The following is a 168,621-nucleotide window of genomic DNA, read 5'->3' as shown; positions in this document are numbered from 1 at the left end:
TAGGGGATTCGAACCCCTGTTACCGCCGTGAAAGGGCGGTGTCCTAGGCCTCTAGACGAAGGGGACCCCGGACTTAAGTGTTTAGACTCGCTTAAAAGAGTTTGGCATCCCCTAGGGGATTCGAACCCCTGTTACCGCCGTGAAAGGGCGGTGTCCTAGGCCTCTAGACGAAGGGGACCCCGGACTTAAGTGTTTAGACTCGCTTAAAAGAGCGTGGCATCCCCTAGGGGATTCGAACCCCTGTTACCGCCGTGAAAGGGCGGTGTCCTAGGCCTCTAGACGAAGGGGACCCCGGACTTAAGTGTTTAGACTCGCTTAAAAGAGTTTGGCATCCCCTAGGGGATTCGAACCACTGTTACCGCCGACTCTCTACCCAGAGAAAGTTGGCGGTGTCCTAGGCCTCTAGACGAAGGTGACCCTGGACAAGAGAAGGTGGTGGAGCTACGCGGGATCGAACCGCGGACCTCTTGCATGCCATGCAAGCGCTCTCCCAGCTGAGCTATAACCCCGTACTTCTCTTACTGCATTTGAGTGTGCTGCCAGCGTTGCTGACACCGTGTCTCGACTGCGTGGCGCATTCTATGCAGCACACCAAAATGTGTCAACGCCTTTTTTAGGAATTTATCCTATCTGCTACAAAATCAACCGCTTTGGAGATTCTTTGCTCAGAACGGGCTCTGCCAATGAGTTCAAGGGTAATATCAAGGCCTGGTGACTGCCCTGCCCCGGTCACGGCAACACGCAGTGGCATGCCAACCTTGCCCATACCAATCTCAAGTTCAGTGGCGGTATCTTCGATAGCCTGATGGATAGCTTCACGGGTCCACTCGGTCAGAGCGGCCAGTTTCTGCTGCACCAGCTTCAGCGGCTCCAGCGCGACACCGCGCAGATGCTTTTTGGCCTGCTCGGCATCAAACTCTTCAAAGTCTTCATAGAAATAGCGGCTGGATGCGGCCAGCTCTTTAAGGGTCTTGGCGCGCTCAGACAGTGCAGTCACTACCTCGGCAAGCTTAGGACCATTGCTGGTATCTATCCCCTGATCTTTCATGTGCCACTCCAGGTGCTTGGCCACATATTCAGGATCGAGTGACTTAATATAGTGCTGGTTCAGCCACAGCAGCTTATCGCTGTTAAAGGCAGAAGCGGCTTTATTGATGTCGTGCACATTGAAAAACTCAACCATCTCTTCACGGGTGAAGATCTCCTGATCGCCATGGGACCAACCCAGACGCACCAGATAGTTAAGCAGCGCTTCCGGCAGATAGCCGTCATCACGGTACTGCATCACGCTCACGGCGCCATGGCGCTTGGACAGCTTGGCACCATCATCACCCAAAATCATCGACACGTGGCCGTATTCAGGGATAGGCGCACCAAGGGCCTTAAGAATATTAATCTGGCGCGGCGTGTTGTTGATATGGTCTTCACCACGGATAACGTGGGTGATGCCCATATCCCAATCGTCCACCACCACACAGAAGTTATAGGTCGGGCTGCCGTCGGTACGGCGAATGATGAGGTCGTCCAGCTCTTCGTTGGAAATTTCGATGCGGCCACGTACCTGGTCGTCAAACACCACGCTGCCGCCCTGTGGGTTTAGGAAGCGCACCACGTGTGGCACGTCATCGGCGCGGGGCGCTGCGCCGCGGCAGCAACCATCGTACTTCTGACGTTCGCCTTTGGCGGCCTGCTCTTCACGCACGGCTTCCAGACGTTCTTTGGAGCAGTAACACTTGTAGGCAGTGCCGGCTTTAAGCATCTGGTCGATGATTTCGTTATAACGGTCAAAACGCTTGGTCTGATAGTACGGACCTTCATCCCAGTTCAGATCCAGCCACGCCATACCTTCCATAATCGCATCCACCGCTTCCTGGGTTGAGCGCTCCAGGTCGGTATCTTCGATGCGCAGCACAAACTCACCCTTGTTGGCACGGGCGTGAAGCCAGGAATACAGCGCAGTGCGGGCACCGCCCACGTGCAGAAAACCGGTAGGGCTTGGGGCAAAACGGGTTTTAACAGTCATATCGGACACTAACCTATCAAACGTAACGGCCGGACTCGGCCTAATGGGTCGAAAATTTTATCATTCTACCAGCCTCTTGTCCGGATAGAAAACCACAGCGCCCGACAAAGCGACATTTGCCGGAGGTACGCTCTCAAGCCAGCGCGTTATTTCTCTGCTACTCCTTTAGAGAAGGTCGTACTTTTAGCCTATGCTGAGTAAACCCGGGTACGCTTTTATTTGGCAAATGGGGTACTCGCAAACCGGGTACATTTTGCGCCCCACAGCCCAACAAAGGATAGGTCCATGGCCAACGTCAGCCAGTCAGCCTCACTGGACAGCATTGCCGCTTACCTTAAGCGATTGCACGGATGCGATCAGGAGACAGCCCTGCGTGAGGCACGGGAAATACTGCATAACCTGATGGCCATGCGCCAGAAAGGCTTTATCAACGGTTGGTATTTTGATGAGCGTGGCCACCTCGAGTTACTGCCAAGCGATGCCGTGCTTAAACACCTGAACCCGCCAAAGTAAAGGGTAAATCACAAGGAGCCGCGACATAACAATCAGCAGATGCCCAATAGCAGTTACCGAGCATAAGCCGCGACGAAGCCCCTACGCCCCGCATTTAAAAGTGTATGTCCTCCAAGGAATGCGATTGGGAAATGGGTGGATTTCCACCCATCACACCTCCGTCCCTAGGCGGCATTCCACCCAAAAAGTCCACAGCAGTCACTGCCACATTGCAACAACTCCACAAACAAACACATTATTAACAAACACTTAAACATGTTGCTCTCGTGTTGGCCTGTTACTTGCCTTTAACAAACACACCTCTGGGGGCACCCGTCGTTCAATGTGAGCCCTAAGGAGAAGGACTACAACAGCAATAATTTAAGGAACTAACCCGATGAAACAGCAACAAACCTCACCCCTGCAACGTTTCTTAAGCAAGCCACGTCTCTTCAGCAAACCAAAGCTGGGCTTAGTAGCTGCCCTGCTCGGCTTCAGCCTGACAGCCTGGGCCGAGCCGGTGGAAATCAAATTCTCCCACGTCGTGGCCGAAAACACCCCCAAGGGGCAAATGGCACTGAAATTCAAAGAGCTGGTTGAAACCCGCCTGCCCGGCGAGTACAAGGTCAGTGTGTTCCCCAACTCACAACTCTTTGGCGACAACAACGAGCTGGCGGCATTGCTGCTCAATGACGTGCAGTTGGTCGCGCCGTCGCTGTCGAAGTTTGAGCGTTACACCAAAAAACTGCAGATCTTTGATTTACCGTTCCTGTTCGATGACATGGCCGCTGTGGATGCCTTCCAGCAAAGTGAAGCGGGTCAGTCCCTGCTCAACTCAATGAACCGCAAAGGGATTGTCGGCCTTGGCTACCTGCACAACGGCATGAAGCAGTTTTCTGCCAACAAGGCGCTGTCGCTGCCGGCCGATGCCAAGGGGCAGAAATTCCGCATCATGCCGTCTGACGTGATTGCCGCCCAGTTTGATGCCGTGGGCGCCGTGCCGGTGAAAAAGCCCTTCTCCGAGGTTTTTACCCTGCTGCAAACCCGCGCCATTGATGGACAGGAAAACACCTGGTCCAACACCTATTCCAAGAAGTTTTACGAAGTGCAGTCCCATATCACCGAGAGTAATCACGGCGTGCTGGATTACATGCTCGTTACCTCAGAAACCTTCTGGAAGAGCCTGCCAAAAGACAAGCGTGACATCATCAAGGCCGCCCTCGACGAAGCTGTGGTGTATGGCAACAAGCTGTCGCTGGAAAAGGACATTGAAGATCGCCAGCTCATCCTCGACAGCAAGCGCGTCACTCTGGTGAGCCTGACACCCGAGCAGCGTCAGGCCTGGGTCGACGCCATGCGCCCTGTCTGGTCACAGTTTGAAGAGAAAATCGGCAAAGACTTGATTGATGCCGCCCTCAGCGCCAATAAGCGCTGAACCTTAGGGGCTTCGGCCCCACCCGCCTTTTAACCAGGGACGATGATTGACCATGGATGGTACAAAATCCCGGGGAGAGCCTAAGTGATATCTCGAATTTTTGCCTATGTCGAAGAAGGTGTGCTGAACCTGCTTATCACCTTGATGACTTTGCTGGTATTTGCCGAAGTGGTGGCGCGCTTCTTTTTCAATACCGGCTTTTTATGGATCCAGGAGCTGACCCTGACCCTGTGCGGTTGGTTTGTCCTGTTTGGCATGTCTTACGGCATCAAGGTCGGTGCCCATATCGGCGTCGATGCCTTCGTGAAAAAGCTGCCGCCTGGCCCAAGGCGCCTCTGCGCCATCGCGGCTGTGCTGATTTGTCTTGTGTACTGCGGCCTTTTCATCAAAGGCAGCTGGGATTATTTGTCGCAAATGTATCAGATTGGCGTTGGCATGGAGGATATCGACGTGCCGGCACTGCTGATGAAAACCATGAGCGACGAGTTTGCCTGGGATGTGCTGCGAATTGACCCAGAAGATCCGGCCGTGCCGCTGTGGCTCAGCCAAAGCATTCTGCTGCTTGGGTTTTCTATGCTCACATGGCGCTTTATTGAATTGTCTATTGCAATCGTGCGCGGCACCTCGGTGGGTTTCAGTTTCCATGATGAAGCCAAAGAGAGCATGCAGCTTGCCGATGGCGCCGATATCACGAGCCATAGCGCAGACGATTTGCCGAAAGAGAAAAGCGACAATGACGGAGCCAGGTCATGACCATAGCCACCCTGTTTTTAACCCTGCTGGTGTGCATGCTGCTTGGCATGCCGATTGCCATCGCGCTGGGCTTTTCCAGCATGTTAACCATCTTATTGTTTTCCAACGATTCGCTGGCCTCGGTGGCACTTAAGCTCTATGAAGCAACCTCGGAGCACTATACCCTGCTCGCGATCCCGTTCTTTATCCTGTCGTCGGCGTTTTTGTCTACCGGCGGCGTGGCCAGGCGCATCATCGACTTTGCCATGGACAGCGTGGGCCATATCAAAGGCGGTCTCGCCATGGCCTCTGTGATGGCCTGTATGCTGTTTGCGGCGGTATCCGGCTCATCGCCCGCCACAGTAGCCGCCATCGGCTCTATTGTGATTGTCGGCATGGTTCGCGCCGGCTACCCGCAAAAGTTTGCAGCCGGGGTTATCACCACCTCGGGCACCCTGGGCATTCTTATTCCGCCCTCCATTGTGATGCTGGTGTATGCCGCTGCCACCGAGGTGTCGGCCGCCCGCATGTTTATGGCGGGGCTAATTCCAGGGCTCCTGATGGGCTGTTTGCTGATGCTTGCCATCTACATAGTCGCCAGATTCAAGAACCTGCCTTCCCGCCCCTTCCCCGGCATTCAGGCGCTGACAATCTCAAGTGCCAAGGCGCTTGGCGGCCTTGCGCTGATTTTTATCGTACTTGGCTCGATTTATGGCGGCGTGGCGAGTCCCACCGAGGCGGCGGCCGTAGCATGTGTGTATGCTTACCTTGTTGCCGTGTTTGGCTATCGTGATATTGGGCCACTTAAAAACGTGCCCTGGCGTAAAGACGGTGAAGCCATTGCCGCCGCCATTGGCCGCAACCTCTGGCATGTGCTGCTTGGGCTTTTGAAAACCCCTGCCGACAAAGAAGTACGTCAGGTGGTGCGCGACGGCGCCAAGGTCAGCATTATGCTGCTGTTTATCATCGCCAACGCCATGTTGTTTGCCCACGTGCTGACCACAGAGCGCATTCCCCACATCATCGCCGAAACCATTGTTGGCTGGGGCCTGCCGCCATGGGGATTCCTGATCATAGTCAACCTGCTGCTGTTGGCTGCGGGCAACTTTATGGAGCCATCGGCGATATTGCTCATCATGGCGCCGATTTTGTTCCCGATTGCGGTACAGCTGGGTATCGACCCTATCCATCTTGGCATCATCATGGTGGTGAACATGGAAATCGGCATGCTTACGCCGCCGGTGGGGCTTAACCTGTTTGTGACCGCCGGCATTACCGGACGCAGCATAGGTTGGGTTATCCATGCCTGTCTGCCGTGGCTGGTGTTGATGCTGGGCTTTTTGGTGCTTATTACCTATGTGCCGCAAATCAGCCTGTTTCTGCCTGAGTATCTGGACAGCCTTAAGGGCTTTTAAACGCCCGGGTCCTGGCTTCGCTTAACAACAAAAAGGCGCAGTGACTTGATTGCTGCGCCTTTTTAAGCGAGCCTAAGCCATAGAATTACTGTGGCTTTTTCTGTTGAGAATCAAGCAAGATGGCCCTATCTGCATACAACCTTCGCCGGCTTCGCTATACCCTGCTTGCCCTTATCGGCCTGATTGGGGTGCTGTACCTTACCTGGGTGTGGCAGCTTTACAGCGGCATGCGCGAGCTTGGCGACGGCTCTAAAAAGCAGCTGTCGGAGCTGGTACACCTGCTTGACTCAGTGCTGTCCCGTTTTGAAACCATTCCCCATGTGTTGTCGACCAACCCGGTGCTGGCCGAGGCACTGTTGAATCAACAGGATAAAGAGCGTATTACGGCGCTTAATCTGTATCTGGAAGAAATCCGCCATGTTACCGAAGCATCCGACATCTACCTTATCGATGCCCTCGGCATTGCGGTGGCAGCAAGCAACTGGCAGGAAGACTACTCCTTTATTGGCCAGGATTACTCCTTCAGGCCCTATTTCACCGACGCCATTGCCGGCCGTCAGGGCAACTATTATGCCGTTGGCACCGCCTCTGACAGGCGCGGCTATTACTTTTCGTTTCCAGTGCTGCATCGGGGCAGCGTGCTTGGCGCCATCGTAGTCAAACTGGATGTGGCCGATTTGGAAGAGCAGGCCGCCGGGGTTGCCAAGGCCGGCGGCTATGACTTTATCATCACCGACCCCGACGATATCGTCTTTGCCAGCAACCGCGACGACTGGCGCCTGAACTCACTGACGCAAATCACCAACAACAAACGCAATGCCCTGAATGCAACCAAGCGTTACGCCAAGCGGGCCGTTAAGGAGCTTGCGCTGCAGCCAGCCTATCAGGGGGCAACTGCCACGCCCGGACGCTATCGCATCGGTCAGGGCAGCGCCGCGCAGGATTTTCTTGAAACCGCCGAAGACATGGTCAAGGCCGGCTGGCGGGTGCATGTGCTCACGCCGCTTGCGCCGCTTTATGACGCGCTGCGTCAGGCGCTGCTTCTTGCCGCCACCTGCTACGGTTTGCTGCTGCTGTTTACCCTGCTGCAGCGGGAGCGGCGCTTAAGCCTTGAGCGGATGCAGGCATCGCGTGACGAGCTTGAACTCAGGGTCAGGGAGCGCACCGCAGCGCTTGAGGCCGCCAACACTGAACTGAAAGACACCCAGGATGAACTCATTCAGGCAGCCAAACTGACGGTGGTCGGCACCCTGTCAGCAAGCATCAATCATGAGCTTAATCAGCCACTTGCAGCCATAAGAAGCTACACGCAGAACACCCAGACCCTGCTTGAGCGCGATATGACCGACCGCGCCAGAGCCAACCTTGGCATTATCCTCGAGCTCACCGACCGCCTTGCCGACATAGTGGCCCAATTTAAAAGCTTTACCCGCAAATCCCATGGCAAAGACAGCGCCGTTGACCTGAGTGAGTGCCTGACCCAGGCGCTGACCATAGTTCAGCCCGAGCTTGATAAGCAGCGGGTGAGCCTTAAGGTGGCGCAGCATGGCCATCTGCCAAGCCTCTGGTGCGACGGGACCCGATTACAGCAGGTGCTGGTCAACCTTATCAGCAACGCCGTCAACGCCATGAGCCAGAGCAAAGGAAAGCAGCTTAACATCAGCCTGATAGACGGCGATCCGCTGATTATCCGCATTCAGGATTCAGGTCCCGGGGTGCGTGAGAGCCTGATGGAAAAAATATTCGAGCCCTACTACACCACCAGCGAGCGTCAGGGGCTGGGATTGGGGCTGTCGATTTCACGCAAAATAGTCGAGTCGATGCAGGGGCAAATCCGCCTTGCCAATGCCGCTGAGGGCGGCGCAATATTCGATATCTGCCTGCCGCGGCCATCCAATGACAAGGGACAATATGAGTCTTGATAATCTTCATCATGTTCAGGTGCTTATCGTCGATGACGAGCCGCATATCGGCACAGTGCTTGCGCAGCTGTTTGAGCTTGAAGGCATTCAGGCCAAGGCAACCAACGACCCGACAGCGGCGGCTGCGGCCATTCACGCCGACTGGCCGGGCGTGGTGATAAGCGATGTCAACATGCCGGGGCTCGATGGCATTTCGCTGCTCGGCAGTTGTCAGGCCAAAGATCCGAGTCTGCCGGTTATTCTGCTCACCGGTTTTGGCGATATCGCCATGGCGGTCAGCGCCCTTAAGCAAGGCGCCTATGATTTTCTGGAAAAACCCTTCAATAACGAGCATATGCTCGATGTGGTGCGCCGCGCGCTCGATAAACGGGCGCTGACACTGGAAAACCGCCGCCTGAAAAAGGCGCTCGAATCCCACGCCATCGCCGGACCACGCATTCTCGGGAACAGCCCGGGCATAGTGCGACTGCGCGCGCTTATCGACATGGTGGTGACCACCCCGGCCGACGTGCTGATTGAAGGCGAAACCGGCACCGGCAAAGAGCTGGTTGCCCGCTGTCTGCACGACCACAGCCCGCGCCACAAGGCAAACTTTGTCGCCATCAACTGCGGTGCCATTCCCGAAAACCTTATTGAAAGCGAGCTTTTTGGCGCCGAAGCCGGTGCCTTTACCGGCATCGATAAAGTGCGGGTCGGCAAGTTTGAATTTGCCAACGGCGGTACCCTGTTTCTGGATGAGATTGAGTCCACGCCACTGTCGCTTCAGGTCAAATTATTGCGGGTTTTGGAAGACCGTAAAGTCGAGCGCCTTGGCTCCAACAAAGCGATACCGCTCGATATCAGGGTGGTCGCGGCGACCAAGGTCGATTTGGCAAGCCTTTGTGATACCGGCGAATTTCGCCGCGATCTACTCTATCGGCTCAATCTGGTGACTATCCCTATTCCGCCATTGAAGGAGCGACGGGAAGACATTCCGCTGCTGTTTCTGCATTTTGCCCGCATTGCCTCGGCGCGCTATCACAGGGAGCTGATTTACCCAAGCGCCGACCACCTTGGCCGCATGGCAACCCACGACTGGCCCGGCAACGTGCGCGAGCTGCGTAATCTCGCCGAGCGCTACGTACTGCTTGGGGCCGAGTCGGCCTTTGCCGCGAGCATGGGCGGCAGCGCCGCGCTGCATTCAGGCATGTCACTCATGCAGCGGGTGGAATTTTTTGAGCGGGTGCTGATTGAAGATGCACTGGCGCACAATCGCGGCTCAATCAAGTTGACCATGGAGCAGCTCGATCTGCCGCGAAAAACCCTTTACGACAAGATGCGCAAGTACGAGCTTGACCGTAAGCACTACCTCAATGACGGCGCCGACGACTGACGCAGGTTATTTGTGCGTAGAATACCAGTTGCTGCGCTAGCAGGCCTTACAGCCAGGCTCAGCAAGCGGCAGCACAGCACCAGACGGCTCATCCTGCGCCGTGATTTCCGGCTTTGGTGCGCTGTCAGCGGCTAACCGCCGGCCAAGGCGGTACATAACCAAGGCGGCCACGCCAAGCAGCAGCAACGAGCCCGCCACCACCCCGCCCCAGCCGCCCTGCTGCCAGAACGGCATTAAAAAGGGGCCGCCCAGCGCCGCGCCAAGGTAGTAACAGCACAGATACAGCGCCGATGCCTTGGCCCTGTGCCCAGTGGCCTTAAGCGCAACCTGGCTGTTGCAGCAGGCATGGATAAGGAAAAAACCACAGGCGGTCATCAAAAAGCCGCCGATAATCGCTGGCGCCGTGTCAATCAGGGTGAGCAGCGAGCCTGCCACCATCAAAAGCAGCGACGCACAAAAAAGCCCCATTACCCCAAGCCTTGCCACCACCGCAGCCGAGCGATACGCGCTCAGGGTACCGCTCAGATAACAAAGGAATATCAACGTCACCTCAAAGCGACTCCACTCAAACGGCGTCTTGAGTAAATGCAGCTGAATAAAACTGAACTGGTTAACCATCACCATAAAGGCAAGGCCGCCAAGGAGATACAAAAGCCGTAATTCGGCGCGGCCAAGGTGCAGGGCAAAGCCGCGCCAGGGTTTTGTTTCACGAACCCGGTGACGGCCGCTGTCAGCGGCAGGTCGCAGCAACAGATGGCACACAGCGACCGCCAGCAGAGTCAACAGCGACAGTGCCAGCACCGAGCCTTGCCAGTCCAGGTGCTGCGCCATCGCACCACCAAGGAGCCTGCCCACTATGCCGCCAAAACTGTTGGCGGCAATGTAAAAGGCCGCCGCCTTGATAAGCGCGGCCAGTGGCAAGCGCTCACGCAAAAACGCCATGGCAATGGCAGGCACGGCCGCAAGCAATACACCCTGAATGAGCCTGAGCCCCAAAAAGCCGTGCCAGCTCTCAATAAGCAGCATCAGCGGATTGGAAAGCGCAAGCAGCCACAGCGCCAGCATCATAGGCCGGAACCTGCCGATGGCATCGGACGCCAGAGCAAAACCAAGCAGCGAAAACGCCAGCGAAAAACTGGTCACCGACAGCACCAGCGAACTCTCGCCGCCGCCAAGCATAAATCGCTCACTCAGCATCGGCAGCATGCCCTGCATCAGGTACAGATTGATGTACACCACGATAGAGGCCAATGACAGACCATAAATCAGCCGCTTGGCTTCCACCCTTGAAATTCTGCCGTTCACCTGAAATCTCCACCACCCGGAACCTGCGCTTGAAACAGGCTAACGCAGAGCGCTAACATACAGATAATAGATATTTCATATCGAATTGATTGGTTATTGTTATGTTTTAGCAGGTGACATTATGGACATCAAACAACTCAGTCACTTAGTGGCTATCGGTGAAAGCAGCAGCTTTACCCGCGCCGCCAAACGGCTCAACATGGCGCAGCCGGCGCTGAGCCAAAGCATCAAAAAGCTGGAGCAGTCCCTCGGCGTGGTGCTGATAAACCGCAGTCAGGGCATGAACGACAAGGGAATAAGCTTTACCGCCGAAGGCGAGGCGCTGCTCGGGCACGCGCGGCTCATTCTCAATCAGTTAAACCAGGCACGGGCACAAATTCGCGCCATGGCCAACCTCAGTGAAGGCGAAGTGCGCATCGCCGTGCCGGGCATGCTGGGCTCGTTTTACCTGCCCTCACGGCTGATGGCATTTCGTCACCGTAACCCCGGACTCAAGCTCAGTCTCTTTGAAGGCGGCACCCGGGATGCCCTGCGGATGCTGGAGCGCGAAGAGGTGGATATCGCCATCATTACCGCCCGGGATTTAACCGACGAGTTTGACTCCTGCCTGCTGCTGACCGAAGAAATGGTGGTCGCCATGGGGCCGGAGCATCCCCTTTGCAGCGAAAGCGCGGTAACGCTTGAGGATTTTCTTGCCTATGAACTGGTAATGTTCAAACCCGGCTATTTTCACCGCGAATGGTTGTTATCTCAGGCGCGCGAGCGGGACATCAGCCCCAATATCGCCTTTGAAACCAACCTGATAAACCTGATTAAGCAGCTGGTGTCCCAGGGATTTGCCATCACCAGTGTGCTCGACATGGTGATTTCGGCGCAGGATCGAATCGAGAAACGGCCGTTTGAGCCGAGGGTGTTTCTGGACCTGCACATTGCCTGGAAGAAAAAGCGCCCGGTGGGCAAGGCCGACCGCGCCTTTGTGGAGTTTTTGCTGGAGCACAGATAGCGGATAGCGGTGCACTCTCCCCAAAAAATAAGCCCGGCAAGTGCCGGGCTTATGCTTCAAGCTAGAGACAATATCACTTCAGTTTACGACGCAGGAACGCCAGAGGGGCCAGTACCAGCGCCAGCCAGCCCAGTGAGCCGCCGTCTGGTCTGTTGTTTGGCGTGACCGACACAGACACCAGGGTCGAGTCGCTGTTACCCTGAGTGTCGGTGACTTTCAGGTTAAACGACAGGGTCTCAGGCGAGCCATCTGTGTAAGGCGTGATAAAGGTCAGCGCCGGTGCATCTTTTTGCACTTTGACTGTTTTACCGCCAAGCTGGGTCCACTCGTAGGTCAGCGCATCGCCGTTGGCATCGCTGGACACGCTGCCATCAAGTTTAATCCGCATCCCTTCAAGGAAGGCCTCAGGGGCATTGACCTTGGCAACCGGCTTCACTTCACGCACATCAAAGCTGTAGCTGTCGCTGATAACCTTGGCGGTGGCATTATCCACCTTGTTGGTCAGCACCAGCGCCTTGTCGCTGCCAGATTTGCGCGGGATAAGGTCGAAGCTCACGTCTTTCGCCGCTTCGCCTGACGCCAGATCCAGTTTCCACTGAATGCTGCTGCCGGTTTGCACGCCGCCATGGCTAATGTTGGCGACTTCCTGCCCTACCGGCACCTCGGCGCTCAGCACATAGCTGCGGGTTTCCTGGGTACGGTTGGCAGCAATGGTGTTGACCACTGTGATGGCCTTACCGGGCTCCACTTCACCGCTCAGGCGAGTTTGCGCCGGTGGGGTAACGTCGTCCGCCACGCGGGTAAACACCACAGGCAGGTTAACCGGCGCGACTTTGCTGTCTGAGGTTTCAAGGCGAACAACCGCCAGACCATCGTCACCGGCAAGGGCATTCACATCCCACGCGAGGTTCAGATCAAAGCCCTGATTGTCACCGGCGAGTTTCACTTCAAAATTGTCGCTGGCGGTATTATCAAGGATGAGTGACTTAAGGCCGAACACGTCGGCGACGCCGTCACCTGAGGCGGCATAGTTTTGCACCACCACAAAGTAATCGCCGGCAGCGGGGTTACTCAGGAGTACCGATTCTTTTGAGCCGTCACGGGCAGACTGCGCCACGACTTTGCCTCCGGAAATCACGTACATGTCGAGATCCGGTGACGTGGTGTATGCAATGGAGGCCGTGAAATACAGCGAGCCTTCAGGCACGGCAAACTTATACACCGCCACTTCATCGAGGTTATCGAATGGCTTGTCGGTGGTGCTGTCCTGACCGACTTTGTCTTCCTGGGTTTGAGACAAAGCAATGCCTGCTGAGCTCACCTTGATATCCGGCAGGTCGAGGGCCTTAAGGTCTTTAATGTTCATCTCGTCGGCGCTGCGGGATGCGTTCACTGTGATGGTCGCAGGCAAGTTGCGCTTGGCCGCCTTGACCACCACCGGCATTGCGGCGAGCGGGAATGCATCTGAGCTCAGTTTGAGATTGGCAAAGCCCCAATCCTCACCGAGTTTGGACACATCGGCAGTGACAGTGATGAGCTGGCTTTCGCCTTTTTTGAGATTGAAACTCGCTGGCTCAACCTTGTAGCTCACCTCGCCTTTCACCGACTCAACCGCCGCGCTCCAGCTGCCATCGGCCGTGGCCGTGACTTTACGGGTCCAGCTGCAGCTATTAACGCACTTGCTGTCCTGCATGGACGGCAGGTTGAGCTTACGCGGGTCGCCGCCGATATCCGGGTTGGCAATTTCGTAATTGAGGGCATTTTCATCCATCACCAGACCGGTCTTGGCGGCGAGGTCAACGCGAATACGGCCTGCGCCCACATCAAATGGATCAGCAGTGGTTTTGCCATCGGCCTTTTTCATCGCCTCAGCGCCGGTTGCGGTCAGCATCAAGGCCGAGCGGATATTGTCCGGGGTCCAGTCTTTATGCAGTGACTTCAGCAGCGCACCGGCACCGGCCACATGGGGACTTGCCATCGAGGTGCCGCTCATCAGGGTAAAGTCGGCGGGATCTGTGCCGGTTTTATCATGGCCATACTGCTCATCGGCATAGGCGGCGTAGATATCGGAGCCGGGCGCAGCCACATAAGGCACCATCACATCGATTGAGCTATTGGGGCCAAGCAGAGATGACGCCGCCAGAATGTCGGCAGGTTTCTTTTTCAGCGCCAGCGCCGGGTCGATGGTGATTTCAAGGCCGGGGTTCGCTTCGAGCAATTTCACAATCGCCAGGCCATCTTCGTTACCAATGCCGATGGCAGGCACAGTGGCGTTATCAAGCCCTGACATACCAAAACGGGCATTGCCATTGCCGTCACTGTTAAACACCACCACGGCCTTGGCGCCGGCGGCGACCGCATTGGTCACCTTGACAGAGAAGGCGCAGCTGCCGCGCTTGATAAGGGCAACCTTGTCTTTAAATGCATCGGCCGCAAACGCGTTACAACCGAGGAAATTAGTGCTGTCCACCGAGCCTGCGAAAACCAACTGGCCGCTGACGGCGCTGGTCAGAGCAGGGCCTGACGGGGTGAAGTCAAACTTCTTGTCGCCGAGGGTTAATTGCTGGGCAATATCACGGTCGTGGGTGGAGTTGGCCACCGAGGTGTACCAGGGTGAATGTTTGGGCGTGGTGTATGGCACCTGCGCTATATTGGTGCGGGTGTTACCGGCAGCTGCCGCCACAAAAATACCGGCGTTGCGGGCTGCAAGGAAACCAAGCTCCACCGCACTGCGCCACGGATGACCGCCGCCGCTGATGGAATAGTTAAGCACATCAACGCCGTTTTTGAGCGCATCATCGAGAGCCTTCAGGGTTGCCGATGATGGGCAGCCGCTGTAGGTGTCGCCGCTGTTGCCCGGGCGACAAATCTGGAATGCCACCACGTTGGCGTGGGGCGCCACACCGGACATCTGCTCGAACTTAAGCCCGGTATCGATACCGTCGCCAACGAGTTTGCCCTGCTCGCCCTGAACAAAGGGAACGTTTTTCAGAATGTTACCCGCAGCGGTGCCGGCAACGTGTGAGCCGTGGCCGCCGTAATCCTCACCGTTTTTCGCAGGTGGCGTGGCGCCAAACACGGCGGCATCGTCATAAATGCTGGTGATTTCGGGGTAGCTGTGCACGCCAATCAGTTTGTCGTTACACATGCTGGCAAATTCGGTCTTACAGTCACCGGAATATACGCCCTGCCCCCAGGGGTTGGTGTGGTCATAACCGTCACCGCCAATGTCAGCAAAGGAGGGATGATCTGAGTTGATACCCGAGTCGATAATACCGACAATGACGCCCTCACCCATGGCCTTCACGCCAGTTGCGCTGCCATCCCAAATGGCGGGTGAACCGATAAGCGCTTGGCTCGCATCGGTTTCCAGCGTTTCAAGACGCTCACGTTCAACAAAAGCCACTTCCGGCAAGGTTGACAGTTTTTGCGCCTGCGCCTGGGTCATCCGCAGCGCCACACCGTTAAAGGCGTACTGGAATGAGGTAACAAACTCAAGCTCGCCGCCGGCGGATGCGCGGGCACGGTTCATAAAGCTGTCTTGTTTGGTCTTCAGATAGCTGGCGTAGGCGCGCACTTCCGGTTTGCGCACATTCAGTTTGCCGCTATTGTCAGTATTTTGAGCCCGGGCGCGCTGCGGGGCGGTGGCTTTATATCCGGTAACCTCGCCATCGTAATTGGCGACCGCTTTATCGACCAGGCGCACGATATAAGTATGGACTTCATCGCCAAGTTCAGGCTCGGCAATAAACTTTACCTGAGAATTGGACAGCTCATTTTGTCGCCCCTGATAATTCTCAAGACCCTGTGATAAGGATATGTCAGCGGCTCCGGCGGCTGAAACGCCGGAAAACAGTGCCATCGAAATGGCGAGCGCGATTTTAGTTTTCAATGTCAATTCCTTGCTGTTAATTGCATGCCAAGCTGGCGAAATCCCCTGAATGTTTACCGTATGAAAAACCATAAGATAAACAGAGCGATAAACAGAATATTGTTTTGATTGATTTGAATTTGCTCGGGGGAGTGAGATGTATCACAGCAGGTTACAATTGAAAACCACCCGTTAAACCGCATGAATATTGAATTAACTTAAATCACGATTAAAAAACAAATATTACCGTCACCCATTCGTTATTCTGATTAACTTAATCTCCCTAAGTGACTTATTTAGAATAACAAACGAATTGATGTGGATGCGCTGAATCACCCTGTTATGGCATGGTGTTTCGAATAACTTTTTTACAAATTCTGAAATTAATTTTGAACTGTCGCACCTGAACACAAACAAAATTAACGTAAAATAAACTTTTTGATTTCATAACAGAAACAATCAGTGTTTCACTTTTCAAATGACCTGGCCATTTTTGTTATGGCGGCAAGCGAAACACCATGCTGATTACGTCCGGCACAAAGCGTTTGATGAGCGCGGCTTCGGGGGTCGCCCACCAACACCCTGACAGTGGCGTACCCAAGCGCAGTGGCCGCCGCCTCGTAAGCGACAAACTCCCAATGGGCAAGATTGGTGTTATCGCAAATCACCAGCGGCTCACCTCTTCCCAGCGCCTCAATAAAAGCGGCGAGATTGAGTTGATGATTCATTGCAAGCTTATTGCCATCAAAGCGATATTCACCCTGATGAAGAAAGAAATTATCGGTCGAAAAAATGCCTGCTCGTCGAAGGCGCGTGCCGCCATCAGCGGGAAGCGCCTCACAAAGGGCATTCACCCAATGGGATTTGCCACTGCCGGGTAAGCCTCGCAGAATAACGGCAAGCCGCGCCTTGGGATGGTATTGCGCGGCGAGTGTTTGCAGGCACAGTGCAAGCTTCTGCTCCAATCTGCGGTCCTCCCGTTAAGGTATTTAGGTATTTAGGTTTTTAGGTATTGAGGTGATAAGAAACCTATGCCGCCTGTCAGCTCAGCGCATCGGCAAGACTGCAAAGGCTCTTGCCCGACAGCAGGGTCTCAACCAGCCTTGGCACCAAAGCGCCGGCCGCGCCGGTAAGGTGCCACTGAAACTGGCTGTGGCGGTCGGCTGGCAGCAAATTGATTTCAACGGTTTGCGCGCCATGGTGATTGGCAATATCGACAAATCCTGCGGCGGGGTAAACCGTGCCCGAGGTGCCGATGGCGATAAATAAATCACAGCGCTCCAGCGAATCATGGATACGATCCATCCCAAAGGGCATTTCACCAAACCAGACGATGTGGGGCCGAAGCCGCTGGGGCGGAATACAGCAGGTGCAGAGGTTATCCGGGCCAAAGGGTTCACGCAGTAAAAAGGTCTGGCGGGAGCGGGGGCAGCGCCCCTTAACCAGCTCGCCATGCATGTGGATAAGCTTGCGACTGCCGCCGCGCTCGTGCAGATCGTCCACATTTTGGGTGATCAGCATAAATTCGCCATCAAACTCGGCTTCAAGCCGCGCCAGCGCCACATGGGCGGCATTGGCGGCGACCTCATCGGATTTGAGCTGCTCCCAGCGCTGATTATAAAAACGCTCAACCAACAAGGGATCGCGCTGATAGCCTTCAGGGGTGGCCACATCTTCGATGTGATGCTCTTCCCAAAGTCCGTGCTGATCCCTGAATGTCCGGATCCCCGATTCGGCCGAGATCCCGGCGCCGGTCAGAACAACGATATGCCGGTACATGCTGACACCTTTCCTTCTGTTTTTTTAAAGACTGCCATTACTGCAACTTTCTGGCAATTGTGCCTTGGTATAACCTCACTCAAATCAGGGCTTAATGCAGATTTAAGCGTACATTGACCGATATGCCATCAAATATGCCTGCAGCGGCGAAATTAGCGTCCCGCAAAGGTTTAAGTTTTGAATTGAGACACATATAATGACTTCCATTGTCCACAGAAGAGCCCAATGGTTCTGCAATCAAGAGATTAACCATGACAGATGGAAATCAGGCGCTGAAAAAAGCGGGTTTGAAAGTTACCCTGCCACGAGTAAAAATCCTGGAGCTGATGCAAGAACCGGATAACCAGCACATCAGTGCCGAAGATCTGTACAAAAGGCTGCTCGATCTGGGCGAAGAAATCGGTCTGGCCACCGTTTACCGCGTGCTGAACCAGTTTGATGACGCCGGTATCGTTTCCCGCCATCACTTTGAAAGCGGTAAGGCCGTGTTTGAACTGTCTACCCAGCATCACCACGACCATCTGGTGTGCTTAAGCTGTGGCAAAGTGATTGAGTTCACCGACGAAGTGATTGAGCGCCGCCAGAATGAAATCGCCATGCGCCACAACATCAAGCTGACCAACCACAGCCTGTACCTGTATGGCGTGTGCACCAACGACAAGTGCGACCACGGCGAAGAGTAATAAATTTGCCCCATAAAAAAACCAGCGCCTGACGCTGGTTTTTTTGTGTCTGTCAGCGGTGATAGTCGCCGGCACGCTCGGGCTGATACACCACTTCTTCAATCCTGACCCGGTTGCTGGTGCCACCCGGGCACGGCCAGTCGATTTCGGCGCCCTGGGCAAGACCAAGCAGCGCGCTGCCAACCGGCGCCATCACGGACACGGTATCAGCGCCGTTTGCACCGCGCGGGTACACCAGCGTCAGGCAAAACTCCTCGGCGGAGGATGATACCCGAAACCGGACTTTGGAATTCATGGTCACCACATTGTCCGGCATGTTCGCGGATGGCCTAATCTCAGCCCGCCCAAGCTCGGCTTCCAAAGCCAGTCTGGCGGGATCTTTGGCTGGAAAGTCCTCCAGCAGTCGCTCCAAGCGTTCTACGTCCACGTCGGAGATCACTATCTTGGGTTGTGTTGTCACAGGTTCCTCTACTTATATAAGTCCGGGCCACTCCCGGGCACCGACAATAACGCAGCGCCTCCCCCAAGGAGCTGCGCACCAATAGCCTGACTGCCCGCATCACAGGATGCAGGTAAGTCTCATATCAAAGCGAAATTGCCAGGCTCAGGCGAATGCAGAAACGCGTTGGCGACCGATATGATTTAGGCAGACAGTCAGGGCCAACGCGTGAGCACCACTCTAGCGCGCATGGGAGAGAAAAGCCAGAGGCTACACCAGCGAAAACAACCTAAGATTGCGTAATGTGCAGGATAAATCACGACTGTGGCTGGCAGCGATTGGAATGGATGATTAATACTAGAGCCATTTGTGGAAGATGGTAATGTCGCGCTCCATAAAGGTATCGCGGCGAAGCACCTCCATACCAATATGGCGGGCAACGCCCATGGAGCCAAGGTTGCCATCAAGGATAAGCGCTATCGTTTCATCAATCCCAAGGCGGGGTTTAAATTCATTAATCGCGGCGCGGGCCGCCTCGCTTCCGATGCCCTGCCCCCAAAACTCAGGCAAGTAGCGATAGCCCAGCTCTACCTTATCAAACTCAGGCAAATATTTAGGGCCACAGAAGCCTATCACCTTGCCACTGGCCTTGTGCTCTACCGCCCAGCGGCCAAAACCGCGGCGGCGATAGTCTTCAAAAATCACCTCATGCAGCAGCTTCTCGGCCTCTGCACGCTCAGTCATTGGCGCCATCGGAATGTAAGTCAGGACTTCAGGCACACTGTTCATCAAAAACAGCGCATCCACATCATCTTCAGTAAAGTGGCGTAAAATCAGTCGGTCTGTTGTGGTAATTATCATGGCAAACGCTCCTGCACCGGCCCCATCAAGCGTGCGGTGGTCTCAAAAAGTGGCCTCACGTTAACACAGTTAACCAGAAGATCACAGACAGGACACAAAGCAGCGATGACAGCACCACGGCGCCGGCAATCACCTCACCGTCCTGTTTAAGCTGGGTCGCAATAAGGTAGGCGTTGACCCCAAGCGGCGAAGCGCCAAGCAGCACAGTTACCGCCCGCTCAAGCTCACTGAGGCCTAGTAAGGTCCCCAGCATAAAAATAAGCAGCGGCAGAAGCAGCAGTTTAATCGCGCTTAAAAGCGCAGTAAGCCCAATGGCCCTTGATAGCCGATACTGGTTCAGATTGGCGCCAAGCACAAAGAGCGCGCAGGCGATGGCGGGTTTGGCAAGCATCTCAAGGCTGACGTTCAGCATCTCAGGCAGCTTAAGCCCCAACCCATTGCCAATCAGCCCGAGGCCAATACTTGCCACCACAGGGTTTAACAGCAGGCTTTTAACCAGAGCATCGCCCCTGCCCTGCCCGGCGAGCAAAAAGGTGAGGCCAAAGAGCACAGCGCTGTGAAACGGAATAATCAAAAATACGCTCGCCATCTGCGCCGGGCCAAAGGCAGCCACTATCACAGGTAAACCAACCAGCAAGGTATTGGAATAGCTGCCGCCCAGGGCCAGCACCGCGCAGTCGCGGTACGAACGTTTAAGGGCGTGGCGCGCAAGCACCAGGGTAGCGGCAAAGCTCAGCACGACAGGAATATAAAAGCTTGCCAGTACCGGCAGGCGGATGCTGTCTTTAAGCGGCACCTTGAGCATGGCGGAAAACAGCAGCGCGGGAATACACACATAAAAGGCAAATTTGCTGATGCCGGCAATGTGCTCACTGTTAAACCAGCCACTGCGGCTGGCGCCATAGCCAAGGGCTGCAATAAAAAGGAGCGGAAAGACGATTTCGATTACAGACATGCCACGCCTATCAATGGGTTAATACACACAGCTACACCTACAAAAAAGGCGCCCTGAGGCGCCTTTTGTTACCGGATGGGATTACCAGCCAGTCTTTTCACGCAGCGCCTTGCCAATATCGGCCAGAGAGCGAACGGTGGTTACACCGGCAGCTTCCAGAGCGCGGAACTTGTCTTCGGCAGTGCCTTTACCACCGGCGATAATCGCACCGGCGTGGCCCATGCGCTTACCGGCAGGTGCAGTTACACCGGCGATGTAAGACACAACTGGCTTGGTCACGTTAGCCTTGATGTAGGCAGCCGCTTCTTCTTCAGCAGTACCACCGATTTCACCGATCATGATGATGGCTTCAGTCTGTGGATCGTTCTGGAACATTTCCAGTACGTCGATGAAGTTGGTACCTGGGATTGGGTCACCGCCGATGCCGACGCAGGTAGACTGGCCGAAGCCTTCGTCAGTGGTCTGCTTAACAGCTTCGTAAGTCAGGGTGCCGGAACGTGAAACGATACCGACTTTACCTGGCTTGTGGATGTGACCTGGCATGATACCGATCTTGCACTGACCTGGGGTGATAACACCTGGGCAGTTAGGACCAATCATACGAACGCCGGTCTGCTCCAGCTTCACTTTCACCTGCAGCATGTCCAGAGTTGGGATACCTTCGGTGATACATACAACCAGCTGAATGCCGCCGTCGATAGCTTCGAGGATGGCATCTTTACAGAAAGGAGCTGGAACGTAGATAACAGAGGCTGTGGCGCCAGTGGCAGCAACGGCTTCTTTTACAGTGTTGAACACTGGCAGACCCAGGTGAGTGGTGCCGCCTTTACCAGGAGACACACCGCCAACCATTTGCGTACCGTAGGCAATAGCCTGTTCAGAGTGGAAAGTACCCTGACCACCGGTAAAGCCCTGGCAGATTACCTTGGTATCTTTGTTGATCAATACAGACATTACTTGCCCTCCGCGGCTTTAACTACTTGCTGAGCAGCGTCGGTCAGGCTCTTGGCGGCAATGATGTCCAGACCAGATTCAGCCAGCACTTTGGCACCCAGTTCAGCGTTGGTACCTTCCAAACGCACAACTACAGGCACCTTCACGCCTACTTCTTTAACGGCACCGATGATACCTTCGGCGATCATGTCACAACGCACGATACCACCGAAAATGTTCACCAGAACGGCTTTCACGTTGCTGTCAGACAGGATGATCTTGAACGCTTCAGATACGCGCTCTTTGGTCGCGCCGCCGCCTACGTCGAGGAAGTTGGCTGGCTGGCCGCCGTGGTGGTTAACGATGTCCATGGTACCCATAGCGAGACCGGCACCGTTCACCATACAACCTACGTTACCACCCAGAGCTACGTAGTTCAGTTCAAACTTGGCAGCGTGAGCTTCACGGGCGTCGTCCTGTGAAGGATCGTGCATTTGCTTGATTTTTGGCTGACGGAACAGCGCGTTACCGTCTACACCAATCTTACCGTCCAGGCAGTGCAGGTTACCGGCAGTGGTGATCACCAGCGGGTTGATTTCCAGCAGTGCGAAGTCGTGATCCAGGAACATCTGGGCCAGGCCCATGAAGATCTTGGTGAACTGCTTGATTTGCTCAGCGTTCAGGCCCAGGGCAAAGCCCAGGTCACGGCCCTGGAAAGGCTGAGGACCGGTGATAGGGTCGATGATGGCTTTGTGAATGAGCTCAGGAGTCTCTTCAGCCACTTTTTCGATTTCAACACCGCCTTCGGTAGAAGCCATGAACACCACACGACGGGTGGCACGGTCAACTACGGCGCCCAGGTACAGTTCTTTGGCGATATCGGTGCAGCTTTCCACCAGGATCTTGGCAACTGGCTGACCTTTTTCGTCAGTCTGGTAAGTCACCAGATTCTTGCCCAGCCATTTTTCGGCAAAGGCGCGGATCTCTTCTTTGTCACCGGTCACTTTAACGCCACCGGCCTTACCGCGGCCACCGGCGTGTACCTGACACTTAACTACCCACAGATTTCCGCCAATACGACCAGCTGCTTCTACCGCTTCTTGAGGGGTATCACAGGCGTAGCCTTCTGACACTGGTAAACCATATTCGGCAAAGAGGGCTTTTGCCTGATACTCATGCAAGTTCATGATGATCTATCCGTATACTACGTTTTAAATCCAACTGGCCCCGAGGGGCCAGTCACGAGGTTTTTAGTCCGCTGATTAGATATCCAGCAGCAGACGGGTTGGGTCTTCCAGGAATTCCTTGATGGTCACCAGGAAGCCAACAGACTCACGACCATCGATGATACGGTGGTCATAAGACAGAGCCAGGTACATCATGGGCAGGATTTCAACCTGACCATTGACTGCCATTGGGCGATCCTTGATGGCGTGCATACCAAGGATAGCGCTCTGTGGCAGGTTCAGGATTGGGGTAGACATCAGCGAGCCGAATACGCCGCCGTTGGTCACGGTGAAGTTACCACCGGTCATGTCTTCCACAGTCAGCTTGCCGTCACGGCCTTTGATGGCGAGATCGCGTACCGCTTTCTCGATATCAGCCAGGCTCATGGTGTCGGTGTCGCGCAGTACTGGGGTAACCAGACCACGTGGAGTAGACACGGCGATGCTCACGTCAAAGTAGTTGTGGTAAACGATGTCATCGCCATCGATAGCCGCGTTCACTTCAGGGAAGCGCTTCAGAGCTTCGGTTACGGCTTTCACGTAGAAAGACATAAAGCCCAGACGGATACCGTGCTTCTTCTCGAATATATCCTGATACTGCTTACGGATATCCATGATTGGCTTCATGTTGACCTCGTTGAAGGTGGTCAGCATGGCGGTAGAGTTTTTCGCTTCCAGCAGACGGCTGGCAATGGTCTTGCGCAGACGGGTCATAGGCACGCGCTTGTCTGAGCGATCGCCAGACAGGGCAACCGGCGCAGGGGCAGCGGCTTTGGCAGCAGGCGCCTTGGCAGCATTCTTAACGAACGCGTCCACGTCTTCCTTGGTGATACGACCGCCAACACCAGTGCCTTTGATTTTGCTGGCATCCAGGTTGTGCTCGGCGATAAGACGGCGCACTGATGGGCTCAGGGCATCGTTGCTCTCGTCGCTGGCAGCGGCGGCTGCAGGAGCAGCGGCCTCGGCTTCAGCCTTGGTCACTTCCTGACCGGCTACAGCACCGGCGATAAACTTGGCAATTACCTGCTCACCCAGAACGGTATCACCTTCCTGAGCCAGGAACTCGGCGATGTGGCCGTCTTCAGGGGCAACCACTTCCAGAACCACTTTATCGGTTTCAATATCAACCAGGTTCTGATCGCGGGACACCGCTTGGCCTGGCTTAACGTGCCAGGTGGCGATGGTGGCATCGGCCACAGATTCGGGCAGTACGGGTACCTTAATATCGATACTCATTGAAAGCTATCCTTTTTATAAATGTCTGTTACTTCAAGTTCAGTGCGTCAACCACCAGCGATTCCTGCTGGTGCGCGTGCAGTTCGGGATAACCACAGGCAGGCGCTGCAGCGGCTTCACGACCGGCGTAAGTCAGGCTGGCTCCCTTGGGGATAGCTGCCCAGAAATGGTGCTGGCTGCAATACCAGGCGCCCTGGTTTTGCGGCTCTTCCTGACACCATACGAAATCGGTCACGTGCTGATAGTCTGCCAGTGCCGCAGCCATTTCTTCGGCCGGGAACGGATACAGCTGCTCGACACGAATAATAGCTACATTGGTGATATTTTCCTTGCGACGGCGCTCAAGCAGCTCGAAATACACCTTACCGCTACAGAACACCACGCGATTAACCGCTTTTGGATCCAGGGTATCGATTTCACCAATCACGTTCTGGAAGGTGCCGTTGGCCAGCTCTTCCAGCGACGACACCGCCAGAGGGTGACGCAGCAGTGACTTAGGTGACATCACCACCAGAGGACGGCGCATTGGGCGCACAACCTGACGGCGCAGCATGTGGTAAACCTGAGCTGGGGTCGAAGGCACAACCACCTGCATGTTGTGGTTAGCACACAGCTGCAGGAAGCGCTCCAGACGGGCTGAAGAGTGCTCTGGGCCCTGGCCTTCGTAGCCGTGTGGCAACAGCATGGTCAGACCGCACAGACGGCCCCACTTCTGCTCGCCGGACGACAGGAACTGGTCGATAACAACCTGGGCGCAGTTGGCGAAGTCACCGAACTGGGCTTCCCAAATGGTCAGGCCGCCTGGCTCGGCAGTGGCATAACCGTATTCGAACGCCAGTACAGAGGCTTCTGACAGCACAGAGTCAGTGATGTCCACAGGACCTTGATTCTCTGCGATGTTACGCAGCGGCATGTAGGTGGTGGCATCGTTTTGGTTGTGCAGCACAGCATGACGGTGGAAGAAGGTACCACGGCCAGAATCCTGACCTGTGATGCGCACGCGCTTGTTATCTTCAAGGATAGTGGCGTAGGCCAGGGTCTCGGCAAAGCCCCAGTCAAGCAGCTTCTCGCCTTTGGCCATGGCTTCGCGGTCACCGTAAATCTTGGCAACGCGGGACTGCAGCGGGTGCGAGGCTGGCACATAGGCGAGCTTCTCGGCCAGCGCGGTAAGGCGCGGCAGACCCACAGTTGGCTCGTAAGCCACGGTCCAGTCCTGGTTCAGGTAAGGTGTCCAGTCAACGGTGTGCAGCGTCATCGGACGCCACTCTTTGACCACGCAGTCACCTTTATCCAGCGCATCACGGTAGTCGTTGATCATGCCGGTGACTTCATCGGCGCTGATGTTGCTTTCAGCGATGAGTTTATCGGCGTAAATCTTACGTGGCGTTGGATGCTTTTTGATTTTCTGGTACATCAGCGGCTGAGTGGCGCTTGGCTCGTCAGCTTCGTTGTGACCGTGACGACGGTAACACACGAGGTCAATCACCACGTCACGCTTGAAGGCGTTACGGTAATCAACGGCCAGCTGGGCCACAAAGGCAACCGCTTCCGGATCGTCCGAATTCACGTGGAAAATTGGCGCCTGCACCATCTTGGCGATGTCGGTACAGTACTCGGTAGAACGCACGTCATGGTGGGCCGAGGTGGTAAAGCCCACCTGGTTGTTCACCACGATGCGGATAGAGCCGCCAACACGGAAACCACGGGTCTGAGACATGTTGAATGTCTCTTGCACTATGCCCTGACCTGCAATGGCCGAGTCACCGTGAATAGTGATTGGCATAACAGACAGGCCATCCTGGCAACCACGGCGGTCCTGACGGGCACGCACTGAGCCCATTACCACAGGGTTAACGATTTCCAGGTGCGACGGGTTAAACGCCAGCGCCAGGTGTACGTTGCCGCCCGGGGTGGCAAAGTCAGATGAGAAACCCTGGTGGTACTTCACGTCACCTGAGCCAGAGCTGTCGGCGTGCTTACCGGCGAACTCGTCAAAGAGTTCGGCTGGACGCTTACCGAGGATGTTCACCAGCAGGTTCAGACGACCGCGGTGGGCCATACCGACCACAACTTCCTTGGTACCGGCTTCACCTGCGCGGTAAATGATTTCGCGCATCATAGGTACCAGCGCATCACCACCTTCCAATGAGAAGCGCTTGGCACCGGGGAACTTGGCACCGAGGTATTTTTCCATACCTTCGGCGGCATTCAGACCTTCAAGAATACGGGTCTTCACTGCTTTATCAAAGGCACCGCGAGCCAGGGTAGGCTCCAGACGCTGCTGGATCCAACGCTTTTCTTCGGTGTCGGTGATGTGCATATACTCGGCACCGATATTGCCGCAGTATGTTGCCTTCAGCGCCTTGACCAGCTCACCCAGCTTCAGGGTTTCGCCGCCGTAAGCGAACGAGCCTGTGTTGAACTCGCGCTGCATATCGTCGGCGTCGAGGCCGTGATAGGCAGGGTCCAGTTCAACCACTGTGTCACGCTTCCACAGCTCCAGCGGATCCAGATTCGCATTCTGGTGGCCGCGGAAACGGTAAGCGTTGATGAGCTGCAACACCTTCACTTGCTTGGCGTCGACTTCAGGATCGGTCACACGGGCAGCGCCCTTGCGACGACCATCCTGAGCCAGCGTACGGAAGTAGTCGCGGATCTTGGTATGATTGGCTTCCGGTGCATCCGAAGCGGCACCGTTAACGGGAGGGAGATTGTCAAACACCGCACGCCAGTCATCGGAAACTGATGTAGGGTCCTCTTGATAGGCTTCGTACATCTCCTCCACATAGGTCGCATTCGATCCGTACAGGTGAGATGACTCCAGCCAGGCTTTCATACTGCCTTGGTGCATTTTTTATCCTTCAAAACTTTAACACACGTGCTTAGCCAGGGTGGCATACAAGGTATGCCAAGCGCCGCCCCGAAGGTCCAATGTTACGGCTGTTCCGGTAGTTCCTTTACACACAAAAGAGCCACCATCCCCAAAGGAGACAGTGACTCTCGAAGAGCTATATCATTATTATCGTTAGCTCATTGTCTTGCATCAGACTGCCCGCTTCAGCAGCATGGACTTGATGTGTCCAATCGCCTTGGTCGGGTTCAGCCCTTTTGGACATACATCGACGCAGTTCATGATGCCGTGGCAGCGGAATACGCTGTAGGCATCATCAAGCTCAGCCAGACGTTCTTCAGTCGCGGTATCACGGCTGTCGATAAGGAAGCGATACGCGTGCAGCAGACCACTTGGGCCAACGAACTTGTCTGGGTTCCACCAGAACGAAGGACAGGCAGTTGAGCAGCAGGCGCACATGATGCACTCGTACAGACCATCGAGGTGCGCGCGCTCCTCTGGGCTCTGCAGGTGTTCACGGGCAGGCTTCTTCTCATCGTTGATGAGGTATGGCTTGATTTTTTCGTACTGCTTGTAGAACTGGCTCAGATCGACCACCAGGTCACGTACCACGGGCATGCCGGGCAGTGGGCGGATTTCAATCGTTTTGCCTTTGAAGGTAGAAACCGGTGTGATACAGGCCAGACCGTTTTTACCGTTCATGTTCATACCGTCAGAGCCACACACGCCTTCACGGCAAGAGCGGCGGAACGACAGCGTCGGATCGATTTCTTTCAGCTTCAACAGCGCATCAAGCACCATCATGTCAGAGCCATCAGGCACTTCGAAGCTGTAATCCTGCATACGTGGCTTGGTGTCTACGTCAGGATTGTAACGATAAACTGAAAACGCCAATTTCATCTTCGCAACTCCTTAGTAGGTACGCTTCTTCGGCGGGAAGGCTTCACGGGTCTTAGGCGACATGTTGACTTCACGCTTGCTCATCGCTTCAGTCAGTGGGTCAAACAGGCTGTGGCACAGCCAGTTGTCGTCATCACGCTCAGTGAAGTCTTCACGGCTGTGAGCACCACGGCTCTCAGTACGGAAGTTAGCGGCGTAAGCAGTAGCGATAGCGGTAGCCATCAGGTTGTCCAGCTCCAGACACTCGATACGCTGAGTGTTGAACTCTTTGGAGTTGTCAGACAGCTTGGCATTTTCCAGACGCTTACGGATGGCTTGCAGCTGCTCAAGGCCTTCGGCCATGGCTTCACCGGTACGGAACACGGAGAAGTTAAGCTGCATACACATTTGCAGGTCTTTACGGATTTGCGCTGGATCTTCACCGTTTTTGTTGTTTTCCCAACGGTTCAGACGGGCCAGAGACTGCTCGATGTCAGACTCGGTAGCGGCTTTCGGATCGGCAGTTTCGTCCAGGGCTTTGCCCAGGTGCTGACCAGCAGCACGGCCAAACACCACCAGGTCGAGCAGCGAGTTGCCGCCCAGACGGTTGGCACCGTGAACAGATACGCAGGCGATTTCGCCCACAGCGAACAGACCGACTACATCGGTTTCGCTGCCGTCTTCGTTCTTACGGATAACCTGACCGGAGATCTTGGTTGGCAGACCACCCATCATATAGTGACAGGTTGGGATCACAGGGATTGGGCCATCGGCCGGATCGATGTGAGCGAAGGTACGGGACAGTTCACACACGCCTGGCAAACGCGCTTCCAGGGTTTCTTTACCCAGGTGGTCAAGCTTAAGCTTGATGTGCGGACCCATTGGACCATCACAGCCACGGCCTTCACGGATTTCGGTCATCATAGAACGGGCAACCACGTCGCGGGACGCAAGGTCCTTGGCGTTTGGTGCGTAACGCTCCATGAAGCGCTCACCGTCTTTGTTGAGCAGGTATCCGCCTTCACCACGGCAACCTTCGGTTACCAGTACACCGGCACCGGCAATACCGGTTGGGTGGAACTGCCACATTTCCATGTCTTGCAGCTGCACGCCAGCACGGTAGGCCATACCCACACCGTCACCGGTGTTGATGTGTGCGTTGGTGGTAGAAGCGAAGATACGACCGGCGCCGCCAGTGGCGAGCACAGTGGCCTTGGCTTTGAAGTAAACGATTTCACCGGATTCGATATCGATGGCAGTACAGCCTACGATAGCGCCGTCAGCGTTCTTCACCAGATCCAGGGCGTACCACTCAGAGAAAACCTGAGTCTTGTTCTTCACGTTCTGCTGATACAGACAGTGCAGCAGGGCGTGGCCGGTTCGGTCGGCAGCCGCTGCGGTACGAGCAGCCTGCTCACCACCGAAGTTTTTGGACTGACCGCCGAAAGGACGCTGGTAAATCTTGCCGTCTTCGAAACGGGAGAATGGCAGACCCATATGCTCCAGCTCGATAATGGCTTCAGGACCGGTTTGGCACATGTATTCGATAGCGTCCTGGTCACCGATAAAATCGGAACCTTTAACGGTATCGTACATGTGGTATTCCCAGTTGTCTTCGTGGGCGTTGCCCAGCGCTACTGTGATACCGCCCTGGGCAGACACAGTGTGTGAACGGGTTGGGAATACTTTTGACAAGAGCGCGCAGCTCTTGCCTTCTTTGGAAATCTGCAGTGCAGCGCGCATACCGGCACCGCCGGCACCAATCACGACCGCATCAAACTCGCGAACTGGAATACTCACTTAAACACCCCACACAATCACAATGCCGGCTGCCAGATACGCAAAGGCAGTCACGACAAAAGTAAACTGTAATACGCCACGCAGCGCAGTGTTCTTGACATAGTCAGTCAACACTTGCCAGCTGCCGATCCAGGCGTGGATCAGCAACGCAATCAGCGTCAGCAGCGTAAAGACTTTCATCGGCAGGGCGCTGAACAGGCCGTGCCAGATTTCATAAGTCAGAGGAGCGCTCAGTGCAATAAAGCTCACCAAGAAGATGGTGTAGCAGGCCAGAATCACTGCACTGGCACGAAGAAGGATAAAGTCGTGGACACCGCTGCGTCCAAAACTTGCTGCATTGGTTACCATACCCAGATCCCCGCAACGATAGAGAAGGCAATTGCCAGCACAAATACAGCTTTGGCTGACGCGTTACCCGAGCCCAGTTCTTCCCAGCGACCGGTATCCATTACCAGGTGACGGATGCCGCCCAGCAGGTGATAACCCAGTGCAGTCAGGATCCCCCAAACAACAAACTTCACCAGGAAGTTGTCGAACAGGGCCTGTACGCCTTGGAAGCTCTCAGCGGATGCCAGAGAACCATGGAGCAACCAAATCAGGATACCCATGGCAAACAGCATGATCACACCGGAGACGCGATGAAGAATGGACACTTTCGCTGTAGCAGGAAAGCGGATGGTTTGCAGATCTAAATGGACAGGTCTTTGCTTTTTCACGTTCTGCTCACTCAGCTCCATTGAGCATTTTATTGTTATGCGAACCGCTTCTGGTCAAACTTTGAACCATGAGCTGGCTCATGATGCCAGTTGTCACAAAAGAAAAACGATAGTCTACAGAGGGCTGCTTCAGGCAGCGCGTTTTCATGTAAAGAAAAGGTGTCTAAAGCCTTCTGTAATCAGCCCTTTCGAGCCGCAGCAAGTATACTCGCCGCAAAAGTCAAATACAAACGTCACATTATGCATATTTAGTATTTTTGGCGATTTTGTAGAGTAAGTACTAGTCTTAACAGGGAAATTGGTCAGACCTATACCATGGTCTAAGGAATTTAAACGCTTATTTAAATTGAAATGTGATCTTGATTGCCTGTAAAGTAGTGGCCGTTTGACATGCCGCACTCACCACAAGAATGAAGTAAGGAGAACGGGGTATGGCTGATTTGAAAGCCAAATTGGAATTACCAGGGAACGACGCGATTGAACTGCCTGTAAAGCAGGGAACTGAAGGCTTTGATGTTATCGACATCAGCAAACTGGGCAGTAAAGGGTATTTCACCTTTGACCCGGGGTTTCTGGCTACAGCGTCCTGTGAATCAGCAATTACCTATATTGACGGCGACCAGGGGATTTTGCTGCACCGCGGCTACCCTATCGAACAGCTGGCGGTAGAATCCAGCTATCTTGAGCTGTGCTATGCCCTGCTCTACGGCGAATTGCCAACCAAAACTCAATTTGACGAGTTTATGAGCACAGTTAAAGCACACACCATGGTGCATGAGCAGCTGGCCTTCTTCTTCCGCGGTTTCCGCCGCGATGCTCACCCAATGGCCATGCTCTGCGGTGTAACCGGTGCTCTGTCTGCGTTCTACCAGGATTCTCTGGATGTAAACGACGCACGCCACCGTGAAATCGCCGCCTATCGTCTGGTATCCAAGATGCCGACGCTGGCAGCCATGTGCTACAAGTATTCCATCGGTCAGCCATTCGTTTACCCACGTAACGATTTGAGCTATGCCGGTAACTTCCTGTCGATGATGTTTGCCGTACCTTGCGAAGAGTACAAGGTAAACCCAATCATCGAGCGTGCTATGGACAGAATCTTCATCCTGCACGCTGACCACGAACAGAATGCCTCTACTTCTACTGTGCGTCTGGCCGGCTCCTCCGGTGCCAACCCATTCGCCTGTATCGCGGCCGGTATTGCGTCTCTGTGGGGTCCTGCCCACGGCGGTGCCAACGAAGCCTGTCTGCGTATGCTGGAAGAAATCGGTACTGTGGATCGTATTCCTGAGTTTATCGAACGCGCCAAAGACAAGAATGATTCGTTCCGTCTGATGGGCTTCGGTCACCGCGTGTACAAAAACTTTGACCCACGTGCCAAGGTAATGCGTGAAACCTGTCACGAAGTGCTGAGCGAGCTTAAGGTAAACGACCCGCTGCTGGACGTTGCCATGGAGCTTGAGCGCATTGCTCTGAACGATGAATACTTTATCTCCAAGAAGCTCTACCCGAACGTGGACTTCTACTCAGGTATCATCATGAAGGCCATCGGCATTCCAACCAGCATGTTCACCGTGATTTTTGCTCTGGCCCGCACCGTTGGCTGGATCTCTCACTGGAAAGAAATGCTGGATCAGCCAGGTCACAAGATCAGCCGTCCACGTCAGCTGTACACCGGCGAGAAAAGCCGCGATTTCGTCAGCATCGACAAGCGTTAATCGGCTAATCCCGATACCCCCTCTTAAAAAGCGCCTCCGGGCGCTTTTTTGTTGCGCCCACGGCGCAGTCAGCATCATCTTTTGTTGCAATTCCTTTCTTGAAGTTACGCTGTTAACAAGCTTTAGTATTTCTCACCACTTGGTAAACAATCTCACCACTATTTAACAGGTGCAACCGTGCCGCAAGTCCGCCAAAATTCGATTATCACAATAATAAATAAGGACTTTTCTCACTTGGCACAGTTACTGCTTTGCGACAACCAATACAGAACACTCTACAGGTAGAACCATGGAAGCCAAAAATACATTCAAACTCGCCCTGCCCCTGCTTTTCGTTGCAGTACTTACCGCCTGTGGCAAGGAAGAAGCCAAGAAAGAAGAAGAGAAATTCGCAATTCCTGTAGAAACCCAGTTTGTGGTGCAGGGCAATGTGTCCTCATTTTACTCCACCACCGCTACCCTCGAAGCGCCGGTTGAAGCCCATGTGGTCACCCGCATCGCCGGTCTGATTGAATCCATTCACGTCGAGGAAGGCGATAGGGTCAAGAAGGGGCAGCTGCTTGCGGTGATTGATGCCAAACGTCAGCAGTACGATCTCGACCGCTCTGAAGCCGAAGTGCTCATCATCGAGCAGGAGCTGCAGCGGGTGAAAAAGATGAAGAACAAGGAGTTTGTCAGCGCCGACTCGATTGCCAAACTCGAATATAACCTGCAGGCCGCTATTGCCCGTCGCGATCTGGCGCAGCTGCAGGTCAAAGAAAGCCGTATCGTGTCACCGGTCGATGGCGTGGTCGCCAATCGCAACGTCAAGGCCGGTAACATGGCCAAGGAATTTGAAGAGCTGTTTTATGTGGTCAATCAGGACGAGCTGCACGGCATAGTGCACCTGCCCGAGCAGCAGCTCGCGAGCTTACGTCTTGGCCAGCATGCCGACCTTTATGCCAGCAACGATAAAACCCGTGCCACCAGCGCCGAAGTGCTGCGCATAAGCCCGGTGGTCGATGCCAAAAGCGGCACCTTTAAAGTGACCCTCAAAGTGCCCAACCAACAGGGCAGCCTCAAGGCCGGCATGTTCACCCGGGTCGAGCTTAAATACGACACCCACGAGAACGTGATAACTGTGCCTTACAATGCGGTTATCAATCAGGACAACAAACAGACCCTGTACGTTATCAAAGAAGCTCAGGCCGAGCGCCGTGAAGTGCAGCTTGGCTACCGCGAAGGCAGCATGGTGGAAGTGGTGGCAGGCCTCAATCCCGGCGAACAGCTGGTGATCCGCGGTCAGCAAAACCTGAAAGATCAGTCCACGGTAGAAGTCATTAATCCGCTTAACGTCGCTTCAGCCAAGCAATAAGGAGCGGATCATGTCTGTTATTTCGACTTCCGTTAAACGGCCGGTCACCGTGTGGATGTTTATGCTGGCGGTGATCCTTTTTGGCATGGTGGGCTTTTCCAGGCTGGCGGTGATGCTGCTGCCGGACTTAAGCTACCCCACAGTCACCATTCGTACCCTGTATGACGGCGCAGCGCCGGTTGAGGTAGAGCAGCTTATCTCCAAGCCCATTGAAGAATCTGTCGGCGTGGTTAAAGGGCTTCGTAAAATCAGCTCAGTGTCCCGCTCCGGCATGTCCGATGTTATCCTCGAGTTCGAATGGGGCACCGACATGGACATGGCAAGCCTTGAGGTGCGTGAAAAGCTCGACATCATCACCCTGCCGCTGGACGTACAAAAGCCGCTACTGCTGCGCTTTAACCCCAATCTCGACCCCATCATGCGCGTTGCACTGTCGGTGGATAACGCCAGCGGCAACGACTTAAAGCAGCTGCGCACCTACGCCGATGAAGAACTTAAGCGCCAGCTCGAGGGCCTGCCCGGGGTTGCCGCCGTACGCCTGTCCGGCGGTCTTGTGCAGGAAGTGCAAATCCTGATTAATCAGGAGCGCCTGGCCCAGCTTGATTTGAGCGCCGAGCAAATCCGTAGCCGCATTGCCGAAGAAAACCTCAATATCTCCGCCGGTAAGGTGGTTCAGGGCGATAAAGAGTATCTGGTACGCACCCTAAACCAGTTCAACTCCCTCGAAGAGCTGGGTCAGGTCGTTGTGTACAAAAATGGCCAAAGTCTGGTGCGCCTCTTTGAAGTCGCCACCATCATCGATGGTCACAAAGAGCGCAGCGACATCACCCGCATTGGTGAGCGCGAGTCGATTGAGCTTGCCATCTATAAAGAAGGTGATGCCAACACTGTGACAGTGGCGAAAAAGCTTAAGCAGGACATTGAGCGCATCAACGGTAAAAATCCGCTGGCAAAGATGGAAATCATCTACGACCAGTCCGAGTTTATTGAAAGCGCGGTGAGTGAAGTCACCTCCTCGGCGCTGATTGGCTCTGTGCTTGCCATGCTGGTGATTTACCTCTTCCTGCGTGACATCATCCCAACGCTGATTATCTCCATCTCCATCCCGTTTTCGGTGATTGCCACCTTCAACATGATGTATTTCGCCGACATCAGCCTCAACATCATGTCCCTTGGCGGCATAGCGCTGGCGGTGGGCTTGTTGGTGGACAACGCCATTGTGGTGCTTGAGAACATCGACAGATACCGCAAACAGGGGCTTAGCCGCATGGATGCCGCCATCAAGGGCACCCAGGAAGTCAGCGGCGCGATTTTTGCCTCAACTCTCACTACCCTTGCGGTATTTGTGCCGCTGGTGTTTGTGGATGGTATTGCCGGCGCCCTCTTCTCCGATCAGGCGCTGACCGTGACCTTTGCCCTGCTGGCCTCATTACTGGTGGCGCTGACCTCCATTCCGATGCTGGCCTCCCGCGAAGGCTTTAAGGCGCTGCCTCCCCTTTTGGATAAAGCCCCCAAGGCCAAGCCCGAAGGCAAAATGGGCAAGTTCAAGCGCTATGGCGCCACTGTGTTCAGCTTCCCCTTTGTGGTAATGTTTAAGTGGCTGCCCGCCATGCTGCTGACCGCAGTGCTCAGCCTGTCCAGGCTCTTTTCCTGGCTTGCCGGGCTTATTATGCGCCCGCTGTCATCACTGTTTAATCTGGGTTACCGCGGCGTCGAAAACCTGTATTACCCGCTGCTTGGCGCTGCACTCAAGGCCCGCGCCCTGACGCTTGCCATCGCCATTGGCCTTACCGCCAGTGCCGGCTTGCTGCTGCCACGCCTCGGCATGGAGCTTATTCCTGCCATGGATCAGGGCGAGTTTTACGTTGAAGTGCTGCTGCCACCCGGCACCGAAGTGAGTGAAACCGACCGGGTGCTGCAGTATCTTGCACTGTCCATCAAAGACATGCCGGCGGTGAAACATGCCTACAGTCAGGCGGGCAGTGGCGGCCTTATGACCTCGGATGTGAGCCGCGGCGGTGAAAACTGGGGCCGCCTGCAGGTGGTGCTTGCCGACCACGGCGCCTTTGAAGAGGTCAGCGCTGTGCTGCGTGAGCAGGTCCGCCGCGTGCCGGAGCTGGAAGCCAAGGTCAAATTCCCTGAGCTCTTTTCATTCCGCACCCCGCTTGAAATTGAGCTTCGCGGCTATGAGCTTGGTCAGCTTAAACAAAGCGCCGACAGTCTGGTGAAAGCCCTCGATGAGTCCGACCGTTTCACCGACATCAACACCAGTCTGCGTGACGGCCAGCCCGAGATTGCCATCCACTTCGACACCAATCGTCTGGCGGCATTGGGGCTGGATGCGCCCACAGTGGCTAACCGCATCGCGCAGCGGATTGGCGGCACCGTGGCCAGCAAATACAGCCTGCGCGACCGTAAAATCGATATTCTGGTGCGCGCCGAAGAAGGCGAGCGAGATGAAATCAGCGATATAGCCAACCTCATCGTCAATCCCGATGCCGAAAACCAAATTCCGCTCTCGGCCGTTGCCGAAGTGAAACTGGAGCTTGGCCCCTCGGCCATCAACCGCATCAGCCAGCAGCGCGTCGCCATAGTGTCAGCCAACCTCGCCTACGGCGACCTTGCCGAAGCCGTGGCCGAAGCGCGCACTATCCTTGGCAAACAGGCGCTGCCAGCGTCAGTTCAGGCTGAGTTTGGTGGCCAGAATGAAGAGATGGAGCACTCGTTCCAGTCGCTGCAGATTGCGTTGGTGCTTGCCGTGTTCCTGGTGTATTTGGTGATGGCGAGTCAGTTCGAGTCGTTCCTGCACCCACTGCTTATCCTGTTTTCAGTGCCAATGGCGGTCAGCGGCAGCGTGTTTGGCCTGTACCTTACCGGCACCCACGTATCTGTGGTGGTGTTTATCGGCCTTATCATGCTCGCCGGTATTGTGGTGAATAACGCCATCGTGCTGATTGACCGCATTAACCAGCTGCGGGCCGAAGGCATGGATAAAATCGCGGCCATTACCGATGCAGCCAAGTCGCGGCTTCGCCCCATCATGATGACCACGCTCACCACAGTGCTTGGTCTGTTGCCCATGGCCATCGGCATTGGCGATGGCAGCGAAGTGCGCGCGCCCATGGCCATCACGGTAATTTTTGGTCTGAGCCTGTCTACAGCCCTTACTTTGCTGCTTATTCCGGTGCTGTACGCCCTGTTTGACCGCAAGGAGTTTGTCGCCAAGCCTGCGCTTGATGAGGGAGCAGCATCATGAACATGACCAAACTTGCCGTGCGCCGCCCGGTGACCACAGTGATGGCGTTTGTCGCCATCCTGCTGTTTGGCCTGGTGTCAGCAAGGCTTCTGCCGCTTGAACTTTTTCCCGGCATTGATATTCCGCAGGTTGTGGTGCAGGTGCCTTACAAGGGCTCTACCCCGGCCGAAGTGGAGCGTGACATTACCCGCGTGCTGGAAGAATCGCTTGCGACCATGAGCGGCATCGATGAGATGAGTTCAGAGTCCAGCCAGGACGGCGCCACCATCGAACTTGACATGAAATGGGGCGAGAGCGTTGCGGCCAAGGCGCTGGAAGCGCGGGAAAAAGTCGATGCGGTGCGCCATTTGCTGCCAAAAGATGTGGAGCGGGTGTTTATTCTGCAGTTTTCCACCTCGGACATGCCGATTTTTAACCTGCGGATTTCCAGTGACCGCGAGCTTTCGGGCGCCTACGATTTGCTGGAAAAACAGCTCAGGCAACCACTTGAGCGGGTTGAAGGGGTCTCCAAGGTCACCCTGTATGGCGTTGAGCAAAAGCAAATCAGCATCCGCGTCGATGCTGACCGCCTGGCGGCCTCAGGCTTATCCAGCGCTCAGCTGACCAAACGACTGCAGGCCGAAAACTTTGTCCTTTCGGGTGGATCGCTGCGCCAAAGCGGCACTGTGTACCAGTTATCCCCCAAGGGCGAGTTCCGAACCCTTGAAGATATCGAAGCCATCGTCCTTAGCCTTGGCGTTCGCCTTGGGGATATTGCCACTGTGCAATACGAGCTGCCGGAGCGCACCGAAGGCCGCCATCTGGATCAGCGCTACGCGGTCGGGCTTGATGTGTTTAAAGAGTCAGGCGCCAACCTGGTGGAAGTGTCCGACCGGGTAATGAAAGTCATTGAGGCGGTAAAATCCGATAAGCAGTTCAGCGGTATCAAGATGTTTATCATGGAAAATCAGGCCGAAGGCGTGAAGTCGTCGCTCTGGGATCTGATGATGTCCGGCATCATAGGCGCCGCGCTCTCCTTTGCGGTGCTGTACCTTTTCCTTCGCAACATGGGCATGACACTGATAGTCGTGTCGTCGGTGCCGATTTCCATCTGTATGACACTCGCCGGCATGTACCTGCTGGGTTACAGCCTCAATATCCTGTCGATGATGGGGCTGCTGCTGGCCGTCGGTATGCTGATTGACAACGCCGTGGTAGTCACCGAAAGCGTGCTGCAGGAAAAGCAAAAGGAAGCCCACGAAAGCAAAGAGACCGCGGTGCTTGCCGGTGTCGATAAAGTGGCGCTGGCGGTGCTTGCCGGTACGCTCACCACAGCCATAGTGTTTTTCCCGAACATCTTTGGCGCCAAGGTGCAGCTGACCATCTTCCTTGAGCACGTGGCGATTGCGATTTGTATCTCGCTGGGCGCCTCGCTTCTGGTTGCCAAAACCCTCATTCCGCTGATGCTGACCCGTATTCATATTCACCATGAAGACAAGGTGGAAAAATCCAGGCTGCAGGACTTTTACGAGCGCTCCCTTGGCTGGGTATTGCACCATCCCAAAATCAGTACCGGGATTGCGATACTGATGCTCGCCTCCACCGCCCTGCCGCTGAGTATGGTTAAAGAAGATCAGGAAGATGGCGCCAGCAAGCAGCGACTCTTTATCAATTATCAGATTGAAGGACGCCATGCCCTTGGGGTGACCGAGGCCGTCGTCGCCGAAATGGAGGCTTATCTCTACGCCCACAAAGACGAGTTTTATATCGACTCTGTCTACAGCTACTACAACCCTGAGCGGGCAAGCTCCACAGTGCTGTTCAAAAAAGACGTGGAATTTGACCTCGATGCACTGAAAAAGACCATACGTGAAGGCTTCCCCAAGTTTTCCATCGCCAAGCCGCAACTGGGCTGGGGGGATGAACGTCAGGGCGTGCGGGTCACACTGACCGGCAGCTCCACTGCTGAGCTTATCCACATCAGTGAATCAGTGATCCCGCTGCTGTCGTCCATCGAGGGGCTGGAAGATGTCAATTCCGAGCTCAATGGCGCCCAGCAAGAAGTGTTGGTGCGGGTTGACCGCGATATGGCGGCAAGGCTTAACACCCAGGCCGGTGAAGTTGCCCGCGCGATTGCCACGGCGCTGCGCGGACAGATGCTCCGAAGCTTTCGTCACGATCCCAGCGGCGAAATCCGCATTGAGCTTGGGTACGACAAGTCATGGCAACAGTCACTTGAGCAGCTTAAGCAACTGCCGGTGATGCGCGTCGATGACAGAGTCTTCAGCCTCTCAAGTCTCGCCGATATCGAAATTGTGCCGCGCTTTGACACCATCAAGCACTATAACCGCAAAACCGCGCTGTCTATCGGTACCAATATCGAAGGCATCACCACCGAAGAGGCGCAGGAAAAAATCACCCAGGCGATGAACAGCGTTAACTTCCCGCCCGGCTATGGTTATTCGCTGCGCGGCGGTTTTGAACGTCAGGATGAAGATCAGAAAATCATGGTCGTTAACATGCTGCTGGCGGTGGCGATGATTTATATCGTCATGGCGGCGCTGTTTGAGTCGCTGCTGCTGCCCTCAGCCATCATCACCTCTATCCTGTTTTCCATCACAGGGGTGTTCTGGGCACTGTGGATTACCGGCACGCCAAACGGGGTGATGGCCATGATTGGCATCCTGATTTTGATGGGGATTGTGGTGAATAACGGCATAGTGCTGGTTGACCAAATCAACCAGATGACACCGGAATTGGATGCTCTGTCCGCCACCATTCACTCAGTCTGTATTACGCGCCTTCGCCCCGTGCTGATGACAGTGGGCACCACAGTGCTGGGTTTGGTGCCGCTTGCCATGGGCGACACCCAAATCGGTGGCGGCGGACCGCCCTACTACCCGATGGCCATTGCCATCATAGGCGGGCTCAGTTTCTCCACCGTGACCAGTTTGTATCTGGTGCCGCTTTGCTATCAGGCGTTCTATCGGCTGCGCCACCGCTCAGCCCAGGGGCTGTGGATGGCCGACAAGCGTGCCAATCGCCTGCTGCCCTGGCTTGCCAACAAATAGCCAGCTGGCAAACAGGCGGCTTGCATGGGCAATGCCCTGAAACAGCAAAGGTCGTTAATGGCAAACCTAGCTGTTTGATAACCGACCAAGCTGTTTGATAACCGACAAAAAGACCGCCGCCGGCGGTCTTTTTTATTGCCGCGCTGAGTCAATTCGATTTATGTTAACCGAACGTTAACTCTTTATCCGAACGACAAGCGCCCAGACCGCGTTATCCTAAACCCAGACCTGCCACTCAGGCGCTGAATCAGCCATGCCAATCAGAACAATCAAAACCGAGGACTGCCCGATGAAAGCAAAACATGCCACGCTCCTTTTGAGCCTCTTGCTGTCACTGCCGCTAACCGCCGAGGAAGACAGGTTTGCCAAGGTTGAAATAACCCCAACCCAACTTGCGCCAAGCGTATGGCTGCTCGAAGGTGCCGGCGGCAACATAGGTGTCAGCAGTGGCGATGACGGTATTCTCATTATCGATGACCAGTTTGCGCCGCTGGCCGATAAAATTGCCGCCGCTCTCAAGGCTACGCCCGGCGCGCAAAAATCCGCCATGCCACGCTTTATCATCAACACCCACTACCATGGCGATCACACCGGCGGCAACGACCATTTTGGTAAACACGGCACCATACTTGCCCACGATAATGTATTAAAGCGGCTCGCCACCGATGGCAAAACGCCCGAGGGCGCGCTGCCGGTTGTCACCTTTGATGCCGGGATAAACATCCGCTTTAACGGCGAGACCCTTAAAGTCATGCACCTTGGCCCAGGTCACACCGACGGCGACAGTCTGGTTATTTTCGAGCGCTCCGGCGTGGTGCACATGGGGGATTTGTTTTTTAAAGACCGCTTTCCCTACATAGATCTCGATGGCGGCGGCTCTGTCATCGGCTACCGTGACAATGTCGAGCGCGCACTTTCCCTTATCAGTTACGATGACAAGGTCATCCCCGGCCACGGCAGCCTCGCAAACCGCGCCGATTTACTGAAATTCAAACAGATGCTCGATGACAGCATCACTTGGGCAAAAGCGGCGATTGCCAGCGGCAAAAGCCTCGAGCAGATGCAGGCCGAAGGTCTTGGTGAAAAATACCAAAGCTGGAGCTGGAATTTCATCGATGAGAAAAAATGGATAGCCATACTGCACCGCGATCTGAGTGCTAAGAGCTAATCAAGCAGTTAGGCGCTGTCAGCATTAAAAGATTCGCGCCACGGAGGATAAAGCATGACCAGCAGACAAGGCGGCTGCCACTGCGGCCGTATCCGTTACCGGATTGAGGGCGAGCCCTTTGATGCCGACTATTGCCATTGCCTGGATTGCCAGAAAACCACCGGCGCGCCGGTTGCTGCCTGGATGGATTTTAACGCCGCTCAGGTGCACTGGCTTGGGGAAATGCCGGCCGAATACGCCTCGTCGGCCAGCATTCGCCGCGGCTTTTGCTCAAACTGCGGCTGCAGCATAAGTTACCGCAGCACGGCGTATCCGGACTTTCTGACATTAAGCATCTGCACTCTGGACGAGCCCAGCAAAAGCGACGGCGACAATGGCAATGAGATAGCGCCGAAATACCATATTCACACCGCATCCCGCCGGCCCTGGCTGGAAATTGCCGATGAGCTTCCCCGCTATGCCGCGGCGAGAAATCCTGCATCAAAAAGCTAACCGCAGGCGTGGTTTGCAATGGATGCAAACCACATTGCGGGAGGCGCCAAACGCTAACTCGTTAAACGCTAACTCGTTAAACACTGGCTCACTGAGGCATTTTCTCAGTCAGCGAAGCTTTATCAGGATTTGGACAAACCGGCGGTGAGGTTAAAGCGCATCGCTTCTTCAAAGCTCCAGTTGACCGGAATAAGATCTTCACGACGCACCAGGGTAGTGACACCGGCCATTTGATATGAAAGCTGAAACAGCACGGGCACCCAGTCTCCTTCGCCAAGGGCATCGGCGAGCGGCGCAGGCGCCTTGTCGGTCATAATAAAGCCCACCACAAAGCCGCCGTTGGCCTGTTTGACCAGCACCACCTGTTGATCCTTGGGCTTACCGTCGCGGTTCATCAAAGAAGCGATATCGCGAATACTGCCATAAACGGATTTGAACAGCGGAAAGCGCATCAGCGCGCGCTCGATTTTGCCCCACAGCCACAAGATTGGACTGACCGAGAACAACAGCCCCGCCGCAAATACCAGCGCAATCACCAGCAAAAAGCCTTCACCGACAAAAAGCCGTGGCTGACCTATGAGTTCAAGCAGCAGCACCCCCAGCTCATCAAGCGACACAAACAGCGACCAGAACAGCCACAGGCTAAGAGCCATTGGCAGCACATTCATCAGGCCTCGGGTCAGGGTGGTCTTCATGCAATCCTCAATATTGATGCCGCGCGGGCGGGTAAAAAGTCGCACTATAGTAGCACAGCCGTTGGCGTGAATGCGCAGCGCTTATCGACACGGCTGTTAGCGATAAACTGGCCAACACCAATAAAAAAGCCGGTCGGGGCGAACCCGGCCGGCTTTTGGTAAATCGCTCACCTCAGCGGTGGATGTCCTTTTCCATGTCCTCATAGGAGGTATGGCGCACATCTTTACCCTTCACGTAGTAAATGATGTACTCACAAATGTTTTTGCAGCGATCCCCTACCCGCTCCACGGCGCGGGCGGCCCAGAGCACATCGAGCACGCCGGGGATAGAGCGCGGGTCTTCCATCATGTACGTCATCAGCTGGCGGATAATGCCTTCATATTCTTTATCGAGACGCGCATCTTCGCGGTGCAGTTCAAGGGCCGATTCCACATCCATCCGCGCCAGCGCATCCAGAGTCGAGTGCAGCATACGCGTGGCATGGCGGCCCATGGACTCGATGCTCACCAGCAGTGGCTGCTGGTTATTGTTGCGCTTCTCAAGGGCGGCCTTGGCGATACGTACGCAGGCGTCACCGATGCGCTCAAGGTCGGCAATGGTCTTGGAGATAGCAATAATCAGGCGCAGGTCGCTCGCCGCCGGTTGACGCTTGGCGATAATGCGGGTGCACTCTTCATCAATAGCCACTTCCATGCCGTTAACCTTGTGGTCGCCGTCTATCACCCGTTTGGCAAGTTCGGCATCCAGTGCGCCGAGGGCATCCAGTGCCTGCTCCAGCTGACGCTCCACCAGGCCACCCATGGCCAAAACGCGGTTACGGATATCCTCAAGCTCGGCATTGAACTGGCCGGAAATGTGTCGGTTGGTACTCAGTTTATCCATGAGAATTCAAAAGCCTCTTGCTGTTAGCCGTAACGACCAGTGATGTAGTCTTCGGTCTTGCGCTGGGTTGGGGTGGTGAAAATGGTGTTGGTGTCGGCGTATTCCACCAGCTCGCCCATGTACATAAAAGCGGTCTGATCCGATACCCGCGCGGCCTGCTGCATGTTGTGGGTCACAATCACCACAGTGTACTTGGTCTTAAGCTCGGTGATGAGCTCCTCGATGGTCAGGGTCGAGATAGGGTCAAGCGCCGAGGTCGGTTCATCGAGCAGCAGCACTTCAGGCTCGATGGCAATCGCGCGGGCAATCACCAGACGCTGCTGCTGACCACCGGACAGACCAAAGGCGTTGTCGTGCAGCCGGTCTTTTACCTCATCCCAAATGGCAGCGCCGCGAAGCGAGCGCTCGCAGGCTTCGTCCAGCTCGCGGCGGTTGTTAAGGCCCTGCAGACGCAGGCCATACACCACGTTTTCGTAAATGGATTTGGGGAACGGATTGGGGCGCTGGAACACCATGCCGACATTACGGCGAAGCGCCGCCACGTCCACGGCCTTGTCGTAGATATTCTGGCCGTGCAGGCGGATTTCGCCGCTGATCTTGCAGTTATCCACCAGGTCGTTCATGCGGTTGATGCAGCGCAGCAGGGTCGATTTACCGCAGCCGCTGGGGCCGATAAACGCAGTGACGCGCTTTTTCGGGATTTTCATCGACACATTGAACAGCGCCTGCTTATTGCCGTAGTGCAAATTCAGGTTGTGGATCTCCAGAGCCGTTTCCGACGCAGGCAAATTTTCCAGATCCAGGGCTTCGGTTTTCATTACTGAACTGTCTATCGAAATCATCTTCTGTACCAATTTTCAGGATTATCGCCGGATTATCAATGCTCAAGGGAGCGATATTTTTCACGCAGGTGGTTACGTACACTGATGGCGGTCAGGTTAAGCGCCACAATCACAGACACCAGCAGGAAGGACGTGGCGTACACCAGAGGCCGCGCCGCTTCCACGTTGGGGCTCTGGAAGCCCACATCGTAAATATGAAAACCCAGGTGCATGAACTTACGGTCCAGGTGCACAAAGGGAAAGTTCATATCGACCGGCAGGGTCGGGGCAAGCTTCACCACCCCCACCAGCATCAGTGGCGCCACTTCGCCGGCGGCGCGGGCCACGGCCAAAATCAGACCTGTCATAATCGCAGGGCTCGCCATAGGAATAACAATCCGCCACAGGGTTTCGGCCTTGGTGGCACCAAGGGCCAGACTGCCCTGACGCACGGCGCTTGGAATACGCGAAAGCCCCTCTTCGGTAGAAACAATCACCACCGGCAGCGTCAGGATGGCAAGGGTCAGCGCTGACCAAATCACCCCGGGTGAGCCAAAGGTTGGCGATGGCAACGCCTCGGGGTAGAACAGCTGGTCGATGGAGCCGCCAAGCATGTACACAAAAAAGCCCAGACCAAACACGCCGTAAACAATGGATGGCACACCGGCAAGGTTAATTACCGCGATGCGGATCATCTTGGTCAGCGGGCCTTTTTTGGCATATTCGTGCAGATAAATCGCCGCAATCACCCCAAATGGCGTCACGATAATGGCCATCAGCAGCACCATAAACACGGTACCGAAAATCGCCGGGAACACGCCGCCTTCGGTGTTGGCCTCGCGGGGATCGGCGCTGATAAAGTTGGCCACACCGCCAAACCAGTGGCCAATTTTGCCGATAAAATCCAGACGGTTGGCGTAGGTAACATCCAGCACACTGTCGAGCTTAAGCTGCACTTCTTCGCCGCGCATATCGCGCACTATCACGCTATCGCGGCCCGCGTCATCCCTGAGGGAAAACAGCTCTTTTTCCAGCACCAGGTAATCGGCTTGCAGTTTGGCGCGAGCAGCCTCAAATTCGTGCTTTTTGCTGTCGGTCAGCTCACCGTCAAGCTCGGCGCGGCGCTCTTTAAGACGCAGACGCTCCAGCTCGTGGTTGATGGCACCGATATCACGCTTTTGCAGCGTCGTGGCCTTGTCGCCAATGTCCACTGCGCGCTCGATGTGCTCCTCGAGGGAGTGCTGCACATCGCTAAGTTCAAGGCGCTTGCCGTTTTCAATCACAGCCACGGGGTAGCCGTAAAAGTTACCGTTTTTACTGCGCTCAATCAGGGCGATACCTTCTGGCGTGCTGCGCGACACTATGTCCGTTTCCAGCACCCAGCGAAAATCCAGCCCCACAAATTCACGGTTACCGGTTTTTACCAGATAACGGGTGACAAACTCCCCGGGCGGCTCGGCGAACTCAACGCCAGCGGTGATAAGCCGCTCGCTCGGCACCTGCTCACGGTCGTAGATTTCACCAATCAGGGTCGACTCAACGCCCTTGGCATCCCGCAGTTTCCACTCATAAATATCGGCGGGCCAAAAGAACGACAGACCACGCCAGGCAATCAGCAGCAGCAGACCAAGCACAGCTATCAGGCTTAAACTTACCGCGCCGCCGGTCATCCAAATCCAGGGGGAACCCGACTTAAACCACTTACCCATTATGCTGTCCCCAACTCAATTCCAAGCATTTCATAAGGCCAATCCCTGCTTACAGCGAGCTGTAACGCTCACGCAGACGCTGACGGACAACTTCCGCCACCGTGTTGAAAATAAAGGTGAAAATAAAGAGTACGAACGCCGCGAGGAACAGCACCCTATAGTGGCTGCTGCCGATGGCCGATTCAGGCATTTCCACCGCGATGTTCGCCGCCAGGGTTCGCATGCCTTCAAACACGCTCCATTCCATGATGGCGGTGTTGCCGGTGGCCATCAGTACAATCATGGTTTCACCCACGGCGCGGCCAAGGCCCATCATGATGGCCGAGAAGATGCCGGGGCTTGCGGTGAGAAGTACCACCCGGGTCAGGGTTTGCCACTGGGTCGCCCCCAGCGCCAGGCTGCCGTTTGACAGGTGACGCGGCACCGAGAAAATTGCGTCTTCGGCGATGGAGAAGATGGTCGGGATCACCGCAAATCCCATAGCGATGCCCACTACCAGCGCGTTACGCTGATCGAAGGTAATGCCAAGTTCATTGGTAATAAACTGACGGGTATCGCCGTGGAAAAACATCACTTCAATACTCGGGCTGATGGCGAAAGAGGCATAGCCCACCAGACACAGCACAGGCACCAGCATCAGCTCCTGATAGGTTTCCGGCAGGCGCTGTTTCCACTCAAGCGGCAACTTGCTCCAGCCATAGGCGCTTAAGAGTATTGAGGCCGGCAGCAAAATCAGCATCACCAGAATGCCGGGCAGGTGCTCTTCAATCAGCGGCGCAAGCCACAGACCCGCAAGGAAACCCAGAATAACAGTCGGCAACGCTTCCATGATTTCGATGGTGGGCTTAACCACACTGCGCACCTTGGGCGACATAAAGTAGGCGGTATAAATGGCGCCGGCAATCGACAGCGGCACCGCAAACAGCATGGCATAAAGCGCCGCCTTCATGGTGCCGAATGCCAATGGCATCAGGCTCAGTTTGGCCTCAAAGTCATCGGAGCCTGAGGTGGACTGCCACACAAACTGCGGCTCAGGGTAGCCTTCGTACCACACCTTGTGCCACAGGGCGCTCCAGCTCACTTCAGGATGATCGTTTTCCACTGCAAAGAGATGCAGCTTGTGACCGGCATCCACCACCAGCGCGTTGGAGCGTGGGCTGAAGCCCAGCGCCTGCGGCTTGGCAATATCAAATTGTTCGCTTAACAGCTCGCGCTCACTGGTGGTGTACAACAGTGTCAGGCGGCCATCGTCGGTGACGGTGGCAAAGCTTTTACGATAAAACTCAGTGCCTATGGCCTCGATGTGGCCAAGGCCTTTGAAATCACGGATTTCACGGTACAGGCGGCCCTTGTCGCCATTGACCTGAAAATACTGCACCACATCGCCGTTATCGTAGGACAGCAGCAAAGAGCTTGCTCCCGCCAGCAGTGAAAAGTCGTTAAGCTGACGCTTGGCGCGGCCAGCGTCAATCACCTGCAGCAAAGATGGCTCTTCGGCGTTACGGATGTTGTAGACAAAAATCTTGTTGCCCGAGCGCAGCATCAACTGGCGCTGATCCGGGGTCATGAGTTGCTCTTGTACATTCGACGGCGCATCCGGCAACAGGGCGCCGCTGCGGCTCCACTCAATTTCTTCGGTGAGCAGGTTTTCAACGCCTTCAAGTTTCGTCAGCTGCCATTTACCGTCAGCACCTTTGAATGCCACCGACAGCTCATTGTTGCTGCGGCCAAAGGTAAAGGCATTGATGGGCTCGCCGGACTCATTCACCAGCAAGCGGCTGTCGCCGTTAAGATTGCGCACTTTTGGGGTGATGGTGCGCACGTTGCCGGGATAGGTTACGCCAAACTCGACCCGGTAAAGCTCAAGCTCACCGTTTGAAAGGCCGAGGGCATAGGTTTGCTCATGGGGCACAGAGGCCGAGGCGCTCACCACGGTAACGCCTGCGGGAAGCGCTGGCACAAACTCATCGGCAAGCTCGCCGTTTGGGCGGAAAAACTGCACCTTGCCGTCGCTGCCGACCCGGAACATCAGCTCATTCTGCTCGTCACTGCCAACCATCAGCGCAGGCGCGCTTGCTGCATCATAGGCAACCGCCGCACGCTCAGACACAGAGGCGCCGTCAAAAATGGGCTTCACCACATACAGCAGATAGAAAAAAATCAACAGCAGCGCCACGAATACCATGATGCCGCCCACAGTCACGCCGACAGCGGTCGCCTTGTCCTTGAAAGAGCGTCGACCTGAGCCTTTACCGGCCAGAATGCTGGCGGCCGAATCAGGCGTAGTGACCTGAGTATCCATTCAAAACCTCTGATTGATTTGCTTGTACGCATTTCACTGGGCATCCCCCGGTGGCTGTGCTAACAATTAACTGTTTAACAAGTAACCTGCCTTGCAAACAAGCGGTTTAGCCCTCAGCCAAGGGATAACCCAAATTGGGATGGCGCCATTATATGACGCCAATATGACATTTGTGTTACGCAAGGACGCAAATAGAGACAAAGATAGTCAAGGTCATTTCGCTTTAAACACAAGGAGTAAGCGCGCGATGCTGAGATACCTCATCACCCTGCAGGCCCCGGACAGAACGGGATTGGTGGAACAAATTGCCCATGCGGTGAGTCGCCACGGTGGCAACTGGCTGGATTCAGAGCTGCGCCATATCGACGGCATCTTTGCCGCCATCCTGGTGCTTGAGATCCCAAGCACCAACTGGGACGACCTGCTCGACAACCTTGAATGCATCGACGGCCTTACCCTCACCCACGCCAGCACCCAGGCGGCCAAGGCGCCAAGCTTCAAGCGCAGCTACAGCCTGGTGGCCTACGACAGACCGGGTCTCGTCCTTGATATTTCAAATAAAATCAATGCGCTTGGCATCAATATCGAACATTTCTCCAGCCAGCTTGAAAGCGCAAGCCACACAGGGGTGCCGCTGTTTCGGGCCAACTTTGTGCTTGGGCTTGAGGAGCTTGGCAAAATCACGTTGCTGACCGAGTCACTTTATCTTATCGGCGATGATGTGCAGCTGGATCAGATTGCCGATCCGGCTTAAGCGCTGAACTGCTGCCCAGGCCGCTGCCCTGAACCGATGCCCCAGGCCGCCGCCCTGCGCCAGAAATAACGGGTACAAAAAAGCCTGAATAGCATCAGGCTTTTTGCTTTTTCACCCTTTTTAAGCCGGTGTTTTCAGACTGCTCACATGAAAAGCCTCAGGCAGGCTTTTGATGGCGGGATTTTACCAGATACCGCAGCGGCACCTGGCTTATCAGCATACCAAGCAGCATCAGGCCGCAGCCAAACAGCGCCCGCGAGCCAAGGCTCTCATCCAGAAACATCACCCCGCCAATGGCGGCAAACACAGTCTCGAGGCTTAAGATAATCGCCGCATGGGCGGGATGGGCATGCTTTTGCGCCAGCACCTGCAGGGTGTAAGCAACCCCAACTGAAATCAATCCGGCGTAAGCAAGCGCGCCCCAGGCCGCTTTTACGCCTTCGAGGGTGGTGGTTTCAAGCCCGAGCGACACCACAAAGCTTGCCAGCGCGCACACCAGAAACTGGCCGCAGGCGAGCACCACAGGGGCAATACGGGTGGCGTAATGGTCGACCGCAAGAATATGCATCGCCCAAAAAAGCGCCCCGGCAAGCTGCAGCGCATCACCAAAAGAAATGCTGAAATCATCGCCCACGCTTAAAAAATACAGGCCCACCACGGCAACGGCGCAGCCAAGCCAGGTATTGGCGCCTGTGCTGTGTTTCAGCACCAGCCCCAGCACCGGCACCAGCACGATATAAAGCCCGGTGATAAATCCCGCGTTGGCAGCTGTGGTGTGCAACAGCCCCACCTGCTGAAAGGATGCCGCGATAAACAAAATCCCACCGCAGCCGAGTGAGCCCACCAGCGCACGGCGCCAGAAGCCAGTATCGCCCATGCCTTTTATCCGGCCACGGACACGTAAAAACCAAATCAGCGGCAGCAGACTGAGCGCGCCAATCACAAAACGCAATCCATTGAATGCAAAAGGCTCGAGGTAATCCATCCCCAATCGCTGCGCCACAAAGCCAAAGCCCCAAATGGCCGCCGCCAACAATAACATCAGATTGGCCAATTCATCCCCCACGACACCAAATCTACCCACCCATAGCAAATCCACGGGTAATCAACGCCTAACCAGAATATATGGCTGGCAACAGGGGCGTTATTCTGCCCCCTGGCCCGCCGTTTTACAACGCCGACAAGGGATTTTCAAAACACCTTGTGCAAAATAAAAAACGGCGCCCTTTTCGGTAACCAAGACCGGGGCGCCCGACAGCATAAGCACATAAAAAGCCCCTCGTCCCTGAGGGTTTGCAACAAACCTCTTTCAGACGGCGGCAAAAAAGCCGCCAAAACCTTTCGTTATTTCAATCTTTTACTTACTGGCCAGCAAAGACGGCAAAGCCGCCTGCTCGCCGGGGGCCCACAGCCAGGCCGCGCCGCGCACGCCGGAAGAAGCGCCGTGACGGTTTTTCACCACCTCAGTGGCGCACTCACCGCCGAGCACATATTTGGGTAGCAGCGCAGGCAGGTATTCGTAGATTTCATCGATATTGGACACCCCGCCGCCGAGCACTATCACATCCGGGTCAAGCAGGTTAATCACATGGGCGAGCGAGCGCGCCAGGCGGTCGATAAAGCGGCCAAAGGCAGCTTCTGCCAGCGGGTCGCCCTGTGCCATCAGCGCCACAATCTCAATGCCACTAGCAGCCTCGCCGCCGTGGGCGCGAAAATCCCGCACAAAGCCGGTGCCGGAGACAAAGGTCTCGATGCAATCAGCGTTACCACAAAAGCAGCGGGTCGAATTGAATTCGTCCGCTGTCATCCACGGCAGCGGGTTATGGCCCCACTCGCCGCCAATACCGTTGCCGCCGCCGTGAACCTTGTGATTGATGGCGATGCCCGCGCCGCAGCCGGTACCGAGGATGGCGCCAAACACCAGCCTTTTGCCCGCGCCGCCGCCATCGACCGACTCGGATACCGCAAAGCAGTTGGCGTCGTTGGCAATGCGGACCTCACGCCCGAGCATGGCACCCAAATCCTTGTCCATCGGCTGGCCGTTAAGCCACACCGCGTTGGAGTTTTTCACCCTGCCGGTGAGCGCCGATACCACCCCGGGAATACCTATACCAATGCTGGACACCCGGCCGGTGTGTGCTTCTGATTCCTTCACCAGCGAGGCCACCGCTTCCAGGGTAGCGCGGTAATCTTTAGGCGTAGGCACCCGCTTTCGAAATACCTCTTCGCCTTGTTCATTCAAGGTCACCAACTCAATCTTGGTGCCGCCCAAATCAATTCCGGAGCGATACATGCCGCCCTCCCCGCCAACGCATTGAGCCACCTCAGCGCTGCGTTTCATATTGCTGGTTGCTGTCATTGCTTATTCACCCTCGGCAGCTCACATTCACGATTTTGCGCCTTATCAGCGCCGGACGCGTCGTCTGCAATGGCAGCTTCAAGGCTGATGTTGGCCAGCATCAAACTGCCGCCTTTGGTCAGCGACAAGGTCATGGGGCTGAAGGTGCGGGCAAGCTCATCGGCGCTGACACCAAAACAGGACAGCGGCACTTCAATACGCTGCCAGGCTCCATCGGTTTTGACCTTACCCGACAATTCAACCGCCTGACGACAGCCGCCTTCACACAGCATCGACAGCTGCAGTTGGCCAGGCAAAGCGGTTACGGCCACATCAAACGCCAGCACCGAGGTGTCCGGCGCAAAGCGGCGCAGATCGGCACTGAAATCATCACGGAAACTCAGTATGCCCGCCGCGGCAAAGTCAAAGCGGCGCGCATCTTCCTGCACTGTGCGGTTAACGCTTCGCACCGCAAATGCGCCTTGCTGCCACACGCCGGGGCCGACCCGATTAAGCGCCCTGTCGTCGCCCACCGCCAGATGCCAGGGCGCCTTGATGGCCTTATCAAAAATCGCAAGCTTGCTGTCAGCCTGGCTGCTGCCATTGTCCTCACCGAGGGGGGCAAGCGCGGCATTGCTCTTGTAATCAAAGCCTTGCCAGACATCAAACAAAGGCGATGGCCCCTTATCGGCACCTGAGTGAAAGCCATCGGCCGCAGGGGTTGCCGGCCATGGGAACGGCAAACGGCCCTTGAAGTCGGCGCGTGCCAGCCCCTTATTGTCAGCAATCAGCACGTCGGCGACCCCTGCGCCTTCGGTGCCGGGCAGCCAGGCGGCCACAAAGGCATCGGATGCATTGATTTCAGGATTCATCCATAACGGTCTGCCGGAAAGCGCCACAGACACCAGCGGCAAGCCTTTGTCTTTAATTGACTTAAGCATGGCGAGCGAGCGCTTGTCGCCGCGCTGATATTCAAGATCATCCAAATCACCGTTACCCTCGGCGTAGGGCTGCTCGCCATACACAGCAATCACCACATCCGGGTTAAAGCCCACAGGGATACTGCCATCGGAGCTTAACAGCGCATCACCGCCGGCCTGATTCATTGCCGCCTTGATGCCGGCAAAAATACTGGTGGCACCGGGGAAGTCGGCATTGGTCACTTCGGTGCCCTGCCAGGTCATGCTCCAGCCGCCGGACTGCATCGGAATGCTGTCAGCGCCCTCGCCCACCACCAACACCTTGGTGTTGCCGGCAATCGGCAGCACAGGCTGGGTGTTACCCCTGGCGGCCTGGTTTTTAAGGAGTACCAGCGACTCGGCCACCGCCTGACGGGCAATGGCCCGATGCTCGGGATGACCAATCCACTCTGCATTACCCGCATAAGGGTTAGCCGAGGGCGGTTTGTTATCAAAAAGCCCGGCGCGCAGTTTTACCCTGAGAATACGCTTTACCGCATCATCGAGGCGCGAAGCAGGCAAAACGCCGCTTTTCACATCGTCAATGGTGTTGCTATAGAGCGCTTTCCAGCTGTCACCGGGCGCCATCAGAATATCGACCCCGGCATTGACCGCCTCGGGACAGCGCTCGTAGCTGCAGCCCGGCACAAAGCCATGACCGAGCCAGTCGCCGACCACCACGCCATCAAACCCCATCCGGCCCTTAAGCACCTCAGTCAGCAGATACTTGCTGCCGTGAAGCTTCTCACCATTCCAGCTGTTAAAGGACGCCATCACGGTTTGTACCCCGTGACCGAGCGCGCCCACATAGCCCTGACCGTGGCGGGCAATCAGGGTGGCTTCATCGACCCGGGTATCACCCCTGTCATCACCATCCACAGTGCCACCATCGCCGATAAAGTGCTTCGCGGTGGCTATGGTATGGTCGTTGCCAAGCCAGTTCGCCCCTTCGCCCTGCATGCCATCGATAAAGGCTTCGGCATAACGTTCAATCAGCTTGGGGTCGCGGGCATAGCCTTCGTAGCTGCGGCCCCAGCGCAGGTTATCCACCAGCGCCACGGTCGGTGCAAACACCCAATCTATGCCGGTTGCGCGTACTTCTTTGGCGGTGGCCGCGGCTATGGCTTTAATGAGTTCAGGGCTGTGGGTCGCCCCAAGTCCAATGTTGTGCGGAAACAAAGTCGCCCCAAACACGTTGCCATGACCATGAACTGCGTCTGTGCCCCACATGGGCGCAATGGCGATGCCATCGACACTGGTGTCCATGGCGGCCTGATACATCTTATCGGCAAGCGCTACCCAATCGGCGGCGCTGGCTTTGCCGTTATTACCCGGGAAGGAGCCGCCGCCATTGAGATAGGAGCCAAAGCCGTAACGGCGCATGTCTTCCACTGTAAAATCGCGGATTTCGGGCTGGATAATTTGCGCCACTTTTTGCTCGAGCGTCATGGCAGATATGATTGACGCGACCCGGGACTCAATCTCGGCCTGTTGCGATGTCTTGTGGGGCAGCTGATAAACATTCGCAGGCCAGCGGGACGCATCGCGCTCCGGCGTGCCGGCATCGGCAGCGTAAGCCCCGCCAGCCAAGATAAGACCCAGTGCCAGTGTGCTTTTTACGGCAAGCGTGCTTTTGGAAAATCGCAACATCATTTCATTTTCTCCACGACCGCCGAGCCCTTCAGGCCATAAAAAAGGATATAGGCATAGCAAAGCACCGGCAGCACAAAGGAAATCGTCAATCCCGCCGCATCGGCAACCACACCCTGCAGCAGCGGCACTATGGCGCCGCCAACAATCGCGAGGCACAAAATACCGCTGCCCTGTGCAGTAGCAGGCCCTAAGTTTTTCAGCGCCAGACTGAAAATGGTCGGGAACATAATGGAGTTAAACAGCCCCACCGCCAGAATCGCCCACATCGCCACTGCGCCTTCGCTCATCATGGCGACTACCACCAGCAGCGATGCCATCAGCGCGTTAAAGCCAAGCACCTTGCCGGCCGGTACTTTTTGCATCACGGCCGCGCCGATAAAACGACCTACCATGGCGCCGCCCCAATAAAAGGCGATGTAATGGGCGGCGTCGGCTTCTTCGAGCCCCGCCACATGGGCCTGACCTAAAAAGTTCACCAAAAAGCTGCCGATGGCCACTTCGCCGCCAACGTAGACAAAAATGCCGATGGCGCCAAGCACCAGGTGTCGGTGACTGAGGGCGCTTTTGCCTTCAATTACTGCTGCGTCGTCCTGCTGCTCATGTTCGTTGACGTGCGGAAGCTTTATCAGCGAAAACACCACCGCGAGCACAATCAACATGCCGCAAAGGAGCAGATACGGCAGTTTCACCGCCTCGGCTTCGGCTTCTGCCGAGGCGCCCACCGCCACCGACAAAATCAGCAGCGCCCCAAAGGATGGCGCGAGTGTGGTACCAAGGGAGTTAAAGGCCTGGGTCAGGGTCAAGCGGCTTGAGGCGGTTTCTACCGGCCCAAGGGCTGTTACGTAGGGATTGGCCGCCACCTGCAGCACTGTAATGCCACTTGCCAGAACAAACAGCGCGCCAAGAAAGAGACCGTAAGTCGCATAAGCCGCCGCCGGGTAAAACAGCGCGCAGCCAAGGGCGGCGGTCAAAAGTCCCACCACTATGCCCTTTTGATAGCCCAAGCGTTTCACCAGCACGCCCGCCGGCACCGACACCAGAAAGTAAGCGCCGAAAAAGCAAAACTGAATCAGCATCGCCTGGGCGTAACTTAAACTGAATACCGCTTTTAAATGCGGAATAAGAATGTCGTTGAGGCAAGTGATAAAGCCCCACATAAAAAACAGGGTGGTGAGGGCGCTGAGTGCGAAACTAAAGTTGCCATCGCCGGCGGCGCTGGTCTTGTGGGTATCGGCAATGGGTACAGTTGCCATGAGTTCTCCCCTTCTTATTTTGGTGTTGCAGCTATCCGGATAGCCGTTGGGCCACTCTGAGGATTGACCTTTAACGGTTCTGCCACTAGATTAATGTAAGCGCTTTCATTTTTAACACTGCAGTAACCCTTGTCAACTTGTTTTACCCATTTCACCCGCCGAGACGCGAGGTGAAATGGCGCCGGGCAATCGACAGGGACAGGCACTGTGCACGTTCAGGAACGGGAACACATAACGATGACAACAATCTCGCCTTTCACCCTGCCGGGTGATTCCGCCATGATGCAACCAGACTTTCTTTTTGGCGTTGCCACCGCCTCATTTCAGATTGAGGGCGATGGCGCAAATCGTCAGCGCTGCATCTGGGATACCTTTTGCAACACCCCCGGCAAAATTGCCGATGGCTCAGACGGCGAGATAGCCTGCGATCATGTCAATCGCTGGCAAGAGGATGTGGAACTGATTGCGTCCCTCGGCGTGGATGCCTACAGGCTGTCGATAAGTTGGGGCCGGGTGCTGTTTGCCGATGGCAGCATCAATCAGGCCGGAATGGACTTCTACCTTAACCTGCTCGATGCGCTTAACAGCTTAAAAATCAAAGTGTTCGTCACCCTTTATCACTGGGACTTGCCGCAGCATCTTGAAGACAAAGGCGGCTGGTTAAACCGTGACACAGCCTATGCCTTTGCCGACTACGCCCGCATTGTGGCAAGGGCGCTTGGCGACCGCGTCTTTGCCTACTCGACCCTCAACGAGCCATTTTGCAGTGCCTTTTTGGGTTATGAAGCCGGCATTCACGCGCCCGGACTCAAAAGCCGGGCAAAAGGCCGCGCCGCTGCCCACCATCTGCTGCTTGGCCATGCGCTGGCCATGGCCGAAATCCGCCGCGAGGCCCCCGGAGCCCAAGCCGGCATAGTGCTTAATTTCAGCCCAAGTTACGCCTTTAGCGCCAATGAAGAGGATGTGAATGCCGCGCGCCTTGCCCACGAATACCACAACACCTGGTATCTGATGCCGCTGATGCAGGGCCGCTACCCAGACATTATCAATCAGCTTGGCATTGAAGAGCGCCCGCCCATTGAGCCCGGCGACATGGCGCTTATCCAAACGCCCATCGATTATCTGGGCATCAACTACTATACCCGTAACGTGTACCGCGCCGGTGGCGAGCTGGGTTTTGAAGAGGTGCGCCTTGGCAATGTGCCGCGCACGGCCATGGACTGGGAAATTTGCCCCGGCGCCTTTACCGAGCTGCTGCAAAGCCTTGCCGCAGAATTTGATTTGCCGCCGATTTACATCACCGAAAACGGCGCCGCTGAAGACGATATGCCGATAAATGGTGCGGTGCACGACCCGATGCGACTGGATTATCTGCAGTCTCATCTGCTGGCGGTGCACCGGGCAATCGAGGCCGGAGTCGAGGTAAAAGGCTATTTTGCCTGGAGCCTGATGGATAACTTCGAGTGGGCCGAAGGCTATCGCAAACGCTTCGGTCTGGTGTATGTCGACTATCAAAGCCAGCAGCGAATGCTTAAATCCAGCGCCAAAGCCTATCAGGGATTGCTTGCCAAGCGCCGTGAGGCCAACCAACAATAATAATAACGGAGGTCGCCATGTTGAGCGTCAGAGAAAAAATTGCTTATGGGCTGGGGGATACCGCCAGCAACATCGTTTTTCAAACCGTCATGTTGTTTCTGACGTTCTTCTACACCGATATTTTCGGCATATCGGCGGCCTATGTCGGCACCATGTTTTTGGCGGTGCGGATTATGGATGCCGTGACCGACCCTTTGATGGGCTATCTTGCCGACCGCACCCGCAGCCGCTTTGGACGCTATCGGCCCTACCTGTTGTGGTTCGCCTTTCCCTTTGCCGCCATCAGCGTGCTGGCCTTTACCACACCGGATCTCAGTGAAAGCGGCAAAGAGTGGTACGCCTTTGCCACCTACGCCCTGCTGATGCTGGCCTACACCGCCATCAACATTCCCTACTGCGCCCTTGGGGCGGCATTGACCACCAATCCCGCCGAGCGGGTATCGGTGCAGTCATACCGCTTCGTGTTCGCCATGCTAGGCGGCGTGATGGTGAGCGCCCTTACCTTGCCCTTGGTGGATTTTTTCGGCCAGGGCGATAAAGCCAAGGGCTATCAGCTGACCATACTCGCTATGAGCCTCGTCGGCGCCGTGATGTTTTTACTCTGCTTTGCCGGCACCAAGGAGCGGGATTTCAGCACAGATGACAGCAGCGGCAACCTTAAGGCCGCCACCAGAGCGCTGTGGGCCAACGATCAGTGGCGGGTACTGTCGGCGGCTGCGGTGTTTTTGCTGACCGGGCTTGTACTTAAATCCACCCTCGCCATTTATTACGTCAAATACTTTCTTGGCCGGGAAGACATGATCAGTGTCTTTGTCACCAGCGGCGTGGTGGGCAATATCTTTGGGGTCGCGCTGGCCAAAAAGCTTGCCGACAAAATGTGCAAGGTCAAAGCCTATATCCGGCTGCAGCTGATCGCCGCCGCCCTGTGTATGGCGGCCTGGTTTATACCGGCAGAGCAATACAGCCTTGCGCTGGTGTTTTACATCGCCTGGAACTTTACCATTAACATGGGCACGCCGCTGCTGTGGGCAAAAATGGCCGATACCGTGGACTATGGCCAGTTTAAAACCGGCATCCGCACCACGGGGCTGGTGTATTCCTCGGTGATTTTCTTTATCAAGCTTGGACTTGCCATCGGCGGCGCGCTGGCAGGCTGGCTGCTTGCGGCCTACGGTTATCGCCCCGACACAGCACAATCTGAGCAAACCTTAAGCGGAATTTTGCTGTGCTTCACCCTTTACCCCGCGCTCGCATCAATCGCGGTTGCCTTTGTGATGCGACACTATACACTGGACAGTCAACGGGTTGCCGAGATCAGCATGTCTTTGCAACACAAGCATTCAGGCACATAGATGTAGTACAAGGAACGCCCGCGTTATGGCCACAATCTACGATGTTTCCTTCCTGGCAGGGGTGTCGCTTGCGACCGTCTCCCGGGTCGTCAACAACACAGGTAAAGTCAGTGACAAGACCCGTCAAAAGGTTCACGACGCCATGGCCAAACTGGATTATCGCCCCAACACCATCGCCCAGTCGCTGGCGTCAAACCGCTCCAACAGCGTCGGGGTGCTGGTGTCACAGCTCGATGGTCCCTTCTACGGCCCCATGATGCGGGAAATTGAATCGGCGCTGCGCGCGGCAAATAAGCACGTGATCATTGCCGCCGGCCACAGCGATGCCGCCCAGGAAAAAGATGCGGTGGAGTTTTTGCTGTCGCGGGGCTGTGATGCGCTGATTGTGGATGCCGAAATCCTCTCCAATGAGTATCTGCAAACCCTGTGCGCCGGCAAGACGCCGGTGGTGCTGATTAACCGCCATGTGGATGGCATTGAGGACCGCTGCGTGCACCTCAATAACCTTGAAGGCGGCCTGCTTGCCACAGGTCATGTGCTTGAGCACGGCCATAAGCGCATTGCCTACATTTCGGGGCCGCTGTTTAAGCTCGACGCCAGAGAGCGTCTCGAAGGCCACAAGCAGGCACTGAAAGCCCACGGCATTGCCTTTGACGAGCAGCTGTTTTTTGAAGGCGACTTTCGCGAAGAAGGCGGTTATGAGGGCATGGCGGCGCTGCTTGAGCGGGGAATTGGCTTCAGCGCCGTGGTGTGCGCCAACGATCAGATGGCCTCGGGCGCCATCGCCCTGTGCCTTGAGAAAGGATTGCAGGTACCAAAGGATATCTCCTTTGTCGGCTTTGATAATATCCCCTTCCCGCGCTACATATCGCCCAAGCTGACCACAGTGTGCAACCCCATCCAGGACATGGGCCGCATGGCCGCCAATTGGGTGCTGCGCCATGTTTACGATGACAGCAGCATCGACTTTTGCCACCGCTTTGAGCCACAACTGGTGGTGAGGGAATCGGTGCTGCAGCACCGAAGCAGTACTGAAGCAGTACTGTCGGTAACGGCTGCCGTAACATCGACCAGTAACAAGATGTAACAGCTAATTAAATCCAAGCGGGCTTAAGCCCGCTTTTTCATGTTTATCAGCCTGTTAACACGCTACCCCAACCCAAAAACATAACAATCTACAAACATTTATTCAGCCAGTGGTTGACATCAAAATCGCTGCGCCCTACTTTATGTAAGCGCTTACATTTGTGATTAAGCTGTCGGATGAACAGTCACAGGTGGGCCTTACAACAATAACGACCCGGGCATTTGTGCCTGCAAGGGTCCGAGGGAGAGGAATCTGATGCGACCATTACAATTCAAAAAATCCACGCTTGCCTCCAGCGTGTCATTGGTGCTTGGCCTGATATCGGCGCTGCCGGTGCTAGCCGAGGATGCGGTGAAAGAAGGCGATATTGAAGTTATTCAGGTCACAGGCGTGCGTGGCTCACAGGCCAAAGCCATGGAGCTTAAGCGCCAGTCAGCCGGGGTGGTGGATGCCATTTCCGCTGAAGACATAGGTAAGTTCCCCGACACTAACCTCGCCGAATCTCTGCAGCGCATTTCCGGTGTGTCGATTGACCGAGTAAACGGCGAAGGCAGCAAGGTCACAGTGCGCGGCTTTGGCCCGGACTTTAACCTGGTACTTTTGAACAACCGCACCATGCCAACCGCGCAGGTTGCCGGTGAGTCCACCCGCTCGTTTGAGTTTGGCAATCTGGCCTCCGATGCCATCAGCGGCGTTGAGATTTACAAAACCGGTAAGGCCGATGTGAGCTCAGGCGGCATTGGCTCGACCATCAATATCCGCACTGCCCGCCCCTTTGATACCCGTGATTTGGTCGCCACCGTCGGCGTAAAAGGCCATCACGACACCGGCGTGGAAGATGGCAGCTCCATCACCCCCGAAATCTCCGGTATTTTCAGCAACACCTTTATGGATGACCGCTTTGGTCTGGGCCTGTCAGCCTCGTATCAGGAGCGCGACAGCAACATCAAAAACGCCAATATCTCAGGCTGGCGCCAGAACATTCAGGGCGAGCTGAACCCCAACGCCGTAGTCGTTAACGACAACAAAAACCCCTATGGCAACACCTTCTATGCCCGCAACATGGGTTTCGCCAGCCAGGACACCGAGCGTGAGCGCACCAACGCCCAGGCGGTATTCCAGTTTGCCCCATCCGATGCGGTGGAAATGACTCTGGATTACACCTACTCTAAGCTGTCTGATGTCTCCAACACCGACACCTGGGGCCTGTGGTTCTCGGGTCCGGGCAACGCCACCTATGCCCATATCAATGAAAACGGCACCTTCGATTATGTGACCGAAGTGGGCGGCGACTACTCAGGCACCATGCACCAGAATGCCGCCGACAACATCAACAAGTCACTGGGCTTCAACATCGAGTGGCAAGCCACCGACAACCTGATGCTGAGCTTCGATGCCCACGACTCCAACGCCACAGCTGAAGGCGCCCTTGGCAACAGTGCCGACAACGTGTTTTTTATCCTTGGCGCGCTTAACGTCAAGGACAAAACCTACGATGCCACCGGCACCGAAATCCCGTTGCTGGGCGCCAATTACGCGACCCTCAACCCCAACGGCGAGCCGCACCTGCTGCCTGAGCACTATGCGTCTCTGTTTGCCGGGGTACGTGCCGGTCGCAACGAAACCGACGTCAACCAGTACCAGTTCAATGGTAAGTGGGTAAACGAGAAGAGCGACGCGCTCTCCTCCATCGACTTTGGTCTGGCTTTCACCTCGATGGAAACCCATGCTCAGGGCTCCTACACCGGCCCCATCAGCGCCGGCTGGTATGGCAACATGGGCCTGTGGAAGGATGATGTGAGCTACGTGGGTCTGGGCTCCGACTTCCTGTCTGACTTCAGTGGTGGCGGCAGCGACATGCTGATCCCCTACTACTACACCTACAACCAGCAGGCCGCCATGGATAAAGCCCAGGCGCTGTATGATGTCCAGTACGTAGCCGCCCCATGGCAGGACGATCACCTGATAGGCGAAGACACCACCGCCGCCTATATTCAGGCTAATATCGACAGCGATTTCAACGGCATGCCGCTTAATATCGTTGCAGGTATTCGCTACGAGCAAACCGATGTGAGCGCAAGCTCCATGCAAAAGGATGCCGAGCAACTGGTGTGGCTTAACCCCACCGAGTGGCAGACCGTGTTTGCCGATGAGTTTTCGTTCAGTAACGCGAGCCACGATTACAAAGAGTTTCTGCCAAACCTCGATATCAATCTGGAATTCGTTGATAACCTGATTGGCCGCTTCAGTTACAGCCGCACCATTACCCGCCCGACCTTGGGTTCAATGCGTGCCACCACGGCGCTGACGCCCATTCCGAAAGTGGGTTCACGCACAGGCTTTGCCGGCAACCCCGCGCTCAAACCTTTCAGCTCAGACAACATCGATTTGTCGCTTGAGTACTACTACGACGATGCCAGCTACGTCTCTGTGGGTTACTTCAACAAGGAAGTGCAAAACTTCCTGATGAACACCATAGAAACCGTTAAGTACGACAACCTGCGCGACCCATACGTAGGCGCAGCCGCCGAGCAGGCCCGCGCCGAGCTGATTGCCAACAACCAGACTCCGAGCGACGAAGCCGTGTTCCAGTGGCTGATTGACAATGGTTATGGCAACAGCGAAGGCCGCGTGCCACAGGCGGGCACAGATCCGGTGGCCGACTGGAACATCAGCAAGCCAAACAACGTTGAAGACTTAAGCATCAATGGCCTTGAACTGGCGTGGCAACACTGGTTCTGGGACACAGGCTTTGGCTTTGCCGCCAACTACACCCTGGTGGATGGCGACACCGAGTACGACGTAGCTCGGGTGGATGAGCAGTTTGCCCTGCCTGGCATGTCCGACACCGCCAACTTCTCGGTGTTTTATGAGAAAGATGCGCTGCAGGCCCGTCTGGCTTACAACTGGCGCGACACCTTCCTCTCTGGCATGGGTCAGGCCGAGGCCGGTGGCCCTGCGCCTCAGTTCACTGAAGCCTACGGCCAGCTGGACATGAGCGTAAGCTATCAGCTGACCGACAACCTGACGCTGTTTGCCGAAGGCATCAACATTCTGGAGCAGGAAAAGCGTGTCTATGGCCGTTACGAAGAGCAGATGCTGCTGGCACAGCAAAATGCCGCCCGCTACGCCATCGGCGCCCGTTACAGCTTCTGATAGCTATTGAAAAAAGCAGCTGAATTAGTTCAGCTGACAACCATAACACTCTGTGGGAAAGCCCGTGGCCGACTGCCTGACTGTCGGCCCGCCGGGTGAGGTCTTTGCCGCGGCAGCCGCCGCGGCCTTTTTTTATCTGCCACCTGAAAAGCCACTATCAAGCTCCAGGCCACTGCATTCTCCCCTGCCCGCTTTTTAGTGCGCAATTTTTTCTATCCTGTCCTGAGCTGGTACACTTGGCAAAAATCCAAGGCTTCAGCACACCGCCATGAAGCCCACTCAGTGAGACCGTCATGCAAGGAACACTCAAAAAAATGCGCACTGCGCTCGATGAGCAAGGCTGCGCCAGCTACAGCCTGCGGGTCGGTGAAGGCGACATCGCCCTCAACCCGCTTATCGGCAAGCCGCTGAAACTCATTTATTCGGGCAACATTTACTGCTGCAACTGCGGTAAAAAAACCAAGAAGAGCTATTCCGAAGGCCACTGCTTTGTGTGCATGCAAAAGCTCGCCAGCTGCGACATGTGCATCTTAAAGCCGGAAACCTGCCATTATGATGCGGGCACCTGCCGCGAGCCTGAATGGGCCCAGAGCCACTGTTTTGTGCCGCATTTTGTGTATCTGTCCAACACCTCGGGGCTCAAGGTCGGCATTACCCGCCACAGCCAAATTCCGACCCGCTGGATAGATCAGGGCGCCACCCAGGGCCTGCCAATCCTGAAAGTCGCCTCCCGTAAAATCTCCGGTTTGATTGAAGTGGAAATCGCCAAACTGGTGGCCGACAAGACCCACTGGCAGGCCATGCTCAAGGGCGACAATGCGCCGATGGCGCTGGAAGAGGAAGCCGCGCGGCTTATTGAGGCGGTGATGCCGGTTATCGGCAAGCTTAAGGCCGAATTTGGCGAGGATGCGGTGCAGGTTCTCTCAAGCAGCACCCAGCCTATCGCGTTTCCGGTGAGTGAATATCCCCTTAAGGTCAAATCCTTTAACCTCGACAAGGAGCCGCTGATCGATGCCGTGCTGCTTGGCATCAAGGGCCAGTACCTGATTTTTGATACCGGGGTAATCAATATCCGCAAATACACGGGTTATGAAGTCAGTGTTGAATGTTGAATGCTGAATGCTGAATGCTGAATGCTGAGGCTTGAATGCTCAGGTTAAACAGCCTAAAGCGCGTGACGCTGGAAGCATAAAAAAACGCCGGGTAAATCCCGGCGTTTTTATTTTCAGACCATTGCTGATTAGAAGCGCACCCTAGCGCCGAGCGCGTAACGGGTGCCGTACTGGCGGGCAAACAGGAACTGCTCCTCAAAGCGGCCGTAGCCCTGCTCGGTTTCGTTATTCAGGTTTATCCCCTCAAAGAACACCGTCAGGTAGTCGGTCACATCGTAGTTGATGCTGGCATCAAGCTGACCAAAGGCCTTGGCATACTGGGGCGGCGCATCGGACGAGCCCTGAGACTGCCCCACACCAATCAGATAGCTGTCACGCCAGGCGTAGGTGAATTTAACCGACAGGCCGTCTTTTTCGTAGAAGGCCTGGAAGTTGGCCGAATCCCCCAAGCCTTCCAGCGGTTGCTGCTGCGCCAGGCTGTATGGGTCAAACTCCACATCGCCCTCGACAAAGGTGCCGTTAACGCCAAAACCAAAGCCACTTTCGCCGAACACGTGCTGCAGCGCCACTTCAATGCCCTGCACCGACTTGCTGTCGCTGTTGATGGGGCTGGTGACATCCCAGACAATCAGCGGATCGCTGTCGAGCGGCGCTATCTGACCATCGGCATTGCCATGGCCGTTGGCCAGCATCTGGGCGAAAATGGTGTTTTCACTCACCGGCGTGCCGGCGGCCTCCAGCTGACTGATGGCCTCAAGGTAGCGCGGGCTGTTGTACACATCGTGCAGGCCGTCGATGGTGACTTCGGCGGTTGAGCGCGACACAAAGTTGTCCACGTCTTTATGGAACAGACCAATGGCGGCGTAACTGGCGTCACTGTAGTAATACTCAAGCGACACATCGAGGTTCAGTGACTCGAGCGGCAACAGCCCGGGGTTACCCAAACCGCCGCGACGGGCACCGATTTTCGGGCTGCCGCTTAAGCTTCGACCGGCCACCATATCGCCAAGCAGCGGCCTTGCAATGGTTTTACCGGCAGAGAAGCGCATCACCACATCGTCTATCGGCTCGGCGCTGATATCCAGCATCGGCAGCCACACATCGTAGTCGCCGCCCTGGGTGAAGTAGTTATCATCTCCGCCCGGGGCATACTGCATGATCCACTCGGTGGGGCTTGCCCACACCACCTGACTTTCGACCCGCTGTTTTACGGTACTGGACACATCGGTTTGCTCGTATCTGAGGCCCAGATTGACGTTGACCGGCACATCGGCAATCTCAAAACCCCACTGACTGGTAAGATAGAGCGCAAGTGTCTTTTCTTCTACCAGGCTTGAGCTATCGATACCATCAAAGTAAGGGTCGATGGAGTAGTAGTTGTCGCCGGCAATATCCTCGGTGATAAAGGCGAGCTGGCGCGCCACCGCCTCATCGAAGTTAAAGCTGTAATAGTAATCCGGCATCAGGCCGCTGCCGCCGCCCGCGAGCGCATCGAGCAGCGCGGTGGCATCTTCACGGACAAACATCGCATCCGGGAAAATAGCGCTGTAGGACGGGTTAAACCCTGGGCCGCCACGCAGGCCGCTCCAGGCGGTGGTGCCGGACATGCTTTGCTTGGTGTAAGACGCACCAAAGTCGATTTTGGTCAGCGACTCCATCAACTCAGGGTACCAGTTGGTGTTGAATTGCAGCTGCTCTATGTCGCTCTTGCCCGGGGAGTGAATAAACTGGCTGAAGTTGGAGTCTATATCGCCTGCGTCCAGCACATGGGTGCCGTTGTTCCAGTTAATCAGGAAGTGTGGCACCTCGCCGCTGCGATAGTCATACACCTTGGAAATCAGCTTGTCCGAGCCCAGAATAACCTGCCCGGAGCTGCCAAGGCCTTTATCCGCGCCATTGTCGATTTCGTTGGATGAATCGTGATAATCGAGGGTAAAGCGCCAGGCATCGTTCGGACTCCAGTCAAGATTAAGCCCCAAAGATTCGGCATTCACTTCGGTGGTACTGCGATTGGCGGTAAACGAGCCATCGCCGCCGCGGATGTCGGAGTAAAGCGCGGTGCCATTGGCGTCCAGCTCATAGCCAATCACGCTCGCGCCGTCGGTGGAGGAGTTCCAAATCCCCCAGCCAAAGCCGTTGCTGGCGGTCAGCGCCCTTGTTGCCACATAGTCTGCGGTCAGCACCAGGCTGTCGATGGGGCTGTACTGCAATGTGAGCATGCCGTTGGTGCGCTCGCGCTCCACATCATTGATGCTGAAGTTCATGTCGCGGGGGAAGAAAAACGGCGCCACCGGATTGCCGTTGGCATCGCGGAAATTGGCAACCGGCTTGCCGTCGCTGCCCACTTCACGGCCATCTATGCCTTTATCCGCGGCAAGTGCGGGCAGGCGATTATTATCGACCTGCGCTATCCAGCCCTGACTGTTGGCGGTTTGCTGACGAAAATCCCGCTCCTGATGGGACACCGATGCCATAAAGCCGATGCGGTCATCCATAAAGGTGTTGCTGTAAATGCCGGCAAGCTCAGGCGTGATGTCATCACCAAGTTCATTGGACTCGTCGTACATGCCCTTGCCGGAAAAACTGAACGACTGGCCCGGATTATCCAGCGGCTTGTGGGTGATGATATTGACCGTGGCACCCAGACCACCTGTGGGCGTATCGGCGCGGGCGGTTTTCACCACTTCCAGGGTTTTAACCCCCTCAGATGACAGGTTTTCCAGATTGTAGGAGCGGGTATAACCCGTGCCCGGCATCTGGCGGCCATTGAGGGTGATAAGGTTGTACTCGGGGCCAAAACCCCGCACCGTGATTTGACTGCCCTCGCCGTTAGCGCGGCTTACGGTCACGCCGGTGATCCGCTGCAGCGATTCGGCAAGGTTGGTGTCGGGAAACTTACCAAGCTCCTCGGATGAAATCGCATCCACCACGCCGTTGGCGCCGCGCTTGAGATCCATCGAGCGGTACAAACTGCCGCGAATACCTCGAATTTCAATGACTTCAATTACCGGCTCGTCTGCGGCCACCTCGGCAGCCACATCGGCTGCTTCTTGGGACTTGGCTGGCGCATCGGCGGGCTCTGCGGCCATGGCAAAGGGCATCAGCCCTACGCCCAGGATGGCGGTCAAGGCCGCCGACAGCCGGTTACGCTTGAATACCTGTTGTGACATAGTTGCCTCTCAATTCTTTTTTATGCCCGGCGCCAGGCGGCGCCGGGTCTCAATTTCATCGTCCTGACTGTTCCGAAGGCTCGCGCCAGGACTTATGCAACGACTTATGTAATGACTTATGCAAAGGCTCGTGCAAAGGCTCATGCAAAAACTCGTGCCTAAGGGTTACCAATCAGCGCGTTATCGAGACGAAATACGGCGCCATCACCGGTTCCCCACGCAGGGAACACCATCACCACGTCGATGGCGCTGGCATCAAGCCCCATATCGGTCAGGGTCTTGAGTGGAAACGTGTAGGTTTGCCATGCGCCCACCACGGGCGCCGCGCCTTCGAGGCTGTCGGTGAGATTAAGCTCAACCGCGGTGGCGGCATCGCCGGACTCAATTTTGAACTTCCACACCGAGCTTGGGTCACTCGGCGCCGACACCAGCTTCATCTCAAAGCGCACCACGCCGGAATCGACTGCGGCTGACGCATCGTGATACACCCCGTCATCGGCAAAGAAGCCCACCACAGTCGGCTGGGCGCCAATCACGTACTGGGCCACCGCGCCGTGCGCTGCATCGTCCGCTTCCACACTCGGGGTTGACCCAGCGCAGCAATCCCACAGTGACCAGGCGTCGGCCACCGCATCGGCAAACAGACCAAAGGCAGAAGGTGCGCCGCTACCTGGCTGATAGATCTTCACGTTATCAACACGATAAACAGCACCCTCGCCCTGCCCCCAGGCCGGGAACATCATCAGCACATCGATGGCGCTCAAATCCAGCCCGCCGTCGGCGAGATCTTTTAAGCGGAAGGTAAAGGTTTGCCAATCGGCGCTGGGCGCGCTGCCTTCAACACTCGCCGTCAATGGCAGCTCCACCGCAGTGGCCGCGTTGTCAGATTCCACCTTGAACAGCCAGGGCGCATTGGCGACGCCGGGCGCATTCACCACTTTAAGGTCGAACTGGATAACGCCATTTTCATAAAGGCTTGAGGCATCAAACGGATTTCCACCGCCGCCCAGGGCGGTGCGATTGATGTAGCCCATCACGGTTGGGCTGGCGCCTATGCTGAATTCAGACACAATGCCGTGCACCGCATCATCGGAAACCACTGCAGGCGTTGAGCCGCCGCAGCAATCCCACATTGGCCAGTCCGGGTTTTCGTTGTCGGTGAATATGGTCAGTGACGGCAGGCTCGCGTTGGGGCGGGCAATCTTCACTTCATCAAGCAGATACTCAGCGCCGCTGCCAGTGCCCCAGGCTGGGAACACCATCACCACATCGATTGCTGATAAATCAAGGCCTTTGGCAGCAAGCTCTGACAGCGGAAAGCTGAAGGTTTGCCATGAGCCCACCGCTGGCGCTGCGCCTTCACTGCTGGCAGTGAGCGGCAGCTCAACGGCGGTGGCGCCTTCGCTGCTTTCCACCTTCATCATCCAGGTAGAACCGGGGTTAGCAGGTGCACTGACGACCTTCATGGCGAAGCTCAGCACTCCCGTCGACTCAATTGGCGATGCATCAAATGGGCTTGGGGTGCCGGCCGGATCGGTAATAAAGGCATCGCGGGAGATAAAGCCGTTCACTGTGGGGCTGTCGCCCACCACAAAGCGGTAGACCTGGCCCTTGTCGGCATCATCAACCAGCGAAGGGGTTGAACCGCCGCAGCAGTCCCACGCCGGCCAACTTGGATTGACGCTGCTGTCAAAAATCACCAAATCCTTTGGCAGACCATCGGATGGTGGCACTGGAGCGGGCGCCTTACCTTCGATTAAGCCATCGCCAAGCTTGTCGTAGCCCGGACGTACGGTTTCGCAGCCTTTGCCAGTATCGGGATTGGCCTGACACTGATACACCCTCACATAATCCACCTGATAGCGGTTATTGGCGTGAAAGGCGCTGTCATCAATGCCGGTTTGATTGACCGAGGTAGGCCAGCTGCCCCCCACGGCAAAGTTAAGCAGCAGGTGGAATTTTTCATCAAAGGGCTGGTTGCCCCAGGCAAGCTGCAGCTTACCGGTGGACTGATCGTAATACTCGGTAAACCAGCCCTTGTGCGCGAGGCCAACCGGCTCACCTTTGGCGTTGTATCTAAGCTCGGAGCGGCGCTGGGTCGCAAACAGGTATCCGTCCACATACCAGCGGATTTCGCCTTCCTGCCACTCGATGGCATAGGTATGAAAATCGTCTGCGGGATTAGCACCGTTTGGCAGCAGATAGGATTGGCCGGAATATTCGTTTTTGGGCCACTCGCGGCCATAGTGCAGGGTGCCATGCACTGTGGCTTCGCTCTTGCCTTCGGCATCTTTAACCTTGAGGTTTACCGACTCAACAATGTCGATTTCGCCGCTGCGTGGCCAAATGCCATACACATTATCGGTGGGCAGCATCCAGAATGCCGCCCAGCTGCCCTGCCCAGATGGCAGTTTGGCGCGCATTTCAATCCGGCCATAGCTGAAATCCGCCTTGCCCTTGGTGGAAAGGCGCGCCGAGGTATAAGGTTTTTCGGCGCCTTCGGCAGCCTTGAGTGCCACGATGTTGAGCATACCGTCGGCGACGAAGGAATTTTCGGGCGCGTCGGTGTAGCACTGTGACTCCTGATTGCCACCGCCGCTGCAGTTTACCTCATGGGTCCACTTGGCAGCATCAATGGAGGAGCCATCAAACTCGTCACTCCACACCAGGTTCCAACCGGTGACCGGCGCTGACAAATCCACCGAGCCGATATCGGTGTTGGTATTGGTATCGCCGCCGCAGCCCTGCAAGGAGGCGAACAGCAGTCCAAGCGAGACGTACTTGGTCGTTCCAGAAGTTATTTTCATTTTTGGAGCCCAACCCACTGTGTTTTAAGAAAAAGAATAGCAACCCAGCGCTGACTCATTGGACTCGGTACTGCAACGCCAACATGTAAGCGCTTACATTTGTATAAACTAAGTAAAGAAGTTGTAAAGATCAACCTGATTTTTATCTTTCTTATCGAAGCAGGGATGAAGCGGTGAAGCGTCGGCTGTGAGATAAACCCTGTTCAACCGGAAACCACCTCAACCTTCAAAGGTCTCGGGCGGAGCCAAAAAGTAGGCATAATCCAGTTAACCAAACGGCCGGGAAAACCCGTAAAAGCCAGCAACGCTGGCAGCGGCATAGCCATATTGCGGCGTAAAAAAGCCCCCGTCAGATGGCGGGAGCTTTTTATGCAGTAAGAAGGTAAAAGGCTAAGTTTTACTCCGACTTATCCTTGTCGTCGTTCTTGCCCATAATGTCCACGTGCGCCTTTTTGGACATACCCAGCAGCGCCATTTCCTGACTGCCCACTGAGTCGTACTTAAGCTCAATCTTCTTCAGGGTGCTGTCACCTTTTGGCACGCCAATCACCCGGCTCGACAGGCCCTTGGTCAGCACGCCGAGATTATCAATCACCTTCACCGAGCCATCGCTCATGTGCAGTGTAATTTTGTGCATTTTCACCGAACCCTGAGTACAGACCAGCTTGATATGGGTGACATTTTTCTCACCTAACTGCGGGGTGACTTCATCGGTCTCGGACTTGTAGTCCACCACTTTGTCGGCAATTTTAAACCAATCGGCGGCCATGGCAGGCAGAGCGCCCAGGCCCAAAGACAGGCTCAACGCCGCGGCAAATAAAGAAGATGATTTAATTTTCAATGACATGATTCCTCCTGAATGCGGGTATATCCCTTTGGATTGTCCGTGTTGTAGCCAGCTTGCAGGCCGTTGCCGCCCCGGGTTGCTGCGCCTTCAATTCACAGATAGTCCGAGAGTAATACCCCAGCGCCGGGATTACCAGCGGTCAAAGGTCGTTTTTCGCACTGCCTCACATTTGCGCCAAGGCATTGGCCGGCAACAGAGTTTTACTGGTTGTGTAAATAATCTGGTGTTGTTGATGATAGTAATTATCATTCAGCAGCAAATAATTCCCTACACACTGCCAAGGCAGTTATCAAACCTATCTGGAATGCCATCATGAAGTTATCCCCCCTCGCTGTTGCACTGACCAGCCTTGCCGCGCCAGTGGCTTTTGCCAATGAATCCACACCAGTTGCCCCCGTCAACGTCGGGATAGAACGTCTCATTATCAGTGGCAGCCGCATTCCCGAGCAGTTGGATGAAGTGCCTTCTTCTGTCACCCTGATTGACAGCGACACCTTGCTTAAAGACATGACAGTGAGCGCTGAGCTGCAAAACCTGCTCGCGTTTCGTGTGCCCGGCATGTCGCCTTCAACCGGCACCTCAAGCAATGCAGGCCAAACCCTGCGCGGCCGCAAAGCGTTGGTGCTGATAGACGGCGTGCCCCAGTCCACCCCGCTGCGTAATGGCTCACTTGATATCCGAACTCTTGATATCAACGCCATAGAGCGGGTCGAAGTCATCAAGGGCGCCACCTCGGTTTACGGCAACGGCGCCGCTGGTGGCATTATCAACTACATCACCAAAAAGCCCTCCGCCGATGGCAAAATGCACGGCTTGCTAGGCGTATCGAGCCGCTTCAGCGCCGTCAAGTTTGAAGACAGTGCCGGCGGGCGCCTTGAGGCCGCACTCGATGGCAATATCAATGACTTTGGCTATGTCATCAGCGCCAGCCGCGATGAATACGGCCTGCAGCGGGATGCCGAAGGCGATGTTCCCGGCGCCATTTATGGTCTGTCTGAAACCACCTCCGACAACCTGTTCAGCAAATTTCGCTATGATTTCGATGACGAGCAATCGCTGCAGCTGACCTACAACTACTTTGCCGCCGCTCAGGACACAGATCTGGTGGATGTCACCGGCAGCGTTAACAGCGGCACCAAAACCTACGCCATTCGCCGCCCGGCAGGGTCAAGCGCCAAAGGCGAGCCTCAGGGACCGGACGGCAACCAGAACCTGGTGCTCAAATACGAGCATCTGGCGCTGTTTGAGCATACCGCCTTAAGCCTCGATGCTTATAGTCAGACCATAGATAACGTGTTTTTCTACAGTCAGGATCTGTCAAACCCCAGCGAAGGCTTTGATGGCGGCCAATCGATAATTCTGTCCAAGAAACAAGGTGCACGGGCCAATTTCAGCAGCGGATTTGAACTGGGCAGCACGGCGCTAGACCTAATTTATGGCGTTGATTACCTTGAAGATGTATCCAGCCAGCCGCTGGTCGATGGCCGGGTATGGGTCCCCGAAATGGACATGCAGAACCTCGCCTTTTATCTGCAAACCAAATGGGTCATAGCTGATGACTGGGTACTCAAGGGCGGCGTGCGCCGCGATGATATGTCGGTCGCGGTCGATGACTATCAAACCCTGAAACTCTGTAACAGCGCCAAAATCTGCTCCAACCCGCTGCAGGTTAAGGGCGGCACCATGGAGTTTGATGCCACCACCTATAACCTTGGCCTGCGTTACAACGGCATCGAGGGTTTCAGTCCGTTTATCAGTTTTTCACAGGGATCGGATGTATCGGATCTCGGTCTGCTGCTTCGAAGCGCCACGGTGAACGACATCACCAAAATCCAGACCCAGGCATCACTGATTGACAACTACGAAGCGGGCTTCTCCGGTGATTGGCAAGCGCTGCATTACGCGGCCGCCATTTACCTGAGCCAATCAGAGCTTGGCACCCGCACTGTGCTCAATCCGGCCACCGGCATTTACGAGCCAGTCCGGGCGCCTCAGGAAATTCGCGGTTATGAGCTTGAGCTTGCCTACCGCGCCGACGACGCGCTGCTTGTTGGCGGCAATTACAGCTATGTCGAAGGCAAAGACACCGATAAGGATATTTACCTTGATGGACAAGCCATTACCCCGCCCAAGCTCACCCTGTTTATGGACTGGGACCCAAGCGAAGCCTTAAGCCTGAGCCTGAACTGGCTTTATGTGGGCGACCGCGAGCGCTTCGCGCCGGTAAACGGCAAATACAGCGGCAGCCAGGGGCCGGTATCCAGCTATGATGTGCTCAATCTGGCCGCAAGCTACAAACTATCAGACTGGCAGTTCAGTCTCGGGGTCGAAAACCTGCTCAACGAAGATTATTACAGTGCCCGCTCACAGGCCTTTACCTTTGCCGGTTACAACACCAAAGGGCTTGGCACCACAGTTAATCTCGGCGTGAAATGGAGTTTCTAAGCCTTTAAGTCTCTGCCCAACATGAAAAAGCAGCCCAATGGCTGCTTTTTTACTATGCAGGCGAGCTTGGCGGGGTCTGCTCTTCATCCGCTGCCAGCGCCTTTTCATAGCCCCGCGGTGGTGGCGTCCAGCCGCTCAGGCTGCGGCTGTGACCGGCCATTCTATCTTTGCCCATATCATCTTTAAGCGCCGCTTCAAGCTTCATAAAGAGCTCAAGGTAGCGCTTGCGCCGGTCGGAATTATCCCGCACCTCACGCCAGGCCTGATACAGCTCATCGGCATGTGCCTTTTCACGCTCCAACATGGCGGTTTTTCGCTGCTCGGCGGCAAAGGGATGCATACCAAGCCGAGTAAGGGCCTCGCCGCCCAGAGTCAGTGCCGAGTGAAAAGACTCACTCACCACCCAATCGGCGCCGGCGTCGGTGAGCGCATAGGTATGGCCTCTGTCAAATGCCCGCGCCAGAATCGCCACCTGCGGATAATGTTGCCGCACATGGCGCACCAGCGCGGTGGCGCCGTCGACATCGTCGATGGCAACCACCAGCATCTTGGCCGAGGCGATGCCGGCGGTGTGTAACAGCTCCGGGTTAGTCACATCGCCAAAAAAGCTTTTCATTTCAATTTCGCGAAGCCGCTCAACCTGGGCATATTCCCGGTCGAGTACCACGGTCTGCACCCCGTTGGCTCTGAGGAGCCGATTGACTATCTGCCCAAAGCGGCCGATACCGGCGATGATCACCGGCCCCTGCTCGTCTATGGTGTCAGTCTCGCGGGCATTGGCGCTGCGGGTCACCCTTGGCAAAATCACCCGCTCAAACAGGATAAAAAGCCCGGGGGTTAAAAACATGCTGATGGCAACCACCATGGAGAGCAGCGCGCCAAGCTCACTGCCAAGCACGCCCTGCTGCTGACTGTAGCCAAGGAGCACAAAGCCAAATTCCCCCGCCTGCGCCAGCGACAGCGCAAACAGCCATTTATCCGAGCCGGACAGATGAAACAGCCGTGCCAAAAGCAACAGCACCAGCGCCTTTATCAGCATCACCCCAAGGGCAAGCCCAAGCACCAGCGCAAACTGTGACAGCAGCATGGCAAAGTCGATGCCTGCTCCCACTGTGATAAAAAAGAGCCCAAGCAAAAGGCCCTTGAAGGGCTCGATAGTAGATTCAAGCTCATGGCGAAACTCGCTGCTGGCAAGCACCACACCGGCCAAAAAGGTGCCGAGCGCCGGTGATAGCCCAACGAGGCTCATCAGCGCCGCAATGCCAATCACCAGCATCAAGGCCGAGGCGGTAAAGACTTCCCTAAGCCCCGAGCGGGCCACATAGCCAAACAGCGGCCTTGTGAGAAACCTGCCGCCAAACACCACAGAGGCAATGGCGCCAAGCACCACCAGCGCATTGGCCCAACCGGGTAATCCTGCCACCAGCGACATCTCGTCATGGCTTGCCTCGGTTGCAGGCGCGCCCACGGCAAGCAGCGGCAAAATCGCAAGGATTGGAATAACCGCAATATCCTGAAACAGCAGCACCGAAAAGCCGCTGCGGCCACCTTCGGTTTTGGCAAGGCCCTTTTCATTGAGCGATTGCAGCACGATGGCGGTGGACGACATGGCGAGGATCATGCCAAGCGCCAGCGCTATCTGCCATGGCTGACCAAGCGCAAATGCAAGCCCCGCCACCGCCGCCGTTGTCAGCAGCACCTGCAGGCCGCCCAATCCCAACAGCCGCTGACGCATCTGCCACAGCTGCTTGGCATCAAGCTCAAGCCCGACCAGAAACAGCATCAGCACCACACCAAATTCTGCAAAATGCTGAATACTTTGGGTTTCCTGCCCGACCAGTCCCAGCAGCGGCCCGATAGCAACACCAGCCACCAAATACCCAAGCACTGAGCCAAGGCCCAGACGCTTGGCAAGGGGCACCGCCAGCACTGCGGCGAGCAGATAGACAAAGGCCTGCAAAAAAATGTCGGTCATGCCAGCCCCTCCCAATCATTCATCAGCGCCGCTTTGTCATTGAAGAGCAACTCCCAGTCATTCACCAGCGACGCCCTGTCATTCGGGAGCGAGGTGCGTGGGTTAGGCGCTGTGCCTGCCACCAGAGCATCAAGCAGCCGCTGCCAACGCTCGAGATGTGGCGCGAGGCGCCCCTCCTCTGCGGCTGAGCGGGCCCCAAAGAGCGCAAACGGCGGCAAATAGTCCATGCCCGTGAGCGCGGCGGTTTGCTCAAGTGGTGAGAGCAAGGTTCTGAGACCGAAGTGGTTGTACCCCGCAGGGCTGTAGGACGCCTCACTGCCACCGGCGCTCAAGGCACACAAAAAGGGTTTTCCGTGCAGCTTGTCGCCCTTGCTGCCGTAGGCAAAATTGTATTCAAGCACCAGATCCTGCCACTCTTTAAGCAGCGATGGTGTCGAGTACCAAAAAAGTGGAAACAGGAAAATCAGCACCTTATGGGCCAGCAGTCGCTGCTGCTCGGCCTGAATATCGATATTGAAGGTGGGATATTCGGCGTATAAATCCACGCAGGTCACCCCCGGCGTATCGCAGGCGATGCGATACATGGGCAGGCAAACTTCGGAGCCGCTTTGCCCGGGATGGGCAAACAGCAGGAGTACGGAATTGGTTGCCTGCGCTGAGTTAGCCTGGGTCATGGGCACTCCCGGGCATTGTTGCCCCTGAATTCATACCGTCAGCGGCGCAAGGGGTCCACTGACGTTTTCTTGGGTAGATTGCGGGTAGATTGCGGCTGACAGCGCCGCATTCCGGACGCTTATTTGAGCGAGTGCAGCCCTATCATATTGCCTTCGGTGTCTATCGCGAGGGTAATAAAACCGTACTGACCGATGGACATTTTGCTGCGGTGTACCACTCCGCCGGCGCCTTCAATCCGCGACTCTTCGACCGCGCAGTCGTCACAGCCAAAATAAACCAGCGTGCTGTTGCCGCCGGCCGCAAACCCAGGCATATGTACCAGCGCGCCGCTGCTGCCGTATTGACTCATCTCGGACGGGAAAAACCACATCTGAAAATTATCCTCGGCTGGCATATCAAGTTTCTCGAGGCTGACGGCAAACACCTGCTCGTAGAAACTGCGGGCGCGGGCCATGTCGTTAACGTAGATTTCAAACCAGGATACGGGATTTTTGGCCATGACTCTCTCCTTGGGGACCATTCAGGCTTGGTAGCGGCGACAATTGAAACAGTCTCCAGTTAATGGCATATCCGGCCTAAGTACAAGGGTTTGATGAAAATTCCCGCAAATACCCGGCGCCGATAGGGATTGACGCAAGCCAGCGGAGCTTGTTGCCTGCGCCTTTCACCTGAGCCACTCGCCTGAAACTGAAAGCCGAAAAACGGCCACAAAAAAGCCGGCACTGAGGCCGGCTTTGAGCTGCAAGGTGCTATTACTCTTCAACACCTTTGCTTCGCAGGAACTCTTCGTAGGTTCCTTTGAAATCCACCACGCCCTTGGCGGTGATTTCGATGATGCGGTTGGCAAGGGAGCTTACAAAGGCACGGTCGTGCGAGACGAACATCAGGGTGCCTTCGTAGTTTTCCAGCGCGTTGTTCAGCGACTCAATGGATTCCATGTCCAGGTGGTTGGTCGGCTCGTCCATCACCAGAATGTTCGGCTTTTGCAGCATCAGCTTGCCAAACAGCATGCGGCCCTGCTCACCACCTGACAGTACCTTGACCGACTTTTTGATGTCATCGGCACCAAACAGCATCCGGCCGAGCACTGAGCGTACGGCCTGATCGTCATCGCCTTCACGGCGCCACTGGCTCATCCAGTCGAACAGGTTCAAATCGTTTTCGAAATCGCTGGCATGATCCTGGGCGTAATAGCCAATGCTGGCGTTTTCAGACCATTGAATGTTACCGGCATCCTGCGGCAGTTCATGGATAAGGGTACGCACCAGGGTGGTTTTACCGGCGCCGTTCTCACCGAGGATAGCGATACGCTCGCCCACTTCGGCAATCAGGTTTACGCCCTTGAACAGCGGTTTGTCGTCGTAACCCTTGGCCAGATTCTCAACAATCAGCGCGTTACGGAACAGTTTCTTGTCCTGCTCGAAACGGATGTAAGGGTTCACGCGGCTGGAAGCCTTGACTTCGTCCAGCTTGATTTTCTCAATTTGCTTGGCGCGGGAAGTGGCCTGCTTGGCCTTGGAAGCGTTGGCAGAGAAGCGCGCCACGAAGGTTTGCAGCTCGGCAATCTGCGCCTTCTTCTTGGCGTTATCGGCCAAAAGGCGCTCGCGTGCCTGGCTTGCGGCCATCATGTATTCATCGTAGTTGCCCGGATACACGCGCAGCTCACCGTAGTCCAGATCCGCCATGTGGGTACAGACCGAGTTCAAGAAGTAACGGTCGTGGGAGATGATGATCATGGTCGAATCGCGCTGGTTCAGGGTTTCCTGCAACCAACGGATGGTGTCGATATCCAGGTTGTTTGTTGGTTCGTCAAGCAGCAGCACGTCCGGGTTGGAGAACAGCGCCTGAGCCAGCAGCACCCGCAGTTTCCAGCCGGGGGCGACCTGGCTCATGGGGCCAAAATGTTGCTCGAGCGGAATACCTACGCCCAGAAGCAGCTCACCGGCGCGGCTTTCGGCGGTGTAACCGTCCATTTCGGCAAATTCCATCTCAAGCTCGGCTACTTTGATGCCGTCATCTTCGCTCATTTCAGGCAAAGAGTAGATGCGATCGCGCTCTTGCTTTACCGCCCACAGCTCTTTGTGACCCATGATCACGGTATCAATCACGCTGAACTCTTCATAGGCGAACTGATCCTGATTCAGTTTACCCAGACGCTCGTTGGGATCGAGGTGGACGTTACCACCGGAAGGCTCCAGCTCACCGGAGAGGATCTTCATAAAGGTGGATTTACCGCAACCGTTGGCGCCGATAAGGCCGTAGCGGTTGCCGTCACCGAACTTGACGGAGATGTTTTCAAACAGTGGCTTGGCGCCGAACTGCATGGTGATATTGGCGGTAGTGATCACGGGCTGGTTTCCGTTTGTCTGTGGGCCCAAGGGCGAAAGCCCGGGCAAAAATTGCGCAGGGCAAGACTAAGCCTACCCTCTGATAAAGCGGCGTACTATAGCACCCCTGCGTGAATTATCAACCGACTTGCGGCCGCATGCCAAAAACCGCCAAAATAGCGGGGTAAAAATAACTGGGTAGAAATAAAAAACAGCTGGGTAAACATAAAAAGCGGCGCGCAAATAAGGAGAAGCAAATGATCCGACTGGAAAAGATGACTGAATCCACCCGCGCACTCGCCCAGTTACTGGAAGTTGCCCCGGAGCAATTGCGCTTTGTCGGCACCATGGATGAAATCCTCGCCATCGCCGGCGGCGCCATAGTGCCAGTGCTGGTGTGGCATCATCCGGATGTCAACCAAGACGACACAGGCAATACCGCCGCTGATGCCAGCGCCGATGCCACCACCAACTCCAGTGCCGCCGATGCCAGTGCTGAAGTGGTCGGCTTTTTTCTCCTTGATAAAGAATATGACCGCGAACACGAATTTGCGAACGCGTCCGACCTCGGTTTTCGGGCGTTTTTGATTGACGTGCGCCATCAGGGCAAGGGCTTTGGCAAGGCGGCGCTTAAGGCATTGCCAACCTTTGTTCAAACGCGCTATCCGCAGTTTCAGCGCCTGGTGCTGACGGTCAATCTTAACAATACCTTGGCGCGGGACCTTTACCTGAAGAGCAACTTTATCGACAGCAACAGCCACTATTTGGGTGGCAGCGCAGGTCCACAGCACATCTTTTATTTGCCGCTCGGTTAAATTGGCGCAGCAGATCCAAATCAGCGACAGCGCCTGAGTTTTATCCATCCAGCAGATGGCGCCGCGTTGCCTGCGCCCACCACAAGAGCGCCAGAGTGATATCCACTGCGCCGCAAAACCCCGCCCACCACCAGGGCGCGGCCGCGCTTGCCAACAATCCGTCGTAAAGCCCATGGGCTAACAGCGCCGCGGGCAAAACAGCCCGATGTCGCAGCGACTCCCATGCCAGCAGCCAAAACCCTGCCATTGCCACAAGTTCATGCAGCAGGTCTTGCTGCAAACGGGTAATCTCCGACGTTCCATGAAAGGCAAGCAGCGCAAACAACACATGGTAAAGCGGAAAGCTTGCAAGCAGCGCCGCCCGCGGTAGGGGGCTCTGAAGGCGTGGGTGGCGTGCCAGCCACACGCCGATAGCAGCGCCGCTAAGAATAACAAGGAAGTTGATAACAAGGAGGTTAATCACAGGGCTCGTCATCAAAGGCTACCCACAGATACCAACAGCGCGGCCATGCATTGCAACGCAGTTTGAGTCATCACACGCACAGTCAGTCTTCGAATTTCAGGGTTTTAAGCCGGTTGGCGTTGGTCACCACGGTCAGCGATGACGCCGCCATCGCGGCGCCGGCAAGCACGGGGCTTAGCAGCAGTCCAAACGCCGGATAAAGCACGCCCGCCGCCACCGGAATGCCGAGCACATTGTAAATAAAGGCGCCAAAGAGGTTTTGGCGGATATTGCCAAGGGTGGCGTTTGACAGTGCAAACGCATCGGCAAGGGATTCGAGTCTCGGTGACAGCAGGGTCAAAGACGCGCTCTCGATGGCGACATCTGTTCCCGTGCCCATGGCTATCCCCACATCGGCTTCGGCAAGTGCCGGAGCATCGTTAATGCCATCGCCCACCATGGCCACCACCTCGCCGGACGCTTTAAGGCGGGCAATGTGCTGATGCTTTTCATCGGGCATGACTCCGGCAATCACTTCATCGATACCCAGCGCACGGCCAACCGCCTCGGCGGTATGTTGGTTATCGCCAGAGAGCAGCACCAATCGCTTACCCTGGGCCTTAAGGCGCGTCATGGCCGCTTTGGCATCGGCCCTTAGCGGGTCACCCACACCGAGGATGGCGACAAGTGTTCTGTCTTTGGCGACCAGCACCGGCGTAAGCGCCTCGATGGCAAGGGCATCAAGCTCGGCCTCTAGCGCTTTAAGTTCTTGAGCCAAGCCAAGGCGCGCCATCAGCCTTGGGTTGCCGATATGCCACTCATGACTGCCATCCTTGCCGCTAACCCTGCCCACTAATCCTTCGCCGGGCAGATTCTGAAACTCGCTCACCGCAAGTGACGGCGCATCCGACAACGCCGCCAGCGCCGCCGACAATGGATGGCTGCTCTGGCGCTCAAGGCTCGCTGTGGCAAGCCGGGCGGCGGCTTCATCACCGTTAAGCCAGTGTGTTTTACGCACCGAGGGCTTCCCCAGCGTCAGGGTGCCGGTTTTATCGAGCACCACTGTGGTGATTTTACTCGCGCGCTCAAGCGCTTCGCCGTTTTTAACCAGGATCCCCATGGAGGCGGCGCGGCCCACCCCGACCATAATCGACATCGGCGTGGCAAGCCCAAGGGCACAGGGACAGGCAATAATCAGCACTGTGGTCAGCACCACCATGGCGTGTGCGAGCGCGGGGGCTGGCCCGGCAAAGTACCATACCAGCGCGGCAATAATGGCAATCGCCACCACCACGGGCACAAACACCGCCGAAATAGCGTCCGTTAGTCGGCCTATGGGCAGTTTTGAGCTTTGCGCCTCTTCCACCAGCGCGATGATTTTCGACAATCTGCTGTCATCGGCCACGGCGGTGACTTCGATTACCAGACTGCCATTGCCATTGACAGTACCGGCAAACACGCTCTCCCCTGTCGCCTTGGCCACCGGCAGCGGCTCGCCTGATAGCATAGACTCATCAATCAACGACTCGCCTTCAATCACCTTGCCATCAAGCGCAATTCTGTCACCCGGGCGCACGCGGATACGGTCATTGAGTTCAATCTCATCGACTTTCACCCAGCGCTCGGTGCCCTCTTCCACTCTAAGCGCCTCATCGGTTTTAAGCCCGAGCAGCTTATCGAGCGCCTCGCTGGTTTTGCCCCGCGCCCGCGCCTCGAGCGCATGCCCAAGGTTGATAAGCCCGAGGATCATCACGCCCGCCTCAAAGTACACATGGCGGCTCCCCTCAGGAAACGCCTCAGGCAGCAGCACCAGCGCCATGGAATAGAGCCAGGCCGTGCCTGTGCCAAGGGCAATCAGGGTATCCATGGTCGCGCTTCTGGCCTTGAGCGAGCGCCAGAACCCAAGGTAAAAATGGCCGCCGGTAAACAGCATCACAAGGCCTGAGAGCGCGCCAACCACAGCCCAGCCATGGCGGGTGGTGTCGTTTACCATCATCTCGCCGCCAAAAAGCCCCCACATCATCAAGGGGATCCCAAGCCCAAGCCCCACCGCCGCCTGCCACAGCCTTTTACGAAAATGCTGATGGTCATCGCCCGCAGGTTTGGACGTTGACGAGATGAGCTCGCCGGGATAACCGACACTACTCAGCGCAGCAAGTGTTGCATCGACTGACAATCCCTTTACTCTCACCTGCTTGCGGGACAAGTCCACCCGCCCTTCACCGCCAACGGCGCGAATCGCCCCTTCAATTTTGGCCACGCAGCTTGCACAGCTCATACCCGGCACACTGAATTTCAGCGCAGGCGTTGCCCGGGATTGATGTGAAGAGAGGGATAGATCTTGTGGGGCTATGTCAGTGCTGGTAGCTGTGCCTTGATGTGAAGCGGCGCTTTCATTGGTGCCATCCTGCGTGAGCGTGGCGGGATAACCGCCTGCGTCCAGTTTTGCCAGCACCTCGGCCACATCAATGGCAGTATCGGCACGGATTTCAAGCAGCTTACTTGCCGGGTCAGTGCGTATCTCCCAGCCATCGGTGGCGAGCAGTGCTGTGATTTTTCTGCCGCAGCCGCCACATGTCATACCGGGTACGCTGAATTGTACGCTGTTCATATTGGCTCCTTGGGCACGCTTGCCCCGGGTGGATATTCCTACCGAAATTCACAGATGAATTCGAATTGCCTTCAGGTTAAAGTCTCCAGTAACAGGAGAGTCAAGCGTAAAAATACGGCAGCGTTTAAATCTTCTACGTTTAAATATTCCAGAGGGACAGGCGATGAAAATTGGCGATGTGGCCCGTGTCACCGGGCTTAGCGTTAAGAGTATTCGTTATTACCACGACATTAACCTTGTCAGCGCCAAACGGGGCGAGAACGGTTATCGGGTGTATGACAAGGCTGCCCTTGAGAGCCTGCGCTTTGTACATCAATGCCGCGAGATGGGGTTTTCGATTGAAGAGTGCCGAAGCTTACTGGCGCTGCAGCAAAATCCCGGCCGCGCCGCCGGTGATGTCCGCGCGCTGGCGCAAATGCACCTTGGCACCCTTGAAGATAAAATCAGCCGCATGCAGGCGCTGCAACGGCAACTGGCGGCGCTGGTCGCTGAGTGTCAGGGCGGCGAGCAGAGTCAGTGCCCAATACTGGCGTCACTCGCTACAGACAACACAGCAGACAACACAGCAGACAATTCGTAGACCGGGCATTGCGCAGGGACAGGCATCGGGACGGACTGAGAGAAAGGCGTTAAATAAATTAACTTAACCGCCGCTTAAGGGCTTACCGGCACAGGCTCCTTTGCCTGTAAATTCAGCGCCGGAACCGGATCGGCCGGGGTAAAGCCAAACACCTGACCATAAAACCCCAGCTCGTATTCCAGCGCCTTGATAAGGTTGCCATCTTTCCAGCGGTTGTGGTTTTCATCGGCGAAGGTCAGCAGTGCCACCGGCACCTGTTTGTTTACCAGCGCCTGATAAATTGTCAGGGTTTGATTAGGGGCGACCACGGTATCTTTCATGCCCTGAAGCAGCAGCATGGGTTTATCGAGCCGCTCGAGCTTATTTATCGGCGAGCGCGCCCGATAAAGCTCCCTGTGGGTTGCTATCGGGCCTATCAGCTGATCAAGATAACTCTTTTCAAACTTGTGGGTTTCGCCCGACAGCCGCTCCAGATCGCTGATCCCCGCCCGGCTGACCCCGGCTTTGAAGGTGTTATCCTTAGCCAGCGCCGACAGCACAGTCAGACCACCGGCACTGCTGCCACTGATGGCCATTTGCCCGCCATCGACCCAGCCTTTTTCCACCAGAAACCGAGCGGCGTTGATGGCATCTTCAACATCGGACTTGCCCCAATTGCCGTAAAGTGACTGCCGATAAGCCCGGCCAAAGCCGCTGCTGCCACGAAAATTAAGATCAAGCACCGCAAAACCGCGACTGGTCCAGTATTGAATATCGCTGCGATAGGCAAGGCTTGCCTTGGCGGTGGGGCCGCCGTGCAGTTTCACCAACAGCGGCGGGCGGCTCTCGGCAAGACCGGTGAAATGGGGGTTCTTGGGCCAATAAAAATAGCCCCAGGCGCGCATATTGTCTTCGGTGCGAAAACTGATGCTCTGCGCGCGGGAGATAAACCTTGGGTCAAGATTTGGCAAGGTCGGCGCAAACACCAAGGCCACCCCGCGGCCGCTGACACGGTAAATGCCTTTCTCTGTGGTAACCTTGCGGCCAATAAAATACACCCCGTCGCGACCACGGGTGAGCTGCTTGATATCGCCAAAGTCCACCGCGATTTCTTCGGCTGCGCCGGTTTCAAGGTTAAGCCGCACCAGGCCAGCTTCGCCGTTGTCTATATAGCTTGCGATGATATGGCCATCATCTTCAAAGGCGTAACTGCGCTCACCCATACGCCAGGCTGGCGATGAAAAATCCGCCGCACGGCGGTAAAGGAGCTCGGGTTTACCGTCTGCGCCGAGGCGATAGAGATTCCACCAATCGTCATAGTCGGCAATAAAATACAGCCGCCCATCGGGGCCAAACATGGGCTCAGTAATGGAGACATTGCCTTCACTGCCCGCCACAATGCGGCTGCCATTGAGCCGCCCTTTGCGGTCAAGCTCGCCAAGCCACAGACGGGTGTTATCCCAGGGCATGGCCGGATGCTCCCAGGTTAGCCAGGCAAGCTGGGTGTTGTCGGCGTTGATGGCAGGAGAGCTGATAAAATCGTGTCCGGCGACAAAGGTGTCGCCCTCGCCGGCAAAGTTGAGGTTAATGGTCACCAGGCTTGCTTTGGACTCGGGCGCGGCGCGATGGTCTTCGCGCACACAGATGATGCGTGAACCCTTGGGGTAGGAAATACAGTCGCCATGGCGGGTGCCGTTTGGCGTCAGCGCCAGCGGCTCCTGATTGGGGGCAAAGCGGTAAAACAGCTGGTCGCTCTTGCGGGTGGCAAACAGGCTCTGACCTATGCCGAGAAAATCGCCGCCGCCATATTCGTGAATGCGGCTGCCGACATCAAAGCCCACAGGCACAACGGGGGTGATACTGCCATCGTGTTCAAGCCGCGAAATAGTAGTGTGGCCGCTCTTGCCATCAAACAGCGAGAAGTAAATGCCATCGCCAACGGCGCGTAGCTCCAACAGTTCATCTGAGCTGCTGTACACCTCGGCGGCGCTGAGCGGCGATGCCCAGCTGCCATAGCGCTTGGCCACCACGTCCTGCGGCTCGGGCTCAGGGGCAGGCGCAGGCAGCTCCGTCGCGGGCTTGCACCCCAGGAGCAGCAGCGTACCTGTCATTGACAGCAGTAGCCCAAGTGCGAGCTTCATCTGTACATCCCCCAGCGTCGCCGACAGGCGAGCGCTTCCCCAAGCGCATCCGCAGGCAAAGAGGTGCGCTGCGAATGACTATTTAAAAAATCGAAACTTATTTATAAACCAGCGACCTACATCGGCTTGCTGGCTATCGGTCAGACCAAAATACACACACACCCAGGGCGACAGCAAAAAGTACCAGGGAATGGCCCGGGTATCGGCCCCCTTAAAAAACAGGTACAAAAAGCCACCATAAATAATGGCCACCCCGAGTAATCCAACCCAGAGCAACATCTTGCGGGTATAGCGTTCAAACCGTGACATCGATAAACCTTTGCTTGGTCATAACACGGCCAAACCTGGCTTTCGTGTTGCTTTATAAAGCAATTTTCTGGCTAATTTGCGCCAGCATTGTTGAGCGCCCATCGGATGATGTCAACGCCAACACCAAAAATAAAGTATGACAAAAAATGAATACACCCGCATAAACTGCGGGTGTTCAAGGATTTAGAAGCGAAGTCCGCCGTCTATTTCGAATACCCGCCCGTTTACATAATCGTTCTCGATAATAAAACGTACGGTAGAGGCTATCTCCTCGGCCTGACCAAGGCGGCCAACCGGCACCAGCTTCTCCAGACGCTCAAGTGCCTCGGGTTTCATGCCTGCTGTCATCTCGGTGGCAATCACACCGGGCGCAACCGCAGCAGCGCGGATATTGTAGCGGGCAAGCTCTTTGGCCCAGCCCACCGCCATGGTGGCCACACCGGCCTTGGAGGCGGCATAGTTGCTTTGGCCCATGTTGCCGGAGCGCGCGAGGCTGGAGATATTGACAATCACCCCGCCCTCGCCGGATTCAATCATGGCGGCAGCAGCTTCACGGCCGCAAAGGAAAGTACCTGTGAGGTTAACGTTGATAACCGACTGGAACTGCGCAAGCGACATGCGGTCGGTGACCACACCGTCTTTGGCCTTGACCAGCAGGCCATCGCGCAGAATGCCGGCGTTGTTTACCAGCACATGGACGGCACCAAAATCTTCAAGGATATAGCGAAAACCGGCCACCACGTCTTCTTCGTCTGTGATGTCCAGCGCATAGCCCTGCACTTCGGTGGCATCGCCGATATCGGCGCAGGCACGCTCCAGTCGCTCCTGATCCACGTCAATCAGCGCAAGCTTGGCGCCGTGGGCGGCGAAGTCTTTGGCCATAGCCAGCCCCAACCCACCGGCGCCGCCGGTGATTACCACTACCTTATCCTGTAATTCCATCTTGTATCCTTAGGCTCACTCGCCTTTGGCAAAGTGTTCAAAAATGCTCGAAAAGTCGCGCTTGCCGTTGCCGGCGCGGGCGTGGGACACATACAGGCTTCGCGCCAGTGCGCCCATGGGCGTGCTCGACTGGCTGCCAAGCGCCGCTTCCTGTGACAAGCCCAAATCTTTCACCATCAGGTCGACCATAAAGCCGCCCTGGTAGCCCTTGGATGAGGGCGCGTTGTCCATCACCCCCGGGCAGGGGTTGTATTTTTCCAGCGTCCAGTTGCCACCACTCGACACCTTCATGATGTCCGACAGCACCTTGGGGTCAAGACCGTGGTCAATCCCAAGGGACAGCGCCTCGCTGGTGCCCACCATCAGTACCGACAACAGCATGTTATTGCAGATTTTGGCCACCTGGCCTGCGCCCGGGCCACCGGCGTGGAAAATATTGGCGCCCATATTGGCGAGCACCACTTTGGCCGCCTCAAACGCGCCGTCGGTGCCGCCGCAGATAAAGGTCAGGGTGCCAGCCGCAGCGCCTGCGGTGCCGCCGGAAACCGGCGCATCGATAAACTCGAGCCCCTTGGCGGCAGCCGCCTCGGCCACAACACGGGCGCTGGCGGCATCAATGGTTGAGCAGTCTATCAAGACACAGCCTGCTTTCACCACCTCAATCAATCCTTTAGCTGACTCTGTGCCCAAATAGAGACCACGCACATGCTTGCCTGCCGGCAGCATGCTCACCACAAAATCCGCGTCGGCGGCTATTTGCTGCGCCGAATCACCGCTGCCCGCGCCCTGCGCTTTGAGCGCATCAACGGCGGCGGGATTTAAATCGAATACCTTTACTTCATGTCCGGCCTTGATAAGGTTGGCCGCCATGGGGCCACCCATATTGCCAAGTCCGATAAACGCTACCTTTGCCATACACTCACTCCTTGAAATTGGGATAGTTACTGCCCGCCGGGCTTACAGATCCGCAAGCGGATGGGGCTGCCCCTGCCAGGGGGAGGTCAGCAGGCGGCGCACCACGTCATCGGGCACCGCTGCCACATCGGCAAATTGCCATTTGGGATTACGGTCTTTATCAATCAAGAGCGCCCGCACCCCTTCAACAAAGTCGCCGTGGGCGCAGCAATTCACGCTCACGCCAAGCTCCCACAAAAAGCAGCTGTCGAGGGAAAATTCATCGCCGACTATCGCCTGATGCCAAATGATATGGGCGCTCAATGGGCTGCCGGCGAGGAAGGTGTCGCGGGGGCGTTTAAACTCGGGTTTTGCCTCAACGTCGAGCGCGGCAAAGCGCGCGGCAATCTCGGTCAACTCCCCTTCACAGAGCCTGGCAATCTCGTCCTGATGGCTTGCAAGAAAGCTATCCTGTGACGGCGTCGGGCGCGTTTCCAGCAGCGCCGACAAACGGCGATGGTTGGCGGCGGCATCCTTATCCCAGCTCACCTCGGCAATCGCATCCAAAAGCGGCTCTTTATCATCGCTGCCAAGAAGATAATTGGCCGTGCCGGCAAAAAGCGCGTCGGCGCCATTCATCTGAAATGCGGTAAGCCCCAAAAAGAGGCCAATCTTTTCAGGCATATGGCCTAAAAAGTAGGTGCCGCCCACGTCGGGGTAAAGCCCGATGGTAATTTCCGGCATGGCAATGCGGGAGCGCTCGGTGGCGATGCGGTGACTGGCACCGGCCATGAGCCCAAGGCCGCCGCCCATCACTATGCCATCGCCCCACACCATAAAGGGCTTGCCGAATTCATGGATAAGATAGTCAAGGCGGTATTCTTCTTCAAAAAACACCTTGGCCAGGGTATCGATATTGCCCGGCGCATCTTTGCTCGCCTGATACAGGGCACGTACATCGCCCCCGGCGCAGAAGGCCTTCTCACCGGCGCCGTCGAGCAGCACCAGCGCAATCTCATCATCCGTCTGCCAAGCCTTAAGCTGAGCGCTGAGCGCCCGCACCATGTCCAGATCAAGCGCATTCAGCGCCGCTTCCACGTTGAGGGTCGCGACACCAATCTGCATCCCAGAGGCGGTGCCAAGGGTTTGAAATATCACTTTTTGCGTCATGCTCACTCCTTGCTTGCAGTCATGCCAAAGGCAAGGCCTCAGCGGTTTTTCCACACGGCGGCACGTTTTTCGAGGAAGGCATTAACGCCCTCGGCCTGATCTTCGGTATCAAAAAGCCCGATAAAGAGCTCGCGCTCTATGGGCAGCGCCTGGGTGCGTGGCATACTGCGACCGCTCTGAATCAGCTTTTTACATACCGCCACGGCAGAAGGGCTCTGCTTGGCAACTTTGGCCGCGAGCGCAATCGCAGCGTTGAGCGCTTCGCCTTTTTCGACCACTTCTTCAACGAGTCCAAGATTGAGCGCCTTGGTGGCATCGATACGCTCGCCGCAGAGGATCATGCGTTTCGCCCAGCCCTCGCCCACCAGCGCGGTAAGGTTTTGAGTACCACCGGCGCAGGGTAACAGGCCCACTGTTGCTTCCGGCAGTGCCATCACCGCCTGAATTTCAGCGATGCGGATATCACAGGCGAGCGCCACTTCGAGGCCACCGCCCATGGCGTAGCCGTTGATGGCAGCAATTGACACACCGCGAAACGCGCTTAAAGTTTCAAACGCCTCACCGAAGGCCTTGGCCATGGTGGCCGCGTTGCCTTTATCACCATCAGCAAAGAGTTTTAAGTCGGCGCCGGCGGAGAAAAACTTCTCCCCTTCACCGGTCAGCACCAGCGCATAAATTTCGCTGTTGTCATTGAGCTCGAGTACCTTTTCCTTTAGCTCATTGAGACTCTCGCGGGTCCAGGTGTTGGCCGGCGGGTTGCTGATGGTGAGAATGGCAGTGTTGCCTTCGATACGTTCAATCAAAAAAGCCATGGCTGTAATTCCTTATTCTGTCGACGTCTTTATTCAATCAAAGTCACAGGCCAATCAGAGAATGGCGTGGGCATTTTCGTCCAGCAGGCGACGGGAGATAATAAGACGCATGATCTCGTTGGTACCTTCCAGAATTTGATGTACCCGCACATCACGGAAATGGCGCTCCAGCGGATACTCGCGGATATAGCCATAGCCGCCATGAAGCTGCAGCGCAGCATCACATACCGCAAAGCCCACGTCGGTGGCAAAACGCTTGGCCATGGCGCAGTAAGCGGTGGCTTCAGGGTCATTATTGTCGAGTTTAAACGCAGCCAGGCGCACCATCTGACGGGCGGCGACAAGCTCAGTGGCCATGTCGGCAAGTTTGAACTGCAGCGCCTGGAACGCGGCAAGAGGTTTTCCAAACTGCTTACGCTCGTTCATATAGGCAATTGAACGCTCAAGGGCGGCCTGAGCCGTGCCCACAGAGCAGGTGGCGATATTGATACGGCCGCCATCCAGGCCCTTCATGGCGAAGGTAAAGCCCTGGCCTTCTTCACCCAGCAGGTTTTCTACCGGCACCCGCACGTTTTCAAAGGTGATAAGGCGGGTTGGCTGGGCATTCCAGCCCATCTTGTCTTCGGCCTTGCCGTAAATCACCCCGTCGGCATCTGCCGGAATAACTATCGCCGAAATGCCCTTGGGACCGGCTTCGCCGGTGCGGCACATCACCACCAAAAGCTCGGTGGCACCGGCGCCAGAGATAAACATCTTGCTGCCGTTAATCACATACTCGTTACCCTCACGCACCGCCTTGGTGGTAAGCGACGCGGCATCACTGCCGGCGCCGGGTTCGGTGAGGCAGTAAGAGGCAAGCTTGGCACCTGTGGTCAAGGCCTCGGACCACTCGGCGCGAAGTGCCTCAGTGCCCCAGGTCGTCACCATCCAGGTGGCCATATTGTGAATGGTCAGCATGGCGGTGGTGGCGGTACAGCCCTTGGACAGCTCTTCAAAAATGATGGAAGAGTCGAGCCGTGACAAACCCATGCCGCCTTCAGATTCGGGGGAATAGAGTGAGCAAAAACCGAGTTCACCGGCCTTTTGAATAACGTCTTTCGGGAAATGATGTTCTTCGTCCCATTTGGCGGCGAAGGGGGTGAGTTCATCAGCGGCGAACTGGCGGGCAAGTTCGGCAAACTGGCGTTGATCTTCGTTTAAATTAAAATCCATCTTGACTGCTCCCGTGACTCTGGGGTCACTTCATGTGATGGCCGGCGATAACGCCGGCCTGCCTGTTTTTAAGTTGCGGTCTTGTTGTCTTGTTCTCGGCTATCCGACCATCAGCGCAGGGCGATGGTCATGTTGGGGCCATGGGGGATATCGTCTTCAAACCAACGACAGGTGATGGTCTTGGTCTCGGTAAAGAAGCGGATAGCCTGCTTGCCGTAGGCGTGCTGATCGCCATAGAAGCTGCCCTTCCAGCCGGTGAAGGAGAAAAATGGCAGCGGCACAGGGATAGGCACGTTGATACCCACCTGGCCTACTTCGATTTCGTGCTGATATTTACGGGCGGCGGCGCCGCTGGCGGTAAAGATGGAAGTGCCGTTGCCGTAGGGTGACTTGTTCACCAGCTCAATGGCATCTTCCAGCTCATCCACTTCCATGCAGCACAGCACTGGGCCAAAAATTTCTTCTTTGTAGATGCTCATGTCGGTGGTGACCTTGTCGAACATGGTCGGGCCAACCCAGTTGCCGGACTCATAACCTGCAACGGTAAAATCGGAGCCATCCAGCAAACACTCGGCGCCTTCGGCCTTACCCTGGGCGATAAGTTTAAGCACCCGCGCCTTGGCAGCCGGGCTGATAAGCGGGCCGTAACCAGCTTCTTTATCGTCCCACAGACCCGGACGCACCTTGGCAAGCGCCTCTTTAAGCTCGGGGATCCACTCTTTGGCGGCGCCCACAAACACGGCGACCGAAATCGCCATACAGCGCTGACCGGCAGCGCCCACAGAAGCGCCCACGAGGTTATTGATCACCTGCTGCTTGTTGGCATCGGGCATAATCACGCAGTGGTTCTTGGCGCCGGCAAAGGCCTGCACCCGCTTGAGGTTATCGGTACCTGTCTTGTAAACATACTGACCCACGCCCACCGAGCCCACAAAGGAGATAGCCTTGATATCGGGATGGGTCAGCAAAATGTCCACGGCACTCTTGTCGCCATGCACTACCTGCAGCACGCCCTTGGGGGCACCGGCCTGTTCAAACAGCTCGGCCAGACGCTGCGGTGTCATGGGGTCCTGCTCTGATGGCTTAAGTACAAAGGTGTTACCGCAGGCGATGGCGAGCGGGAACATCCACAGCGGGATCATCGCCGGGAAGTTAAATGGGGTAATACCCGCGCACACGCCCAGCGGCTGAGTGTAGGAATAGGTATCGATTTTACGGGCGACGTTTTCAACGGTTTCGCCCATCAGCAGTGAGGCGATATTGCAGGCATGCTCGGCCACTTCAATGCCGCGCCACACATCGCCCTTGGCATCTTCGAAGGTCTTGCCGGTTTCTTTGGCAAGAATGGTGGCCAGCTCATCGTGGTGCTCTTTAAGCAGCGCCTGATAGCGCAGCATCACCCGCGCACGCTCAGACACAGGCACTTCTTTCCAGCTCTGGAACGCCGCCTTGGCACTGGCGATGGCGCCATGCACTTCGTCGTCGCTGGCGCAGCGCACCTCGGCGATCGGCAGGTTATTGGCCGGATTGGTTACCGTAATAACGCGCTCGCCCTTCCCTGTGGTGAACTCACCGTCGATGTAATGCTTAACTTGTGTGGTCATGTCGCTTCCTTTTGAGAGTCAGAGGCGGCGCAGCCTTATTGGTGTTGTGTTTGGCCGCGCCTTGAGTCGTTCCTGATGGTGTCTTGTTGCTTGTAAGGTCTTGGCAAATCAGACTTCGATGGCCATGGCAGTGGCTTCGCCGCCGCCGATACACAAAGAGGCCACGCCGCGCTTAAGACCGCGAGCCTTGAGCGCGTGAATGAGCGTCACCAGCACCCGGGCGCCGGAGCAGCCAATCGGATGACCAAGCGCGCAGGCGCCGCCATTCACGTTCACCTTGGCCGCATCAAGCTTAAGCTCGCTGATGGCGAGCATAGTCACCATGGCGAAGGCTTCGTTGATTTCAAACAAATCCACCTCGTCCTTGCTCCAGCCCACATTTGAGAGCAGCTTTTGCATCGCGCCCACGGGCGCTGTGGTAAAGAGCGCCGGCTCCTGAGCATGGGTTGCATGGCCCTTGATGGTGGCAAGCACGGTCAGACCGAGCGCCTCGGCCTCATCGCGGCTCATCAGCATCAGCGCGGCGGCGCCATCAGAGATAGAGGATGAGTTGGCGGCTGTGATGGTGCCGTCTTTGGCAAAAGCGGGTTTAAGCGCCGGAATTTTTTCGGGGCGGGCGTTGCCTGGCTGCTCGTCAACTTTGACTTCCACATCGCCTTTGCGGCTGGACACAGTTACAGGCACGATTTCGGCTTCAAAGGCGCCGGAGTTAATCGCGGCGTTGGCTTTTTCCAGTGAGCTTAAGGCAAAGGCGTCCATGGATCCGCGGGTCAGACCGTATTCATCGGCGGTTTTCTGGGCGAAGGTGCCCATGGCACCGCCGGTGTACGCATCTTCCAAACCATCGAGGAACATATGGTCCAGCACCTTGCCATGGCCCATGCGCATGCCGCCACGGGCTTTATCGAGCAGGTATGGCGCCTGACTCATGCTTTCCATACCACCGGCAATCACGACTTTGGCGCTGCCTGCCTTGATAAGGTCGTGGGCCAGCATCACGGTTTTCATGCCAGAGCCACACACCTTGTTGACCGTGGTGGCACCCACAGACAATGGCAGACCCGCGCCCAGTGCGGCCTGACGCGCTGGCGCCTGACCGAGGCCCGCGGGCAGCACGCAGCCCATCAAAAGCTCGTCAACCTTGGCGCCATCCAGGCCGGTGTCATCCAGCAACGCCTTAACGGCAGTCGCGGCCAATTTAGGGGATGGCACGTCGGCCAAACTGCCCTGAAATCCACCCATGGCGGTACGTTTGGCTGCGACAATGACGATATCCGATACGCTCATTTCTGACTCCACTTTGTTGCTGTGTCACGGCATGATGCCGTTTTCAAATGTGATAGCTGTCGCATTTGCGACCGATTGCATTGAATGTGACGTTTACGCGAACGTAAAGCAAGTGGAAATTGGTCTAAGGTGGTGCTTTTTCTTGGCGGGAGTATGTCAGTGGGGATTTACAGCAGGAAAAAACGCTTGCCACTTCTGCATAAAATTAAGGGAAAAAGAGCGGCAAAACAGACAGCAAAAAGGCCGGGTTATCCGGCCTTACAGGCTCGCTTAATGCTGCAGGTGAAGTAACTTCACAAAGGCTATCAGCAATCAGCGCCTTTTGACGCTTCCCATGGGGTGATGGCGCTCATGTCCGACAAGTCGTATGGCGTTAACTGATACACGTAATAGTTAAGCCAGTTGCTGACCAGCAAACTGCCGTGGCCGTGCCAGCGCGCCACCGGCGCCTGGGTCGGGTCGTCGTTACGGAAGTAGTTTTTCGGCACGTCAGGATTGATGCCCGCGTTCAGATCGCGGTGATATTCATCGCTCAGGGTAGATTTTTGATACTCGGGATGACCAATCACAAACAGGTTGCGATTATCGCGGCTCAGCACCAGATAGGCACCCGCCTCGTCCGATTCGGCCAGCACTTTAAGCGCAGGGTGCGCATGCAGACTGGCCACCGGAATTTCGGCGTAGCGCGAATGGGGCGCAAAAAACTCATCATCAAAACCACGCAAAAGCGGATGATGGTCGCAGGAGCGGCGATGCACAAACACGCCGGAGCGCTTGGTCTTTAACAGCTCACGCTTAAGGCCATACAGATGATACAAACCCGCATGGGCCGCCCAACACAAAAACAGCACCGACGTCACATGCTGCTGCGACCAGTCGATGATTTCGCGGATATGGTCCCAGTAAGTGACATCTTCAAAATCAAGCTGCCCCAGCGGCGCACCTGTGATGATAAGGCCGTCATAGTTTTTATGACGCACATCCTCAAAATCACGGTAAAAAGTGTTCATGTGGTCAAGGGATGTGTGGCGCGACTCTTTATCGTGAATGCGCAGCAAATCCACATCCACCTGCAACGGCGTGTTGCCAAGGAGGCGCAGCAGCTGGGTCTCGGTCTCAATCTTGTTGGGCATCAGATTGAGGATAAGCACCTTCATCGGACGTATGTCCTGATGGGCCGCCCGGGTCTCGGACATCACAAAGATATTTTCAGCCGACAGAATTTCTGCCGCTGGCAGGTTGTCGGGGATCTTAACCGGCATACATCGCCTCGTCAGTCACATAAACGCACTAAACCTAAGGCCGCGTATGCCGGTCAGGGCAATCTCAGCGGCCAACCTTCTCCAGCATCACCGACATACCGGTGGGCTGATTGAGATCCACTGTGTAGCTTTGGGTATTGATAAACAGCAGCTTATCGCCCTGGCGGATGCGCGCGCCCACCGCATAGGTGTGGCCGGGCTTGAACTGGTCGCGCTTGAACACGAAGCTGAAGTCCTTGGGCACTGACTGCACCGAGACCGTCATTTCGCCCAGCACCTCGGCGGCCACATCCATACGGGACACATCCTGCACCTGTACTGTCAGCACAGATTCAGGCGGAAGCGCCAGACGCTCGCGAAACCAGACACTACCGTTGATTTCGACGTTGTTTTCAGTCGAGGTACAGCCAACCAAACCCGCCGCACCGACCATAGCCGCCATAGGCAACGCTGCCCGCAATAACCATTTCTTCATCGTTGGATCCTCCCAGATCATACATCAAGACTTCCGGATGTCTATACATCCATTATTGAATCTTGTTCACCTGTCAGTTTAACCCTATCATGATAGCCCTGTACTTTGGCTGAATATCCTTATGACTCAAGCAACTGCGATAATTGTGGGCGCCAGCTCACAACTGGGCCGCGAACTTGTGACCCAACTCACGGCAGAAGGCACCCGCCTTGGCCTGCTGGTACCCGACCCTGCCGCCATGGCGGAGTTTATCGCCGCGCTGGATACAAGCGCACAAGAAAATATTCTACTCGGTGCCCTGCCCATCACAGAGCCGGACGCCGCAGCCCAAGCCATCGAAGCCATGTGGCAACAGCTTGGCGGCGCGCATCTGGTGCTGGTGAATACCGGCCTGAACAGCTATCACCCGGATCTGCCCTGGCAAATCGAGTCTGACATCATCAAGGTAAACGTGCAGGGCTTTGCGCTGATTTGCAATACGGCGTTCAGACTGCTTCGCGAGCAAGGCTACGGCCAGCTTGCAGCCATCAATTCGATTGCCGGCCTTCGCGGCGGTCCGGCGGTGGCTTATCACGCCTCAAAAGCCTTTGCCCAGAATTACCTCGAAGGCCTGTCGATGCACGCCCAGCGCCTGAAGCTACCCATTACCATTACCGATCTGCAGCTTGGGCTGCTAGACAAGGCCGCCATGCAGCAAAGCCAGCTGTGGCTGGCACCGCTGCACAAGGTGGCAGCGCAAATCCTGCGGGCACTCAAAAAAGGTAAACGGCGCGCCTACATTACCCGCCGCTGGGCCTTGGTGGCCTGGCTTACCCGATTGCTGCCGGAATATATCTACAATACCCGACACTGGAAGAAAAAGGGTAAGCACTAAACCTTTTTCTTTTTGAAAAACAAGCACAAAAAAGGCGCCATCGGCGCCTTTTTTATCCAAGGTTTGCAGGGAAGGGAAACCTTAGAACTTGTAACCCACGCTCACCATGTAAACCCATGGGTTGATGTCAGTGGCTACCGACTGAGCTTCACCGCCGAGGTTGAATTTCACGTCGGTGCTGATATCGGCGTACCACACAGAGGCGTTCAGCAGCCAGTTTTTGTTGAAGGTGTAGTCAAAACCGGCCTGGGCAGCCCAACCGATAGAGGTAGACAGGCTCAGATCGGTCAGCGCGCCGTTCAGGTCGTTGGTGAATTCGTTATCGAAGAAATTGGTGTAGTTCACACCCACGCCCACGTAAGGACGGAAGGCTGAGTTGGCATTGCCGAAGTAGTACTGGGCAACCAGGGTTGGTGGCAGGTGCTTGGTTTCAGCGATTTTGCCGAGCGCGCCCAGAGACACATCGTGGGTGAATGGGGTAGCAGCCAGCAGCTCAACAGCCCAGTTGTCGGTCAGCATGTAGCCAAAGTTCAGACCCAGCTGAGTGTTGTCGTTAACGCCGAACTGGGCGCCCGGAACCACGTCAGGACTGGACTCATCAGGCGCAACAACTACGGCACCGGCGCGAACGATAATGTCACCGGCCTGATGGGCCAGAGCAGAAGCAGAAACAACAGACAGCAGGGAGGCGGCAACCAGACCAGACAGATAAGACTTCTTCATCATTTACTCCATTAACCACGCAGGTTTTGTTATTTTCAGTTACATCCGTAACAATTGAGGCCTAGCCTGCCAGAGCAATGCGTTAACTTTCTTGATCCAAATCAACGCCGCCGCCTGATACCCAGTTTGAGGTACAAAGCGCGGGATCTGGCTCACACATTTGACAGGGTTTGTCGCATTACCCGGCGCCAAATCACGCTGAAACAAGCATTTACAGAACGAAACCCCATAAAATCTTATGCCGACGTCCGCTGATGGCTTTGATTGCACAGCTTGTACCCGATGGCATGGTTTGGACGGCATCTGCGGGATACCATGAACTGGATCTGTGTTTGCAGGATGCTGCAGCGGGACGGCGCAAATGAATACCGGCGCTGAAAGGGCTTAACTCAAACCTCAGCGGTTGATACGAAGTTTGGGGTAACGCGCCAGCCAATTTTTGCTGGCAACGCGGGCATGAAAGAGCCCTTGCGGCTGATTAGGTGCCGGACGCGGCGTCGGGGTGATAGTGAGCGCAAACAGGCCGTCAAGGCCCCAAGGCGCGACTATTTCCAGGTCGGCCTGCAAATCCTCTTGCAACGCGCCTCGAAAATCGCCGCAGGCGGCTGTGGGTAAATCGTTTGCCGGCGGATTATCTAAAGGCAAAAGGTTTTCACCACTCTTAGCAAACCCATCGGGGCAAAACCTCACCCCAACAGCGGTTTCCTGCTCGGGCCACACCGTCATGGCCGCGGCCAGGCTTTGGTAAGGCGCATCGCCGTGGCGAAGATGCATGCGGCGCTGATCTTTCACTTCCCAGCCCGCCGCAAAGGCTTGCTGAAGCCTTGCGGTCAGGTGCTCCTCAAAAGCTTTGGCTTCATCAGGGCTGTGGGCAGGGTTCCCGAGATAAATCACATCCACATCATCAGGCTTAGTGAGCGCGGCGCCGTGCAGCGTATCCCATACCGCGTGACGAACAAAACCGGCGGCAAGGAGATAATCGCCAATGCCTTCATCGCGCATCACCAGCGCGGCCGCATGCAGGCAGCGGCAATGCCACTCGCTGGAACGCAAAATGGCAGCAAGCCTTGCGGCTGGATTTTCACGCTCAAACCCTCGGTCAGAAAAATTCACGCCGGATGTTTCAAGCGCGCAGACATCATCACCGGAAGCGCTGTCCAAACCTGTCAGCTTATCGGCTGGCACCGCGTTAACGCTGCACCGGCTTCATAATGACTTCGGTGGTGAACTTATCGTTGTTAATCACCGGATAACGGTCATAGGTTTGAAAAATCACCTGATTATTGTGTTTTATCAGGGCAACCACACCGTAATTAACCTTTTTGTCGATGGATTCCCGCGGCAGGATAAACTTAAACGGCACCGGCGCGCTGACCACGTTAAAGGATTTTTGGGCAATCACCACGCCCGGGGTATCCAGGTCGATAACGGCTATGGTGATGGCGCTGTTTTGCGGCAAGGCCACCCGCTCAAGGTAACCGGCCGCGCCGTTAAGCACCACGGGCTCAGGCGCTTCAACCGTAACGCAGCCGCCAAGGCCAGTGAGGCCGAGCAGCAGCGCCGCTGCAGCGGCTAGTTTCACCGCCGATTTAAACACAGGTTCAAACATCATTTGTTTTCCTTTTTCATCCGCATCAGCCCTTCCTGGGTCGCCGATGCCACCAGCTCACCGCGGCGGTTAAAAAAATGTCCTTTAACAAAGCCACGGCCGCCGCTGGCGTTGGGGCTGTCGATACTGTACAGCAGCCAATCGTTCATATCCAAGGGGCGGTGGAACCACATGGCATGATCTATGGTAGCCATGCGCATACCCGGGGTTAAAAAGGACACGCCGTGGGGCTGGGCAGCGGTCACCAGAAAATTGAAATCCGACGCATAGGCCAGCAGCGCGTCATGCAGATGACTGCCGCCCTCGACCTTGCCGTTGGCACGCAGCCACACATGGCGCACCGGCTCGCGGGAGCGCGGCGCAAAGGGGCTCAGCGGGTCAACAAGCCGCATCTCAATCGGCGCGTCGGCCATGAATTTTTCCAGCATTTTCGGCGGGATTTTGTCTCTTAAGGTTACCGCCAGCTCCTGCTGGTTAAGTAGCCCCTCAGGCCCCGGCACCTCGGGCATGGCAATCTGGTGGGAAAAACCGTCTTCCTCGGCCTGAAACGAGCAGGTCATGTAAAAAATCGGCCTGCCCTTTTGCACCGCCTTCACCCGGCGGGCACTGAAAGAGCCGCCGTCACGCATAATTTCCACGTCGTACACAATCGGCAGGCGCTCATCGCCGGCAACCAGAAAGTAGCTGTGCAGCGAATGCACCTTGCGGCTGGGGTCAACGGTTTCACGGGCGGCGCTGAGCGCCTGCCCCATTACCTGACCACCAAACACATGGCCAAAGCCCAGATCCTGGCTCTGGCCGCGATAAAGACCAATCTCAAGCGGCTCGAGGGTAAGCAGCGACACTAGGTCATCCAATACCTGGCTCATGTTATCTCACTGATTTGACGAACATAGGCAAAAGAGTAACAAAAAGCCCCAACCGCTGCGAGCATCCCGCCGCAGGGGTGCATGAAAAACCGCCGTCACCGATGGAAGTGGCCGTGTGTCGCAGAAGCGCAGAGCCGCTTAGCCAAAACTGAAGTGCTTGAGTGCTTGAGTGCTTGAGTGATTAAGATAGTAAGGCGCAGCCCTGTTGTTGGTGACACGGGTTACCTTTGAATGAGCACTCAGTCGAGTTTAACCCCAAGCTCCCGCGCGGTGCGTTTGGCGAAGGCAAGAATTTGCTCCTCGCCGCTGCTGTGCGTCTGAATGGGCCAGGCCGAGGCGATTTCGCCCCAATGGGCGGCGACCGCTTCCGGGGTGCGGCAGGCGGAATCAAAATAGCGGTAGCTGTGCTCTGCCAGACAAAGCTCACTGACACTGCCGCCACCGGCCAGCAAATGGCGGCCAAAGGGCGCATTGCCGCTGAGTAAAAACAGCATCACAGCGGTAATGATTTCTTTTGAGAACAGCGGTTTGACCTGCATCGCCAGGTGTTTCTCAGTCATGGGCGTATGGGCCAGCGGGCAGAGGCTGTTTACCCGCACGTTGCGCCCGGCACCTTCGGCGGCAAGGCCATTGACCAGCCCCACCAGCGCCATTTTGGCGCAGGCAAAGGCGCTTTGATGCATATCGCCGTAAAGGGCGCTCACCCCTGTGGTCATCACCACCCGGCCATAGCCGCGCTCCATCATGCCATGCCACAGCCCATGGGTGAGCGCAAAGCTGCCGTACACATCCACCTGCAGCTGCTGCATAAAATCCGCGCTGCATAAATGCGCAAAATCGCCATGGCTATGGCGCCCGGCGTTGTTCACAAGCAGGCTTATTCCAGCGCGGGCAAGCTCAGGTAAGGCTGCGTCAATGGCAGCCGCATCGGCTAAATCCAGCTCACGGTAGCGGGCGCTGCCACCGGCGGCCTCTACCGACCGCAGCAGGCTCAACACGGCATCGCTGTGGCTGTCTGTGCAATCGAGCAGCCACAGCCTCGCGCCACGCTCGGCAAGCGCCAGAGTGTAGGCTCGGCCAAGGCCAGAGGTCGCGCCGCTTATCAGCACTGACTGGTCATCGAATCGCATCTTGCTCTCCCAACTTAAACCCATCCCTTGGTGCGCCAGGCAACCAGACTTCAAATAAAGCACAGCGTCCGGCACAAAACTTTGACTCTGATGGCAAAATTGGGCTTATCACCCTTACGCTGTGTGCGGCCTGTCCCAGTCTGTTAAATGCGTGATTTCGATTGTGCTAACTTTCGTGCCATTTCTTGGTATCCTTGGCAGGTCTTTTGTTTCAGGTAATAAAACCCCATGAATCCCTGGTTACTTGCCATCCGGCCCCGAACCTTGCCCGCGGCCATCGGCCCGCTTCTGGTGGGCAACACCCTGGCGCTGAGTCTTGACGGCTTCAGTTTCACCATCGCTATCGCGTCCATGGTATGTGCGCTGCTGCTGCAAATTGCGGTGAATCTCGCCAATGATTATTTCGATTTCAAAAGCGGTGTGGATACCGAAGAGCGCCTGGGCCCTGTGCGGGTGACCCAAAGCGGCCTTATCGCCCCGGCAAAGGTGAAAGCGGCCATGATAGCGTCGCTGCTGGCGGCGCTGGCGGTGGGCTCGGTGCTGATTTGGCAAGGCGGCTGGCCTATTGCCATCCTTGCGGCCGCATCGATTCTGGGCGCCCTGTGTTACAGCGGCGGCCCCTATCCCCTCGCCTCACATGGCCTGGGTGAAGTCGCCGCCTTTGTGTTTTTTGGCCTGGTGGCCGTGGTCGGCAGTTACTATCTTCAGGCAGGTACCACATCGGTAGACGCCTGGATTTTGGGCGCAGCCATTGGACTTTTTAACGCGGCCATTATGCTGGTCAACAACACCCGCGACATCAGCACCGACAGCAAGGCCGGCAAACGCACTCTGGCGGTGCGGATTGGCGAAGCCCAGGCACGGGTGCTGTATCAGGCGCTGGTGTATTTGCCCTTCGGCCTGATTATCGGCAGTTTTCTGATGGGCATTTTACCGGGCTGGCCTGTGCTGCTCGCCGGTTTGTCGCTGGTGATTGCACGGCGCTTATCGCGGGAATTCAGTGAAGTCAGCGGCGGCGCCTTAAATCCGCTGCTTGGCCGCACCGCGCGTTTGACGCTGGTATTCAGCGTGCTCTTTTCCTTGGGACTGCTTATTCCGACTCAGTCCTGATGCGGCAGCTGTAAATCACGCGCATTAAAAAGGCTTCCCGCGGGAAGCCTTTTTATTTTTTATCTGATACTTAGCTTAGAGCTTAATCAGATCGCGCTCGGCGCTGCTCCAGTTAAGGTGGTACTTCTCACCCTTTGGCGTGTCGATACGCTCAAAACTGTGGGCACCGAAGTAATCACGCTGGCCCTGCAGCAGGTTGGCAGGCAGGGTTTCGCGGCGATAACCATCGTAGTAGGCAAGCGCCGACGTGATACAGGGCGACGGCACACCTGCCAGCACCGCCTTGGACACCAGACGACGCCATGACTGCTGCGCCTCACCCAGCGCCTTGGCAAAACTGTCAGCCATCAGCAGGTTGGCAAGTTTTGGCTCAGCGTCATAGGCATCGGTAATGGATTGCAGGAAGGTGGCGCGGATAATACAGCCGGCACGCCAAATACGGGCGATGGCGGCAAAATCCAGCTCCCAGCCCTGCTCGGCGGCGTTCATGGCCATCAGCTGGAACCCTTGGGCGTAACAGCAGATTTTGGCGCAGTAGAGCGCCTGCTCCAGCTCATCGATAAAGCTTTTTGCATCCACGCCTTCAAGCGGCTCAGCGCCACCAAGACGACCGGCAAGCTCAATACGCAGCGCCTTTTGATTGGACAGGGCGCGGGCGTAAACCGCTTCCGCGATAGTTGGCGCAGGGGTGCCGATTTGCAGGCTGCTTACCGCAGTCCACAAACCTGTGCCCTTCTGGCCGGCTTTATCCAAAATCATTTCCACCAGCGGCTTGCCGGTGATGGGGTCAGCCTGTCGCAGCACTTCGGCGCTGATCCCCATCAGGTAGCTGTTAAGCTTGCCCTGGTTCCAACGCTCAAAAATGGCAGCTATGTCTTCGGCAACAAGGCCAAGTACGTCCGACAGCAGATGATAGGCTTCGCAAATCAGCTGCATATCGGCGTATTCAATGCCGTTATGCACCATTTTTACGTAATGACCGCTACCGGCAGGGCCGATGTAAGCGGTGCAGGGCTCGCCCTCAAGCACGGGGTTACCCGGCTCAAAGCGCTCAATCGGCAGCCCGGTGGTGTTGTCCACCTTGGCGGCAATGGCACGCCAGATAGGCGCCACTCTGTCCCAGGCCTCTTTTTTGCCGGACGGCATCAAAGACGGGCCAAAACGGGCGCCCACTTCACCGCCGGACACCGCCGAGGAGAAGAACACAAAGCGGCCGGCGTAATCCTGCTCGCGCTTGACTGTGTCGGTCCACAGGCTGTTGCCGGTGTCTATTACTATGTCATCCGGCTTGATGCCAGCATCCATCAGCGCCGAGCACACGCCATCCACCGGCGCACCGGCAGGCACAGACAGCAGCAACAAACGGGGTGAGCTTAAGCAGGCGAGCATGGACTTTAAGCTGTCCACACCGGTGATTTCAGTCGCCTTGCTGTGGGCAGGCTTGGCAGCCACTTCGGCGGCCGACTGAGAGACGGCGGCGCGAACCTTGGCGCCATCGAGGTCGAAGGCGGCAACGCGGTAGCCATTGTCTGCGATATTCAGGGCAAGGTTTTTGCCCATGACACCCAGGCCAATGACCCCGATGTCGTGCAGTTTGGTGTGGTTTTGCATATTTTTATTCCACGGGTACAGAAAGAGGCACAATTCGCCGCGGATTATAGCCACTTTGGTAAATGAATTACAGCTACGGCCTTAAAATGCGCGCCAGATGGCGGAGTAACTGGTTAAAACTGTTGCAAAATGACGAGCTTACCCCGCTTCGGATTTTGGCCATAAAAAAGCCCCCGACGCGGGGGCCTCTGAAAACACGGTATTTCTGAAAACGCAGCAGTTCTGATAACAGGGTTTAAAGTTGCGCTGCCAAGCCTTGCCTTAACAGCATCCAGCGAGACTTCAGCGTCGCGGTTTCAGGCGTTGGGACTCGTTCACCGTTTGAGAGCGGCATTCACACTTTGGCGTCACCATAACCCATGCGGGTCAGGGTGTTACGCACCAGCTCCAGGGTCGCCGGGTCCTCAATGGTGGCAGGCACGCTGTATTCCTGATTGTCAGCAATCTTTCGCATGGTGGCGCGCAGGATTTTGCCGGAGCGGGTCTTGGGCAGCTTAGGGATGGCGCTCACCAGTTTAAAGGCGGCGACCGGGCCAATTTCACTGCGAACCAGCGCCACCAGCTCGGCCTTAAGTGCCTCGTCGGTGAGCGTTACGCCGTTTTTCAGCACCACCAGCCCAAGGGGTACCTGACCTTTCAGTTTATCTTCAACGCCAATTACCGCCGCCTCAGCCACGGCCGGATGCTGGCACAGCACCTCTTCAAAGCGGCCGGTGGATAAACGATGCCCCGCCACGTTAATCACGTCATCGATACGGCTCATGATGTAAAGGTAGCCGTCTTCATCCATGTAACCTGCGTCCCCGGTGAGGTAGCAGCCCGGATACATAGACAGATAGCTGTCAATATAGCGTTTATCGTTTTGCCACAGGGTCGGCAGGGTGCCGGGTGGCAGCGGCAGGCGAATGACCACGTTACCGTACTCGCCCGCGCCGACGCTGTTGCCCGCCTCATCGACTACATCCACCTGATAGCCAGGCACAGGCCGCGCCGGCGAGCCGGGCTTGATTGGGGTTTGGCCTATACCCATCAGGTTGGCAGCCACTGGCCAACCGGTCTCGGTTTGCCACCAGTGATCAATCACAGGCTTACCGAGCAGTTGCTGCGCCCAAATCAGGGTATCGGGATCGCAGCGCTCACCGGCGAGGAACATCTGCTTAAGGCAGCTTAAATCCACGCTGCGGCACAAAAGTCCTTCGGGGTCTTCACGCTTGATGGCGCGAATGGCGGTCGGCGCGGTAAAAAAGCTCTTTACGCCGTACTTTTTGATAATGCGCCAGAAAGCGCCCGCATCCGGGGTGCCCACCGGCTTGCCTTCGTACAAAATCGAGGTGCCACCGGCGATAAGCGGGCCATAAACTATGTAAGAGTGACCGACCACCCAGCCCACATCCGATGCGGCCCAGAAGGTATCGCCGGGCTCGATGTCGTAGATGTAGCGCATCGACCAGGCGAGCGCCACCGCATGGCCGCCGTTGTCACGCACCACGCCCTTGGGCTGACCTGTGGTTCCTGAGGTGTAAAGCACATAAAGGGGAACGGTGGATTTCACAGGCACCCAATCGGCGTCGGGCGCACTGGCCACCGACTGTTGCCAATCGAGATCGCGCCCCTCCTGCATGCTCGCTTCATATTGTGGGCGCTGCAAAATCAGGCACTTGCTTACGTTGTGACTGGCCTGCGCCAGCGCTGAGTCCAGCAACGGCTTATAGGCCACCACGCCGGATGGCTCCACCCCGCAGGATGCCGACAACACCATCACCGGCTTGGCATCGTTAATGCGGCTTGCCAGCTCATTGGCGGCAAAGCCGCCGAACACCACCGAGTGAATGGCGCCAATGCGGGCACAGGCGAGCATGGCATAGGCGGTTTCAGGCACCATGGGCATGTAAATCACCACCCGGTCGCCAGCGCGAACGCCCTCGGCAATAAGGAGCCCCGCAAGGCGCTTTACCTGCGCCAGACACTCATCATAACTGATGGAATATTCAGTCTCGGTGACAGGACTTATGTAGTGAAAAGCGGTTTGCTGGCCACGGCCGGCCGCAATCTGGCGGTCAAGCGCGTTGTAGCAGGTATTGATTTCGCCGTCGGTGTACCAGCGATACAGCGGCGCCTGGCTGTCGTCGAGTATGGTGGCGGGCTTTTTATGCCAGTCCACCATTGCCGCTGCCTTTTGCCAGTAACTGACCGGATTGTCCCGCGCCTCACGTCTCAGTGGCTCGGCCGGGTCAACCGCGGGATTGATGCTTGTGCTCGTTATTGTCATTGTTATGTGCCTCCAAGGTGGAGTGGCGATAGTCGCCGCTAAGGTCCCTTCCTTATTGATGGCATTATTGCGCGCAAGTTTTGTCCCCCCCATTAGACAAAAGCCTACATTGATGTGACAAAGACAGAATAACCGGTAACAAAGATTGAACAGTGTCACGCTCAAGGTTAGGATTTTGCAGACACTTTGTTCAAGGAAGACTGGTTAACAATGACAAAACTCCGCCCCGTGGCAGCCTCGCTGCTGTTTCTGCTAAGTACCCTCCCCATTGGCATTGCCGCTTCGCAAACCCAGGAGCCCGCGGGCACCGAAGCCAGCGTCCAGGTTCAGGCTCCCGCCAGCGAGCAGGCACGGCAATTGGCGCTGCTGCTTGAGCCCATCCTGCTTGGCGAAAGCGATACCGTGCATAATCAGGTGCTTGGCAGCATTGATTTGTTGTCACGCTTTTATCAAAACCGCCAGTTTGAACCCCTTTGGCTCGACAAAGACTATGCCCGGTCTGTGATAAGCCTCCTGGGTGATGCGGCAAAAGAAGGGCTGAGTCCGGCGGATTACCATGTCAGCGCCCTGAATGAGCTGTATCAGAAAGTCAGCCAGAGCGGCTGGCGCGGCGATGATTTGTTTACCCTTGAACTGCTGCTCACCGATGGGGTTATCACCTACGGCTCGCATCTGCTGAACGGCAAGGTGAATCCAGCGCTGGTTGACCGCACCTGGAACTACGATGAAGTCAGCATCAATTTTGATACCCTCGCCCGCGAGCTTGACCGCCATGTGAAAGAGCAGAGCCTCGATAAGGCGCTCGAAAGCCTGACGCCCCAATATCAGCCTTATAAAGAGCTTAAACAGCACTTGCAGCGGATGCAGACCCTTGCCGATTCAGAGCCTTTCAGTGTCATTCCCCTCGATGCCACTATCCGCAAGGGCGCAAGTGCATCAAGCCTTGACGAGATAGCCAAACGCCTTTCGCAGCTTGGCTATCTTGATAACATTCCGGCCGAGCAGCCATTGACCTTAAGCGGCGAGCTGTTTGAGGCAGTTAAACGGTTTCAGGCGCACCATGCCCTTAAAGCTGACGGCATTATCGGCAAGGGCACCATGGCGGCGATGAATGTCTCATTTGCCGATCGCGCCGACCAAATCCGTATTAACCTTGAGCGCGCCCGCTGGCTGTCGGCGGATCTGTCGCCTGACTTTCTGATAGTGAACCTCGCCGGTTATCAGCTCAGGCTCTTCAAGCAAAATCAGCTCAACTGGGAAACCGACATCATCATCGGCAAGGTAAGCTCCAAAACGCCGCTGTTTAAGTCCAAGCTCAAGTACATGGTGGCAAACCCCACCTGGACCGTGCCGCGCTCTATCAGCCGCGAGATAATCTGGCACCTTAAGAAAGACCCTAACTATCTGGAGAAGAAAAACTTTGTACTGCGTACCGCCTCCGGCGCCCCGGCAAACAGCCACGGCATCGACTGGCAGACGGTAAACCCGCGAAGCTTCCCCTACTGGTTTGTGCAGCAGCCATCTGCAAACAATGCGCTTGGGCAAATCAAGTTTATTTTCCCCAACGCCCACTCGATTTACCTACATGACACGCCATCAAAAAGCCTGTTCAGTCAGGAAGACCGCGCCTTCAGCCATGGCTGTATCCGGGTGAAAGATCCGCTGGTTTTGGCTGACAAACTGATGGCATCGGCCCCCAACTGGACACCGGACACCTTGCAGCGCCATCTTGCCACCGGCGAAACCAAGCAGATTTTCCTGAATGAGCCGCTGGATATCCTCATCATGTACTGGACTGCAGAGTCCCGCGCCGGTGAGCTGTATTTCTATAAAGACATCTACAAGCGCGACGATAGTCTGGTGAAGGCGCTAAAAGCGCCCCGCACCGCCAGGCTTTATGCGGCAAACGACAACGCTCAGTGACCACAAAGCAAGCGGCAGCGCGCGGTAATAGCCGCCAGCCGCTGACCCTAAGTTCTGCATCAAGGCGCCTTCGGGCGCCTTTTTATTGCCGCAAGCGGAATTCTTGCCGAAAGCCGAATTCTTACCGAAAGCCAAATAATTGCGCCAAGCCAAGTCGCTACCCGCCCTCACCGATTTAACCACCCGCACTTTTTAACCCAATGCAAAGTGCGTCCGGACATGATCGCAGCGCTTCAAGGCCCTAGCGCAGCGCTTCCAGGCATAAGCCCAGCGCTTGCAGAGCAAGCGCAAAAAACAAACCGGGCTTGAGAAGCACCCAGGAATAACGCTTGCCTGTAAGGTCGCGCTGACAGCGCCTGCGCCAAAAGCCTGCCCGACACGCGACACCAGCTTTACCTTTACGTAAACTTCATATATCTTGCTTGCAATTGAAACAAGTAATATCCGGTGTCGAGATGAGTTCAAGCAACAACGCACAAACCAGCTATTCCATCAGTGACTTGTCGAAGGAATTCGACATCACCACCCGCTCTATCCGCTTCTATGAGGATCAGGGCCTGCTCAAACCCAAGCGTCGCGGCCAGACCCGGATCTACAGCCTGAAGGACAGGGTTCGCCTTAAGCTCATTCTGCGCGGCAAGCGCCTTGGGTTTTCACTGGCTGAAACCCGCCGTTTGTTTGAACTTTATGATGCCGACAAGAGCAGCGTTACCCAGCTCAACACCATGCTGGCGCTGATTGAAGAGAAGAAATCCGCCCTGCAGCAGCAGATGGACGACATCAAGGTTGTGCTGATGGAGCTCACCAGCGCCGAGGCCCAGTGCCGCGCCGCCCTCGATGGGCAGAGCAAGGCCAACTGAGCCAACATCAGCGTTACCCATACAGTTAAAAAAACAAAAACAATAAAAACAAATTCAGACTCAACAAAGACTTAAGGACACAAGCAGATGAGCCACCTGTACTCTACCCTCAACTTTGGACTCGGTGAAGACATAGACATGCTGCGGGACGCAGTATACGAATTTGCCAAGGGCGAAATCGCGCCGCTGGCGGCTAAGGTTGACCACGACAACGCCTTCCCCAATGAGCTGTGGACCAAATTTGGTGACATGGGCCTCCTGGGTGTAACCGTTGCCGAAGAGTACGGTGGCGTCAACATGGGTTACCTCGCCCATGTGGTGGCGATGGAAGAAATCAGCCGCGCCTCGGCCTCGATTGGTCTTTCATACGGCGCCCACTCCAACCTGTGCGTCAACCAGATTTACCGCAACGGCAACGAAGCCCAGCGCGCAAAATATCTGCCAAAGCTTATCAGCGGTGAGCACATTGGCGCCCTGGCCATGAGTGAGCCAAACGCCGGCTCCGACGTGGTCTCGATGAAGCTGCACGCCCGCAAACAGGGCGACCGCTATATCCTCAACGGCAACAAGATGTGGATCACCAACGGCCCCGATGCCCACACCTATGTGATTTACGCCAAGACCGACCTCGACAAGGGCCCGCACGGCATTACCGCCTTTATCGTTGAGCGCGGCTTCAAGGGGTTCTCCCAGGCGCAGAAGCTCGACAAACTCGGCATGCGCGGCTCCAACACCTGTGAGCTGGTATTTGAAGACTGCGAAGTCCCAGAAGAAAACATCTTGGGTGGCCTCAACAACGGCGTAAAAGTGCTGATGAGTGGCCTGGATTACGAGCGTGTGGTGCTCTCCGGCGGCCCGCTTGGCATTATGACCGCCTGTATGGATATCGTTGTGCCCTACGTGCACGAGCGGGTTCAGTTCGGTAAATCCATTGGTGAATTCCAGCTGGTACAGGGCAAGCTTGCCGACATGTACACCGGCATGAACGCCGCCAAATCCTACGTTTACAACGTGGCCCGCTCCTGCGACCGCGGTGAAACCACCCGCAAAGACGCCGCAGGTGCCATTCTCTACGCCGCCGAATTTGCCACCAAGATGGCGCTGGATGCCATTCAGCTTCTCGGCGGTAACGGCTACGTCAATGAATACGCCACCGGCCGCCTGCTGCGGGATGCCAAACTGTACGAAATCGGCGCCGGCACCTCAGAAATCCGCCGCATGCTGATTGGCCGCGAGCTGTTTAACGAGACGAAATAAGCAAAGCCGATAAGCCGGGCCAATAAACCAAACCGATAAGCTAACTCTTCACATCCCATTCCCCGGCAACGCGCCGGGGCATAAGGACACAGCGGCAGGCAGCAGCCCTGCCCTTTGGAGGACACAAGACGTGACTCAACTCACCTCCCGCGTGAACCCACGCAGCGACGAATTCAAACAAAAACACGACGCCATGGCGGCTTTGGTGGCTGACCTTAAAGACAAGCTTGCCCATATCGAGCAGGGTGGCGGCCCGGTTGCCATGGAGCGCCACTTATCCCGTGGCAAACTAGCCCCCCGCGCCCGGGTGGAAAAACTCTTGGACCCCGGCTCGCCCTTTTTGGAGCTGAGCCAATTTGCCGCGTTCGAGGTGTACGATGAAGACGTACCGGCGGCGGGCATCATCGCCGGCATTGGCCGGGTCAGCGGCGTCGAGTGCATGATTATCGCCAACGATGCCACGGTAAAGGGCGGCACCTACTACCCCATCACGGTGAAAAAACACCTGCGCGCTCAGGCAATTGCCGAGCGCTGCCACCTGCCCTGCATCTATCTCGTGGACTCGGGCGGCGCCAACCTGCCCCGTCAGGACGAAGTATTCCCCGACCGCGACCACTTCGGCCGCATCTTCTTCAATCAGGCGCGCATGTCCGCCAAGGGCATTCCGCAAATCGCGGTGGTGATGGGCCTGTGTACCGCGGGCGGCGCGTATGTGCCTGCCATGGCGGATGAATCCATTATCGTGCGTGAACAGGGCACCATCTTTTTGGCAGGCCCACCACTGGTGAAAGCCGCCACCGGCGAAGAAGTGAGCGCCGAGGAGCTTGGCGGCGGCGACGTGCACACCAAAATCAGCGGCGTGGCAGACCATCTGGCGCAAAACGATGAACACGCGCTGGAGCTCGCCCGCAAGGCGGTATCGCGTCTTAACCATCAAAAACAGGTTGAGCTGCAACTCGCAAAAGTGAAACCGCCCAAGTACGACATCAACGAGCTTTACGGCATCGTCGGTACCGACCTTAAAAAGCCCTTCGATGTGAAAGAAGTGATTGCCCGTATCGTGGATGACTCCGACTTTGACGAGTTTAAGGCCAACTACGGCGCTACCCTGGTGTGCGGCTTTGCCCGCATCCACGGTTATCCGGTGGGCATAGTGGCCAATAACGGCATTCTGTTTTCAGAGTCGGCCCAAAAAGGCGCCCACTTCATCGAGCTGTGCTGCCAGCGCAAAATCCCGCTGGTGTTTTTGCAAAACATCACCGGCTTTATGGTGGGTAAAAAATACGAGCACGAAGGCATTGCCAAGCACGGCGCCAAGATGGTGACGGCTGTTTCATGCGCCACTGTACCCAAGTTCACTGTACTGATTGGCGGCAGCTACGGCGCCGGTAACTACGGCATGTGCGGCCGCGCCTTTGAGCCAACCCTGATGTGGATGTGGCCCAATGCCCGCATCTCTGTGATGGGCGGCGAGCAGGCCGCTGGCGTGCTCGCCACTGTGCGTAAAGATGGCCTCGCCCGTAAAGGCGAAACCATGAGCGCCGAAGAAGAAGCCAAATTCAAGGCCCCCATCATCGCCCAGTACGATAAAGAGGGTCATCCCTACCATGCCAGCGCCCGCCTCTGGGACGACGGCATTATCGACCCGGCGCAAACCCGTGACGTACTGGGGCTGGCCATTTCCGCCGCCCTCAACGCCCCCATCGAAGAGACCCGCTTCGGCGTGTTCCGCATGTAAGGAGAAGCAGATGACAACCATGACTTCCATTGCCGAGCTGTCTGCCTCTTTCAGTGCCGTGCGCTGCGAGCTTAAGGGCAAGGTGGGTTATCTCATCTTGAATCGCCCTGAGGTGCACAACGCCTTCGATGAGGTGATGATAAGCGAAATGACCCAGGCCATTAATGCCTTCGCCCACGAGAGCGACTGCGCTGTGATGGTGCTAAAAAGTGACGGTAAGCATTTCTCCGCCGGCGCCGATTTGAACTGGATGCGCAAGCAAGCCGCCATGGACTTTGATGCCAACCTCAAAGATGCCCGCGAGCTTGCCAACCTGATGGATACCCTTGACCGCTTCCCCAAGCCGTCCATCGCCCTTGTTAACGGCGCGGCCTACGGCGGTGCCCTGGGGCTGATTTGCTGCTGTGACATTGCGATTTCGAGCCACAAAGCCAGTTTCTGCCTGTCTGAGGTCAAACTGGGGCTTATTCCTGCGGTCATCAGCCCTTACGTGGTGCGCGCCATGGGGCCACGCCAGAGCCGCCGCTATATGCTCACGGCTGAGCGCTTCGATGCCAGCATGGCACTGGCCTTAGGCGTAGTGCATGAAATCGCTGACGATTTGGACGCCGCAGCCGCGCCCATTATCCAAAACCTGCTCAGCGGCAGCCCCCAGGCGCTTGGCTGGTGCAAGTCGCTTATCGCCCGGCTGCAAAGCGGCGTGATTGATGAGCACACCCGCGACTATACCAGCGAGCGCATCGCCCGCATTCGGGTGTCGGCCGAAGGACAGGAAGGCCTTAACGCCTTTTTCGATAAGCGAAGCCCTAACTGGGTTAATGATACCGGCAGCAAGGACTAAGGGATTTTCCATGTTTAACAAACTCTTAATTGCTAACCGCGGTGAAATCGCCTGCCGCGTTATCCGCACCGCCCGCGATATGGGCATCAAAACCGTGGCCGTGTATTCCGACGCCGACCGCGACGCCCGCCATGTGGCGCTGGCGGATGAATCCTTTTATCTGGGCGAAAGCGCCCCGGCAAGCTCGTACCTGCGCGGTGAGCTGATTATCGACATCGCCAAAAAGTGCGGCGCCGAGGCCATTCACCCCGGTTACGGCTTTTTGTCGGAAAACGCCGAATTTGCCCGCGCCTGTGAGGCAAACGGCATCGCCTTTGTCGGCCCGGGCTCCGATGCCATCGACGCCATGGGCAGCAAAAGCGCCGCCAAGCTCATCATGGAAAAAGCCGGTGTGCCCCTGGTGCCCGGCTACCACGGCGACGATCAAACTGATGCCATGCTGCTTGCTGAAGCCAAAAAGATTGGTTATCCGCTCCTTATCAAGGCCGCCTACGGTGGTGGCGGTAAGGGCATGCGTATTGTCGAGGGCGAGAGCGAGCTTAAAGCCGCCATCGACTCGGCCCGCCGCGAGGCTGCTTCGAGCTTCGGTAACGACAAGCTCTTGATGGAGCGCTATCTGCGTCAGCCGCGCCACGTTGAAGTGCAGGTATTTGCCGACTCACATGGCAACTGCGTGTATCTGTCTGATCGCGACTGCTCTATTCAGCGCCGCCATCAAAAGGTGGTAGAAGAAGCCCCTGCCCCGGGCCTGCCGGATAGCCTGCGCAAGCAAATGGGTGAGGCTGCCGTGGCTGCGGCCAAGGCCATCGACTATCGCGGCGCCGGTACTGTGGAGTTTCTGCTCGATGCCCCTCAGCCAGGTAAAGAGCGCAGCTTCTTCTTTATGGAGATGAATACCCGTCTGCAGGTGGAGCACCCGGTAACCGAAATGGTCACTGGCCAGGACCTGGTGAAATGGCAGCTGTTGGTGGCATCGGGTTCAGTACTGCCACTTGAGCAGCACGAGATCCAAATCCACGGTCACTCCTTTGAAGTGCGGGTTTACGCTGAAGATCCCAACAACGAGTTCCTGCCCGCCAGTGGCAAGCTCACCTTTTTGCGTGAGCCAGAGCCAAGCCGCCATGTGCGCATCGACTCAGGCGTGCGTGAAAACGATGTGATTTCAAACTACTACGACCCCATGATCGCCAAACTCATCGTGTGGGACGAATCGCGCCCCCGCGCACTGGCGCGTCTTAGCCGCGCCCTTGGTGATTACCGTGTCGGCGGCCTTAAGCACAATATCGAGTTTCTCTCCAACATCGCCGAGCATCCGGCGTTTGCCGATGCCAACTTCTCCACCGACTTTATTGGCCGCTATGGCGATGCCCTGATTGGCGACAGCCGTGACGAGGCCGACACAGCCTTTGCGCTGGCGGTACTGACCCAACTAAAGCTGCGGGAAGCCACCACTCAGGATGTGCCCGGCCACGATCCTTTCAGCCCTTGGTCGAGCCTCAAGGGATTTCGCTTAAGCAGCCCAAGGCGCCACAGCGTGACCCTGCTGGATGATGCTCACCAAAGCCGCAGCGCCGAACTCACCGAGTCAAATGGTCGCTATCAGTTGCGCCTCAACGACAAGCTGATTGAGCTTGGTGGCAGCATTGAAGACCGCGAGCTTAAGTGCGAAATCAACGGCCACAGGATGAAGGTGACGGTATCACTGGAAGAAGACGGTCTCACCGTGTTCCTATCAAGCGGCAGCTACCACTTCCGCGAAGTGCTGGGCCAGGTGTTGGAAGAAACCGCAAGCTCAGAAGATAAACTCAAGGCACCGATGAACGGTACCGTGGTGACCCATCTGGTCGCCGTTGGCGACAAGGTAGCCGCCGGTCAGGGTTTGCTTGTTATGGAAGCCATGAAGATGGAATACACCATTGAAGCGCCCTTCGATGGGGTAGTGAGCGAGTTCTTCTTCGCCCCCGGGGAGCTGGTGTCCGACGGTACCCTGCTGCTGGCGCTAGAGCCGGCCGATGCAGCAGCCGATAGCAAAAACGCGGAGGCCTGAAATGGCATTGCCTTCCCATATCAGCCTGTTTGAGGTCGGCCCCCGTGACGGTCTGCAAAATGAAAAGCAGGTCACTACCGCCGATAAAATTCTGCTGGTCGAAAACCTTGCGGCCGCAGGAGTTAAGCGCATCGAGGCGGCAAGTTTTGTTTCCCCCAAGTGGGTGCCGCAAATGGCCGACTCGGGCGAGGTACTCAAGGGTATTTCCCGCCTGGCAGGCGTGCGTTACAGCGCCCTTACCCCCAATTTGAAGGGGCTGGAACTTGCCCTTGACGCCAATGCCTCAGAGGTAGCGGTATTTGCCGCAGCCTCCGAGGGCTTTAGTCAGAAGAACATCAACTGCTCGATTGAGGAGTCAATGGAGCGGTTTATCCCGTTGATAGAAAAAGCAAAAGAGCACAATTTGCCGGTGCGCGGTTATGTTTCCTGCGTGCTCGGTTGCCCCTACGATGGCGAGATAGCCGTAAACGAAGTGGCGCGGGTGTCTGAAATTCTGTACAAACTCGGCTGCTATGAAATTTCTTTGGGTGACACCATAGGCGTTGGCACGCCCGCAAAGGCCCGTAAAATGGTTGAAGCCGTGGCGGCCAGAGTGCCAGCAGACAAGCTCGCGCTGCACTTTCACGACACCTACGGCCAGGCGCTCGCCAATATCCTGGCCTGCCTTGAGAGCGGCATCAGCACCGTGGATACCTCGGTGGCAGGCCTCGGCGGCTGCCCCTATGCCAAGGGTGCGTCGGGCAATCTTGCCAGCGAAGATCTGGTGTATATGCTCCATGGCATGGGCATAGACACAGGCATTGACCTTGGCAAACTGATTGAGGCCGGTAACCGTATCAGCGCCGCCCTTGGCAGACAAAACGGCTCCAAAGTGGCGCGAGCACTGAGCTAGCCACTTCAATAAGGTGGCACGGGCAGCCTGGCCACAGCAAGATAACAATAACTATCTCCTGCCCAGTCACGGGCAGGCGAACAAAGCACAGCATACGACCTGACGTACAGCAGGTTAAGAACAAAAGGAAGACAAGATGGCAGGACTCTACAAGGTCGTCGACAGTTACGACCAGGCCCTGGCGGGCCTTAACGACAATATGACCATCATGGTGGGCGGTTTTGGCCTGTGTGGCATCCCCGAAGGCCTCATCAACCATATGGTTAAGCTTGGCACCAAGGGCCTCACCGCCATCTCCAACAACGCAGGTGTTGATGACTTTGGCTTGGGGCTTTTGCTGCAAAACAAGCAGATCAGCACCATGATAGCCTCCTACGTGGGTGAAAACGCCACCTTCGAGCGCCAGATGCTGAGCGGCGAGCTGAACGTTATCCTCACCCCCCAGGGCACCCTGGCCGAAAAAATCCGTGCCGGCGGCGCTGGTATTCCCGCCTTCTTCACCGCCACTGGCTACGGCACCCCCGTTGCCGACGGTAAAGAAACCCGCGAAATCAAGGGCCGCCACTTTGTGCTGGAAGAATCCCTGACCGCCGATTTCGCCCTTATCCGCGCTTGGAAGGCCGACACCATGGGTAACCTGGTGTTCCGTAAAACCGCCGCCAACTTCAACCCCATGATGGCCACCGCCGGTAAAATCACCGTGGTAGAAGTGGAAGAGATTGTTGAGCCGGGCGAGCTCGACCCAGATCATATCCACACCCCTGGGATTTATGTGGACCGCATCATCAAAGGCAGCTTTGAGAAGCGCATCGAACAGCGCACCGTGAAAAAGGCATAAGGAGACTCGCAATGGCACTTTCAAGAGAACAACTGGCCCAGCGCGTCGCCAAAGAGCTTAAAGACGGCTACTACGTAAACCTTGGCATTGGCATTCCAACGCTGGTTGCCAACTACATTCCCGAAGGCATGCAGGTCATGCTGCAGTCGGAAAATGGCCTGCTCGGCATGGGCGAGTTCCCCACTGAAGAAACCATCGACCCGGATCTGATCAACGCCGGTAAGCAAACCGTGACCGCAGTAAAAGGCGCGTCGTTTTTCTCCAGCGCCGAGAGCTTTGCCATGATCCGCGGCGGCCATGTGGATTTGACCGTGCTCGGTGCCTTCGAAGTGGACGTTGAAGGCTCTATCGCCTCCTGGATGATCCCCGGTAAGCTGGTAAAAGGCATGGGCGGCGCCATGGACTTGGTGGCCGGTGCCGACAATATTATCGTCACCATGATGCACGCCGATAAATACGGCAACTCCAAGCTGCTGCCCAAGTGTGAGCTGCCTCTGACCGGCTTTGGTTGCATCAAGCGGGTGCTTACCGATCTGGCCTTTATCGAAATCAAGGACGGCGCCTTCCACCTGCTGGAGCGTGCCCCCGGCGTCAGCGTTGAAGAAATCGTCTCAAAAACCGCAGGCAAACTTATCGTGCCCGAGCACGTACCTGAGATGCAGTTTTAAGTAAGTCGAAATTATTATTCCGGACAATCGCAGCGTTCGAATCTAACAAAACACCCGCACTGGCGGGTGTTTTTTTGCTGCGTACTTCAGTTTGCAAAGCAGGCTGGAAGGGTTTTACTTATTTGCTAATTCCGGCAGCGGCATTTCAAGTGTCTTGCAAACATCCAGCGGTCCAAGCGCAATCACAGCACTCCCCCATGACCAACCAACACCAAAACCCGAAAGCAACAGAGTTTGCCGGGTGGAGGCTAACTTGTCTGACAACGCATCCGTTATGGCAAGCGGAATAGATGCAGAGCTGGTGTTGCCACGGTGCTGCATCGCAATAAGCAACTGAGAGTTATCGACACCAAGCTTATCTGCGAGCCGCTTAAGCATCATTTCATTAGCCTGATGCATCACTACAGTGTCTACTTCGCTTACCTTTATTGCCGCAGAATCAAGCACCGCAGTGATTGACGCAGGGACTTCACGTAACGTAAACACAAACACCTGAGTGCCATCCATGGTGAGGGCCGGAGCCTTTTGTGGGTTAAGCGCCGCACCATTAGGCTGAATGAGATAGGGGGCGCCAGCACCATCGCTGCCGAGTGAAAAGTGCATCGGCATGGCGTCCGCTGACTTTTCAAGCGCAATCACGCTCACTGCATCACCAAACAGCGGACTGACCGGACGACTTTGCTCTCCACTACACATGTGGGTAGTAGTATCGCCAACCACCAGCAATGCACGGCCACAGGGTAACGCAGCAAGCAAGGTTGCCGCCTGCCACAAACCATAGACAAAGCCTGAACAGCCAAGATTTACGTCAAATGCAACCGTATCTTTGGCGAGTCCCAACCGATGCTGGAGCTGCACAGCGTTGCCTGGCAACACGTAGTCAGGTGTTTGGGTGATACAGACCAGGAGGCCGGGACTGGTTTCCCATGCAAGGTCGTCAAGCAGTGCTTTGGCGGCCACTGTCGCCATGGTTAGCACGGTTTGCCCCTCACCGGCCACACGACGATGGACTATACCGGTCGAATCAATTACCCGCTTAAGCTCGTCGACCGAAAACAGGTGAGTAAGGTCGTGGTTGTCTGCAGTCTCAGAGGGTACAACTGAGACAATGCCTCGAATTTCGACACCCGTTACCTGAGTCAGTGCCATTGCGTGTCCCCCAGCATTACTCAATCCCGGCGGAAGTCTGCCGGCCATCAACTTTCAAGCTATATTATTCAATGTTATAGTTGAAACCAATCAAAATAGCTGAATTTCAATGGGGTAGCTAAATGGAAGCTGTCATTAAATCAGTCAGGATCGCAGGAATGCACGCCGTCGTCCCGCCCCACAGACATTCCTACGTCGAAACACCCGGCCTGTTTACTCAAGAAGAAGCAGACAAGGTGTTTGCGAGTACAGGGATCCATTCTCGTCGGATCCTGCCAAAGCATTTATGTGCCTCGGATATGTGTGTTGCGGCAGCAGAAAGGCTGCTGAGTAATCTCGGCTGGAGTGCTGACAGCATCGGCGTGCTGATTTTTGTGTCGCAGGATCAGGATTATTCACTCCCCGCGAGTGCCTGCCTTATGCAGGCAAGATTAGGGCTGCCGCAGTCCGCTGCATGCCTGGATGTGAGCCTTGGCTGCTCCGGCTTTATTTACGGTACCTGGATAGCCAGCCAATTGCTGCAGGGTGCCAGTGGTAAGCGCGCTCTGGTGCTGTGCGCTGACACCTCAAGCCGCCACTTGTTGCCTGACGACAGAGGAACGCTGCCGCTGTTCGGCGATGCAGGGGTCGCAACTGCGCTGGAATTCGATCCGGACTGGCCCGATTCTTACGTAATAGTGGGTACCGATGGCACCGGAGGGCAGCACATTGCCGTTAAGGCAGGTGGTCGCCGCAATCCCTGCATGCCGGAAAAAGCGCCCTTTGATGATGACACCAACGCTCGCCTCTACCGGGATACCCGACTCTACCTCAATGGCGCGGCGGTATTCTCTTTCACACTGAAAGTCGTACCCAAACTGGTGAAAGATGCGCTCGGTCTTGCCGGACTTGAGGCGGGTGCACTCGATATGGTGGTGATGCATCAAGCCAATCAGTTTATTTTAGAACATCTACGGAAAAAAACCGGCATTCCGGAAGATAAGTATCTGATAGACATGAAAGACTTTGGCAACACTTCGTCTGCCTCTGTGCCGCTCGCGATATGCCATAGTCTGAGCGATTTTTTTGCTGAGCGTAAAAAACTACTTCTGGGAGGCTTTGGGGTTGGATGGTCGTGGGGCGCACTCATCGCCGATGTTCAGATGGATGCGCCGCCGATGCTGACTGAAATAACCGATGACTTTCCACCACTCACGCTGGAGCAATAGGCAGTGTTGCTTGCTAACAAACACATACTGGTCACCGGTGCCTCAGCCGATTCCGACATAGGGCTGGCTATCTGCCATAGTCTGGCTTCACAGGGTGCCAAACTGGGTTTGCTAGGTCGACGCAGTGAGGCACTGGAAAAGACCCTTTCGCTGTTGCCGGCAAAGGCTGACACTTCGCATTATCTGTGCCCGTTTGATTTGACCCAGCTTGACGGCATTTCGGAGCAAATAAAACGGTTGGTTGAAACCCACGGCGCCTTTGACGGCTTAGTTCACAGTGCCAGTTTTCAAGGTTACAGCCCGCTGAAAACCCTGAAACCACAACAGATAAGCCAGTATTTTGATTTGAATTTTGCTGCAGCGGCCATGCTGCTGTCAGCATTTGCCAAACAGCAGCAAAGCCGTCCCGGCGCAAGCCTGATTTTAATAGGTTCGGCCGCAGGACAAAAAGGGCTCAAAGGACGCTGTCTTTACGCAGCTTCCAAAGCCGCACTGGCGTCGTTGGTCAAAAGCGCGGCACTGGAGCTGGCAGACAAGCAAATCCGGGTCAACTGCGTCGCACCGGCGCTGGTCAGTGGATCCAAGGCCGATAAACAGTTTGCCATGCTTGGTGAACAGCAATCTCAGGCGCTTATCGCTGCGCATCCTCTTGGCATTGCGTCGCCACAAGATGTCGCGGATGCGGTTTCCTTCCTGATAGGGCCCCACAGCCGAAAAATTACCGGCACTACACTTAACGTGGATGGTGGATTCCTTGCAGGCTAAAACTCTGGTGTTTTACGGCAATGCCTCCGCCACCATCGGCTCGGGTCATGTGATGCGTTTGATGGCGCTGGCCGATGCCTTTCAAACTGCCGGCAGCGGCAAGGTTAATCTGACTATCCTGTTTTGCGCTAAAAGCTGCCCCGAATCGCTCAAATTCAAGCTGGCAGAACGTGGGTTTAAATGGCAACAGGCACCCGAGCAATTAACCGCTGAACATCTCAATCAATTTAATGCCGATGTTCTGGTGATTGATGATTATTTCCTGACGCAGCAAGAATGGCAGGCGATAGCGCAAAGTCACGCGCTGACACTGGCATTGGATGACGCCATCGCCAATCATCCATTGCCGGTGGATGCAGTACTTAACCCGGCGCCGGATCAGCAGGAAACGGTGTATCGTCGCCGCATCACTGAACCAAGCGAAAGGGCTTCAGTATCTAACGATAGCCATCAGATCCTATCTGCCAGCGGCGTTCACACAACTGGCGCAGCACTCCTGTTTCTTGGACCTCGCTATACGCTGCTTCGACGGGAATTTCGAGAAACGCCAATCCCCGAATTCGCACAGCGGCAACGTATTTTGATTACCTTAGGCGGCTCAGATGTCAAAGGTTTGTCGCTGCCACTGCTGGCTGCTGTGACTCAATCTCTTCCGAAAGTACCGATCACCTTGATTGTGGGCGGTTTGACTACGTTGGATGAGAATGACATACAACGCGCCAATGTCGGCGGCGCCCCGCTTAAGATTTTACGCAATGCCGAAAACATGGCAGAGGTCATGGCCGAATGTGGCCTGGCAATATCCGCCGGCGGCGGCACCCTGGGTGAACTTGCAGCCATGGGTGTACCAACTCTGGCACTGGTGTGTGTCGACAATCAGCTCCCGGCGCTCAACTCATCACTTGAGGGCTCCTGGTATCTGGCAAGGGATATGCGCAACTGGCAAGTCACTGAACACTTCGATGTTAACGCCAAAATTGATAACTCGCTGGCTGAAATCACACAATTGCTTAATCAACTATGGCACAATCCATGCAAGCGCAACAATATGAGTCAAAAAGCGCGTCAAATTGTTGATAGCTGCGGATTAATTGAGCTTGCGGGCAAACTCCTCAATCACAAAAAAGCTCGCTGAATTTGCCTGCAGTTGCGACCTAGAACCGTTCATTCAACCAAGGCGGAATAACGCATTTATGATAGCCTCCACAGCCATAAACCCCGAACACTATGTCAGCGAAGATACTTTTCAGCGGGAGCTTGAAAACGTATTCAAACAGCACTGGCTTTTTATCGGGTTCAAAGATGAGCTGGCCAATCATAATGACTTTTTGACACTTGAGATAGCCGGGTTTCCCATCGTAGTGCAGAACTTCAATGGTGAGTTATCGGCACTGCTGAATATCTGCAGCCACCGCAAAGCCAGGTTACAGACGGCATCCAAAGGCAACCGCCCGCTACGCTGCCCTTACCACTGCTGGAGCTTTAAAGAAGGTGGCAAGCTTGCCGGCATTCCTGGAAATAACCAAGAATTTCAGCTTGATGAAGCACAAAAAGAAAAACTGAGCTTACGTCAGTTTGCAGTCGATAGCTGTGGCGACTTTGTGTTCGTGCGGTTGGCACCCGAAGGCCAATCACTCAAAGAATTCCTCGGTGATTGTTACGGCATGCTGGAAGACTTTTCGGACCACTTTACCGACCCTGTTCACAGCGGCAAGTACCAATGGCAGAGCAACTGGAAATTGGCGGTGGAAACAGTGCTTGAGGTGTATCACGTGCCCGGCACCCATCCTGACAGTTTTTCGCACCTTGCCAAGGCTGAGTGCGACATAATCAGCGTGCCGCCCCATAACCTTGGCAATACGCCCTTGTTGGATGCGCCCAAGAAATGGTGGAGTGGCGTAAGAAAGCAGCTCAAATTAATTCAGCATCCACAACTTAATGAATACAACCATGTGTTTGTGTATCCCAACCTGGCTATCGGTATCACCAACGGCTCTTTGATGTCAGTTCAAACCTACGATGTGATTGACCGTACTCAAACAGTGCTGCATTACCGTTTACGGATGCTGGGCACAGCTCAGGGACATGCGAAGGACGGTGCGCTAAAGCGCGCAGTGGTAGCAAACTTCAGTGACTTCAACCATACCATCCTGGAAGAAGATCGCCTGATGGCGGAATCATGCCAACAAAGCTATGCCCACACCGATACCGCGGCAATTCTCGGTAAATGTGAAGACAGGATCAGGTTGTTTCACGACGCCTGGCGTAACGACATGGAGACTCGCCCATGACCTTCCCTTTTAGCAAACACTTTTCCATAGCTGGCCGCGGCGTTGGCGAGGGAGAATTACCGCTGGTTATTGCTGAGTTGTCCGGCAACCACAAAGGCTCACTGGACAAGGCACTCGCGCTGGTCGATGCAGCCGCAGCCGCCGGTGCTGATGCTATCAAGATCCAGACTTACACCGCAGACACTATTACCCTCAATCATAATGGGCCGGAGTTTTGTATTAACGGCGGCCTTTGGGCAGGTAAGACACTGTATGAGCTGTATCAGGAAGCCTATACCCCATGGGAGTGGCATCAGGCGTTGTTTGAGCGCGCTGCCAATCATGGTATTCCACTGTTCTCCTCGCCATTCGATGGGTCAGCCGTTGATTTGCTGGAGTCCTTGTCAGCCCCGGCCTATAAGATTGCATCATTTGAAATCAATGATATCGCTCTGATTGAGCGTGTCAGTCGCACAGGAAAACCACTGATTATTTCTACCGGACTGGCGACGCTCAATGAAATTGAAGAAGCCGTACGCACGGTAAGAGCAGCCGGTGGTAACCAGTTGGCGCTGCTGCACTGTATCAGCGGCTATCCTACGCCGATTGAAGATTGTAATCTGCACACCCTGATGGATCTGGCCCGCCGTTTTGATGTCATCGTCGGGCTCAGCGACCACACCAAAGACAGCATTGCCAGCGTTACGGCGGTGGCACTTGGGGCACAAATAATCGAAAAGCACTTTACCCTCGATCGCAATGATGGTTCGGTAGATGCAGCGTTTTCTCTGGAGCCCGACGAATTTGCCGCGATGGTGAAAGATATTCGCCGCGCCCATGCCGCCCTTGGGCGGGTTAATTACGATCTCAAACCCAGTGAGGCCGGCGGCAGAGAATTTCGCCGCTCTCTCTATGTCTGCGCCGACATCAAGAAAGGCGACTTTTTTAACGCATCCAATGTTCGCTCCGTAAGACCTGGGCTTGGGTTACACACCCGTTATCTGCCACAAGTGCTTGGACAGCAGGCGGCCTGTGATATCGCCTTTGGCACCGCTTTGTCACCTGCCCATCTCAGTGTTGCTCTCAAGGAGCAACACTGATGGCCGTCATTTGTGTCACACAAGCCCGCATGGGCTCGAGCCGCTTGCCTGGCAAGGTGCTTATGGATATTGAGGGGCTGCCTCTTATCGGCGCCCATTGTGCCCGTGTGGCTCGCAGTAACAGGATTGACCGCCATATCCTGGCGATTGCCGATACGCCGGAGGATGCGCCCCTTAAGACGTGGGCAACCGCCAGTGACATTCACTGCTATGAAGGCAGCGAACTTGACGTGTTAGCGAGATTCTACCAGGCAGCGCTGGCAGCAGGCGCAGTCCCTGGAGACACAGTTGTGCGCCTCACCGGCGACTGCCCTTTAATTGCCCCCGAACTTATTGACGCCGTCATTGATGCACACCAGCAAACTAACCCCGAGGGCTATAGCTATCTGGATCTTGCCGGATTTCCCCGGGGTTTTGATACCGAAGTGTTCAGCTTCGAACTATTAGAGCAAACCGCCAGCTTTGCCACAGGTGATGCCGCACGCGAACATGTGACCTACGCCATGTATACGTCAGGTACAGTCAAGCTACTGGGCGTAATGCTTGGTCGCCCCGAATGGCATCAATTTAGGCTTTGTGTCGATGAGGCCGACGATCTGGCGCTGGTGCGTTTTGTTGCATCGGCCCTGGGCAAATTGTGGCTAAACGCCAGTGCCACCGACATTTGTCACTTACTGATGTCGAGTCCGGACCAGGCAAGCATGAACCGTCACATAATTCAGAAGACGGCGCACTGAATTTATCCCCCTGCCAGCCGATGAATAGACTGACAGACACATACAACACGAGAGGAACAGACCATGAACAGAGAACATTTCCTGAATGCACTGGAAGAAATCCTTGAACTTGATGCCGGTACGCTCAAAGGCAACGAGACACTCGCCGATATCGACACCTGGGATTCACTGGCCTTTCTGAGCGTAATTGCAATGGCCGATGAACATTTCAACATCGTTATCCAGGGCGACAAACTGGAGCAAATCTCCACGGTAAACGATCTGGTAGGTTTAGTGCAGGAGCATCTGGCAGCGTGAGTACCCTGCAGCACCATCCGATGGACCTCAGCGGAAAACTGATCCTGATCACCGGCGCATCGTCCGGGATCGGCAGGGAAACTGCAATTCTGCTATCAAAGCTCGGAGCCCGGGTGATCCTGAATGGCCGCCATTCTGATACCTTGGTGCAAACGCAGGCGTTAATGGAGGGCGATGGACACATCATCTCCCCCTTTGACATGAGCCGCACCGATGAGATTGCCGATTGGGTTGTTTCCCTCACCAAGGCCCACGGTCCGGCCGATGGATTTGTCCATTGTGCCGGGGTGCAGGAAAACCGCTCGATTCGCCTCTTCGATGCAGCGTTTTTCGATACAACCATGCATACAAACCTTGCCAGCGCACTCGCCGTCGCCAAGGGGTTTCGTCAGCGGCGTAACCGTGAGCGTCAGGGCGCTATTGTACTGGTATCATCCATTGCCGGGTTGATAGGTCAGAGCGCCAATGTGGTGTATGGTGCCAGCAAAGCCGGGCTTATGTCAGCAACCCGTGGACTTGCCATGGAGCTGTTGCGGGACAATATCCGGGTAAATTGCGTGGCACCGGCGCTGGTAAACACCGAAATGGCAAGCAAGACCCGCGACAACATGACCGAAGCACAATTTCAGTCCATCCTGGATCAGCACCCAATGGGCATAGGTGAGCCCGTGGATGTGGCCAACGCCATCGCATTTTTGCTGAGCGACGCCGCTCGTTGGATCAATGCCGTAACCTTGCCTGTTGAAGGCGGGTATCTGGCCAATTGAGAGAATTAACATGGGGTTGCGATTTACCCGAGTTACCGAAAATGATGCCGAACTGCTGCTGACGTGGCGCACAAGCCCCGAAATAACCAAAGGCATGTTCACCGACTTGGTCAATCCCAGTGTTGGATCACAGCGGCGCTGGATTGCCAGTCTGGCCGATCGCGACGATTATCGTGCCTATATGATCTGCGATGACAACACACCTGTGGGATTTTTGTGTTTCGCCGACATCGACCACCATAACCGTAAATGTTCAACCGGCAGCTATATTTATGAACGCGCCGCCAGGCTGAAGTACGGCGTTACTCTGCACACATATATCTGCAACTATGTGTTCCATCACCTGAATATGAACAAGATCGTAAATCAGGTGATGAACGCCAATGACAAGGTGGTCAAGTTGCAGCTGCTGCACAAGACCCGCCTTGTAGGCGTACTCAAGCAACATATTTTTAAAAATGGCGAGTTTCACGACGTGCATTTGTTCGAACAGCTAAAACAAGACTGGCTGGAACAAAAGCAGCATTTCAGTCTAGAGCAAATTGCCGCCGCGTTTGACGATTGGAAATCCCTATGACAACAGACATTACCGCCCTGATCATTCAGGAAACTGAAAATCTTATCCGTGCCAAGGGTACTGAATGTCCGCCGGTGTCAGCTGACAGCAGGTTTTTACAGGATCTGCCTATGGATTCGCTGGATCTGGCGACCTTATTAGTCACGCTGGAACTCATTCTCGCCAAAGACCCATTTCGTGACGGTTTTAAAACATTCCACAGCGTCGAAGAATTGAGCGCCCTTTATCGGGCCATGGCGAGCTGACGGGGTCAATAATGCACTGGATTGCCGGGACGTTTCGCTGCATCGAGCCTGAAGGGAGCTGGCAGTTGCCGCTCCCATCGCCAAGCCTCGCCCCCGAAAGAATGGTCTTGCTCGACTACCCCACACTCGGTGCTGCGCCGGTCAAACAGATCCTGACGGCCATCCTGTGCGCACAAGCCAATAATTGCCCCGTGATACTCCGACGCGATCCGGATACCTCACTCCCGACATCATTACCTGAACACTTTTGTATCGGATTGCAGACATCAGGTACCACAGGCGCACCCAAGCTGGTCTTTCATGCGCTGGAAAGACTGCTGCCTCCCAAGCCGTTTTCCGCCGATGCGCGCTGGCTGCTAAGTTACCATCCCATGAGCTTTGCAGGCCTTCAGGTCATACTCCAGGCCGCATTCAGTGGTGCCATGATTATCAGCGCAGCCCAAGCCAGTGCAGCTGAAAAAGCGGCTCTGGCCGTCGAGCATGCAGTCACAGCCCTCGGAGTTACCCCATCCCTGTTTCGCGCCATGACCCTCATATGGCAGCAAAACCTGCCGCCGCTGACAGAGCTGACTTTTGGTGGTGAAATTTGTGATGATGTAACCCTTCAACTGGCCGCAGCCTTGTTTCCATCGGCCAGAATTCGCCATATTTACGCCACGACAGAAACAGGTGTCCTGCTGAGCGTCAGAGATGGCAAGGCCGGTTTTCCGGCTGGCTGGCTCGGCAAACCACTGATAGATGGCAAACGCCTGTCGCTGGAGCAGGGTATGCTCTGGGCTGAAACCATTAAAGGACGTTTGAATACCGGTGATCGGGCAGAGATAATCGACGACAGAGTCTGTTTTAGAGGCAGGTATGACAACATTGCCAACGTTGGTGGCACCAAGGTCGATTTGGACGCTCTGGAGCAAGCCTTTCTCACGCTGGAACATGTGATTGATGTACGGGTCTTTGCCCGCAACAATCCCATCACAGGTCACTTGGTCTGCATGGAGTTTATTGCGCAAAATGAAACACTTGCCAGAAATGAAATCAACCAATACAGTCAAACTCTGGTAGCCGAGATGCGCCCAAGGCTAATTCGTTGCGTCCCGCAGATCACCCTTACCGACGCTGGGAAAAAACAAAGGATTAACCCATGAGCTGTGAGCCGAAAAAACATGTTGTCGTCACAGGCGTCAGCCGTGGGCTGGGCCTTGCAATAGTCACCTCTTTACTGGAAGCGGGCTACCGTGTCAGCGGCTGCAGCCGCGAACGCACCGAGGCAATCGCAGCGCTGGAGGCCAACGCTGATTTTTGCTGGTTTGCCTGTGATGTCGGCAATCCAGATCAGGTTCAGCAATTTATCAAGGCTGCCTGCGAGTGGGCACAGATCCCGCTATGGGGCCTTATCAACAATGCCGGCATCGCCCGCGAAGGGATCCTGGCAACCTTCCCCAATGTCGACAGCGATGAATTATTGCAGGTGAATTTGCACGGTGCCCTTTACCTTGCCCGCGAAGCGCTCAGGATCATGTTGCCGCAAAACCGTGGAGGGCGGATCATCAATATCAGCTCAATCATCGGCAGTCGCGGTTACACCGGGCTTGCGGCTTATTCGGCCTCTAAAGCCGGACTCGATGGATTGACCCGCGCTTTGGCGCGTGAAAATGGCCGCAGAGGGATCACTGTCAATTCTGTGGCACCGGGTTATCTCGAGACTGAAATGTCTTCGACACTCTCAGCCAAACAGCGGGATCAGATAATCAACCGAACCCCATTGGGCCGCCTTGGTCAGGCAGAGGACGTAACCCCCCTCGTTCAGTTTCTCCTATCTGAAGAAGCTGGGTTTATCACGGGACAAACTCTGACCGTGGACGGTGGCATAACGAACTGAGCAATGGTGCAAAACGGGCGGGCCGTGAATACCCTGGCCATACCATCAGTTACCACCTGACGATAGGGATTACGCAGAAGCAAAACATTGCCGAATGGTTTTCTTTACCTGATTACTATATGAAACCTGCTGAAAGCTCCTCAACTGACGGGATACATCAATGCAAGCGTGCGCGATATGCCATGGAACTGAATGGGAACAATTTTCGACCATAAGCTTTGGTGTATGGCAAAGTAACAACGGCCGTCTGTGGCGCGACACCGAAGACTACCCGTTGGGCTGTTGCGCCCAGTGCGGACATGTGCAAAATCTTGCCCAGTACAATGAAGCCCTGTTACAGCGTTTGTACTTTCATTCTCCTCAGGAAGAGGTGTACTGGTCACCCAACCTCATCGGAAGCGACTTCCCCTATCATCAGATGGTATCGATGTTTGCCGATGAGCTCCCCGAAGCGGCCGTTATCGCTGACTTGGGCTGCGGCCCCGGTAAGCTTCTTAACGCATGCCGCGACAGGCTGCCAAAGGCCAGGCTCCACGGCGCAGATTTTAACGACCGTTGCGCACTGGAGGGCATTAGCTACCAGAGTGCCAATTTAAGTGATGTGGACGCCCTGAAGGCACTTTTCCCACACCAAAGCCTGGATCTGATTTGCAGCTCCCACACTCTGGAACATTTACCCAACCCACGCGCTTTTTTGCTCGCCATCAAACCCTTGCTGAAAAATACCGGCATGGTGTTTATCGAAGTGCCGGACTTCTCCACTCCCCATCCCTGGGAGATATCGGGTCAATCGAGCTTGGTCAATCAGCAGCACATTCATTACTTCAGCAAAGACTCCCTGGCTGTGTTGGCGGGACTTTGCGGCTACGAAATTCTAAAAACCAAGCAGTTCGTGACCGGATTTATTCCAAGGCTCCAACTCTTGCTGCGCCCCTTGAGCAAGCGGGTTTTGGGCATAGTCAAGCAGGTACAGGCCGATATCCAGAGCAAACATCAGTCGCTGTTGGAGACAATCAGCACTGAGCTTGAAGCGGGAGGAGATGTCCACCTCTGGGGCGTTGGCGCGGATCTCTATCAGCTTATGGGCGAGCCCCGGTTTGACGCCTTGCTGGCAACCCCCAACCTGACATTGCACGATGCGCAGTGGGCCGGGCATGAACTGGCGGGTAAAACCATTGCTCCATCTGCAGCACTCCGTGAAGTGAGCGGCAAAATAGTTATCACCCCGTCACTGGCAGAAACACGCACAAAGATGAATGCGGTGTCCAAGGGGTTTCAAGCTGACGTGATTGACTCGTATGCGCAAAGTTCGGCAACAACCACTGAGCTGAGTCTTTGCGCCCTGTGTGCCAGCAACGATTGGCAACCGTTGGAAACGCTGATCAGTGGCAATTGGGATAAGTCCGGGCCACAACTAAAGCGGCAAACACTCTCGCTGCCAATCGCACAATGCCAGCACTGTGGACACGTTCAGATAGCCAAACCTTATGGTCCCCGCGAGTTTGAATTGCTCTATTTTTCATCTGAGGGTGCCCCGGATATGTGGCCTGCCACAGGCCCTCATTCCCCCTACGATGACATGGTGGACTTATTTAAAGACAGGCTCGTCGACTTCAATACCATTGCCGATTTTGGCTGCGGCGCCGGGGTATTGCTCGATACCATCAGGCAACAAAAACCCGATGCACATTTCACCGGATTTGACTTTAAATCCGGTGTGACCCCCGAGGGTATTCCTATCACCGCGTGTGATTTAAATGCACCTGGCGACATATTACAGGTTGCCCGGGGAGCCCAGTTTGATTTGATTGTCAGCAGCCATGTGCTTGAGCACCTTATTCAACCTGTACTTTTCTTAAGCAGCCTTAAACAGCGATTGAAGCATGGCGGCATACTCTTTATCGAGGTACCTGACAGCGGATATGAACCGGATAATTGCCTGCATGAAACCAATCTGATCCACGGCCAACACATTCATTATTACACTGAAGAATCTTTACTGCGCATGGCGGCGGTGGCGGGATTTGAATGCCTGAAACTTCGCCGCTTTCACACCGGCAGCATTCCCAGGCTACAGCTGTTGCTGAGCCCCTGTTCACCCAGCCCACTCTCTTCGCCGGTGCAAAACAGTGCCCACGACAGCATTAAGCAGAGGTTCGATGGTTACCGTGCCATGCAAGCGCGGATGATGACGACTATCCGCAATCTGATGTCTTCAGGCACAGATTTGGCGCTGTGGGGTGTAGGCGGAGATTTATTCCTGCTATGCCATGCCTATCCTGAACTTGAGTCTTTGATTGGCTTAGGTCATGTTAGATTATTTGATGCCGCGCTGGCGGATAAGACATATCTGGGGGCCGTAATATGTGCCTCCGATAAGTTGGTCAACACTGGCGCACCGATTTTACTGACACCAATTTATTGGCCAACCCGTAGTCGGATGCATCAACTCGCAGCTGCTTGGTCAATTGAAGTGATAGACCCTTACCAAGTGACAAAGGAAATGAGTCATACATAAGAGAGGGATCTGGGCATGTCCGAGCTATTTCAGGCAAATTTGGACATTATTCGCAGGCGTTGGCCCGATATCGCCGAGCAGCTTGCTGAAATCACACCCGAAATGATAGACAGGCTGGAGCCTGTGCTTATTCAAGGTCGTCAGCAAACCATTGCTGTATGTGATAAGCAGCTTTCCAGCCGCCATGACAGGGACCGTGAAGCAACCCACTTGCTGCAGCACATTCCGGATGGCCTTGATCGGGTATTGATTTTCGGCATGGGATTGGGCGACGTTCCGGCATTGGCGCTGTCGCGATGGACAGACCGCCCCATCGAACTGTGCTTAATGTCGATGCCCATTACCGCAATGGTGCTGAATTACACCAATCAAACCGAGTGGCTCTGCGCCCCAAACCTCACGTTACGTCGTCCACTTTGGACAGACTGCTATGCAGGCCCCTGGACGGCAATCATCCCCGAACTGCAGTTGGCAGACCCGGATTTGGCCCGGGTACGCGATCACCTGGTGATGACGCTGCAACGCCCCTTTGTTGATTTACAACATCAACTGGCAGATAAAAACAACGCCTCCCGAATCGAGCAGACTCTCAAGCTGCTGCAAACTCTGCCCAATGTTGCCACACTCTTTACCCGCCAAAATCCACGGGCAATTGTCATAGGCGCAGGCCCCAGCCTGGAAAAAGCCTATGAGTGGCTCTATGCCGGGCAACAGGCCCCTGACCGCGCCTGCCTGATTGCTGCGGATACAGCACACAAAGCCCTGACAAGCCGAGGAATTGTCCCGGATATCGTTGTCACCCTCGATGCCAGGATCAATGCGGCGCATCTCAACACTGAGACGTCAGCTGACAGTACCCTTGTCTGCTTCCCCTCAACGGATCCCGAGGTTATCCGCGCCTGGCAGGGTCCCCGGATGGCCGCGCTGACCAAATCACCTACTCAGGATAAGTATGCCGACCACCTTCCCTGCTACAGGCTATTCAGTGGTGGCAGCGTGATTCACCCTGCGCTGGATATCGCGGTTCAATGCGGTGCAACCGAAATCATTCTTTGCGGCTGTGATTTTGGGTTTCCTGATGGGAAAAGCCATGCCTACTGGCAAGACGGGGCGTTAGGTGTTACCCATGACAACGCTGGCCATACCGTTGAAAACTACCATGGCCAGAATATTGCCACGACCCTGAATATGCGGGGCTACCTTTTGGCTGTGGAGCTCTTTATCAAACGCCATCCCAATGTGCGCTTTTTCAATCATTCAGGCATGGGTGCAAGCATATCCGATTGTCCGGTCAGGGAGTGTTGAATGCAACCAATCAGCGAAAGCGAACGGCTTGAAATAGCTAAAAAGCTGCAAGAGGCAGGAGCGCTCTTCAGAACGGGGCAGGAAGCCTATGGTGCGCAGACACTCAGAAGCGCTATTAATATGATGCTTAAAGCCGGTCAGCAGCCCAGTTTCAACGAATTGATGAGGGTTTTGCCGGAGGCATTGGCAGCTCAGGCGCGGCAGGATTGGGTCGGATTGGCAGACTACCTCGAGTTCGATATGCCAGAAACCTTGCTTGGCACCACCGACACAACAGAATGAGTAACAGTGATACAGAGCGACCACCGGTACAACAGTGATACAAGGAGAATATAGCTATTGAGAAAAACGCACAGTTCAAACATAAAGGATATCTAATAAAAAACGGCGCTGGAATCGGGCGCCGTTTTTCATGGCCAACTCAAACTATCTGCAAGCTTGAAGCAGGCTGGAGAACTCTTTTTCAGTCAGCTAAACGAGCAACGCCTCCAGCCCACCCTTTGCCTTAAGTTGCCGTTCGCATTCGATAAGATCTGTTTCACTGTCTACTTCAAACCAGAAGCCGTCAAAAGGCACGGCTTCGATTTGCTCGCCCGTCGCCAACAGACGTCGCAAGAGCGAAGTCATGTCCAATTTGTCGACTTCCGTCTGGGGCAGTGCCGCAAGCAACGATTGAATGATGCTGAATCCTCGAGGCGTAAACTTCAGCAGCCCCATATACTGCCCCTGTACTTCGTCCAGGTGCTCTGGGCGCCGGCCTATGTCCACCAGTCTACGACTATCGGTTAGCCGAAAGGTTTCTGCATCAGACAGCGGATTATCAAATCGCTGCTGCCATTGGAACAACCAATTGGGATCGTACAGGATGGCGATATCACTTGTTGCCGTCATCAGTGAATCTATAGCACTGGTTGGGTAAACTATGTCGGAGTAACTGATTATGGTTTCATCTTCACAGATAAAGGGGGCACATGCCAACAATGAGCTGACCATATTGGTTTCGGACCAGCGGGCATTGGTAAAACTGATGCTGACCCACGCCTGTACCTGTTCAGCCAAATAACCGGTCGCCGCCGCCACCTTGTCTATGCCCGCCCGTTTCATCGCGTCCAGCTGCATGGAAAGCATGGGTTTACCCAATACCGGCGTCAGGCCTTTCGGCTGAGTGCTTGTCAGTTGGCCCAAGCGGCTACCGCGTCCTGCGGCAAGAATCAAACCTTGCATGAAAGCTCCGTTAACATCGTTTGTGGATTATCAAAAAACGCCCCGATAAGCCCAGCGCCAATATCGGCATATAAAGCATTCAGTGTTGCAGGCTCGGCGCCATTGTCAGCGGCGGGATAACTGAGCTTTGTTGGCAGTAGCTCCCGTTCGGGGTGCCACATCATTCCAAGCCAGCTGTGCCGTGGGCAGCTGCAACTTTCCACCACACCATCCGTTGCGGTGGCGAGTATTTCAAACTGCTCAGGCAGCGAATAGAAACCGTAATTGTGATAGCTGTTTACATTCAGTTCCCGGCCATTGAACTGAAGAACATGAGTACTTTTCACATGGCCTGTGGTTGGCTTCAGTTCAGCATCGAAATGCTGACAGAGTGCCTGCATACCACGGCAAATACCCAGCAGGGGTTTGTGCTTCTCAAGCGACCATCGGATAAGCACCCGCTCAACTTCGCTGCGACAATCCGCACCCGTTTTGAGATGCTCCCCGCCACCTGTCAGTACTGCACCCACTGCATCAATTTGCTCAAGCATGGTGCTCGCAAGCTTTGCATCGTTGGGCAAACAAATGGCTATCAGCCCGGCTTTATCCAGCAGCGCAGGCCAGCTGCGATCGAGGCTTGCATGCCATTCACCATGGGGCATAGCACTGTGTTGCTGGGTTATGAAGACTGTCTTCACGATAATACCCTGACCAGTTTGTTCGCGCAGTTAAGTTCCAGCACTCCGGCACGGCACCACTGAGCATACTTTTGTTCACCAGCACCTATCACAGCTGGGATCCCAAGCTCTGCCGCACGGATCGCCATATGGGAATTGCAGCCACCAAAGGCTGTGATAAAACCCGCAACCTTATGGCTGAAGATCCAGTCAAAACCTGGATCGGCGCTGCTGATAAGCACGATTTTACCCTCGATAGACTGTTCTGTCGGATACACAACAACGGGGGCCACGGTCACCTTGGCGGTAATAAAATTGGGTTCAGTGTCCCCAAGTGAAAACTCAAAGACCTGCTCAGGACGGGTTATCAGAGGAGGAAGGCGAATCAGGCGAGAACGGGCAAATTGACGTTTACCCTCCAGAATATTCTGGGAAACCAAGGTTTGGTGGTCTCCGCACCCTGTCACCAGCTGGTATACCTTGGCCACGTCCAGATAAGCCATGTCTTCACGCTCCAATCCCAGACTGGCTCCCCACTGAGCCAGTGACTCGAGGGCATCACTGAGATTACGACTGAAAACAAATTTCGCATACTCCCTACCTTCGATGGCGGCTTTGATAAAGTGCAGCAGCGACTCAGCGCTGTGATTCAACCCATGTTGACGCAACAACTGATTCAGTTTGTGCGTCTGCACTTCGTTGAGCTTAAAGGCTGGCTCTGCATCAGTCATCTGGGCTTTTTCGCCGAACCGGAAATACCGCTCCGGCTCGGCATCATACCTGGGGGAGCAAATATCGTAGGTCCCGGGGCGCAAATGCCCGTATTCCTTAAGGAAACTCTCTTTATCGAGTTGCTGTAAATCCTGGCTCAAACTACTGCTTACGGTATTGAGCGATCCTAAAAACGCCTGATAATCCTCACTGGTGAAACAGCCTGTCTTTTGCAAAGACTGCAGCAACTGCACGGCGATAAAGGCGGCTCTTGCCAGCCCGGCAAAGGGCAGCGTGCCGTAACGCTTGCAGTCTTCGAGCAACCAGTAGACACGCTGCAGTGGGTCTTTGATTTCTCTGGTGACGATGGCGTGGCGCTCTTTGAGGCGTTCAATCCGGTGCAAATCCTGGATCCACAGTCCAGTTCGGGGGTCGATGATGTGATTGGTTAAGCGGCGCAGCAAACTCGAGACTTCCGAACACTCCCATTCACTGAAACCGGCGTTCAACAACTCAGTAAGCTTTTCATCAATCGCGGGGGTGTAACAGGAAAGGACAATATCAAATTCAACCCTATCGTGCTGTGTCGGGTTATCCCTCAGACACGCGAGATAATAATCCACCAGCTTATGACCCAACGCCGGGCTGATATCTCGTGGCAAAAAGGAGTTAAAACTTAACCTTACGTCTATGTAAGGCAAGCCAAAGAAGTCCTGCATCAAGGGAAAGCTGCGCAGATTTCGGTAGCCGTAATTGTCTCTCTGGTAGGCCCAGGTACTGTTGGTAATCAGCTCTTTATAAAGACTCAACGCCAGTGGCTTGGGGTACAGACCAATAATTTCGGCCGGATTCCAATCAGGCATTACACCATAGATGGTACTGCTGCCAAAAAGATAGGGATGTGGCGCCATTCCCAACTGCAGCTTATCGCGAACCAGCTCCAGAGTAGGATTGAGATCCAATTGCCCGCGGGTTTTGATGGTCATGGGTCTGACCTGCAAAAGCCAAAGAGCGCCGCTGTTGTCGACTGCATACTCTATGTCCAGAGCGTCATTGTCGAATAACTCACAGAGTTCATCGGCCAATGCTATCAGGGATACGATCAAGGGATTGCTGCTCTGTGCTCCCTTTACCAGAAAATGGGTTGTGACCAGCCCTTCCTGGCCCCCGGTGACATTGTCAGTGGCCCCGGAAACATCATCGGCAATCACATAATAATCCGCCCCCGTGTCAGGGTCACGGGTAAACAGCACCCCGTTATGAGTGACATCCGTTAACTGCGGCTGCACCAGAGCGAGCTCATTGTCGCCCAGTTGACCACCATAGCTGCGAAATACCGTTTCCAGTGCCTGAAACAAGCTCAATTCACACTTCACATTGAGAACCGAATCAAACTTGCCTGCCAGAGACACCTCTGCCGCATCTTCACTGCTATGGGAGCTACGTACTATCAGGGGCAAAGGAAGCGCGGACAGCAGTGTCTTCCATTCATCCTTTTTCTTAAAATCCTGATAACTGACCAAATGCACCGGCATGATGCCTGCACTGGAAATACGTCCCATCAAACGCCGCAGGGTGTCGCCCTTACAGCTGAACGTCATCGGCTCGGGATTAAGCTGCCGTTCAATCATGCGATGCTCCAAATACCGTCAAACAATGCCGGGTAACTGTTTCAACGCCGATCTTAAACTCGTCCAAATTCGTGTTATCGAGTTTAAGATCGGGTTCTTTTGGAAATTCAGGTGCCATGCCCAATGCCAACTCCAAATTGTGGGCATCAATCCCGTGGTATAACCCCTTCTGATTACGACGTTTCAGCTCTTCAAACGGCGGATTGAGAAACACCTCGAAATAGCCCGGCAAATTAAGGCGATTCCATTCATGGATTTGATGAAACATCGACACGGTGGAAATCACCACATGGGCGCCCTGCCCCGCCAACAAACCGGCAAGCTTTGCATACTGCATGGCCAATGCCAATCGACCGGTCTGAGAGTAATCCTGATTAGAAAACACCTGTCTGAGCGCATCGCCGTCCAAATGAATGGTCTTCATCCCTGCCACAGAGAGCCGCTCTATCAGGGCGCAGGAAAAGGTCGTTTTGCCCGCGCCGGGTAATCCGGTAATCCAAATAACTTGTCCTGTCACTCGCTCTCTCTCCGGTGATCTTGCCAATACCACCAATCTGGATGACGTTCCCCCGCCAAAATGTAGCGGATGGCTTCAAGCGCATACTCTTCTGAACGGCCAAGGTTATACAAGGTACGTTGGAAAAACGCCTGTCCTGCGCTCGTGTTCATTTTGTTGTTGAGCGCAAGCTCCACTCTTTCTTTGAGTTCGGCAGCACTTTCAACGCAATCGCCAAAATAGGGGCGGTCACTAATAAACTGATTATCGGGATAACGTTCACATAAAGTCTGATGATTGCCCGAGAAGAAAACCGGCCTTCTCCCAGTAAGCAATGCAAAGGAAAATGCCACAGATGCGGTATCCGTGATCAGCAGTTTTGCCCGGGAAAAGCTGGCCAGGTAGCTGCGTTTGTCATCATCGATTTCACAACGCGGATGGCCTGCAGCCCAATGCAATACTCGGCGCAATGCCTCGGCCCTTGGATGCGCCAATGAAAATTGCACCAGCGCCATATCTTCCGGGTGTGGCCGAATAATTAACTTAAGCTGGGGGTGTGTTGCCAAAAGCTCTTTCAAAAAGACTTCGGCCTCCAGTATCGAATAACTCTCATCACACTCATTTTTTGCCGGCAGTGAGCTCAACGTGGGCGCATAGATGATGAGATCTTCCGGGACGGTGTTTTCATACAGCGCCTTGTACTGCCTGAGATTGGCATCGTGCTTGGGATAGCCCCCCGGAATAAGCACCACCTGCTCATTCAAATTCAGTTCGCGGCATATGTTTTGATGCATTTTCATGCTGGCCTGGGAAGGGACAAATACATAGTGCAAATCCGAAGCCTGCAGGTGCTGATAGGTCTGTTCGCTGAACAGCAGAAAATCGTAAACCATGTGCACAAAGCTGAGTTTGGGTGTCTGGCGTGGTGAGCAGTCAAACACATGGGCAGAGATGACCAGGTCGACATCTGAATACCGCTGCATAGCCGACTGACTCATCAGGAAAAATGCTTCATTGGATTTGTCAGTGAGGAGATCTGTAAACCAATTCAGCTGATAGTGGTTTGGCAGACTCTGTGGTAAGGCACCCAGATGCTCTATGTAGCCCCCACCTCTCCCCAGGGCATAGAGTCCAATCACTGCACTGCCATCTCGACGGGCATCGAGGCATTGGTATGCTTCGGCGAAAAAACGGCGTTCGAAGTCAACAAAGCCCGTCAGAGGCTCCGCCAACAGCGTTAGCGCCCGCATTTTATTTGCTGCCAACATCTGCTCAAGCACAATCGCAGCCGAATCAGAACCCAAGGGTAAACATCGAGTTTCAGATACCCCTGCCGCTACCAAACGGGCTATGGCAGCCTGCGCATACTCGGGCATTGAAATCGCAACTAAAAACAGCCCATCGTGCGAAGGCAGGGATGTTGATGAATAAACGACAGCCCCCTCAAACTGACCCTTGGCCACCTCATCCACCACGGAAAAGCCCATATCGAACTTTCTTAGAATAACGGCCAGCTTACGCGCAAAAGATCCAGCGCCAACTATATATATTCCAGGGTTTTCCACGTGGGGACTTGGGGCTGGATTCATCGTTTTTGAGCCATCCAGATATTGGTTTGATAAGGGATTTCGATCGTTGGTTTACCCAAATTAACCAGTTGACGCTCAATCGCATCGACCACTGCACCGAACCTGTTACCCGCCTGCCGCTCCAAAGTCGCATGGGACCGCCAGGCTTCCACGCACTCTTCAACAGTCTGTTGATGGACGACCCGGGCATCCAGGTGCACCACAGGGCCGAACAGCTGACTGGCATCAATCACCGCAGTCTGGTCTTCCCGGCGAGTGCCGTAGCCATAACTGGGCACCATGTCTTTGATAGTGTTTTCAATCAGGGTTTGGATCGGATCCATCAGGTCTCTGTGATTCCACATGCAAGCGAACCAGCCGTGGGGTTCCAGCATGCGGCAGGTTTCTTTCAGCGCGGCCTGACGGTCACACACGTTGAAGGAGCTGCCAAAGGTGACCAGAGAAAATGCGCCGTCAGCCTGACCTGTATGCTCACCCGTGCCCTCATGCCAGGCCACATTGCCAAAATGTGCCGTACGTTTGACACCGTTGGCGCGCATGGCATCGTTTGGTTCTACGGCAATAACGTCAAATTCTTTTGCGGCCAGCATCAGGGTCAGATGTGCAACACCGGCCCCGACATCGCATACCTTGTCACCAGCATTCACGCCAGCAATGGCAACCATTGCATCTATTGCCGCCTGAGCATAATCAGGACGCTTCAGATAGGCATCAGCCAGTGCGGTATAATCCCATTCGGTCTTCATGATTTACACTCCTTCTTCGGGTCAGAGTTGACCTTTCTTGTTATTAACAGTTACAGATGGTCCTGCAGGTACCACCAGCCCTCAACCTTTTGACCACTCAGCATATTGGGCATATGTTGTTGCAAATATTCAAATGAGTGCCCGCGATTAAACACCACGGATTGCCTAAAGGCTTTTCGTTCAGGCGTATCCCAGTTATCGGTCAGACAGAGCTGCAAACTGGCGATTAGGTCGTCCACTTTGTCAACGCAAAATCCAAACTTTTCACGGTCCTTGATGTAGCTGATATCCGGGAAGGTTTGTCGCACCATATCCTGGTTCACCGAATAGAAAATCACCGGCCTTCCAGTAGTCAACGCATAAGAGTAGGCAATTGCGGAAGTATCTGAAATCATCACTGCGGCTCGGGCAAAGGTACGGCTGTAATCACCTGCCACAGCATCCAACTCACACCTTGGGTGCTCTTCACACCACTGCAACAGGGTGCGAAAGGCACTTGCACGCCGCCCCTGAATGCCCTGACGCAAAATTGAAAGATCGTCCGGATGGGGCCTGAATATCACTTTCTTGTCAGGAAAGGTGTCCAAAATCCGCTGGATAAACGCAGGCGCGTCAAAGATGGAATAGGTATATCGCGTTTCTTCCGCCTTCATCATGGCACTGAGCGTTGGCGCATATAGAATAGCGTCTGGCTCGCCAACCAATGCGCTGGCGGCTTCGAACTGGGTTAAATTGGTATCAAATCTGGGATAACCACCTGGAATAAATACAATATTATTGGTCAGGCCATAGTCGAAACAGATTTTTTGGTGGAGTTTCATGCTGGGTACTGACGGCATAAACAAGTAGTGGGTATCGGCCTGTGCCATCACCCGGGCCACCAGGTCGCGATATACCAAAAAGTCGTACACCATGTGCATCATGGTCAACTTGGGGACCGCAGCCGGCGCACACTCAAAAAAGTGCGGATTGATGACAAACTCTGGCCAACTGTTGTTCAACATGGCCCCTTCGCTCATTAACATGTATCCCTCTGGCTTATCCGCGGGGGTTGCAGGCTGATCGCTGAAGGTTTTTACATCACAGGTGGCACTTAATCGATGTGGTAAATCAAGGACATGGCGCCTAAAGCCACTGCCTTTGCCTATGTAGCAAAACCCAACTCGGGGTTTTGCGGTTTTTTCTTCAAGCAACCGCTCGTAGTCCCGTGCATAGAATGCTTTTTCCAGGTCTAGGAAATCAGTTACTCCCTGACTCAGCAGCTCGCTCAATAACGCCCGGTTTTCAAGACACATCTGCTCGAATACGTTGCCGGCAGATTCATAAATAAACAGGAGGATTTTGCCACTCGCTACTCCCGCTGCCATTAACCTGTTTTTGGCCGCTTGGGCATACTCTGGAAAAGAGATGGCAACAAGACACAATCGGTCGGTATGGGGTATTTCGTTGGCACGGTATACCGCCCTCTCGCGAAAAGGCGAGTGCAGCTGCTCATCGATAAATTCGTGCTCAATCCCAAGCTGTTCGAGCATGGTCGAAAGCTTCACAGCAAAGGAGCCACCACCGACTATATACACCCCTTGTTGCAACATTAATGGCCCCCCTCGGAATTAACGGTCGAGTCCATCAGCGCCTTCAACTGACTCACGATAAAGTTCACCGATGTATCGGTTAAATGACAGTGCAATGGTAGGGTGAGTATCGACTGATAAAACTGTTCAGCCCGGGGGCAATACCCCTCTTGAAACTGATAGTGTGATTGATAATAGGGTTGCAAGTAGACTGGAAAATAATGCACGTGAACCTGAATGCCCATGCGGCGCATTTCATCAAAAAGCCGCCTTCGCTGGGCGGATACATCCAGGCACACTATCATCAGGTGCCATGCGCTGTGGCTGCCAGAAAGCGGCTCAACCACAGAGGCAGATAGCTGAGCGAGTACATCCCGATAGGTGCAAGCAAGTTCATTACGCGTTTGAACAAAGGTTTCCAGCCGGGCCATCTGTGACAGCCCTAATGCCGCCTGCAGATCTGTCATGCGATAGTTAAAGCCAAGTTGCAGCTGCTCGTAGTACCAGTCACCCTCGTTGGGGCGGGTCATCAATGAAGCCGCTTTTGTAATGCCGTGGCTTCTCAGCAGCTCCATTTTTTCAGCCAGCTCACTGCTATTGGTGAGCGCCATACCGCCTTCGGCGCTGGTAACTATCTTTACCGGATGAAAACTGAACACTGTGATATCACTGAATGCACAACTGCCAATACGTTTGCCCTGATAGCTGCCACCGATGGCGTGGGAGGCATCTTCAATCAGCTTAAAGCCATATTCGCTGGCAAGCGCAGCAATCGGCGCCATATCACAGCTGTGGCCGCACAGGTGCACTGGAATCACCACCTTAGGCAGCCTGCCATTGGCCTTGGCAGCAACAAGCTTTAATTCCAGCGCCTTGGGGCACATGTTGCCGGTGGCAGCATCCACATCGACAAAATCGACATCGGCGCCGCAATAAAGAGCACAATTGGCGGAGGCCACAAAAGTGATGGGCGACGTCCAAACCACATCGCCGGCGCCAACGCCGAGCGCGAGACAAGCAATGTGCAGCGCAGAGGTGGCGCTATTGACCGCAACCGCATGTTTCGCGCCTGTGTAGTCGCACACGGCTTTTTCAAACGCCGGCACCTCGGGGCCCTGAGTGAGCCAGTCAGACTTGAGCACTTCAACAACGGCGTCAATATCCGCTTGGCTGATGTCCTGCTTACCGTAGGGGATCATGCGTTGCCATCCAGCGCGAGGATTTGCTCCACCGTCAGAAAGTGAGGGTTGGAACCTGAGTTATATTCAAATCCCATCTCGACCGGCTTACCTTTTTCACCAAGCGCATTGGTGCAAAAGTCGGTTTCACCGCCAAAAAACTTGATGCTTGGGGTAATGACGAAATGGTCGTCAAACTCCAGCGTATGGTGCGAATCATCGGCTGGGCACATGATTTCATGCATTTTTTCACCGGGGCGTATACCGACAATGTCCTGCTTAAGGTCAGGTGCATACGCTATAGCCAAATCAGTTATCCGAATCGAGGGTATCTTTGGCACAAACAGCTCACCGCCCTGCATGCGGGAGAAATTTTTCAGTACAAAATCAACGCCATCCTGCAGGGTTATCCAGAAACGGGTCATGTCCGGATGAGTAATCGGCAGGGAGTCAGCGCCATCGGCTATGAGCTTTTTAAACAGCGGCACCACCGAGCCCCGCGAGCCCACCACGTTGCCGTAACGCACCGCCGCAAATCGGGTGCGGCCGCCGCCGGTGATGTTATTGGCGGCGATAAAGAGCTTATCGGACGCGAGCTTGGTGGCGCCGTAAAGGTTTATCGGGTTGGCGGCCTTGTCAGTGGACAGTGCAATCACCTTACTCACTTTGTTGGCAATTGCCGCTTTGATAACGTTTTCAGCGCCGTGGATATTGGTCTTGATGCATTCCATCGGATTGTATTCGGCGGCCGGCACCTGCTTCATCGCTGCCGCGTGAATAACATAGTCCACATCCTGCAACGCATACATCAAGCGATCGGCATCCCGCACATCGCCGATAAAGTAACGCATACAAGGCTGATTGAACACCTGCTGCATCTCATATTGTTTGAGCTCATCACGGGAATAGATAATAAGACGTTTGGGGTTATATCTCTGGAGCAGCGTACTGACATATTTCCGGCCGAAGGAGCCGGTTCCTCCAGTGATCAGGATAGATTTATTATCAAACATAGTTACTCCTGCCCCAACTGTGATCTAAACACCGAAAAATCAAACTTTTCAAACCATTAACTCAATAGCATAGTCAGATAGCGCTAAAAGTCCATAAGTCTATCTCACACAGCGCCCGCATTTTCCCTTGCCTGAGTAAAATGTCCGCAGCAAATTTCATACCAATGTCGATTCTCCCTCGATATTACAGAGTTTCTGGTACAGCGTTTGCTTAACAGGTTAATCTACTTAAAAAATTGCCCCGACTGGGCATTAAAAACTGTCAATCTTCTGACGCAGTCGACGATGACCAGGCCAAACAGGAAACAACTGCCTATGAGTATCGAAACCACAGTTCCAGCCATCTTTTCGGTATCTCAATTCGGAGAGACCTATCTTCCCGGCGTTAACCGCAAACTATTTGAAAGTCAACCGTCGACGGCCATATTTTCCGGCGAATACTCCAAATTGTTTGCTCTGGAGCATCACCTTTATGTCATTGTGGGGATGGATTCAGGATTATTGGCCAATTATGTGCTCGAGCATCCTCTGCCAGCTGGCAGCCGCTATCTTTTTGTGGAGTTGGACGCTGTGCTCGCCATGATGAATATTGATATCCCTGATCCGATTAAAGGAAAAGTACAGGTACTGTCGTTAACTGAGTTCGAATCGCAGATAGAACAAGCACCTTTTCCGGTGTATTTCACCAAGAAAGCTACCCAAATCTATAAGTCCCAAGGGGCTAAATTTGCCCATGTGGCCGACTACGTCAATCTCTGCAGCAAAGTGGAGAAAATCGTTGAGCAGCAAATCTTCAAGCATTCCATAGGCCTGACACAAAAGCAGTTTGTCAGTCGTCAGCTGGAAAATCTGCCAGACAATCAAATTCGTGCAAAGGTGCTCAAAGACAGCTTCAGCGGAAAGGATTGTGTCATCCTTGCAGGCGGCCCGTCGCTTGATGAGCATCTGCCTTGGGTGATTGAACATCGGGAACATCTGGTCATTATTGCGGTGTCCCGGATCAGCCGAAGGCTACTGACCGTTGGCTTGATACCGGATATCGTCGTTTCAGTGGATCCACAGGAAGTGAGTTATGACGTCAGTAAGGAGATGCTCAAATTCCCTGAATCGGTGCTTTTCATAAATTGTAACCATGTTGAACCTAGACTGCTGGCAAACTGGCAGGGTCAGTCGGCCTTCCTTGGCGAACAACTCCCCTGGCAAGAGCCGAGTCATACAAGCAATATCCAATCCGAAGGTCCTACCGTTACCAACTCTGCTTTACATCTGGCGATAAAAATGGGCTTTTGCCGTATTTTCTTGTCAGGCACTGATCTTTGCTATGCCAGCAATGGCGTCACCCATGCTCAGGGCAGTCATGAGGCTTCTGTTGGTGCAAATATGGTGGTAAACGGTGAGTGGGTAGATACGTACAGCGGCACTAAAGCCGAAACATCCATTCAAATGTTGCATGCACTGCAGGCATTGGAAGCCGAAGTCAAACTCCTGAGTGCCGAGCAATCTGTGTTCAACCTATCTGCCAATGCGGCCAAGGCCGAGGGTATTTCCTGCATAAATACCGCAGATGTTCATCTGAAATCCATCATAAAGGATAAAACGGCAACACTGACCCGGCTTACCGCGCCGCTTTCAAGAGAGCAAAAATTAAAACACCTCAACGACATGACCAGTCAGCTGAAACAAGCGAGCGGTCAATTGGAGGAAGTCATCTCTCTTGGGAAAGCGGCACTGAAATGCAACGCATCGTTGAAAAATGCCCAGAAGGTATCGACACACACTGATAGCTATTACCGTTCTCTGATTGGGCGTATTGACGATATTGAGAAACAGCTGAATCAAAAATTTGTCACTATGAGTCAGTTCATAAAATTTTTCGGTTTTGCCGAGTTTACTGACTTTCTTAATCCGGCAGACAGTGATGAGTGGCAACAAAATGAAATGCTTGCCATGACCGATGCTTACTACCGCGCCTATGTATCAAGCAGCGAGCAGCTTAAAAGTCTCATCCAACAGGGTTTGGAACGTTTGGCATTCAGAAAGTCTGAATTAAACCCGACAGCCAACATCCGGGAGTTGTTGGCAGGTTGGGACAAGTTTCGTGAATGGGGGCGAGCAGTGCTCTGGCAAAAATATCACCCAACTCCTGCTGAGTTCCTCAGCCAGTTCCATGCATTCTCTGAGAAACACCATGCCACTATTGATGCCAAGCCTGAGCTTGCTAAGCGGATCGAAGCAATAAATACTTTGCTGACTCGGGTGGAGAGCAAATTGCTGTTGCTGAAAAGTAGCCGAAACCAAATTGGTCTTACGCAGATGACCGCCATTTTAAAAAATAAAGCGCAAACGGACGAACAAGCCCTGAGACTATACCGATTGGCACAAGCTTTCAGCTATCAGTTACATGGACAGCCGAACAAAGCGCTTGAATCACTGCTCAAACTCGATGAGCCTTTACTTACAGAGCGGGAATACAAGGAAATAGCCAGCCTATCCCTTGCGCTGAAGAAACCCGAAATTACCAGGTTGGCGCTTGAAAAATTAACCGGTTACAGCGACCAATATCTGCCACTCTATGCCAATGTGCTTAAGATTATTGGGCAGTATCAGCAGAGCGCCGACACGTATCTAAAGTACCTTAACCGCTATCCTGCTGACGTATTGACCTGGATTAAATTCGGAGAATTTATGATGGAAGCGGGCGAGCGGGATATGGCCATCATGGCCTTTCATCAAGCTGAGCACGCCGAGCCGGGCAATGTCGTTGCCAAACACTATCTTGCAGAACTCTACCACAGGTAGCAGTACGCTTTGCCTGCAGGCGGCATCTGGCTATAATGCCGCCTGCCCTCAGGGAATTTTCATCGAACCGCCCTTCTCATCAGGAGCCTTCTTTTGCAGATAAGCTACACCCCTCTTGAACTGTATCGACGCAAGTGGATATTCAATAACAAAGACTTGCCGGTCACAGATGAAGACAAGGCCAACATAAAACCCCTGGATGAAAAGAGCGCCATGACGGTGTGGAAGACCCTGGTAAGTGACAAAGCCAGCGCGTCTGAGCATTTTTCCAAGGCCGATTGGGGCGGACGCCCTAAAAGCTGGGTAAAGGATGATTGTTGGCAGGCAAGCTGGGACAGCGATGCGCCCGAGCTGCCGGCGGTGATGGCGACCCATTTCGATTGGGAGCCCGATACCCGGGTGTTTTTCTGCTACGACAAATACCAGGCCATCGAAACCGTGTGGGACGTGTTTGTGCGTAACTGGAAGTGTTTCCTATTTTTTGATGACGGCCCGCTGTTGCTGAGTGACAGCAAACCCCAGGTCGCGCTCTTTACCCAGGATGGCGACGTCAAGCTCGGCGTTCGCAGCTGATTATATTGATTGGAGTTTTTATGAAGTATCTCCTCACTTTCGCCCTTGCCGGGCTGTGTTTTTTCGCCAGCGCCAAAGAGGTCGCCGGTGTCGATGTGCCGGATAACTTAAGCCTCAATGAGCAAACCTATGTACTCAATGGTGCCGGTGTCCGCGACAAGTTTTTCATGGATCTGTACGTTGGCAGCCTGTATCTGCCCGCCAAGGCAAACAGCCTTGATGCGGTGCTAAGCCAATCTTCCGCCATAGTAAGGCTCGATATACTGTCGGATTTGATCACCAGCGAAAAAATGCGCTCTGCCATCACCGAAGGTTTTGATGCCGCCACCGCCGGCAAGCAGGACGATGCCATGAAGGCCAATATCGCCGCGTTTATGGCGCTGTTTGACAGTGAAATTAAACCCGGTGATCGCTTTGTACTGCTGGCAAGCGATGCGGGTGTTACCGCCTATAAAAACGACGTGGCACAGCCACAGATAGGCGACAAAGCCTTTGCAGCGGCGCTGATAAGCATCTGGCTTGGCGACAAACCGGCACAAAAAAGCCTTAAATCGCAGATGCTTGGCAAGTAATTCTCTAGCTGCCTATCTGCCTGTCTGTCTTTCTATTTGAGACAAGCAAAAGGGACCGCGCGGTCCCTTTTTACTTTTGAGCCTCAACACAAAAACTGCTTCACATCAGAAACTGACATTAAACGACAGCGCCGCCGCCCCTTCGGCGCCGATATCTTCGCGCTCGCCGCTGCCAAGCTCCATCTCGCCGTCAAACATCCAGCCGGCATAGGCATTCAGGCTTACCTTGCGGCCAATCTGCCAGCCAAGGCGGGCAAAGGTTACCCACTCATCAATTTCAACGGTTTGCCCCTCATCGGTGAGAAGAAGTCGCTGGCTGCGCCGTGAGCTGCCAAGCCCTATATCCCACGCAGGCGAGCTTTGGTAGATAAGCTCAAGCCCGGCCGGGCCGCTGAAACCGGCATCAAAGGGGTTGGCGAGGGTCAAACGGTCGGTGAGCTGCCACCGCAGAGCAAGAAACGGCAAGGCGCGGCTTTCACCGATATCATCCAGATACAGGGCACCGAGGCCCAGCAGGTTGCCGTTTTCAAAACGGCGCATCGCAGTCGCCACCACGCCTACACTTCGCGCGTCGGAGGATGAGGCCGTGTCAGCCCAGGCATATTGCAGCATGGGGCTGACAAGATAAGTCCAATTGCCGCTACGATAACCAAGTGACAGCCCAAGGTTGTAGCGGTTGATGGAATTCCAGCTTGGCGCGGCGCCGCGAAAGAGCTCAGGCGCATCGGTTTGCCAGCGGAAATCCAGCACATCGTATCCGGCAGACCAGCCCACTGACCACTGCTTATCGAGGCTATATACCCCTTTGGCATCAAACATATACATATCGCGGCCAAGGGATGCCGGCCCCACGTCGGCATCCCCCGTGGTCACCCAGGCAGCCTGCAATGAAAAAGGCGATGGCCGGCCGGGATTGGCCTTTGCTTCCAAACTTAGCCCAAGGCCTGCCAGCACCGATGATGCAAGCAAGGTACTGCGCAGCAGATTGACGGGTGAAATTGGCATTCATGCATCCTTATCGACGATAAACTCGCAACCAATACGTTGTACGGCGCTCTTGGATCAAGAGAATTGGATCAAAAGAGTTAGATCAAAAAAGAGCTGGATCAAAAGAGCCAGTTCAAAAAGCAAATAACCTGCTACCAGGTCAAACCGCGCCACAGGACTAAGCGGCTCAGAACTAAGCGGCCCAGAACTAAGCGGCGCAGTTCGATGGGCGCATCGCCCTGAGGCGGCAAACGCCCCCGCATCAAACTCTGGCCGCAGTGTCAAAGCCTGGCCGCAGTGTCAAACCCTGGCCGCGGCGAGAAACATATCCACAGTGGCATTCAGATACTCACGGCGTTCATCGTCCGTGTCTTCAGGGGCAAGCCCAAGCTCCATTCTGAGCCGCCGCTCACCAAACAGCATCAAACACAGCCGCGTGGCGGCATGGCGAGGATTGCCAAAACGATACGCCCCGGCCTCCTCCACCCGGCGGAAAAAATCCCCCAAAAGGATCAGCATCACCCCGGGGCCGCCGGCAAAATACAGCCTGGAAATTTCCGGATGGGTATCGGCCTGGGAGACACAGGCTCGATACACGGTCAGCGCCTCTCCGCTCACTATCATTTCGCCAAAGCGCTGCGCGAAATGGCGAAGCACCCGCTGTGGATTTGAAATATCGGCCAGCATTTCGGGGGTAATGTCATGCATCACACATTTGGCTTCTATGGCGGCGATAAACAGGTCATCTTTGTTGCCATAATGTGAGTACACGGTTTGCTTGGAAACACCGGCGAGGCGGGCCACCTCATCCATACTGGTATTGGGAAAGCCCTGGCCGCAAAACAGCTCAATTGCCGCTTCAAGGATGGCCTGACGCTTTTGCTCGGTGCGACTGAGCACCGCTGCAGTGGAGGATGTCATGAAAAACAGACCCTTCATTGAGGCCACCCGTTTTAACGAGGCGGCGCTGAAAAATTCAGACTGATTTAAGCACAAAATAGACTAGACAGTCCAGTTTCGCCAAACTAGACTAGACAGTCCAGTTTAACCAGTTTTTAACCAGATGATTACCGGGATGTCGTCATGAACCACGTGAAACCACACCGCAGGCTCGCACTGCTGCCGATGTTGTTGGCAGCGACCCTGCTCGGTGCCTGTCAGGACAGCACCACAGATGCCTCCGCCGACAAACAGTTACCCACTGTCTTCACCGAAACTCTGGTTAAAAGCCCAAGCTACCAACAACGGCTCGAATTTTCCGGCACAGTGCGCGCCGCCAACACCACGGGAGTGGGATTTGAGCTCGCCGGAAAGCTCAACAGCATCAGCGCCGACAGCGGTAACCGAGTCAGCAAAGGTCAGCTGCTCGCTACCCTCGACACCAGTCTGCTCGATGCCGAGCGGCGCGAACTTGATGCCGCAATGGCACAAAACGAAGCCGATCTCAATCTGGCACAGTCAACGCTTAAACGCAGTTTAGAGCTTAAAAAACAAGGCTATGCCTCATCACAGCAACTGGATGAACTGCAAGGCCGGCTCGGCAGTTTGCAGGGCGCTCGCGAGCGCTTGCGCGCAAGTCTTTACGCCACCAGCCTGAAACTGGAAAAATCCCGCCTGCTTGCGCCTTTTGATGGCGTGATAAGCCAGCGCAGTTTCAACCTCGGTGAAGTGGTGCCGCTCGGGCAACCGGTGTTTACGCTGGTTGAAAACCGCGCGCCTCAGGCCCACGTCGGCGTGCCGGCCGATGTTGCCCGCGCCCTGTCACCGGGCCAGCAGGTCGATTTGCGTGCCGGCAAACGCCATATGGCCGCGGTTATCGAAGGGATAAGTCCGGCCATCGACCCGGTTACCCGCACTGTGGGTTTACGGCTGTCGCTGCCAACCGATGCCAATGTGCTCAACGGCGAAATCGTTTACCTGCATCATGAGCTGACCGTTGAGCGCGCCGGATTCTGGGTACCGGTGTCGGCGCTGACCGATGGCCTTCGGGGGCTTTGGAACCTGTATGTGGTGGCAAACCGCGACGGCAATTTTGTGATTGAGCGGCGCGACGTGGAAATCGTCTATACCGACAAAGATCAGGCGTTTTTGGTCGGTGCCGTTAATGATGGTGAGCAAATCGTCACCCAGGGATTGCATAAACTGGTGGTTGGCGAGCAGGTGATGCCCACCACCCAAGTCGCGACGAGGTAAGCCATGATTAAAGCCTTCGTCGAAAACGGCCGCCTGGCGGCGCTGTTTATTGCGCTTTTGCTGGTCGCGGGCCTTGGCGCTTTGTCGGCTCTGCCGCGCATGGAAGACCCACACATCACCAACCGTTATGCGTCGGTCATCACTCACTACCCCGGCGCATCGGCCGAGCGGGTCGAGGCGCTGGTCACTGAGGTGCTTGAAAATCAGCTGCGCCGCCTGGAGGAACTTAAACTTATCCAGTCCACCTCCCGTCCGGGGATTTCGGTTATCCAGCTTGAACTTAAGGATGATGTGCATCACACCGAGCCTGTCTGGTCCCGCGCCCGGGATTTGATGGCCGACATTCAGACCAGCCTGCCCCAGGGCGTACAAACGCCGACGCTGGATGACCAGATAGGCTATGCCAACACGGCCATTCTGGGCCTGGTGTGGCGCGGCGGCGATGAGCCGCGCACCGATATTCTTGGCCGCTACGCCAAAGAGCTGCAAAGCCGATTAAGGCTGCTGTCCGGCACAGATTATGTGCACATCGCCGGCGCGCCCAGCGAAGAAATTCTGGTGGAGCTCGATGGCAACAAGATTAACCAGCTGCAGCTGACTCCCGGTGATATCGCCCGTATCCTTGCCGCCGCCGACAGTAAAATTTCCGCCGGTGAAATCCACAACGCTCATTTCAGGGCATTGGTGGAAGTCTCGGGCGAGCTTGATTCCCAAACCCGCATCCGTCAGGTGCCGCTGAAAGTCGATGGCTCAGGCCAGATTATCCGCCTTGGCGATGTCGCCACTGTTTCACGCCAATACAAAACCCCGCCCGATAACATAGCGCTGCTGGCCGGCGAGCAGGGGGTGATGGTCAGCGCCCGCATGCTCAATAACACCCGGGTCGACAAGTGGCTGGCCGAGGTACGCACCACTGTCAGCGCCCTTGAAACCAGTATGCCCGGCAACATCGAAGTGCAGTGGCTGTTTTCCCAGGAAAGCTATACCAGCACCCGCCTTGGCGAGCTGGCGCTTAACCTTTTGCAGGGCTTTGTGCTTATTCTGCTGGTGCTGATGCTGACCCTCGGCACCCGAAACGCGTTGGTGGTGGCGCTGTCGCTGCCATTGACGGCGCTGTTTACCCTCGCCTGTATGCGCGCCGTGGGGCTGCCCATACATCAGATGTCCGTCACTGGGCTTGTGGTAGCGCTTGGGATCATGGTGGATAACGCCATCGTTATCGTCGATGCCATTTCCAGTCGCCGCCAGCAGGGCCAAAGCCGGCTTGATGCGGTAACCAATACTCTTAAGCACCTGTGGCTGCCACTCGCAGGCTCCACCATCACCACCATTCTTGCCTTTGCGCCCATAGTGCTTATGCCCGGCGCGGCCGGCGAATTTGTTGGCGGCATCGCCATTTCGGTGATGTTTGCCCTGGTGGGGTCGTATCTGATTTCCCACACCCTGATTGCCGGCCTTGCCGGACGCTTCAGTCCCGCCCACGAAGGCCATGACTGGCGCGCCCACGGCATTCGCATGCCAAAGCTTGCCGCCGCCTTTGAGGGTTTGCTGACAAAAGTGCTTAATCGGCCGGTTAAAAGCGCGCTCATTATAGGCCTGCTGCCGCTGCTTGGCTTTTTTGCCGCCGGACGGATGACAGAGCAATTCTTCCCGCCGTCGGACCGCGACATGTTCCAGATTGAGGTGTACCTCGCCTCCCAGGTGAGCCTTGAGCACAGTCGCACCACCATCGAAGCCATGGACAAGGTGCTTGAGCAAACCGATGGCATAGAGCGGATTGATTGGGTCGTCGGTGGCAACATTCCCTCCTTCTACTACAACATCACCCAGCGCCAGCAGGGAGCAGCCAATTACGCCCAGGCCATGGTCAAGACCCGCGACTTTGAAACCGCCAATGCGCTTATTCCCAGCCTGCAACGCTCGCTGGATAAGGACTTTCCCGAGGCGCAGGTGCTGGTTCGAAAACTCGAGCAGGGCCCGCCTTTCAATGCGCCGGTGGAGCTGTTGATTTACGGCCCGTCACTGGAGGAGCTGCATCGCCTCGGCGATGAGGTGCGTGCCGTGCTTGCCAAAAACCATGATGTGACCCATACCCGTGCCACCCTGAGCCCGGGCGCTCCCAAGGTCAAGCTGGCGGTGGATGAAGATGCTTCACTGATGAGCGGCTTAACCCTTACCGACATCGCCAATCAGGTGCAAATGGCCACTACGGGGCGCAGCGGCGGCAGCATCATAGAGCAAACCGAGTCGCTGCCGGTGCGGGTGCGACTCGATGACAGTATGCGCGAGCAGCAGGGGCGGCTTGCGGCCATCGAACTGGTGTCCCGAGCCGGTAACGGCATTCCGCTGTCGGCGCTGTCTGAGGCCCACATCAGCGTCAGTCGCGGCGCCATTCCAAGGCGCAATGGCCAGCGGGTCAATACCATTGAAGCCTATATCCAAACCGGCGTGCTGCCCGCCAAGGTACTCGATGCGGTGAAAGACGAGATAGCGGCGCTTAAGCTGCCGCCGGGCTATCACATCGAAATCGGCGGCGAGAGTGCCAAGCGCAATGAGGCGGTGGGTAATCTGCTGTCATCGGTGGCGCTGGTGTTTACCCTGCTGCTGGCCACTGTGGTGCTGAGTTTCAACTCGTTCCGCCTCACCGGCATTATTTTGCTGAGCGCGGCCCAATCGGCGGGCCTTGGCTTGCTTGCCGTGTACCTGTTTAATTATCCGTTTGGCTTTACGGTCATTATCGGTTTGCTTGGTTTGATGGGGCTTGCGATTAACGCCGCAATTGTAATTTTAGCGGAGCTTGAAGATATTCCTGAAGGGCGCGGCATGTCGACTGAGCTTCTGGTCAAAACCGTTGCCGGCTGCACCCGTCACATCAGCTCCACCACCATCACCACAGTGGGCGGCTTTTTGCCCTTGATGATAGCGGGGGGCGGCTTCTGGCCCCCCTTCGCGGTGGCGATTGCCGGCGGCACGGCGTTAACCACCATCTTGTCGCTGTTGTGGGTGCCGGTGATGTACCGGCTATGGCTTAAGCCGCGCCATTTGAAGACAGGCGTCCCTCAACCTGTGTGAGATTTGAGCGTGTGGTAAATCCGGTCTTTGAGTACCGCACGCTCCATTTTCAGGGCACTGAAGTGCTCGTCTGTGGTCGGCACCTTGTTCAGCTCCAGCCCACGTATTTTATGATCCAGCTGATGATAGCGCTTGGCGCTGGCGCAAAAGTCACTGTTTTGCGACTTTAGGGTGTCAATCAGGGCGCTGTATTTCGGAAACTCATGACTCAGCAGGTGTTTTTCTCCCAGCATCTCGGCCTCCATCGGGACAGTTAATCAGATAAACGCGCTGCACACTTTTTGCACAACCTCAAAACTCTAATCCCCCCAGCCCGACTTCGCAACTTTGTCTCTTTTAAAGCGCGAGACGTTAAGTAACAAGTGCAGACTTCAACGCACTGACTTTGAGCGCTCACACAGGCCGCACCGCCCACACAAGCCACGCCGCCAATATCCACTTGCCCATCCCGGCTGTGACCACAGCTCCGACATCCTTCAGAACATTAACAAAAAAGACAAATTCCGATTCAGGTCAATATTTGGGTCACTCAACTCGGCTAAAGTGGCAAAACCCTACAGGACCCTAAGGAAAAACAATGAACTACAAAGAGTGGCCCCTGGCAAAACAGATAGGCGTGCTGGCAACCGCACTTACCCTGACAGTGTTTTCGGTAATGGGATACATCGCCTACAGCAGTGCCTCCCACGCCCTGCAAACCAAGGGCGTAGAAGCCATGGTGGCAAAATCCGAAGCCGTGGCCGACATGCTGACGCTGCAATATCAAAGCCTCACCGCGCTGGCGCGGCGCAATGCTGATGTGCTGCGGGAAATGTACCCGGGCAACTTTTACAAACCCGGCCGTACTGTGCGGGTGCTGGATAAAGACACGCCGGTGCTGATGCACGACAAAGAGCAAATCAACAGCACCAAGAGCAAGGTCGACCGCTTTGCTAACCTCACCGGTGGCACCGCCACCGTGTTTGTGCGTGAAGGGAATGACTTTCTGCGTATTGCCACCTCGCTCAAAAAAGCCGACGGCAGTCGCGCCCTTGGCACCTTGCTGGGCGAGTCCCATCCCGCCTATCAAAACCTGATGGCCGGCGGCGAATATGAAGGCTACGCCAAACTCTTTGGCCGGGATTACATGACGGTTTACCGCGCGATGAAAGATGAGAGCGGCGACGTGGTGGCTGTGCTCTACATCGGCTTTGATATCAGCGACTCACTTGCTGAGCTTAAAGCCGCTGTCTCACGGCTTACCGTAGAGCAAAGCGGCCACTTTATGCTGCTTAACGCCAAAGACGAAGTAGTGTTCGCCGATGGCGTTGCCGAAGGCGCGCCGCTCAGCGCCGATATGCTTTATGGTCTTAGCCCCAACGCCCTGCCTGCCAGCGGAGAAAGCCTCGAGTTTCGCGATGAAACCGGCGCCGACCGCCATGTGAGCCTGCATTCGGTACCGGGCTGGAACTGGCGTCTGGTGGGCAAGGTGCCGAGCGGTGAGCTGCATCAGGACAGTATCCGGCTATTAAAAATCAATGCCATACTGTCGATTGCCGGGATCCTTGTCATCACAGTGTGCCTGTCGTGGGTGCTGCTTAAGGCGCTTAAACCCCTCAGTGAACTCAGAACCCAGCTTGAAGGCCTTGGCCGCGGCGAGCTGGATCAACGCTGGCAGCCAAGCCCCACCGGCTCAGACAACGAAGTGCACCATATCCGCAGCGCTGTTATCGCCATGGCAACCAATCTTGGTGCCCTCATCGCGTCGCTCAAATCATCGGTGCAAACCTTAGGCAACATGGCCGCTGCCTCGCGGGAAATCGCCCATCAAAATGGCGAAGAAGCAGCGGCGCTGATGAACCAGACCGACCAGATAGCCACGGCCATTGAAGAGATGTCGACCTCCATTCGCGATGTGGCGAGCCACGCCGCCGATGGCGCCGGCCAGAGCCAGAAAGTCGATGAAGCCGCCCGGGGTGGCCAGCGCCAACTGGCCAATATGGTGTCGGATTTAACTGTGCTGAGCGAACGCCTTGCTGCAAGCCACGATGCAGTTGAAGAAGTGGCCCGCGACAGCGAAGCCATCAGTCAGGTCACCGAGGTCATCAACAGCATTGCCGAGCAAACCAATCTGCTGGCGCTGAACGCCGCCATCGAAGCCGCCCGCGCCGGTGAGCAGGGCCGCGGTTTTGCTGTGGTCGCCGATGAAGTGCGCACTTTGGCAAGCCGCACCCAGGCATCGATTGCCCAAATTGGCGCGACCATCACCAATCTGCAGCAAAAAATCCGCGCCACCGCAAGCCAGATGAATGATGCCCATGAGCTCGGTCAATCCTGTGCCGCCCAGGGGCTGACCACAGGCGAAGAGCTTGCGGCCATCACAAGGCGTATCGGCGACATGGCCACAGTGTCGGCCAGCATCGCCAGTGCCACCCACCAGCAAAGCACGGTGGCCGACGACATCACCCACAACCTGCACCGCATCAGTGAGCTTGCCCGTGAAGGCGAAAGCCGCGCCAATGAAACAGTTGCCAGTGCCGATACCCTCGGCAAACTGGCGCGGGAACTGCGCCAGCAGGTCGAGGTGTTCAAAACCTAACCCTGCCCTTCAAACAGACAGGCCGCCCTCGGGCGGCTTTTTTATGTGTAAACCTTTAAAGGGGGTTGCGAAGTGTTTACTGTGAGTCACCCTGAGGTGCGTCATTGCCTGGACTTAATTGCCTGGACTTAATTGCTGCCGGGTTTCTGCTTAACGGCTGCGTCATGGGCAAGCGCCGCATCCCACAGGAGCACGAGCTCACCTCGTCGCTCCCGCTTCACCTGCTGCCAGTGACAACCGGCCAGCGCCCCTTCAAGGGCATAAAGTATGTTAAGGCTCACCGGCAATCCGGCGCGCTTAAGACGCAGCATCACTTCGATACTGCCAATGGCGGCGACCTGCTCAAGCTCAGTAATACCAATCTTGGCCAGCCAGAGGGCTGACTTGGGGCCGAGATTAGCGGCGTCTTTGATGGCGGTCATGGGCGGAATAGCAATCAAAAAAATCATTAGAAACAGAGTACCAGCATAACCTGAAACCCAAAAAAACAAACCCCGCACCAGGCGGGGTTTGTTCTAAAACAGGCGCTTATTCGTCGTCTGACTTACGGTCCATGTTTTCGGTGTGCTCAAGCCACAGGGCATTGATAATCCCGAAAGAACAGGCCAAGAGTACGCCCAAAATCCAGGTGAAATACCACATAGCGACTCCTTATCAGTACAGTGAATGCTTGTTGTTGTCGATGAACTGACGGCTCAAACGACCATACATCTTGTAGTAAGTCCAGATGGTGTAAGAGAGCACAATCGGTACAAAGATAATGGCAGCCCAGGTCATCACGTTCAGAGTGATTTCACTCGCGGTAGCATCCCACATGGTCAGACTCACGCCCGGCTCCAGTGATGATGGCATCACGAACGGGAACATGGCCGCGCCGCAGGTGAGGATTACACCGGCAACCGCCAGCGAGCTGAACAGGAAGGCAAAGCCACTGCGGTTAAGGCGGCTGAACAGGATAACCAGAATTGGCATCGCCAGACCCAGCAGCGGGAACGCCATGGTCAGCGGATAGGTCTGGTAGTTTGCCATCCAGGCACCTGTGACCAGCTCAACTGTCTTACCCACCGGGTTAGACGCCGCATGGGTGTCGATGGCAGAAGTAATCACGTAACCATCGATACCATTGGCAACCCAGAAACCGGCGGCGGCAAACAGCACTACCAGCAGTGCTGCAAATGCCTGGGCGGCATTGGTGGCGCGAACGCGCAGCTCGCCTTCGGTCTTCATTTGCAGCCAGGTCGCGCCCTGCATCATAAACATGCTCACGCTGATAAGGCCGGCCAGCAGACCAAAGGGGTTCAGCAGACCAAACAGACCACCGTGGTACTTGGCACGCAGGAACTCGTCAAAGTTGAACGGTACGCCCTGCAGCAGGTTACCAAAGGCCACGCCGATAATCAGCGGCGGCACAAAGGAGCCCACAAACAGTGCCCAGTCCCATGACTTACGCCATTGTGGCGCTTCAATCTTGGAGCGATAGTCAAAGCCCACCGGACGCAAAAACAGCGCCAGCAGCACTATCACCATGGCCACATAGAAGCCCGAGAAGGACACGGCGTACACCATAGGCCAGGCGGCAAACAGCGCGCCACCGGCGGTGATAAGCCACACCTGGTTACCGTCCCAGTGGGGGGCTACGGTGTTAATCATCACCCGGCGATCGGTATCATCTTTGCCGATGATGGGCAGCAGCGCGCCCACACCCATGTCAAAACCGTCGGTGACAGCAAAGCCGATAAAGAGTACACCGACCAGCGCCCACCAGATAAAACGCAATACTTCATAGTCAAACATAGTCAGCTCCTTCCCTTAGGCTTCCTGCTTCTCGAAATGGTAGCGGCCGGTTTTAAGGCTGCTTGGACCAAGACGGGCATATTTGAACATCAGGAAAAGCTCAATCACCAGCAGCACTGAGTAGAACAGAGTGATGGAGATGATACTGAACCACAGGTCGCCGACAGTCAGGCTGGAAGCCGACATGTAAGTTGGCAGCACTTCAGAGATGGTCCATGGCTGACGACCATACTCGGCCACAAACCAACCACACTCAATGGCAATCCACGGCAGCGGCAGGCTGTAAAGCGCGGCCTTAAGAACCCACTTCTTCTCTTCGATGCGGTGACGGGTGCTTTGCCAGAAGGCGGCAGCAAACACGAACAGCATGATAACGCCAAGACCCACCATCACACGGAACGACCAGAACAGCGGCGCTACGTTCGGGATAGAATCCTTGGCAGCGGCCTTGATTTGCTCTTCGGTCGCATCCACCACTTTGTCGGTGTAAGGCTTAAGCAGCAGACCGTAACCCAGGTCCACCTTGGCTTCTTCGAAGGCGGCCTTAAGCTCTGGATCTTTGTTGCCGGCGCGCAGCTGCTCCAGCATGGCGTAGGCTTTCATACCGTTACGAATGCGCACTTCGTGCTCATCAATCAGATCGCGAAGACCTGTCACTTCCTCATCGAGCGAGCGGGTCGCAATGATGCCCATCGCATAAGGAATTTTGATAGCGCCGTCGGTGTGCATAGTTTCCTGATTCGGGAAACCCACCACGGTAAAGGCCGCTGGTGCAGGCTCGGTGTGCCATTCGGCTTCGACGGCGGCCAGTTTCACCCGCTGTACTTCACCTACCTTGTAGCCCGACTCGTCGCCAAGCACGATAACCGACAGAATTGACGCCATACCAAAGCTTGCCGCAATCGCAAACGAGCGGCGGGCAAACGGCAGGTCACGCTTCTTCAGGATGTAGTAAGCACTGATGGCCAGCACAAACATGGCACCGGCCACATAGCCAGAGGCCACAGTGTGAACAAACTTCACCTGCGCAACTGGGTTAAACACCACTTCGGCGAAGCTGGTCATTTCCATGCGCATGGTTTCGTAGTTGAACACGCTGCCCACCGGGTTTTGCATCCAGCCGTTGGCCACCAAAATCCACAGCGCCGACATGTTGGTGCCAAGCGCCATCAGCCAGGTCACGGTAAGGTGCTGGCGTTTGCTGAAGCGGTCCCAACCGAAGAAGAACATACCGACGAAGGTAGATTCGAGGAAGAAGGCCATCAAACCTTCAATCGCGAGCGGCGCACCAAAGATGTCGCCTACGTAGTGAGAATAGTAAGACCAGTTGGTACCAAACTGGAATTCCATCGCAAGGCCCGTGGTCACGCCAAGGGCAAAGTTAATCCCGAACAGCTTACCCCAGAACTTGGTCATGTCCTTGTAGATCTGCTTATCTGTCATCACATACAGCGATTCCATGATAGCCAGCAGAAAGGCCATGCCCAAGGTTAAGGGAACAAACAGGAAGTGATACATGGCCGTCAGTGCAAACTGCAGGCGCGATAGCTCAACAACCTCTTCAACAATCATCAGTGACTCCTTACTTGGTGCGTCCTGCCGCCCTTATCCGATCCCCATCGATAAGTGCGACAACCTTTGTAGGATAGTTAACATTTCGTTTTTTTCGCTTTGACCGGTATCCGGCAAGCGAAGCGCGTTTTTGACGTTCAGGCCAATCTTCCCTGCCCCTGGCTTAGATAATCGCAAATCTGTCGACTTGGATCACATCCTCGCAGCAGTATGTGATGACCACCCGGCGCCACCGGGTGGCAAACTTCCAAAAATATTGTTTATCAGCCAATTAGACTGCATTTTTCGGGAAATTCGGCAGGAAATTTATACCACCCGCTCTTGATGTAAATCAATCAAAGCGGGGGGAATAAGGCGGAATTGCTACCAAGCACACACTTTTAAGGCCGGCGTGATTGACACCCCACCCGCACTGCAATAGGCACGCTTGCAACGACTCAGAAAACCACACTTTTTGCCCAGTTAAATGCAATTTTCATCTCAAACCGAAAAAACCACCATCAGTTACAATTTTTAGATAAATTTTAATGCAATTAAACCACGCGACAATCAATGTATCGTATTGTTATAATTACTTTTTAAATAACACCACAAAAATTAAGATGCTTTATTGATTAGTTATTATAATCCAAAACTCAAGTTTAATTCGTTTGAAGCAAATAGTGTGGGTGGTTAGTATATGCACAACCAAGGAGACGGCCCCAGCAGAGAGACGGTAAGGGGCTTGGCTTCGCACCTTAAACCCTTAGCACCTAAACCTGAGTGGTTAACCTGTAATAGTGGAGATGTCCCATGAAGAATTTCATCACCCATGTGATCAAGGCTTACAAGCGCGTTTTTGTTGAGCTTTACACTGCCAAACCCCTGTAATGGCAGTCCGGCGACCGCGGTCGCCCGAGCAAGTTTCCCCTTGAAGTGTTTGATGTTTTGTTAGCGCAAAACGGCCCCGACCCGAAAGAGTCGGGGCATTTTTTTATGCCTGGACCCCAACGGCAAATCACGACCTTATATCCATTTAGAGGTATTATTTCTGCCGGATTGGCAAAAGCCACCCTTATTCAAAATCGCGCGGGCACGAACAAATTTTTCACCAAAGTATCAAGCTGTTAGCGTAATAAAAAAAGGAGCGATGATTATCGCTCCTTTTTTATACCAAGCCGTTAATGGCTCAGATGCGGCACCGATTAACCCAGTTTGACGCGGGCGTTACGGAACATGCGCATCCATGGGCTGTCCTCGCCCCAGTTGTCTGGGTGCCAGGAGTTGGCCACAGTGCGGAATACCCGCTCTGGGTGCGGCATCATAATGGTAACGCGGCCATCCAGAGTAGTGATACCGGTCAGGCCGTTTGGCGAGCCATTGGGGTTTTGTGGGTACTGGGTGGCGATATCGCCATGACCATTCACAAAACGCAGCGCCACAGTGCCAGTGGCTTCGGCGCGCGCCAAAGCGTCGGCATTGGCGAACTCGGCAAAACCTTCACCGTGTGACACGGCGATTGGCATGCGCGAGCCTTCCATACCAGAGAAGAACAGCGAGGGGCTCGACTGAACTTCTACCAGGCTGAAGCGGGCTTCAAAGCGCTCGGAGCGGTTACGCACGAAACGTGGCCAGTGCTCGGCACCGGGGATGATGTCTTTAAGGTTAGACATCATCTGACAGCCGTTGCACACACCGAGGGCGAAGCTGCTGTCGCGCTCGAAGAAGCGGCTGAACTCGTCGCGGGCACGCTGGTTAAAGAGGATGGACTTGGCCCAGCCCTCACCTGCGCCCAGCACGTCACCGTAAGAGAAACCACCACAGGCCACCAGGCCCTGGAACTCTTCGAGGCTGATGCGGCCAGAGAGGATGTCGGACATGTGCACGTCGCGGCTCTCAAAACCGGCTCTATCAAAGGCAGCTGCCATCTCCACGTGGGAGTTAACGCCCTGCTCGCGCAGAATCGCCATCTTGGGCGCGGCGCCCTTGAGGATATAAGGCGCTGCCACGTCTTCGCTTGGGTCGAAGCCAAGCTTCACGGTCAGACCAGGCTCATCGGCTTGCTGCTTAAGCTCAAACTCCTGACGGGCACACTCAGGGTTATCACGCAGCGCCTGCATACGGTAGGTGGTCTCGGACCACAGAGTGCGCAGGGCAACGCGGCTGTCTTTAAACACCAGACGCTCGCCATCGTGGATACGTACCTGACCATCACTGTTCAGTTTGGCAACGGCGTGTACGGCAAGACCAGCGGCTTCAAAAGCGCTGCGGACAGCCGCTTCATCGGCTTTACTTACCTGAATCACACCGCCGAGCTCTTCGTTGAAAAGACGCTCAAGGTCGGAGCCAGCAATACCGGCGAGATTAATATCCAGACCCGTGTTACCGGCAAAGGCCATTTCCACCAGAGTCGTGAACAGACCACCGTCACTCTTGTCGTGGTAAGCAATGACTTGCTTGGCGGCAACGAGCTTTTGCATGGTCTCGAAGAAACCACGCAGACTGGCGGCATTATCCAGATCCGGCGCCACATCACCCAGCTCACCAAACACCTGCGCCAGGCACGAACCACCGAGGCGGTTTTGACCATTGGCAAGGTCGATAAAGAGGATGCTGGTGTCACCCTTGTCGGAGCGCAGCTCTGGGGTCACAGTGTTACGCACATCATTCACCGCGCCGAAGGCGGAGATGATAAGACTCATCGGCGCAGTCACGGCTTTCTTCTCGCCATTCACTTCCCAGGCGGTCTTCATGGACATGGAGTCCTTGCCCACAGGGATGGTGAGTTCAAGCTCAGGACACAGCTCTTCGCCCACGGCTTTAACGGCTTCGTAGAGACCGGCGTCTTCACCCGGGTGACCGGCAGCGGCCATCCAGTTGGCAGAGAGCTTAATGCGCTTGAACGAGCCAATGTCGGCACCGGCGATGTTCATAATGGACTCGGCCACCGCCATACGGGCAGAAGCGCCAAAGTCCAGCAGCGCGAGCGGCGTGCGCTCACCCATGGACATGGCTTCACCGGCATAAGTATCAAAGGCTGCGGCGGTTACGGCGCAGTCGGCCACAGGCACCTGCCATGGGCCAACCAGCTGGTCGCGGGCCACAAGGCCTGTCACAGTGCGGTCACCGATGGTGATAAGGAAGGTCTTGTCGGCCACAGTAGGCAGCGACAATACGCGCTTAACGGCTTCACCAACGGCAATCTTGCTCTGGTCCAGCGCAGGGCTTTCGGCCTTTTTGCTTTCAACCAGGCGGCTCATCTTGGGCGGCTTGCCCAGCAGCACTTCCAGTGGCAGATCGATTGGGGTGTTGTCGAAATGGCTGTCGCTCAGGCTTAAGTGCGGCTCGGCAGTGGCTTCACCCACCACGGCAAACGGCGCGCGCTCACGCTGACAGATAGCCGCGAAGGTATCGAGATCTTCTGCGGCCACAGACAGCACATAGCGCTCCTGGGACTCGTTACACCAAATTTCCAGCGGGCTCATGCCGCGCTCGTCACACAGCACATTGCGCAGCTCGAAACGGCCGCCGCGATCGCCATCGTTTACCAGCTCAGGCAGGGCGTTGGACAAACCACCTGCACCCACGTCGTGGATAAACTGGATGGGGTTCTTGTCGCCCATCTGCCAGCAGCGGTCAATCACTTCCTGACAGCGACGCTCCATCTCAGGGTTGTCGCGCTGTACCGAGGCAAAATCCAGATCTTCGCTGGACTGACCGGAGGCCATGGAAGACGCCGCGCCGCCGCCAAGACCAATGTTCATCGCAGGGCCACCGAGCACAATCAGCTTGGCGCCAACGGTGATTTCACCTTTCTGCACATGGTCTTCGCGGATGTTACCTATACCACCGGCCAGCATAATCGGCTTGTGATAGCCACGCACTTCTACGCCGTTGTGGCTTGATACTTCCTGCTCGTAGGTACGGAAGTAACCGAGTAGCGCCGGACGGCCAAACTCGTTGTTGAACGCAGCGCCGCCGAGCGGGCCTTCGGTCATGATATCCAGCGCAGTCACGATACGGTCTGGCTTACCGTAGTTACCTTCCCAAGGCTGCACAAAGCCCGGGATCTTGAGGTTAGATACGCTGAAGCCGGTCAAACCCGCCTTTGGCTTGGCACCGCGGCCGGTGGCGCCTTCGTCACGGATTTCACCACCGGAGCCGGTAGCGGCACCAGGGTATGGGCTGATAGCAGTTGGGTGGTTGTGGGTTTCCACCTTCATCAGGATATGGATAGGCTCCTGATGGTAGTTGTACACACCGTCTGCATCCGGGAAGAAGCGGCCAGCCTCGGTACCCACCATCACGGCGGCGTTATCCTTATAGGCAGACAGCACATTGTCCGGGGTCTTCTCGAAGGTGTTTTTGATCATCTTGAACAGCGATTTTGGCTGCTCTGCGCCGTCGATGGTCCAATCGGCGTTGAAAATCTTGTGACGACAGTGCTCAGAGTTTGCCTGGGCAAACATCATCAGCTCGATGTCGTTGGGGTTGCGGCCAAGACGGGTGAAGTTGTCGACCAGATAGTCGATTTCATCTTCCGCCAGTGCCAGACCCATGTTGCGGTTAGCCAGTTCCAGCGCCGCACGGCCTTCGCCAAGGATGTTAACGCTGGTAAACGGCTTAGGCTCGGTATGGGAAAAAAGTACGGCGGCATCGTCAAAGGCTGCCAGTACCACTTCCACCATGCGGTCATGAATGAGCGCTTTAAGCTCCTTCAGCTGGGCATCGCTTAAGGCATCGGCCTCAACGTAGTAGGCAATACCACGCTCCAGACGCTTGATTTTCTCAAGGCCACAGTTGTGAGCGATGTCGGTAGCTTTGGAGGACCAGGGGGAGATGGTGCCGGGACGGGGAGTAACAAACAGGAGGGTGCCGGTTGGGGCATGAGCTTCAATGGCAGGACCGTAGGTCAAAATCTTGCCGAGTCTCTCATGCTCGGTCGCGTCTAGCGCCTCGTTCAAGTCTGCCAAATGAACAAATTCGGCATAGATTTGGCGTACAGGAAGTGCTGCATTTTCACAGGCTTCCATCAGCTTTTGCACTCTAAACGCCGAGAGTGCAGGAGCGCCACGGATGATCTCCATCACGTCAATTCACCTTACTTTTTATAATTACAGGGTCAGAGGTGGCGCTATTATAGGGAAATACGCCCCGTAAATCACCTGCCAAGCCGATTCAAAACAGTGTTTCCTGTGATATAACAGGCCAAGATTGACAAGGATTAACCTTCCGTTCAGCAAAGTAACGAAAGTTATGGTGTAGAATAGGGCGGCTTCTGGCAGCAGATGTCGCGAAAAATAGGTTTAATGCGTTGATTATATTGAGAAGAATTTGGATTTTGCTCACCGTACTCATGGTGCTGACAGCCTGTCAGCGGCCAGAGGTTACGCTGGGTGAGCCCCAGGTTCGCCCCGAATCGGAAACGCTGCGGGTTGGCACTCTTTATGGTCCGCAAACCTACATGAGCACAGGTCAGGGCCTGTCAGGCTTCGATTATGAGCTGGCGCAGCGCTTTGCCGATTACCTCGGTAAGCCACTGGAAATGCAGCCTTACAGCAGCCGCAGCGAACTTTATTATGCCCTCGCCAAGGGCGATATCGACATCATTGCCGCCGGCATGACCGAAAGCCCCAATCGCCGTAACCGTTTCCGCCTTGGACCTCAGCTGTACCGGGTCAATCAGGTAGTGGTGTACAAAGAAGGCACCAAACCGCCCGAGTCGGTAGAGCAATTGTCCGGCAAACTCACAGTCGTGGCCGATTCGGCCTTCGTTGAGACCCTGACCCGGCTTTCACAAACCAACCCCAATCTGGTGTGGGAACAAACGGCAGAAAAAGACAACGACGAACTGCTTGCCATGATAGACAGCGGCGAGCTGACCTATACCCTCGCCCAGTCAAGCTCGCTGGACATTAATCGCCGCTATATGCCTGAGCTGCGTGCCGGTATGGTGCTGGAAGAAAAAGTGCCAGTCGTATGGCTGCTTGCCCCTACGGGTACCGATGCCCTGATGAGCTCACTGCTGAGTTTCTGGCACATTGAAATGCGCTCAGGCACCTTAGCCACGCTCAATGAAAAGTATTTCGGCCACGTTAAGCGCTTTGACTATGTCGATACCCGCGCCTTTATCCGCGCCATCGATGCCAAGCTGCCGCGCTACCGGCCCTTGTTTGAGCAGTACGCCGGCGAGCTCGACTGGCGCAAACTTGCCGCCGCCAGCTATCAGGAATCCCACTGGAACCCCAATGCGGTGTCTCCCACCGGGGTGCGCGGCATGATGATGCTGACCAATGCCACGGCGGCATCCCTTGGCGTAACCAACCGCCTCGATCCGCGCCAAAGCATCAAAGGCGGCGCCAAGTATTTGAAAGACTTGATAGATAAGCTGCCCGAGTCGATTCCGGACAATCAGCGCATGTGGTTTGCGCTCGCGGCCTACAACATAGGCATCGCTCACCTTGAGGATGCGCGCAAACTCGCCGAAGCTCAGGGCCTCGACCCAAGCGCCTGGCAGGATGTGAAAAAGGTGCTGCCACTCCTGCAAAAGCGCAAATACTACCAGAAGACCCGCTATGGCTACGCCCGTGGCGGTGAAGCCGTGCATTACGTTGACTCAATCCGCCGCTACTACGACACCCTGGTGTGGCTCGATAACCAGAGCAAGCCCAAAGACGGTGAAAATCCAACGTCAGTGCCAGAGCAGCAGACTGTCTCCACCGCCGCCGTCAACGCCAAGAGCGCACAGCCACCCAAATAATCCGGATTTCAACCTAACGCGCTCAGTTTTTCGCCACAGGAAAACTGACTGTGATCTCAAGCTATTGCCAGCGAAGTGCCGCACTGCTAAGGTGCAAAAGACAAGAAAAATTGGCCAACAGGACCAATCAGCAAAACAAGGGGCCTTACATGAAAAGACGTTCCATCAATAACAATGCCGCAGCAAGACGCCGCACCCAGGTAAAATTCCGCCACGCCCGCATGCTGCGCCGTCAAAAGCTGTTCTTCAATCAGGCGCAGACCGAAATCTGACGCCATCTTAATTCAGGCACGCTGCAGAGCGGCTTAGCTTCCTACTTCTCACAACGCATCTAAGCACCCTTCTATGCGCGCAGCTGAGCATGTCACCTTACTGCTAACCACCAAGGCAGCAGTGTCGCTCATACAGCAACGAATACAGCAAGGTGCAGCGCCGCTCTGCCTTATCCTGCCGCCAACCAAACAATCCAAAACCCCGCAGATAGCGCGCGTCTACAGCGGCCAATGGGGCTACTGCTGATGTCATTTACGATATTGTTTCAGGTATTGTTCGCGGGAGACTAATGGCACAGCCAATAGCGCGTGGGACTATTCCGGACTGCCTTCGCGGGCTTTTTGCTTCAGCGCCTTTTGTTCATGGCGGCGACGGCGAAAAAAGGCACTCAGCATGGATGAACACTCCTCGGCGAGTATGCCCTGCACCACCTCAATCTGGTGATTGAACGCCGGATGCTGCACCAGATTAACCACAGTACCGGCGGCGCCGGTTTTCTCATCACAGGCACCAAACACCAAGCGGCTGATGCGGCTGTGCACCATGGCGCCGGCGCACATGGCACAGGGCTCAAGCGTTACATACAAGGTGGTGTCCAGCAGGCGGTAGTTATCAAGCGCACGGCCAGCCTCGCGCAGACACTGCATTTCCGCGTGGGCGCTCGGGTCATTCAAGCCGATGTTGTGGTTAAAGCCCCGGGCAATGATTTCACCGTCTTTTACCAGCACAGCGCCCACAGGCACCTCGCCCCTCGCCTCGGCTTCTTTTGCCGCCTCAAGGGCCTGTAACATAAAAAATTTATCCAGCTCAGCCTGTTGCAACTTAATGTGTTCCTCTGTGCGATGACGGCAAAGTATAACCGCCCACGGCGGCTGCTGGCAAAAATCCCGACGTGGCAACTACACTTAAGTCAAACCCCGGCAGGGACCTCTTGCTTATGCCTCATTTTCGGTGGCTTAAAGACCACCCTATCCAGTTTGCTGTAGTGCTGCTGTCGCTGGTGATGGCGATTTTTGTTCTCAATTATTATGAATGGCGCACCACGCGCCAATATGACGAGCTGACCCTCGAATTTCTGATGGTTTGCTTTTGGCTGTTTCTGATGTTCGCCTGCTCTCTTGCAAGCCACCTTGGCAATATCTACACCCTGCTGCTCGTTGGCACCTCACTCTCCTTTATCGGCAGCTTGCTCGATTGGTGTGACGAGCTGGTGCTCTTTACCTCACTCAATACGGTGGAAGATATTACCCAATCAACCGGGCTAATTGTGGCTGGTTTAGGGTTATGGCGGCTCCTTAAATACCTGCATCACCAGCAGCAGCACCTTAAGAAACTGGCGGCGACCGATCCACTCACCGGCGCGCTTAACCGCCGCTCTTTCAACCGTACCATTGATGGCAGCCGCGGCGTATTTGCTCTGGTGGATGTGGATCACTTCAAAAGCATCAACGACAGCTTGGGCCACGACGCCGGTGATTATGTGTTGGTCGAACTGTCAAAATTGATAGCAACCCAGATCCGAACTGACGATCAGTTCTTTCGCTGGGGCGGGGAAGAGTTTTTATTGGAATTCAACGGTACTGGCGTAGACGAAGCCTATAAGCGTATGGACAGCTTGCGCGCTCTGGTGGCGCAAAGCGACTTTAGCTTTAACGGCCGCAGCATACATCTGACCATCAGCGCAGGGCTTGCAGACATTCCCCGCGAGCAAGGCGGAATAGAGCGCGCCATCAAGGCCGCCGATGAAGCGTTGTACCGCGCCAAGGAAGCCGGCCGTAATCGGATTGAAATGGCGGCGTAAACACAGCGTTATTCTGTGCCTTTAAGGAGTTGATTCTGAAAATTTTACCCATCAAGCATGGCAGCTTGGGTTAAAGCGGTATGCCTATTTAAGTTAATCAACCACGGCCATCCCCGGTGGGTAATAGGTAACTTCAAAGCGCACCCCGTCAGGGTCTTTCATAAACAAGGCGATGGCACCACCGAGGTTTTGCACCTCAGGTACCTCAAATCCCGCCTCCGCCATCGCGGCACGCACCCCATAAACCTGATCAGGCGATGACGCGCCAAAGCCCAGGTGATTCATACCGGCACCGTAACGCTCGTAGGCAGAGGTACCGGCTTTTGCCTGCAAAAACTGAAAGAAAAAGCCCTCGCCATCCGTCCATACGTGGTTTTTCTTTTTTGAAAAGCCGAGCAAAGGCAGTAATTGCTCGTAGTAAGGCATGCTGAGTTCCAGCGATGTAACCAAAAGCGTAATGTGGTCAAGCTTCATAAGCGAACTCTTCCCTGTTTCAAAAATCCAGACTTGTTTCAAAATCCGGGCCAGTGCTAAGCCGTAATAGCTAAGCCCAGAGCAGTTCCAAGCCAATAGCTGAGCGTAAGTTGTTCATTCAACTCTTGCGCCACTGGCTTTGCAAGCCCACCACGTCCGTTTAATTTGTTACCGGCGTTTTCCGAAAAACAAATACAAAAAAGGCGCCGAAGCGCCTTTTTATTGGGTTAGCCCTGTTAAGCCTCAGGCTTATTCCCACTCGATGGTTGCTGGTGGCTTACCGGAGATGTCGTACACCACGCGGGAAATGCCGTCGACTTCGTTGATGATGCGGTTGGAGACGCGGCCAAGGAAATCGTATGGCAGGTGCGCCCAGTGTGCAGTCATAAAGTCGATGGTTTCAACGGCGCGCAGCGACACAACCCAGTCGTACTTACGGCCATCGCCCATCACGCCCACACTGCGAACCGGCAGGAACACAGTAAACGCCTGGCTGACCTTGTTGTACAGATCGGCGCGGTGCAGCTCTTCGATGAAGATGGCATCGGCGCGGCGCAGCAAATCACAGTATTCTTTCTTCACTTCGCCAAGTACACGCACGCCAAGACCTGGGCCTGGGAATGGGTGGCGATAGAGCATGTCGTAAGGCAGGCCGAGTTCCAGACCAATCTTACGCACTTCGTCTTTGAAGAGTTCACGCAGCGGCTCAACCAAGTCCAGCTCCATGTCTTCCGGCAGACCGCCCACGTTGTGGTGTGACTTGATCACATGGGCCTTGCCGGTGGCGCTGCCTGCTGATTCAATCACGTCCGGGTAGATGGTGCCCTGGGCCAGCCACTTGGCATTAACGCACTTGGAGGCTTCTTCGTCGAAGATTTCCACGAATACGCGGCCGATGATCTTACGCTTGGCTTCCGGATCGTTTTCGCCTTTGAGGGCGTCGAGGAAGCGGTTTTCGGCGTCAACGTGCACAATGTTGAGACCAAAATGGTCGCCGAACATGTCCATCACCTGCTTGGCTTCATTTAGGCGCAGCAGGCCGTTGTCAACGAATACGCAGGTCAGGCGCTTGCCGATGGCGCGGTGCAGCAGCATGGCTGTCACGGATGAATCCACACCGCCGGAGAGGCCGAGAATGACTTCATCGTCGCCAACCTGAGCCTTGATGCGCTCAACCGCGTCTTCGATGATGGAGGCTGGCTGCCACTTGGCATCACAACCACACACGTCGAGCACGAAATGCTCCAGCATACGCTTGCCCTGACGGGTGTGAGTCACTTCAGGGTGGAACTGCACGCCGTAGAATTTCTTCTCTTCGTTGGCCATCACGGCAAACGGGCAGGTCTCGGTCTTGGCAACGGCCACAAAGCCTTCAGGGATCTCAGACACCTTGTCACCGTGGCTCATCCACACGTCCAAAAGTGGCTTGCCGGCGTCGGAAATGCCGTCTTCGATGTGACGCAAGAGCGCACTGTCGGTCAGCACTTCAACCTGAGCATAACCGAACTCACGCTCGCCAACGCCCTGGATAACCTTGCCACCGAGCTGCTCGCTCATGGTCTGCATGCCGTAGCAAATACCCAGCACAGGCACACCGGCGTTGAACACGTATTCAGGGGCGCGTGGGGAGTTGGCTTCGGTCACTGACTCGGGGCCACCGGCCAGTACGATACCGTTGGGGGCAAAGCCTTTGATTTGCTCTTCAGACACATCCCAGGCCCAGAGTTCGCAGTACACGCCGATTTCGCGGATACGGCGGGCAATCAGCTGGGTGTACTGAGAGCCGAAGTCCAGGATCAGAATCTTGTGCTCATGAATGTTGCTCATGGAAAACCTTTATCTCATTGGTTTCTAGGGTGGCGGGCGCTTTATGCCTGCCATCAGGTACAGCAAGGGCGACCCGGGGCCGCCCTTTTCAATCAGCCGCCGGTACGATAGTTCGGGGCTTCTTTGGTAATGGTCACATCGTGCACGTGGGACTCGCCCATGCCTGCAGCGGTCACCTTCACGAACTGGGCCTTTTCACCCAACTCTTTGATAGTGGCGCAGCCGGTCAGGCCCATACAGGAGCGCAGGCCGCCCATGTGCTGATGGATGATTTCTTTGATCTTGCCCTTGTAAGGCACGCGACCTTCGATACCTTCCGGCACCAGTTTGTCGGCGGCGTTGTCGCTCTGGAAGTAACGATCGGAGGAGCCTTTGCTCATGGCGCCGAGGGAGCCCATGCCGCGGTATGACTTATAGGCACGGCCCTGATACAGCTCGGTTTCACCCGGGGCTTCGTCAGTACCGGCAAACATGGAGCCGGCCATGATGCACGAGGCACCGGCAGCCAGCGCCTTGGCCAAGTCGCCTGAGTAGCGGATACCGCCGTCGGCGATTACAGGTACGTCCAGGTGTTTCACGGCAGCGGCAGCATCAGACACGGCAGTGATTTGCGGTACGCCCACACCGGTAACGATACGGGTAGTACAGATAGAGCCTGGGCCAATACCTACTTTTACCGCGTTTACACCGGCTTCAACCAGCGCCAGCGCGCCTTCGGCAGTGGCGACGTTACCGCCGATGATTTGCAGTTCAGGGTACTTGGCGCGGGTGTCGCGAATACGCTGCAATACGCCTTCAGAGTGGCCGTGGGAAGAGTCAATCAGCAGCACGTCAACACCGGCTTTCACCAGCGCATCAACGCGCTCTTCGTTGCCTGGGCCTGCGCCCACGGCAGCGCCAACGCGCAGCCGGCCAAGCTCGTCTTTACAGGCGTTTGGCTTGCGCTCAGCTTTTTCGAAATCTTTTACTGTGATGAGGCCCTTGAGGCGGAAGTCATCACTCACTACCAGTACCTTTTCGATACGGTTGGTGTGCATCAACTTTTGCACGTCTTCAAGCTTG

The 168,621-nt window shown here is 55.4% G+C and carries 132 protein-coding genes, 4 tRNA genes and 1 pseudogene (1 of these 137 cut by a window edge); 58 read left to right on the top strand and 79 right to left on the bottom strand.

Annotated features, from left to right (window positions below; all coding sequences use genetic code 11):
* The 6 genes and pseudogenes from KJI95_RS10940 to gltX form a co-directional block, all read right to left on the bottom strand.
* A tRNA-Glu gene (locus tag KJI95_RS10940) sits at positions 1–58 on the bottom strand.
* A gap of 44 nt (positions 59–102) precedes the next feature.
* Positions 103–178, bottom strand: a tRNA-Glu gene (locus KJI95_RS10935).
* 36 nt (positions 179–214) lie between these two features.
* Positions 215–290 (bottom strand) — tRNA-Glu (locus KJI95_RS10930).
* Positions 291–326: 36 nt separating this feature from the next.
* Positions 327–417: pseudogene (locus KJI95_RS10925) on the bottom strand.
* Positions 418–433: 16 nt separating this feature from the next.
* A tRNA-Ala gene (locus KJI95_RS10920) sits at positions 434–509 on the bottom strand.
* Between the two features lie 104 nt (positions 510–613).
* The gene (gltX, locus tag KJI95_RS10915; protein WP_214507216.1) at positions 614–2,023 is read right to left on the bottom strand and encodes a glutamate--tRNA ligase; all 1,410 of its coding nucleotides are present in this window, start codon (positions 2,021–2,023) and stop codon (positions 614–616) included.
* Between the two features lie 285 nt (positions 2,024–2,308).
* Between gltX and KJI95_RS10910 the strand changes: the two genes are divergently transcribed.
* The 6 genes from KJI95_RS10910 (at position 2,309) to KJI95_RS10885 (ending at position 9,391) form a co-directional block, all read left to right on the top strand.
* Positions 2,309–2,536, top strand: a complete 228-nt coding sequence (locus KJI95_RS10910; RefSeq protein ID WP_214507215.1) for a hypothetical protein — start codon at positions 2,309–2,311, stop codon at positions 2,534–2,536.
* Between the two features lie 376 nt (positions 2,537–2,912).
* Positions 2,913–3,950: a TRAP transporter substrate-binding protein gene (locus tag KJI95_RS10905; protein ID WP_214507214.1), complete on the top strand. Its 1,038-nt coding sequence runs from the start codon at positions 2,913–2,915 to the stop codon at positions 3,948–3,950.
* An 84-nt stretch (positions 3,951–4,034) separates the two neighbouring features.
* Complete coding sequence (locus KJI95_RS10900; protein ID WP_214507213.1) at positions 4,035–4,703, top strand: TRAP transporter small permease; 669 nt, start codon at positions 4,035–4,037, stop codon at positions 4,701–4,703.
* Positions 4,700–6,097, top strand: coding sequence for a TRAP transporter large permease (locus tag KJI95_RS10895; RefSeq protein WP_214507212.1), 1,398 nt, complete (start codon positions 4,700–4,702; stop codon positions 6,095–6,097). The genes KJI95_RS10900 and KJI95_RS10895 overlap by 4 nt, the downstream gene beginning before the upstream one ends.
* Before the next feature lie 119 nt (positions 6,098–6,216).
* A complete protein-coding gene (locus tag KJI95_RS10890; RefSeq protein WP_214507211.1) occupies positions 6,217–8,019 on the top strand; it encodes a sensor histidine kinase in 1,803 nt (600 codons plus the stop codon).
* Positions 8,009–9,391: a sigma-54-dependent transcriptional regulator gene (locus tag KJI95_RS10885; protein ID WP_214507210.1), complete on the top strand. Its 1,383-nt coding sequence runs from the start codon at positions 8,009–8,011 to the stop codon at positions 9,389–9,391. The genes KJI95_RS10890 and KJI95_RS10885 overlap by 11 nt, the downstream gene beginning before the upstream one ends.
* Positions 9,392–9,427: 36 nt before the next feature.
* On the opposite strand, the gene KJI95_RS10880 is transcribed toward KJI95_RS10885, so the two are convergent.
* Positions 9,428–10,696 (bottom strand): MFS transporter, encoded by a 1,269-nt coding sequence (locus KJI95_RS10880; RefSeq protein ID WP_349356729.1) that lies wholly within the window; start codon positions 10,694–10,696, stop codon positions 9,428–9,430.
* A gap of 121 nt (positions 10,697–10,817) precedes the next feature.
* On the opposite strand from KJI95_RS10880, the gene KJI95_RS10875 reads away from it, so the two are divergent.
* Positions 10,818–11,699 carry a LysR family transcriptional regulator gene (locus KJI95_RS10875; protein WP_214507209.1) on the top strand — a complete coding sequence of 294 codons (882 nt, stop codon included), beginning with the start codon at positions 10,818–10,820 and terminating at the stop codon, positions 11,697–11,699.
* A 73-nt stretch (positions 11,700–11,772) separates the two neighbouring features.
* Here the strand turns inward: KJI95_RS10875 and KJI95_RS19605 are convergent, their stop codons facing one another.
* The 3 genes from KJI95_RS19605 to cobB form a co-directional block, all read right to left on the bottom strand.
* Positions 11,773–15,591 carry a S8 family serine peptidase gene (locus KJI95_RS19605; protein WP_284730703.1) on the bottom strand — a complete coding sequence of 1,273 codons (3,819 nt, stop codon included), beginning with the start codon at positions 15,589–15,591 and terminating at the stop codon, positions 11,773–11,775.
* A gap of 446 nt (positions 15,592–16,037) precedes the next feature.
* Positions 16,038–16,535 (bottom strand): ATP-binding protein, encoded by a 498-nt coding sequence (locus KJI95_RS10865; protein ID WP_250885761.1) that lies wholly within the window; start codon positions 16,533–16,535, stop codon positions 16,038–16,040.
* 76 nt (positions 16,536–16,611) lie between these two features.
* Positions 16,612–17,349: a Sir2 family NAD+-dependent deacetylase gene (gene cobB, locus KJI95_RS10860; protein ID WP_214507208.1), complete on the bottom strand. Its 738-nt coding sequence runs from the start codon at positions 17,347–17,349 to the stop codon at positions 16,612–16,614.
* Positions 17,350–17,600: 251 nt separating this feature from the next.
* Between cobB and fur the strand changes: the two genes are divergently transcribed.
* Positions 17,601–18,032, top strand: coding sequence for a ferric iron uptake transcriptional regulator (fur, locus tag KJI95_RS10855; RefSeq protein WP_214507207.1), 432 nt, complete (start codon positions 17,601–17,603; stop codon positions 18,030–18,032).
* 52 nt (positions 18,033–18,084) lie between these two features.
* On the opposite strand, the gene rnk is transcribed toward fur, so the two are convergent.
* From rnk to sdhC, 11 genes are all read right to left on the bottom strand, one after another.
* Entirely contained in the window at positions 18,085–18,492 is a 408-nt protein-coding gene (gene rnk / locus KJI95_RS10850; protein ID WP_214507206.1) for a nucleoside diphosphate kinase regulator, read from the bottom strand.
* 336 nt (positions 18,493–18,828) lie between these two features.
* The gene (locus KJI95_RS10845) at positions 18,829–19,329 is read right to left on the bottom strand and encodes a GNAT family N-acetyltransferase (RefSeq protein ID WP_214507244.1); all 501 of its coding nucleotides are present in this window, start codon (positions 19,327–19,329) and stop codon (positions 18,829–18,831) included.
* 58 nt (positions 19,330–19,387) lie between these two features.
* Positions 19,388–20,287, bottom strand: coding sequence for an AEC family transporter (locus KJI95_RS10840; RefSeq protein WP_214507205.1), 900 nt, complete (start codon positions 20,285–20,287; stop codon positions 19,388–19,390).
* 81 nt (positions 20,288–20,368) lie between these two features.
* A complete protein-coding gene (sucD, locus tag KJI95_RS10835; RefSeq protein WP_214507204.1) occupies positions 20,369–21,241 on the bottom strand; it encodes a succinate--CoA ligase subunit alpha in 873 nt (290 codons plus the stop codon).
* A complete protein-coding gene (sucC, locus tag KJI95_RS10830; RefSeq protein WP_214507203.1) occupies positions 21,241–22,407 on the bottom strand; it encodes an ADP-forming succinate--CoA ligase subunit beta in 1,167 nt (388 codons plus the stop codon). The genes sucD and sucC overlap by 1 nt, the downstream gene beginning before the upstream one ends.
* A 75-nt stretch (positions 22,408–22,482) precedes the next feature.
* Positions 22,483–23,682 carry a 2-oxoglutarate dehydrogenase complex dihydrolipoyllysine-residue succinyltransferase gene (gene odhB, locus KJI95_RS10825; RefSeq protein ID WP_214507202.1) on the bottom strand — a complete coding sequence of 400 codons (1,200 nt, stop codon included), beginning with the start codon at positions 23,680–23,682 and terminating at the stop codon, positions 22,483–22,485.
* Positions 23,683–23,710: 28 nt separating this feature from the next.
* A complete protein-coding gene (sucA, locus tag KJI95_RS10820; RefSeq protein ID WP_214507201.1) occupies positions 23,711–26,533 on the bottom strand; it encodes a 2-oxoglutarate dehydrogenase E1 component in 2,823 nt (940 codons plus the stop codon).
* Between the two features lie 192 nt (positions 26,534–26,725).
* Positions 26,726–27,433: a succinate dehydrogenase iron-sulfur subunit gene (locus tag KJI95_RS10815; protein ID WP_214507200.1), complete on the bottom strand. Its 708-nt coding sequence runs from the start codon at positions 27,431–27,433 to the stop codon at positions 26,726–26,728.
* 12 nt (positions 27,434–27,445) lie between these two features.
* Positions 27,446–29,212, bottom strand: a complete 1,767-nt coding sequence (gene sdhA, locus KJI95_RS10810) for a succinate dehydrogenase flavoprotein subunit (RefSeq protein ID WP_214507199.1) — start codon at positions 29,210–29,212, stop codon at positions 27,446–27,448.
* Positions 29,213–29,560 (bottom strand): succinate dehydrogenase, hydrophobic membrane anchor protein, encoded by a 348-nt coding sequence (gene sdhD / locus KJI95_RS10805; RefSeq protein ID WP_214507198.1) that lies wholly within the window; start codon positions 29,558–29,560, stop codon positions 29,213–29,215. It lies immediately after the preceding gene.
* The gene (sdhC, locus tag KJI95_RS10800) at positions 29,554–29,949 is read right to left on the bottom strand and encodes a succinate dehydrogenase, cytochrome b556 subunit (RefSeq protein WP_214507197.1); all 396 of its coding nucleotides are present in this window, start codon (positions 29,947–29,949) and stop codon (positions 29,554–29,556) included. The genes sdhD and sdhC overlap by 7 nt, the downstream gene beginning before the upstream one ends.
* A 410-nt stretch (positions 29,950–30,359) precedes the next feature.
* Here sdhC and KJI95_RS10795 point away from each other — a divergent pair, with 410 nt between their 5' ends.
* The 6 genes from KJI95_RS10795 (at position 30,360) to KJI95_RS10770 (ending at position 40,966) form a co-directional block, all read left to right on the top strand.
* Complete coding sequence (locus KJI95_RS10795; protein ID WP_214507196.1) at positions 30,360–31,646, top strand: citrate synthase; 1,287 nt, start codon at positions 30,360–30,362, stop codon at positions 31,644–31,646.
* Between the two features lie 289 nt (positions 31,647–31,935).
* Entirely contained in the window at positions 31,936–33,000 is a 1,065-nt protein-coding gene (locus KJI95_RS10790) for an efflux RND transporter periplasmic adaptor subunit (RefSeq protein WP_214507195.1), read from the top strand.
* A 10-nt stretch (positions 33,001–33,010) separates the two neighbouring features.
* Positions 33,011–36,256 (top strand): efflux RND transporter permease subunit, encoded by a 3,246-nt coding sequence (locus KJI95_RS10785; RefSeq protein ID WP_214507194.1) that lies wholly within the window; start codon positions 33,011–33,013, stop codon positions 36,254–36,256.
* Positions 36,253–39,306, top strand: a complete 3,054-nt coding sequence (locus KJI95_RS10780) for an efflux RND transporter permease subunit (RefSeq protein ID WP_214507193.1) — start codon at positions 36,253–36,255, stop codon at positions 39,304–39,306. Before KJI95_RS10785 ends, KJI95_RS10780 begins: the two co-directional genes overlap by 4 nt.
* A gap of 289 nt (positions 39,307–39,595) precedes the next feature.
* Positions 39,596–40,474 (top strand): MBL fold metallo-hydrolase, encoded by an 879-nt coding sequence (locus KJI95_RS10775; protein ID WP_214507192.1) that lies wholly within the window; start codon positions 39,596–39,598, stop codon positions 40,472–40,474.
* Between the two features lie 54 nt (positions 40,475–40,528).
* Positions 40,529–40,966 (top strand): GFA family protein, encoded by a 438-nt coding sequence (locus KJI95_RS10770; RefSeq protein WP_214507191.1) that lies wholly within the window; start codon positions 40,529–40,531, stop codon positions 40,964–40,966.
* A 122-nt stretch (positions 40,967–41,088) separates the two neighbouring features.
* Here KJI95_RS10770 and KJI95_RS10765 read toward each other — a convergent pair whose 3' ends face one another.
* The 5 genes from KJI95_RS10765 to KJI95_RS10745 all read right to left on the bottom strand — a co-directional run bounded on the left by KJI95_RS10765 (position 41,089) and on the right by KJI95_RS10745 (position 47,376).
* Entirely contained in the window at positions 41,089–41,661 is a 573-nt protein-coding gene (locus KJI95_RS10765) for a DUF502 domain-containing protein (RefSeq protein ID WP_214507190.1), read from the bottom strand.
* Between the two features lie 172 nt (positions 41,662–41,833).
* Entirely contained in the window at positions 41,834–42,544 is a 711-nt protein-coding gene (gene phoU, locus KJI95_RS10760) for a phosphate signaling complex protein PhoU (RefSeq protein ID WP_214507189.1), read from the bottom strand.
* 23 nt (positions 42,545–42,567) lie between these two features.
* Positions 42,568–43,386: a phosphate ABC transporter ATP-binding protein PstB gene (pstB, locus tag KJI95_RS10755; RefSeq protein ID WP_214507188.1), complete on the bottom strand. Its 819-nt coding sequence runs from the start codon at positions 43,384–43,386 to the stop codon at positions 42,568–42,570.
* A gap of 35 nt (positions 43,387–43,421) precedes the next feature.
* Entirely contained in the window at positions 43,422–45,074 is a 1,653-nt protein-coding gene (pstA, locus tag KJI95_RS10750) for a phosphate ABC transporter permease PstA (RefSeq protein ID WP_214507187.1), read from the bottom strand.
* 49 nt (positions 45,075–45,123) lie between these two features.
* Positions 45,124–47,376, bottom strand: coding sequence for an ABC transporter permease subunit (locus KJI95_RS10745; protein WP_214507186.1), 2,253 nt, complete (start codon positions 47,374–47,376; stop codon positions 45,124–45,126).
* A gap of 247 nt (positions 47,377–47,623) precedes the next feature.
* On the opposite strand from KJI95_RS10745, the gene KJI95_RS10740 reads away from it, so the two are divergent.
* A complete protein-coding gene (locus tag KJI95_RS10740) occupies positions 47,624–48,130 on the top strand; it encodes a glycine cleavage system transcriptional repressor (RefSeq protein WP_214507185.1) in 507 nt (168 codons plus the stop codon).
* A gap of 157 nt (positions 48,131–48,287) precedes the next feature.
* Here KJI95_RS10740 and KJI95_RS10735 read toward each other — a convergent pair whose 3' ends face one another.
* The 4 genes from KJI95_RS10735 to KJI95_RS10720 all read right to left on the bottom strand — a co-directional run bounded on the left by KJI95_RS10735 (position 48,288) and on the right by KJI95_RS10720 (position 54,333).
* Positions 48,288–49,172, bottom strand: a complete 885-nt coding sequence (locus tag KJI95_RS10735) for a DMT family transporter (protein ID WP_214507243.1) — start codon at positions 49,170–49,172, stop codon at positions 48,288–48,290.
* A 315-nt stretch (positions 49,173–49,487) separates the two neighbouring features.
* Positions 49,488–50,423 (bottom strand): fructokinase, encoded by a 936-nt coding sequence (gene mak / locus KJI95_RS10730; RefSeq protein WP_214507242.1) that lies wholly within the window; start codon positions 50,421–50,423, stop codon positions 49,488–49,490.
* A 62-nt stretch (positions 50,424–50,485) separates the two neighbouring features.
* Positions 50,486–53,080, bottom strand: coding sequence for a glycoside hydrolase family 3 protein (locus KJI95_RS10725; RefSeq protein ID WP_214507184.1), 2,595 nt, complete (start codon positions 53,078–53,080; stop codon positions 50,486–50,488).
* The gene (locus KJI95_RS10720; protein WP_214507183.1) at positions 53,077–54,333 is read right to left on the bottom strand and encodes a sugar MFS transporter; all 1,257 of its coding nucleotides are present in this window, start codon (positions 54,331–54,333) and stop codon (positions 53,077–53,079) included. The genes KJI95_RS10725 and KJI95_RS10720 overlap by 4 nt, the downstream gene beginning before the upstream one ends.
* Before the next feature lie 246 nt (positions 54,334–54,579).
* Between KJI95_RS10720 and KJI95_RS10715 the strand changes: the two genes are divergently transcribed.
* From KJI95_RS10715 to KJI95_RS10695, 5 genes are all read left to right on the top strand, one after another.
* Positions 54,580–55,929, top strand: coding sequence for a GH1 family beta-glucosidase (locus tag KJI95_RS10715; RefSeq protein WP_432653798.1), 1,350 nt, complete (start codon positions 54,580–54,582; stop codon positions 55,927–55,929).
* A gap of 17 nt (positions 55,930–55,946) precedes the next feature.
* Positions 55,947–57,281 carry a glycoside-pentoside-hexuronide (GPH):cation symporter gene (locus KJI95_RS10710; protein WP_214507181.1) on the top strand — a complete coding sequence of 445 codons (1,335 nt, stop codon included), beginning with the start codon at positions 55,947–55,949 and terminating at the stop codon, positions 57,279–57,281.
* A 25-nt stretch (positions 57,282–57,306) separates the two neighbouring features.
* Entirely contained in the window at positions 57,307–58,368 is a 1,062-nt protein-coding gene (locus KJI95_RS10705) for a LacI family DNA-binding transcriptional regulator (RefSeq protein ID WP_214507180.1), read from the top strand.
* Positions 58,369–58,623: 255 nt separating this feature from the next.
* Positions 58,624–61,524 (top strand): TonB-dependent receptor, encoded by a 2,901-nt coding sequence (locus KJI95_RS10700; RefSeq protein ID WP_214507179.1) that lies wholly within the window; start codon positions 58,624–58,626, stop codon positions 61,522–61,524.
* 293 nt (positions 61,525–61,817) lie between these two features.
* Positions 61,818–62,636, top strand: coding sequence for a DUF2797 domain-containing protein (locus KJI95_RS10695; RefSeq protein ID WP_214507178.1), 819 nt, complete (start codon positions 61,818–61,820; stop codon positions 62,634–62,636).
* Between the two features lie 128 nt (positions 62,637–62,764).
* On the opposite strand, the gene KJI95_RS10690 is transcribed toward KJI95_RS10695, so the two are convergent.
* From KJI95_RS10690 to KJI95_RS10680, 3 genes are all read right to left on the bottom strand, one after another.
* Positions 62,765–65,806 (bottom strand): TonB-dependent receptor, encoded by a 3,042-nt coding sequence (locus KJI95_RS10690; protein ID WP_214507177.1) that lies wholly within the window; start codon positions 65,804–65,806, stop codon positions 62,765–62,767.
* Positions 65,807–65,964: 158 nt separating this feature from the next.
* Positions 65,965–68,613, bottom strand: a complete 2,649-nt coding sequence (locus KJI95_RS10685) for a glycoside hydrolase family 16 protein (protein ID WP_214507176.1) — start codon at positions 68,611–68,613, stop codon at positions 65,965–65,967.
* A 397-nt stretch (positions 68,614–69,010) separates the two neighbouring features.
* Positions 69,011–69,460, bottom strand: coding sequence for a DUF2541 family protein (locus tag KJI95_RS10680; protein WP_250885759.1), 450 nt, complete (start codon positions 69,458–69,460; stop codon positions 69,011–69,013).
* Positions 69,461–69,772: 312 nt separating this feature from the next.
* Here KJI95_RS10680 and KJI95_RS10675 point away from each other — a divergent pair, with 312 nt between their 5' ends.
* Positions 69,773–71,905 (top strand): TonB-dependent receptor, encoded by a 2,133-nt coding sequence (locus tag KJI95_RS10675; protein WP_214507175.1) that lies wholly within the window; start codon positions 69,773–69,775, stop codon positions 71,903–71,905.
* Positions 71,906–71,957: 52 nt separating this feature from the next.
* Here KJI95_RS10675 and KJI95_RS10670 read toward each other — a convergent pair whose 3' ends face one another.
* The 4 genes from KJI95_RS10670 to KJI95_RS10655 form a co-directional block, all read right to left on the bottom strand.
* Positions 71,958–73,880 carry a monovalent cation:proton antiporter-2 (CPA2) family protein gene (locus KJI95_RS10670; RefSeq protein WP_214507174.1) on the bottom strand — a complete coding sequence of 641 codons (1,923 nt, stop codon included), beginning with the start codon at positions 73,878–73,880 and terminating at the stop codon, positions 71,958–71,960.
* Positions 73,877–74,554 carry an NAD(P)H-dependent oxidoreductase gene (locus KJI95_RS10665; protein WP_214507173.1) on the bottom strand — a complete coding sequence of 226 codons (678 nt, stop codon included), beginning with the start codon at positions 74,552–74,554 and terminating at the stop codon, positions 73,877–73,879. Before KJI95_RS10665 ends, KJI95_RS10670 begins: the two co-directional genes overlap by 4 nt.
* Before the next feature lie 119 nt (positions 74,555–74,673).
* On the bottom strand, positions 74,674–75,054 hold the full coding sequence (locus KJI95_RS10660) for a VOC family protein (RefSeq protein ID WP_214507172.1): 381 nt from the start codon (positions 75,052–75,054) through the stop codon (positions 74,674–74,676).
* Positions 75,055–75,307: 253 nt separating this feature from the next.
* Positions 75,308–76,903 (bottom strand): ABC-F family ATPase, encoded by a 1,596-nt coding sequence (locus KJI95_RS10655; protein WP_214507171.1) that lies wholly within the window; start codon positions 76,901–76,903, stop codon positions 75,308–75,310.
* 236 nt (positions 76,904–77,139) lie between these two features.
* Between KJI95_RS10655 and KJI95_RS10650 the strand changes: the two genes are divergently transcribed.
* On the top strand, positions 77,140–77,697 hold the full coding sequence (locus KJI95_RS10650; protein ID WP_214507170.1) for a GNAT family N-acetyltransferase: 558 nt from the start codon (positions 77,140–77,142) through the stop codon (positions 77,695–77,697).
* A gap of 40 nt (positions 77,698–77,737) precedes the next feature.
* On the opposite strand, the gene KJI95_RS10645 is transcribed toward KJI95_RS10650, so the two are convergent.
* Both KJI95_RS10645 and KJI95_RS10640 read right to left on the bottom strand, forming a co-directional pair.
* Positions 77,738–78,172 carry a hypothetical protein gene (locus tag KJI95_RS10645; RefSeq protein WP_214507169.1) on the bottom strand — a complete coding sequence of 145 codons (435 nt, stop codon included), beginning with the start codon at positions 78,170–78,172 and terminating at the stop codon, positions 77,738–77,740.
* Positions 78,173–78,242: 70 nt separating this feature from the next.
* Positions 78,243–80,750: a heavy metal translocating P-type ATPase gene (locus KJI95_RS10640; protein ID WP_349356728.1), complete on the bottom strand. Its 2,508-nt coding sequence runs from the start codon at positions 80,748–80,750 to the stop codon at positions 78,243–78,245.
* A 163-nt stretch (positions 80,751–80,913) separates the two neighbouring features.
* On the opposite strand from KJI95_RS10640, the gene KJI95_RS10635 reads away from it, so the two are divergent.
* Positions 80,914–81,330, top strand: a complete 417-nt coding sequence (locus KJI95_RS10635) for a MerR family DNA-binding protein (protein WP_214507168.1) — start codon at positions 80,914–80,916, stop codon at positions 81,328–81,330.
* Between the two features lie 74 nt (positions 81,331–81,404).
* Here KJI95_RS10635 and KJI95_RS10630 read toward each other — a convergent pair whose 3' ends face one another.
* From KJI95_RS10630 to KJI95_RS10580, 11 genes are all read right to left on the bottom strand, one after another.
* Positions 81,405–83,450, bottom strand: coding sequence for a S9 family peptidase (locus KJI95_RS10630; protein ID WP_214507167.1), 2,046 nt, complete (start codon positions 83,448–83,450; stop codon positions 81,405–81,407).
* A gap of 78 nt (positions 83,451–83,528) precedes the next feature.
* On the bottom strand, positions 83,529–83,759 hold the full coding sequence (locus KJI95_RS10625; RefSeq protein ID WP_214507166.1) for a hypothetical protein: 231 nt from the start codon (positions 83,757–83,759) through the stop codon (positions 83,529–83,531).
* A gap of 183 nt (positions 83,760–83,942) precedes the next feature.
* Positions 83,943–84,701, bottom strand: a complete 759-nt coding sequence (locus KJI95_RS10620; protein ID WP_214507165.1) for an SDR family oxidoreductase — start codon at positions 84,699–84,701, stop codon at positions 83,943–83,945.
* Between the two features lie 15 nt (positions 84,702–84,716).
* Positions 84,717–85,616 carry a 3-hydroxyisobutyrate dehydrogenase gene (gene mmsB, locus KJI95_RS10615; RefSeq protein ID WP_214507164.1) on the bottom strand — a complete coding sequence of 300 codons (900 nt, stop codon included), beginning with the start codon at positions 85,614–85,616 and terminating at the stop codon, positions 84,717–84,719.
* 42 nt (positions 85,617–85,658) lie between these two features.
* Entirely contained in the window at positions 85,659–86,765 is a 1,107-nt protein-coding gene (locus KJI95_RS10610; protein ID WP_214507163.1) for an enoyl-CoA hydratase/isomerase family protein, read from the bottom strand.
* A gap of 38 nt (positions 86,766–86,803) precedes the next feature.
* Entirely contained in the window at positions 86,804–87,577 is a 774-nt protein-coding gene (locus KJI95_RS10605; protein ID WP_214507162.1) for an enoyl-CoA hydratase, read from the bottom strand.
* A 54-nt stretch (positions 87,578–87,631) separates the two neighbouring features.
* Positions 87,632–88,789, bottom strand: a complete 1,158-nt coding sequence (locus KJI95_RS10600; protein ID WP_214507161.1) for an acyl-CoA dehydrogenase family protein — start codon at positions 88,787–88,789, stop codon at positions 87,632–87,634.
* Positions 88,790–88,899: 110 nt separating this feature from the next.
* Entirely contained in the window at positions 88,900–90,393 is a 1,494-nt protein-coding gene (locus tag KJI95_RS10595; RefSeq protein WP_214507160.1) for a CoA-acylating methylmalonate-semialdehyde dehydrogenase, read from the bottom strand.
* A gap of 108 nt (positions 90,394–90,501) precedes the next feature.
* Positions 90,502–91,680: a thiolase family protein gene (locus KJI95_RS10590; protein WP_214507159.1), complete on the bottom strand. Its 1,179-nt coding sequence runs from the start codon at positions 91,678–91,680 to the stop codon at positions 90,502–90,504.
* Between the two features lie 305 nt (positions 91,681–91,985).
* Entirely contained in the window at positions 91,986–92,942 is a 957-nt protein-coding gene (gene metA / locus KJI95_RS10585) for a homoserine O-acetyltransferase MetA (protein ID WP_214507158.1), read from the bottom strand.
* 64 nt (positions 92,943–93,006) lie between these two features.
* Entirely contained in the window at positions 93,007–93,417 is a 411-nt protein-coding gene (locus KJI95_RS10580; protein ID WP_214507157.1) for a YbaY family lipoprotein, read from the bottom strand.
* 121 nt (positions 93,418–93,538) lie between these two features.
* On the opposite strand from KJI95_RS10580, the gene KJI95_RS10575 reads away from it, so the two are divergent.
* A complete protein-coding gene (locus tag KJI95_RS10575; RefSeq protein ID WP_214507156.1) occupies positions 93,539–94,291 on the top strand; it encodes an SDR family NAD(P)-dependent oxidoreductase in 753 nt (250 codons plus the stop codon).
* Between the two features lie 81 nt (positions 94,292–94,372).
* On the opposite strand, the gene ompW is transcribed toward KJI95_RS10575, so the two are convergent.
* The 5 genes from ompW to KJI95_RS10550 all read right to left on the bottom strand — a co-directional run bounded on the left by ompW (position 94,373) and on the right by KJI95_RS10550 (position 98,622).
* Complete coding sequence (gene ompW, locus KJI95_RS10570; RefSeq protein WP_284730701.1) at positions 94,373–95,017, bottom strand: outer membrane protein OmpW; 645 nt, start codon at positions 95,015–95,017, stop codon at positions 94,373–94,375.
* A gap of 393 nt (positions 95,018–95,410) precedes the next feature.
* Positions 95,411–96,175, bottom strand: coding sequence for a nucleotidyltransferase family protein (locus tag KJI95_RS10565; protein ID WP_214507154.1), 765 nt, complete (start codon positions 96,173–96,175; stop codon positions 95,411–95,413).
* A 28-nt stretch (positions 96,176–96,203) separates the two neighbouring features.
* Positions 96,204–96,626: a YbaY family lipoprotein gene (locus tag KJI95_RS10560; RefSeq protein ID WP_250885758.1), complete on the bottom strand. Its 423-nt coding sequence runs from the start codon at positions 96,624–96,626 to the stop codon at positions 96,204–96,206.
* Entirely contained in the window at positions 96,623–97,492 is an 870-nt protein-coding gene (tesB, locus tag KJI95_RS10555) for an acyl-CoA thioesterase II (RefSeq protein ID WP_214507153.1), read from the bottom strand. Before tesB ends, KJI95_RS10560 begins: the two co-directional genes overlap by 4 nt.
* A 239-nt stretch (positions 97,493–97,731) precedes the next feature.
* Complete coding sequence (locus KJI95_RS10550; protein WP_214507152.1) at positions 97,732–98,622, bottom strand: SDR family NAD(P)-dependent oxidoreductase; 891 nt, start codon at positions 98,620–98,622, stop codon at positions 97,732–97,734.
* Between the two features lie 228 nt (positions 98,623–98,850).
* Between KJI95_RS10550 and KJI95_RS10545 the strand changes: the two genes are divergently transcribed.
* Entirely contained in the window at positions 98,851–99,732 is an 882-nt protein-coding gene (locus tag KJI95_RS10545; RefSeq protein ID WP_214507151.1) for a 1,4-dihydroxy-2-naphthoate polyprenyltransferase, read from the top strand.
* Between the two features lie 75 nt (positions 99,733–99,807).
* Here the strand turns inward: KJI95_RS10545 and gndA are convergent, their stop codons facing one another.
* Positions 99,808–101,343: an NADP-dependent phosphogluconate dehydrogenase gene (gene gndA / locus KJI95_RS10540; RefSeq protein WP_214507150.1), complete on the bottom strand. Its 1,536-nt coding sequence runs from the start codon at positions 101,341–101,343 to the stop codon at positions 99,808–99,810.
* A 334-nt stretch (positions 101,344–101,677) separates the two neighbouring features.
* The gene (locus KJI95_RS10535) at positions 101,678–103,612 is read right to left on the bottom strand and encodes a propionyl-CoA synthetase (protein ID WP_250885757.1); all 1,935 of its coding nucleotides are present in this window, start codon (positions 103,610–103,612) and stop codon (positions 101,678–101,680) included.
* 210 nt (positions 103,613–103,822) lie between these two features.
* On the opposite strand from KJI95_RS10535, the gene KJI95_RS10530 reads away from it, so the two are divergent.
* From KJI95_RS10530 to KJI95_RS10490, 9 genes are all read left to right on the top strand, one after another.
* Positions 103,823–105,535, top strand: coding sequence for a L,D-transpeptidase family protein (locus KJI95_RS10530; protein WP_214507149.1), 1,713 nt, complete (start codon positions 103,823–103,825; stop codon positions 105,533–105,535).
* A 455-nt stretch (positions 105,536–105,990) separates the two neighbouring features.
* On the top strand, positions 105,991–106,395 hold the full coding sequence (locus KJI95_RS10525) for a MerR family transcriptional regulator (protein ID WP_214507148.1): 405 nt from the start codon (positions 105,991–105,993) through the stop codon (positions 106,393–106,395).
* A gap of 87 nt (positions 106,396–106,482) precedes the next feature.
* Positions 106,483–107,652 (top strand): isovaleryl-CoA dehydrogenase, encoded by a 1,170-nt coding sequence (locus KJI95_RS10520; RefSeq protein WP_214507147.1) that lies wholly within the window; start codon positions 106,483–106,485, stop codon positions 107,650–107,652.
* A 130-nt stretch (positions 107,653–107,782) separates the two neighbouring features.
* On the top strand, positions 107,783–109,390 hold the full coding sequence (locus KJI95_RS10515) for a carboxyl transferase domain-containing protein (protein WP_214507146.1): 1,608 nt from the start codon (positions 107,783–107,785) through the stop codon (positions 109,388–109,390).
* A 10-nt stretch (positions 109,391–109,400) separates the two neighbouring features.
* Positions 109,401–110,231, top strand: a complete 831-nt coding sequence (locus KJI95_RS10510) for an enoyl-CoA hydratase-related protein (protein WP_214507145.1) — start codon at positions 109,401–109,403, stop codon at positions 110,229–110,231.
* Between the two features lie 10 nt (positions 110,232–110,241).
* The gene (locus KJI95_RS10505) at positions 110,242–112,278 is read left to right on the top strand and encodes an acetyl/propionyl/methylcrotonyl-CoA carboxylase subunit alpha (protein WP_214507144.1); all 2,037 of its coding nucleotides are present in this window, start codon (positions 110,242–110,244) and stop codon (positions 112,276–112,278) included.
* A 1-nt stretch (position 112,279) separates the two neighbouring features.
* On the top strand, positions 112,280–113,170 hold the full coding sequence (locus KJI95_RS10500; protein WP_214507143.1) for a hydroxymethylglutaryl-CoA lyase: 891 nt from the start codon (positions 112,280–112,282) through the stop codon (positions 113,168–113,170).
* A gap of 136 nt (positions 113,171–113,306) precedes the next feature.
* Complete coding sequence (locus tag KJI95_RS10495) at positions 113,307–114,008, top strand: CoA transferase subunit A (protein ID WP_214507142.1); 702 nt, start codon at positions 113,307–113,309, stop codon at positions 114,006–114,008.
* An 11-nt stretch (positions 114,009–114,019) separates the two neighbouring features.
* Positions 114,020–114,676 (top strand): CoA transferase subunit B, encoded by a 657-nt coding sequence (locus KJI95_RS10490; protein WP_214507141.1) that lies wholly within the window; start codon positions 114,020–114,022, stop codon positions 114,674–114,676.
* A gap of 114 nt (positions 114,677–114,790) precedes the next feature.
* Here KJI95_RS10490 and KJI95_RS10485 read toward each other — a convergent pair whose 3' ends face one another.
* Positions 114,791–115,825, bottom strand: a complete 1,035-nt coding sequence (locus KJI95_RS10485; protein WP_214507140.1) for a 3-oxoacyl-ACP synthase III family protein — start codon at positions 115,823–115,825, stop codon at positions 114,791–114,793.
* A gap of 158 nt (positions 115,826–115,983) precedes the next feature.
* On the opposite strand from KJI95_RS10485, the gene KJI95_RS10480 reads away from it, so the two are divergent.
* From KJI95_RS10480 to KJI95_RS10410, 15 genes are all read left to right on the top strand, one after another.
* Positions 115,984–117,033 carry a 3-oxoacyl-ACP synthase III family protein gene (locus tag KJI95_RS10480; RefSeq protein WP_250885756.1) on the top strand — a complete coding sequence of 350 codons (1,050 nt, stop codon included), beginning with the start codon at positions 115,984–115,986 and terminating at the stop codon, positions 117,031–117,033.
* A 3-nt stretch (positions 117,034–117,036) separates the two neighbouring features.
* Positions 117,037–117,798 (top strand): SDR family NAD(P)-dependent oxidoreductase, encoded by a 762-nt coding sequence (locus KJI95_RS10475; protein WP_214507138.1) that lies wholly within the window; start codon positions 117,037–117,039, stop codon positions 117,796–117,798.
* Positions 117,788–118,933, top strand: a complete 1,146-nt coding sequence (locus tag KJI95_RS10470) for a PseG/SpsG family protein (RefSeq protein ID WP_214507137.1) — start codon at positions 117,788–117,790, stop codon at positions 118,931–118,933. The genes KJI95_RS10475 and KJI95_RS10470 overlap by 11 nt, the downstream gene beginning before the upstream one ends.
* 58 nt (positions 118,934–118,991) lie before the next feature.
* Positions 118,992–120,089, top strand: coding sequence for an aromatic ring-hydroxylating oxygenase subunit alpha (locus KJI95_RS10465; RefSeq protein WP_214507136.1), 1,098 nt, complete (start codon positions 118,992–118,994; stop codon positions 120,087–120,089).
* The gene (pseI, locus tag KJI95_RS10460; RefSeq protein ID WP_214507135.1) at positions 120,086–121,168 is read left to right on the top strand and encodes a pseudaminic acid synthase; all 1,083 of its coding nucleotides are present in this window, start codon (positions 120,086–120,088) and stop codon (positions 121,166–121,168) included. Before KJI95_RS10465 ends, pseI begins: the two co-directional genes overlap by 4 nt.
* Entirely contained in the window at positions 121,168–121,905 is a 738-nt protein-coding gene (locus tag KJI95_RS10455; RefSeq protein WP_214507134.1) for a cytidylyltransferase domain-containing protein, read from the top strand. The genes pseI and KJI95_RS10455 overlap by 1 nt, the downstream gene beginning before the upstream one ends.
* Positions 121,906–121,968: 63 nt before the next feature.
* Entirely contained in the window at positions 121,969–122,202 is a 234-nt protein-coding gene (locus KJI95_RS10450; protein ID WP_214507133.1) for an acyl carrier protein, read from the top strand.
* Positions 122,199–122,969: an SDR family NAD(P)-dependent oxidoreductase gene (locus KJI95_RS10445; RefSeq protein ID WP_349356727.1), complete on the top strand. Its 771-nt coding sequence runs from the start codon at positions 122,199–122,201 to the stop codon at positions 122,967–122,969. Before KJI95_RS10450 ends, KJI95_RS10445 begins: the two co-directional genes overlap by 4 nt.
* Positions 122,944–123,546 carry a UDP-4-amino-4,6-dideoxy-N-acetyl-beta-L-altrosamine N-acetyltransferase gene (pseH, locus tag KJI95_RS10440; protein ID WP_250885755.1) on the top strand — a complete coding sequence of 201 codons (603 nt, stop codon included), beginning with the start codon at positions 122,944–122,946 and terminating at the stop codon, positions 123,544–123,546. The genes KJI95_RS10445 and pseH overlap by 26 nt, the downstream gene beginning before the upstream one ends.
* Positions 123,543–123,791: a hypothetical protein gene (locus KJI95_RS10435; protein ID WP_214507132.1), complete on the top strand. Its 249-nt coding sequence runs from the start codon at positions 123,543–123,545 to the stop codon at positions 123,789–123,791. Before pseH ends, KJI95_RS10435 begins: the two co-directional genes overlap by 4 nt.
* 11 nt (positions 123,792–123,802) lie before the next feature.
* A complete protein-coding gene (locus KJI95_RS10430) occupies positions 123,803–124,933 on the top strand; it encodes an AMP-binding protein (RefSeq protein WP_214507131.1) in 1,131 nt (376 codons plus the stop codon).
* Positions 124,930–125,667, top strand: coding sequence for an SDR family NAD(P)-dependent oxidoreductase (locus KJI95_RS10425; protein ID WP_214507130.1), 738 nt, complete (start codon positions 124,930–124,932; stop codon positions 125,665–125,667). The genes KJI95_RS10430 and KJI95_RS10425 overlap by 4 nt, the downstream gene beginning before the upstream one ends.
* 160 nt (positions 125,668–125,827) lie before the next feature.
* Entirely contained in the window at positions 125,828–128,185 is a 2,358-nt protein-coding gene (locus KJI95_RS10420) for a class I SAM-dependent methyltransferase (RefSeq protein WP_214507129.1), read from the top strand.
* A 39-nt stretch (positions 128,186–128,224) separates the two neighbouring features.
* Positions 128,225–129,490 carry a motility associated factor glycosyltransferase family protein gene (locus KJI95_RS10415; RefSeq protein WP_214507128.1) on the top strand — a complete coding sequence of 422 codons (1,266 nt, stop codon included), beginning with the start codon at positions 128,225–128,227 and terminating at the stop codon, positions 129,488–129,490.
* Positions 129,491–129,772 carry a hypothetical protein gene (locus tag KJI95_RS10410; protein WP_214507127.1) on the top strand — a complete coding sequence of 94 codons (282 nt, stop codon included), beginning with the start codon at positions 129,491–129,493 and terminating at the stop codon, positions 129,770–129,772.
* Between the two features lie 189 nt (positions 129,773–129,961).
* Here the strand turns inward: KJI95_RS10410 and KJI95_RS10405 are convergent, their stop codons facing one another.
* The 9 genes from KJI95_RS10405 to pseB form a co-directional block, all read right to left on the bottom strand.
* Positions 129,962–130,714 (bottom strand): phosphocholine cytidylyltransferase family protein, encoded by a 753-nt coding sequence (locus KJI95_RS10405; protein WP_214507126.1) that lies wholly within the window; start codon positions 130,712–130,714, stop codon positions 129,962–129,964.
* Positions 130,702–131,391 carry a gamma-glutamyl-gamma-aminobutyrate hydrolase family protein gene (locus tag KJI95_RS10400; RefSeq protein WP_214507125.1) on the bottom strand — a complete coding sequence of 230 codons (690 nt, stop codon included), beginning with the start codon at positions 131,389–131,391 and terminating at the stop codon, positions 130,702–130,704. The genes KJI95_RS10405 and KJI95_RS10400 overlap by 13 nt, the downstream gene beginning before the upstream one ends.
* A complete protein-coding gene (locus KJI95_RS10395) occupies positions 131,388–133,712 on the bottom strand; it encodes a PEP/pyruvate-binding domain-containing protein (protein ID WP_214507124.1) in 2,325 nt (774 codons plus the stop codon). Before KJI95_RS10395 ends, KJI95_RS10400 begins: the two co-directional genes overlap by 4 nt.
* Entirely contained in the window at positions 133,705–134,229 is a 525-nt protein-coding gene (locus KJI95_RS10390) for an adenylyl-sulfate kinase (RefSeq protein ID WP_214507123.1), read from the bottom strand. The genes KJI95_RS10395 and KJI95_RS10390 overlap by 8 nt, the downstream gene beginning before the upstream one ends.
* Entirely contained in the window at positions 134,226–135,695 is a 1,470-nt protein-coding gene (locus tag KJI95_RS10385; protein ID WP_214507122.1) for a CDP-glycerol glycerophosphotransferase family protein, read from the bottom strand. The genes KJI95_RS10390 and KJI95_RS10385 overlap by 4 nt, the downstream gene beginning before the upstream one ends.
* A gap of 98 nt (positions 135,696–135,793) precedes the next feature.
* A complete protein-coding gene (locus KJI95_RS10380) occupies positions 135,794–136,543 on the bottom strand; it encodes a class I SAM-dependent methyltransferase (RefSeq protein ID WP_214507121.1) in 750 nt (249 codons plus the stop codon).
* A gap of 50 nt (positions 136,544–136,593) precedes the next feature.
* Positions 136,594–138,135 (bottom strand): CDP-glycerol glycerophosphotransferase family protein, encoded by a 1,542-nt coding sequence (locus KJI95_RS10375; RefSeq protein ID WP_214507120.1) that lies wholly within the window; start codon positions 138,133–138,135, stop codon positions 136,594–136,596.
* Complete coding sequence (gene pseC / locus KJI95_RS10370; protein ID WP_214507119.1) at positions 138,135–139,313, bottom strand: UDP-4-amino-4,6-dideoxy-N-acetyl-beta-L-altrosamine transaminase; 1,179 nt, start codon at positions 139,311–139,313, stop codon at positions 138,135–138,137. Before pseC ends, KJI95_RS10375 begins: the two co-directional genes overlap by 1 nt.
* Positions 139,310–140,305: a UDP-N-acetylglucosamine 4,6-dehydratase (inverting) gene (gene pseB, locus KJI95_RS10365; protein ID WP_214507118.1), complete on the bottom strand. Its 996-nt coding sequence runs from the start codon at positions 140,303–140,305 to the stop codon at positions 139,310–139,312. The genes pseC and pseB overlap by 4 nt, the downstream gene beginning before the upstream one ends.
* Before the next feature lie 315 nt (positions 140,306–140,620).
* Here pseB and KJI95_RS10360 point away from each other — a divergent pair, with 315 nt between their 5' ends.
* From KJI95_RS10360 to KJI95_RS10350, 3 genes are all read left to right on the top strand, one after another.
* The gene (locus KJI95_RS10360) at positions 140,621–143,104 is read left to right on the top strand and encodes a motility associated factor glycosyltransferase family protein (protein ID WP_214507117.1); all 2,484 of its coding nucleotides are present in this window, start codon (positions 140,621–140,623) and stop codon (positions 143,102–143,104) included.
* 93 nt (positions 143,105–143,197) lie between these two features.
* Positions 143,198–143,677, top strand: a complete 480-nt coding sequence (locus tag KJI95_RS10355) for a DUF2947 domain-containing protein (RefSeq protein ID WP_214507116.1) — start codon at positions 143,198–143,200, stop codon at positions 143,675–143,677.
* Positions 143,678–143,697: 20 nt separating this feature from the next.
* A complete protein-coding gene (locus KJI95_RS10350; protein WP_214507115.1) occupies positions 143,698–144,249 on the top strand; it encodes a chalcone isomerase family protein in 552 nt (183 codons plus the stop codon).
* A gap of 105 nt (positions 144,250–144,354) precedes the next feature.
* On the opposite strand, the gene KJI95_RS10345 is transcribed toward KJI95_RS10350, so the two are convergent.
* Entirely contained in the window at positions 144,355–145,254 is a 900-nt protein-coding gene (locus tag KJI95_RS10345; RefSeq protein WP_214507114.1) for an autotransporter outer membrane beta-barrel domain-containing protein, read from the bottom strand.
* A 282-nt stretch (positions 145,255–145,536) separates the two neighbouring features.
* Positions 145,537–146,157: a TetR/AcrR family transcriptional regulator gene (locus tag KJI95_RS10340; RefSeq protein WP_214507235.1), complete on the bottom strand. Its 621-nt coding sequence runs from the start codon at positions 146,155–146,157 to the stop codon at positions 145,537–145,539.
* Positions 146,158–146,319: 162 nt separating this feature from the next.
* On the opposite strand from KJI95_RS10340, the gene KJI95_RS10335 reads away from it, so the two are divergent.
* Together KJI95_RS10335 and KJI95_RS10330 are read left to right on the top strand one after the other, a co-directional pair.
* The gene (locus tag KJI95_RS10335) at positions 146,320–147,429 is read left to right on the top strand and encodes an efflux RND transporter periplasmic adaptor subunit (protein WP_214507113.1); all 1,110 of its coding nucleotides are present in this window, start codon (positions 146,320–146,322) and stop codon (positions 147,427–147,429) included.
* Between the two features lie 3 nt (positions 147,430–147,432).
* Complete coding sequence (locus tag KJI95_RS10330; protein ID WP_214507112.1) at positions 147,433–150,501, top strand: efflux RND transporter permease subunit; 3,069 nt, start codon at positions 147,433–147,435, stop codon at positions 150,499–150,501.
* Here KJI95_RS10330 and KJI95_RS10325 read toward each other — a convergent pair.
* On the bottom strand, positions 150,489–150,734 hold the full coding sequence (locus KJI95_RS10325) for an HP1242/YdcH family protein (RefSeq protein ID WP_214507111.1): 246 nt from the start codon (positions 150,732–150,734) through the stop codon (positions 150,489–150,491). The two genes, KJI95_RS10330 and KJI95_RS10325, sit on opposite strands and share 13 nt — an antisense overlap.
* A gap of 344 nt (positions 150,735–151,078) precedes the next feature.
* On the opposite strand from KJI95_RS10325, the gene KJI95_RS10320 reads away from it, so the two are divergent.
* Positions 151,079–153,079, top strand: coding sequence for a methyl-accepting chemotaxis protein (locus KJI95_RS10320; protein WP_214507110.1), 2,001 nt, complete (start codon positions 151,079–151,081; stop codon positions 153,077–153,079).
* A 128-nt stretch (positions 153,080–153,207) separates the two neighbouring features.
* Here KJI95_RS10320 and KJI95_RS10315 read toward each other — a convergent pair whose 3' ends face one another.
* The 5 genes from KJI95_RS10315 to purL form a co-directional block, all read right to left on the bottom strand.
* Positions 153,208–153,528: a TfoX/Sxy family protein gene (locus KJI95_RS10315; RefSeq protein WP_214507109.1), complete on the bottom strand. Its 321-nt coding sequence runs from the start codon at positions 153,526–153,528 to the stop codon at positions 153,208–153,210.
* 79 nt (positions 153,529–153,607) lie between these two features.
* Positions 153,608–153,721 carry a cytochrome bd-I oxidase subunit CydX gene (gene cydX / locus KJI95_RS10310; protein WP_214507108.1) on the bottom strand — a complete coding sequence of 38 codons (114 nt, stop codon included), beginning with the start codon at positions 153,719–153,721 and terminating at the stop codon, positions 153,608–153,610.
* A 12-nt stretch (positions 153,722–153,733) separates the two neighbouring features.
* A complete protein-coding gene (gene cydB, locus KJI95_RS10305) occupies positions 153,734–154,873 on the bottom strand; it encodes a cytochrome d ubiquinol oxidase subunit II (RefSeq protein WP_214507107.1) in 1,140 nt (379 codons plus the stop codon).
* Positions 154,874–154,888: 15 nt separating this feature from the next.
* Positions 154,889–156,445: a cytochrome ubiquinol oxidase subunit I gene (locus tag KJI95_RS10300; RefSeq protein WP_214507106.1), complete on the bottom strand. Its 1,557-nt coding sequence runs from the start codon at positions 156,443–156,445 to the stop codon at positions 154,889–154,891.
* A 1,184-nt stretch (positions 156,446–157,629) separates the two neighbouring features.
* Positions 157,630–161,511 (bottom strand): phosphoribosylformylglycinamidine synthase, encoded by a 3,882-nt coding sequence (gene purL / locus KJI95_RS10295; RefSeq protein ID WP_214507234.1) that lies wholly within the window; start codon positions 161,509–161,511, stop codon positions 157,630–157,632.
* A 236-nt stretch (positions 161,512–161,747) separates the two neighbouring features.
* On the opposite strand from purL, the gene mltF reads away from it, so the two are divergent.
* Together mltF and KJI95_RS19600 are read left to right on the top strand one after the other, a co-directional pair.
* Positions 161,748–163,184 (top strand): membrane-bound lytic murein transglycosylase MltF, encoded by a 1,437-nt coding sequence (gene mltF, locus KJI95_RS10290; protein ID WP_214507105.1) that lies wholly within the window; start codon positions 161,748–161,750, stop codon positions 163,182–163,184.
* A 149-nt stretch (positions 163,185–163,333) separates the two neighbouring features.
* Positions 163,334–163,456, top strand: a complete 123-nt coding sequence (locus tag KJI95_RS19600; RefSeq protein ID WP_284730700.1) for a hypothetical protein — start codon at positions 163,334–163,336, stop codon at positions 163,454–163,456.
* Positions 163,457–163,771: 315 nt separating this feature from the next.
* Here KJI95_RS19600 and tadA read toward each other — a convergent pair whose 3' ends face one another.
* Positions 163,772–164,278, bottom strand: coding sequence for a tRNA adenosine(34) deaminase TadA (gene tadA, locus KJI95_RS10285; RefSeq protein ID WP_432653795.1), 507 nt, complete (start codon positions 164,276–164,278; stop codon positions 163,772–163,774).
* Between the two features lie 116 nt (positions 164,279–164,394).
* Between tadA and KJI95_RS10280 the strand changes: the two genes are divergently transcribed.
* Entirely contained in the window at positions 164,395–165,258 is an 864-nt protein-coding gene (locus KJI95_RS10280; protein ID WP_214507103.1) for a GGDEF domain-containing protein, read from the top strand.
* A gap of 93 nt (positions 165,259–165,351) precedes the next feature.
* On the opposite strand, the gene KJI95_RS10275 is transcribed toward KJI95_RS10280, so the two are convergent.
* The 3 genes from KJI95_RS10275 to guaB all read right to left on the bottom strand — a co-directional run.
* Positions 165,352–165,732, bottom strand: a complete 381-nt coding sequence (locus tag KJI95_RS10275; RefSeq protein WP_214507102.1) for a VOC family protein — start codon at positions 165,730–165,732, stop codon at positions 165,352–165,354.
* 249 nt (positions 165,733–165,981) lie between these two features.
* On the bottom strand, positions 165,982–167,559 hold the full coding sequence (gene guaA / locus KJI95_RS10270; protein WP_214507101.1) for a glutamine-hydrolyzing GMP synthase: 1,578 nt from the start codon (positions 167,557–167,559) through the stop codon (positions 165,982–165,984).
* Positions 167,560–167,651: 92 nt separating this feature from the next.
* Positions 167,652–168,621, bottom strand: partial view of an IMP dehydrogenase gene (guaB, locus tag KJI95_RS10265; RefSeq protein WP_214507100.1) — the 3' portion only. Its footprint extends 497 nt past the window's final position; 970 of the gene's 1,467 nt are visible here — the last part of the coding sequence; its start codon lies beyond the right edge, outside the window; its stop codon occupies positions 167,652–167,654.

The organism is Shewanella jiangmenensis, from assembly GCF_018596335.1.
Taxonomy (GTDB): Bacteria; Pseudomonadota; Gammaproteobacteria; order Enterobacterales; family Shewanellaceae; genus Shewanella; species Shewanella jiangmenensis.
Note: the sequence above shows the minus strand (reverse complement) of the source record. Positions and strands in the feature narration are given on the sequence as shown.

Bases quoted from the DNA above. Each gene is read 5' to 3' on its own strand.
- sucA (WP_214507201.1), bottom strand. From the start codon at position 26,533: ATGCACCAAGGCAGTATGAAAGCCTGGCTGGAGTCATCTCACCTGTAC.
- KJI95_RS10735 (WP_214507243.1), bottom strand. From the start codon at position 49,172: ATGTTATTGTTGGCGGCGGCCATTTGGGGCTTTGGCTTTGTGGCGCAG.
- KJI95_RS10780 (WP_214507193.1), top strand. From the start codon at position 36,253: ATGAACATGACCAAACTTGCCGTGCGCCGCCCGGTGACCACAGTGATG.
- KJI95_RS10605 (WP_214507162.1), bottom strand. From the start codon at position 87,577: ATGGCTTTTTTGATTGAACGTATCGAAGGCAACACTGCCATTCTCACC.
- KJI95_RS10650 (WP_214507170.1), top strand. From the start codon at position 77,140: ATGATCCGACTGGAAAAGATGACTGAATCCACCCGCGCACTCGCCCAG.
- KJI95_RS10725 (WP_214507184.1), bottom strand. From the start codon at position 53,080: ATGATGTTGCGATTTTCCAAAAGCACGCTTGCCGTAAAAAGCACACTG.
- KJI95_RS10680 (WP_250885759.1), bottom strand. From the start codon at position 69,460: ATGTCATTGAAAATTAAATCATCTTCTTTATTTGCCGCGGCGTTGAGC.
- KJI95_RS10840 (WP_214507205.1), bottom strand. From the start codon at position 20,287: ATGTCTGTAATCGAAATCGTCTTTCCGCTCCTTTTTATTGCAGCCCTT.
- KJI95_RS10425 (WP_214507130.1), top strand. From the start codon at position 124,930: ATGAGCTGTGAGCCGAAAAAACATGTTGTCGTCACAGGCGTCAGCCGT.
- KJI95_RS19600 (WP_284730700.1), top strand. From the start codon at position 163,334: ATGAAAAGACGTTCCATCAATAACAATGCCGCAGCAAGACGCCGCACC.
- odhB (WP_214507202.1), bottom strand. From the start codon at position 23,682: ATGAGTATCGATATTAAGGTACCCGTACTGCCCGAATCTGTGGCCGAT.
- KJI95_RS10320 (WP_214507110.1), top strand. From the start codon at position 151,079: ATGAACTACAAAGAGTGGCCCCTGGCAAAACAGATAGGCGTGCTGGCA.
- KJI95_RS10580 (WP_214507157.1), bottom strand. From the start codon at position 93,417: ATGAAGAAATGGTTATTGCGGGCAGCGTTGCCTATGGCGGCTATGGTC.
- sdhC (WP_214507197.1), bottom strand. From the start codon at position 29,949: ATGGAGCTGAGTGAGCAGAACGTGAAAAAGCAAAGACCTGTCCATTTA.
- KJI95_RS10500 (WP_214507143.1), top strand. From the start codon at position 112,280: ATGGCATTGCCTTCCCATATCAGCCTGTTTGAGGTCGGCCCCCGTGAC.
- KJI95_RS10600 (WP_214507161.1), bottom strand. From the start codon at position 88,789: ATGGATTTTAATTTAAACGAAGATCAACGCCAGTTTGCCGAACTTGCC.
- KJI95_RS10435 (WP_214507132.1), top strand. From the start codon at position 123,543: ATGACAACAGACATTACCGCCCTGATCATTCAGGAAACTGAAAATCTT.
- KJI95_RS10675 (WP_214507175.1), top strand. From the start codon at position 69,773: ATGAAGTTATCCCCCCTCGCTGTTGCACTGACCAGCCTTGCCGCGCCA.
- KJI95_RS10660 (WP_214507172.1), bottom strand. From the start codon at position 75,054: ATGGCCAAAAATCCCGTATCCTGGTTTGAAATCTACGTTAACGACATG.
- KJI95_RS10910 (WP_214507215.1), top strand. From the start codon at position 2,309: ATGGCCAACGTCAGCCAGTCAGCCTCACTGGACAGCATTGCCGCTTAC.
- KJI95_RS10710 (WP_214507181.1), top strand. From the start codon at position 55,947: ATGTTGAGCGTCAGAGAAAAAATTGCTTATGGGCTGGGGGATACCGCC.
- KJI95_RS10490 (WP_214507141.1), top strand. From the start codon at position 114,020: ATGGCACTTTCAAGAGAACAACTGGCCCAGCGCGTCGCCAAAGAGCTT.
- KJI95_RS10630 (WP_214507167.1), bottom strand. From the start codon at position 83,450: ATGAAGCTCGCACTTGGGCTACTGCTGTCAATGACAGGTACGCTGCTG.
- pstA (WP_214507187.1), bottom strand. From the start codon at position 45,074: ATGGGTAAGTGGTTTAAGTCGGGTTCCCCCTGGATTTGGATGACCGGC.
- fur (WP_214507207.1), top strand. From the start codon at position 17,601: ATGACAGATGGAAATCAGGCGCTGAAAAAAGCGGGTTTGAAAGTTACC.
- KJI95_RS10280 (WP_214507103.1), top strand. From the start codon at position 164,395: ATGCCTCATTTTCGGTGGCTTAAAGACCACCCTATCCAGTTTGCTGTA.
- guaA (WP_214507101.1), bottom strand. From the start codon at position 167,559: ATGAGCAACATTCATGAGCACAAGATTCTGATCCTGGACTTCGGCTCT.
- KJI95_RS10430 (WP_214507131.1), top strand. From the start codon at position 123,803: ATGCACTGGATTGCCGGGACGTTTCGCTGCATCGAGCCTGAAGGGAGC.
- KJI95_RS10525 (WP_214507148.1), top strand. From the start codon at position 105,991: ATGAGTTCAAGCAACAACGCACAAACCAGCTATTCCATCAGTGACTTG.
- KJI95_RS10495 (WP_214507142.1), top strand. From the start codon at position 113,307: ATGGCAGGACTCTACAAGGTCGTCGACAGTTACGACCAGGCCCTGGCG.
- KJI95_RS10325 (WP_214507111.1), bottom strand. From the start codon at position 150,734: ATGCTGGGAGAAAAACACCTGCTGAGTCATGAGTTTCCGAAATACAGC.
- phoU (WP_214507189.1), bottom strand. From the start codon at position 42,544: ATGGATAAACTGAGTACCAACCGACACATTTCCGGCCAGTTCAATGCC.
- KJI95_RS10620 (WP_214507165.1), bottom strand. From the start codon at position 84,701: ATGGAATTACAGGATAAGGTAGTGGTAATCACCGGCGGCGCCGGTGGG.
- KJI95_RS10395 (WP_214507124.1), bottom strand. From the start codon at position 133,712: ATGATTGAACGGCAGCTTAATCCCGAGCCGATGACGTTCAGCTGTAAG.
- KJI95_RS10635 (WP_214507168.1), top strand. From the start codon at position 80,914: ATGAAAATTGGCGATGTGGCCCGTGTCACCGGGCTTAGCGTTAAGAGT.
- KJI95_RS10790 (WP_214507195.1), top strand. From the start codon at position 31,936: ATGGAAGCCAAAAATACATTCAAACTCGCCCTGCCCCTGCTTTTCGTT.
- KJI95_RS10720 (WP_214507183.1), bottom strand. From the start codon at position 54,333: ATGGCAACTGTACCCATTGCCGATACCCACAAGACCAGCGCCGCCGGC.
- KJI95_RS10340 (WP_214507235.1), bottom strand. From the start codon at position 146,157: ATGACATCCTCCACTGCAGCGGTGCTCAGTCGCACCGAGCAAAAGCGT.
- KJI95_RS10625 (WP_214507166.1), bottom strand. From the start codon at position 83,759: ATGTCACGGTTTGAACGCTATACCCGCAAGATGTTGCTCTGGGTTGGA.
- KJI95_RS10595 (WP_214507160.1), bottom strand. From the start codon at position 90,393: ATGACCACACAAGTTAAGCATTACATCGACGGTGAGTTCACCACAGGG.
- gndA (WP_214507150.1), bottom strand. From the start codon at position 101,343: ATGCAAAACCACACCAAACTGCACGACATCGGGGTCATTGGCCTGGGT.
- KJI95_RS10665 (WP_214507173.1), bottom strand. From the start codon at position 74,554: ATGACCCAGGCTAACTCAGCGCAGGCAACCAATTCCGTACTCCTGCTG.
- KJI95_RS10690 (WP_214507177.1), bottom strand. From the start codon at position 65,806: ATGTCACAACAGGTATTCAAGCGTAACCGGCTGTCGGCGGCCTTGACC.
- KJI95_RS10335 (WP_214507113.1), top strand. From the start codon at position 146,320: ATGAACCACGTGAAACCACACCGCAGGCTCGCACTGCTGCCGATGTTG.
- KJI95_RS10590 (WP_214507159.1), bottom strand. From the start codon at position 91,680: ATGAGCGTATCGGATATCGTCATTGTCGCAGCCAAACGTACCGCCATG.
- pseB (WP_214507118.1), bottom strand. From the start codon at position 140,305: ATGTTTGATAATAAATCTATCCTGATCACTGGAGGAACCGGCTCCTTC.
- mak (WP_214507242.1), bottom strand. From the start codon at position 50,423: ATGTATCGCTCCGGAATTGATTTGGGCGGCACCAAGATTGAGTTGGTG.
- sucC (WP_214507203.1), bottom strand. From the start codon at position 22,407: ATGAACTTGCATGAGTATCAGGCAAAAGCCCTCTTTGCCGAATATGGT.
- cobB (WP_214507208.1), bottom strand. From the start codon at position 17,349: ATGTACCGGCATATCGTTGTTCTGACCGGCGCCGGGATCTCGGCCGAA.
- KJI95_RS10700 (WP_214507179.1), top strand. From the start codon at position 58,624: ATGCGACCATTACAATTCAAAAAATCCACGCTTGCCTCCAGCGTGTCA.
- KJI95_RS10485 (WP_214507140.1), bottom strand. From the start codon at position 115,825: ATGGCACTGACTCAGGTAACGGGTGTCGAAATTCGAGGCATTGTCTCA.
- cydX (WP_214507108.1), bottom strand. From the start codon at position 153,721: ATGTGGTATTTCACCTGGATTTTGGGCGTACTCTTGGCCTGTTCTTTC.
- KJI95_RS10815 (WP_214507200.1), bottom strand. From the start codon at position 27,433: ATGAAATTGGCGTTTTCAGTTTATCGTTACAATCCTGACGTAGACACC.
- KJI95_RS10480 (WP_250885756.1), top strand. From the start codon at position 115,984: ATGCACGCCGTCGTCCCGCCCCACAGACATTCCTACGTCGAAACACCC.
- KJI95_RS10545 (WP_214507151.1), top strand. From the start codon at position 98,851: ATGAATCCCTGGTTACTTGCCATCCGGCCCCGAACCTTGCCCGCGGCC.
- gltX (WP_214507216.1), bottom strand. From the start codon at position 2,023: ATGACTGTTAAAACCCGTTTTGCCCCAAGCCCTACCGGTTTTCTGCAC.
- KJI95_RS10785 (WP_214507194.1), top strand. From the start codon at position 33,011: ATGTCTGTTATTTCGACTTCCGTTAAACGGCCGGTCACCGTGTGGATG.
- mmsB (WP_214507164.1), bottom strand. From the start codon at position 85,616: ATGGCAAAGGTAGCGTTTATCGGACTTGGCAATATGGGTGGCCCCATG.
- KJI95_RS10465 (WP_214507136.1), top strand. From the start codon at position 118,992: ATGATAGCCTCCACAGCCATAAACCCCGAACACTATGTCAGCGAAGAT.
- KJI95_RS10765 (WP_214507190.1), bottom strand. From the start codon at position 41,661: ATGAAGACCACCCTGACCCGAGGCCTGATGAATGTGCTGCCAATGGCT.
- KJI95_RS10300 (WP_214507106.1), bottom strand. From the start codon at position 156,445: ATGATTGTTGAAGAGGTTGTTGAGCTATCGCGCCTGCAGTTTGCACTG.
- KJI95_RS10360 (WP_214507117.1), top strand. From the start codon at position 140,621: ATGAGTATCGAAACCACAGTTCCAGCCATCTTTTCGGTATCTCAATTC.
- KJI95_RS10795 (WP_214507196.1), top strand. From the start codon at position 30,360: ATGGCTGATTTGAAAGCCAAATTGGAATTACCAGGGAACGACGCGATT.
- KJI95_RS10275 (WP_214507102.1), bottom strand. From the start codon at position 165,732: ATGAAGCTTGACCACATTACGCTTTTGGTTACATCGCTGGAACTCAGC.
- KJI95_RS10610 (WP_214507163.1), bottom strand. From the start codon at position 86,765: ATGACGCAAAAAGTGATATTTCAAACCCTTGGCACCGCCTCTGGGATG.
- KJI95_RS10740 (WP_214507185.1), top strand. From the start codon at position 47,624: ATGCTGAGATACCTCATCACCCTGCAGGCCCCGGACAGAACGGGATTG.
- KJI95_RS10345 (WP_214507114.1), bottom strand. From the start codon at position 145,254: ATGCCAATTTCACCCGTCAATCTGCTGCGCAGTACCTTGCTTGCATCA.
- KJI95_RS10560 (WP_250885758.1), bottom strand. From the start codon at position 96,626: ATGATGTTTGAACCTGTGTTTAAATCGGCGGTGAAACTAGCCGCTGCA.
- ompW (WP_284730701.1), bottom strand. From the start codon at position 95,017: ATGATGAAGAAGTCTTATCTGTCTGGTCTGGTTGCCGCCTCCCTGCTG.
- metA (WP_214507158.1), bottom strand. From the start codon at position 92,942: ATGCCGGTTAAGATCCCCGACAACCTGCCAGCGGCAGAAATTCTGTCG.
- KJI95_RS10530 (WP_214507149.1), top strand. From the start codon at position 103,823: ATGACAAAACTCCGCCCCGTGGCAGCCTCGCTGCTGTTTCTGCTAAGT.
- KJI95_RS10905 (WP_214507214.1), top strand. From the start codon at position 2,913: ATGAAACAGCAACAAACCTCACCCCTGCAACGTTTCTTAAGCAAGCCA.
- KJI95_RS10455 (WP_214507134.1), top strand. From the start codon at position 121,168: ATGGCCGTCATTTGTGTCACACAAGCCCGCATGGGCTCGAGCCGCTTG.
- KJI95_RS10510 (WP_214507145.1), top strand. From the start codon at position 109,401: ATGACAACCATGACTTCCATTGCCGAGCTGTCTGCCTCTTTCAGTGCC.
- KJI95_RS10770 (WP_214507191.1), top strand. From the start codon at position 40,529: ATGACCAGCAGACAAGGCGGCTGCCACTGCGGCCGTATCCGTTACCGG.
- KJI95_RS10775 (WP_214507192.1), top strand. From the start codon at position 39,596: ATGAAAGCAAAACATGCCACGCTCCTTTTGAGCCTCTTGCTGTCACTG.
- KJI95_RS10520 (WP_214507147.1), top strand. From the start codon at position 106,483: ATGAGCCACCTGTACTCTACCCTCAACTTTGGACTCGGTGAAGACATA.
- KJI95_RS10315 (WP_214507109.1), bottom strand. From the start codon at position 153,528: ATGATTTTTTTGATTGCTATTCCGCCCATGACCGCCATCAAAGACGCC.
- pseI (WP_214507135.1), top strand. From the start codon at position 120,086: ATGACCTTCCCTTTTAGCAAACACTTTTCCATAGCTGGCCGCGGCGTT.
- KJI95_RS10640 (WP_349356728.1), bottom strand. From the start codon at position 80,750: ATGAACAGCGTACAATTCAGCGTACCCGGTATGACATGTGGCGGCTGC.
- KJI95_RS10575 (WP_214507156.1), top strand. From the start codon at position 93,539: ATGACTCAAGCAACTGCGATAATTGTGGGCGCCAGCTCACAACTGGGC.
- purL (WP_214507234.1), bottom strand. From the start codon at position 161,511: ATGGAGATCATCCGTGGCGCTCCTGCACTCTCGGCGTTTAGAGTGCAA.
- tesB (WP_214507153.1), bottom strand. From the start codon at position 97,492: ATGAGCCAGGTATTGGATGACCTAGTGTCGCTGCTTACCCTCGAGCCG.
- KJI95_RS10645 (WP_214507169.1), bottom strand. From the start codon at position 78,172: ATGACGAGCCCTGTGATTAACCTCCTTGTTATCAACTTCCTTGTTATT.
- KJI95_RS10890 (WP_214507211.1), top strand. From the start codon at position 6,217: ATGGCCCTATCTGCATACAACCTTCGCCGGCTTCGCTATACCCTGCTT.
- KJI95_RS10895 (WP_214507212.1), top strand. From the start codon at position 4,700: ATGACCATAGCCACCCTGTTTTTAACCCTGCTGGTGTGCATGCTGCTT.
- KJI95_RS10705 (WP_214507180.1), top strand. From the start codon at position 57,307: ATGGCCACAATCTACGATGTTTCCTTCCTGGCAGGGGTGTCGCTTGCG.
- KJI95_RS10685 (WP_214507176.1), bottom strand. From the start codon at position 68,613: ATGAAAATAACTTCTGGAACGACCAAGTACGTCTCGCTTGGACTGCTG.
- KJI95_RS10550 (WP_214507152.1), bottom strand. From the start codon at position 98,622: ATGCGATTCGATGACCAGTCAGTGCTGATAAGCGGCGCGACCTCTGGC.
- KJI95_RS10505 (WP_214507144.1), top strand. From the start codon at position 110,242: ATGTTTAACAAACTCTTAATTGCTAACCGCGGTGAAATCGCCTGCCGC.
- pstB (WP_214507188.1), bottom strand. From the start codon at position 43,386: ATGATTTCGATAGACAGTTCAGTAATGAAAACCGAAGCCCTGGATCTG.
- KJI95_RS10670 (WP_214507174.1), bottom strand. From the start codon at position 73,880: ATGACCGACATTTTTTTGCAGGCCTTTGTCTATCTGCTCGCCGCAGTG.
- KJI95_RS10410 (WP_214507127.1), top strand. From the start codon at position 129,491: ATGCAACCAATCAGCGAAAGCGAACGGCTTGAAATAGCTAAAAAGCTG.
- KJI95_RS10375 (WP_214507120.1), bottom strand. From the start codon at position 138,135: ATGTTGCAACAAGGGGTGTATATAGTCGGTGGTGGCTCCTTTGCTGTG.
- KJI95_RS10420 (WP_214507129.1), top strand. From the start codon at position 125,828: ATGCAAGCGTGCGCGATATGCCATGGAACTGAATGGGAACAATTTTCG.
- KJI95_RS10350 (WP_214507115.1), top strand. From the start codon at position 143,698: ATGAAGTATCTCCTCACTTTCGCCCTTGCCGGGCTGTGTTTTTTCGCC.
- sucD (WP_214507204.1), bottom strand. From the start codon at position 21,241: ATGTCTGTATTGATCAACAAAGATACCAAGGTAATCTGCCAGGGCTTT.
- KJI95_RS10450 (WP_214507133.1), top strand. From the start codon at position 121,969: ATGAACAGAGAACATTTCCTGAATGCACTGGAAGAAATCCTTGAACTT.
- KJI95_RS10875 (WP_214507209.1), top strand. From the start codon at position 10,818: ATGGACATCAAACAACTCAGTCACTTAGTGGCTATCGGTGAAAGCAGC.
- cydB (WP_214507107.1), bottom strand. From the start codon at position 154,873: ATGTTTGACTATGAAGTATTGCGTTTTATCTGGTGGGCGCTGGTCGGT.
- KJI95_RS10380 (WP_214507121.1), bottom strand. From the start codon at position 136,543: ATGAAGACCGAATGGGATTATACCGCACTGGCTGATGCCTATCTGAAG.
- KJI95_RS10405 (WP_214507126.1), bottom strand. From the start codon at position 130,714: ATGCAAGGTTTGATTCTTGCCGCAGGACGCGGTAGCCGCTTGGGCCAA.
- KJI95_RS10330 (WP_214507112.1), top strand. From the start codon at position 147,433: ATGATTAAAGCCTTCGTCGAAAACGGCCGCCTGGCGGCGCTGTTTATT.
- KJI95_RS10745 (WP_214507186.1), bottom strand. From the start codon at position 47,376: ATGGATACTCAGGTCACTACGCCTGATTCGGCCGCCAGCATTCTGGCC.
- sdhD (WP_214507198.1), bottom strand. From the start codon at position 29,560: ATGGTAACCAATGCAGCAAGTTTTGGACGCAGCGGTGTCCACGACTTT.
- KJI95_RS10535 (WP_250885757.1), bottom strand. From the start codon at position 103,612: ATGACAATAACGAGCACAAGCATCAATCCCGCGGTTGACCCGGCCGAG.
- pseC (WP_214507119.1), bottom strand. From the start codon at position 139,313: ATGATCCCCTACGGTAAGCAGGACATCAGCCAAGCGGATATTGACGCC.
- KJI95_RS10695 (WP_214507178.1), top strand. From the start codon at position 61,818: ATGCAAGGAACACTCAAAAAAATGCGCACTGCGCTCGATGAGCAAGGC.
- KJI95_RS10385 (WP_214507122.1), bottom strand. From the start codon at position 135,695: ATGGGCTTTTCCGTGGTGGATGAGGTGGCCAAGGGTCAGTTTGAGGGG.
- KJI95_RS10885 (WP_214507210.1), top strand. From the start codon at position 8,009: ATGAGTCTTGATAATCTTCATCATGTTCAGGTGCTTATCGTCGATGAC.